The organism is Vreelandella sedimenti (assembly GCF_013416325.1).
GTDB classification, from domain to species: domain Bacteria; phylum Pseudomonadota; class Gammaproteobacteria; order Pseudomonadales; family Halomonadaceae; genus Vreelandella; species Vreelandella sedimenti.
Genome location: NZ_JACCGK010000002.1, coordinates 57672 through 283127, shown reverse-complemented (window position 1 = coordinate 283127; position 225456 = coordinate 57672). Strand labels below are relative to the sequence as shown.

The window sequence follows — 225456 nt, the reverse complement described above, 5'->3', positions numbered from 1 at the left end:
CGCTGCGCCTGCTGACGACAGCAAGACCAGGATGATCATTATCCAGAGCAGTTTTTTTGACCCGCCGCTTTTTTCTGCCATTTGCGATTCCTGTGAACTCCATGCGTATCACTAGCAATGTATTATGCCTAAAGCGCATGCTGGTGATGAAATGAACAGGCTTATTTGGCAAGCCTATCTTTTGGTTTAGCTATTTCACGTACGTATTTATGAGCGTATTAATTAACGTAGTTCTAGTGGTTATGCACTCTGGTGTCAGCGCTTAGCTTAGGCGTATAGGTCGACCCGCCCATCCAGTCTTAGCGGGCTGCGCTCGGCGCTTTGGGTAAGTGATTCATCCAAGCCTATGTCGCCGTTGTCGCTCCCAGCCTCGGTACCCTGTTTACCGCCTGATTGAGCAAAAGCCTGCGCGTTGGGGTCACGCTGTTCGCCAACCGATGTCTCGCCTAGCGAAATGCCTTGCTCGGCCAGCGCTTCCCTTAGCTGGGGAATCGCCTGTTCGAGCACTTGGCGTACCTGGGCATGGGCGGACAAAAAGTGTGCTTGCGCTCCCTGTTCGCCAAACTTCAGGGAGATAGACAGTGGCCCTAATTCTGCAGGGCTCAATTGCATCTGAACATGCTGTTCGCCACCACGCTGTGAAATCTGTACTAACTGCTGGCTTAACTGTTGTGGCCAGGCTGGGCTGTTGACAGGTGTTGCTAAAGTGGCCGCTGTCGGTGTGACATTGGGCGAAAAGCCTTGGGCAGATTGCGATGCAGCTAACGGACTGCTGCCGGTATTTAATGCTAATCCAGTAAGCAAGTGCTCACTACTCGGGCTTGCTTTCGAAGCCCCGTCTCCTGTCAATAGAACGGACATCAGGGCTTCGCTACTGATCTGAGTGGCTGCAGTAGGGGAGTTAACCTGCTGAGCTGCATTACCAGTGTGCATTTGAGTAAAGAAAGTATCAGTTTGCCTGGAGCTTGCCTGAACCCCAATAGCAGGTGATCGTGCATTGGCTAAGCGAGCCGAATCAACGGGCACACTTTGAACGCCTTGTTGCTGGCCAACCAGCCCATTTAATGTGGAGACAAGCTGAGCTGCTTCCGTTTGGTTAATATTCAGCTGTTCGGCGATTGCTTCAAGCGCTGCTGGAGTGATTGAAGACTCCAACTGCGCCTCTGAGCTACTTCCAGTAAAGGATGCCATTAGCGCGAGACGGCCGGCAATTTCGTCAAGGGGAGTCGATGCTTCTCCAGCATCTAGACCTAGCTTTTCTAGGCTGACATCTGAGCTCGGCTGTTGCAGCTGAGCCAATAATTCAGACAAATCGCGCTCACTGACATCCAGTCCCAGGGTTTGCAGGACTTCGCTCAAATTTTCTACATCGTCAACTGATGCATCCGACAAAAGAGAGCTGAGTTCATTTAGCTGAGCTTGCGATCGTGTCGTATGAGACGCAGCAGCTTCACTGAAAGCAGACGCTGAGAATCGCTGAGCGCCAGACGCTTGCAACAGCGTTTGATGAAATACGCCCTTAGCTGTGTCTTGTTGGCCGAAAGTGCCTTGAGTCTGCGTCTGAGGCGAATTTTGGCTGACCGAAAGCAACTGGTGAATGTTCATGTTCAGTTCCCTGGCCCCGCTAATGCGGAGTGTCGTTATGCTGACGAGCCGCGCGGCTTGTCACCAAGTCATCGTTAGTTTTTTGTTCATGACGTTCACTGCGACGGTGCTCTTCAAGTAGTCGACGCGACGCCAGTGTATCGTAGGAAGAGAGCTTTCGCTGCTCTTGTTGCCAGTTCTTTTTACTCTGTTCAACGCTTGCCTGTTGAGACGCTAACGCTTGTCGAGCGCGGCTTAGGGCCGCGTCCAAAGAGGCTAAGAACTGCTGATAGTTGTACATAGTGGCAGGGTCAATGCCGTCACGCATCGCTTTCTGCAAGCGCTCAGCGTACTCCGCCCGGTAGCTCAGTAGCGACTGTAACTGAGCGGTCGTTTGTTGCTCCGTTTGTCGCTCTTTTGCCAGTACTTTACCCGCTTGGTCGCGGGCGCCTCTGGCTAAGTCGGTTAACATTTCGAGCTGGGAAGTACTCATGTGCGTCCTCCTACCAGTGCGTGCAGCGCTTGGCGAGCATCGGCAAGCGTTGCACACTCATCAATATTCTGTTGAAGGAAGTTTTCCAACGATGGAAAGCGTTTCACTGCTTCGTCGAGCTGGGGATCATGGCCAGGGCTGTAGGCCCCCACGCTGATAAGATCCCGGTTACGCTGGTAGCGCGAGAAGAGCTGTTTGAACACTCGTGCTTCCTGAAGCTGATCGGCTGAGGCGATGGAGGTCATTGCGCGGCTAATTGAAGCTTCAATATCGATGGCCGGATAATGACCTGCTTCCGCTAGCGTTCTCGACAGCACGATATGCCCGTCTAGAATGGCGCGAGCAGAATCGGCAATAGGATCTTGTTGGTCATCGCCCTCGGTTAGCACGGTATAAAACGCCGTAATGGAACCACCACCACGCTCAGCATTACCTGCGCGCTCCACTAAGCCGGGCAGCTTTGCAAAAACCGACGGCGGATAACCTTTAGTAGCGGGTGGCTCACCAATGGCCAGGGCAATTTCCCGCTGTGCCATGGCGTACCGGGTTAACGAATCCATGATTAGCAGGACATCGCGACCTTCGTCACGAAAACCTTCCGCCAGGCGAGTCGCATACGCGGCACCCTGTAAACGCTGTAGCGGTGAGGTATCAGCGGGGGCGGCAACGACGACAGCGCGCCGTCGACCCTCCGGGCCCAAAATGTTATCGATAAAGTCTTGTACTTCACGGCCCCGCTCACCAATCAAGCCCACCACAATGACGTCGGCCTTGGTGTAGCGTGCCATCATGCCTAGCAATACTGATTTGCCCACCCCGGAGCCTGCAAATAGCCCCATACGCTGACCTCGACCTACGCAAAGCAGCGCATTAATAGCGCGAATGCCGACGTCAATTTGCGCATCAATTGGCGCGCGAGAAAGCGGATTAAGCGGCGGCGAGCTGAGTGTTGCTCGAGGTATCTCATCGATGCCCTCCCGATCATCAAGCGGATTGCCGTTGCCATCCAGTACTCGGCCCAGCAGGCTATCGCCCATAGGGAAGCGGCGGGCACTGTTGTTGCCGCTTTCATCAAGAGGCGCGACGCGAGCGCCAGGCATTAGCCCTATGACCTCTTCCAAGGGCATCAGGAATAGCTTGTCACCAGAAAAGCCGACGACTTCCGCTTCGGCATGCCTATCGCTGTCGGACAAGCGACCGTCGCTGCCCGGCAATTCAATCCGACAGGCGCTACCCACGGCGACACGTAGCCCAACCACTTCAATCACCATTCCCGTCGCGCGAATGACGCGGCCGCTATTGCGGTAGCGAGGCAGATGGCTAACACGCTGCTGCGTGCGTCGCAATGCCTTATTCCAGCGATGTTGATGGGGACAGGTGGTATCTGCCATAGCGTATCCGCCTAGGATGAAGGAACGTTAGAGGAGGGTGGAGAATTGAGGCCACGTTTGCGCGATTGGGCTTGAATAGCGTGCCAACGGCTTTCAAAGGTTGCGTCAATTTCACCCTGAGCACTGGTTACCCGGCACCCGCCACGGGCCAGTTGGTCATCAGGCTGCAGCTTCCAATTGGCGGCCCTGAGCTCATTACCCAAGTGCTCCTCTACTAGAGCGTGATCATCGGGGTTAAGCCAAAGACGTTGCTGGCCTACCAAGGGAGGCTCGGTGTGCAGGAGCTCGCGGACAATGGCCAAAACTTGTTCAGGTGTGTCCTGTAGGGCATCGCTAGCAAGCTGTTTGCCGGTGGCCAGTGCTAACTCAACTAAGTCGTAGGCGATGGTGTCATCAAGGCGTTCAAGCGCATTCGAAAACTGTTTGCCCAGTGTTTCCAGCGGCGCAATGGTCTTGTGGATTTGTGCTTCTAGCTCTTTTTTTGCCTGTTCAGCAGCGTCTGCTAACCCCTTTTCCACCCCCTCTTTGCGACCCTGCTCAAAGCCTGCGTCATAGCCCTCTTTTTCGGCTTGCTGACGAATACGCTCTTGCAGTGCCTGGCGCTCATCCTCTTCACGTTGGCGTGCCAGTTCAGCCGCTTTTTGTGCCGCCTGTACTTTGCGTTGATGGGCCGTGGGTACCTCGCCCTCTGAGGCATGGCTACTCTTCGTGGACGCCAGCTCTTCCATTTGCCAGCGGCGCCAATCGCCATGGCGATCAAATTTCGGCGAGTGAGTATTAGACATACTCGTCGTCTCCACCTGCCAAGACGATTTCACCAGAATCAGCTAAGCGCCTAACGACCTGTAATATAGCCTTCTGCTCGGTTTCCACCTGAGAGACGCGGATCGGGCCGCGGGCTTCCATATCTTCACGAACTAAATCGGCAGCGCGCTGTGACATATTGCGCAGGAATTTGTCCACCAAAGCGTCCTGAGCCCCTTTAAGGGCCACCACCAGTGAGTTGGTATCGACTTCTTGGAGCACCATTTGAATCGCACGGTTGTCGAGGTCAAGCAGATTCTCGAACAAGAACATTTCGTCGATAATTTTCTGGGCCAAGTCCTCGCTGTGCGCACGCACGGTCTCGATGGCGGTCTCCTCTTGGGAAGAGTTCATCAAGTTGAGTATCTCGGCCGCGGTTCTTACGCCGCCCATTTTGCTGCGCTTGAGGTTCTGACCGTCCAGCATGCTAGTGAGTACTTCGGTCAGCTCTTGCAGTGCGGCAGGCTGAACGCCGCTGAAAGTAGCGATACGAAGAACCACGTCATTGCGCAGTTTTTCCTCGAATAGCTCAAGAATATCGGAAGCTTGATGACGATCCAGGTGAACTAGAATGGTTGCGATAATTTGCGGGTGCTCGTCGCGAATGAGTTCGGCCACCATGGAGGCTTCCATGAGGTTAAGCGCGTCGATACCTGAATTATTACCAGTGGTTTCTAGTATATCTTCAATCAAACTCGTCGCGCGTTCGCTGCCTAGCGCTTTGGTCAGTACTGAGCGAATGTGATCGCTGGAGTTAAGGTTAAGCGCTACAAACTCTTCAGTCTCTTTATGGAATGCTTCGAGCACCGCTTTCATGTCGTCATGAGAGACCTGATTCAGCCGGGCCATCTCCATACTAATTTCTTGCACTTCCGCAGCGCCGAGGTACTTAAATACCTCGGCGGCACTGTCTTCATCGAGTGCAAGCAATAAGACAGCGCTCTTGCGGGCACCGCTCATTTCAGCAATTGAACTACTCATTGGCATTCATCCAGCTACGAATGATCATCGCGACCATGCGGGGGTCTTCCTGAGCCATTTCACGCAGGTCATTGAGGTTATGCTCATAGAGTGAGGTTTTACGCCGACGCTTCGGCTTGGCGTACGTCTCATCGCTCTCGCCTGTTGACTCCTCGCTCTCTTCGTCATCACCTTCACCGCCTACGCTGGCGGCCAGCGTGCCGCCAGGCGCCGCTGTCGCCATAACCGGCGTTTGGGTATAGCGCTTAATTAAGGGGCGCAAAATCAGCAGGTAGAGCAATAGAATCGCCAGGGCAACCAATAGGTAGCGACCCACCGTGCCAGCCAGTGAAAGAACGCTGGGATCTTTCCACCACTCGACCTCAGCAGTTTCCTCGGTACTGCGCGCGAAGGGAGAGTTGACGACTTCTACTTCATCGCCTCGCAGTTGCGAGAAGCCCATTGCTTGACGAACCAGGCGCTCAATCTGGGCAACTTCTTCATCGGTTAGCGCAACGTCGACCCATTCGCCTTCATCGTTCATTTCCGAGCGGTAGTTTACGACCACCGCGGCGGATAGCCGCTCTATCTGGCCGAGGCGGTGCTGAACATGCTCAATGCTGCGATCAACTTCGTAGTTGATGACGTCATCTTGACGCAAGTTGCGTAACGCTTCAGGGGGCACGTCCTCTTGCTGGTTAGCATCCTCTTCCTCGCCCTCTGGCTGGTTGATGGGGGAGGGCAGTGTGCCTGGCGGCGTGTTACTCAGTGCGCCTGGAATGCCGGTGGCCAAAGGATCTTCACCGTCAAATGTAAGGCTCAACTGACGGCTACGTACGGCTGCTTCGTTGGGCGGCTGATTGGGCCCGTAGCGTTCAGAGGTTTGCTCGCGTCGTGAGAAGTCGATTTGTGCCGCAACCTGGGCGCGCACATTATCACGACCTAAAATGGGCGTTAGAATATGTTCAATACGCTGCTGGTAAGAGCGCTCAACCTCGACAATATATTCAAGCTGTGAACCATCCAGGTCATTACCGTTGCTTGTCTCGGCAGACAGTAGTCGGCCATCCTGATTAACCACTGTGACATCTTCAGCGGCTAGGTCAGGCACGCTGCCCGAAACCATATGGACGATCGCGCTGACCTGGCCTTCACCTAAAACCCGGCCCGGTAAAAGAGTCAGTACAACCGATGCTTTAGCCGGCTCACGGTCGCGAATAAAGACTGATGGCTTGGCCATGGAGAGGTGCACTCTCACGCTTTCCACCGGCCCCAGCGATTCGATTGAGCGCGCAAGCTCGCCTTCAAGGCCCCGCTGGTAATTAATTTGCTCGGCAAACTGGCTAATCCCAAATGCCTGACTGTCCATTAGCTCAAGGCCAAGGTTGCCCCCGCGGGGTAACCCCTGCTCAGCAAGCTGCAGGCGCAGTGTGTGGACTTGGTCACTAGGCACCATTAATGCCTGGCCGCCTTCACTGAACTGGTAGGGAATGCCGCGGGTATCGAGCTCATTGATGATGCTGCCACCATCAGCTTCGCTTAGGTTGCTATACAGTACGCGGTACTCAGGACTGCTGGCCCACATAAAGAGAGCCGCCACAATAGCAATTGAGGCGGCGCCTGCGATAAGCAGTGCGACTAGCGGGTTGCCACGCAGCTGTTTCAGCGTACGCTCAAACGCTGAGCCGCTGGTGTCGCGCTCGGTGTTTCCACCACCTGTGCTTCCACTGTTGATATTTCCACTGCGGGGAGCGGCTTGATTCGTACTGTTTTGACGGCCTGCCGTTGCACCGGTTTCGCTCATGCGACCCTCCAGAGGGGCAGGCAAAACTGGCGTCGACCCAGGCGCATCACCAAAGAAGGCATAGGCTATATCCGTCGATCGCGGTTATCCGCCAAAAAGATGAGGCGGAATTGTGATGGCAGTCATTATCCGGTGACTAGTCGAGCATAAAGGAACGATAAGCTTCGCTTTTTATGCGCATTTGTCCGTATGAGGTGGGGCGCTTTGATGTTAGGCTTTTCGCATTAGATATTTTTTTGCGAATTGAGGTGAGCGTATGAGTACTCCCGCAATACAGGCTGCGCTACAGCAGATGCAAGGCATGGCGACTCAGGTGGCATCCACGCAGCCCCTTAGTGGTGCTCAGGCGTCAGCGGCTGTCGGGCAAGGCGGTTTCGGCGGTGAGCTGCAGGCCTCGATTCAGCGCATTAACCGACTTCAGCAGGCGGCTAATAGTCAGGCGATGGCTTTTCAGGCGGGTGATCCTAATTTGCAGCTCAATGACGTGATGGTTGACATGCAGAAGGCCAGCGTTGCGTTTCAAATGGGGCTTCAGGTTCGCAATCGTTTGGTATCTGCATATCGTGATGTTATGAACATGCAAGTGTAGGGCTGTCTACGTCACGCATTAGGCTTCAATTGAGATTATTCGTCCTTGCATTTCTTCAAGTCGCTCGGCAATTTTGAGTACTTCTTCTGCTGGGATTTGGCGTATGACGTCGCCAGACTCCCTGTCTATGACCCGCGTGATCACGCGTGAAGTTTCTTCGCTTAACTCGAACTCTAAGCCATGTGGGCGCATTATCTCGTTGATGCGTTGAATGGGTGCGACGAGTTCGTTGGCAGAAGTTTTCTGTTTGGCAGAGGTTTCCTGTTCGGTGGTATCTGCGCTTATAAGCTGAGTGTTGGTTGTCGATAGCTGAGCCAGTGTGTTTTCTAACCGCTGGCGGGGATTTAAGTGAGTTAGGGCCGATGACAGTGGCGTTATTACTTCGGTGGGCAGTGAGCTCATGGGGCACGTTCCTTTTTAATGTCAGCTTTGGCAGCCAGTTCGTGGTGCGATAGCGTGAAACGGCAGCCATAGCTCGGTTTTTTGCTAGTTAGTAAGCGTTTCTACTTTATTATCGGCAGGATGTTGAAAAACTTTACGCTTACTGGCATGGCGTTGTGTTTGCTTGTTATTAGGGCGCCAACACTATACGTCCCGCCTCTGCTTGCTTTTCTATAGCCCGCCTAATTAAGCATGAGAAAGATGGCTTTTTGTGCGTACGCCACGCTGTTGGCATCTGATATGCTTCTCGAGTTTGCGGTGAACTAATTAACGCATAAGAGTAAGTGAGGCGAGAATGGTGGCGCAGCAGGATGAGTTTGAAACAATAGTAAGTACAATAGTGATCGAGTCTCTGCTAAATACCTTGATCGAAACTGGCGGCGTTTCGCTCTGTCTTGCTGCGACGGGTGCTCGTCCAGAGCCCATTGTCTTGATGGAGCAGCACCAGGGCCAAACGTTGGTGATGGATCTTTCCTCTGTTGACTATTTACTTCACCATTTGCAGGGCGGTGCTGCGTTTTACTTGCGCGGGCAGGCGCAAGGGAAAGTGGTGCAAACACCGCTGCTGCACCTGACGGAGACGCGCCAAGCAGGGGGGCGCTTTTTGTGTTGCAGTGATTATCCTGCATCGTTGGAAGTGTTGCAGCGTCGTGAGTCCTTCCGCGCTGAGCTGCGCATGGGAATGGTGGTGTCGACAGGTTTGTATGGTGGTGATGCCGAGATAGAGGGTGAGCTGCGGGATTTATCCCAGGATGGCTGCCAGCTTGAATTGCCATTGGCCGCTAGCGGGCTGCTGGCGGGGGGCGCTAGCCCCCTAAAGTTGGCGTTTACCTTCCCCGACGGTACCTACTTTGAAGTGCTTGGAGAGGCTCGTCATCAAAAAACCGACGCTGAGCGCCATCTGCTGCGTGTCGGTTTTAACTTCGTTGAGTGTAGTGTGGAGCAAGAGCGGCAAATTTGGTATTTCGTGTGCGAAATAGAGCGCGAAGCGGCACGCTATAAAAAAGAAGAACAAAACGAGCGTCAGCCCTCTCCGCTGTTCGCGCTGCCAAGCAAACGATCAGGTGCGGAAGAGTTGCTTGGGCGGCGTGATGTCAAACGCTACGCGACCCCTATGGCGCGTCGGCTTGTCAAAGTCGCTGCCTATCTGGATGCTCAGTTGTTGTCGTTACAACAAGGTAGCGATATCGATGGGCGTCAGCTATCCCGCTATGCTGATCGCATATTGGATCTTCATGAAGAGGATCGTGAGGCGCTGATGTTCGCTTCACGTTGCTTATCTCCCGAGCCTTTAATAGTGCGCCACGGTATTGCTGTGGCTGTGCATTTGCTCGATTTTGTGGGTGCCAGCATGCCCCGTGAGTTGCGCAAGGCGATAGTGGCCAGCGGTCTTATTCACGACCTTGGCAAGGCGCTAGTGCCTCAGGTGCTGTTCAAGGCGCCGCACTTTGAAGCTAAGCATCGAGAGGCAATCAGTGAACATGTCCAGCTGTTGCTAAACCGTTTACATAACTGCCAATGGCTGTCCGCGGGTATTGTCCAGGCGGTGATTGGGGGTATCAACGAGCGTATGGATGGCAGTGGGTATCCAGGTGGGTTAAGTGGGGCTGACCTTAGTGAGCTAGCTAAGGCAAGTGCTGTTGTCGATGTAGTAGAAGCCATGCGGCGTGACCGTGAAGATCGCCCGGCTAAAACAGCACAGCAAATTTATCGGCATTTATTGCAACACCCACACCATTTTGATATGCGCTGGATTAAGCGATATATCGATCATTTCAAGGGGGTGCCAGTAGGCTCGCTGGCGCACTTCTCTAGCCAGCAGAAGGGGTGGGTCTTACGTCTTGATGCTAAAGGCAACCCCACGGAGGTGTTGCTTACGCCACAGGTCGAGCCGCCAATGCGTGACAATGTGGGAGTGATCGTGCGGAGTAATATTACTGAGCGACTTGGGCGAACCGTCGGTGAGATCGCTGTGTCTACTTGAGCGGGCAAGAAGTTAATACATTATGGCAGTTGGTTGATATCGTAAGCTGCGCTGAAAAAAAGCGCTGTAAGCCGTTAAAGTCCCCGAGACTCACGCCGATAGTTGCTAGTAGTGCTGTTTATTTTTACCTTTTAATAATCGTGGTCTCTCCCAATCCAGGGTGAGCATAAAACCACGCACAGGAGTTCCACTTATGACTTACTCTCGCGGTGGCGCCGCCTATGGGCGGGGAGCTAACGCTTATGCGCGTGTTGGCGTAGAAAGCGGAGTGATGTCAGCAGATCCTCATCAGCTTATTGTGATGTTGTTTGACGGCGCTCAGGCCGCTATTCGTGCTGCACGTATTCATATCCAGGCGGGCAATACGGCCGAGAAAGGAAAATCGATATCAAAAGCGCTGGATATTGTGAATAACGGCCTCGCAGCGGCTCTTGATCAAGAGAAAGGTGGAGAGATTGCCGAGCGCTTAGCATCGCTTTATGACTATATTTCTCGCCTGCTGTTGGCGGCAAATCTGCGTAACGATGAAGAGAGCTTAAATCAGGCCGAACGCCTGCTCGAAGATATCGCTTCAGCCTGGCGAGATATTGGTCAACAGCAGAGCGCGTGAGGCAATAATGTCAGCTCCTATATCCGCTCGTGATAAAAATGCTCAACAGACACTGCTCACTAGCTATGAAACGCTATTGAGCCGCGTTGAGCACATGCACGAACTGGCTAATGGCGAACAGTGGGCAGAGCTAATTGATCAGCGTACCAACTATGTGATGCTGGTGGATCAGTTGCGTGAGCTGGATACCACCGTTGTGCTTGATGCCGCTGCTCAGCAGCGTAAGGCAGAACTGCTGGAGCGTATCCTTGAGCACGATGTAGAAATACGGCGTCGCTTGGTGGCGCGCCGTGATGAACTGGGTAAGCTTATAGGGGTATCCCAGCGTCAGCGGAATTTACATAGGGCCTACGCACCACAGCAAGGATCTCCGGTAGCTTATGACGCCGATGATGCTGATTCCACGAGGTCATCGTGAGTGGTATTACCCCTCTGATTGATACGCTCCTGCACCAAGTGCTTGGGCGGCAAGGTGAGTTGTCGCTACAGCGAGCATTGAATCAACCTGTGAAGCCCGTTTCACCCGGCGAGGGGCCGCGTGCCGTCATGGGTGATGCCAATCTGGATGGACGTGCGTCGACATCACCGCTAGGCGACCTAAAGCGTTTACCGCACCCTCTTGATGGGGGGCGAACGTTGCCCCGAGGTGAGGCGCAGCCTTCACCTACAGGTTCAACGCAGACCCATTTTAGTCCTGCAGCACGAACAATCGCCGACGTGCTGCTGCGCTTTCCAGCCCCTCCGTCGGTAATGCGGCCCGAAGCGCCGCTAATCACTAGCCAGGAGGCGCCTGGGGCGAATGTAGTGGCGACGCGCTTAGAAGCAAGTATTCGTGATAGCGGGCTGTTTTATGAATCGCATTTAAAACGCTGGTTTCAGGGTGAAGGTGCCCGTCAGCAGTTATTAAATGAACCGCAAATGCAGGCTGGGCCGCGCCCGTTAGCCCCCCTGCTACCCTCTGGTTTGGGTACGTCGCACGCGCTGACTGGATTAGCTCTTTTGACTCCCACGGGGGCACCGGTAGTGGGGCAGGGAGTGGGGGGTATTCTGCCCAACGTACCGCTTGTGCCCATCACCCAGGAAAATGGATGGATACGTTCCAGCCGAGCGACGACTGCGCCTGCCGCTGGTACGTCATTTGCGTCTACGCAGGCGACGACGACTCCTAGCCAGCCGACCCCTGCGCCTGTTGCTACGGCTGGTGAGAGTCGTGATAGTAGTCAAGCTAGGACAGAGTACAACCAAGCTAGGGAAATGAGCGATCTGATGGCCAATCGACCGGCTCGCGAGGTCGTTCACGAAAGCCTGCAGAGTCTGGTACGCCACCAGCTTGAAATGTTGGTGATGCCGTCTATTCGCTGGGAAGGTGATGTCTGGGCAGGCATTTTTATGGCCTTAGTGATCAATTTGCCTGCTCGTGAAGAGGGCCAAGAAGGTAAACAGCAGGGAGGGGAGCCAGACGATGGATGGCGTTCTGATATGCAGCTCGATGTTCCTAGTTTGGGGGCATTCAACGCGTCGCTATGGCTCTATCGAAACGTATTAAGTATCGATTTTACTACCGAAAGTATGCGCGTTTATCAGCGTATTGATGCTGAACTACCCGCGTTAGAGAAGCGTCTGAGCGCCTTGGACTTACAAAAAGTGCAGCTTCGCGCGCGCTATATCGAAGCGGAGGCACCCCATGGCAACGCCGGGTGAGCGACGCCGTCAAGCTGTTGCCCTGGCTTACCAGGACAATGACCGCGCTCCGCGGGTAGTCGCGAAAGGCTATGGTGATCTGGCCGAACGTATTATGGCCGAAGCTCAGCGCCAGGGTATTTATGTGCACGATGCGCCCGAGCTGGTAGCGCTTTTAATGCAGCTAGATCTGGATGCGGAAATTCCGGCAAGTCTCTATCAAATTGTCGCAGAGCTGCTGGTGTGGGTGTTCGAGCTATCAGAGGAAGGGCTAACGCATCGTGAAACGCCTGAGTAGCCATTTACAGACATTGTATGCAACCATGAGGGTAGGTAATAAAAAGTCATTAATGGCGTCAGTATAATGGTCACAGCACCGCGCCTGAGTCGTTTAATGGGACATTATGAGTCAAACCAACTTTCTCGATGAAATTCAGGAAATTAATTTAGCTTATTTGCTTCTGGCGCAGCGCTTGCTTGATGAAGATCGTGAGGCTGCTATGTTTCGCTTAAAAATCGATAGCGATGTTGCCGAGCTGATCGTAACGCTTAATGCTCGCCAACTTACCAAGTTGGCGCGAACCAGCCAATTGTTGTGCCGGTTCAGCCAAACGAGTGCCGAGCGGCTTAGACAGCTTACAGACAACCCCCGTGATCAGGGGTTAGCAGGGCTTCATGCATCACTGCTATTGGCAAGCGATGCATTCGAGCCACTGCCATCGGGAGATGAGAAGTGAGCCAGAAAAGCTTGGTCGATGAAATGCACCAAGTGCAGCTGGCGATCGAACTGATTGAACTGGGTGCGCGACTGCAGGTGTTGGAAACAGAAACGGAGTTAAGCCGTACGCGCTTGATCAAACTGTATAAGGAAGTGCGTGGCATGTCACCCCCTAAGGGGATGCTGCCTTTTTCCACCGACTGGTTTATTACTTGGCTTCCTAATGTTCATTCGTCGCTTTTTTACAACATTTATTTAAGCCTGAAGGAAGCGGCAGGCTGTAATCGAATCGATGCCTTTGTCAAAGCGTATCGGCTCTATGACGAGCAAATGTCGCTGGAGAAAATGGAGCCGGTTCTCGGGTTAACTCGTGCGTGGACGCTGATACGCTTTTTCGAGAGTGATTTGCTCCAGCTTAATCAGTGTACGCGTTGCACTGGGCAGTTTGTGACACACGCCCATAGCCCCGCTCAACACTATGTGTGTGGTATTTGTCAGCCCCCTTCAAGAGCGGGTAAGACGCGCAAAGCGCAGCGGGAGAATAGTGAAAAAATGTAACAATACCTGCGGTTACATCACTAATGGTGTGAAGTAGGGTATAAGACAGCAATGAGTACTAACAAGAAATAAGTGTATTGGCTTAGATAGACCTAAAAGCCGGTGGTGCTTTTTCATTAAATAGACGTCTGTCCCTAGTATGATAGGGCTAAGACATGCTTGGAATGGAACATTGCTTAAACATCAGACCAGGTGGCTAAGTTTTGGTTCCCTAATTTAATACTGAATACCGCAAGGAACCTGCTTGTGCTGATACCTCTAGGTTATGTAATCGTGCTGCTATCTGTATTTGGTGGCTATGTGCTGGCAGGTGGCAGCTTGGGCCCCCTGTACCAACCTCTTGAGCTGCTGATTATTGGCGGAGCCGGGGTTGGTGCATTTATAGCAGCGAACAATGGCAAAGCGATTAAAGCGACCTTTAAAATTTTGCCCCGGCTCAAGCGTGCCAAAAAATATAACAAAGAACTTTATATGGAGTTGATGGCGCTGCAGTACAAATTACTCTCCAAAATTCGCCGTGAAGGAATGTTAGGCATTGAACGGGATATTGATAATCCCGAGGAGAGCCCGCTGTTTCAAGAGCATCCTACGGTATTGGCTGATCCTCATATCATGAATTTTCTAACAGACTATCTGCGCTTAATGGTCAGCGGCGGCATGGAACCCATGGAGATTGACGAGCTGATGCTGCACGAGATTGAGGTTTTTGAGCAGGAAACGCACATTCCTATCGATGCCATTGCCAAAGTCGGTGATGCCATGCCCGCCTTCGGCATTGTGGCGGCAGTAATGGGGGTCGTTAAAACACTCACCTATGCTGACGCTACGCCGGCCCAGATGGGCGTAATGATCGGCCAAGCGCTAGTGGGTACCTTTTTGGGTATTTTGCTGGGCTATGGCTTTGTTAGTCCGCTCTCTAGCTACATCGAACGGCAGGCGAAAGAAGCCGAAAAAATGCTCCAGTGTATTCGCATTACGCTGCTTGCTAGCTTGCACGGTTATGCGCCGCAGTTGGCCGTTGAGTTTGGTCGCAAGGCATTGTTTGCCGCTGAGCGTCCTAGTTTTACGGAGCTTGAAGAGTATGTAAGGGATGCAAAAAAGGCCGGTAACGCATGAGTAAGGGTGGTGACAAGCGTCCGATTGTCATTCGACGCAAAAAAGTCGTCCACGCTCATCACGGTGGTGCCTGGAAAATTGCCCTAGCGGATTTCATGACTGCTCTGATGGCCTTTTTTTTGGTGCTATGGCTTTTGAGCGTTTCCAGTGAAGAGACGCGCAGAGGTGTAGCAGAGTACTTTAGCACCCCCCTGGTGACGGCGATAACCGGCGGCGATCGTTCGGGCAGCACCAGCGTGATTCCCGGCGGCGGGCCCGATCCCACTCATAGCGATGGGGAGCGGGCGCGTATTGATAGCCTTCAACGCACTCGTCCAAGCATGCAGGAAAGAAACTTTTTCCGGGATTTACAAGAGCGTATTGAGAGGGCTATTGAGCGAGATCCCGAACTGCGCCAGTTGCGCAATCAAATGCGGTTTGACTTGACCCGCGAAGGGCTACGCATACAGCTACTCGATACTGACCAGCGCCCCATGTTTGAGCTGGGGAGCGACCAAGTGGCGCCTTATATGCGCAGCTTGTTACGTACCATCGCACCGCTGCTAAACGAGCTTCCCAATGAGCTAAGTATCAGCGGGCATACCGATAGCGTTCCTTATGCGGGAGGTTATCGTGGTTACAGTAACTGGGAACTTTCCAATGATCGCGCTAATGCGTCGCGCCGCGAGCTTATTGCGGGTGGCTTTGATCCAGGTCAGTTACTTCGCGTGTCGGGCTTTGCGGATCGTGTGTTATTGCCTGAGACTGAGCCAACCGATCCTATCAATCGACGCATAGAGCTGGTGGTGTTGTTTCCGGAAATTGCTGATGCGATTCGCAACCCTACCGTGATGGATTCGGGAACTTCATCGCCAGAAGCTTCAATCGACGCACTAGAAGCTTCAACCGAAGCGCAAATTGAATCAACACAACCAGACGAGCCTCAGGTGCAAACGCTAGAGTGATCTGAGCCTGTCATAAAAGACGACGTTAAGGTGGAGCGGTGTATGGATATAGCGGATTTTTTTGACACCTTTTTTGAAGAGGCTGAAGAGCTGCTGTCGGATATGGAACAGCATTTATTGGAACTGGATGTTGATGATCCAGACAGTGAGCAGCTCAATGCTATTTTCCGTGCCGCCCACTCGATCAAGGGGGGGGCGGGAACCTTTGGTTTTACCGTGCTACAGAAAACCACGCACATTTTGGAAAACCTCCTCGATTACGCACGTAAAGGCGAACTGACGCTGCGAGCCGACCTCGTGGATACCTTTTTAGAGGCTAAAGACATCATGCATGAGCAACTCGATGCCTATCGCAGCGAAGAGGAGCCCAATCAAGAGGCATTTGAGCGCATTTGCCAAACGCTGCAGCAAATTGCCTTGGATGAAATTGGTCAACAGCTCGATGGGCCGACCATCCCTGCTGCTGAGCCCAAGGCTGCGCCTGCGCCAAGTGAAAACGACGCACAAGCAAACAGTAATAATAATGCGGGGGCGTCATCGAACGGCCATCTGTTGGTGGCACTGCTCAATGTGGAAGATAAAGACCGTATTTTGCTGGTTGAAGAGTTAGAGCAGCTCGGTGAAGTGCAGTCTCAGTCCGGCGACGCAAAGCGTTACGAGGTGGTGCTCAAAAGCAGCGACAGTGCTGACGATATTGAAGCGGTCATGTGCTTTATTATTGAACCTGATCAGATTGAGATTACCGTTGTTGAGGGCGTTGCAGCTGAGCCAACCCCAGCTGAGCCAGAAGTCTCGACACCTGCAGCCCCAGCGCCGCAAGCGCCGGCAGAAAGCACGCCCTCTAAGGCAAACACGACAAAGCCTGCTGCCAAAGAGAAGCCCAAAAAGGCAGCCGCCGAGTCTTCGTCCATTCGCGTCTCTGTAGATAAAGTCGACCAAATTATCAACTTGGTAGGTGAGCTGATTATCACCCAGTCGATGCTTGATCAAACGGTTAGCGACTTAGAGGATCAGTCGGTGGGCAATGCCTCACTGCAAAATGGCATGAGCCTACTGCAGCGCAACGCCCGGGATCTCCAAGAAGCGGTCATGTCTATTCGCATGATCCCCATGGAGTTTGTATTCAGTCGCTTCCCTCGCGTGGTGCGCGACACCGCCGGTAAGTTGGGTAAAGAGATCGAATTGATTACCGAAGGCAAGTCGACCGAACTGGATAAGAGCTTGGTCGAGCGGATCACTGATCCGCTAACGCACTTGGTGCGCAATAGCCTCGATCATGGCGTGGAAATGCCCGATGTGCGCGAAGCCATTGGCAAGCCGCGTATCGGTAAATTAACCCTCTCCGCGCGTCACCAGGGCGGCAATATCTTGATTGAAGTGCGCGATGATGGTGCTGGCATGGATCGTGATCGTCTGCTAGCCAAGGCGCGCGAAAACGGCCTCAATGTGTCGGATACCATGTCGGACGAAGAGGTCTTCCAGCTCATTTTTGCTCCCGGCTTCTCAACGGCGAATGAAGTAACCGATGTATCCGGGCGTGGCGTGGGCATGGATGTAGTGAAGCGCAACATCCAGAGCATGGGCGGTCGGGTTGAAATCCAGTCGAAGCTAGGCGAAGGCACCAACACCCGTATCGTGTTGCCGCTTACGTTGGCCATTCTTGACGGTATGTCGATCAAGGTCGGCGGCGAGACGTTTATTCTTCCGCTCTCTACCGTACTTGAATCACTGCAGCCCGCCAAAGACGATATGTACGCCATGGCCGGTGACGACGTGGTGATCAAAGTCCGCGACGAATATCTGCCCGTGATTGCCATTCACGAAGTGCTTAACGTCGAGAATGCAATTACCGACCCGACCAAAAGCATCGCTGTCATTGTGCAGGGCGAAGGCCGGCGTTACGCCATGTTGGTCGATGAGTTGATCGGACAGCAGCAGGTCGTGGTCAAAAATCTGGAAGACAATTACCGCAAAGTACCAGGGATCTCGGCCGCGACCATCTTAGGTGACGGTAGTGTAGCGTTGATTCTGGATATTACTGGTTTACACCGCCTGAGCCGATATAAAAAAGAAGCAGGCAAAAAAGTAGTAAACAATCAAAACCTTTCATCTTTTAAGGAGGCTGAGCCGTCATGAGTCAAGCCAACAATGGTGCGGTACTAGCCGCAGAAGCCGAAAACCGCGAATTCCTGGTATTCTCATTGGGCGATGAAGAGTACGCCATTGATATTTTGAAAGTGCAGGAAATTCGTGGCTACGAAAACGTAACCCGGATTGCCAATGCACCTGAATTTATCAAAGGGGTCACCAATCTGCGCGGCGTCATTGTGCCAATCGTGGATCTCCGCATTAAGTTTCACTTCGATAAAGTCGAATACGGTGGTCAAACAGTGGTGATCGTGGTCAATGTTGCAGACCGAGTGGTTGGCATCGTAGTGGACGGCGTTTCCGACGTGATGACACTGACCCCTGATCAGATTAAACCGGCGCCAGAATTCGGTGTCACGCTCTCGTCTGACTTCCTGAGCGGTTTGGGTAGTCTGGATGACCGCATGCTGGTACTCGTGGATATCGATAAGTTGCTCACCAGCGACGAGATGGCACTGGTGGAAAGCACCAGCAACCACTAAGACTAAAACAACATGGCACAGGGAGCGTGCCGAATCAGTTCTACTCAATGATGCATTCTCGCGCTATGGAAAGTGCCAGCGAGTGCCGGTTGTGCGTGGAGAAAAGGGCGTGACACAGCGAATGCGGCAATTAATGAATAATATGACGGTGCGCTTAAGTTGGGGCTTAGTGCTAGCGACACTTTCGGTACTTGTCTTAATTGCCTGTGGTATCGGCCTTTATGCCCTGCACCATGGTGCAGCAATCGTGCAGGCTTCTGACGATGTGCAGGCACAACAGGCCGCTTTCAGTGCTTTTGCCGCGACAATTCGCTGGGCACTACTCGGGATAGTAGTAATGACTATCGCCACGGTAATCGTGGTTATCTGGGGGGTAACGGCCAATGTGTTGCGCCCGCTAGATAGCTTGGTTGGCTATTTTGAGCGTATGGCCCAGGGGGATCTAAGCCAGGCCATTACTTCTCCGGGTAATAACGAAATAGGGCGGCTTTATAGTGCCATGGCCCATATGCAGAGCTCACTGTCGCAAACGGTAGGTACCGTGCGCACCAGTGGTACATCGATTTATGAGCGTTCTCAGCAAATTGCCAGCGGCAATAACGACCTTTCTTCGCGCACCGAGCAGCAGGCCACCTCGTTAGAGGAGACGGCTTCCAGCATGGAGCAGCTAGCCTCAACGGTGGGCCACAATGCTGAAAATGCCCGCCAAGCCAGCCAATTGGCCGGGAGCGCGACCCTGACAGCCCGCCGTAGTGGCGAAGAGGTTGGCGAGATCGTTAGCACCATGCAGGACATAAGCGCAAGTTCTCATCAAGTCGCTGATATTATTACCGTTATCGATAATATTGCGTTTCAGACCAATATTCTGGCGCTGAATGCTTCGGTGGAAGCGGCGCGTGCTGGCGAACATGGCAGAGGGTTCGCCGTGGTGGCGCAGGAAGTGCGTAGCTTAGCCAGTCGCAGTGCCGCTGCCGCTAAAGAGATTCGCACGCTGATTGATGCATCGCTCAGCAAGGTAGACACCGGCACTCAGCGGGTCAATCAAGCCGGGCAAACCATGCAAGATCTAGTCGGGGCTGTTCAGCGCGTCAGCGATATCATGGATGAAATCGCCGCCGCTTCTGAGCAGCAGAGTAGCGGCATTGGCCAAGTGAATCAGGCCGTGGCGCAAATGGATCAGGTTGTGCAGCAAAATGCTCAACTGGTGCAGCAAGCCGCGCGCAGCGCCAATGAACTTGAAAGCGAAGCCGCACGCTTACGCGAGGCGGTTGAGCGCTTTCGTGTCACTGAATTATCTGCCCCGCGCACTCCGGCTGTATTGCCAGCGGCAGCGTCAAAACCCGCAACAAGGCGTCCACAGCCAGTAGCAGAAACAGAAGAGTGGTCATCGTTTTAATTTGCTTGGTAGGGCAAGCGCACTCTTTTTGAAAAATAAAACATTAAAAAAAGGCACACCATGCGTAATAACCAACCAGTCTCTCAGCGTGAAATCGAACTAAAAGAAGACGACTTCCTAGTCTCGCGTACCGATACCAAGGGGCGCATCACCTATGCCAACCCTGCGTTTATCGATATTAGCGGCTTTGAACACGCAGAGCTGATAGGTGCGCCGCATAACCTGATACGCCACCCGGATATGCCGCCGGCAGCCTTTGAAAACCTCTGGAAAACCGTCAAAACGGGGGAAACGTGGCGAGGGCTGGTCAAAAACCGCTGCAAAAATGGCGACCACTACTGGGTAAACGCCAGCGTCACGCCGATTATCGAAGATGGGCAAGTAGTGGGCTACACCTCGGTGCGTGTACAGGCAAGCCGCGCAGCCATTGAGCAGGCCGAGCGGGCCTACGCTGAAATACGCGAAGGCCGCAACAAGCGGCTTTACTTAGATAAAGGCCGGTTACGCCAGAAAGGTGTGATTAAGCGTTTGGCCCGGGTACGCCTCGATACCATTCGTGCCAAATTGGTAGGCATGATTGTCGTTGCAGGGCTGCTGTTATTAATCAGCGGTGGGCTTGGTCTGTATGGTTTGAATGTCTCCGGCGAGCGCTTGGGGCAACTGAATAATGACGGTCTGCGTGATGTTATCCGCCTGCAGAAAATCGATCAAACCATTGCTCAAACCCGCCAAGCGATGATTGAGCCAGAGCGTATGGAGCTGATCAATCAACGCTTCGAGATGGGTGAAAGCATTGAGGAGAGCGCCGCAGAGGTTGCTGAGGTGTGGCAGGAGTACTACTCCCGTGAGGTCAATGCGACTGAGCTTGCCACCGAGTTTGACCAGCAGCTACAGACCTTCCTGCAGAACGGCATGAGCCAGGCGGCCAGCGTGCTTCAGGCAGAAGAGACCTACCAAGCCTTTACTGGTCTCGATGCTGTGATTAGCGTCATGACCAGCGATGGTCGCATCCTGTCAGGCATGGTTAATCAACTGATTGCCCAGAAACAGCAGGCAGCTGAGGCCATGGCCGTTGACGCTCAGCAAGGTCAAACCACGATGCTGGGTGCCCAAGCCATAGTACTTGGAATTGGTTTACTGCTACTTATTTTGATCGGCATGGTTACCCTGCGGGCGATTACCAGGCCGCTAAAAAGTGCTGCAGGTTTTACGCTGCAAATTGCTGGTGGTAATTTGGCCGCTAAAGTCCCTGCCCAAAGACGCGATGAAGTGGGTCAATTGATGGACTCGCTGAACACTATGCGCAAAAGCCTCAGCAGCATCATCGCCGATGTAAAAAGCGGTATTGATGTGGTCACTCCGGCTGCCCAGGACATTGCCAGCGGTAACGAAGAGCTGTCGTCGCGTACTGAACAGCAGGCGGCCTCTTTGCAACAAACCGCCTCCAGCATGGAAGAGATGACTGCCACTGTGCGGCAAAACAGTGAAAACGCTCAAGAAGCCCGTCGTCTAGCCGATAACAATGCTATCCAGGTAACGAATACCGGCGAGTTGATGACACAGTTAGTCGACAACATGCAGCGGATTACCCAAAGCTCCCAGCAGATGGCTGATATTATCAATGTTATCGATTCGATTGCGTTTCAGACCAATATTCTGGCCCTGAATGCATCGGTAGAAGCGGCTCGGGCAGGTGAGCATGGGCGTGGTTTTGCGGTGGTGGCCGAAGAGGTGCGTAACCTGGCTGGCCGAAGCGCTGGTGCCGCTCAAGAAATTCGCGGCCTGATTGATGGCTCTAACCGTGAGGTAAGCGCGGGTGCCAGTATGGTCACCAAAGCCGAAGCTGCGATTAGCGAAGTGGCGGAAGCTGCGCGCAGTGTGACGCAGATCATGCACGAGATTTCAGCCGCCTCCGAAGAGCAGAGCCATGGTATTGCCCAGGTTAACCAAGCGGTAGCAGAGATGGATCAAGGCACCCAGCGTAATGCGGTGCGGGTACAGGAAACCGCACGTGCAGCGGTCTCGCTTGAGAAGCAGGCGGGGCTATTAGCGCTATCGGTGGAAGCGTTTCGATTAAACAGTCAGGGGGCGCTACGTCCGCCAGCAGTGACAGCGACTAAGCACGCTGCTCAGTTGCCTAGCACATCGTCGCCGAATTCGCCCGTTAAACGGCAGGCAGCCTCAGTAGAGGAGTGGGAAGCGTTTTGACCGAACAACGTGAACGGGTGGTAGACGCAGGTCAGTGGACATCGAGCAGCCAGATTGAGCGCGATCTAGTACTGACGGATGCGGATTTTACACGGATTCGCGAGCTGATTTATCAGCGCGCCGGTATTGTGCTGGCTGAGCATAAACGTGAAATGGTCTATAGCCGCTTAGCAAAGCGGCTACGCCACCATGGCATGACGCGCTTTACCGACTACTTGGTGCGCTTGGAGCGTCAGCCAGAAGCCAAGGAGTGGGAGGCATTTACCAATGCACTGACCACTAACCTCACGGCCTTTTTTCGTGAGGCGCACCATTTTCCGCTGTTGGCTGAGCATATAAAGGGCAAACAAGACCCGGTCACTATTTGGTGTTCGGCCGCCTCCACCGGGGAGGAGCCTTATTCGCTGGCAATGACATTGTTAGAAACGTTGGGCGCTAAAGCGTCGCAGGCCAAAGTCATCGCCACCGATATCGATACCGATGCGTTGGCCAGGGCTCGAGCTGGCGTTTATCCCCTGGAACAGGTACGCAAGATCGATGAGGCACGGGTAAAGCGGTTTTTTCAGAAAGGAACGGGTAACCATGCGGGCTTTGCACGGCTTCGCCCGGAAGTATCAGCCTTAGTCGAGTTTCTTCCGCTTAATTTGCTGGCGCCGCAATGGCCAGTTAAAGGCCCTTTTGATGCGGTGTTCTGCAGAAACATCATGATTTATTTTGATAAAGATACTCAATCAAAAATTCTTAAACGGTTTGCGCCACTAATGAAGCCCGATGGCTTGCTGTTTGCAGGACACTCGGAAAACTTCTCGTACATTAGCGACGCATTCAAGCTGCGTGGTCAGACCGTTTATAACTTGGCCAAAAAATGAATAACTATCGTGTCTTTATGATCGCTTTAGGCGCTGTGGCTCTAGCGGTTGCAATCACACATCAGGCGTCTACAGCAAGAGGAGGCGTGCTTTGAGCGCAGCCAAGATCAAAGTGTTGTGTGTCGATGACTCGGCGCTAATTCGCGATTTGTTAACGGAAATTATTAATTCCCAGCCCGATATGGAAGTCGTTGCCGTCGCGCCTGACCCTATCGCCGCCAGGGATTTGATCAAGCAGCACAATCCTGATGTGCTTACCCTTGATGTGGAAATGCCACGTATGGATGGCTTGGATTTTCTTGAGCGCTTGATGCGCCTGCGTCCGATGCCGGTATTGATGGTGTCGTCGCTCACCCAAAGCGGTTCGGAGATTACCCTGCGTGCGCTAGAGCTTGGCGCGCTGGATTTTGTCGCCAAGCCGAGTCTGGGCATCCGCAATGGGATGATGGAGTACGCCGACGAGATTGCCGAAAAACTGCGCGCCGCTGCGCGCTCGCGGCCTCGTCAGGCGCGGCATAAAAACACTCCGCCACCGGAAGCCCTGAAAGCCCCGTTAGTGTCGAGTGAAAAGCTGATCATTATTGGCGCGTCTACGGGGGGCACTGAAGCGATTCGTGCGGTGCTTGAACCGCTGCCCGCCAACGCCCCGGCGATTTTGATTACTCAGCATATGCCCGGCGGGTTTACCCGTTCGTTTGCCGAGCGCTTGGACCGGCTGTGCCGGATTACGGTGAAAGAAGCCACCGACGGCGAGCGGATTCTACCTGGACACGCTTATATCGCCCCAGGGGATCAACATCTTAAGTTAGCGCGTAGCGGTGCCAACTACGTGGCGCGATTAGATAGCGGCCCACCGGTCAATCGCCACCGTCCCTCGGTAGACGTGCTGTTCCATTCAGCGGCTCAGCATGCGGGTAAGAACTCCATCGGCGTCATTTTGACCGGCATGGGTAAGGACGGTGCGGCAGGGCTGCTAGAGATGCGCCAAGCGGGGGCTCCCACCATTGCTCAGAATGAGCAGACCTGTGTGGTCTTCGGTATGCCCCGTGAAGCTATTGCTGTTGGAGGGGCTGTGGAAGTGGTGGCGCTGGATGATATTCCCTCGCGAATGATGGCGCTGATCGCCGCCTCCGGCCGCGCCCAGCGTGTGTAGTGCCATGCATATGGATTATTCGTAAGTACTGGTCACCAGGACTTAGCGCAAGGGCTTAGCTTAGCCACTAAGCATACGATCTAATCATAAAAACCTAATAAGCTCGCAAGGGAATTTTCAATGAACCGTTTACTGCGCAACTTGAGTATTCACGCCGCCGTGGTCACATCGCTTTGCTGCTTTGTCGTGCTGATTTTAGTGATTTCGGGCTTGAGTGTGGTGGCCGATCGCAATTCACAAAATAACTTAGCTACGCTAAGCGGTATCAGCGATGCGCAGTTAAATGAGATTAACCGCGCTGATTCGCTGCTTAACCAAGCTATGCTGGCCATGGAAACTGCCTCCAATTACCTGATGGTGGGGCAGACCCAGCAATCCAATGAGCAGGTTGCCGCTGCCGGTAATCGTATTGAACGCTCTGAACAGCGTTTCGAGCGCTTTGCGACAAACTCATTTTCACCGCAAGGCGAGGCATTGGCGAACGCCCTAATTGAAGATTTCAATACCGTAATGGGGCTAGTTAAACAACAGCACGAAACCTTTGAATATATGGATTTAACCAGCTACAACAACCTGCGCGATGAGTTGGTAGAGCCGATAAATAGCTTATCCGAAAGTATGACGGCGTTTGTGGCCTACGGCTTCCAGCGGGTAGATACCATTCGCTCTGACGCGGATGCCCAAGGCAATCTGTTTGCCATGATCAATGCCGGGGCCGTAATTTTTGCCCTACTGATGACCTTAGTAATCTACCTAGGTTTACGCCGTACAGTGATTGCACCGCTAAGAGGCGCAATCCAGCGGCTGGATGCGATTGCCGAGGCGGATTTGACCAATCCGCTGCCGGAAGCCGGTAAAAATGAAATTGGCCGTTTGTTTGGTGCTATGGGCACCATGCAGCAAAACCTCACCAATATCGTTGGTCGGGTGCGTGAAGGTAGTAACGAAATTCACCACGGCACCCGTGAGATTGCCAGCGGCAACGCTGATCTCTCCTCACGTACAGAGCAGCAGGCGGCATCGATTCAACAAACCGCGGCCAGTATGGAAGAGATGACCGCGACGGTAAAACAGAACGCCGACAATGCTCGTCAAGCCAGCACCCTGGCAGCAGACGCTTCCACCACGGCTGAGCGCGGTGGACAAGTGGTAGAGCAAGTGGTGCAAACTATGCACGGCATCTCCACCAGCTCGAAAAAAGTCGCCGATATCACCAGCGTTATTGACTCAATTGCTTTTCAAACCAATATTCTGGCCCTCAACGCGTCGGTAGAGGCCGCCCGCGCCGGCGAGCAAGGCCGCGGATTCGCGGTGGTGGCGGGGGAAGTGCGTAATTTGGCCAGCCGCAGTGCGGATGCGGCCAAAGAGATTAAAACCCTGATTGATGCCTCGGTAACACAGATTCAGCAAGGTTCCACTCTGGTCGAGCAGGCCGGTACCACGATGTCGGATGTGGTTACTGCTGTGCGCCGTGTTACCGACATCATGGATGAAATCTCCGCTGCCTCCCAAGAGCAGAGTGACGGTATTGAGCAAGTCAGCCAAGCCGTGGGCCAGATGGATCAAGTCACCCAACAAAATGCCGCGCTGGTACAGCAAGCTTCTGCGGCGGCGGCCTCCCTTGAGGAGCAGGCCAATCGGTTGGAGCAAGCCGTAGCCGTGTTTAAGCTGTTAGGTATGCAGCAGGCATCCCATCAGGCGCTGCCTTCCTCATCGCCAGCAACGAACGTTATGCCTGCGCCGAGGGCTGACCAGCAAGCTCGTCGCCCAGTTCAACAAGCCCCAGCTTCTCAGCGCAGCGACCACGAAGAGTGGGAGGAATTCTGAAGAACAGTTTTGAAAGAGCCGTTTCAAAGTAGCCGTTTTAAACCCCTGACTGTACTTTTCAGTCGCCCTTGTGCCATATACTGATTGATTAGAGGATGACCCATGGCAGATAAGAATATGAGTTTCCTGGTTGTAGACGACTTTCCCACCATGCGTCGGATCGTACGTAGTCTGCTTAAGGAGTTGGGCTTCACCAACGTGGATGAAGCCGAAGATGGGCAAGATGCGCTCAATAAGCTGCGTGCCGGCAAGTTTGAGTTCGTCGTTTCCGATTGGAACATGCCGAACCTTGATGGCCTGGAGATGCTCAAGGAGATCCGTCAGGATGATGCCCTGAAAGACCTTCCTGTGTTGATGGTGACCGCAGAAGCGAAGAAAGAGAACATTATAGCGGCCGCTCAGGCGGGCGCTAACGGCTATGTCGTCAAGCCGTTCACTGCCGCTACCCTGGAAGAGAAGCTCAATAAGATCTTCGACAAACTGGGTATGTGAGCAACTGGGCCTATGTGCTTGGTTAACGAGGAGACAACATTATGAGCCAGAATGAGCAGTCCGATTCTGCCCAATCGTCCGAACAAGCCGCCGAAGACTTAATTCATCGCATCGGTAAGTTGACGCGCATGCTGCGTGAAAACATGCGTGAACTGGGGCTTGATAAGGAGATTGAGAAGGCGGCCGAGGCCATCCCCGATGCACGCGACCGCTTGCACTATGTCGCAACCATGACGGAGCAGGCAGCAGATCGAGCGCTCAATGCCGTTGACCGTGCGCAGCCGCTGCAGGATCAGTTGTCAGACCGGGCGGAAGCGTTGGATAAGCGCTGGGCCGAGTGGTTTGAAGCACCGAAAGAGCTGGATGAGGCGAAAGCGCTCGTTGTCGAGACACGCACTTATCTTAGCGAAGTGCCCGATGTGGTTTCAGCGACTAACAAAGAACTGATGGAAATCATGATGGCTCAGGACTTTCAGGACCTGACCGGCCAAGTGATTAAGAAGATGATGGACGTGATCCATGAGATCGAACATCAGTTGGTGCAAGTGTTGATCGATAACGCGCCGGGCGCCCATGCACGAGAAACGCTACAGCGCAAGGCCGAGGATCAGTGGAAAAGCGACAGTGCACGGCGTAACGAAGAGCTTTTGAATGGGCCGCAAGTGAAGGATAATGTCCCTGATACCGTCTCCGGGCAAGATCAAGTAGACGACTTATTGGACGAATTAGGCTTCTAAAATGCGTTATTAAACGCCCTCTGGGCACGCAAGTACGCCATTCAGCCGTCCCTATGGACGGCTGAATACGTGATAAGCTTTGCTTCACCTGGCCGGATACCCGTATGGCAGATAACGATAGCGACCAGGAAAAGACCGAAGAGGCCACGCCCAGGCGGAAAGAGAAAGCCCGTGAAGAGGGCCAAGTCGCCCGTTCCCGCGAGTTAAATACGTTTTTACTTTTGCTGGGTGGTGTGATTGGCCTCTATAGCATGGGCAACATGCTCTACGACCAGTTGGGGGCGGTGATGGAGCAAGCTTTCTTGTTTGAGCGCCGCCAGGCAATGGAAAGTACGCCGATGCTGGTCAATGCGCTGGATCTTGGTCAGCGCACGCTATTTGCCATGATGCCGCTATTTTTACTGTTAGCCATCATTGCATTAGTAGCCCCTGGGCTGATGGGAGGCTGGCTGATATCGGGTAAATCGATGCAGCCCAAGTTTTCCAAGCTAAACCCTATTAAGGGCGTGAAGCGTATCTTCTCCACCCAGGCACTGATCGAATTGGCAAAAGCGATTGCCAAATCGTTTCTGGTGGGGGGCGTGGCTGCGACGTTTTTGTATTTCAACATCGGCAAATTTATGGCGCTAATGGATCAGCCTATCCAGCAAGCGCTGACCAATGCCCTAAGCATGGCGGCTCAGGCAGCTGGGCTAATGGTGTTGGTGTTGATCGTGGTCATTTTGATCGATGTCCCTTTCCAGCTCTGGGACAATGCTAAGAAGCTGCGCATGAGTCAGGAAGAGATTAAGCGTGAGCACAAAGAGTCCGAAGGCGACCCGCAAGTGAAGGCGCGCATTCGCCAGCAGCAGCAGGCCATGGCGCGGGGCAGGATGATGAGCAAAGTGCCCGAGGCGGATGTCATCATTACCAACCCTACGCACTACGCGATAGCACTGACTTATCAAGAAGGCAGTATGGGCGCCCCGCGGCTGGTGGCAAAAGGCGCCGACGCAGTGGCTGCGCGCATTCGCGAAATCGCTGAAGAGGCAGGCGTGCCTCGCTTGCAGGCAGCACCATTGGCGCGGGCCCTGTATCATCACGTCGATCTAGATGCAGAAGTACCTGCCGAACTGTATACCGCGGTGGCGGAAGTAATGGCCTGGGCCTACCGTCTCAAGCAAGTATCACAACAAGGAGGCGAGGTGCCCCCAACCCCTGATAACCTGCCGGTTCCGCCGGAGATGGAAAGCCCCGGGCATGGCGCCGGTGGTAATGAGGCGCAACCATGAAAGGCTTGAGTCAGCTAGTAGGGCGGCGCGACTGGATGAGTGATGTGCGCATGAAGCTGCTGGTCGGGCCGCTGCTCATCCTAATGATTTTGGGCATGATGATTGTGCCCTTGCCCCCCTTTGCCCTGGATTTACTCTTCACCTTCAATATTGCCCTGGCCATTATGGTGTTAATGGTCAGCATGTTTACGCAGAAGCCGCTGGACTTTGCGGCGTTCCCTGCCGTGTTGCTATTTACTACGCTGCTGCGCCTGTCGCTCAATGTGGCTTCTACCCGTGTGGTGCTGATGGAGGGCCACCAAGGCGGCGCCTCTGCGGGTAAGGTCATTGAAGCGTTCGGGGCGTTTCTGGTCGGCGGCAATTTCGCTGTCGGCCTAGTGGTTTTCCTGATTCTTGTCATCATCAACTTTATGGTTATCACCAAAGGTGCTGGCCGTATTGCCGAAGTGGGTGCACGCTTTACGTTGGATGCAATGCCAGGTAAGCAGATGGCCATTGATGCCGATCTGAACGCCGGCTTAATCGGCGAAGAAGACGCCAAAAAGCGCCGCGCGGAAGTCGCTCAAGAGGCGGATTTCTTTGGTTCCATGGACGGCGCAAGTAAGTTTGTCCGTGGCGATGCCATTGCCGGTTTGGTGATTATGGTGGTCAATATCATCGGCGGGCTGATGATTGGTATGCTACAGCACGATATGAGCTTTGGCGCTGCTGGTCAGACCTATATGTTGCTGGCGATCGGTGATGGCTTGGTGGCGCAAATTCCTGCCCTGGTGATCTCGACCGCAGCGGGTGTCACGGTATCCCGGGTGAGTACCGACACGGACGAGGATATTGGCCAGCAAATGCTCAGCCAACTATTCGTGAATCCCCAGGTGCTGATATTGGCCGCCATAGTGATGGGGCTACTGGGCATGGTGCCCGGCATGCCCAATTTAGTATTTCTGCTCTTTACCGCACTATTGGCGGGTTTGGCGTGGTTTATTATGCGCAAAAAGGAGCAGTCGTTGGTTAAGGAGGAAATTGCGACTGCGCCTATGCCGTTACAAGAGACCCCTGAAGCGAGTTGGGAAGATGTGCAGCTGGTCGACACCCTCGGCCTGGAAGTGGGGCATCGCTTAATCCCGCTGGTCGACTCGCGTCAAAAAGGCGAGCTGCTTGGGCGCATTAAGAGCGTGCGTAAGAAGTTTGCCCAAGAAGTGGGTTTCCTGCCGCCGGTCGTCCATATCCGTGATAATTTGGAGCTGCCGCCGAACGCCTATGTACTCTCCATGAAAGGCGCCGAGATTGGTCGCGCCGAGGCACAGCCAGGTAAATGGCTAGCGATTAACCCCGGGCAGGTATCGGGCGAGCTGCAGGGCACCCATACTCAGGATCCCGCTTTTGGCTTGCCCGCTGTCTGGATTGATAGCAACCAGCGTGAGCATGCCCAGGTGTATGGCTACACCGTCGTGGATGCCAGTACCGTCATAGCGACTCACTTGAACCACCTGTTGCACCGTCATTCGCCCGAGATGCTGGGCCGTCAGGAAGTACAGAAGTTGCTGGATAAAATGGGCGATGATCAAAAAGCGTTGGTCGAAGAGGTGATCCCCAAAGCTATTTCCTTGACGGTGCTGCAGCGTATCTTGCAAAACCTGCTCGATGAAGATGTCTCTATCCGCGACATGCGCACTATTCTGGATACCCTGGCCGAGTACGCCACTCAGCAAAAAGATCCTAATGAACTGACGGCGCTGGTGCGAGCCTCGCTGGGGCGCGCCATTGTCCAGCAGTGGTTTGCGGGACAGGAGACACTCAATGTCATGGGGTTGGATGCCCAACTGGAACAAGTGCTGGTACAGGCCATGAACGGCAACGGCGCCATGGAGCCCGGGTTGGCAGAAACGCTGATGACCCAGGCCCAGCAGGCGCTGGAGCGTCACGAAAGTTCCGGCGAACCGCCGGTGTTGGTCGTGCAACATTCGCTAAGGGCGGTGCTTTCGCGCTTCTTACGCCGCCGGTTACGCCATATGTCGGTACTGTCCCAGGCTGAAATTCCCGACGATCGCACATTAAGAGTGACCACAGTGGTCGGCGGACGTTAAAGATGGCACGCCGTGATAGGCTAGCGTCGACCATTTTCAGAACAGGCAAGGGTAAATCATGAGCGTTAGACGTTTCGTGGGAGCCAATAGTCGTGATGTGATGCGCCAAGTGCGTGAAACGCTCGGTGAAGACGCCTTGATTGTCGCAAATCGGCGTACCGAAGGGGGCGTTGAAATTTTAGCGATGGCGGATGAAGCCATTGACCACTTTGAACCCTCACCAGAACCTGCACCATCCGAAACGCCGACAGCACCTCCAGCGCAAGACTCCATGCAGGCGATGAGCGAGCGCTTACTGCGCGAAATGCAGGATATGCGAGCTCTGCTGGCAAACAGCCAGTCAACCCATGCTGCTTCACCAGCGCCAGCAGCGCCCACCGGAACGGCTGCGCGGCTTCGCCAACTGCTATGTAATGTGGGTTTTAGCAGCGAAATTGCCGATGAACTGCTCGCAGGGTTGCCTGCATCGCTAACCAGGTTAGACGGTGAAAGCGAAGCGCCACTGCAGTGGCTGCGACAGCAGTTAATTGATCGCCTTTGCGTACTCAACGATGAAGCAAGCTTTTTCGACCAAACCGGTATTGTTGCCCTGGTGGGGCCAACGGGGGTGGGCAAAACTACCACAACTGCCAAACTGGCCGCTCGTTTTGTGATGCGCCACGGCACGCGCCCGGTAGCGCTGGTTACCACCGACAGCTTCCGGATCGGTGCCCATGAGCAGTTGCGCATCTATGCGCGCCTGCTGGATACGCCGATGTACGCCCTAGATGCCGAACAGCCCATCGACGATTTGCTGGGCCGCCTGCAGGGCAAGCAGTGGGTAATTATCGACACCGTAGGCATGAGTCAGCGTGACCAGCGGGTGATAGAGCAGATTGCCCACCTGCAGGGCGGACGCTCGAGGGTACGTTTGGTGCTGCTACTCAATGCTGCCAGCCAGCCGGAAACCCTTGAAGAGGTGGTGCTGCGCTACCGTCAGGCCGCGCGGGCGGCGGGTGCAGAGTTAGATGACTGCATTATCACCAAACAGGATGAGGCGGGGCGTCTGGCCCCAGTGTTAGATATTATTATGCGTCACGGGATGCGCGTCCTATTTGGTTCTAATGGCCAGCAGGTGCCCGAAGATATGGCCCTTGCCGCCCCCGATGCGCTAGTGGATCAAGCGCTGAGCACCGCGACACCACTGCGTGAGCGGGTGCAAAGTGCCGATTCGCCGATGGAAATGCCGCGCTGGTCGCGGGATGTCCTGGGCCAAGGGCGTCGTTTGTCGTCGCTACTGGCGAGGTTGCGCCAACGCGTCACGGGATTTGCGGAATTAGAAGAGATATGGAACCTAGCATCCCTGCCTAGCCGTTTACAGGAAACGCATTTGGATGCATTACTTGCCGGTTATCCAGCGGCAAAGACCACCTTAGGGATGGCGTGGTTCCCGCGGCGCAATGAGCGCGGCTGCGACTGGGCAATGCCGGACATTGGCCTGGACACGGATGGTGCCTGGCTGGCGCTCCCTTGGCTGCAGCATCGCCACGCCGCAGGGTGGCAGCCACGCTTAGCCGCTCTGTCGGCATCGAGCGGCGTCGCGGTGCACTTACTACCGCGCTTCCCCGAACCTGATGCGTTAACGTGGCTGGAGGCCGAGCACTTGACCTGGGTCAGCCAAGTGGCCCCTAGTCATCGGTTACGCTTTCACCGCGAACGTCAATCTATCCGTCAGCTATTTAGCGACAGTGTGCTAACGCATCATGTGGGCGTGCGGTTTCGTGGTCAATCGGTGCAGCTGTGGACTGCCTACGCCGAAGTCGAGGACGCCAGCGGCACGGCTCTGCTCGCCTGGTACGGCGAAGTTCGTGACCCGGAAAGCGCCAAAGTAGTGGCGCGCCGCTACTGGCTTACCCCCGCTCGTCTAGGCGCAGAAGTGCTCTCACTGCTGTTGACCCAGCTGCAAAGCGAAGGCTTGGCAGCCTTGACGCGTCGCGCGTGGCAGCAGTTAAAAGAGGCTGATAGTGGGGATCTAAATGCTGAAGTTCGCCTGTTAATGGCCAGTGGTGTAGCGTCGGTCGCCGGGCATCTCGATGTTGCTGATGATGAGGAGGCGCAGACGCTGCGTGGCGATCTGCTCAACCTATTAGGCAACAGCCGTCGTCGCCGTGATACCGGCATGCTTGATGCACTGGTCTATGCCTTTATGGCACGAGATGCGATTCGTCAAATGGGCAGTGTGAGTCGAGAGGGCGTGGCGTGAGCGAACAGGATCAAGCATCGGGTCTGCGCAAGTGGGCAAACCTGCAGCGCCAACAGCAGCAAGCTGAGGGTACCATTGATGTTGCGGCGGCAGAGCACGTGCCGGAACCTGAACAGACCTCCTCTCTGTTAACGCCGGTAGCTGCAGCGGTGGAAGAGCCGGCAACGACGGTGGCACCTCAGCCCAAAATCCCGCTTATTGTGGTCGGGCTACCGGGTAGCGGCGCAACCCAGGTGAACAAGGTTAAAGCACGACTAGGGCAGTGGTCGACGTTAGGTCGAAGCTGGGCCGGTGATCCTGAAGGTTGGGATATCCGTATCGCCATGGCCGAAACGGCCGACCTAGCCCAACTTCGCGATCAATACAGCCGTTGGGCGCTGTGGATCAGTAGTGATGCCGATACCTTTGCTTCCATGTTCCGTACCTTGCGTCAACTACATGAGCGTGGTGGGCCTCGTCGTTTGCTGGCGCTCCACGAGCCGCACTTGCCGCGTCAGGGGTTGCTCAATAACTTGCGTGAGGCCGCTGATTACTACTTAAATATGGAGTTGTTGGTACTTGCACGATGAGCGCACTCTGCCGAGGAAACCAAGCATGCTAAGCTGGCCGTTAAGAGGGAAACTGCTACTGAGCATAGTACTGCTGACAGGGTGTCTACTAGCAGGGGTAACGGGAAACGCCCAGGCGACACCCGGTAGCTGGAGCAGCCAGATACCAGGTCTAATGGTGGCGATGAGCGATAGGGCAAGTGCTAGTCAAGCGGCTACCCCGCCCACCGTCGGCAATATTCAGTCAGGTCAGCTCGGGCGTGTCCAGTGGCAGTTTCAGCATCCCCCCGGCGCGCTATTAAACGCTTGGTTGTGCCACCCTGAGCAGTGCGTTGCGTTATCCGGCATGCGTGGTTCTACCACTGCACTGGCGGGGTTTGCCGCGGATGCGCCGTTGCATTTTCGCTTCGCTTTACTTCCGGGGCAGCGGCCTGTTCGTGTCCAGGGGCTGCAAATGATTGTGAACTATCAGTGAAGGCTGTATAGCCGCGAGGCGAGAGGATGTACACAGCACAAGGCAGGATCAAACAGAGTGAGCTGTTGACGCAATACATGCCACTGGTACGACGTCAGGCCTTGACGCTTCAGGTCCGTTTGCCAGCCAGCATTGAGCTCGACGACCTTATTCAAGCCGGGATGGTAGGGCTGCTGGAAGCGCTGGGGCGCTTCGACGCCACTCAGGGGGCAACGTTCGCGACGTTTGCCAGTCAGCGTATTCGCGGTGCAATGATGGATGAATTACGTACCCGCGACTGGCTGCCCCGCAGCGTGCGCCGTTCAGCGCGAGCGGTTGACAGTGCCGTTCGTCAATTGGAGCAACAGCTAGGGCGGGCACCAGAAGAGAATGAAATCGCCCAACACCTTGAAATGCCGCTGAGTGAGTATCAGCAGCTGCTCAACGACACCAACAGTGGTCAACTGTTGCCGTTTGAAGAGCTGGTGGCCGACGGTGGCGAGCCTAGCAATAATGAATTGGGTAATTCACCGTTTGAGCAGTTGCTAGACGGCCAGCAACGGCAAACGTTGATTGAGGCAATTGAAGCGCTGCCAGAGCGTGAAAAGCTGCTAATGGCGCTGTACTACCAAGAAGAACTCAACCTCAAGGAAGTAGGGGCTGTGTTGGGCGTCACGGAATCACGCGTTTCACAACTGCACAGCCAAGCCGTCAGCCGCTTACGCGCGCGTTTACACGATTCGGCATAACACCTCTTTTTACTCACTTGTGACCGGCAAGGAGCCGTGGATGAACCCTTCGACACTGATAGGCATATTTGCCAGCATATTGCTGTTGGTGAGCGTGCTGTTTTTTACCGCAGAGTCCCCTGAAAGTTTTATCAATTTGCCGGGTTTGGCCATTGTGGTGACCGGTACCCTAGCGGCAACCTTTATCAGCTATCCGCTGAAAGAGGTGCTCCGCGTCGTACGGCTGGTGGGCTTGGTATTCCGGCGCGAAAATACCTATATGCGTGACGATATCCGTGAACTGGTGGATATGTCGCGCCTCTGGTTTAAGGGCGATGTACGCGCGGTCGAGCGCGAGTTGGAGCATACCCGAAACCCGTTTTTGCGTACCGGGATTCAACTGGTCATTGCCAACACCAAAGAGGATGAAATTTTTGACATGCTGCGCTGGCGCATTGCCCGTCTTAAAGCGCGTGAGCATGCCGAGGCACAAATATTCCGTACCATGGCCACCTACGCACCCGCCTTTGGCATGATCGGCACCCTGGTAGGGTTGGTCAATATGCTGGAAGTCATGGACGCAGGCGACCTGCAAGTGATCGGCCCGCGCATGGCGGTGGCCCTGCTCACCACCTTCTACGGTATTTTACTCGCCAACTTGGTGTTTAAGCCGATTGCGGTGAAACTTGAGCGCCGCACCGAAGAGCGGCTGATCACCATGAATATGGTGCTGGAAGGTATTTCGCTGATTACTAAGCGCCGCCTGCCGTCGTTTATTGAAGAGACCCTCAACTCGTTTGTAGCTAACTATCACGATGAAATACGCGACAACAGTGTCAAGCCAAGGCCTGACTCGTCGGTGAGCTCCGCGGTCAAGGGATAGCCAGCATGTTAGACCGTGATACGCGCCATGCACTGGAAATGACGCCGTCGCTAGGCGATGGTGATGATGGTTGGCTAACCAGCTATTTGGATGTGCTGACGCTGCTAATCACGCTCTTTGTGCTGCTGCTTTCACTGACACCGCCGGGCGGCGGTGAGGCGGCTGATACTGCTTTCATGCGCTCGGCTAGCGCTGTATCATCATTGCCGCTGGCGTCGCTAGCCACCGGCATTCAGCCCCGCCATTCAGGCGTTCAGCCGCAGTTTGATGGGCTCGACATTCCGGGGGTCAGCGTTTCCCAAGGGCGCGAAGGGGTCACACTGCGGATTGATACCAGTCTGCTATTTCCCAGTGGCCAAGCTGTACTGACTTCCCGTGGGCAAGATGTGGTAGAAAGCCTTATCGATGTGCTGACCCGTTTTGACGGTCAGATTTCGGTAGAAGGCCACACCGACAGCGTGCCTATTTCAACGGCCCGCTTCCCCTCTAATTGGGAGCTTTCATCAGCGCGGGCTATCGCTGTGGTGAGGCATTTAGAGCGCCAAGGGTTCAATATCTCTCGTATGCGGGCCGTCGGTTATGCCGACACCCAACCCATGGAACCGAACGCAACTGCGGAGGGCAGAGCTGCCAACCGTCGCGTAGAGTTGTTGCTAAGGCAGCAGGTCGAGGGTGAATAGATTGCGAGGCCACGTTTGTGTCCATGTACCACCCGCGGTTGCAGCCGTTTGGAGCTCTGCTGGTTTTAGATGCCGATTGTCGCCGCATTCAAGCCAGTAGCACCAACTTAACCCGCTTGACCGGTATTGAGCGCCCTGAAAATGGGCAGCGTACTCTTGCCTATGTGTTAGGAAAACGGCTAAGCCAGCGGGTGCGTCGCGAGTTGCAGGGGCAGCAGAAACTTTCCGGCCCGCTGGTGTTTATTCGTTCCAAGCATAGCAACATGCGTTTTCAGCTCTATGCTTACCGAGCGGGTGGGGAGGTCATCGTCGAGATTGAGCCACTCAACCCCCAAGGTAAGCGCCGCCTGCTGGGCACAGTCAATGAGCGGTTGATGCATTTAGCCGAAGCAACCCACCAGGAAGAGCTGCTCGACTGCTTGGTTAACGCTATTCAACAGCTCACCGGCCATGATCGCGTCACCGTGTGCCATTTCGACAGTGATTGGCATGGTTTAATGGTCGCCGAAACGCTGGGCAACCAGCTGCCCTCGCTGTTGGGGCAGCGCTTCCCCTCAAGCGACTTTCCTTTCGCCTTACGCAAAAGTTACCAACATTACCCCGTTCGGTTAATTGAAGACGTCGATGCGCCGCCTGAAACGCTGATGCCCGCCTACTCGGGAGTGAGCCTTAGCGGCAGCTTTTTACGTGCCCCTGCCCCTGAGCGGCAGCAGTATTTACATCGCCTGGGGGTGCGTGGCTCATTCAGTTTGGCCATGCAGGGGGATACTGGCTTATGGGGTCTAGTGTTTTGCCATTCGCCAGCGCCGCACTCGGTTGAACCCCCCGTGCGTGATGCCGTTCGCACCCTCGTGCAAATGGCCACCCAGCGCATGCTGTTGCTACGGGCGCGTCAAGAAGCCCGCTATCTACAACGGGTTCAGGATAGTCTCGTGCTCAGTGCGCGAGCGCGCAGCGAGCCGCAAAGTCCCCAGCAGTTACTTCATGAGCAAGCGGCTATCTGGATGAAACTATTTCGCGCCCATGGCGTGGTGCTGTGGGTGAATGGTGGCGCTTATCAAGTGGGTGTGACGCCGACTCCAGAAGCGATTAGCCAGTTTGTGCTGCGTCTGGAAAGAACTCATGTGCATAGCGGCCCTTGGTGCACGCGCGAAATCGGCACAGAGACGTTAACCGCTTCGCTAGCCATGCCCGAGCAGTGTGGGGCGCTAGCGGTGCCGCTGCCGATGAGTTCGACCCAGCGCGCCTGGCTGATTTTTTTTCGCCCCGAGCAGGTGGAAACGCTGTATTGGGCGATGCAGCCTACAACTAACCCTAAACCGGCCGTGACATTGGCTCCATCGGTTGCTTGGTCTGAAGAGGTAGTCGGCAGAAGTGAAGCGTGGCTGCGGGTAGAGCGCTTAGCGGCGGTAGACTTGGGAGAAGACCTGACGCTAGCGATTTCTGCCTATGAAATTAGCTCACTGAATATGCACCTGGAGCACGAACGCAAAGCCCTTGCCGAAGCTAACCAGCGTCTTGAGCAATTAGCTCATTTCGATCCTCTAACCAAGGTGTGGAACCGTTACCGCATCGAAGAAGCGATCAATGCAGAGCTAGTGGCTGCCAAGCGCTATGCGGCCGCTTTTGCCTTGCTACTGTTCGATGTGGATAACTTTAAGCAGATCAACGATGTTCACGGCCATAGCGTGGGTGACGATGTACTGGTGGCCCTGGCGCGCTTAGTGGAAAGCTCGCTGCGTGGCTGCGACCACCTGGGACGTTGGGGAGGCGAAGAGTTTATTGTGCTGGCGACTCATTCCGATGTTGATGCCGCCGTTGGCCTGGCCGAGCGGCTGCGCTCGCTGGTAGCAGAGCTGCGTATAGAGGGAGTTGAGCAAACGGTTACAGTGAGTATCGGTGTCGCTGTTTGGCAGCCGGGGGACAGCTGTAAAAATATTATCTCCCGGGCTGATGACGCCATGTACCGCGCTAAGCATGGCGGACGCAACCGCGTTGCAATGGCGTTTGAGCCTGTGGTGCTGATTTAATCAAACCTTATTAGGCGCCACTACCTTCACACTGGGTGAGCATTCGGTTGATCGCCGCATCGGCACCTTTTAGGCTAAAGGTCATATACCACGGCTCGCGCTCTTCCTGGTCGAAGCCGAGAAATAGCTGCTCCCCCTGGCGCATGTCGGCCATCAGTGTTTCCAAGTCGCTTAAATAAAAGTGAGCATAAAACCCGTCATCACCGCGCTCAGTGATAAATTCCGCCATGGTGTCGATGACGGGCCTTTCATCGATGCGCAGCCGAGTGGGCACCAAGTTTACTGTACGGCTCTCTCCCTGCTGCTGCTCAAGGGTGACTCGCATCTCCAGCCAGGGTAAATCGCAAACGCCCGAGGTAGTATTCACGCTCAGCGTCGCATCCGAGTAGCTGTGGGTTTCTACCGCTCGATGGTGGCGTTCGCCACCCAGTGAGAGCGTCATTGACTGCCAATGGTCGTGGGTGGCCACGTCGTCGGTATTGAACGTGGTCGCGTTAGCGACGGGCGTAGCGGCTATCCACATGGTCACTATCGCCACAACGGTTAACGTGAGCGTGCAAAGGCACTGGGATGGAGAGCGCAGGGAGTGAGTTGCGGACATGATCAAAGCCATTTAATCCAAAACCCCAGTCTATATTGTGTTTGGGATTGGCAAAACAGTAACGCGCTGATTTTCCTATATATGGTAGAAAAAAGTAAAAAAAGTGCCTCATATGGTGGGATGTCACGTCTATACTTCACTCCGATGCTACGTATAATCGCCCTATTTGAGCGCTATAATTCACCCCGCTGTGAAGGAGTTTTGCGACATGAGCACCGCTGCCAAGGCTATGAAGACCTCTAATGATGTCCCGATGCAGGCCCCCTCGCGGGAAATCTGGGACGCCAAATACCGTCTCAAGGATCGTCATAGTCAACCCGTGGATCAAGACGTCGGTGCTACGTTTGAACGTGTTGCTCGCGCCCTGGCTGCGGTGGAAGGTGATAAGGCGGAAGAGTGGCTGCCGAAGTTCCGCTGGGCGCTGGAAAATGGCGCCATACCTGCCGGTCGTATTCTCTCCAACGCGGGCGCTGAGGCCTACAAGCCTGCGGTGAGTCTGATTAACTGCACCGTCTCCCGCACGATTCGCGATTCAATGCGCGATATTCTCGACTCGGTGGTCGATGCGGGTATGACGCTAAAATCCGGGGCTGGTATCGGCTACGACTTCTCAACGCTGCGCCATAAGGGCGCGTTCGTATTCGGTGCTGGCGCAGGCACCAACGGCCCGCTGGCGTTTATGGATATCTACGACAAGATGTGCTTCACCGTCGCCTCTGCAGGTGGTCGGCGTGGTGCTCAGATGGGTACCTTCGATGTGGGCCACCCAGATGTGCGCGAGTTTATTCAGGCCAAGCGCGAAGCGGGGCGTCTGCGTCAGTTTAACCTTAGCTTGCTGATCACCGACGAGTTTATGGAAGCGGTGAAAAACAATACCGACTGGCCGTTGGCCTTTCCACTGCACCCTGGCGAGAAAGAGGACGTTAAAGCGGAAGACTTGATCTACCGTGACTGGCCGGTAGTTGAAGAGGGCTACACGGTCGATGCCGAAGGCCGCGTCGCCTGCCGCATTGTCGAAGTGATTAAAGCGCGGGAGTTGTGGGACACCATTATGTCCTCCACCTACGACTACGCCGAGCCCGGCTTTATCCTGATCGACCAGGTTAATCGGATGAATAACAACTGGTTCTGCGAAGATATCCGTGCGACGAATCCCTGTGGCGAACAACCCCTGCCGCCGGAAGGTGCCTGCCTGCTGGGCTCGGTCAACCTAACCAAGTTTGTGATCGACCCCTTCGGCGCCGATCCGCGCTTTGACTGGGAACGCTACCGCAAAGTGGTCGCGATCTTCACGCGTATGCTCGATAACGTGGTCGAGATTGCCGGTTTGCCGTTGCCCCAGCAGCAGCGTGAAATAGAAGCCAAGCGGCGCCACGGCATGGGCTTCTTAGGCTTAGGCTCAACGCTCACCATGCTCAAAATTCCTTACGGTTCTAAGCAGTCGTTGGTGTTCACTGATGAGGTGAGCCGCCACTTAGCGATAGAGGGTTGGAAGCAGGCGCTGGAGCTCTCCCAAGAGAAAGGCATGGCGCCGGTGCTTGAGCAGGAGCACACCATTACTCCCAAAATGTTGCGCGAGCGGCCTCAGCTGGCCAAAGATGGCTACGAAGTGGGCGATCAGGTGCCGGGGCGTATCCTGCACGCCCGTTATAGTCAGTACATGGCCCAAGTGGCCGAGCTTGAGCCGGAGCTTGTGTCACAGCTAGCCGAGCACGGCGCGCGCTTCACCCACCACAGCTCGATCGCACCGACCGGCACGATCAGCCTGTCGATGGGTAACAACGCCTCCAATGGTATCGAACCCTCCTTCTCGCACCGTTATTTCCGCAATATTATTCAGTCGGGCAAGAAGACCAAAGAGCAGGTCGAAGTCGTCTCCTTTGAGCTGGCCGCCTACCGTCACTTTATCGCCTCTGATGCGGTGGACAGCGACCTACCTGACTACTTCGTCACCGCCGATGCGATATCTCCCGAACAGCACGTTGCTGTTCAAGCCGCCGCCCAGCACTGGGTGGATTCAGCGATCTCGAAAACGGTCAATGTACCTACCGAGTTCCCCTTTGAACAGTTCCAGAACCTCTATTTGCAGGCTTATGAAAGCCGCTTAAAAGGCTGCACTACTTTCCGCTTTAATCCCGAAGCTTTCCAGGGCGTGCTCGTACGGGAAGATGATCTTAAAAACACGACCTACGTATTTGAACTTGAAAATGGTGAAACCCTCGAACTAGCCGGGAATGAGAAGGTGATTTACGACGGTGAAGAGCATAACGCTGCCAACCTCTTTGATGGCTTAAAAGAAGGCACCTACGGCAAATGGTGATGCCGCGTTAAGCGCCATCTGTTTTAAACGCACACCTTTGCTAAATGGAGAACACCATGGCTGTAGAAATTACCTCAAAAATTGTTGGTTACCGTATCAAGCAGCAGGAGCAGGCCGTTTCCGTTCCTGCGTTACAAGATGAAGATCCGCTAACGGTGCGTATACCTTCCCGTCCGGAAGGCACTTTGGAAGCCGTGTCTGAAAAGATTTCATACGTAGGCGCGGAAGGGCGCAAAAAAGTCTATTTGCTGGTGTCGTTTATGCCAGTGGAAGGCGTAATTGGTAGTAAGCGAGTGGTGATTGAGCGTCCGGTGGAGTTTTTCTTCCCATCGGGCCAGCTCTCCAGTGAGCACCAGTGGATCACTGCGACCATGCGTAGTCTCTCACTGGCGGCGCGTGGCGGTTACGTTACCCAGGCGGTGGCGGATCTGCGCAAAGTAGCCTGGGACAAAGGCTTGGTGCGCTGTGGTATGAACCGTTGGAACAAGCCAATGTTCCACGATTCGGAAGTGGCGGCGATTGCTTGGTCGATTCAGCAGATTCTTTATCGCCGCGGTTTTCTGGATCGGGATGGCAACCAAGTGCCGGTTGAAAAGCTGGTAGAGCGTTATGCCCATCGTATGGCTCACGGCCACGCTTGGCAGCCCGGTGCTGAAGAAGACGCTAATGATGCACCCATTGAAACAGGCGCGGTGGAGACGATTGGCGGTGATAAGGCAACGAAGGGAAAAAAGCCTGAAGGCAGTGGCCCAGCCATCGTGGGTAACTGCCCCGAGTGTCGCGGCGAGCTCATCATGATGGATGGATGCCCCACCTGCTATGCAGGCTGCGGCTGGTCCAAGTGTGGTTAGGTTGAGCTGAGGCCTTTGGTTTAAAAACCGCGTGCTAACAGCACGCGGTTTTTTTATGCCGTTTCGCCTAACAGGGGGCGGACATTGTCGGTGAGATAGCAGTCGTCAAACTGCCCTTCGGTACTCAGGGCCTTTAAATCCGGTATCGTTAGGTGGTGGCGATCGCGAAACACCAAACCATCTTCGCTGAGTGCGGTAAAGGTACGGCTAACGTGTACCGGGCTTAGCCCTAGCACATCGGCTAACTGTTCCTGAGAGAGGGGCAGGCGGAACTGGTTGCTAATATCCGGGTTGGTTTGGCGCAGCCGTAGATACATCTCATAAAGGAAGTGCGCCATTTTTTGGCGTGCGCTGCGTCTAGCCAGCGTCACTAGCCGCTCGGTCATTAGCGCTTGTTGGCGGCTACTGATGGCAAACATGACTGATGTTAGCGGGAGAGATTGGCGGAATATTTCCAGCATGCGCTTGTGCGGAAAATGACAAATCACCCCGTCATCAATCATGCGCACATTCTCAAGACGCTCAGAGAAAGCAAACTCGCGCAGTCCAATAATATCCCCCGGTAAAAACACTTCCAGAATCTGGCGGTCACCATTTTCAAGATGACGGTAGGAGTAGGCCCAGCCGCTTTTTAACGTGCAGAACTCATTGGCCGGGGCGCCCATCTCCCAGAGTAGCGTGCCCGACTTAATATCGGACGGGCTCTCCTCCAGCGTCATGAGCAATTCCTTCTCGTCATCGCTTAATGAACAGTAGTGATTGAAGTGCTTAATAATACAGCTATTTTCCTGACCCACGGCTTATCCCTCCGGCAGAGGATTGCATAATCCTGCTAACTATAATCTGCTCGCCACTATAAACAATGTGGCCATCTACTGCGTTGCCCAAAGGTACTAACTAGCATGGCTATTTAGTCTGGGGTGGGCGCGTCTGCCCACCCTGCCTTCAAGAAAGAGCGTGCTAGCGCTTCGTTGCGCGATTCCCCCGTGCCAGCAGTGGCGCTAAGAATCGACCGGTATGCGAGACTTTCTGCTTGGCAATCTGTTCAGGCGTGCCTTCGGCGATGATCTGCCCGCCCCCAGAACCCCCTTCGGGGCCAAGATCGACAATCCAGTCGGCGGTTTTGATCACATCCAGGTTGTGCTCAATGACCACGATGGTATTGCCGTGATCGCGCAGGCGGTGAAGTACCGTCAGCAGTTGACGGATATCTTCAAAGTGCAGCCCGGTGGTCGGCTCATCCAAAATATACAGCGTTTTGCCGGTATCGCGCTTGGCCAGTTCGCGGGCGAGTTTAACCCGCTGTGCTTCGCCGCCGGAAAGGGTAGTGGCGCTCTGTCCCAAGCGGATATAGGAGAGCCCCACATCGAGCAAGGTTTGCAGGCGACGGGCAATCGCCGGTACCGGGCTGAAGAATTCCAGCGCGTCTTCCACGGTCATGGTCAACACTTCGTGGATCGTTTTACCCTTGTAATGGATATCCAGGGTTTCACGGTTGTAGCGCTTGCCCTTACAGACATCGCAAGGCACGTAGATATCCGGTAGAAAGTGCATCTCTACCTTGATCATGCCTTCACCCTGGCACGCCTCGCAGCGCCCACCCTTGACGTTAAAACTGAAGCGACCAGGCTTATAGCCCCGCGAACGCGCTTCTTGGGTGCCCGCAAACAGTTCTCGAATCGGCGTAAAAATACCCGTATAGGTGGCCGGATTTGAGCGTGGCGTGCGGCCAATCGGGCTCTGGTCGATATCGATCACTTTATCGAGCTGGTCGAGCCCCTCGATCTTCTCATAGGGCGCGGCGGTCAATGTCGTCGCGCGATTTAATTCGCGAGCCGCAATCGGCATCAAGGTGCCGTTGATCAACGTCGATTTACCCGAGCCGGAAACACCGGTAATGGCGATAAACAACCCTAGCGGCAGGCTAAGTGTGACATTCTGCAGGTTATTGCCGGTAGCGCCGCGCACCACCAACTGCTTTTCCGGGTTGCCAGGAATACGGTAGGGCGGCACCGCGATTTCCCGGGTACCACAGAGGTATTGGCCGGTCAGCGAGTTAGGGTTGTCCATTACGTCTTGCGGGGTGCCCTGGGCGACAATTTCACCGCCGTGCACACCCGCACCTGGGCCGATATCCAGCACGTGGTCGGCGGCGCGAATGGCGTCTTCGTCGTGCTCTACCACGATCACGGTATTGCCCAAGTCACGCAGCCGCTCAAGGGTTTTCAGCAGTCGGTCATTGTCGCGCTGGTGCAAGCCAATCGACGGCTCATCGAGAATATACATCACCCCGACCAGGCCTGCGCCAATTTGGCTGGCTAAACGGATACGCTGGGCTTCACCGCCGGAAAGGGTATCGGCACTGCGCTCCAGGTTGAGATAGTCCAGCCCTACATTGACCAAAAACTCTAACCGGGCGTGAATCTCGTGGACGATTTTATCGGCAATTTCACCTTTGCGACCCGGTAGGCTCAGATCGGCAAAATAGTGCCACGCTTCGCCAATCGGAAAGCGCACAATCTCGGCGATATTGTGATCATCCACGTAAACATGGCGTGACTCTTTACGCAGTCGCGAGCCGTTACAGGTGGCGCAGGGCTGGACGGCGATGTATTTGACCAGGTCATCGCGCACCATGTTGGATTCGGTTTCCCGATAGCGGCGCTGCATATTGGGCAACACGCCTTCGAAAGCGTGTTCGCGGGTCACTTTACGACCGCGATCACCCACGTACACAAACGGGATCTGCTCGTCGCCGCTGCCGTTTAAGATAACCTCTCGCTCGTGGCGGGCGAGCTCTTGCCAGGGTGTTTCCAGCTCAAAGTCGTAGTGCTTAGCCAGCGCCTGAAGCTGGGTAAAGTAGTAGATATTGCGCCGATCCCAGCCTTTGATCACGCCTTCGGCAAGTGATAGCTCCGGGTGGCTGATGAGCTTGTCCGGGTCGAAGTACTGCTGTACACCCAGACCGTCGCAGGTAGGGCAGGCGCCTGCAGGATTGTTGAACGAGAACATGCGTGGCTCAAGTTCCGCCAGCGAGTAGCCGCACACCGGGCAGGCAAAGCGTGACGAGAAGGCAATATCGTCGCGCTCACCGTCCATAAAGTGAATCATGGCGGTGCCGTCGGCGAGGTTCAACGCGGTTTCAAAGGACTCCGCCAAACGTTGGGCAAGGTCGTCGCGCACTTTGAAGCGGTCAACGACGACGCTGATATCGTGCTTTTTGCGCTTATCCAGCGGTGCGATGTCGTCCAGTTCCAGCACTTGGCCATCGACCAGGGCGCGTACGAAGCCCTGAGCGCGCAGCTCGGCTAATAACTGTAAATGTTCGCCCTTGCGGCCTTTGACTACCGGCGCCAGCAGCATCAGCTTGGTGCCTTCGGTGAGGTTCATGACCTGGTCGACCATCTGCGAGATGGTCTGGGCTTCCAAGTCCTCGCCATGTTCTGGACAGCGGGGCGTCCCGGCACGGGCAAACAGCAGGCGCAGGTAGTCGTAAATTTCGGTGATGGTGCCCACGGTCGAGCGCGGGTTGTGGGAGGTGGACTTCTGCTCAATGGAGATCGCAGGTGACAGCCCTTCGATGTGATCTACATCGGGCTTTTCCATCATCGACAGGAACTGGCGCGCATAAGTGGAGAGCGACTCCACGTAGCGGCGCTGCCCCTCGGCGTAAAGGGTGTCAAACGCTAACGACGATTTACCCGAGCCGGAGAGGCCGGTAATCACAATCAGCTTGTTACGGGGCAGCTCCACATCGATCTGCTTGAGGTTGTGGGTGCGGGCACCCCTGACCAGAATGCTGTCCATCAACACCTCGAATCGCGCGGCAAAAGCGTGATTATACGTTTGTCGGCACCCTCCCGGCAAAACCGCTTTGATAACCTGCGTCAACTCGCGACGTTTCCAGCGCCAGCCCAAACCGCTAGAATAGAGGATTGTCACAATCCACACTGACTCACCACATGCTTAATCAGCATATAAAAGGGCATTATGCGCAAGGTTTCCGCACTATTGCTGGCCTCTGAACGACGTGCGATCAGTGGTTTGGCCGGGCTTTATGCATCGCGCATGCTGGGTCTATTTATGGTGCTGCCGGTGTTGGCGCTGTATGCCGACACCCTTGAGGGTTCGACTCCGCTACTCGTGGGCGTGGCGCTGGGTATTTATGGTTTAACCCAGGCAACGCTGCAAATCCCGTTTGGCTTGCTCTCTGACCGCATTGGTCGTAAGCGGGTGATTGCCATGGGACTATTGATATTTGCACTCGGCAGCGTGGTCGCCGCTCTATCCGATACCATTATTGGTGTGATTGCCGGGCGAGCGCTGCAGGGTGGCGGTGCCGTTGCCGCGGCCATTATGGCGCTGCTGGCGGATCAAACCCGTGAAGAAATTCGCACCGCCGCTATGGCCACCATTGGGCTCTCTATTGGCGTTTCGTTTGCGATTGCGATGGTGCTGGGGCCGTGGCTTGCCGCTTGGGCGGGGCTGGCTGGGGTCTTCTGGTTTACCTCGCTATTAACGCTGGTGGGGCTGCTGGTGCTATGGCGCTGGGTGCCTGCCGCGCCTCGGCGGCGACGTCACCGCGATGTGGGCATGGATCGCCAGCAGTTTAAAAGCGTCATCACCCGCCCCGATTTATGGCGGCTGGATGTGTCGATTTTTGCCCTGCACTTAGTGCTGATGGCGATATTTGTCGCGGTACCTTTTCGCCTGCTAAACGCCGGTGTGGCGATTGAGTATCATGGGCTGGCGTATCTTGGCATTATGGCGCTATCGTTTGTTGCTATGGTGCCGCTGATTATTGTGGCTGAGAAGCAGCAGCGCATGCGCTTGATGTGTCTTGCAGCGATCGGCGCTATTGTGCTGAGTTTGGCGGGGCTGGGATTGCCTCTCTCGCCAAGCTACTGGCTGTTTGTATGGCTGTTTGTGTTCTTCACCGGCTTTAACTTGCTGGAAGCGACGCTACCTTCCATGCTCAGTAAGCTTGCCCCGGCTGGCGCCAAAGGAACCGCGATGGGGGTGTACTCCACCAGCCAATTTTTAGGCGCTTTTTTAGGCGGTACGCTAGGCGGCTTGCTGGCTCACTATGGTGGCCTCAATGCGGTCTTCATTGGCTGCGCTGGGCTGGCGCTATGCTGGTGGATAGCCATGTGGCGGATGCCCGCACCGCCACCTCTCTCCAGCGAAGTGGTGGCGCTTCACGAGACCCAGGCAGACGCGCTCGACCTGTTGATGGAACACTTAGCCGATGTGGTCGGCGTGGAAGATGTCATGGTGGTGCCGGAAGAGCGCTTGGTCTATTTAAAGGTGAACCGTCAGCAACTTGATCAGGCAGCGTTGAACAAGCTGATGGCACCCCCAAAATCTTAATCTAGCCGTGCCAATGAAGTGGGGCGGCGGTTGGCAATAAACACTACATGACAGCTATCAAAGGAGCACCTTATGGCTCGCGGCATTAACAAAGTCATCTTGATTGGTAACCTCGGGCAGGATCCAGAGGTGCGTTTCACCCCCAGCGGCACCGCCGTGGCCAACCTAAACTTGGCCACCACTGATACCTGGATGGATCGCCAAAGCGGTCAGCGCCAAGAGCGCACCGAATGGCACCGCGTGGTGATGTTCAATAAAACCGCTGAAATCGCCCAGCAGTACCTGAAAAAAGGCTCCAAAGTCTATATTGAAGGGCGCCTGCAAACCCGTAAGTGGCAGGATCAGAATGGGCAAGATCGCTACTCGACAGAAATCGTCGCCAACGATATGCAGATGCTTGATGGCCGTAGCGGTGATTACCAGGGCGGTGGCGCTCCGCAAAATAACTATCCCCAGAACGCTCCTCAGAATGCACCCGCTCAAAATAATCCTGCCGCTAATCACCAAGGAGGTTATCCCCCTCAGGGTGGCGCGCCTCAAGGCGGAAATAACTACCCTGGCGGGCAGAGTCCACAGCAACCGCCACGGCCCGCGCAGCCAGCACCGCAGCAGGGCAACCAAGCTCCACCGCCCAACCAGCAGAACAGCAGCTACGGCGCCCCGGATCCGGGTAACTTCGACGACTTCGACGATGAGATCCCGTTCTGAGCGTGCTATTCGTCGCGCAGCGCGGAAGCGAGCGTGATAAGGGAGGGATGTCTTGAAGCTGTTAATACTGGATGCTGGCCACTGCTTAAGCTTGGCACTGGCTCGGGAAGCAAGCCGTCGCGCCGATACGGAGTTAGTCATTGAGCAGGGCACAATCATTACCGCTTCGCGTCTTGAGGCGATAGCCCCGGACGCCGTGATTATTCCGCCATTGGCCCATCCACTGAATATGGCGCCAGCGGATGTGACGGCGCATGCCGATGCGGTAGATATTTGTCTGGATGCCTGCCAGGCGCAAGACGTAGCGTTGATATGGTGTGTCTCCGATCAGCTCTACGAAGACGGCTTGGATGTCCCCATTGATGAACATGTGGTGCCCGCGCCACGGGATGACAGCTTGCGCCGTCTGGTGCAGACCGGTGATCGCATCCGTGCGGAGTTTCAGCGTCATTTGATTGTGCGCTTAGGCCCGCTGTTTGCGCTGGAAGGCAGCCATGCGTGGCTAAATGACATCATTGGTAATTTGGTTCTTGGGAAGGCAGTGCGCGCTGCTGAGGATGTGATTTTTTGCCCGACCTCCGCGGATGCCGTCGCCATGGCGCTGATTGGCATGCTACAGCAGCAGGTCAGCGGTGCTGAGGCTTGGGGGGCTTACCATCTTGCTGGCACCGAGCCGGTCAGCGCCTTTACTTTTACCTCCATGGTGCGTACCCAGCTGTTAACGCACCTTGAGGGGCGCGGTGAGCAGATTACTCTCGGCGAGGTGCAACCGCTTAAACATCATCATGATGCAAAGCTACGGCGCGTTTTGAACTGCCGGCGTGTGCTGGATGTGTTTGGTGTTCATCAAAAACCGTGGCGGTTAGAGGCTGGGCGTATGTTGGATGCGTGGTGTGTAACCCGTGAAAGTAACCGTCTCAGCGATACAGGAGTGTCGGCTTGATAAATGTGGTCCGCAGCTTGATCTTTTATGCTGGCTACTTTTTGGCCATGCTGATGATCGGCATCCTGTTTTTGCCCATTGCGCCGTTTCTTCCACTATCTGGCCGCTACCGGCTGCTCAATTTGTATAACTACTTTTTGATGGTGTGGTTTCGTATTGCCTGCGGAGTGCGCTACGACATCCAAGGGCAGGAAAATCTGCCCAGTGGCCCTTGTGTGATCCAAGCCAACCACCAGTGTGAGTGGGAAACCGTGTTTCTGCAGGTAATGAAGCCGCCGGTATGTACCGTTCTGAAACGCGAATTACTGCGCTTGCCGATCTTTGGTTGGGGTTTGCGCTTGCTACGCCCCATCAGTTTGGATCGCTCAAAACCTGCGCGGGCGATGAAGCAAGTGCTTACCCAGGGTGTCGAGCGTTTGGGAACGGGGCTTTCGGTGCTGATTTTTCCGGAAGGGACGCGGGTAGATCCAGGCATCCGCAAGCGCTACAACAAAAGCGGCAGCGTGGTGGCGTGTCGTGCGGGGGTACCGGTCTTGCCAGTGGCCCACAACGCCGGCGAGCGCTGGCCGGGACGCCACTGGGTTAAGCGGCCAGGCGTACTGCGTGTACGGATTGGCAAGCCGATTGAAACGGCTGGGCGTATGCCCGATGAAGTGCTTGCCGAAGTAGAGGTGTGGATCGAAGCTCAGCTCCAGGATATTTCAGAGGTACCGCGGCCTACCTCTCGGTAACCGCCTTATGTTTATCCGCCAGCTTTGTAAATAAAAACGGCGCCCACTGGGCGCCGCTTTTATGCTCATCGTACGAGTAGTTCGCATTACTCGTTAAAACGCTGGAAGACTAAACACGCATTGGTGCCGCCAAAACCGAAGCTGTTAGATAAAGCACGTTCTATCTTCACGTCATCTCGACGTTCGGTGACAATATCAAAGCCATCGGCCTGCTCATCCAAATCGGTGATATTCGCCGAAGCAGCAACGAAGTTGTGCTGCATCATCAGCAGCGAATAGATCGCTTCCTGTACACCGGTAGCTCCCAGGGAGTGACCGGTAAGCGATTTAGTCGAGCTCATCGCGGGCGTTGTATTACCAAATACTTCGCGTATTGCTTTCAGCTCGGCAACATCGCCTACGGGCGTCGAAGTGCCGTGGGTATTGATGTAGTCAATATCACCATCGACCGTTCCCATCGCCTGACGCATGCAGCGCGTAGCACCTTCGCCCGAAGGGGCGACCATATCATGGCCGTCAGAAGTCGCGCCGTAACCCACCAGTTCGCCATAGATTTTGGCACCGCGGGCTTTAGCATGCTCGAGCTCTTCCAACACCAGCATGCCGCCGCCGCCGGCGATAACAAAGCCGTCACGGGCTTGGTCGTAAGGGCGTGAGGCCTTTTCAGGGGTATCGTTGTAGTGGGTAGAGAGCGCACCCATGGCATCAAACAAGCAGGAGAGGGTCCAGTGCTCCTCTTCGCCGCCACCGGCAAACACCACATCCTGCTTGTTGAGCTGAATTTGTTCCATCGCGCTGCCAATGCAGTGTGCGGAGGTCGCGCAGGCAGAAGAGATGGAGTAATTGACGCCTTTGATTTTAAACGGCGTTGCCAAGCACGCTGACACAGTGCTACCCATTGTCCGAGTGACGCGATAAGGACCAACGCGGCGCAGACCTTTTTCGCGCAGTATGTCGGCTGCTTCAACCTGATTAGCGCTTGAAGCACCGCCAGAGCCCGCAATAAGCCCCGTGCGTTCGTTGGAGACCTGCTCTTCGCTTAGCCCTGCGTCTTCGATGGCTTGGGCCATAGAAACGTAAGCATAGGCCGCCGCGTCGCCCATAAAGCGGAGCAGTTTGCGGTCAATAAGTGCGTCAAGATCGATATCGACGCTGCCCGCCACATGGCTACGGAAGCCACGCTCGGCATACTCTTCCTTAAAACGAATACCGCTACGCCCAGTTTTGAGCGCGTCCAGGACCTGTCGTTGGTCGTTGCCAAGGCACGATACGATGCCAAGGCCGGTGACTACCACTCGTCGCATGGGAGCCTCCTGTTCAGAAATTCGCAGTGGAGGTAAATAGGCCAACGCGCAGATCATTAGCCTGATAAATGTCGCGTCCGTCGACGGTTACGGTGCCGTCGGCGATACCCAAGATAAGACGTCGGGTAATAATACGCTTAATATTAATGCTATAGGTCACTTTTTGTGCATCCGGCAGAATCTGTCCGCTGAATTTAACTTCGCCGCAGCCAAGCGCACGTCCGCGACCAGGGTGGCCTAGCCAGCCCAGGTAAAACCCGACTAGCTGCCACATGGCGTCTAATCCTAAACAGCCAGGCATAACGGGATCTCCGGGGAAGTGGCAGTCAAAGAACCACAAGTCAGGCGTGATATCCAGCTCGGCGATCAGCTCGCCCTTGCCATGCTCACCGCCTTCTTCGTGAATGTGCTTGATGCGATCAAGCATTAGCATGTTAGGAGCCGGGAGCTGTGCATTTCCGGGGCCGAATAGCTCGCCGCGGGAGCAGGCCAGCAGTTCTTCGCGATCAAAGGAATGTTGCTTGGTCACTGAATCGTTCCGAATATCAAATTGGTTGTGTAGCTAGTCTACTTCCCGAAACCGCTGAATGCACGTAACAGGCTATTTATCGTCCATAACTAGAGATTTTAGCGGGTTGGCCGATAGCACTAAAAGTGAGCGGCTTGGCTCATTAATAGCCGATTATGCACAATAAGTGTTCCATTGCCGTAATATAGAGTATCCAAGTGACTTATTAGGCGGCATGATCAGCATGGCACCTAACGCTAATTTTTATCTGAGTTAATTTGTATAGGGTATAGCGAATCGCCATGTGGCTTCCTGTTTCACTCAATCGTCCGTTAGTTTGGGTCGCACTGACGGCGCTTCCCGCCTGTGTTTGGATACCCGATGCGATGCTACGTCTGGTGGCAGCATCGCTGGTCGCGCTTGGGCTGTGGGACGCCTGGAAACAAGTGCGTCAACAGCGGCTACGTCTGCGACTGTCGCAAGATACGTTAAGACTTGCCAGCGATGCCATGGTGATTAGCGATGCGCAAAATCGCGTGATGGTGGTTAACCCAGCATTTACCGAAATTACCGGCTATGCCAGTCAAGAGATTCAAGGGCTGAAGCTGGAGACACTGGCAGCCCCGCGCCATGACAAAGCCTTTTATCAAACGTTTTGGAGTACGCTGAAAAGCACCGGCCGCTGGGAAGGAGAAATGTGGAGCCGCCGTAAGCACGGCGACGAGTACCCCGAGTGGTTAAAAGTCCGTGCCGTGACCGACAAGCGCGGCAACATTACCCATTTCATTAATTTGTTTACCGATATTTCGGCGCAAAAAGCTCGTGAGCGTGATTTGCGCCGTATCGGCTATGAAGACCCCCTCACTGGGCTGCCCAACCGTCGCCGTCTCCACGACCTGCTTGCCTCTCGGCTGCGCCATTTACGCGCAGGTGAGAGCCTGGATATGGCGCTGGTGGATATAGATGGCTTGAAATCAGTCAACGATAGCCTGGGGGTTGAACAGGGCGATCGCCTGTTAGCGCGCTTTGCCCAGCGGCTAACCAGTTATGTGGCAGGGAGTGTGGTAGGGCGCCTGGGCGGCGATGAGTTTATGGTAATCCGCACCACCACCTTCGACGATCACGAACAGTGGGTAGCCACCCTGCGTGAACATATGAGTCGGCCCTTTGAAATTAACGACCACTCGTTGCGCTTAGGACTCACGATTGGCAGTTGTCGCGTGCCTGAAGATGGTAACGACTCCGGCGTGCTCTTCCAGCGCTTGGAGTCGGCGCTTTATAGCGCCAAACGGCTGGGACGTAACTTAAGCCAGCGCTTTCGCCCGGCGTTGGATAAGCAGGATAATCCTCAACTGGCGCTGGTCAGCGACCTACGCGCCGCGCTTATTTCCGGTGACCAGTTGGAGCTGCATTATCAAACCCAGCATGACCCTGCCAGCGGCGAACTGGTGGGCATGGAGGCGCTACTGCGTTGGCGCCACCCCAAGGATGGCATGATTTCCCCAGGCGACTTTATTCCGTTGGCTGAGCGGCACGGGTTAATGAGCCAACTGGGCGCCTGGGTGATCGAAAAAGCCTGTGCCCAACAAGCTCATTGGCGTAATAGCGCTATGCCCAAGCTAACCATTTGGGTCAATATTTCGGCGCTGCAGCTGTTTCAAGGTGACCTGGAGAGTCAACTGACGACCTGCCTAAAGCGTTACCAACTGAAGTCTTCGCAAATTGGCTTAGAGCTGACGGAGTCGGTGCTGCTCGACGAACGTGCGGGGGATATGGGACCACGCCTGCAGGCGCTACGGGATCAAGGCTTTGCGATTGCCATCGACGACTTTGGTACGGGCTATTCGTCGCTTGGCTATTTGAAGCGTTTACCGGTGGACAAAATTAAACTCGATCGGGCTTTCATTAAAGAGCTGCCGCACGATCAGGCAGACGCCTCGATTGTTAAGGCAGTCTTAGCGATGGCGGAAGGCATGGGACTAGGGGTGATTGCGGAAGGTGTGGAAACCAAAGAGCAGTGTCAGTTTTTGGTGAATGCCGGGTGCACGTCCGTACAGGGGTTCTACTTTGCAAGGCCGCTATCCGCCGGTGAGTTGGAAAAACGTCTGGTGCCTGCCCCCGTCACTGCTCCCTCTGCCTCATAGGCTTAAAGTAGCTAATACCCACACAAAGCATCGCCCAAATGAGAGCCTGAACGGGAAGTAACCAAGCTGCCAGGGTCACCTCTGCCAGTAGTGCGCCGCCATAATAAGAGAGTGGACCACTAATGGCACCACATAGCGCGGCTAGCAGCGGGTAGCGCCAAAGCCAGGCCAGTGAGTGAAAGACCAGGGTGGCAAACAGCGGCCAGAGCATCCATAGCCATAGTGGCAGAAGCCCTAGGACCAGCGTTTGATCGTTAAAATCGAAGCCACCCAGTAGTTGCAAGCCACCATCAATCACCAGTCCCAGCAGCGCAAATTCGGCGATAAATCGCCACTCCCCGGGCCACGCGCAGCGCCATAGGTGCCAGGCCAGCAGGCTGCCACCTGCTAAGACTGCTACCCATGAACCACCGAGCACGCACAGCAGCCAGCCAGCCTCAAAGCGCAGGGCATTCAACACCAGCGCCTGCCACTTGCGCGATGCCATTTAGAGCGCGCCTGTGAGCGGAATGGGTTTCGCCGCGGGTTTAGCCAGCAGTAGGTGGCAGGTGCCGATAGAGCGCTCGATAAAACCACCCTCGCAGTAGCACAGGTAGTAACGCCACATGCGGATAAAGCGCTCGTCGTAGCCCAGTGTTCTCACCTGCTCCAGGCTGGCTTCGAAGCGGTGACGCCACTCGCGCAGGGTGCGCGCGTAATGCGGGCCAATTTCATCCAGCGCGACGATGTTCAGCGACGTTTTACGCATAACGCTGGTTAACATGGCGTGGTGCGAGGGCAAAAAGCCGCCAGGAAAAATGTAGCGCTTGATAAAATCCATATCGCGTTTAGCTTCTTCAAAGCGCTGATCGCGGATGGTGATGGCTTGCAGCATGGCCTGTCCATCGTCGGTCAGCAGGCTATCCAGCTTGTTGAGGTAGGTATCGAGATACTGATGCCCCACCGCCTCGATCATCTCCACCGAAATGAGCCGGTCATAGCGGCCGGTCAATTGACGATAATCCTGTTTAAGCAAGGTGATTCTATCCTCCAACCCCTCTTCCCTAATGCGTTGAGCGGTATGGGCGTGCTGTTCATCAGAGATAGTCGTGGTGGTGACACGACAGCCGCGAGTTTTAGCGGCGTGAATCGCCAGCCCTCCCCAGCCTGTACCAATCTCTAGCAGGTGATGCTCGGGCTGTACATCGAGCTTTTCAAGCATCAAATCGAGCTTATAGGTAGAGGCCTCTTCCAAGCTGGCTTCTGGATAAGGGAAAACAGCGCTTGAATACATCCAGTGGTGACGATCTAAAAACGTAGAAAACAGCTCGTTGCCGATATCGTAATGGGCGGCAATATTGCGTTTCGAGCCGCTTAAACTGTTGCGCTGAAAGCGATAGGCGGCGCCCAGTAACCAACGGGCAAAGCGGGCACTGCCGTTCTCCATTTTAGTATTCACCTGCTTAAGGTTTGCGGCGAACAGGCGTACCAAGGCGACCAGATCGTCGGCGTCCCAATCGCCGTCCATGTACGATTCGGCAGCCCCCACGGTGCCGCCAAAGGCAAGGCGCTTCCAGGCGCGGGAGTGGCGAATCACCACGGTAACTTGCAGCGGGCCTTGTTGACCTAAATGGTGACCCTGATTGCCTTCAATCAGGGTGATACGACCGCCGCGAAAGGCGTCTAGTTGGGCCATTAGGCGTGGTTTTAGCCACTTGGTTAAGCGGTCTTGCACAACCGGATGAAGGTTTGGAGGCGTGGAACGCAGGGTCGTCACTTTGAAGTCTCCTTGCGCTTGGGGTGGTTATAAACGGGGACGCGCTTCAGCCACAGACGAAGCGCTTCAAAATGAATACCCACAATGGTTTTCAGGCTCATCCATGGCTGGCGAGCTAAGGTTTTTAGCAACGCGCCGCGGGTGGCGGGTGAGGCGTCAAGGGTTAACGTGGCATCAAAATGGCATTGCTGATCCTGCCAGTTCTCCATATGCAGAAAGAGCTTTTCGCCGGGGGCGTTAAATTTCCAGCGGTAGGTCATCCCCATGGGATTAAACGGTGAGACGTGGAGATCTTTATCGAAATGCGCTTGGTGACTGTTGCGTGAGGGATCCACAGCGCTGGCGTAGCGGGTGCGCTCCCGCCAGGGCATGTTGGTGACCTCACTTAATACGGCTGTCAGTCGCCCCAGATGGTCGTAGGCGTAGTAGACGGAAATAGGGTTGAACATGCAGCCCAATGTGCGCAGCTGGGTAAGTACGCAGATACGACCATTAGGTGCGCTGCCCAATTGGCGAATAAGCTCTTCGCGCACGGCGGTTTTCAGCGGACGATCAACCGGCCCCAGATAGTCTTCGCGGCGAAAGCGTGCCAATGCAGGGCGTCGAGCACTAAAGCCGGGCACTTTGTCGAACAGGTCGGGCAATTCATCCAGATCCAGCCAAGCCATCCAGAGCTGGTAACTAAAGGCGTGGGATTGGGGCGTGAAGCGACGGTGGCGTAGGGTGCCACGATAAATACGCGAGCGCGGCATGGCGGTGATCTCAGTCATTGTGCTAGCCATCACCCCAGCCCCTCTACGCCCTGGGGCGTTAGCAGCTCATGAGCAGGCAGCGCCGAGGACTGGGCAGGCGGCTGAGCTGCTTCATCGCAGCCCAATGATTGCGCCACCCGCAGGGCACTCCAGACGCCGTCTTCGTGGAAACCGTTACGCCAATAGGCGCCGCAAAAGTGAGTGCGACGGGCCGTAGACGAAATGTTGCCGTGTCGCGCCTGAGCCGCCTGGCCAGCCAGGGTGAACTGCGGGTGTGCGTAAGTGTAGCGGCCCAGCACCTTGCTGGGATCGATGCTGGCGCTGTCGTTCAGGGTTACGCAAAACGTGGTGTCGCTCTCTATCCGTTGGAGAATATTCATAGCGTAAGTGACCGATACTCGTGCTTCGCTATCGCGCTGATCCAAGCGGTAATTCCAGCTTGCCCAGGCGCGTTTTCGGCGCGGCAGCAGGGCGGTGTCGGTATGCAGCACCACTTCATTATCCTGGTACGGCATGGCGCCTAGGATCGCTTGCTCGTCTCTGCTGGCGTCGCCCAGCATGGCCAGTGCCTGGTCGGCGTGGCAGGCGAGCACTACTTGGTCAAAGCGCTGGGTGCCAGAGGGCGTGGTGATAATAACGCCGGTACTGTTGCGGGTAATTCGGGTGACCGGTGTATTGAGGTGAATACGCGATGCATAGGGCGCCGTCAGACTGGGGATATAGCTTTTCGAACCGCCCACCAGGGTGTACCACTGGGGACGATGGTTGACCGATAGCAGGCCGTGATTGCGAAAAAAACGCACAAAAAACGCCAGCGGGAAGGCGCGTAAATCACTGATGCTGGCCGACCAGATAGCAGCCCCCATGGGCAGTAAGTAGCGCTGCTGAAAATCGTGGTTGTAATGGTTGCGATCCAGGTATTCACCCAGGGTCATATGCTCTGATAGTTCTTTGTTGTCTAATTGTTGGCTCTCTAGCGCTTTGGTGGCTTGCTTGTTAAAGCGCAGAATGTCGCCGAGCAGGCGATAAAAAGAGGGATTAAACAAATTGCGTCGTTGGGCAAACAGCGAGCCCAAGGTATGACCGTTGTACTCAAAGTCCCGCGCTGTTTCATGTACCGAGAAACTCATTTCGGTGGCTTGTGAAGCAATGCCCAGGGTGGCCATCAGACGCTGAAAGTGCGGATAGGTCCAGTCGTTAAAGACAATAAAGCCGGTATCAATAACGTAGGAGTTTCCTGCAACGTTCACGTCCATGGTGGCAGTGTGCCCCCCCAGGCGCGAATCTGCCTCAAACAGTGTGACCTCATGTTGGGCAGAGAGGTACCAGCCTGCTGCCATGCCGCTAATCCCGCTGCCAACAATGGCAATACGTTGTGATGCCCCCGGTCTTGGTGATAACACGGCGCTCATGACGACTCCTGTTGGCTGCGGGTCATGCGCAGGCCAATCTGGTGGCGCAGAGCGGGGGGCAAAATGCCCAGCAATTTGACCAGATAGGTAAACCGGCGTGGGAAGTGGATATCCAGCCGCCCCTTCACCAGCCCCGCGATAATGGCATCGGCTGCTTGCTCTGCCGTCACCTGCATTGGCATAGGGAAGTCGTTACGTTCGGTGAGCGGCGTTTTCACAAAGCCAGGATGGATCAGGCTGACCTCAATGCCCTCCTGATCAAGGTCTAAGCGCAGGGACTCCAAAAAGTAACTGATCGCAGCTTTAGATGCCCCATAGGCTTCCGCGCGGGGTAGCGGTAAATAGGCTGAAGCGCTGGAGGTGGCGGCTAACCGAGCCGGGAGGCCCTCTTTGCGCGCCGCGCGCAGCAGCGGCAGTGCGGCTTCGACGCCGTACAAAGTGCCGAAGAGATTGGGCTTAAAAACCCGCTCGACTAAGTCCATATCGAACTGCTGAGCATTCAGATATTCGCAGGTGCCGGCGTTAAAGAACGCCAAATTTAACGCCCCGATCTGCTCGCGGATGTCGTTACTTGCCTTGAGCACTGCTTGACGGTCGCTGATGTCCAGCGGCAGAGAGTGGGCATTGGGGTGGCTCTGGCTCAGAGCTTCGAGTGCTTCGGCGCTGCGCGCGCTAAGCACTACCTGGTGGCCTTGAGCGATGAGCTTACGCGCAAGCGCTTCACCAATGCCGGAGGTGGCACCGGTTAACCAAATGCGTTGGGGCGTTTTCCATGTGCTCATTAAGCCTCCTCGTGCGCCCTGCCGTGATGTTATCGCTTAGGCAAGGCGCTTTTTTAACCAGCGAATGGCACTTCCCATAAGCGGTAAATGTTCGTAAAGCATGGCGCCCGCATCAAAATAATCGCGATGACGCTCAACGCGCCCATCATCAGCAAAGGTCAGCGCACTACAGCCTTCGACCTCGACCGGTTTGCCACCTGCCAAGCGCTGATGGATAAACGTCATGGTCCAGGTAACGAACGCTTGCTGACCCTGTAACTGCCGAACGTGGTAACGGAATTGGCACTGCTCGACATTTTCATACATGGCTGAAAAATAAAGCGCTAACGCTTCGCGACCTTTAATATGGTGAAGCGGGTCACTAAAAATTATATTTTCAGTATATACCTCGTATAGCTTTTCTGTACAGGTATTGTCTAGTTTATTGAATAAGGCGCAGAACGCCTCCAGCGCCGCGGGCTCAGCCATGACGGTTTCCTTGAGCAGTTGCTAACAGTAGGTTTATTTAGAGAGCGACTTAAACGCCTCTAGGGCGCGCTGACGTGCCGCTTTGTGGTCGACAATAGGCGCAGGATAATCGACGTTGCTAAGCAAATCCTGAGGCGGCGCGTGGCGCTCTTTGGCGGATAGTTTGGCCAGCTCAGGCAGCCAGTGGGCAATAAACTCACCGTCAGCATCAAAACGGGTGGATTGGGTGGTGGGATTGAAAATACGGAAGTAGGGCGCAGCATCAGTACCCGTAGAGGCCGCCCATTGCCAGCCGCCGTTGTTGGCGCAGAATTCACCGTCGACCAAGTGGCGCATAAAAAAGGCTTCACCGCGTCGCCAATCAACCAGCAGATGTTTACTTAAAAACATTGCTGTCACCATGCGCAGCCGATTATGCATCCAGCCGGTGGTGACTAACTGGCGCATGGCAGCATCGACGATGGGGTAGCCCGTTCGCCCCTCGCTCCAGGCCTGAAAGCCTTCATCGTCGTCGCGCCACTGCAACTGCTTGGTGTGTTCCTGGAAGGGTTGATAGCGGCACACCTGCGGAAAACCCACCGTTACGTGTTGATAAAATTCTCGCCAGACCAGTTCGTTGACCCAGGTAGTAAGACCGATATCGCCATCGGCTAAATGACCGCCGTTTTCGCTCATCACCGCTTGTAAACATTGGCGATGGGAGATCATGCCTAGTGCCAGATAGGGCGACAGTTCACTGGTGCCGCGCACCTTCGGCAGGTCGCGCTGGGCATTGTAGTGACGACCACGAAAGCGGAGGAAGCGCGCCAAGTTATCCGCCGCGGCATTTTCACCGGCTGGCCATAGCCGCCCATCGACAGGGGCGCTTTCAAGCTCGGGCAGCGCAGGTAGCGGGTCGCTTTCAATATCCAGCGCTGCTTGAACCTCTGGTGTGTTGCGAAGCGCCAGTTGATCGGCGCTCACCTGTTTGTGCCACGCTTTGGAGAACGGCGTAAATACCCCGTAGTAGTCGCCTTTCCCGGTTAGCAGGCTGCCGGGGGCAAACGCTACGGCATCGTGGTAGCCATGTGCGGTAATCCCAGCCTGTTTGAAGGCGTCTTGCACAGCCTGGTCGCGGTGGCGCTCATTGAGCGCGTACTCGTGATTGAAGTGCAACTGCTCAACATCATATTGGCGAGCGATCTCGAGCAGCGCCTCGGGTGCCTGATCATAGCGTTCAATATCGCGATGCAGCAGCGGAATATTCAAACCGTTGAGTGCTGTTTTGATGGCAGCGATGCCGCGCGCCCAAAAATCCAGCTTATTAGCGCCGTGGCCATGCGCTTGCCACTGGGGAATGCTGCGTAAAAACACCGCTATCACAGGGCCCTTAGCCGCGGCAGCGGCGAGGGCGCTGTTGTCGTCAATACGCAGGTCGCTGCGCAGCCATATCAACTGACGTTTCATAGGCTTTCCGGTCATAGGGGGCTCCTGCGGCACAAAAAAATGGCCGGTCGCCATGAAGGCGAACGGCCAGAATGAAAGCGCGCTGGTTAGAGTACGCCAGACTCGCGTAACAGTGGGCGCAACCGGGCAATCGCCTGAGGCAGGTCATCGCCCAGCATGTGTACTGGCCCATCGCGCAAATCGTTTTCGCGCAGACGAGCCACTTCGCCGCATACGCCGATGGGTACGTTAAGCGTCTCAGCCGCTTTAGGCAGCGCCTGGTTGATATAGCTATCACTCTCCCGCTGACCACTAGAGAGCAGCACCATGGACGAATGCAGCCGCGCCACTGCCTGGGGGAGATCCTCAAGCGGCAGCGAGTGATCAAGCATCTGCACCCGGTAGCCCTGCTCGCTGGCCATTAGCGCCGACATCAGCACCCACAGCGGGCCGGGATCGTCGGGCATGGCGTTGAGTAGAATCAGCGGGCCACGGGTAGCCTGATTGGCATAGTGCAAGCGGATGCCCACCTGGCTGCGCAGAAAGGCTTCCAACGTGCGGCGAACAAGCTGATCTGCCTGAATGGCCCACTTGGCTTCTAAGGTCAAAATGACCGGCTGCCAGAGCTCATTAATGGCTACACTCAGCGGGTAGAGCGCCAAACTCTGATGATAAAACGCCTCCAGCTTGGCGAGATCCAATGCTTCGATAATAGCTTGCAGTTGCTGGCGCTGGCTCGCCCAGTCACCGGCATCAGGTGATGGGGCTTCAATTGTTTCTGGCTGGTCAAGCAAGTCGGCGACTTGACTGACCGGCACACCACGATTGAGCCACTGCAGGATGCGTTCGATACGGGTGATGTCGTCCTGAGCGTACAGACGATGACCTTTCGGAGTGCGCTGGGGGCGAATTAGCCCGTAACGTCGTTCCCAGGCGCGAAGCGTGACCGAATTCACCCCAGTTAAGCGAGAAACCTCGCGTATCGGATAGAGTGGCGTATCGGGGGGGTGGGTCGCCTTAAGACTCATGGGCGCCAGTACCTCTTCGTTGACTGCAGCGCGGCGCTGCAGGGGCTTGTTATTGTTCGCCGCGGCGAAGGTGATTCATGTTCCATTTAAAGGTTGCCTGATTTAAAAACTAAACATTAGCACGATACTGTATGCCCATTTGTACAACTTGTCGCTACCCGGTACAACCTTTATAAGAATCCTTCTTAATCATTTAAGCCCGCTCTTTATTGAACCGACCGGCCTATTAGCGCCTTTCTTAAACGGTGGCCGGGTAGCTAGGCATCCTCAACGCGGCCGTCGCGGAAGCTGTCGCCGCACAGAGCCAAGCCACTTGCATTGTATAAGAAATCATGTGCGCAAGTAGTTGATGGCTGCGCATAGCGCCAGCGATAAGCAGTGCTTTTGACCATCATTGTGCGCATGCCGGCCGCGTGAACTAGCCTGATAGGTAAGTGTCGGCCAGGCGGCTATGCAGGATTTCAACGATGCCACCAACAGGAGCAAAACCCCATGCGTGTATTAATCACCGGAGGCAGTGGCTTTGTCGGCCAGCGACTATGCCGGCAGTTAGTTGAACAGGGGCACGAGGTGCAGGTGGTCTCCCGCTCGCCACACCGAGTGCGGGATCGTTTGCCGGGCAATTGTGACATTCGCGATAGCGCCCAGGCGTTTATTGAATCGCCGCCGGATGCCTTGGTTAATCTGGCCGGTGAGCCGATTGCCGCCAAGCGCTGGAGCGATGAGCAGAAAGCCAGGCTGATTAACTCCCGGGTGGCGGCGACCGAGCAGTTGGTGGCGCTTTGCGAGCAGCTCAAAGCTAACGGCCAGCCACTGCCCAAGGTGATGGTATCGGGTTCAGCGATGGGCTACTACGGCGATCAGGGCAAGCGCGTGGTGACCGAGAAAACCATGCCTAACGATGAGTTTGCCCATCGGCTGTGCAAACAGTGGGAGACGGCCGCCCGACCGATTGAGGCCATGGGTGTGCGGCTGGCGATTGTGCGCATTGGCCTGGTGCTAGAGGCGGGTGGAGGCAGCCTGGAGAAGATGCTGCCGCCGTTTAAGTGGGGGCTGGGTGGCCGCTTTGGCAGTGGAGAGCAGTTTATGCCGTGGATTCACCGCGATGATTTAGTCGCGGCGATCCTGTTTCTCATCAATCAAGAGGGCTTGAGCGGTGCCTTCAATGGCAGCGCCCCGCATCCAGTGACCAATGCCACCTTTACTAAAACCCTGGCCAGTCACCTCAATCGCCCGGCCATTTTCCCAGTACCCGCTTTTGTATTAAAAGCGGGCTTTGGAGAAATGTCGCGGCTACTGCTGACCGGAGCAGATATGCGCCCTGCGCGCCTGGAAGAGGCAGGGTTTAGCTTCCAATACCCCACCCTGGACAAGGCGCTTGAGGCGATCCTTTAGCGATTAGCGGTCGGCATCGACGGTGATAATCACTCGCACTGAGTCCAGCCGCAGGCGGGTGTTCTCAATGGCTTCGCTGAGAGCTTTGCGCTCATCTTTTAGCGCGTCGATTTCCTCACTGCGCACCGCCGGGTTGTGCTCAGCCAGGGCGGTTAAGCGAGCAATCTCGGCGTCCAACTGAGTGCGCATACGCGCTTCGGCGTTCTCGACGATGCTGGGCAGCTGGCGCTCGGCTTCGCCTTCACCCTGCGTTAGCAGTTCACGCAGCTGGTCGTGACGGCTCTTGATCAAATCCCGTGCCAGCGACTTGTTGACCTTCTGCAGGTTCTTGCCCAAGCCGGTGAAGGAGATCTTGCTGGTCAGGTTGGCGCCCGATTCATCCAGCAGCAGGCGCACGGCGGTGGGGGGCAGGAAGCGGTTAAGGTGCAGCTTTTTGGGTGCCGGGCAGTGGGTGCGGAATACCAGTTCGGCCATCAAGCGTCCACTGGGAATGGCGTCGTGGCGCAGCAGGGCGAGCGCCGAGTTGCCCATGGTGCCATCCAGCACGCGACCCATCATTTCACGCAGCAGTGGGTGTTCCCAGGAGAGCCGCTGCACATCGTCACGGGCCAGCGCCTGGGAGCGGCTGTAAGTGGCGGTAAAGCCCTCTTCACCTTTAACCAGGCCCGGCAGGCCATCCAGCATATGTTGGCTGGGCTGCAGGTGCATTAAGCCCTTGCCGATCTCCTGGCTATCCACGCCGAAAATATCCAGCGCTCGCTCAAGATAGCGCGGCAGGGCGGGGTCATCATCAAGCTTGCGCACTGCGTCGATCACCTGCTGAGCGCGGGCGGGGCGGCAGGCGTTGAGCTCCAGCAGCCGGTTGCGGCCCGCATCGTGCTCCGCCAGTTTGGCGCTAAACAGGGTACGGGTTTCGGCGATGATCTCGTCAAGTGCCCCATCATCCAGCAGGGCATCAGCCAGGGCGTCACCAAAGGCATCAAACAGCTCGTTGCCGACCCCATGGGGGGCACTGAACGCATCCATACCTTCGTGGTACCAGCGCAGCAGGCGCTCGCCGGGGCTGCCTTCGAAGGTGGGAATGTGCAGCTCAATGGCGTGGCGCTGACCGATGCGATCCAGGCGGCCGATTCGCTGTTCGAGCTGATCCGGATGCTGAGGCATATCGAACATCACCAGGTGACGGCAGAACTGGAAGTTGCGCCCCTCAGAGCCAATTTCCGAGCAGACCAGCACCTGTACGCCCTCATCCTCATCGGCAAAGGCTGCCGCCGCGCGGTCACGCTCGATCAGGGAGAGGTCTTCGTGAAACACCGGCGCGTGGTAGCCGCCCAGCACCCGTAGCCCTTCAGCAAGACCTTCGGCGGTTTCCCGGTGGTGGGCAATGACCAGGACTTTCTCGTTGGCGAAGCCGCTCTCACTGTCGTCGCTAAGCTTTTCCAGTAGCCAGTTAACCCGCGGGTCGATGTGCCACCAGTCTTCGCCATTGAGCGGATCATTGCTGAGCTCGCGGTAGGCCGCGTCGGGGTAGATCAGCACGTCGGGGTGATCCATGCCGGTCTCGATCAACAGCTCGTCGAGGTAGTCGTCGTCGCGCTCTAAGCGGCGCACCACGCGACGGTAGGCCGAAGGCAGCGCTAACGGTGCCAGGTTTAAGCGCCGCTCCGGGAAGCCCCCTACGTGACGGCGGCTGTTGCGGAACATCACTCGACCGGTACCGTGGCGATCCAGCAGCGCTTCGCTCAGTTGGGCGCGAGCGGCGTCCTGCTGTGCTTTGCTTGCCTCCGGGTTGCACAGGATGGCCAGCAGCGCTTGGCTGTCGCGGTCATCGGCTACCGCAGAGACGTCGCTACGGGCGCTAGGGTCGTCAGGCAGTGCCTCCAAGGCATCGATGGCGCGGGCCACTTCGGTGTAGTGGCTCTCTTCGGCCTTGAAGCGCTCAAGATCGTGGTAGCGCTCGCTATCTAGCAACCGCAGGCGGGCAAAGTGGCTCTTGATACCCATCTGTTCGGGGGTCGCGGTGAGCAGCAGCAGGCCGGGAATCTCCGCCGAAAGCTGTTCGACGCACCGATAGCCGGGGCCGCTGCCTTCTTCACTCCAGTCGAGGTGGTGCGCTTCGTCAACAATCAGCAGGTCGAACTGGCTGGCCAGTGCCTGCTCTTGACGCTGGGGGTTGGCAAATAGCCAGCCCTGGCTAGCTAGCACCAACTGGGCGCTCTCAAAGGGGTTGACGCTGCCGTGGGCCTGGCTCTGGGTTTCATCCAGTAGCGAGACGTTGAGCGAAAAGCGTCGCAGCAGTTCGACCAGCCACTGGTGAGTGAGGCTGTCGGGTACCAGAATCAGCGCCCGCTCAACGCGGCCATTGAGCAGCAGGCGGTGCAGAATCAGGCCAGCTTCAATGGTTTTACCCAGGCCCACTTCGTCCGCCAGCAGTACCCGGGGCGCATGGCGGTTGGCAACTTCATTGGCAATGTAGAGCTGATGAGGAATCAGATCGATGCGCGGCCCGGAAAAGCCCAGCGCGCTGTGCTGCTCGATACGTTGATAGTGGTGCAGGGTACGAAAGCGCAAATCAAACCAGTCGTTGCGATCGACTTGGCCGGTCAGCAGGCGGTCGCGAGCCTGGTCGAACTGCATGGTATCGGCGAGTTTGGCCTCGGGCAGCTCGCGCAGATTGCCTTCCTTGTCCTCACCGATATAGGTGATCAGGCCGTTGGACTCTTTGCTGTCATCGACAACGATCTGCCAGCCGTCAGCAGAGAGTACGCGGTCGCCGCTGCCGAACATAACGCGGGTGAGCGGGGCCTGGCGGGTGTTGTAGGTACGGGTTTCCTGACTGGCACTGAACAAAATGGTAACGCTACGGGCGTCACAGTTAAGCACGGTACCGAGCCCAAGCTCGGCTTCGCCGTCGCTAATCCAGCGTTGGCCGGGAGAAAAATCGCTCATGATGCCTCGGGGGAGTCTGCAAAACGGGTCGACTGCCGCCGGTAGTGAGCGCCGGCAGCAACAGGGCGGGGGATTCTAACGCAAAGCAGCGAGGGGATTAAGGTGTATCGGCATCAATCTTGTAACCAGCGATCCAGCTGGGCGCGAGTAAGCTCACCAACGTGGATATCCAGAGTGTTGCCCTGGCCGTCGAACAGCACTGTGGTGGGCAATCCCGGTGCTTGAAAAAGCGCCATCAGCTGCTGGCTGGGGTCACGCAGGGCGTAGCGAAATTCAAGCTGCTGCTCATCCAGATAGCGGACCATGGGTAGTAGGTCCTCCCCCTGGTTGGCGACCACCACGCTGACACCATCGCGTTTTGCGGCCTCCTCGAGCAGCGGCATTTCACGCAGGCAGGGTGGGCACCAGGTCGCCCACAGGTTGACGATAATCAGGTCAGTGTTGTCGGTCAGTGAGGGTAGATGCACATCATTGCCTTCCACATCCTCAAGGGTGATCTCCGGTAGGGCGTCAACCGCAAAGTCATTACCCAGGGGAGCCAGGGTGACCAGCACCAGCCATAGGCTAGAAGCGGCGATCAGCATGGCCATTGCACCGCCCATAGCCAATAACCGCGCCCGCAGCGTCCAGGCCGTCCATACCAAGCCAGCCGTCATCCCCCATAGGCCATGGTAGCCGGGTTGCCACACTTTGAGCGCTTCAAGCGGGGCGTCGCTGTAGCTATCCAGGTTGAGCAGGATATGGCCCACTCGAGCGCCGACTAACCAAACAATAATAAGCCCGGTAAACCAGCGCTGCTGAGCCGGGCGAGGTAGCCCTAGCAAGAAGCGCGCGCAGAGCAGCAGTAGCAGCGCGCAGCCAACGGCGTATAGGCGTGGTAGCGAAATCAGTAGCGGGCCGAGAGCAATGGCGTTCATGGATTTCCCGTTCAGGTTTTCAACTTAGGTTTTTTTAACTTAGGTTTTTTAACTTAGGTTCCCCGTTAAGCATGCCGTGAAGCAGGTACACTAGGAGACCATATCATGCGAGCTGAAAATTACGGAGACGTTATGCCCTCACCCGCTTTCGATAAGCTGCGCGCGCTAGCGATCGGTTCCCAGGCGATTGGTTTGATCCTGATAATGACTCTGGAAACGGTGATGGGCAACGCGGCTCGCCCCTGGCAGGGTGTGGTGCTCGCGGGCATGTTAGCCACGGCGTTATCGATTGCCCTAGTGCGGCTTTACCGACGCAATCTAGCCCGCAAGCGTTGGGCAGAGCGCCTTGAAGCCAAAGACCATGACGATGCCTAATGCCAATGGTTGGCTTCATTGGCTAAGCATGTTGGTTCTGTGCAGCCTGTTGGTGGGATGCACTCACGCAGTGGTACGCGAACACCACTCCGCGCTAGCTCCATCAGACGCGCGCGATACATGGTTGGGTGGTCAAGCGTATCAGGCGCTGGCGGAGCAGTCCGACCCCGATGGGTTCGCGCTCCTGGCCGACGGTAAAGAAGCTTTTTCTGCACGAGTGGGATTGATTCGCCAAGCCCAGCGCGGGCTGGATATTCAAATCTACCTATTGGGCGATGGCCAGACCACGCGGTTGATCCTGGCGCAGCTGATTAAAGCGGCGGAAGAGGGTGTTCGGGTGCGCCTGCTGGTCGACGATATTGGGGCCATAGGCCAAGGTGATCGACTGGCCGCTCTGGCGAGTCATCCCGGGATCCATGTGCGGGTGTTTAACCCGTTAGCGGTGGGGCGTGGCCATATGTTCACGCGTGTTTTGGCCTCGGTGGTTGATCCTGCGCAGCAACATCGACGCATGCATAACAAGCTGTGGGTGGCAGATAATAGCGTCGCCATTGTCGGCGGGCGCAATCTGGGCGATGAGTATTTTGACGCCAACGACTCACGCAATTTTGCCGATTTGGACTTTGTGACCATTGGTGATGTGGTGCCAGCGCTGTCGGATAGTTTTGACCTGTATTGGAATCACGGCCTGGCGCAGCCCATTGAGCGCTATCATCAAGCGGATGATAGCGCCTGGCAAATACTCAAAACCGAGCTTGAGGATTGGCTGGATAGTAACGCCGACTCGGAATATTTTACCGCGCTGCGCCGTAAGCCGCGCAGCGCACCCCCTTGGGAAACCCTGCACTGGGGCGAAGGGCTGGCGATGTGGGACACCCCCGGCAAGCTGTCATCCGCGACCCCTGAATGGCGCGATACACTGCTCGGTGATTTAACCGCTGCTGCACCGCTGAATCAGCATTTGGTGATCATATCGGCCTACTTTGTGCCCACCGAGCAAGGGGTGGAACGCCTGACCGAGTTGGCCGACCAGGGTGTGACGGTCGAGATTATTACCAACTCACTCGAGTCCACCGATGCCGCCGTGGTACACGGTGCTTACGCGCCCTGGTGTGAAGAGCTGCTATCCCACGGAGTGGCGCTTTACGAGCTGCGTCCAGAGCAGGAGGCAGGGGCGGATGAGGATATGCGAGTGCCCGGGGCCTCTGCTTCGGCACTGCATATTAAGGCGTTACGCTTTGACGACCAGCTATTTGTAGGCTCGTTTAACGTTGACCCACGCTCCATCTACTGGAACACAGAAAGTGGTGTGCTGGCGCGCAGCGAGTCGCTGATGGAAGCCTTTAATGAGTTAGTGACGTTAGGCCGTGATCCTTCACTGAGCTACCGTGTGATGCTCACACCCCAAGGCGAATTGAACTGGCACTTAGAGCGCGATGGTGAAAGGGACGTTTTAACCACTGAACCCGGTAGCTTTTGGCGGCATTTCAACGTCTGGTTAAGCCATAAGCTCAAGTTTGAGCGCTGGCTATAGTGCATTTTTGCAAACTAGCGTTAGAAACCGATGCTTGTGTTTTTGCCGTTCCAGTTCCAGATTAATAGCAGCCTTAACGATTGAACGCTGGGGCACACTAAAAAATTGAATAACCTGTTACGACACTGGGAGCGACAAGCAATATGATCAACAAGCGCGCATTAGCCACCGCTGTGGCGGCCTCAACCCTGGCAATGACCGGGTTCGCACAGGCAGAGGTCAAAGTTGGCTTCTTGGGCGGCTTTACCGGGGGAATCGAAAGTTTAACGCCACCCATTTTTGAAGGTGCTCAGCTAGCCGTAGAGCAGGTCAATGAGCAGGGCGGCATTCTAGATGGCCAAACGTTGGTGATGCCGTCTGGTGATACCACCTGCTCCGATGCATCGGCTGCCTCTAACGCCGCCGACCGTATGGTGAACTCTGAAAATGTCACCGCGATTGTCGGTGCGCTGTGTACTGGTGCGACCATTGCCGCGGCTAATAACGCCGCCATTCCCGGTGGTGTGTTGATGGTGTCGCCCGCTTCGACTGCCCCTGCGGTATCTGAGCTGGACGATAATGACCTCGTTTTCCGTACCGTGCCGTCGGATGCTTTCCAGGGCGAGATCCTTGCCAAGCTGTTGCTTGAAAAAGGTATCGACGCAGTGGCGGTCACTTACGTCAACAATGATTATGGTCAGGGGCTTTCTGACGCCTTTAGCGCTGCTTTTGAAGCCGGCGGTGGTGAGATTACTGAGAACCTGGCCCACGAAGATAATCGCGCGGATTACCGCTCTGAGCTAGGCTCGCTTTCAGTCAGTGGCGTGGATACTCTCGTCGTGCTGGCCTACGCCGACACCTCGGGTCAGACCGTGCTGCGTCAAGCCTATGAAAGCGGTATGTTTACCCAGTACGTAGGTGCTGACGGCATGGTCGGTGATAGTCTTATCGAAGCCATCGGTGCGGATGTGCTGGATGGCATGATCGCCACGCGCCCCGGCAGCCCTGATCTGCCCGGTACCGATATCTTTATCGAAGCTGCCGAAGCCGCTGAACTGGATCCAAGCGCGGTATTTGCCGCTCAAGCCTACGATGCCGCTTTCCTGATCGCATTGGCGATTGAGCAGAACGGTAGCGCGGAGCGTGAAGGCCTTTCCGAAGCGCTGCGCAGTGTTTCCAGCGCCCCCGGCGAGGTCATTCTGCCCGGCGAGTGGGAAAAAGCGGTTGAGCTGATTGCCGCAGGCACCGACATCAACTACGAAGGTGCCTCTGGTTCGCATGAGTTCGATGACAACGGCGACGTGCCTGGCGTGGTGGTCGAGATGGCTGTGGAAGATGGCACCTTTACCAGCAAAGGTCAGGTTGATCTTTAAGTCCTAAGGCTTAGCGTAAAAAATGCCCGACTGTTATCAGCCGGGCATTTTTTTATGGGCCATCAGTTGAGGCGCCATCAACTGTGGCTTTTGATATTCTCGGGAAGCAGGCCTTTGGGCGCGAAGCGCAGCACCATGGTGATCAACAAGCCAATCACCAGCACCCGTGCCTGCAAGGCGCGACTATCCATATTGCCCGGTGCATCCCAACCGAATGCGCCTTCGCCAAAGGCCACCGCTAACTGCATCAAGAATAGCGCCAGAGGCTCAGACATAATCCAGATAATGTACACCGCCACAGCGCCAAAAATGGTGCCCAGGTTATTGCCTGGCCCACCAAGAATCACCATCACCAATACCAGGAAGGTATGGTTGAGCGGCAGGTAGCCTTGAGGGTCGAAGAGGCTGTTGAAGGTGCCCAGTATGCCGCCGCCCAAGCCCATCAGAATGCAGCCCAGCACGAAAATTTCCAGACGCCGTTTATTGATATCCTTCCCCATCGCCGCAGCGGAGACTTCATTGTCGCGAATTGCCCGGATCATACGGCCCCAAGGGGCGTTGTAGGCGCGATTGAGCAGAAAGAAGATCACCGCAATGATCACCGCGGTAAACGAAAGGTAGATAGCTCGTGAGAGCGTGAAGCCTAATTCGGCAGGCCCCGGTGTGGGCCAGGGTAGCGGTGAAACCGTGGCGGTACCGCGGGTAAGCCAGTCAGAGTTTTTCAAAAACGCTTTAATGATTTCGGCTATGCCCAGGGTAGCTATTGCCAGATAGTCGCTGCGTAAACCCAGACAGATATGGCCAATAAAATAGCCAACGCCCCCCGCCAAGGCGCCACCGACAATCCAGCCGATCCAGGGCGGTAAGCCTAGCCCACCGACGAAGCCTGCCTGGCTTTCAATCGCATCAGTGACTTCGCGCAGCTGGCTAATCACCACGAGGTAAAGCACGAGACTTAACACCACCGCGATCAACGTACGCAGGGGTTTGGGTACGCCCAGTCGATCCAGCTTGCTGGCGCCAACAATCACTACAATAGCGGCTGCGCCATAAAGCAGTACGCGGCCAAATTCACCGGGTAGCGCCGTGCCCCAGAAGGCATCGTTGACCGGCACGCTGAAAAACATCGCACAAAAGCCACCCAGGGCGACAAAGCCCATTACCCCGGCGTTGAACTGGCCAGCATAGCCCCACTGGATGGTTAATCCCAACGCGAGGATGGCGTAGCAGGCAGCTTCTACCAGCATGCGCGTGCTGTAGGCGGCCCCCATGATGGCGTAGACCGCCAAAATCGCCACTAGCAGCACACCAAACAGGAGTAGCTCGCGCAGGGGAAAGCGACGGACAGATGTGGCGTCTTGGGGAGTGTAGGCAGGGTTGCGCGTTTTTTCTGAGTTGTTCATTAGATCACTTTGCCCTTAAAGAGTCCGGTGGGGCGCCACACCAAAATGGCGACCAGAATGAAAAACGGCACCACAATTTTGTACTCGGTTCCCACGAAGGCCAGATTCGATGGTAGTTCTAACCAGGCTGGCAGGCTGTCGCTGAAAGGGCGCAGCAGCACATTCCAGTTAAACACTGCCAGGGTTTCGGCAAAGCCGACCACAAAGCCACCGGCAATGGCGCCGTAAGGGTGGCCAACGCCGCCGACAATAGCGGCGGCGAAAATGGGCAGCAGCAGGAAGAAGCTCAAATCGGGTTTGAAGGTAACGTCTAAGGAGAGCAGCGTTCCAGCAATAGCCGCCAGCGCTCCTGCAATCATCCAGGTCACCGCCACGATGGTATTGGTATTAATACCCGATGCCTGGGCCAGTTCCGGGTTATCCGACATGGCGCGCATTGCCTTGCCTAACCGCGAGCGGTTAAGGAAAAGGTGTAGTGCGACGACCGCAACGATAGTGATCACGAACAGATAAATCTGCGGCTCGGTAACCACAACCGGTGCCCGGGCACCCTCGAAGGGCAGCGCAAGGCGGAAGATCTCTTTGCGGTCGTCGACATATAAACTCTGCCCGCCGGTACCCGAAAAGAGGCGGATCAAGCCCTGTAGAATCAACGTGACCCCCAGCGAGCCAATTACCAGCACAATCGGTTTGACCCCGTGGGCGCGTAGCGGCTTATAAAAGATTTTATCGATGCCTACGGCTAAAGCGGCGGTGAGCAGCATCGCCAGCGGCAGCATTAACACAGCGGTGGGTACGCCCAGGCTAGCGCCTGCCGCCGGGAACGCCGTGGTGAGCAGCAGCACCATAAAGGCGCCGAAGGTCATCATGTCGGCGTGAGCGAAGTGAGCAAAGCGCATAATACTGAAAATCAGCGTTACCCCAACTGCCCCAATGGCATAAATGGAGCCACTCACGCTGCCCGAAATCACCACATTATTGATGAAAAAAACCAGTTCGTTCACGTGTATCTCCCTGGGGGCTAGCCGCCCAAAAAGCTTTTGGCGACATCGGGGTCGGCGAGCAGCGCCGCTCCGGTGTCGGTAAAGCGGTTTTGGCCAGCGGCCAGCACAAAGCCTTTATCGGCTATCGCGAGTGCCTGTTTGGCGTTCTGTTCCACCATCAAAATGCCCACGCCAGCGGCATTGATCTGTTTGACGCGGTCAAAGATTTCATTCATATACAGCGGCGACAACCCCGCGGTGGGTTCGTCCAGCAACAGCAGGCTCGGCTCGGCCATCAAGGCACGGCCCATGGCGACCATTTGGCGCTGTCCGCCGGAAAGCTCTCCGGCAGGCTGGCGGCGCTTTTCGTAGAGTGGTGGGAAAAACTCATAGATCTGAGCGAGCATGCGCTTGACGTTTTGCGGCTTTAAAAAGGCACCCATTTCCAGATTTTCCTGCACCGAAAGGCTTGGGAAAACGTTCTTCTCCTGGGGTACGAAGCCCATGCCGCGCTGCACTAACTGGTTAGGCGGTAGATTTTGGATTGGCTGGCCGTTAAGCAGTATCTCGCCCTGATTGACATGCAGCAGGCCAAAGACTGCTTTCAGCATGGTGGATTTACCCGCCCCATTAGGGCCGACGATAACACCGACCTCATCGGCTTCCAGCGTCATGTTCACCCCGTTAAGGATATTCATGCCGCCATAGCCGCCGTGCACATCCTGTGCGTCGATTAATGGCCTGGTTGTTGATGACATATGAAAGTATTCCAGCAAGGTCGCTTGGCAGCGACATCATTATATTAATTGGCTAATGGGAGAAAGCGTTACGCTTAAGCGGCATCTGTACCGAAGTAGGCCTCAATGACCTCAGGGTTATTCTGGATGTCGTTGATATGCCCCTCCACCATCACGCTGCCCTGAGCCAGCACGATAACCGGGTCGCAAAGGCGGGCAATCATCTCCATATCGTGCTCAATGACCAGGAAGGTGTAACCCATTTCTCGGTTGAGCCGCTCAATATTGCCGATCAAATCACCCAGCAGGGTGCGGTTTACCCCGGCGGCGATCTCATCAAGTAGCACTACCTTGGCGTTGGTCATCATGGTGCGGCCAAGCTCCAGCAGTTTCTTTTGCCCTCCGGACAAATTACCCGCCAGCTCGTTGCGCACATGGTGCAGGCCAACAAAGTCAATGACTTCCAGGGCGCGGCGGCGCACCTCCGCCTCTTCCCGCTGCACCTTGCCGGGCTTTAGCCAGGCACTGAAAAGGTCTTCACCGGCTTGCTTGGGCGGTACCATCATGAGATTTTCCAGCGCGCTCATCTGGCTGAACTCGTGAGCGATCTGAAAGGTGCGCAATAAGCCGCGATGAAAGCGCTGGTCGGCGCTGAGCGAGGTAATGTCTTCTCCATCAAGCAGCACATGGCCGCTGTCAGGCGTCAGGGCGCCAGCAATGAGATTAAACAGGGTTGATTTACCCGCGCCGTTGGGGCCAATCATCCCGGTAATGGAGCCCTTCTCCACTTGAATGGAGCAGTCATTAATCACCTGGAGGCCGCCGAACGCTTTGTTGACTCGCTGTACATCAATAAGAGGTGTCATGGTGTCTCCACGCGATACAGGCGGCTAATAAGCCGCCTGCACACAGTTATTAAGTTGTTTGTCGTGGTTTTTTTAGCCACCGCTGGCTGGCTGCAAAGGCACCAATAATGAGCACTGCGCCAAGAGTGGGGATAAGATAGCCATCCACCTGAGGAATGGTGCGTAGAAACACAAAGGCTACGGCGGCGGGGGCCACAAAGCGCACCAGAAATCGCCAGAATTTAAACCAAGTGATGCTGCTGCCCAGTTCCTTCATCACTTCGCTCTGGGTTAGCGCCCAACCGGCGAATAGGGCTATCAGCAGACCGCCCACCGGCATAAAGATATTGGTGAGTAGCTCGATAAACTCAAATGCACTGCGCCCAAACAGGCTATGGAATATCGTTCCCTCGGCCCAAATGTTGAAGCTAACCACGGTCAACAGGCCCATTGCCCAGGCGGCGATAACCATAATCGCGACAGCCTGGGGGCGGGTCATGTCAAAGCGCTCCACTAGGAACGCCGCGACGGGCTCGATCAGCGAAATAGAGGAGCTGATAGCGGCGCCGAGCACCAGGATAAAGAACACACCGCCGACCAAAGCGCCAAACGGCATCTCGGCAAACGCCAGCGGAAGGGTAACAAACATCAACCCAGGGCCTTGCCCGGTTTCTAACCCGGCGCCAAACACCAGGGCAAAAATGGCCAGGCCCGCCACCATCGCCACAGCGGTATCGACGATGGCGACAGCAAAGGCGGTGCGGGTCAGTGATACATCACTGGGCATATAGGCGCCGTAAGCCATAATCGCCCCCATCCCCAGGCTAAGGGTGAAGAATGATTGGCCCATGGCCTGCAGCCAGCCTTCAAGGCTGAGGTCGGCGATATTAAAGGTAAACAGGAAAGTGGCTGCGGCGCCTATATCGCCATTCACTACGCCGTAGGCCAGCACCACCAACAGAATCACAAACAGCGCGGGCATCATAATGCGCAGGCCTGATTCGATGCCTTTATGAATCCCCATGCCGACAATCAGCGCGGACGCGGCAATGAAAAGGGTGTGATAGAGGGTCATTAGGCCAGGGGCGGCCAGTAGTGCGTCAAAGCCAGTGCTAATGGTTTGCGCATCCGCCCCCACCAGCGAACCGGTCAGCATCAGCCAAGTGTAGTGAATCGCCCAGCCGGCAATCACCGAATAGAAGCTTAAAATCAAAAACGCCGAGGCAGCGCCCAGCCAGCCGATCGTTTCCCAGGCACGTGAAGTGCCGTGGGTTTTGGCCAGATGCCGCATGCCCATAATCGGGCTCTGGCGGCTGGTGCGACCCAGCATAATCTCAGCAATCAGAATCGGTATGCCAACGGCGAAGATCGTCAGTGCGTAAACCAATATAAAGGCACCGCCACCGTTTTCACCGGTGAGGTAGGGGAAGCGCCATAGATTGCCCAAGCCGACGGCGGAACCAACGGCGGCGAGAAGAAAAGTGCCTTTATGCGTCCAGACGTTATGACCGCTCATGGGTAAGAGTGTCCGTGTTTGGGCGTCAGGATGGGGGTAAGTATCCAAACACCTGTATGAATGTAGCGATGTCAGCGTTCCTGGGACGCGCTGAATTTAGCGTTACTGTGCGATAGAACGCGCCGCCTTTCCAGCGTATTAGCGTTTAGGCTGCGTTTAGGGAGCTATCTTGGCAAAGATATTGGCAAAGGGGTGAACGCTGGGAGCTGATGTTAGCGCAGAAGGTCGAGGGCATAAAAAAACCCGCTTTCGCGGGTTTTTGGGTACTGACTGCTTAGAGCGGATTACTTCTTGCTGTAACGCTTACGCTCGGTCTCTTTCAACAGCTTTTTACGCAGGCGGATGTGCGCCGGCGTGACTTCGACGAGCTCGTCAGAGTCGAGGAACTCGATGGCCTGCTCCAGGGAGAACTTAACCGGCGGGGTTAAGACGATGTTTTCATCGTTACCGGTGGAGCGCATGTTGTCGAGCTTCTTGCCTTTGGTGGGGTTAACCACCATGTCGTTAGCGCGGTTGTTGATACCGATCAGCATGCCTTCGTAAACTTCCGTGGCGTGATCGATAATCAGCTTGCCGCGCTCTTGCAGCGCATACAGCGCATAGGCAAGGGCTTTACCGTCGACCATCGAAACCAGCACGCCGTTACGACGCTCGATAGAGGCTTCAGGCTTCAGCGGGCCGTAGTGATCAAAGCGGCTGGTCAGGATGCCGGTGCCTGAGGTCAGGGTCAGAAACTGGCCACGGAAACCGATCAAGCCACGGGCAGGAATGATGAAGTCCAGGCGAACCCGTCCTTTTCCGTCCGGCAGCATGTTGGTCATCTCGCCTTTACGGTAGCCCAGCTCTTCCATGATAGAGCCTTGGTGCTGCTCTTCACAGTCGATGATGACCTCTTCGTAGGGCTCCTGCTTCTCACCGTCGATCTCTTTGATGATGACTTCAGGGCGGCCTACGGCCAGCTCAAAGCCTTCACGACGCATGGTTTCGATCAGCACCGAGAGGTGCAGCTCGCCACGGCCAGAAACCTTGAACTTCTCAGGGGTTTCACCCTGTTCAACGCGCAGTGCCACGTTGTGAATCAGCTCTTGATCAAGGCGATCCTTGATGTTGCGGCTGGTCACAAACTTACCGTCTTTACCGGCGAACGGTGAGTCGTTGACCTGGAAGGTCATTGAAACGGTCGGTTCGTCGACGGACAGTGGCGGCAGTGCCTCGACCTTGGCCGGATCGCACAGCGTATCCGAAATCGACAGATCGTCGATGCCGGTAACACAGACGATGTCGCCCGCGGTGGCTTCGTTGGTCTGCACGCGCTCAAGGCCCATATGGGTCATTACCTGACCGATTTTGCCTTTACGCACATTGCCATCAACGCCGATGATCGACACCTGCTGGTTCGGTTTCACCGCGCCACGCTTGATGCGACCCAGGCCGATAACGCCTACGTAGCTGTTGTAATCCAGCGCAGAGATCTGCATCTGGAAGGGGCCGTCAAGCTCAACCTTCGGCGGCTCGACGATATCGACGATGGCCTGGAACATGGGATCCATGTTGTCCGCCAGCTCTTCAGGATCCATACCGGCAATGCCATTTAGGGCAGAGCAGTAGATGATCGGGAAATCGAGCTGTTCGTCAGAAGCACCGAGGTTATCGAACAGATCAAAAATCTGGTCGATAACCCAATCAGGGCGAGCGCCGGGACGGTCAATTTTGTTGACCACCACGATCGGCCTCAAGCCTTGGGCGAAGGCTTTTTGGGTCACAAAGCGGGTTTGCGGCATCGGGCCATCAACGGCGTCTACTAGCAGCAGCACCGAATCGACCATTGACATGACGCGCTCAACCTCGCCGCCGAAATCGGCGTGCCCAGGCGTATCCACGATGTTGATGTGGTAGCCGTTACCTTGGCTGTCTTGCCATTGAATGGCCGTATTCTTGGCCAAAATGGTAATACCACGCTCTTTTTCCTGATCGTTTGAGTCCATGATGCGCTCTTGACCTTCTGCTTTACGGTCAAGGGTGCCGGACTGGCTCAGGAGTTTGTCGACCAGTGTGGTTTTACCATGGTCAACGTGGGCTATGATCGCGACGTTGCGCAGGTTATTAACCGCGCTGGAGTTTTGCTGGTTTTGCATGCTGAGAGAGAACTCTTGTGAACACCCGTTCGTCCACGGGTCGGAAAATGCGGGTCGCAAGGGCTGGCAATTTGCCGACCATCTTGGCTCAGGGCTTGCGTCCAATAGCCATTCTACCATGTCGAAGGCTTCGCTGATATTACTGCCTCTCATATCAACCTTGGTCTAGGAATGTTTTCGCCATGAACCTCCATCCGCTAGACTAGCGCTTTTCCCACTGGGGCAGGAGCATGACCATCGGCAACCTGATGCGTTTGTTAAGCGATGGCGAGGTTCACTCTGGCGAGCAACTGGGTGAAACGCTGGGTATTTCTCGTGCGGCGGTGTGGAAACAGTTAAAAAAACTGGAAGCACTAGGGGTGGAGGTAGTGGCGGTGAAGGGCCGTGGCTACCAGCTCGCGCAGCGCCTGGAGCCCTTGGAGGGCGCCAAAATCGTGGAGCGTCTGCCCGCACAGGCGCGCCACCACCTTGCACGTCTGTTTGTTGAGGATCAGTTACCCTCCAGCAATGAGTATCTGCGCCAACGCTTTGAGCAGGGCGCTGGGCATGGCGAAGTGTGCCTGGTTGAGCTGCAAACGGCGGGGCGTGGGCGCCGTGGTCGTGTCTGGTCGACGCCCTGGGGGCAGAGCCTAATGCTATCGCTGGGCTGGCGCTTTGAGTCGGGTATTGCGGTGCTGGAGGGCTTGAGCTTGGCGGTAGGCGTCGTCGTTGCCCAAGTGCTTGAGCAGCATGACGTGGTGCCGAAGCTTAAGTGGCCTAACGATATCCTGCTCTCCGAGCAGGGGGATGGCCCAGGCGACGAGTTAGGCAAGCTGGCCGGTATTCTTATCGAAGTGACCGGGGATGCCGCAGGCCCCTGCGAAGTCGTCATTGGTATGGGCATGAATCTTTGGCTGCCCGCTGCCCAGCGGGCAGCGATCGACCAGCCGGTTGCGGCGCTTTTCGAGCGACTGCCGGATATCTCGCGTAATCAGCTGGCCTCAGACGTAGTGTCGGGCCTGCTGGCGATGCTGGCTGACTTTGAACAACATGGCTTTGCCGCCTGGCGGGATGCGTGGAATCAACGTCACGCCTATGCGGGGCTGCCGATTAGAGTGATTCAAGGGCAGCAGACCAGCGATGCTATCGCCGGAGAAGTGGATGAGAGTGGTAACCTCTGGGTTGCCGAAAATGGTCACTCGCGACGCCTAGCCGGCGGTGAGATCAGCGTGCGCAGGCGTTTATGATTCTGGATCTTGATATCGGCAACACGCTGTCTAAATGGCGGCTCAAGGATGCCGAGAGTAGCGAGATACGTTCCCGCGGGGCTGTGTGGACCCGGGAGGAGTGGCGCCCAGGGGCTGATATTCCCGACCTGGATGTGGTCGAGGCGGTGCGTATATCAAGCGTTGCCAGGGCCGCTGTGCTGGAAGAGACGGTCGCCTTGCTGCGCCGCCGAGTGCGTCATGTGCACGTGGCGCACTCAACCCATGAGGCGCTAGGCGTGGTTAATGGCTACGAAGAGCCGGGGCGTTTAGGCGTCGATCGTTGGATGGGGGCGCTGGCGGGCTATCAGCTAGCAGGCGGTTGCTGTGCGGTGGATTGTGGCAGCGCGATTACTATCGATTTTGTGCTGCCAGGCGGCCAGCACCTGGGCGGCTTTATTATCCCCGGTCTTCGCCTGATGAAAGAGAGCCTGAAGCTTGGTACTCGCAATGTGGCCATCGACCCTGAAAGTGAGGCCGATGAGTTGCTGGAGCCAGGACGACGCACCGTTGATGCGGTTAATCACGGTATTTATATGGCCGCCGTCAGTGCCATTAACCGCATTTATAGCGAAGTGTGCGATCAAGAGGGTGTGGCGCTGCCAATGCTGTTGACGGGGGGCGATGCGCGCGTTGTCTCACGGGGAGTGCAGGTGCCTCATGCAGTGTGGCCGGATATGGTTTATGGCGGCTTAGAGGCGTGCTTTCCGATGACCTTCGCCGAGCGTGCGGGCAAAATGTCGGGTGCGCCGCGGGTGCCTGAGCCGGTAGCGCTAGAAAAGATTCGCGCGGCACTTGCATTCTCCATGCTGCTTTGACAGAATGCAGCGCGTTCCAAGGCAGGCAGAAGATGCGCTGGCATCGCCAAGCTACGATAAATTAAGTAAATATCTAGCTTGACACTGTTTTGGAGGCTGGCATAATGTGCCGCCACAGTTGGAGAGGTTCCCGAGTGGCCAAAGGGAGCAGACTGTAAATCTGCCGCGAAAGCTTCGAAGGTTCGAATCCTTCCCTCTCCACCAAGTTTATCAGGCGCTGAACTGTTCAGTGTTTGGGAATGAAAAGCCGGTAAGCGGGCGTTAGCTACTGTTTCTCGTGCAGCGGATTGTCATTCTATAGGCAAGTTCGGCGGGCGTAGTTCAATGGTAGAACCTCAGCCTTCCAAGCTGATGGTGCGGGTTCGATTCCCGCCGCCCGCTCCAGTTGATGTGTTTGGCTCATGTAGCTCAGGGGTAGAGCACACCCTTGGTAAGGGTGAGGTCGACGGTTCAATTCCGTCCATGAGCTCCATATTGCAGATCAAGCGAGCGAAGCTCGCTTTTTTTGTCTCTGCGTTTGGGTGGGTTTTTGTGACGCTTGAGCGTAAAGAAGGGGTTGTCAGGTGTGGGATTCTCCGCTACCATGGCGCCCGCTGTTGTATAGGCGGTCGAAAAGACGCTTATTAACAGAAGTAAGAAGCAAAAAGTAGATAGACGCTAGAAGGTCTAGAAAGTAAAAATAGAAAGTCAGTACGACGATACAGGCCAGTAGCTCAATTGGCAGAGCAGCGGTCTCCAAAACCGCAGGTTGGGGGTTCGATTCCCTCCTGGCCTGCCAGCCTTCCCCAGGTTGGTATGTCTTTTTCCAAAATTCTTTTATCGTTCGCCGCACCCTGAGGAGTCTCGTTTTTATGAAGCCTGGTTCTGTAAAACATGGCGCCGAGGTGCAACAGACGCGCCATGACGGGCTCAAGTGGGCGGTGGTCGTAGCGCTGCTTGTCGTTGCTGTTGTTGGTAATACCTATTTCGCCGATATTGGCCTGCTCTACCGCGTGCTTGGCGTAGTGGTGTTGTGTGTGATTGCGGGTTTGATCGCGCTAACCACTACCAAGGGGCGTGATTTAGTAGAGCTTGCCAGAAGCGCCAAGAAAGAGATTCAGCGCGTTGTATGGCCGACCCGTGCCGAAACCATTCAGACCACGGCCATTGTGCTAGTGGCCGTTTTGGTGGTGGGGCTAATGCTGTGGTTGATCGACACTCTTCTTGGCTGGGCGATGTCCGGCGTCATTGGTTAGGAGCTTTCATGTCCAAACGTTGGTACGTCGTTCACGCTTATTCTGGCTTTGAAAAGCATGTCATGCGCTCGCTGATCGAGCGTGTGAAGATGTATGGTATGGAGGATCGCTTTGGCGAAATTCTGGTGCCGACCGAGGAAGTCGTCGAAATGCGTGACGGCAAGCGTCGCAAGAGCGAGCGCAAATTTTATCCCGGCTACGTACTAGTCGAGATGGAAATGGCCGATGAGACATGGCACCTCGTCAACGAGACGCCGCGTGTTATGGGCTTTATCGGTGGAACAAAAGAGAAGCCAGCGCCAATTACTTCGCGCGAAGCAGACGCGATTTTGCTGCGTGTTAAAGACGGTACTGACAAGCCGCGGCCCAAAACGATGTTTGAGCCGGGGCAATCAGTGCGTGTTGTTGACGGGCCGTTTGCCGATTTCAACGGTGTTGTCGAAGAAGTGAATTATGAAAAGAGTCGTCTGCATGTCAGCGTGCTGATCTTCGGGCGCTCTACACCTGTTGAGTTAGAATTCTCTCAAGTTGAGAAAGAGTAACGGGTGAGTAGTGAATAGTAAGTAAGCGGTAAGTTTTAATTCGTGTGAAATGGCTGGTTCAGCTGTTTCACTGGTGCCGGGGAGCCTTCGGGCGCTATTACCCAACTGGAGTGTTAAAGATGGCCAAGAAAGTACAGGCTTATATCAAACTGCAGGTTGCTGCAGGTAAAGCCAATCCAAGTCCGCCGGTAGGCCCTGCGCTGGGTCAGCATGGCGTGAACATCATGGAATTCTGTAAGGCGTTCAACGCCGCGACTCAAGAAATTGAGCCGGGCTTGCCGACGCCAGTCGTGATCACCGTCTACTCTGACCGTAGCTTCACGTTCGTCACCAAGACGCCGCCTGCTGCCGTGCTGCTGAAAAAAGCCGCTGGCATCAAGTCCGGTTCTGGTGAACCGAACAAGAAGAAGGTCGGCACCGTAACGCGTGAACAGCTTGAAGAGATCGCCAAGACCAAAGAGCCTGATTTAACGGCTGCGAATCTCGATGCCGCTGTACGCACCATTGCTGGCAGCGCTCGCAGCATGGGCCTAAACGTGGAGGGTCTCTGATCATGGCTAAACTGTCTAAGCGTGCGAAAATCATTCGCGAAAAAGTAGACACTACTAAAGCCTACTCTATTGAAGAAGCGGTAGCGCTGCTCTCTGAGCTGTCTACTGTTAAATTCAAAGAGTCCGTTGATGTCGCCATCAACCTGGGCGTTGATCCACGCAAATCCGACCAGGTTGTGCGTGGCGCTACTGTCATGCCTAACGGTACCGGTAAAGACGTACGCGTTGCAGTCTTCACCCAGGGTGCTAATGCCGATGCCGCTAAAGAAGCCGGCGCCGACATCGTAGGTATGGACGACTTGGCCGAGCAAGTGAAAAAAGGCGTGATGGATTTTGACGTCGTTATCGCCTCGCCAGATGCCATGCGCGTTGTGGGTCAACTGGGTCAGATTCTCGGTCCGCGTGGCCTGATGCCTAACCCGAAAGTTGGCACCGTAACGCCTGATGTGGCGACAGCGGTCAAGAATGCTAAAGCCGGTCAGGTGCGTTTCCGTACCGACAAAAACGGCATTATCCACACTACCCTGGGTAAAGTGGATTTTGACGTAGCAGCAATTAACGGCAACCTGGAAGCACTGGTTGCTGACTTGAAGCGCCTCAAGCCGAGCGCGTCTAAAGGCATTTACTTCAAAAAAATGACCCTGTCCACTACCATGGGCCCGGGTTTAACAATCGATCACTCTGCTTTCGCGTAAAGCGAGTCATCGTTGTTTTTTGAAAGAACCGAGCAAGAACTTTGCGGTCCCCCGTTTGGTGGCTATCACTGGCCGGGGCATCGTCAAAGACCGCAGGTGCCGCGCTTGATAGGTACGCAAGTACTTACCAGGAGCGGCTTAATTGCCCTATAAGCGCCTGCGCAGATGGTGTGGCCGCCAGTTGGTTAAGCTTAAGACGGCTTTCTGGTGAGCACCATCCCCAAGGCTTCTCGCTTTGCAGCGTTTTTAGCACAGCAGAGTGGGAAGAGATGGTAACCACCGGAACCTTCCTGGGTTCCGGCACGAAGGAGTGATCACTGTGCCACTAGCACTTGAAGGCAAGAAAGCGATTGTTGCCGAGGTCAGTGAAGCGGCCAAGGGCGCACTCTCCGTCGTAGTTGCTGATTCTCGCGGCGTTACGGTTGGTAAAATGACCGATCTGCGCAAGCAGGCGCGTGAGAATGGTGTAGAGCTGCGTGTTGTACGTAATACGCTGGCTCGCCGCGCTCTCGAGGGCACTCAGTGGGAGTGCTTGAACGATAGCTTCGTTGGTCCTACGTTGTTGGCCTTCTCAACTGATCATCCGGGCGCTGCCGCTCGTCTGTTCAAAGAGTTTGCTAAAGCGGACAAGAACTTCGAAGTAAAAGCGTTGGCCTACGAAGGTGAGCTGATTCCGGCTGCTGACATCGACCGTCTGGCAACCCTACCGACTCACGACGAAGCAATTGCCAAGTTGATGTCGGTAATGAAAGAAGCCTCCGCTGGCAAGCTGGTTCGTACTCTGGCCGCTCTACGCGACCAGAAGCAAGAAGCTGCATAAGCAGTTCTTCTTGCGGGTGGCGTAAACGGTTTAACCAGAGCGCTGCCTGAACCGAGCAATGAATCCTGAGTCCTCGGCTGACCGAGACTCCCGCAAAGTTAGGAATGAAACAATGGCACTGTCTAAAGACGATATCATCAATGCTGTAGCCGACATGACCGTAATGGAAGTTGTCGAGCTGATCGAAGCAATGGAAGAGAAATTCGGCGTTTCTGCAGCGGCTGCCGTAATGGCTGGCCCGGCTGCTGGCGGCGAAGTGGCTGAAGAGCAGACTGAATTTGACGTCGTTCTGACCGCTGCTGGCGACAAGAAAGTAAACGTGATCAAAGCAGTACGTGAGATCACCGGCCTTGGCTTGAAAGAAGCTAAAGGTGCTGTTGACGGCGCTCCGGCGACCATCAAAGAAGGTCTGTCTAAAGACGACGCTGAAGCAGCTAAAGCCAAGCTGGAAGAAGCGGGCGCAACCGTCGAGCTCAAGTAAGCCTTGTGCGGACGGCTTTACGCGCTGCGTAAGCTTCCACGGCTGGCGGCGGGATTTCCCGCTGCCGGCCTTTTTCTGTTGTAGCTGATGTTGGACAGTCGATGATATTGAACAACAGCAGTGCTGCTCATTGAGAGCAGCCACGACAGAAACGTAACAGCGTTATTGAAGATGGCGTTATTGAAGATAGTGTTATCGACTACAGTGTTATCGACGACTGAGTTATCGAACTAGATTTTCGACGGCGAGCTACCGATTTAGGAGCTTGCTGTCTGCGTCTGACGAAGCCCGCCGGGCAGCGATGACCACGCATCGGTCACCCATGGTGAACAAGCTGGGGAATACAGATGGCTTACTCATATACTGAGAAAAAACGCATCCGCAAGGATTTCGGCAAACTGCCCCAAGTGATGGATGTGCCTTACTTGCTGGCGATCCAGCTTGATTCCTATTACGACTTCCTCCAGCAAGATCGTTCGCCCGACGAGCGTCACGAGGTCGGTCTGCACGCGGCATTCAAGTCCGTGTTTCCGATTGAGAGCTTCTCCGGCAATGCAGCGCTTGAGTATGTCAGCTACCGCTTCGGTACGCCGGCGTTCGATGTTAAGGAGTGCCAGCTGCGCGGCGTGACTTACTCCGCCCCGCTGCGCGTCAAGGTTCGCTTGATCATCTATGATCGCGACTCCTCGAACAAAGCAATTAAAGATATTAAAGAGCAAGAAGTCTACATGGGGGAAATCCCCCTGATGACTGAGAACGGTACCTTTGTTATCAACGGTACTGAGCGGGTTATCGTCTCCCAGCTCCACCGCTCGCCCGGTGTGTTCTTCGACCACGACAAAGGTAAGAGCCACTCTTCCGGCAAGCTGCTCTATTCAGCTCGCGTGATTCCTTATCGTGGTTCCTGGTTAGACTTCGAGTTTGACCCCAAGGATAACGTTTTCGTACGTATTGACCGTCGCCGCAAGCTGCCGGCCTCGGTACTGATGCGTGCGCTGGGGATGAACACCGAAGAGATCCTGGCCGAGTTCTTTGAAACCAGCGTGTTCCACATTGAGAAATCCGGTTTCTATGTTGAACTGGTACCGTCGCGCCTGCGCGGCGAGACGGCTACGTTCGACATCAAGGATGGCGAAGGCAATGTGATCGTTGAAGAGGGGCGTCGGATTACCCAGAAGCACATTCGTCAGCTTGAAAAAGCCGGCCTTGAGCGTCTGGATGTGCCGATGGAGTACCTGTTCGGCAAAACGCTGGCTAAAGATCAAATCGACTCCAAAACAGGCGAGCTGATCTGCCCGTGTAATACCGAGATCACTCCCGAAGTGCTTGAGCGCATGGCCGAAGGTGGCATTACCTTGGTGGAAACGCTCTACACCAATGATCTCGACTGCGGTTCATTCATTTCCGACACCTTGAAGCTGGATGCTACTAATTCCGCGCTTGAAGCGTTAGTCGAAATTTACCGCATGATGCGTCCCGGCGAACCACCCACCAAAGAGTCTGCCGAGACGCTGTTTAACAACCTGTTCTTCTCTGAGGACCGCTACGACCTGTCGGGCGTTGGCCGCATGAAGTTCAATCGTCGCCTGCGTCGTGATACTGATACAGGCTCCGGCGTACTGGATCGCAAAGACATTCTTGATGTGCTGCGCGAGCTGATCAGTATCCGTAACGGCTTCGGTGACGTTGACGATATCGATCATCTGGGTAACCGCCGTATTCGCTGTGTGGGCGAAATGGCAGAGAACCAGTTCCGCGTTGGTTTGGTGCGTGTAGAGCGCGCCGTGAAAGAGCGTCTTTCGATGGCGGAAAGCGAAGGCCTGATGCCGCAAGACTTGATCAACGCCAAGCCCGTTGCGGCGGCGGTGAAAGAGTTCTTCGGTTCCAGCCAGCTCTCGCAGTTTATGGATCAGAACAACCCGCTTTCTGAGGTTACCCACAAACGTCGTGTGTCGGCACTAGGCCCCGGTGGTTTGACCCGTGAGCGTGCTGGCTTCGAAGTACGTGACGTTCACGCCACGCACTACGGGCGTCTATGCCCAATCGAAACGCCGGAAGGCCCGAACATCGGTCTGATTAACTCGCTGGCCACTTACAGCCACACTAACAGCTACGGTTTCCTCGAAACGCCGTACCGTAAAGTGGTTGATCGTCAGTTGACCGACGACATCGTTCACCTCTCGGCGATCGAAGAGGGCGATTTCGTTATCGCCCAGGCATCAGCAGCGGTAGATGAGTCCAACAAGCTAAGTGATGACCTGGTTCAGGTTCGTCACCGCGGTGAAACGACCTTTATGCGTCCTGAGCAAGTGACGCTGATGGACGTGTCGCCACGTCAGGTCGTATCCGTAGCAGCGGCATTGATTCCGTTCCTGGAGCACGATGACGCCAACCGCGCCTTGATGGGTTCTAACATGCAGCGTCAGGCGGTGCCGACCCTGCGTGCCGATAAGCCGCTGGTAGGTACTGGCATGGAGCGCTTTGTTGCTCGTGACTCTGGCGTCTGTGCAGTGGCAAATCGCGGCGGCGTGATTGATTCCGTCGATGCGCGCCGTGTCGTGGTAAGGGTTAATGAAGATGAAATCATCGGCGGTGAAGCCGGCGTTGATATCTACAACCTGACCAAGTACACCCGCTCGAACCAGAACACCTGTATGAACCAGCGCCCCATCGTGCGGCCTGGCGACAGCGTGGCACGTGGCGATATTCTCGCCGACGGCCCGTCGGTTGATATGGGCGACCTGGCGCTGGGCCAGAACATGCGTATCGCGTTCATGCCCTGGAACGGTTACAACTTTGAGGACTCCATCCTGCTTTCCGAGCGGGTCGTTCAAGAAGACCGTTTCACCACGATTCACATTCAGGAACTGACCTGTGTGTCCCGCGACACCAAGTTGGGCTCGGAAGAAATTACCTCCGATATCCCCAATGTGGGCGAGTCTGCGCTCTCCAAGCTGGATGAAGCGGGCGTTGTCTACATCGGTGCCGAAGTCGGCCCGGGCGATATTCTGGTCGGTAAGGTGACGCCCAAGGGTGAAACCCAGCTGACGCCTGAAGAGAAGCTACTACGTGCTATCTTCGGCGAGAAAGCGTCTGACGTTAAAGACACTTCCCTGCGTGCCCCTACCGGCATGAAAGGTACTGTCATCGACGTTCAGGTGTTTACTCGTGACGGCGTTGAGAAAGACTCACGCGCCTTGTCGATCGAGCGCACTCAGCTTGACGAAGTTCGTAAGGATCTCCAAGAGACTTACCGTATCGCCGAAGACGCCACTTTTGAACGTCTAAAGCGTACCCTTGACGGTCAGGCTGTTAACGGCGGCCCGAACCTCAAGAAAGGCGACGTGCTAGACGAGGCGTACCTGGATGAATTGCCGCGTCAGCAGTGGTTCAAACTGCGCATGCAGGATGAGTCCTACAACGAGCTACTGGCTCAGGCCGACGAACAGCTGGAAACCCGTCGTAAAGAGATGGACGAGCGCTTTGAAGATAAGAAGCGCAAGCTGACCCAGGGCGACGATCTCGCACCGGGCGTGCTAAAAATCGTCAAAGTCTATATGGCGGTTAAGCGTCGCATCCAGCCGGGTGACAAGATGGCCGGTCGTCACGGTAACAAAGGTGTTATCTCGGCGATTATGCCCATCGAAGACATGCCGTTTGATGAGAAGGGCGAGCCGGTCGACGTGGTGCTGAACCCGCTGGGCGTACCGTCACGTATGAACGTCGGTCAGATTTTGGAAACCCACTTGGGTATGGCGGCACGTGGCTTGGGCGTCAAGATCGAAGCCATGCTGCGCGATGCACGTGGACAGCAAGTGGCCGAGATCCGTGATTTCCTGGGGCAGATCTACAATACGCAAGGTACGCGCGTTGAAGATCTCGACTCCCTGACTGACGATGAGATCATCGCCCTGGCGAAGAACCTCAAAGGTGGTGTGCCCATGGCAACACCGGTGTTTGACGGTGCCAAAGAGCACGAAATCAAGCACCTGCTGAAGCTGGCGGACATTCCTGAGTCGGGTCAGATGGCCCTGTTCGATGGCCGTACCGGTGATGCTTTTGACCGTCCGGTCACCGTTGGCTACATGTACATGCTGAAGCTTAACCACTTGGTAGACGACAAGATGCATGCGCGTTCTACCGGTTCTTACTCGCTGGTTACCCAGCAGCCCTTGGGTGGTAAGGCGCAATTCGGTGGTCAACGCTTCGGTGAGATGGAGGTGTGGGCGCTGGAAGCTTACGGCGCTGCATACACGCTACAAGAGATGCTCACCGTCAAGTCGGACGACGTCGAAGGCCGCACCAAGATGTACAAAAACATCGTGGATGGCGACCACACCATGCAGGCAGGCATGCCGGAATCCTTCAACGTACTCGTGAAGGAAATCCGCTCGCTGGGCATCGATATCGAGTTAGAGAGCTAGGAGCCGTCCCATGAAAGATTTGGTGAAAGTACTCAAATCGCAGTCTCAGTCCGAAGAGTTTGACGCGATCAAGATTACCCTGGCGTCGCCGGACATGATTCGCTCCTGGTCGTTTGGCGAGGTGAAGAAGCCTGAGACCATCAACTACCGTACCTTTAAACCGGAGCGGGATGGCCTGTTCTGCGCCAAGATTTTTGGCCCGGTTAAGGATTACGAGTGCCTGTGCGGCAAGTATAAGCGCATGAAGCACCGCGGTATCATCTGCGAAAAGTGTGGCGTTGAAGTGACCAAAGCCGCCGTGCGCCGTGAGCGCATGGGGCACATCGAGCTCGCTTCGCCGGTGGCACACATTTGGTTTTTGAAGTCACTGCCGTCGCGTATCGGCATGTTCCTCGATATGACCCTGCGTGATATCGAGCGCGTGCTGTATTTCGAAAGTTTTGTCGTGATCGATCCAGGTATGACCACGCTGGAGCGTGGTCAGCTGATGAACGACGAGCAGTACTTTGAAGCACTGGAAGAGTTCGGTGATGACTTCGACGCCCGCATGGGTGCCGAAGCCGTTCAGGAGCTGCTCAAAGACATCGATCTGGAAGAAGAGATTAACCACCTGCGCGAAGAGATTCCGCAGACTAACTCCGAAACTAAGATCAAGAAGCTCTCCAAACGCCTCAAGCTGCTTGAAGCTTTCTACCATTCCGGTAACGCGCCGGCGTGGATGGTCATGGAAGTGCTGCCCGTGCTGCCACCGGATCTGCGTCCGTTGGTACCGCTGGATGGTGGCCGCTTCGCGACCTCCGATCTCAACGACCTTTACCGTCGTGTGATCAACCGTAACAACCGCCTGAAGCGTCTGCTCGATCTCAATGCGCCGGATATTATCGTGCGCAACGAGAAGCGTATGCTGCAGGAAGCCGTCGATGCACTGCTCGACAATGGTCGTCGTGGCCGCGCGATCACGGGCTCTAACAAGCGCCCGCTGAAATCGCTCGCCGATATGATCAAAGGTAAGCAGGGTCGTTTCCGTCAGAACCTGCTGGGTAAGCGCGTCGACTACTCGGGCCGTTCGGTCATTACCGTGGGTCCGACCCTGCGTCTGCACCAGTGTGGCCTGCCCAAGAAAATGGCCCTTGAGCTGTTCAAGCCGTTTATCTACTCCAAGCTGCAGTCGCTGGGCTATGCCTCAACGATCAAAGCCGCCAAGAAGATGGTCGAGCGCGAGCTGCCGGAAGTGTGGGACATCCTTGCCGATGTTATCCGCGAGCATCCGGTACTGCTCAACCGCGCACCCACGCTTCACCGCCTGGGTATCCAGGCGTTTGAGCCGCTGCTGATCGAAGGTAAAGCGATCCAGTTACACCCGCTGGTGTGTGCCGCCTATAACGCCGACTTTGACGGTGACCAAATGGCGGTACACGTACCGCTGACCCTGGAAGCGCAGCTTGAAGCGCGTGCGCTGATGATGGCCACCAACAACGTGCTGTCGCCCGCCAACGGCGAGCCGATCATCGTACCGTCGCAAGACGTTGTTCTGGGTCTCTATTACATGACCCGCGAAAAGATCAACGCCAAAGGCGAAGGCATGGTGTTCTCTGACCTCAACGAGGTCGAGCGCGCATTTGGTACTCAGTCAGTATCGCTGCACGCCCGGGTTAAAGTGCGTCTGGACGAAATCGATATCGAAGAAGAGAGCGGCGAGCGTAGCTTCCACCGCCGTATTTACGATACGACGGTAGGCCGTGCACTGCTGTTCCGCATTCTGCCCGAAGGTGTGCCCTTCGCGCTGATCGACCAGCCGATGAAGAAGAAGGCGATTTCCAGCCTGATCAACGAAGTCTATCGTCGTGCTGGCCTCAAGCCGACCGTCATTTTCGCTGACCAGCTGATGTATACCGGTTTCCGTCTCGCGACTTGGTCCGGCGCCTCAATCGGTGTTAACGACTTCGTTATCCCCGAAGCAAAAACTGAAATCGTTGATGCGGCGGAAGCCGAAGTTAAAGAAATTGAAGACCAGTTCTCTTCTGGCCTGGTAACAGCGGGCGAGAAGTACAACAAGGTTATCGATATCTGGTCCAAGGCCAACGATAAAGTCGCCAAGGCGATGATGGTCGGTATCTCTAAAGAGACCGTCATAGATCGTGATGGTAACGAAGTTGAGCAGGACTCGTTCAACAGCGTCTTCATCATGGCCGACTCCGGTGCCCGTGGTAGCGCTGCCCAGATCCGTCAGTTGGCAGGTATGCGTGGTCTGATGGCCAAGCCGGATGGCTCGATCATCGAAACACCGATCGTCGCCAACTTCCGTGAAGGTCTGAACGTACTGCAGTACTTCATCTCGACCCACGGTGCACGTAAAGGTCTTGCGGATACGGCCCTGAAAACGGCCAACTCCGGTTACCTGACGCGTCGTTTGGTCGATGTGGCGCAGGATTTGGTTATCACGGAAGTCGACTGTGGTACCGAAAATGGCTTGACCCTGCACCCGATCATCGAAGGCGGCGACATTATCGTACCGCTTTCCCAGCGCGTGCTGGGTCGTGTAGTCGCTCAGGATGTGGTTCACCCTGGCAGCGGTGAAGTCTTGATCGCGAAAGGTACCCTGCTCGACGAGAAATGGTGTGCCGAGCTCGATACCATGGGTGTCGACGAGATCATCGTTCGCTCCACGATTACCTGTGAGACCGCGCACGGCGTGTGTGCCTCCTGTTACGGCCGTGACTTGGCCCGTGGCCATCAGGTCAACATTGGTGAGGCTGTCGGCGTTATCGCCGCACAGTCTATCGGTGAGCCGGGTACCCAGCTGACCATGCGTACCTTCCACATCGGTGGTGCGGCATCGCGTTCGTCTGCTGTGGATAGCGTACAAGTGAAGCACGGCGGTAAGGTTCGTCTGCACAACATCAAGCATGTAGAACGTGCCGACGGCAAGCTGGTGGTGGTATCTCGTTCTAGCGCCCTGGCCGTTGCTGACGACCATGGCCGTGAGCGTGAGTACTATAAGCTCCCTTACGGTGCTGAGCTTTCCGTACGCGACGGCGACGTGGTCGACGCTGGTGCGACGGTCGCCAAATGGGATCCGCACACCCACCCGATCGTTGCCGAAGTAGAAGGTAAGGCGCAGTTCATCGATCTTGACGAGGGTGTCACCATGCACCGCAGCGTCGATGAGATGACTGGCCTCTCCTCTATCGAGGTGATCGAGTCGGCAGCACGTCCCATGGCCGGTCGCGACAAGCGCCCGATGGTCATGCTGCAAGACAGTTCGGGCGAGTACGTCTCTGTATCGGGCTCCAACACCCCGGTTCAGTACCTGCTTCCGGGCAACTCGATTATTTCGGTCGACGACGGTGTGACGATCGGGGTAGGTGAGGTGGTTGCCCGTATCCCGGTAGAAGCTTCGGCGAACAAAGACATCACTGGTGGTCTGCCGCGGGTTGCTGACTTGTTCGAAGCGCGTAAGCCGAAAGAGTCCTCGATCCTGGCCGAGATCAGCGGTGTGATCAGCTTCGGTAAAGAGACCAAAGGTAAGCGTCGTCTGACGATTACCCCGGAATCTGGCGATCCGTTTGAAGCGCTGATTCCGAAATGGCGTCAAATTGCCGTCTTCGAAGGCGAAACCGTCGAGAAGGGCGAGGTAATTTCCGATGGGCCGAGCAATCCGCACGATATCCTGCGCTTGCTGGGTGTTGAGGAGCTCGCCAAGTACATCACTGCCGAAGTGCAGGACGTTTATCGTCTGCAGGGCGTAGGCATCAACGACAAGCACATCGAAGTCATTGTGCGTCAGATGCTGCGTAAGGTAGAGATTACTGATTCGGGTGATTCTGACTTCATCACGGGCGACCAGGCTGAACTGGTTCGCGTGCTGGAACAGAACGAACGTCTTGAAAAAGAGAAGAAATTCCCGGCCAAGTATCAGCGTATGCTGCTGGGTATCACCAAGGCCAGCCTGGCCACCGAGTCGTTCATTTCCGCGGCCTCCTTCCAGGAGACAACCCGCGTACTGACCGAAGCAGCGGTGACCGGCAAGCGCGATTACCTGCGCGGCCTGAAAGAAAACGTGGTGGTTGGTCGCCTAATACCGGCTGGTACGGGCTTGACTCACCACGCAGAGCGTCGTCGCAAGCGCGAAGACGTTGAGCAACTGTTCAATCCTTCGGCTACCGAAGTCGAACAGGAGCTGGGTGCACAGTTGACCGCTCTCGATTCTGACGACGAGCTGTAGATTTGGCGCCTAAAGCAGTAGGTAACATGAGTAAGTAAAACGAATAGCTGACCTGAAAAGTGTCACCTTGCCGGTAAAACCGCCGGCAAGGCTTGACGCGACCTAGGGTCAGCCTTTAGAATGCGCAGCCTTTAACAGTGGGGCGGGTGCGCCCGCATCTGCTGCCCGCATTTGTTAGAAGGCAAGGCAACCATTGGAGTCAGCTAAACACCATGGCAACGATTAATCAGCTAGTGCGCAAGCCGCGCAAGCGCCCCGTCACCAAGAGTGACGTGCCAGCGCTGCAGGCCTGTCCGCAAAAACGTGGCGTTTGTACGCGCGTTTACACCACCACCCCGAAGAAGCCTAACTCGGCTCTGCGTAAGGTTTGCCGTGTGCGCCTTACCAACGGCTTTGAAGTGTCTTCTTATATCGGTGGTGAAGGTCACAACCTTCAAGAACACTCTGTCGTTTTGATTCGCGGCGGTCGTGTAAAGGATTTGCCGGGTGTGCGTTATCACACCGTTCGTGGCGCCCTTGACACCTCTGGCGTTCAAAATCGTCGTCAGGGTCGTTCTAAATACGGTACTAAGCGTCCTAAGTCCTAAGTTTTAAGTCCTAGGGCTAGGTCAGCTGTGCAGCGTCGCCCCGTCAAAAGGGCGTGCTGAGTAACGATTTCACGAATTTGACGGTCTGATAAGAGTAAGGTCGGGCTGCACTTGTGGTACTTAAATATCGTACGCAGGTTGCATGAGTTCCGGGTTTACCTGAAAGATCCTTAATTGAGGGCTTATCATGCCTAGAAGAAGAGTAGTAGCTAAACGCGAGATTCTGCCGGATCCTAAGTTCGGAAGTGAGCGTCTGGCGAAGTTCATGAACCACCTGATGGTCAGCGGCAAGAAGTCCATAGCTGAGCGTATCGTCTACGGTGCGTTGGACAAGGTTGCCGAGCGTAGTAAAGAAGATCCGCTGGAGATCTTCGACAAAGCGCTGGAAGCCATCCAGCCGATGGTCGAAGTGAAGTCGCGCCGCGTTGGTGGTGCGACCTATCAGGTGCCGGTTGAAGTACGTCCGTCTCGCCGTCAAGCGCTGGCAATGCGCTGGCTGGTAGACGCGGCGCGTCGTCGCGGTGAGAAAACCATGGTTCAGCGTCTGGCGGGTGAAATGCTGGATGCCGCTGAAGGTAAAGGTTCTGCCGTTAAGAAGCGCGAAGACGTGCATCGCATGGCAGAAGCCAACAAGGCCTTCTCGCACTACCGTTTTTAAGGTCGGCGTTTTTAAGGTCAGCGTTTCTAAAATCGGCGTTTCTTTGTACGGCGTTTTTAAGTATGGCTTTCTGGTTTATATATGCACGTTGTTCAGCATGGTGAAATGTTTGCTGAGTCGCGTTGTTGCAATTCAAAAGTTGCAACACTCAGCCGCTACCATGATGCAGTGGTAGCGGCGGCCGCATAAACCTCGCTTGCATACGCCGCTAAATTAACGAGCATCGCCAACAAACGGGAGTTTCACCGTGGCACGCAAGACTCCACTAAATCGCTACCGTAATATCGGTATCGTCGCTCACGTCGACGCGGGTAAAACCACGACGACTGAGCGTGTACTGTTCTACACCGGCCTCTCCCACAAAGTGGGCGAAGTGCACGATGGTGCTGCGACCATGGACTGGATGGAGCAGGAGCAGGAGCGTGGTATCACTATCACCTCAGCTGCAACAACCTGTTTCTGGCAGGGCATGAACAAGCAGTTCCCTGAGCACCGTATCAATATTATCGACACCCCAGGGCACGTTGACTTCACCATTGAAGTTGAACGTTCTCTGCGCGTACTTGATGGTGCGGTTGTTGTACTGTGTGGCTCTTCCGGCGTTCAGCCGCAGACCGAAACAGTATGGCGCCAAGCCAACAAGTACGAAGTTCCGCGCATGGTCTTCGTCAATAAGATGGACCGTACCGGCGCTGACTTCTTCATGGTTGTCGAGCAGTTGAAAGAGCGTTTGGGTGCCAAAGCTGTGCCAATCCAGATTAACTGGGGCACGGAAGAGGACTTTAAAGGCGTTATCGACCTGATTCAGATGAAGGCTATCCTGTGGGATGAGGAAAGCCTGGGTATGAATTATGACCTCGTGGATATTCCTGCTGAGCTACAAGAAACAGCAGAAAAGTACCGCGAAGAAATGGTCGAAGCTGCTGCCGAAGGCTCTGACGAGCTGATGGAAAAGTACCTTGAAGGCGGTGAGCTATCGGTTGAAGAGATCAAAGCCGGTTTGCGCGCGCGCACCCTGGCTAACGATATCGTTCTGGTAACCTGTGGTTCTGCCTTTAAGAACAAAGGCGTTCAAGCAGTGCTGGATGGCGTTATCGAATACATGCCTTCGCCGACGGAAGTTAAAGCGATCGAAGGTGAGCTCGACGATAAAGACGGCACCGTTGATACCCGTGAAGCTGATGACAGTGCACCGTTTGCGGCCCTGGCGTTTAAGATCGCCACAGACCCCTTCGTTGGTACGCTGACCTTTATCCGCGTCTACTCGGGTGTTCTGAAATCTGGTGACGGTGTCTATAACTCCGTTAAGCAGAAGAAAGAGCGCGTTGGCCGTATCGTTCAGATGCACGCCAATTCCCGTGAAGAGATCAAAGAAGTTCTGGCGGGCGACATCGCTGCTTGTATCGGTCTGAAAGACGTCACCACGGGTGATACCCTGTGCGACATTGATAACAAGATCGTTCTTGAACGCATGGAGTTCCCGGATCCGGTTATCTCGGTTGCTGTAGAGCCTAAATCTAAGGCAGACCAGGAGAAGATGGGTGTGGCATTGGGCAAGCTTGCTCAAGAAGACCCCTCCTTCCAGGTCAAAACCGACGAAGAAACCGGCCAGACGATTATTTCTGGTATGGGTGAGCTTCACCTGGATATCCTCGTTGACCGTATGCGTCGCGAGTTTAAGGTTGAAGCCAATATCGGTAAGCCTCAGGTTGCCTATCGCGAAACTATTCGCGGCAGCATTGAGCAAGAAGGCAAGTTCGTACGTCAGTCCGGTGGTCGTGGTCAGTATGGACACGTCTGGCTGCGTATCGAGCCGCTGACAGCAGAAGAGAAGGGTGAAGGCGAAGACGAACTGTTCTTCAAGTTCAACTCTGAGATCGTGGGTGGTGCGGTTCCCAAGGAATACGTTCCCGCGGTTGAGAAGGGTGCTTTTGAGCAGCTCAAAAACGGCGTCATCGCGGGTTACCCGATGATCGACGTTAAAGTAACGCTGTTTGATGGCTCCTTCCACGACGTAGACTCCAACGAGACTGCGTTTAAGATTGCTTCTTCTATGGCAGTAAAAGAAGGTGCCAGGAAGGCCAAGGCCGTGCTGCTGGAGCCGGTGATGAAGGTCGAAATCGTGACCCCCGAAGAGTTTATGGGTGACGTCATGGGTGACCTGAGCCGTCGTCGCGGCCTGGTGCAGGGTATGGATGACTCCTCTTCTGGTAAAGTCATTCGTGCGACGGTGCCACTGGGCGAGATGTTCGGTTATGCAACCGATCTGCGCTCACAAACCCAGGGCCGTGCGAGCTACTCTATGGAGTTCTCGAAGTACGACGAGGCGCCCTCCAGCGTCGTTGAAGCCGTCATCAATCAAAACGGTTAACCGTTAGCTAACGTAAAGAGGTTATAGCAGTGGCTAAGGAAAAATTTGAACGTTCCAAACCGCACGTCAACGTCGGCACCATTGGTCACGTCGACCACGGTAAAACGACTCTGACGGCGGCCCTGACCCGCGTGTCTGCTGAGGTTTTCGGCGGCGACTGGCGTGAGTTTGATACCATCGATAACGCTCCTGAAGAGCGTGAGCGCGGTATCACGATCGCTACTTCCCACGTGGAATACCAGTCTGAAGATCGCCACTACGCGCACGTTGACTGCCCAGGACACGCTGACTACGTCAAGAACATGATCACCGGTGCTGCGCAGATGGACGGCGCGATCCTGGTATGTTCTGCCGCAGACGGCCCGATGCCGCAAACTCGCGAGCACATCCTGCTGTCTCGTCAGGTTGGCGTACCGTTCATCGTTGTGTTCCTGAACAAAGCGGACATGGTCGATGATGAAGAGCTGCTCGAGCTGGTAGAAATGGAAGTTCGCGAACTTCTGGACCAGTACGACTTCCCGGGTGACGACACGCCGATCATCACTGGCTCTGCGCTGATGGCGCTGAACGGTGAAGATGACAAGGGCATGGGTACGACTGCCGTCGCTAATTTGATCAAAGCTCTGGATGCTTACATCCCTGAGCCGGAGCGTGCTATCGACCAGCCGTTCCTGATGCCGATCGAAGACGTGTTCTCTATCTCTGGCCGCGGTACTGTTGTTACCGGTCGTGTAGAGCGCGGCATCGTCAAAGCGGGCGAAGAAGTGGAAATCGTGGGTATCCGCGACACCACTAAAACGATCGTTACCGGTGTTGAAATGTTCCGTAAACTGCTCGACGAAGGTCGTGCTGGTGAGAACGTTGGCGCCCTGCTGCGTGGTACGAAGCGTGATGACGTCGAGCGTGGTCAAGTACTGGCCAAGCCGGGCACCATCAACCCGCACACTACCTTCGAAGCAGAAGTTTACGTACTGTCCAAAGAAGAGGGTGGTCGTCACACGCCTTTCTTCAAGGGCTACCGTCCGCAGTTCTACTTCCGTACCACCGACGTAACCGGTACCTGTGAACTGCCGGAAGGCGTTGAAATGGTCATGCCGGGTGACAACGTTCAGATGGTTGTTACCTTGATCGCTCCGATCGCAATGGACGAAGGTTTGCGCTTCGCTATTCGTGAAGGCGGCCGTACTGTCGGTGCTGGCGTTGTGGCCAAAATCGTCAAGTAAGCAGCATGCTTGAATGATAAAGGGGGCTCTGATGAGCCCCCTTTTCTGCGCACCAACAGCAAATGTTTGACATGGGCTTTTGGCGTGCCTATAATGCGCATCCTTTGAATGCGTGGGTAGACGGCTCGCGCCGTCGACATCCATTGGAGTTTAGGGCAAATGCAGAACCAAAAGATTCGCATTCGGTTGAAAGCTTTCGACCATCGCCTGATCGACCAGTCTACAGCGGAGATTGTTGAAACCGCTAAGCGTACTGGTGCTCAGGTTCGTGGTCCGATTCCGCTGCCGACCAACCGCGAGCGTTACACCATTCTGATCTCACCGCACGTCAACAAAGATGCGCGTGACCAGTATGAGATTCGTACGCACAAGCGTGTGCTCGACATTGTTGAGCCGACTGAAAAAACTGTTGATGCTTTGATGAAGCTTGATCTCGCCGCAGGCGTTGACGTGCAAATCAAACTCAACTAATTACACTAGTCACTTGCGGCCCAGCGCTCATCGTTCTTTGTAAAGGACTTGCATGAGCAGCAGCCGCCGCGCCGTGAGGCGCCATACAATGTGCTAGTGGAATGCTCTGGAAAGGGCAGCCATAGCGGGTGATAGCCCCGTACACTATAGGAGACTGAGTATGACTATCGGTTTAGTCGGTAAAAAGGCCGGGATGACCCGTGTCTTTACCGAAGACGGCGCGTCTGTGCCCGTAACCGTTATTGAAGTTGATCCTAATCGTGTTACACGCGTTAAATCTGTCGAGTCTGACGGTTACGCAGCGATTCAGGTCACATCTGGCTCTCGTAAAGCTAAGCACCTCACCAAAGCGCAAGCGGGTCAGTTTGCCAAGGCGGGTGTTGAAGCTGGTCGTGCACTGATGGAGTTTCGTCTTGCAGAAGGCGAAGAGATTCCTGAAGTAGGCGGCGAACTCACCGTATCCCTCTTCGAAGCTGGTCAAATGGTTGACGTGACTGGCACCTCTAAGGGTAAAGGCTTCCAGGGTGCTGTTAAGCGCTGGAATTTCCGTACCCAAGATATGACTCACGGTAACTCTCTGTCGCATCGCGCGCCGGGTTCTATCGGCATGTGTCAGACTCCGGGCCGCGTTTTCAAAGGCAAAAAGATGGCCGGTCAAATGGGTAACGCCCGTTGCACCGTGCAGAGCCTTGAGATCGTCCGTGTCGACGCCGAGCGTAACCTGCTGCTGATTAAAGGCGCCGTACCGGGTGCTCCCGGTAGTGACGTTATCGTTCGCAGCGCCGTGAAAGCAGGCTGAAGGGGATAATTACCAATGAATCTGAATCTTGCTGCAGGCGCGGGTACCGTTGAAGTAGCCGACGCCACTTTTGGCAAAGAATTCAACGAAGCGCTCGTTCACCAGGTTGTCACTGCCTATTTGGCGGCTGGTCGTCAGGGAACCCGCGCACAAAAGAGTCGTTCCGACGTACGTGGCGGTGGTAAAAAGCCGTGGCGTCAGAAAGGCACCGGTCGTGCACGTGCCGGTACCATCCGCTCTCCGCTCTGGCGTAGCGGCGGCGTAACCTTCGCGGCGCGTCCGCAAGACTACACCCAGAAGGTTAACCGCAAGATGTACCGTGCAGCGATGCGCTCCATCTTGTCAGAGCTGGTACGTCAAGAGCGCTTAGTCGCGATTGAAGAGTTCGTCGTCGATGCGCCTAAGACCAAGCAGGTAGCTGCCAAGCTGAAAGAGCTCAACCTTGAAAAAGTGTTGATCGTCACTGAAGAAATCGACGAAAAGCTCTATTTGGCCGCACGCAACCTTCCCCACGTTGACGTGGTGGATGTCGCGGCAGCTGACCCGGTAAGCCTGGTAGCCTTTGATAAGGTCCTGATTACCGTCTCCGCCCTGCGTAAATTCGAGGAGAAGCTGGCATGAACCAGGAACGCGTATTCAAGGTTCTGCTTGGACCGCACGTGACCGAAAAGGCCGCGATGGCAGCCGAGCGCAACCAGTACGTTTTCAAGGTGGCATCTGATGCTACCAAGCCCGAGATCAAAAAGGCCGTTGAAGCACTCTTCGGCAAAAAGGTCGGCAGTGTTCAGGTACTGAACATGAAGGGTAAAACAAAACGTACTGCGAACGGCGTTGGCCTGCGTAAGGGTTACCGCAAAGCGTATGTGACCCTGGCTGCGGGTGAAACGCTCGAAGACTTCTCTGGCGCCGAATAAGGGCAGGAGTACGGATAATGGCAATCGTCAAGACCAAACCCACTTCCGCCGGTCGTCGCCACGTCGTCAAGATCGTTGGCGAGGAACTGTTTAAAGGCCGTGCCTATGCACCGCTTTTAGAAAAACAGTCCAAGTCCGGCGGCCGTAACAACTACGGTCGTATCACCACCCGCCACGTGGGCGGTGGTCATCGTCACCACTATCGGTTGATCGATTTCAAACGCACCAAGGATGGCATTCCTGCCACCGTTGAGCGTCTTGAGCACGATCCCAACCGCAGTGCGCACATTGCACTGCTGAAGTATGCCGATGGTGAGCGTCGTTACATCATTGCACCGAAAGGTGTCAGCGCGGGTGACGTGCTGGAGTCTGGTGTTAACGCGTCAATCAAGAAAGGCAATGCCTTGCCGCTGCGCAACGTCCCGTTGGGTTCTACGGTGCACTGCATCGAACTCAAGCCGGGTAAAGGCGCGCAGATTGCTCGCAGTGCCGGTACAAGCGCCCAGCTGGTTGCTCGTGAAGGTAACTATGCCACCCTGCGTCTTCGCTCTGGCGAAATGCGTAAAGTGTTGGCCGAGTGCCGCGCGACCTTGGGTGAAGTGAGCAACTCAGAGCACAGCCTGCGTCAACTTGGCAAGGCCGGTGCGAAGCGCTGGAGAGGTGTGCGTCCGACTGTTCGCGGTGTCGCGATGAACCCAGTCGATCACCCGCACGGTGGTGGCGAAGGCCGCACCAGTGGTGGTCGTCACCCGGTATCCCCATGGGGTGTGCCGACTAAGGGTCACAAGACGCGTAAGAACAAGCGCACCGACAAGCTGATCATTCGTCGTCGTAATAAGACGCGTTGATCTACATTGCCAAGACATTAAGAGGTAACGGCTGTGCCACGTTCACTAAAGAAAGGTCCCTTCATTGACCTTCATCTTTTGAAGAAGGTAGAGGTTGCAGTGGAGAAGAACGATCGCAAACCGATCAAGACTTGGTCGCGTCGTTCTATGATCCTGCCCAATATGGTAGGCCTCACTATCGCGGTCCATAACGGTCGCCAACACGTCCCGGTGCACGTCTCCGAGGAAATGGTTGGCCACAAATTGGGCGAATTCGCTGCTACTCGCACTTATCGCGGGCATGCGGCGGATAAAAAAGCCAAACGGTAAGCCAGAGAGGATTGAGAGATGGAAGTCACAGCTAAGCTGCTTGGCGCTCGTTTATCCGCCCAGAAGGCCCGTTTGGTGGCTGACCAGGTGCGCGGTAAACCTGTCGCCGAGGCACTCGACCTGCTGACCTTCTCACCGAAGAAGGCTGCCAAGCTGGTTAAGAAGGTGCTGCAATCCGCGATTGCAAACGCGGAAGAAAATAACGGCATGGATATTGACGAGCTGCGTGTCTCGACCATCTGCGTCGATGAGGGCATGACGCTCAAGCGTATCAAGCCGCGTGCCAAGGGGCGTGCGGATCGTATCTTGAAGCGCACGTGCCACATCACCGTCAAGGTAGCCGAGAAGTAGGAGTCGACCGATGGGTCAGAAAGTCAATCCAACAGGCATTCGACTGGGCATCGTCAAAGACCATGCTTCTGTCTGGTATGCTGAGCGCGGCGCTTACGCCGATAAGCTCAATAACGATCTCGAAGTGCGTAGCTTCCTGGAAGAGCGTCTTAAAAGCGCCTCTGTTAGCCGCATCCACATCGAGCGTCCGGCGAACAATGCCCGCATCACCATTCACACTGCCCGTCCGGGTATCGTGATTGGTAAAAAAGGTGAAGATGTCGACCGTCTGCGTCGCGATCTCACCCAGATGATGGGCGTTCCCGTGCATGTGAACATCGAAGAAGTTCGCAAGCCGGAGCTGGATGCCAAGCTAGTCGCTGCTAACGTAGCGGGTCAGCTTGAGCGTCGCGTCATGTTCCGCCGTGCTATGAAGCGCGCGGTACAGAACGCAATGCGTCTTGGCGCTGGTGGCATCAAGATTCAGCTGTCAGGTCGTCTTGGTGGCGCTGAAATCGCACGTACCGAATGGTACCGCGAAGGTCGCGTTCCGCTGCACACGTTGCGTGCGGATATCGACTACGCCACTTACGAAGCTCACACCACCTATGGCGTTATCGGCGTCAAAGTGTGGATCTTCAAGGGTGAAATCCTCGGCGGTATCGAGGAAGTACGTGCCAAGGCTAAACAACAGCCTGCCGGCAACGCGCCCAAGAAGAAAGGTTCCAGGTAAGGGGAGAGCGAGTCGATGTTACAGCCCAAGCGTATGAAATTCCGCAAGATGATGAAAGGCCGCAACCGTGGCCTGGCGCATCGCGGAAGCAAGATCAGCTTCGGGGAATACGGCCTTAAAGCTACTGGTCGCGGCCGCATTACTGCGCGTCAGATCGAAGCAGGCCGTCGTGCGATCACACGTCACGTAAAGCGTGGCGGTAAAATCTGGATCCGCGTCTTCCCTGATAAGCCGATCTCCAAGAAGCCGCTCGAAGTTCGTATGGGTAAAGGTAAAGGTTCTGTTGAGTACTGGGTTGCCCAGATCCAACCGGGTCGGGTCCTGTATGAAATTGAAGGCGTGTCGGAAGAGCTCGCTCGTGAAGCGTTTGAGCTTGCCGCACAGAAAATGCCCTTATCCACCACCTTTGCGAAACGGACGGTGATGTGATGAAAGCCCAGGAAATTCGTGAAAAGTCCGCAGGAGAGCTCCAGGAGCAACTCCTCGAACTCCTCCGCGAGCAGTTTAACCTGCGCATGCAGAAGGCCACTGGCCAACTGAGCCAGACTCATCTGCTCAAGCAGGTCCGCCGGGATATCGCCCGCGTTAAGACTTTGCTCAACGAGAAGGCAGGTGATTGAGATGGCCGAAGAAAACACAAAGCGTACGCTCACCGGTAAAGTGGTGAGCGATAAGATGGACAAGTCCATCGTCGTCATGATCGAGCGACGCGAGCGTCACCCGATCTACGGAAAATACGTTAAGCGCTCCACCAAGCTGCACGCCCATGATGAGGCGAACCAGGCTAAGGCAGGCGATACGGTTTCCATTCAGGAGTGCCGTCCGCTTTCCAAGAAGAAAGCCTGGACGCTGGTCGAGGTGGTTGAACACGCCAAGGGTTAATCCCAAGGCCTGTCAATCAGTGCAGTCAGATTAGGTTTGGAGAAAACCGATGATTCAGACTCAGACAATGCTGGATGTCGCCGACAACAGCGGAGCGCGCCGGGTGCAGTGCATCAAGGTGTTAGGCGGTTCACACCGTCGTTACGCTCGCGTTGGTGATATCATCAAGGTCACGGTTAAGGAAGCGATTCCGCGTGGCAAGGTCAAAAAAGGCCAGGTGCTAAAAGCGGTCGTGGTCCGGACCCGTAGTGGCGTCCGTCGTCCCGACGGTTCGCTCATCCGTTTCGATGGAAATGCGGCAGTTTTGTTGAATAACACCAACGAACAGCCCATCGGTACCCGTATTTTTGGGCCGGTGACTCGTGAACTTCGTAATGAAAAGTTCATGAAGATCATTTCCTTAGCGCCTGAAGTGCTGTAAGGAGCGAGGCGGATATGCAAAAGATCAAACGTGACGATGAAGTCATCGTCATCGCCGGGAAGGATAAAGGCAAGCGTGGCACCGTTAAGCGGGTATTAGAAAACCGCTTTTTGGTGTCCGGTGTGAACATGATTAAACGTCACACCAAGCCAAATCCCATGGCGGGTAATCAGGGCGGTATCGTCGAGCGTGAGGCTCCGATTCACGCGTCCAACGTAGCCATCTTCAATTCGGAGACCGGTAAGGCGGATCGCGTCGGCTTCCAAGTGAAGGAAGACGGTACCAAGGTACGTATCTACAAGTCGACGCAGACGCAGATCGACGCCTAACGCGAGTCGGGTAGCACAATGGCGAACTTGAAAGAACGTTATCAAAACGAGGTAGCAGCTCAACTCAAAGAAGAGTTCAGCTATGCCAACGTTATGCAGGTACCCCGGATCACGAAAGTGACTCTGAACATGGGTATCGGCGAAGCAGTCAACGATAAAAAGTTGATTGACAATGCCATCGGCGATCTAGAGAAACTCTCTGGTCAAAAACCGTTGGTGACCAAGGCACGTAAGTCCATCGCGGGCTTCAAGGTGCGCGAAGGTTGGCCAATCGGCATCAAGGTAACTCTGCGCGCTGAGCGTATGTGGGACTTCTTGGACCGTTTGGTTTACATCGCGATTCCCCGCGTGCGTGACTTCCGTGGTCTCAACCCGAAGTCTTTCGACGGTCGTGGCAACTACTCCATGGGTGTGCGTGAGCAGATCATCTTCCCGGAGATCGAGTATGATAAAATCGATCGCATCCGGGGGTTGGACGTCACTATCACTACGACCGCCAAAACCGACGAGGAAGGTCGTGCGCTACTAACCGCGCTGAACTTCCCGTTCAAGAAATAGGGGCGAGATCATGGCTAAGAAAAGTATGGTAGAGCGTGAGCTTAAGCGTACTCAGCTGGTTGCGAAGTATGCGACCAAGCGCGCTGAACTCAAGAAGATCATCTCAGACGTGAACACGTCTGAGGAAGACCGCTTCGAGGCGACGCTGAAGCTGCAGCAACTGCCGCGCGACTCAAGCCCGGTGCGTCAGCGTAACCGCTGCCGTATCACCGGTCGTCCGCACGGTTTTTACAACAAGTTCGGCCTTGGCCGTAACAAGCTGCGTGAAGCCGCCATGCGTGGCGACGTTCCTGGGTTGAAAAAATCCAGTTGGTAACGCCACGTAGAATTATCAGGAGCGCACATTAAATGAGCATGCAAGACACTCTGGCGGATATGTTTACCCGTATCCGCAATGCGCAGATGGCCACCAAGGAGACGGCTACCATGCCGTCCTCCAAGTTGAAAGTGCAAGTGGCCCGAGTGCTAAAGGAAGAAGGCTACATTGCCGACTTTGCGGTAGCGGAGGGCGCTAAGCCCGAGCTAACCGTAACTCTCAAGTACTTTGAGGGTAAGCCGGTCATTGAGCACATTCAGCGGGTTTCCAAGCCGTCCCTGCGCCGCTACATGGGCAAGGATAACTTGCCTAAGGTTGCCGATGGCCTGGGTATCGCGATTGTCACCACATCCAATGGTGTCATGACCGATCGTGCCGCGCGCCAAGCGGGTGTCGGTGGCGAAGTCATCTGCACCGTATTCTAGGAGGCTGGAATGTCCCGCATAGCGAAATATCCGGTTAAAGTGCCTGCCGGCGTTGAGATTAAAATCAATGCTGACCAGCTGACCGCCAAAGGCGGCCAGGGCACGCTATCTATGACCATCCACTCTGATGTAGTGGTCGGTCAAGAAGATGGCCAGCTGACCTTCGCCCCGAGTGAGTCTGCCAAGAGCTGGGCCATGGCCGGTACTACCCGCGCCTTAGTTCAGAACCTGGTAACGGGCGTATCCGAGGGTTTCACAAGAACTCTCGAAATTGTTGGCGTCGGTTATCGTGCCCAAGCTAAGGGCCAGACGCTCAATCTTTCACTGGGCTTCTCGCACCCGGTCGACTATGAACTGCCTAAAGGTGTCTCAGCGGAAACGCCGAAGAACACCGTTATCGTGCTGAAAAGCGCGGATAAGCAGATGCTCGGCCAGTGCGCCGCGGAAATCCGCGCCTTCCGTCCCCCTGAGCCGTATAAAGGCAAGGGTGTTCGGTACGCCGACGAGCAGGTGCGTCGCAAAGAAGCCAAGAAGAAGTAAGGCAGGGTTATGAACGCGAAGAAAGAATCTCGTCTCCGTCGTGCCCGCCGCGCTCGCGCAAAGATCCGCGAGCTGGGCGTGTATCGCCTGTGCGTCAACCGTACCCCGCGTCACATCTATGCGCAGATTATCTCGCCGGATGGTGGCAAAGTGCTGGCCAGTGCTTCTACGCTGGACAAAGTACTGCGCGAGGGTGCGACCGGCAACTCAGATGCTGCCTCTAAAGTAGGTGCTCTGATTGCTGAACGCGCTAAAGAAGCAGGCATCACCCAGGTGGCCTTCGACCGTGCTGGCTTTAAGTATCACGGCCGCGTCAAGGCGCTGGCCGACGCCGCACGTGAAGGCGGCCTGGAATTCTAAAGGGTTTTACGATGGCGAAGAACGAACAGCAAAGCGGTGATCTGCAAGAGAAGTTAGTGCAGGTCAACCGCGTCGCCAAGGTGGTCAAGGGTGGTCGTATTTTCGGCTTCACCGCACTGACCGTCGTTGGTGATGGTAAAGGTCGTGTCGGTTTCGGTCGTGGCAAGGCGCGTGAAGTGCCTGTCGCAATCCAGAAAGCGATGGATCAAGCTCGTCGCAACATGGTCAAGGTGAACCTTGCTGGCCATACGCTGCAGTACCCGGTCAAAGCCCGTCACGGTGCTTCCAAGGTGTACATGCAGCCGGCTTCCGAAGGTACCGGTATCATCGCCGGTGGCGCCATGCGCTCTGTATTAGAGCTCGCCGGTGTCCACGACGTACTGGCCAAGTGCTACGGTTCCACCAACCCGGTTAACGTGGTACGAGCGACTGTTAAAGGTCTCTCCTCCATGCAAGCACCGGAAGACGTGGCCGCCAAGCGCGGTCTGTCTGTCGAAGCGATCACGGGGTAAGGCACCATGGCAGCAACGATCAAGGTTACCCAGATCCGCAGCACCATCGGCATTATGCCCAAGCACAAGGCTACTATGAAAGGCTTGGGCCTGCGTCGCATCGGTCATACGGTTGAACTGGAAGACACCCCTGCCGTACGCGGCATGATCCACAAGGTGAACTACCTTGTGCGCGTTGAGGGAGAGTAATCCATGAAACTCAATAACCTAAGCCCGGCTCCGGGCTCCAAACACGCTGCAAAGCGCGTTGGTCGTGGCATCGGTTCCGGTCTTGGTAAGACCGGTGGCCGTGGTCACAAAGGTCAGAAATCACGTAGTGGCGGCAGTGTTAAGCCCGGTTTCGAAGGCGGTCAGATGCCTTTGCAGCGTCGTTTGCCGAAATTCGGCTTTACGTCTGCAAAATCTCTGGTCTCTGAAGAAGTACGCCTGGCTGAGCTTGCTAAAGTTGCCGGTGGCGAAGTCACCCTGGCATCTTTGAAAGAAGCCAACGTGCTAAAGGACTCTACGCTACATGCGAAGATCATCCTTTCTGGCGAACTGAAAACGGCGGTTACCGTTCGCGGAATCAAGGTCACCAAAGGTGCCCGTGACGCGATCGAAGCCGCTGGCGGCAAGGTAGAGGACTAAATGGCCAAGTCAGGAAAAATGCCGGCGATGGGCAGCGGTCTGAGTGAACTGTGGGCGCGTTTGCGCTTCGTGCTCCTCGCCATCGTGGTGTACCGTATTGGTGCCCATATTCCCGTTCCCGGTATCAATCCTGACCAGCTTGCTGCCTTGTTTAGGGAGCAACAGGGCACCATTCTGGGCATGTTTAACATGTTCTCGGGTGGCGCCCTGGAGCGCATGAGTGTTCTCGCCCTGGGTATAATGCCCTATATATCGGCGTCGATTATCATGCAGCTCATGACTGCGGTCTCCCCTCATCTTGAGCAGCTCAAGAAAGAGGGTGAGGCTGGCCGCCGCAAGATTAGCCAGTACACCCGCTACGGCACGGTGATACTGGCATTTGTCCAGGCTACCGGCATGTCCGTCGGTCTGGCTAGCCAAGGCATCGCGTACAGTGCTGACTTCAGCTTCTATTTCACCGCCGTGATTACGTTTGTATCGGGCGCGGTGTTTATGATGTGGCTAGGTGAGCAGATTACCGAGAAGGGCATCGGCAACGGTATTTCGCTGCTGATCTTCGCCGGTATTGTCGCTGGACTACCCAGTGCCGTGGGCCAAGCCTTCGAGCTTGCCCGTAATGAAGGGGCCTGGAATGTTCTGCCGCTGTTAGCGCTGTCAGTGTTAGGTATTGCGACTGTCGCCTTTGTGGTTTTCATTGAGCGCGGCCAACGCCGTCTCAAAGTTAATTACCCTCGGCGACAAGTGGGCAATAAGATGTATGCAGGGCAAAGTAGCTACCTGCCTTTGAAGGTTAACATGGCCGGTGTTATTCCGGCGATTTTTGCCTCCAGTATCCTGCTTTTCCCGGCCTCTATTGGTCAGTGGGTAGGTGCCGGCGAAGGTATGGAGTGGTTGCAGCGTGCATCTCAGGCATTAGGCCCAGGTCAACCGCTTTACATCTTGCTTTTCGCGGCGGCAGTGGTATTCTTCTGCTTCTTTTACACAGCGCTGGTCTTCAACCCCAAGGATGTGGCTGACAATCTTAAAAAGTCAGGCGCTTTCCTGCCGGGCATTCGCCCCGGCGAGCAGACCGCTCGCTATATCGACAAGGTCATGACACGTTTGACCCTGTTCGGTGCCTTGTATATCACTGCGGTTTCCTTGATGCCCCAGTTCTTGATTGTGGCGTGGAACGTGCCGTTTTTCTTCGGCGGTACCTCGTTGTTAATCGTAGTCGTGGTCATCATGGACTTCATGGCCCAGGTGCAGTCGCATCTCATGTCGCATCAGTATGACTCAGTGATGAAGAAGTCCAACCTGAAAGGCTACGGTAGCGGCGGTATCATGCGCTGAGGCGCCGTCCACCCCTATTTGGTTAGAGAGGGCGCGCCGCGAGCCGGTTTTTGGAGAAAGATCGATGAAAGTTCGAGCTTCCGTAAAGAAAATGTGCCGTAACTGCAAGATCATTCGTCGCAATGGCGCTGTCCGCGTCATCTGCAGCGAGCCACGGCACAAACAACGCCAGGGTTAATAGCCTGGGTTGTATTAAGCGGGTGCCAGCATACCCCTTGCCTTAGGGCAAATGATGGGGTATGCTGTTGCGCCTTTTGTAGATGAATAAACGAGCAAGCCGCTCAAATTTCGGAGTAAGCTGATGGCCCGTATTGCAGGCGTCAATATCCCGGACAACAAGCATGCGGCGATCTCGCTGACCTATATCTTCGGGATTGGCCGTACCCGTGCTGAGCACATCTGTGCTGCAGCGGGTATCGCGCCTACTGCCAAGATCCAGGATCTGTCTTCTGAAGAAGTCGACACCCTGCGTTCTGAAGTTGGCAAGTACACCGTAGAAGGCGACCTTCGTCGTGATGTCACGCTTAACATTAAGCGTCTCATGGACTTAGGCTGCTACCGTGGTCTGCGTCATCGTCGTAGTCTTCCGCTGCGTGGTCAGCGGACTAAGACTAACGCGCGCACCCGTAAGGGCCCGCGTAAGCCGATCCGCAAATAACACGCACGTTCTGGCGTAAAGACAGGAATAGACATCAACATGGCTAACCCGCGTAGTAACCGTAAAAAGGTTAAAAAGCAGGTAGTGGACGCGATTGCGCATATCCATGCCTCTTTTAACAACACGATCGTGACGATCACAGACCGCCAGGGCAACGCTCTTTCTTGGGCGACTGCCGGTGGTTCGGGTTTTCGTGGTTCTCGCAAGAGCACCCCGTTCGCTGCTCAAGTGGCAAGCGAACGTGCAGCAACTGCTGCAGCCGAGTATGGTGTGAAAAACGTAGATGTACTGGTTAAAGGCCCAGGTCCCGGTCGTGAATCCGCCGTGCGCGCACTGAATGCCGCCGGCTTCCGCGTGCAAAGCATCGTAGACGCGACGCCCATTCCCCATAATGGCTGCCGTCCGCCTAAGAAACGCCGCGTTTAAGGAGACAGATTCATGGCTCGTTATATTGGACCGAAGTGCAAACTGTCTCGTCGTGAAGGCACCGACCTCTTTTTGAAGAGTGGTGTTACTCCCTTCGAGAAAAAGTGTAAATCCGAGCAGATCCCGGGTGTACACGGCCAGCGTCGTCAGCGTCTTTCAGACTACGGCTTGCAGCTTCGCGAGAAGCAAAAAGTACGTCGCATGTATGGCGTACTCGAAAAACAGTTCCGTAACTACTACAAAGAAGCCGCTCGCCTGAAAGGTGCGACCGGTGAAGTATTGTTGCAGTTGCTTGAATCCCGACTGGATAATGTCGTCTACCGCATGGGCTTCGGCTCGACTCGCTCTGAAGCGCGTCAGCTGGTCAGCCACAAAGCGATTTCCGTGAACGGCCGCACCGTTAACGTTGCTTCCTATCAAGTGAAGCCGGGTGACGTTGTTTCCATTCGCGAAAAGGCGAAAAACCAAGCACGTATTCAAAGCGCGTTGTCCATTGCGGCTAACCGTGGCGATATCGCTTGGATCGAAATCGACGCCAAGAAGATGGAAGGCACTTTCAAGGCTCTGCCTGAACGCGGTGACCTGTCTGCCGACATCAACGAAAACCTGATCGTCGAGCTGTACTCCAAGTAAGCAGTTTTCTGTTTCTTGTCGATCTGGTGCCGGTTTAACCCCCGCACCAGATCTTACCGAGTACCAAGTATCCGTTTGGCAGCCTGAAAGGTGTTCATATGCAGCGTTCAGTGACAGAGTTTCTCCGTCCTCGCGACATCAAGGTCGAAGAAATCAGCGCACATCACGCCAAAATCGTGCTCGAACCGTTCGAGCGTGGCTTTGGTCACACCCTGGGGAATGCACTACGTCGCATTCTGCTTTCATCCATGCCCGGCTGTGCCGTGGTAGAGGCTGAAATCGCCGGCGTCGAGCATGAATACAGTGCGCTTGAAGGGGTGCAGGAAGATGTCATTGAAATCCTCCTGAACTTGAAAGATGTTGCGATCAAGATGCACAGCCGCGATGAGGCGGTGCTCACGCTGAACAAGCAGGGCCCAGCCGTCGTCACCGCTGGCGACATTGCGCTTGATCATAGCGTCGAAATCGTCAACCCGGACCACGTCATTGCTCATGTCAATGAAGGTGCCGAGCTGAAAATTCAGCTTAAGGTAGCGCTGGGTCGTGGCTACGAGCCGGCTGACGCACGCGGCTCTGATGAAGAGTCACGTGCCATTGGCCGCCTGCAGCTGGATGCCACCTTCAGCCCTGTCCGCCGTGTTTCCTACTCGGTTGAGGCCGCTCGTGTCGAGCAGCGCACCGACCTCGATAAGCTAATTATCGATCTGGAAACCGACGGTACCCTGGATCCGGAAGAGGCTATCCGTCGCAGTGCGACCATCCTGCAAGAGCAGCTGGCCGCCTTCGTCGACCTGGAAGCTGATAAAGAACAGGAAGTCGAAGAGGAAGAGGATCATGTCGATCCAATTCTATTGCGCCCCGTAGACGATCTTGAGTTGACCGTTCGCAGCGCGAACTGCCTAAAAGCCGAGAATATTTATTACATCGGTGATCTTATCCAGCGCACAGAAGTTGAGCTGTTGAAGACACCGAATCTTGGTAAAAAGTCTTTGAATGAAATCAAAGATGTATTGGCGGCTCGTGGCTTGTCCCTTGGCATGCGGTTGGAAAATTGGCCACCGGCAAGCCTGAAGGACGACAAAGCCTCCGCGTGAGCGTCGACTTGAGTCCCAGTTTGGTAAGGAATTACAACCATGCGTCATCGTAAGAGTGGTCGTCATCTGAATCGCACCAGCTCGCATCGTCAGGCCATGTTCAAGAACATGTCTGTCTCGCTGGTCGAACATGAAGTCATTAAGACAACCCTGCCGAAAGCCAAGGAGCTGCGTCGCGTAATCGAGCCGCTGATCACCTTGTCTAAGCAGGATAGCGTTGCAAACCGTCGTTTGGCGTTTGCCCGCACGCGCTCTAAAGAAGCCGTCGGCAAACTGTTTAACGAATTGGGTCCGCGTTATGCCGAGCGTCCGGGCGGTTACGTCCGTATTCTCAAGTGCGGTTTCCGCACCGGCGACAACGCACCTATGGCGTTCGTTGAGCTAGTTGACCGTCCGGTTGTTGAAGAAGCCGCTGCAGAAGAGTAATTCTCTGCGCCAGGCCTCTTTGGTAACGAATGAAAACCGACCCTTAGTGGTCGGTTTTTTTATGGGCACATTTATCTTCTGTTTTCTACACTTTACGGCGTCTATTCTTCGTACTAATACCCTATACTCGGCCTATTATTAAATTGAGTAAGCGCCGCGTGCCGCATGGGCAAGCCTTGTGTTGTAGCTTGAGTGTGGCATGGTAGTTAAGCAGCGGCAGGTTGGTTAAACAGCGATTACAACTAGCGCATTGATAACAAGCAAGGGGCAGGTATGCATGCGAGGATAAAAAGCGCTGCCGGGGGAGCGTCGGCGATAGGGTTTTTGAGTATGCTAATGCTGCTCATACTTGCGATGGTTACTACTGCGCATGCCGACAACCCGCGCTATGCGGGAATTGTCGTTGATCTGGATAATGGCGAAGTGCTTTACGCCGAGAATATTGACGATCAGCGTTATCCTGCGTCGCTTACCAAAATGATGACGCTCTATCTAACCTTTGAAGCGTTAGAAGAGGGTACGCTGCGCTTGGATCAACCCTTGCCAGTTTCCCATTACGCGGCCGCCAAGCCTGCTGTCAAACTGTGGCTGGCGGCGGGCAGCTCTATCCCGGTGGATACCGCTATTCGTGCACTCGCTGTTCGCTCTGCCAATGACGTTGCCGCGGTGATCGCCGAAGCTCTGGGCGGCAGCGAAGCACACTTTGCCCAAATGATGACCACAAAGGCGCGTGAGCTGGGCATGCATGCCACTACCTTTCGCAATGCCTCTGGCTTGCCGGATGACGGCCAAATCACCACCGCGCGGGATATGCTAACGCTTTCGGTACGCGTGATGCAGGACTTCCCCCAGTACTACCACTACTTCGGCCTGCAAGAGTTTACCTACCGCGGCACCCGGCATACCAGCCACAATCGATTGGTGCGTGACTACCCAGGTGCCGATGGCCTAAAAACAGGGTTCATTCGCGCCTCTGGCTTTAACGTAGCCACTACCGCAATGCGTGGTGATCGGCGGCTGGTGGGCGTCGTCATGGGCGGTTTTTCATCCCAGTCCAGGGATACCCATATGGCCAATCTGCTGGATCGTAGCTTCTTGCGTGCGTCGCTACGCGACCAGCAAAGCTGGATGGGCGACACCAGCTTCTCGCGTGAATTTATGGCCTTTGCACCTCCTGCTCAGCCGGTGGCACCACAGCAGCCAGAGCCACGCCAACCCATGCTGGCGGTGGTCGAAACGACAACGTTGTCACCATCGGCCAACTCTACCCCTTCAACGCCGGTTGTCGATCTTGAAGAGCAGCTAGCCGATATCGTCACCATTCAGCGCCCAACGCCGGCAAGTGAAGATCCACAGCCCGACCCACTTCAAGCATTCATTGAGCGTGAACGCAAGATGGCTTCTGTCAATGAAACGGGCGGCAGCTGGGGGGTGCAAGTGGGCGCTTTCAGTCGTGAAGCTCAGGCACGGCAATTGGCGCAGCAGGCGTCTCAGCGAATTGCTCAGAATTTAGGTGGACGCGTTGCCGTAGACACGGTAGAGGGCCAAAACCCGGTTTATCGCGCCCGGTTAATGGCATTGGACGAGCAGCGAGCTCGCCAAGCGTGCCGTGAGCTGCACTCCCAAGGTATGGACTGTATGGTCGTTAACGCCAGCTTATAAGGGGGTGGGCCGTCATCACCCCGCCAATGGCTAATTGGCGGGGTTTTTCTTTTTTGGCACTTTGTATTGACCAGTGAACAGGGAGATCGCGGTGACAACCTCGCTGAAAGGCATACTCTGCATGTGTTTGGGCGTTCTTTTTCTCGCCCTAGGCGACGCCGTTTCCAAGTGGTTAGGCGAAGTGCACTCGCCGCTGCAGATTATTTTCTTCCGTGCCTTGGTATCGCTACCGTTGATTGCGCTGCTTGCCCATTTTGCCGGTGGGTTACGCAAGCTGCGCACGAAACGGCCGGGCGTCCATTTGCTGCGCGGATTGATTTATACCGCCACCATGGTCTGTTTCGTATGGGGGCTAACGCTGCTACCCCTGGCGGAGGCCACGGCGATTGCCTTTGTGGCGCCCCTGTTTGTGACCCTGCTTTCGGTGCCATTGTTGGGTGAGCGCATTGATCCACCGGTGCTGATCGCCTCCTTGGTGGGGTTTGTCGGGGTGCTGATCGTGGTGCGGCCCAACGGTGATGCGTTTCAAATGGGGGCGCTGGTATTGGTGGGGGCGGCGCTATTCTATGCGCTGATGATGATTACCGCCCGGCGCTACGGCGCCCGCGAACACCTCTGGGCAATGCTGTTTTACATGACTTGTGTGCCGCTGGTGGTGACAGCGCTAACGCTGCCCTGGGTGTGGCAGTCACCGCAGCCGTGGCATTGGGTAGGCTTTTTCGCCTCGGGAATTTTGGGCGTTGCGGCCACCGCTTTTATCACCTTGGCCTTTCGGTTTACCCCTGCGGCCATCGCCGCGCCGTTTGATTATACCGCCATGCTCTGGGCGGTACTGCTGGGCTGGTGGTTCTGGGGTGAAATGCCGGATCTCTGGGTCTGGGTAGGCAGCGCCTTGATAATGGGCAGCGGGTTAGCGGTGGCCTACCACGACCGCCGCACTACCCTGAAACGCCGCCCGACTGCCTAGCAGAGCGCTTAAGCGAAATCCATCGCCAGGACACCGTGTTCCACTGTGGTGTAGCTAGGTGGCGTTACCGCCAGCCCCATAGCGAACAGCAAGGGTTGAAAATGCTCGGCCACGGGCAAAAGCCAAGATATGCTCTAGTTGGTTCATGACGTCGCAGCTGTCTGAAATACGCGTGCTGCCTGGTAGGGGTCGGGCTGGCCACAAATGGCCGATATCACCGCTACACCGTTCGCTCCTGCGCGCTGTACGCTAATTGCATGGCTGGCTTTCAGCCCACCAATGGCCACGCTGGGTAGGGGGCACGCCTTGACCAGCGCCGCTAAACCGCCAAAGCCGATGGGCTGGGCGTGATCCTGTTTGCTCTCGGTGGCAAACACGGGGCCAATCCCGACATAATCGAGTAGCTCAAGCGGAGAAACTTGCAGCTGGGCGATCGTGTTGATCGACAGGCCAATAATCGCTTGCTCACCTAGCGCCCGACGCGCTTGCTGAACGGTAGCGTCGCTCTGACCGACATGCAGGCCATCTGCCTGGCTTTCTAGTGCCACCTGCAAACGGTCATTAATGATCAGCGGGACATCGGTGCCCGCCAGAAGCGCTTTTAACCGTTTGGCTTGGGCAATCATCTGTTCATCGCTGGCATGCTTGTCACGCAACTGCACGATGGTGACACCGCCTTTTACCGCTGCCTCAACCGTTTGTTCCAGACCATGCTCTCGGCAGAGCGTGGCATCGGTGACTAAGTAGAGCGATAGATCAAGCGGCATGGATTGCCTCCAATTGGGCATAAGTAGTGAGGTCGTCAGGGGGGAGTTGATAAAGCGCATCCAGCAGTGCTACTTGAAAGCTCCCAGGCCCGTTGGCGTGGCTTCCCGCACGCTCTCCTGCGACGGCAAAGCAGGCCAGCGCGGCTACCGTCGCACCCAGTGGGGCATCGTGGTTGGCAGCCACAAACCCCGTCACTAGAGCGCTCAGCCCACAGCCAAGCGTTGTTACACGGGGCATCAAAGGGTGGCCACCGTTAATGCGGTAGTGCTGTGTGCCGTCCGTCACCCAGTCACTTTCACCGGTCATCGCGACAATACAGCCGTGTTTTTGCGCTAATGCTATCGCGGCGTCCACAGCTTGGTCGGTGGCGGCTGTGGCGTCCACGCCGCGGCCTTGACTAGCTAAACCATTGAGGGCAAGAATTTCAGACGCATTGCCACGAATCACGCTGGGTTTAGCGGCTAGCAGCTTCGCGCACAGCGTCTGGCGATAGCGCGTGGCGCCAACGGCAACGGGATCTAATACCCAGGGAATGGCATGCTGATCGGCCGTCGCTGTGGCGGTAAGCATAGCGTCAGCCCAGTGGGCAGAGATCGTGCCGATATTAATCGAAAGCCCCGCGGAGATAGCCGTGAATTCAGCCACTTCTTCAGGCGCATGCAGCATTGCGGGCGACGCGCCGGTGGCTAACAGCAGGTTGGCAGTGCTGTTCATGGCCACATAGTTGGTCATGCAGTGAACCAGCGGTGTCACTGAGCGCAGCGTCTTAAGGTAATCGCCAAGCGGGCGTAGGGTCATAGAATCCTCCCGGCAGGGAGGTGGTAAGCGTTACCACGACTCCCTACGCCGGTGTTATCCGGTTCAGGTTCAAAGGGTGCTTCTCAGCCCAACCGTAACGGAGGGCGCCCCTGTCGAGGGATTACTATCCTTGCCTGAACTCGCCCTGTAAAGCCCCGAATGCGGACGATGGCCCTCTAGCGAAACGAAATACGTGTCCCGTAGGTGAGCATTTCGTCAGGCGTTATGGCTTTCCCCTCTACCCCGATCATCTCGTCGCCGCACTGGTCAGCGAAGGTCAGTACGCCGTGGGTCAAGCCCAGTTGGCCAAGGGTATCGCGGATTTCGCCCGTGCCCAGAAAAGTACTAACGTGGCCCTTGTTATCGCTCAGCTCAGACACACCGTTAGCATGATGAAAACGCACTTTGTAGATTCCATCCATCGACTCGACTTCAACAATCGGCGAAAAACCGTTGTGAAGCGCATTGGAAAGCTGTTTCAGCGTCAGGTGGTCACCCAGCGTCATATCGATCGCACTCATGGAAAACTCCTGGTGAACGCCTCAAAGGTGAGGCATCACTCATGTTGCGGGAACTGCTTTTTGTAGAGTTTATGAATAATAAGTGTAGGGTTTCTGTTTAGTATTGCCAGTGCGCTTATCGATACCTCGATACGACACTGCCTATGTGCTTGTAAGGGCTGTTATTATGGCCATAAAGCCCCCATGGTAAGCGGTACGTGAAGCTCAATGGATTCAATGATCAACATCAGCGATAGGAGAGCAAAATGAGTTTTCAAGGCGAGCAGCATCCCGGCGTCGTGGCTACGCCGCCCCAAACTCAAGGGTTTCGTTTAAACCACACCATGCTGCGGGTGAAAGACCCTGAGCAGGCATTGGCGTTCTACTCAAAAGTGTTTGGTATGCAGGTGATGCGGCGGCTGGATTTCGAAGAGATGCAGTTCTCGCTCTACTTCCTGGCCAACCTGGAACCCAGCGACAGCGTTCCGGACGATGCGCAAGCGCGTACCGCCTGGACGTTTAGCCAGAAAGGGCTGTTGGAGCTGACCCACAACTGGGGGACTGAAGACCAGGAAGATTTCGCCTATCACGATGGCAATGCCGAACCCCAGGGCTTTGGGCATATCTGCTTCAACGTACCGGATTTGGCAGCGGCCCAGGCGTGGTTCGACGAGCATGACGTCACCTTCGTCAAACGCTCCGATCAGGGCAAAATGAAAGATGTTATCTTCGTTAAAGACCCGGACGGCTACTGGATCGAAGTGATTCAGGCAGACCTGATGGTGGGGAAGAGCGACTCTTGAGGCACGCCAATGGCTGAACTACTGTTCCGGCTGCGCCATGTGACCGACGAAGAGGCCATGGAGGTGCGTGACCTGCTCGCTGCCCATGGCTTTGATACCTATGAAACCCAGGCGGGCTTTTTCCGCCTGGGCGTTGACGCGATTTGGCTGCGCAATCCGCATCAGCACGACGCTGCCATCGCGGCGTTAGAGGCCTACCAGGCGGAGCGCCTTGAGCGTGCCCAACGCGAGCACCAGGCGGCGGTTGAACGGGGTGATGCGGAGACGCTGTGGCGTCGCTTGGCCGCTCACCCAGTGCAGGTCGTGTTAGTGCTGCTAGCAGTGGGGCTTATTGCCGCCCTTACGCTGCTGCCGTTCCTGGGTATGTCGCGAAGCTAAGCGGCTGGCAGATGGCCGCGTTTGAGGTACATCATGACGCCATCATCACCGGCGGTAAGTGCCGGAGCAGAACCGCTGGGGTAGCGGCACCAGGTGCCTGCCGTGTAACTCTGCTCGCTATCACTCAGCGTGCCTTCCAGAATCAAAAACTCCAGCCCGCCCAGCAGCGTGGGATAGGTAATGGAGGTGCCCGCCGACCAGCGCTCCAGGCTGGTGCGCTCCTGCTTGTAGGTGTGCAGCATTTTATAGGCAATGCCTGGGCGTCGATCGGGCTGCCAGGGCAGCCGATGCGCTGGCACTGCCAACTGTAGCGTGTCGTTGGGGGCAAACTGGTGCAGTTTGACAAATATCAGCGCGCCTTCCTCGCCAATCTGCGGGGTATGGCCGGTGCCAATGGGGTTTCTTAGGTAGCTGCCCGCCGCGTAGCGCCCATGCTCATCGGCGAACACGCCTTCCAATACCAGAATTTCTTCGCCGCCGCCGTGGGTATGCCGCTCAAACTTTGTATTGGGGGCGTAGCGCACAAGGCTGGTAGCGCGAGCAACTTCATCACCAATCCGGTCAAACATCATGCGCTCTACCCCCGCGCTGGGGGAATCGACCCACTGATACTCTTCCGGGGTAACACAGGCAAAGTGGCTAAAATCGGCGTTTAGACGCATGGGAAAGGGCTCTTCGCAGTGAAGGTAAGTGACGGGGGAGGGTGCTAGTCTCCTTATCGACAGCAAAAAATGCAACTTTCGGTTGTTTGAGCTACGTTATATCGCCATAAAAAACACCCCAACCATTGGACGAATATCCAACGATTGAGGTGCAGTTCACGAAGGTGGCATCAAGTTGTTTGGCTGCTTACTTAGGGCGCTTCAGTCAGCTTGGTAAGAATATGGTGTGCCGCTTCAATGCGCGCCTGATTGGGGTAGTTGCGGTTAGCCAGCAGCACAATGCCGATTTGCTCGCTGGGTACAAAAGCCACATAGCCGCCAAAGCCGTTGGTAGCGCCGGTTTTGTTATAGAGCGCTTCCTGCCTGGGGGCTAGCGGTGGGGTTAAGCGGTTGGCAGGGTTGGGCTGCAAAATCATCTCAAGCGAGTTGCCTGCCAGTAACTGATCGAGCGCCACCGGGTAGGCATAGCTTTCCCACCCCAGTCCTTGGGTCATATTGCCGACCTCAAAGTACCCCGTGCGCGTAGCGGCCAAGGCTTGGCTTAGTGGTTCATTAAGCTCAGCACCACTCATATTGGCTTCCACCAGCGTTAGTACATCTGCGGCAGTCGATTTCAAGCCGTAGGCCTGGGCATCCAGCATGCCTGGGTTCACCCGAATAGGCTCATCCTGTTTAGAATAACCGTAGGCATAGTGTGCCTGCTGCGCTTCAGGCACCTGAAAGTAGCTATGCTCAAGCCCTAGCGGGGCAAACAGCGCCTCCTCCATCAGCACCTCGAAGGGCTGGTCAAGGCTTTGTGCGGCGAGGTAACCGAACAAGCCCAGGCTCGGGTTGGAGTAGAGCCGATGGCTGCCAGGGGCGGATTCAGGCTGCCACTGGCGGTAGTAGTCGATCATCGTCTCTTCGCTTTGGACCGACTCAGGGAACTGCAGCGGCAGCTCGCCCGCGGTGTAGGTACCCAGTTCCATCAACGTGATCTCATCGAAGGTGCTGCCTTCAAGTTCCGGCAGGTAACGGCTGGCCGGGTCGGAAAGCGAGAGGGCGCCACTAGCCTGGGCATAGCCAGCGAGTGCAGCCGTGAAAATCTTGCTGACAGAGCCGAGTTCGAAGAGCGTCTCATCGGTGACCGGAATTCCCGCTTCTTGATTGGCGAGGCCATAATTAAAGTAGTGCTGCTGGCCGTTAATGCTCAGCGCAATCGCCATGCCTGGAATACGATGCTCAGCCATCAAAGGCGCGATAGTATCGTTCACCAGGGCCTCAATATCGGCGCTTTCAGGCGTGCCGGAGGCCCATGCAGAGCCGTTGAGTAGAAGCGAACCTGTCATGATAAGGCCGCAGTTTGCTGCTAACATCTTACGCATACCAAAATCCTGTTGTGATGAATGCCAAGAGAAGGTGAGGAGTTATTACCAGTCGCAAAGCGCGTGACAGTGGCTAACTTACGGCGCACTGCGGCAATTCACAAACAGCGATATTTTGCATAAGCCATTAGAAAAATTTGGGGGTTAAGGTGGTGCGTCCCTACCTGCCATTGAAGGCGCTGCGCGCTTTTGAGGCGTCGGCCAGGCATTTAAGCTTTACCCGCGCGGCAGAAGAGCTTTACGTGACCCAGGCGGCGGTGAGCCACCAGGTTAAGCTGCTCGAAACGCTGTTGAAGGTACCCCTGTTCAAGCGTTTGCCGAGAGGGCTAATGCTTACTCAGGAGGGCGAGCTGCTGCTGCCGGTATTGAAGAGTTCATTCGACCAGATAGCCCACACGCTGGAGCGGGTGGGCGAGAGCAGCTATCGGGAGGTATTAAACGTCGGCGTGGTGGGGACTTTTGCTGTCGGCTGGTTACTGCCGAGACTGGGAGATTTTCAGCGCCAGTACCCTTACGTCGATTTACGGCTCTCCACCCATAACAACCGCGCGGATATTGCCGGCGAAGGGCTGGATTTTGCGATCCGCTTTGGCACAGGGGCTTGGCATGGCACCGCGGCGCAGCCGCTACTACCGGCGTCCCTCTCGGTAATGTGCATACCCGATATCGCCGCGCGGCTGAACACCCCAGCCGATGTGCTGGGGGAAACCTGGCTGCGCTCTTATCGCGCCGATGAGTGGACAGAGTGGCTATTGGCGGCAGGGCTACCACGCAGCTTTCCGATGACCAACAGCATTGTGTTTGACTCTTCCATCGCCATGGTGGAAGCAGCCCTACAAGGGGCAGGCGTGGCGCTGGCGCCACCGCTGATGTTTCCCCGCCAACTAAACAGCGGCGCACTGGTACAGCCTTTCGACACCGCTGTCAGTCTGGGCGGTTACTGGCTGACTCGCCTGCAGACACGCCCTGAAACCCACGCTATGGCGTCCTTCCGGGAGTGGCTGCTCACGGCCATTAATGCCTGAGCAGCACTATTGAGGTTATCTGCTTAGTGGCTGTGATCATGATCGTCATTGCCGTTATGACCCGGCTGGGCTAGCGCATCGTGCAGCACCTGCGCATTGTGGCGCATCATACCCAGGTAAGTGCTCGCTTCACCCTCTGCTGCCAGCGCATCGGCGTAAAGCGTGCCCGCAATCGGCAGACCGGTCTCTTCGGCGAGCTGGGTGATGATCGACTGGTTGGTCATGTTCTCGTGGAACAGCGCCTTCACGTTCTCCTGTTCAATCACATCCACTAGTGCCGCCATGCTGGCGCCACTGGGGTCGGCTTCCGTGGAAAGCCCTACTGGAGAGAGGAAGGTCACCCCGTAGGCGCTTGAGAAGTAGCCAAAGGAGTCGTGGCCGGTAATCACGCTGGTGGAGGCCGGGATCTCGTCAATCAGCGCACGAATTTCGTCGTCTACCTCGGCCATTTCCTGTAAATACTGCTCCGCATTGGCGCGGTACGCATCGGCGTTATCGGCGTCGGCGGCGATTAAGCCATCGCGGATATTGGCGATATATACCTCGGCTTGGTACATATCCTGCCAGGCGTGAGGGTCTTGATTGCCATGGTCGTGCCCCGCGTGCTCATCGGCATGCTCTTCATGGTCATGGTCGTCGTGCCCATGGTCGTGCTCGTCATGATCATCATGGCCGTGCTCTTCATGTGCAGCGAAAGAGAGCGGTTCAATACCATCGGTCGCGGTGACCATCGGCCCGCTGTAGTCGCTGGCGCTAATCAGGCGCTCCATCCAGCCCTCAAACAGCAGGCCGTTGAAGACCACTAAATCGGCATTGGCCAGGGAGCGTGCATCGCCGGGGCTGGGGGAGTAAACGTGGGCATCGCCATCGGCAGCCACCAGCGGGGTCACCTCGACATGCTCGCCGCCTACGTTTTCCACCATATCCGCCAGGATAGAGAAACTGGTCACCACCTGAATGCGCTCGTTAGCGATAGCGGCAGGCAGCGTCAGCATCGCGGAAACACCGACTAACCAGCGTGATGGCCGAGATGATAAATAGGCAAGCGACATACAACACTCCTTACAAAAAGCATGAAGACTGACGATTAAGACCCTTGCTCCACTGCCAGCGGCGTGGTTTTACGCCGTAGCTTGGCTGCCAAGCTGTGGTAGCGACCAAACAGGGCCGAAAAGAGATAACCGAACCCCGCCAGCAGAATAATGCTTGGGCCTGAAGGGATATCCAGATGAAAAGAGAGCAGCAGGCCACCGGTGCTCGCTACCATGGCCAGTACAATCGCGATGCCGATCAAGCCCTCCAGGCGTTTGCTCCAAAAGCGCGCCGAGGTAGCGGGCAGCATCATCAGTCCCACCGCCATTAGCGTACCCAGGGTTTGAAAACCGGCGGTTAGGTTCAGCACCAGCAGGCCCAAAAACACGCTGTGTACCCAGCCGCTGCGGCGGCTTTGGCCACGTAAAAACAGCGGATCCAAGCACTCCACTACCAGGGCGCGAAATACCACCGCCAGGGTCAGCACAATCAGCGTACTGATACCCGTGATTAGCAGTAGCGCGGTGGAGTTGATCGCCAGAATCGAGCCAAACAGCACATGGGTAAGGTCGACACTGCTGCCGCCCAGTGAAATCAGCATCACGCCTGCGGCTAGCGAGATAATAAAAAAGCTCGCCATGGCGGCATCTTCGCGCTGGCCGCCCATTTTTGAGACCGCCCCCGCCAGCAGCGCAACCATTAACCCAAACAGCACCCCGCCAATGCTCATAATCGGCAGCGAAAATCCCGCCAGCAAGAACCCCAGCGCGACGCCGGGCAAAATCGCATGGGCCATGGCATCGCCAATCAGGCTCATGCCGCGCAGCACCAAAAACACCCCCAGCGGGGGCGCGGCCAACGAAAGCGCCAAACCACCCACCACCGCGCGGCGCATAAAACCGTAATCAAACGGGCTGACAAACCACGCATTAAGCAGATCCAGCATGGCGTCCTCCCATGGTAAACGGCACTACCTGAGCGGGTGCGTGTTGATGCGTCAGCGCATTGGGTGCCACCCAACGGCCATGGCCGCCGTTTAGCATCAGCACTTCATCGGCCAGGCGGCGCAGGTGATCCATATCGTGCAGCACGACAATGATCGTCGCACCGTCGTCCGCCATCTGGCGCAGGATGCGGATCAAAATATCCACGGTTTCGCTATCCACGTTGGAAAACGGCTCATCGAGCAGCAGTAGCTCGGCTTCCTGCATTAGCGTACGGCCAATCAGTGCACGCTGGCGCTGGCCACCGGAAAGTTCGCCCAGCGGGCGGTGGGCCAAGTGCGAAATACCCAGTCGCGCCATAATCTCGCGGCCTTTACGGTAGTGCCCCGCACAGTAGCCGGTTAACGCGCCGTGGCTGGGCCAACTGCCGGTCATGACTAACTCTTCCACGCTCATCGGGAAGGTGAGATCCAGCGCCAACTGCTGTGGCAACCAAGCCCGGCGCTCTTTCGCGACGGTGCAGACCACTTCGCCGCTAATAGGCCGAAGTTCGCCCATAATGGCCTGAATCAACGTGCTTTTACCGGCGCCGTTAGCGCCAATCAGCGCGGTAATCGCGCCCGGCTTAAAGTTGCCTTCGATATGTTCCAGCACCGTGCGGCGCGCCTGGGCCAAGTGCAGGTTGTGCAGCTGTAAGCGTGATAAAGAGCGCTGACTCATCCTAACCACCCGCTAGCCCAAACCACCAAGCCCCACAGCGCCAATAGCGGCACGGCAACAAACAGCAGCCGTTTAACAGCCGATAACGACATCAAGGAGAAGTGACAGGGACCTTCCTTGTTATGGCGGTGCGTATGCTCACTCATTAAGCGGCCTCGTATAATTTCAAATAGGTTATAACATAACGTTTGGCAAAACCAAAAAATTGCTGAGTATTTTACTCGTTCACGCCGCGCTAGCAACGATAAAGCGCTAGCGGAAACGTCGCCAGCGCTTTAAGGGAATAACCGTAGGGTGTATCAATAGCGCCAGGTAGCGCCTAGCTGCTGCGGCGCTACATGCAGCGCGTACTCACCGGGAATAGTGATCGGCCCCAGCGAGAGATTGGCGGGTTGGAAGCGATTAATTGCAGAAGACGCCTGATTCGGCTGTGTCCAAATTTGCAGCTCATTGACCAGCATGCCGGTAGCAAAGTTGATAGCACCATCACTTTCCCGGCCATCGGTGGCAATCACTGCACCCGCCACGCCATTCACCACGAGCGAACTTACCCGGGCACCCCAGCCGCGCCGCTCACGCTCTGCCTGGGCGAGCTGCAAGCCTAGCGCCTGTACGCCACTTAGTTCACCACTGGCTTTCAAACGCTCATATTCGGCCAGTGCCGCGGGGTGCGGCTGGCGGTCGGTTAACATGCCGCCCAAGGCCAGCACTGATTTCACCGCGCCCACCCGGGCATCAAAGCGATCATCCGGGTCGCTCGCCTCGCTGGATTGGTAAGCGTTTACCGCCAGACTGGTGGCGTAAATACCCGTCCAACCCCACTGCCAAATATTGGCTTGGCGTGCGCCGTCCTCAAACACGTCATCGTACTCACTCCACTGCCCCTCGGTTTGAGCTTGGGCGTGTGAAGAGACAGGCAGGGCGATCACCAAGGTGGTAACCAACGCGGCAAAAAGACGAAAAGCATGCATTGTGAAGTGCCTATATAAGGGGGAGCAGTAGCGCTAAGCGTAGCAGCAAATCAAATGGTACGAGGGTGGATTCAGGGGTGGCGAAGTATGACTAAGGTCAATGGTGTTGCGGGGTGAAGGATGGTTAGATGGGGTGTAAATAACAGGGACGGGAGGAAGCGGTGACTTACTATCGCTTTTGGGGTAAAGCGCAAGCCAAGAGGAGCACCGTAGAGTGTCATCTATTGCCGTATCACAACCTCAATGTTGCAGCCGTGGGCTGGTTACTACTTCGCCCGATAGGCCGCTGACCAAGCCCGATCCGCGCGCGCGGATGAACCGCTTAAAGTGGCGTCAAAAAGGCCTCACTTAGACAGTCGTAGTTAGATTTAAGATATGTGCCCGTGGCACCGCTGCGGGTGCGCCTGAGGCTTACCACGCGCTATCCGGAATATGCATGACTAGTAACAAGTGATCATGCGTGTATTGCCGAATAGCTGTTCAAATCCTCCCTAAAAAGCCACCGCGGGTGGCTTTCGCTGAATTTCGATCAATGCTAGGGCTTTACTCTTCTTGCGGCGGTGTTTCTAGCGCGCGTTTGTCGTCGGGTACTCGGACGATGTGGCCGACTTCCAGCTTGTTGTGGCTTTGGTGGCGGCCGCCGTTGGTGTCGATGATGGCGGCGACTTCGCCGATGCTGACGGCGTCATCTTCTCGGTAGGCTTCTACTTTGACACGCACCATGGCGCCTTGGTAGCGGGCGGAAATGATGTCGCCCGGGTCGGGTTGGCTGCTTTGATCCGGGTATTTTTTAAAGTACTGCATAACACTGGCGTTGCCGGGTTCGTCCCATTCGATATGCTGATGCATCGCTGTCTTCCTTGTCTTGTTGAGTGGCGTGATGAGTGTTGTTTCAGTGTAGTGCCTTCAACGGGGTTATGTATGCTGTTCATCCTCCGCCCTGTTGGTCTCCACCACGGGGCTGTTTTCTTGCCCCACGTATTGAAAGAGAAAGTTTAGCGCTGCCGGTAAGCTGGCGCGCCATACGTGCCATGTATGCCCACCGGGGTAGAGGTCGAGGCGCACATCGTTGGGCTGGATGCGCTCCATGGCTTGGCGCAGTATGCGGGCGTGAAATTCAGCATCATAAACGTCGCTACGCCCGGCGCTGATATACAGCGGTACGGGGGAAAGGTCGCCCTCTTCTTCGGTACCGCGGGGGGTTACCTGAAGGCGATACTCTTCCAGGTGCTCGGTGTAGTTGAGGGACTCCCACAGCTCGCGATCAAATTGCCCCTGTTCATTGCGAAACGATGGGTGGCGCCAGGCAGAGGAGTTGCGTGGTGGCAGGGGGACGTAGCTTGCGGGGCTTAACGCGGCTACCGCGGCAAACAGCTCCGGCCGTTCTAGGGCAAAATTGAGCGCGCCGTAGCCACCGGCGCTTAGGCCTGCCACGCCACGCAGGTGGCGCTCTTGGCCCACTCGGTAGGTTGCTTCCACATGGGGCATTAGGTCGTTAAAAAAAGCGCTGCGGGCGGGTTCGTTGTGGCCATCCACCCACCAACTGCGGCTGCCGGGCATGATGAATACGGCCGGAGGAATATGCCCGGCGGCGATTAACCTATCCGCCACCTGCTGCAAATTGCCGCGAGAAACCCAGTCGCGGTCGGTGCCAAAAGAGCCGTGCAGCATATAAACGACCGGATAAGCGCCTGTCGCTTGGTCGTCATAATGATCGGGTAAATAGACACTGTAGGGGTAGTCGTACCCTAGCGTGGGCGAGAAAAACTGATGGTGCTCGACCTCGCTGGCGAGTGAGTGGCCACTGAACGTCAGCCAGCCAATAAACGCGGTGAGTAGGGAGTGAAATCGGTACGAGAATACTGGTGGCTTGGGGATGAACACGTTTCCTCCGGGAATTAAAACTGTTCAATGGGGTCGGACAGCGCGAAGGCTTTTATTGTTCATCATAGCCATATAAGACAGCCAGTTAGCATAATCATTCATCATCGCCATTCAAAATGCCAGGGTAGGAGTAGGTCGCGGCGGGAGGCCCAATGCGAAAAATTGAAGAGATCTATTGGTTGCGTGCTTACGGCTGTATAGCCGTTTTTTTGTTTCACTTACTAGATCATGTCAATCAGCGCCTCGATAACGTTGCCACCGATTTGATGCGCATACCGCTGGTGTTGGGTACCCCGATTTTCCTGTTTATTGCGGTCTTTGTGTTTGCCGTTCGCTACGATAAATCCGTGCCGGAAGGGTTCCTTGCCCAGCGGGTGAAATATGTAATGGTGCCCTATTTTGTGTATGGCTTTATTTATTCGACGGCTGAATGGCTAAGCCAACAGCCATCGGATGAGTCGGTGGGGTTTGTGGCCAATGCCATCGAGTATTATGTGTACGCGGGCTGGCATGGCTATTTTTTGATTATTGCGATGCAGTTTTATGTGGCTTATTGGCTGTTTACCCGTTGGCAGCTGTGGCGTTTGAACCCGGTGCCGTGGCTGTGGGGCGCTTGTGGGATCAGCATGGCGTATTGGGGGTTGGCTTACTGGTTTGACGTTGACTTGCCCGGCTACCTGCTGTGGATTGCTCCACTGGGTTGGATCTATGTGTTTTTTCTTGCCCTGGTGCTGGTGCGCTACTACCCGCTAGCCCCTGAGAGCGTGATGCTGACGCGGCCTGCCTGGATGCAGCAAATGGCCCGCCCAGCCTTGTTGGTGCTAATGGTGGCGCTGATTATTGCCGCGACCTTTGCTGGCTGGCTGGCCTTCTCTTCCAAAGAGGTGTGGGTCATTCCTTTCTTCGTGCTGTTCACACTTTGCGCCATGCGCTACTTGGCCGGGCGTCCTGCGCCTTTGTGGGTGCGCTACATTAATGCGTATTCGTTTGGCATTTACTTGGCTCACCCCATGTTCTTTGTGCTCGCTGATCTGGCTGTCGAGCCGTTGTCGTTGCCCATTGGGGGGTATGCGCTGGTGCTTATGGCGGTTGGTGTGGTGGGGTCAGTGGGGCTTAATAAGCTCGCCAATACCACGACACTGGGCGCCATGCTGTTCGGCAAGCGTTTAAAGGTAAGTTAGTCAGAGAGTGGCGGTGGATGGTATTTGTGGATGATATCGGTAGATAGCGGCAGAAAACGCATCACGGGTGTGAAGTGAAAGCCGTAGCTGGTGCGTTAGGTCGAAAGGGGTCGTCAGGCTCTTCCGTTAGTCTAAGCAGGTTTCCGTTGTAGGTTTTTAAACGCGTAGGGCAGGCGTGTAAACGCTGCAGAAAATCGTCGATCGCGCTGTTATCGTCCAGCTCAGGGTCAAACCCACCCAAGCGTTCTAGCCAAGCTCGCCTAACGGCAATGTAGGGCGGTAAAAGTAATGCACTGGCCAATAAGCGCCGCAGGATGCGTTCCGACAGCGATGGCCGGTTGAGGCCAATAATCAAGGCGTCCAGGGTGTAAGTGTTGAGCTGTGAATAGAGTGCACCCCATAGCTCCGCAGGCAGTGGTTTTTTCTGCAGCGCAATAATGAGCCACTCTGCCTGGCTGGTAAACGCGGCTTTATTCAAGCGAGCCCCCAGCGGTCGTGATGGCGTAATCAGTGAATGAGCATGGTAGCGCTGTTCAATAGCACTCAGGCGTTCTTGCGCTTGAGTGGCTGTCACCAAAATAGGCAGCAAGTGGTCGGCAACACCGGATTCACGTATGGATTTTAAGTGGCGTGGCAACATTTCACCCGTCACCATGGCATCAACGATAAAGCAGACCGATCCCATTTGCCGACTCCAATTGTGATCAAACCTATCAATTTGTAATTTATTGTAGTATCTGGTTTATTTGCGTAGCAAGTAAAAAATTTGCGAGCTAAAAAACAGCGCTACGTATGGTTCGTGCACCTCAATGGCGCGCAAGACGTTATTTTTGTTCTATTTTGGTGCATGAGAGGCTTTTTAGACGGTTCAGAACAGCCTGCTACGCCATTATGCGTCATCAAGAGGCATTAAAATCCACTTTTTAATGCTTTTAAAACAAATAGTTGTTGTTTTTTTATGCCATATTGGTGCAGTGTTGGCATGCTCTCTGCATTGTATTTGCAAGCGGCTAGCGGGCCGTAGGCATAAGCCCTGCGGCGTGCTAAAACGATAGCCGGTCTGAAATGCTCGCTAAGCGATTTGTTAATCAATGTCAGGCAAACGTTGAGCGAACAAGAATGACAAACGTGCGGTTTAGCACGTATTTTGTCGAACAACACTTTTATCGGTAGCTTACTGTCGTTAGCTTTAAGCCACGCTCATACCGGAGGACACTATGTCAGCCAAGACTCTCGCGCTAATTGAAGAACACGATGTTAAATGGGTAGATCTGCGTTTCACCGACACTCGCGGTAAAGAACAGCACGTGACCGTGCCTGCGCGCGATGTGAACGAAGAATTCTTCGAGAATGGTCAAATGTTCGATGGCTCTTCTATTGAAGGTTGGAAGGGCATTAACGAATCCGACATGATTCTGCGCCCGGAAGATGGTACGGGTTACCTCGACCCCTTCACCGAAGATGCGACGCTGGTGCTGCGCTGTGACATCATCGAGCCGGCCACCATGCAGGGCTATGATCGTGACCCGCGCTCTATCGCTAAGCGTGCAGAAGCTTACCTGCAGTCTACTGGCCTGGGCGACACCGCGTTCTTCGGTCCTGAGCCTGAATTCTTTATCTTTGACGAAGTGCATTGGAAGTCTGATATCCAGGGCTCCATGTACAAAATCACTTCCGAAGAAGGCGCTTGGGCAACCGATAGCCAAGTAGAAGGCGGCAACCTAGGCCACCGCCCGCGCGTTAAAGGCGGCTACTTCCCGGTTCCCCCGGTCGATAGCTTCCACGATATTCGTGGCGCAATGTGTAATACCCTGGAAGCGATTGGTCAGACCGTCGAGGTGCACCACCACGAGGTTTCCAACGCAGGTCAGAACGAAATCGGCGTTAAATTCAACACGCTGGTGAAGAAAGCTGACGAAGTTCAGGAAATGAAGTACGTGATCCACAACGTGGCCCACGCGTATGGCAAAACCGCCACCTTTATGCCGAAGCCGCTGGTCGGTGATAACGGTTCGGGTATGCACGTTCACCAGTCTTTCTGGAAAGATGGTAACAACCAGTTCGCCGGTGACGAGTACGCTGGCCTGTCTGAAATGGCGCTTTTCTACATCGGCGGCATCATCAAGCACGCCCGTGCCCTGAACGCCTTTACTAACGCTTCTACCAACTCGTACAAGCGCCTGGTACCTGGCTTTGAAGCACCGGTCATGCTGGCCTACAGTGCCCGCAACCGTTCGGCGTCAATTCGTATTCCTTACACCGCCAGCCCGAAAGGCAAGCGTGTTGAAGCGCGCTTCCCTGATCCGACTGCCAACCCTTACTTGGCGTTTTCTGCCATGTTGATGGCGGGTATCGACGGTATCAAAAACAAGATTCACCCTGGCGATGCCATGGACAAAAACCTGTACGACCTGCCGCCAGAAGAAGGCAAGTCAGTACCGACTGTGGCGCACAGCCTGGATCAAGCACTGGAAGCCCTCGACGCTGACCGTGCGTTCTTGACCGAAGGTGGCGTGTTCACCGACGAAATGATCGACGCCTACATCGAACTCAAGATGGAAGAAGTGGAGCGTATTCGTATGACCACTCACCCCATCGAGTTTGATATGTACTATAGCTGTTAAGTACAGCTGCTAATCAGCGTTACTCGCTCCTGGCTGTTACTCTCAGCCAGGCGGTGGTAACAATGATTGCTAATAGAACCCCGCTACGGCGGGGTTTTTTATTGCTGGGAGGCTGAGAAGCATGCAAGGGGAGCGATGAGCAAGATCAATACAGTAGCGATGAGCAGTGTGCTGGTAGCTCTCTCAGGCGTGAGGGCAGTGGGTGGCACGACATTCGGGCAGGCGGTTTACTGGGTGCCCGATCAGCACGGCAACGTTACCTTTACCGATAACCCAGGCCAACCCTTTCCTACGACCACTTTTCGATCGCTCTGCCCCAGCAAGGCGCACAGGTGGAAGAGGGGATGACCGCGGTGGAGTTGGTTATTGCGCCACCGTTGCGCGACGGTCATCAGGTGTGGCTGTTGGTGAATGGCGAGATTAGTCAGACAGCGCTGTACAGCGATGTCTTCTGGTTAACGGGCCTAACCACGGGGTGATACGAGATCCAGGCAGAGCTGCTGGATAGCAGCCAGCGTTTACAGCACCGCACGGCAGCGGTGACGATTACTTACGGTTCCTTAATAGCGCCTTAATAAACGCGATCAAAAAAACAGCCCTAAGTATTCCCTACCAAAATCTGGGTGCACTAAGATGGTGCGTTAACAGGGGCGTTTGGCACGGCAAGTGCGCTAAAACGACTCGTACTCTTTCGCTGCGATGCCCGCAAGCCGTGCAAATGGACATAAATGCATAGTTGGCGCGCTTTTTGCAGCTCCCTCATTGATCATCCACCTGTAGGTCTGTATCGGCGATGGAAGACGCGATTTTTCAGGACACCACCATGCATCAGCGTTTGCTTGAGCATCTCACCACAGCGGTATTGCTGCTAGACGGCGAACTGCGTGTGCGCTGGATGAACCCTGCCGCTGAAGCGTTGTTAGCGGTCAGCCTTAGCCGTGTTCACGGGATCAGCCTGGATACGCTACTTGGCGGGGATGAAAGCATAGACGAAGTATTGGCCAAGGCGCGGGATGCGTTTCACCCCTATACCCAACGTGAAGCGCGCATTACTCCGCTGAATAGCGAGCCGCTCACCGTTGACTACACGGTGACGCCGTTATCCGACGATGAGCTGCTGCTGGAAGTAGAGCCGCGGGATCGGCTGATGCAGATCTCCCGGGAAGAGGCGCTAACCACACGCCAGGAGACCATCAAGGTGCTTGCCCGCGGGCTCGCCCATGAAGTCAAAAACCCGCTGGGTGGCATTCGCGGGGCAGCACAGCTACTAGAGCGTGATCTAGACGACCCGGCGCTGCGCGAATATACCCATATCATTGTTGAAGAGGTGGATCGGCTGCGCGATCTGGTCGACTCCATGCTCGGCCCTAACCGGATTCTTAAACACGAGCCGGTCAACATCCATAAAGTGCTGGAGCGAGTGCGGGCACTGCTGATTGCCGAACACCCTAGTGTGACGATCAGCCGTGATTACGACCCCAGCTTGCCCGACCTTTCTGGCGATGAATCGCAAATGATTCAGGCGGTGCTCAATGTGGCGCGCAATGCGGTGCAGGCTATGAGCGATGCGCAAACGCCGGAGCCTACCTTAATACTACGCACCCGTGCCCGTCGCCAGTTTACGCTTGGTGCCGAACGTCACCGGCTGGTCAGTGAAGTCGCCGTGATCGATAACGGCCCCGGCATTCCCGATACGCTGCAGGAGACGCTGTTTTATCCCATGGTGTCGGGACGCGCGGAAGGCAGCGGCCTTGGGCTCTCTATCGCCCAGTCGATTTTGCACCAGCATCAAGGATTGATTGAATGCGACTCACGCCCTGGACACACCGAATTTCGTTTACTGATTCCCATGGTTATTAATTTCACCGGAGAAGCGTCATGACTGAGGCTGCACGTAATGATGTTGCGCGGGTGGTCATTGTCGATGATGACCGCGCTATCCGCTGGGTTTTGGAGCGCGCCTTGGCGCAACCCGACCTTGACGTTGAGTGTATCGAGCGCGCCGACGTTGCCCTGACACGCTTGTTGGAAAATCCACCCGACGTGCTGGTTACCGATATTCGTATGCCGGGTATCGACGGGCTGGATCTAATGTCCCGGGTACGCGAGGCGCATCCTGACCTGCCGGTGATCGTGATGACCGCGCACTCCGACCTGGACAGCGCCGTGGCATCGTATCAGGGCGGGGCATTTGAATACCTGCCCAAGCCGTTCGATGTTGACGAGGCCCTGGCGCTGGTGCGCCGCGCCGTGGCCCACGCCCGTGAACGCCAGCGTCCGGTGACCGTGCCGGAAGGCTTGAACGCCGAAATTATCGGCGAAGCCCCCGCCATGCAGGAAGTGTTCCGCGCCATTGGTCGCCTCTCTCACTCCCACATTACGGTGTTGATTAATGGGGAGTCGGGAACCGGCAAAGAGCGCGTTGCCCAGGCACTCCATCAGCATAGCCCTCGTGCGGGCAAGCCGTTTATCGCCCTCAATATGGCGGCGATTCCCCGTGATTTGATTGAGTCTGAACTGTTTGGTCACGAGAAGGGTGCTTTTACCGGGGCGACCCAGCAGCGCCAGGGGCGGTTTGAGCAAGCCAACGGCGGTACGCTATTTTTAGACGAAATAGGCGATATGCCCGCTGAAACCCAAACGCGGCTACTGCGCGTGCTGGCCGATGGGGAGTTCTATCGCGTTGGCGGGCATACGCCGGTCAAAGTGGATGTGCGCATTATTGCTGCCACCCACCAAAACCTAGAAGTGTTGGTGGATGACGGCCGCTTCCGGGAGGATTTGTTCCATCGCCTGAACGTGATCCGTATCCACCTGCCCAAGCTTGCCGAGCGCCGCGAAGATATCCCACGCTTAACGCGGCACTTTTTAGCTGAAGCGGCGAAAGAGCTGACGACCGATATCAAGGTGCTGACCAGCGAAGCGGAAGCCCACTTAACGCGTTTGCAGTGGCCCGGCAACGTACGGCAGTTAGAAAATATCTGCCGTTGGCTCACCGTGATGGCATCAGGGCGTGAGATTCTGGTTGAAGATCTACCGCCGGAGCTGCGTTCACCCAGTGCTTCTGAAAGCAGTGCCCACGGCGATTGGCGCACGGCGTTTCGCGACTGGGCGGATCATGCTCTGGCAGAAGGCCATACCCATCTACTGGAAGAAGCGGTGCCCGATTTTGAGCGGATTCTGATTGAAACAGCGTTAAAACATACCGGCGGGCGTAAAGGTGAAGCCGCCGAGCTGCTGGGCTGGGGGCGCAATACGCTCACGCGTAAACTGAAAACACTGCTACCGGCACTCGCTGACGAGTAATCTTTTGGAGCCTGTCTGGCTCAAAATTCGTGCTTCTCGCCACGATCGGCCAAGCGAGACAGGCTTCTAGTCGTCAGCGAGTATATATACCGCATCGGCTAGGGTAGGGTCGGGCAAAGTGCAGATCACTACTGGCGAGTGGCTGCTCATCCTGCCACTACTGCCCTGGGTTTGGGCAGGCTGCCAAAGTGGCGTTGGGCAGCAGGTTAACTAGCGCTACAACCGCTAGTAAGCCATAGCGTTTTCTATGGCCAATAAGGTTATTGTGTAGCTTCAATACGTCTGATCTCGGCAAGTAATGTTTCTGCTTCTTCAGTAAGCGTGGCATTGGCACGCATATCGCCATTGCGTGAAGCCTCCATGGCGGCTTGTAGTTTGCGCTCATACTCTTGCTGAAGCTTCTTTTTGGGGTCGCGCTTAAACATACCTAACATGAGCAATCTCCTCGCTATCAATGTCTTTTGTACACTATTTGTATAGGTTTGGAATGCTCGTGTCGAATGTTTGTTTTAACTAGCTTTCTAATCGTAGTGATTAGGCGCGGCGCACTGGCTTAAAAAGCGCTCAAAATCACATAAAATAGTCTCCAGGCTCGCGTGCAGGCGATGATCGTCGTCAACCATGCGCAGCGATAAGCGCTGAAGACGAGCACGTTCGATCACCGGTTCAGGGGCCACCACATCATCCCGCCAGCCGTGAATAATATGAGTGTGCTGCGCCTGAATAATCGGTGACGTTTCCGGGTAGTCGGCAAGTCCCAATGCAGGCGCCAGCAGAAAGCAGCCCAACACCGGCTGCTGAGCGCTGGCCGCCGCGCTTAGCCAGCCCCCCAAGCTGGAGCCTGCCAGTACACACTGGGCAGGGTCGTCTCCGCGCTCGGCTAATACTCTCAGCAGGTATTCAAGGCGCTGTTGCGGCTCTGCTATGCCTCGATAATCCATGACCACGGGCTCACAGTCATCCAGCTTTTGCGCAACACCTTTCATCGCTTGGGTTTTCAGTGCGCCTGGCCCGCTCTCAAGGCCATGGGATAGATAAACAGTCATCATAACGGTTAGCTCGCTGCGCGCTGGATAGCTTCGCCACCCTGTTGAATGTCTTCACCCGCACCGCGAATGGTATTACAGCCACTGACCAGCAGCAGGGTCACCACCATCACGAAGCCGAGGGCGATAGTGCGTTTCATAAAAGCCTCCTTGAAGGCATGCCGTTAGTGGAAGGGAGTAGAAAGCAAAAATACCCCCTGTCGTGACGATTCGCTACGGTTTTCAATACGTTTAAACACACGGGAGCATAGCAGTATGCCTCGAAACCGTATGTTTATGTCGCATGTGCCACTTCTATACATGGAAAACAGAGGTGAAGAGTGCTTTGTCACTTGTTTTTTTATTTTTTAAGTAATTGTTTTTAAATGTTTATTTATACTATTGGCATGGTTTGGCTCATTGCCTGCAGCTACTAATTAGAATCCATTCAGAAACCAAGCAGTTGAATAACGTAAGTCAGTTTGAAATTCAGTCACTTAACGCTAGTCAAGTTAACATTTTTCATCAGTAACTGAGTGAGTGGGCTAACAGCAAAATGGAAGGCAGGAAGCCGAAAAACGAACAGGATGTTTAAGGGACAATTAGCCCACTCACTGGTTGCAGCGCAAGGAGGCGCTGTTCATCAAGCTAGGGAGCGGAGCGATGCAAATCAACCATCTCATGCAAGTGAGGTGGTTTTTTTGCGTGTGCGGATTTAATAACATTTTGATATATATGAATTTTTTTAAGGGCCTAGTTTTTGCACAGCTTTTGTACAGAAAAATGCGTGATTTTGGTCTATCCTTCGATGAAACTAAAATGCAGCGGTTAGAAAACGTCAACGTAACGACCGCGCGCAATCAGGGACAAGATTATGGCGATGGCATTGATGTTATGCATGTTTGTTTTGTTCTTAGGGTTTTCAGGCGTGGGCGTGTATATGATGTTTAAGTCATCGTTTACGGCCAGTATTGATGAACGCGATGACATGCCGCCTGATCTTTAAATACTTGTTTTAAATAATATAAAAATACGAGCGCCCGCTGACGCGGGCGTTTCAGTGTCAGGGCAGAGCGCGATTTAAGCGTGTTAATTCTTCCAGCGACCTTTACCCCGGTCAGGCACCATACGTCCGAAATAGAGTAGGCCAAACGCTAGCCATCCTACGGTTAACAGGGCGGCAAAAATAAGTACGGCCAAGGCGCCAAATTCGGCAATCAACGGCAAGGCAGCGGCTGTAAAAAGCCCTCCTCCCACAATCGGTTCAAACATCAGCTGTTTATAGCCAAAGCTCTCGAGTGCGCCAGATTCATTTTTAGGATCAGCCATGCGCATCAACAATAGGCCGGTAACGGTGACCCCCATTGATTGGCCAAAATCGCCCACCCCACGTTCAAACCAGTTTTCTGGAATCACTCGGGGAGCTATAACGATCAGCACGAATAGTCCCCAGGCAATCCCTGCCATAGCAAGCAGCAAGAAGGGCAGGAAGTACTCGCCTAAGGTGGTTAGCGACAGCGTGGCGAGTGCTGCCACAATGGTAAAGTCGAGCGCGGTGCCTGCAATGCGTGACATGGTGCGACTAGACACATGGCTTTGTAACCCAAACCGCATCACCACCAGTTGAACGATGACGCCACCGATCATGGCGATAGGGAATAGAGGGACGTGAGCAAGAATTTCTAGGCCGCCATCGCGTGCCCAGGTGACTTGCTCAATCCATTGCAAGCCCGACAGAATTAGCCAGCCGATCACAATGGCGATGCCTACTAAGCCAATATGTAGGCTGAGAGGGTCAGTGGTACCCGATTCTTGCACTAGATCTTTTTTGAACTCGCTGAACTCTTCAGTAGAGGGGCGTTCGTCTTCACGCATTAGCTCGTCTGGATCATCAGCGTGCTGGCTCTCATCATTGAGTTGGATAATCCCACGGCGCGCGGCGATATTGATCAGCACCGTACCGATTAACACCCCCGCGACAATGCCCACCGTTGCCAAGCCCAAGGCAAGGTCTGCGCCCTCTTCAAAACCTAGCTCTTCAAAGGTTTCTGCCATGCCAGCGGCGGTGCCATGGCCGCCTTCAAAGCCGATTTCGATTAACGCCCCCACCATGGGGTTCATGTTAAACATCGGCACCAACACCAGCAGTGCTAAGCTCAAGCCGACAACATATTGGCCCCATGCCATTGTTTGGCCAACCACAACTTGCGGCCCCGCACGCAGCCAAATAGTTCGCAGTCCGGGGATCACTTTACCAATAAACAACGCCGCGAAGACAACATTAATCAGCAGCCCCGGCAGTGCTGCCCAACTCTCTTGTACATAGGCAGGGAACAGCCCAGGGCTCTCTTCAAAAAAGGTGGGAAGTGCTCGGCCCAACACATCGGGGCCCATCAGTAAGAGTAATAAACCGCCAATGACTGAGCTAGGAAGGAAGAGTCGTCTTAACCTGGGAAGCCACAATCGAAGGGCATTGCTGGCTAAGAGGACTAACGCAATAGTGACGAGCGCTATAAATAATTCACCAACCGTCATGGTCATCACATCACTCCTTGATGCAGAAAAGACAAGGTTGGTTTAACCATAGCGCTTAGTGACTAATTACGCGAAACCAGTCACGGGAAAACAGGGGCCGTTACCCCATCCAATACAGGCTGGCCAAGGCAAAAGCGTAGCCCATCGCTGCCCCTGCCAGTACATCGCTTACATAGTGCAGCCCTAACCCTACCCGTGAGACCGCTATCAGCAGCGTTAATGGCAATACCACCGGCAGTAGCCAGGGTGTGTGGGCGGCGACTAAGACGCTAAACATCACCGCGTGCATGGTATGGCCGCTGGGAAAACTGTAACGGTCGCGGGCAGGTTCACAGCACTCAATGCCTTCACTATAGGTAATGAAGGGTCGCTCACGGCATAAGCGGGTTTTCACCAGTCGATAAACCGCCACGGCAAATAGGGCGATGACGCTGTACTGCAGTACGCGCCAAGCACCATTGGGTTGAAGCCAGGGCTGGGCGAGAATCAGCAGCACCCAAATAGGCCAATCGCCTAAGCGGCTGGCGGTCTGAAGCGTGATTCGCCAGGGGCGGTAGATCGATAGACGTGAAATGCGCTGGCAGAACTGCCACTCCAGCAGGTCAAGACGGTCGAATACGACAAGCGGACGCGGGCGCATGATGAGCCTCCTGGGCTTGGTGTAAGTAACGCAAAAACTGCTCGGCAATACCCGTCCAGCTCTGCTCAAGGGCGCGTAACCGCGCAACTCGGCCTAAACGAGCATAGTCAGCTGGGTGTTGGCACAACTCAACCGCTGCCTGTTGAAAAGCAGTGCTATTGCCAGCGGGGACGGTGACACCGTTGTGGCCACTGTTAATGAGCTCAGCGCTGGCCGCATGATCATAGGCCACCACGGCTAAGCCGCTGGCCATGGCTTCCGCCACCACATTGCCCCAGGTTTCTGAAAGTGAGGGGAAAATAAACAGGTCGGCGCTAGCATAGTGGCGAGCGAGCGATTCTTGCCCCACAAAGCCGGTAAAATGGGCATCGGGCAGCGCCTTTTCCAACTGTGCCCGTGCGGGGCCATCGCCGACGATCACTTGGGCGATATCGGGCCGAACCTCACGCATGGCTTGAAGGCTTTCATGGAGCAAGGTGAGATTTTTTTCTGCGGCTAGTCGGCCAACGTAAAGAGCCACCGGCTGATGCTCGCTAACTCCCCAGTGTTCGCGTAATGAAGAGTCACGGTGGACAGGTGAAAAGCGCTCGCCATCCAGTCCGCGTGACAGCACATGAACACCCCGAATCCCTTGACGCTGCAATGCTTTAGCCTGCTGATGAGTAGGCACTAAGGTCAGGTCACAGCCGTTATGGAAGTAGCGCAGGTAGCGGCGTGTGGTCGAGGCCAGCCAATTGACGCCATAATCTTCACAGTAGTGGTCAAAGTTGGTGTGCCAGCCCGCTACCAGGGGGATATTGAGTTGCCGTGCCGCTTGGCGTGCCGCCCAGCCGAGAGGGCCTTGAGTCGCTACATAGATTATATCGGGGCGATGTTGGCGCCAAAAGCGGCGCAGTGTAGCGGGCCTAACCAGCCCTACCTGCACATCGGTGTAGCCAGGTAGGGCAAGGCGCTGCACCTGTAGCTCGCGGTTAATACCGGCCGCATTACCCACAGATCGTGGTCGAGGGCGGATCACATCCACCGGCACTCCTTGCCGGTTAAGTTCATAGCTTAACCGGCTCAACGTATGGGCAACGCCATTGATGTCCGGTGACCATGTCTCACTAACGATGCAGAGCCGCATGAGCGATTCATCCCTTTATCACGTTTTCGTACAGTGTGGGTGGAGTGAATGACACTGCCGAGACAAATAGGTGAATAAGTGATGACACGCTTAAATAAATAGGCTAAGTGATAAAGTGCTACAGACACCTCTTTTCATATCAGTTAAATGTTAAATTTGGATGGCAATTTTATTTAATAGCACATAAAAAATAAGTTCCAAAAAAATAAAACTTTAAGATTAATGAAACATAACTCCTTTAAGGTTCCCAGTGTTGAGGCGTTATTCGTCCTTCATTGTGCCTTCGCAAAGCGCAAGCATTAATTACTTCAATGGGAACGATCATGTTTAAAAAAACGACACTGGCCCTAGCCGTTAGCGGTTTATTGGCAGCCTCTGCAGCACAAGCAGCAACCGTTTATGATCAAGACGGTACCGACCTGGAAATCTATGGCCGTATTGCCATGGGGTTTGAAGGTGGCGGTGTTGATGACGGTGTTGATAACGGTGAAGAGTTCCGCAATTTCGGCTCCCGTCTGCGGATTACCGCCGGCCATCAAATCTCCACTGATCTACGTGCATTCGCCCGTGTAGAGTGGCGTTTTACCGGCGACGAGCGCAACCAGGACTCTGGTTTCGATGAAGTGCGCAACAGCTACCTGGGTTTGGAAAGCCAGCAGTTTGGTACCTTCATGGCCGGTAACTACGATAGCTTCTACGATAGCTACGTAATGACGCCGTTCGACGTCTACGTTGAACGTGGCTATGAGTTTGCTGGCGGTGGTGTACAGGCACGTGGCGATTCGATTGGCTATAAAACACCTAAAATGAGTGGTTTTCAGGCGGTTATTTCTGCCAAGCACTTCTCTGAGCGTGGTTTGACTGAAGCCGAGCAGACTTCCGAAGGATCCGTTATCGCCACTCAGGGTGGTGTCGTCTACGAAACAGGCCCAGCTCGTTTAGCGCTTGGCTATGTGGAAGATACGGTACGCGGTGGCGGTAACGGTGAAGTGCGTTACGGCACTACGGGCGAGTTTGCCATTACGGATGCTTTCTCTGCTCGTGTAGGTTATGAAACCCGCGGTGATGACGATGTTAACGGTGGTGGTTTCGATAAAATCGGTGTTGGTGCTACTTTCGCTATCGATTCCTGGAAGTTCTTCGCCGATTATTACAACATCGACGTAGACGGCGCTAGCGATGAGCGTAACGCTTGGGCATTAGGCTCAATGTACAAGTTGTCTAGCAATTTCGATATGTTCCTCGAGTTGAACGATCGTAACCTGGATGCTGTTAATGACTTCGAAGAAGATATGTACTACGCATTAGGCGCTCGCTATCACTTCTAATTGATAGAGTGACGTTAACGGTAATGTTGCTTTAGTTCTTTAGCTTTTAGTTAGCTCGCATGTTTCGATCTTTACCGGTGTGGATAATTCCACACCGGTTTTTAGCGTTTTTAAAAGCAAACTTTTAAATGACGCGCTTTCTAATCTGCGAAGAGAGCTGTTCAAAGCCAATGACCACAATCAGAATCACCAGGATAATGGTTAACGCGCGGTCATAGTTAAACAGGCGCATGGCAGCGGCTAGTTCAACCCCGATACCCCCAGCCCCCACTAGGCCAAGCGTCACCGCCGAGCGCAGCGCTTTCTCAACGCTATAGAGGCTTGTTGCCGTCATTGATGCCAACGTTTCCGGCAAAATGGCACCACCGATCACCGACAGCCTACCTGCGCCTGTGGCGCTGAGTGCTTCGGAAGGGCCTGGGTGAACCTCTTCAATGCGTTCTGAAAAGAAGCGAGCCGCGAAGCCTATGGTATCCATCACAATCGCGAGTACCCCTGCAATCGGTCCTAAGCCAACCGCTACCACAAAAATAAGCGCCCAAATAAGGTCTGGAATGGTACGCATGGTGGCAATCATCAAGCGTGTGATGGAGCGGATCCACGGGGTTGGCGAGGTGTTGCGAGCCGCCAGCAGCGCAAACGGCAGGCTTAAAACAACCCCGATGGTAACGCCAACAATGGCAATGTTAAGGGTTTCAAACATCGACCACGCCAATACATCGAGATCGGCCAGGTCGGGAGGAAAGGCGCGCCCTATAAAGTGCACTAAATTGACGCCGCCACGGAGCAGGCGTTCCAGGGTTAAGTTGGTGGCCATGACACCTTGAATAAACAGCGCTAAAAAAACTAACGCCACCCCCCAGGTAAAAGGGGAGGGCATGGCAAAGCGTGGTGGCAAAGGCGTGCTGGTTCGGTGGTGATTGGGCATGGTTGCCTCGCTATTATCAGGAAGTGGGGAGGGCAGCGTTATCAACAGTTGGGGGCGAAATTTGGTCTACCCGCACATCGCCCTGGTAGAGCTGCTGCATAGTGGCAAGAGCCACTTGCTGCCTCGGCGTATCGAGGACTATTTGGCCCGCTTTCATACCGATAATGCGGTCGCCGTACTGTTGGGCTAACTCCAACTGGTGCAGCGTGCACAGCACGGTTAAACGCCGTTCCGACACTACGTCCAGCAGCAAATCCATGATTTCTTTGCCGGCTTTTGGGTCAAGGCTGGCTATAGGTTCATCGGCAATAATTATTTCGGCGTCCTGCATCAGCGTGCGGGCAATGGCCACCCGCTGTTGTTGACCACCGGAAAGTTGACGACAGTCGGCATGGGCCTTGTGTGCTAACCCAACGCGTTCAAGTGAGGCCATAGCGCGCTCGCGCAACTCATGAGTAGCAAGGCAAGCGAGCGAGGCGAGCAGGCCAAAACGTTGCTGTCCCTTGGCGCCATAGAGCACGTTTTGAAACACGCTGACGTTCTGCACCAGATTAAATTGCTGGAAAACCACACCCACTTTGCGTCGTAGCTGGCGTAATTGTGGTTTAGAAAGGTGAGTGAGGGAGTCGCCCAAAATAGTGATCTCCCCTTGATCATGGGATGTTAGACCATTTAGGCAGCGCATTAATGTCGATTTACCGCAGCCGTTCGCACCCAACAAAATGACGCACTCGCCTCGAGTAATCTCCAGCGTTAAGCCACGCAGTACGTGCAACTGCCCGTAGTGTTTATGCAGATTGTGGACGCTGATAGCCTTCATAAAAAAACCTCCTGCGTTAGCGGCAGGAGGTGGATAAATTGAATGTTCATGGTCAGACCTACTTATTAGCAGCACATTCCTGTGCCGTTGTGGTGCGAAAAGAGGGGGATGTTTACAGATCGATACCCGCTGCTTCGTAGGCGCGGCGTACTACGTCGTAATCTGCGTTGGTGCGGTCAAAGCCTAGCGAAGAGTCCCGGTTTAGGAACTTATCTTCGTTGCGATCGGTGGCAATCAGCGCGTTCCAGAGCGTGTCGGCATTGGTTCTGAGTTTTTCACTTAGGGCCGTTTTGCAGGCGTTGTCTAGCGAACCGCGCATTATCACCGGGTCACCGGGTAATACGTCGCTTTTGGCGATTACGCGGTATTCGCCGTCGGGATCCATGGCCTGAATTTCGTCGATATCCCGGTTGCCACCGCCCATTGCGTCTACATCACCATTAACGAGTGCCGCAATGCGTGCATCACCGGCCATAATAATTTCCAGATCACGATCGATATCGAGGCCCGCGTCTACCAACATCTGGCTGGGGAAAATATGCCCACTGGTGGAGCCCACATCTTTCAGCGCTACGCGGTGGCCTTCCAGATCCGCCAGGGTGTCGATATCGCTGTCGGCGGGTACAAAAAAGCTGCTGCCGTAATGTGGGCGTTCAATGGCAAACAGAATGTCGATATCGCTTTCACGGTCAAACAGCACAAATTCAGACGGGCCGGCGAAAACAAGATCAACATCGTCGTACTGAAGCGCCGTGCCCGCAGCCGTGCGGTTACTCAGGCTAAACATCTCCAGCTCAAGGCCGGTAGTGGTTTCAAATGCTTCGGCGAAGGGGCCGAAAGCCTCTTCTAGCGGCCCCATGCCTTCAATGCCGGTATCCGCCATGCGGATCGGGTTAGGGCACACATTGCTCAAATCATCATTGGCGAACACGCTTGGCGAGGTGGCAAGTGATGCCACTCCTACGATTGCTAGGCTTAGCGCTGTTTTACGGGCGAGTTGTTTACCAACACGGTTTTTATGGAAACGGTTAGTACTGACATTGGCTTTATGCATTAGTCGTTATCCTGCCGATGAAAAAAGTCTACATTGAAGTGGTAGCTAGGGTGGCAGCCGACAATGACGGTACGGTGAAGTGAAGATGACGATTTGATCACGGATTTATGACGCTCCCGGCAGGCATCTTTACTGCTAAAGTGTCTGAACACTGTTATGAAAGGAGTCACTTAAAATGCGTTTTCACCGCTATGGCTTGGCGCTAGGGACAGCGTTATTTGCCACCGTTCCTCCTGCCTTTGCTGATAACTACACCCTGACGCTATTTCACACTAACGATCTACATGGGCGTACCGACCAGTACCCCTATCTAATTACCACGCTGAACGAGGCGCAGGAGCGCTTTGGCGAAGGGTTGCTGCTGGATGCCGGTGATATCTTCTCAGGCACGCTCTACTTCACGGAGTTTCAAGGCCAGGATGCGTTGGAGTTTATGAATTTGATGGGCTACGACGCCTTTGTGCCCGGCAACCATGAGTTCGATTTGGGTGATCCACAGCAGGGCCATCAAGCGCTAGCGGCGTTTTTCGCAGGCGCCGAATTTCCTATTTTAGGGGCGAATCTGGACTTCTCTGCAGGCCAGGAGTTTGCTGACATGTTGGGTGATTCAGTCAGCGCTGACCCGCAGGCGGGGAGGCTTTATGACGGCATGATCGTTGAGCATAACGGTGAGCCAATCGGCATCTTTGGGTTAAGCACTCAGGACAGTGAAACGATCTCCAGCCCTGGCCACGTCACCATCAGCGATTATCGCCAAGCGACTGAAGCCATGGTGGCAAGCTTTGAAGAGCAGGGCGTTAACAAGATTATTGCCCTTACCCACCTGGGCTACGACAGTGACCCTAGCGTAGGTAATGACCTGCTGTTGGCAGAGCATGTCGAAGGCATCGACATTATTATTGGTGGCCACAGCCACACCCAAGTGTCGCCCCCCAGGCTGCTGAGCGAGAGCCGCTCTGGTGAGAAGCTCCCATCACCGACGGTGATTGGCCAGGCAGGCGAGTATGGCCAGCACCTGGGCGTTATGCAGGTCACCTTTGACGAGAACGGCGTGGTGGTGGATGCAAGTGGGGAACTGCTCGCTGCCGACGATCGCGAAGCGGACGCTGATGCCGCCAAGCGGCTTGAATCCTACACCGCTGAGATTGAGACACTGCGGGATACCCAGGTCAGCGCCAAGGTAATTTCCACGCTCCCCAACCCGCGTCACGGTAGTGGCGATGAACGGAGCGTGCGTGCCAATGAAACAGCGCTGGGCAATTTAATCGCCGATGCCCAGCTGCATGCTGCGCAGCAGGTGGCACCCGACACGGTTATGGCGATTCAGAATAGCGGCGGCATCCGTGAAGCGATTGAGAGTGGTGATGTGTCTGTGGGTGATTTGATTGTCGTGCAGCCATTTGGCAATCGCCTGACGCTGCTTGATGTCACTGGCGCCGAGCTGCTGGAAACCTTCGAGATCGCCCTGGCTAATGCACCTGGCGAAGACGGCGGTTTTCTGCAGGTGTCAGCAGGCGTTGAGTTGATATACGACAGCGGCGAGCCGTCGGGCGAGCGGGTGGTTAGCCTAAGCGTTGCCCAGGAAGGCGCGATGCAGGCGATTGACCCCGAACGTACTTATACCATCGCCACCAATAACTTTACCGCTGCTGGCGGCGACGGTCATGCGGTACTTGGCGCTGCCTATGAAGATGGTCGCAACACCATCGTTGGCAACACGGACTGGGAGATGCTGCGCGACTATATGGTGGAACGTAAAGAGGTGTTCTACCAGGTGGAAGGGCGGATTACTGATGTAGCTCAAGAAGTTGTGGCGCAAGAGGGTGTGGCCCAGGAAGCGTCGTAGTGAGTTCCGGGCCACGGGTAGCGCTTACTTATCGATGATGCTTTCAAAGCCGCCAAAGATGAGCCGCTTGCCATCAAAGGGCATCGGGTTAACGTCCATCTGCAAGCGCGGGTCTTGCATGACTTTCGGCATGGCCTCATCGCGCACGCTGCGCGATGGCCACTCTATCCAGGAAAAGATGATGCTTTCGTCCTCCTTGCGCTTGACCGCCATGGTAAAGGAGGTCACTTCCCCTTCGGGGACATCGTCTCCCCAGCACTCCACGACCCGCAGTGCGCCGTGTTCCTTGAAAACAGCGGCCGCGGCACGGGCATGCTCAATAAACGCAGCTTTATTAGCGCTGGGCACGGCAGCGACGAAACCATCTACATAAGGGTGTGTAAGCTTGCTCATGGCTGTTCTCCTATTACTATTTTATTCTGCTTTAGGGGGGAGTTCTCGAACGGGGCGTACCTCAATGCTGCCCAGCCGGGCGGGTGGAATACGGCTAGCCAGCTGCAGCGCCTCATTCAAGTCGTGGGCTTCGAGCAGGTAGAAACCGGCCAACTGCTCCTTGGTTTCCGCAAAGGGGCCATCGGAGATTAACGTCTCGCCATCGCGTACACGCACGGTGGTAGCGGTTTCTACTGGCTGTAACGCTTGTCCGGCCAGGTAGTGGCCGTTGGTGCTCAGGCGCTCTACCCCGGTGATACACTCCTGATTGAGGTCGTGCCATGCCTGTTCGCTCATGGCGTTGATAATCTGTTCTTGGTAATAGACCAGCGCAACGTACTTCATGGAGAGTCTCCTTCTGTGGCCAAGGGGCAGTTGTCTGACGGAACGTTTACCATCCAGCCGACGCCGAAACGATCTACCGTCATGCCGAACCCTGGTGACCAGAAGGTCGCTTCGAACGGCATGATAATCTTTCCACCCTCCGCTAGCTGAGCAAAGGTTCGTGCGGCCTGCTCGATATCCTGATACTCCAATTGAACCTCTACCCCTTGTGGTGGTGTATAGCAGTCAGCTGCCATATCGGCGCCCATCAATCGGCGTCCACGCAGGTTCAGCGAGGCATGGATGATGCGGTCATGGAGGGCGGGCGGCATGTGTTCAGTGGCGGGTGTGTCAGCATAGGTTAACAGGCACTCCAAATGCCCTCCGGTGACATCGGCATAGAACTGCATGGCCTCCCGGCAGGTGCCGGGAAAGGCAACGTGCACGTTCATGGCATCCGGTACACGAGCAAGGTTACGGTGCTGCTCAATGCCGGCACCGGGCTCAAAATCTTCCAGTGAGAAGTAGCGCCGTAGTTCGAGGGTCACGTTGCCATCGGCATCCTGGGTGGGCCACTGCTGAGCCCACTCAATGGCCGCCTGCAGGGAGGGGGCTTCGAGCACGCTGTAACCGGCAATGCGCTCACTGGCTGGAGACAAAGGCCCTGGGATAATGGTGGGTTCACCGTTTTTGAAACGGATCAGACACCCGTCGCTGGTCGGATGTAAGCCATCGCCGCTCAAAAACACGCCTGCCTCGGTCATGCGCTGGTTATAAGCAGCCATGGCGGCAAACATTTCCTGGGATGGCATAGCGCCGTTTTCGGTGTTGGCATCGGCACGGCGTATCAGCATGAATTTCATTGAGAGCCTCCTGGTTGTTCAGAGTAGTGACTCTCTTTAGTCGTTTGGCATCGTCTTGAATCGACATAGCCTAGATATTATTTTTTGGTAATCGGAATACCCGGTTAATTTCCTTCTGCCATCGGATGCAGGTTAAATGATCTTATTACGTAGCAACGACTTTCTGACGGCGCGCCGCGACATGATCGAGGAAAGCCCGAAGCTGCGGCGTGACCAGTCGGTTGCCTGGGTAGTAGAGGTAGAACCCTGGCTCCCTTGGACACCAAGACTCCAGCACCTCAACGGCATCGCCGGCCGATAGCAGGCCCCTCACCTCCGGCTCAAGGAAATAACCAATACCAAGTCCATCCTTGACCGCACGCAGTCGCGTTGCCACATCGTGGGTACACAGCGGGCCGGTCACAGCCAACCGAACGGACTGACCTTCGCACTCGAATTCCCAATGGAACAGGTGTCCACCGCTTGGCCAGCGCATATTGATACAGGTGTGTTCCTTCAAAGCAGCGGGATGCTCCGGTGTTCCTGCCCGAGCCAGATAGAGCGGCGATGCCACTGCAATCCAACGTAGTGGCTCGCTCATTGGCACTCCCACCATATCCTGTTCCAGGCTCTCACCGAGCCGCAGCCCGGCATCACACTCACTTGCCACCACATTTTCCAAACGATCAGAGATGACGATCTCGACTTCAATTCCAGGGTAAGTCTCGGCAAAGCTAGCCAGATGTGGCGCCAGCGCATAAGCAGCCCCAGCGCGCGACGCATTGATCCGCAACCGTCCGCCAAGCTCGTCCTGTTGCTCCAGCAACTGCGCTTGAGCCGCTGAAATCTCCTTCAGAGCGGGTCGAACTCGCTCATACAACTGTTGGCCCGCTTCCGTTGGCCGCGTGGTTCGAGTGGTTCGGTTCAAAAGACGCTGTCCTAAGCGTGCCTCTAACCGCTGGATCGTCTGACTGAGTGCCGAGGGCGAAACACCAAGCCATCCTGCTGCTCGTGCGAAATTGCCACGTTCGACGATTGCCACGAAGGCGCTCAATTCCGCCACATCGCTACCTTTCATTGTTCATTTCAGCTTCATAGTCCATGAATATATCAGTGTATTCTGTCAGTTTAAGAACAAGCCTACCATTGCGGAAACCAACAGCTTAGGGAGAATCCCATGCAGCTCGACCATTACCGCTTGCTGGGCCGTTCGGGCCTGAAAATATCGCCTATGGCGCTAGGCACCATGACTTTCGGTACGGAATGGAACTTCGGCGCCGACGAGTCGACCTCCCGCGCGCTCTTTGATCGCTACGTCGATCACGGTGGCAACTTCATTGATACGGCGAATTACTATACGGGTGGCACTTCCGAGTCCTTTGTCGGCCGTTTCGCCCAGGGGAAACGGGAGCGCCTGGTCATTGCCACAAAATACACCTTGCCGATGCGCGGTGATGACCCCAACTCTGGAGGCAACAGCCGACGTAGCATGGTTCGTGCGGTAGAAGACAGCCTGACTCGCCTGGGCAGCGACTATATCGACCTGCTGTATCTGCACGCCTGGGATTTCACCACCCCCGTGGAGGAGGTTCTGCGCGCCATGGATGATCTGGTAGCGGCGGGAAAGGTCGTTTATCTGGGGCTGTCGGATATCCCTGCCTGGCAGGCTTCACGGATGCAGGCTATCGCAGATCTCCGAGGCTGGTCGCCAATGGTTGCAATGCAGCTGGAATACAATCTGATTGAGCGCAGCGTGGAAGGTGACTTGGTTCCGATGGCGCGTGAAATGGGGATGGGGATCATGCCCTGGTCACCGCTGGCGAGTGGACTCCTGACGGGGAAGTACAATCGTGCCGAACTCGCACCCGAAAACGTGGTCAGCGGCAGCCGTGCCGCCATCGTGACCGAAGCGGGGTCTGTCCCCGAACGCAGCTTTCGCATTATTGACGAAGTGAAACAGGTCGCTACGGAACAAAATACATCACCTGCCACTGTGGCTTTAGCATGGCTGCTCACCCGTCCTGGTATGGCTGCACCGCTCATTGGAGCGCGATCGATAAGTCAGCTTGAAGCCAATCTGGCCGCACTCGAATTGGAACTGACAGGTGACCAATTGGCACGGCTCGACGAGGTCAGCGCGGTGCCTCTAGGATTTCCCCATGAGTACCTGCGGCGCCCGGCGGTTCAGGCAAATATCTATGGCGATATGTCGATCTCTATGCGGGGCTAATGGATGTTTATGGAGCTGGCTCTAGTTCGTTTAACCGCTTTAGCAAAAAGCGTTTTTCTGGATTCAGGGTGACCAATAGTAGCGCCTGTTGATAGGCGCTGCGCGCGGCTTCATGCTGGCCTTGGCGACGCAGTAAATCCGCTTTTGCGGCATGAAATAAATAATAGCGGCTTATTTGCGGGTGATGAGCGATGTCGTCGAGTAACTTCAGTCCGGTATCGGGCGCACCGTTCATGGCAATGGCGACCGCGCGATTCAGCGCCAGAATGGGTGATGGAAAGCGTCGGCAGAGGGCATCATAGAGCCTGACGATACGCCCCCAATCGGTCTGCTCTGCGCGGCTAGCCTGGGCATGTACGGCGGCAATCGACGCCTGAAGGGTGTAGTACCCGGTGGGGGTGAGCGCCAGCGCCTGTTCCAGCCACGCTATGCCGACCTGGATATCCTCTTGGCACCATAGGCGCCTGTCCTGAGCATCCAGTGTCACCAGTTCACCGTCGCTATCCTGGCGCGCATCCCGGCGGGCATCATTAAGCAACATCAAGGCCATCAGCCCAAATACCTCACCCTGGGGCAGTAGCCGTGCCAGCTCATTGCCCAGTCGCATGGCTTCTTGGGTAAGGCTGATATCGACCACATTGGCTCCCGTGCTGCGCGAGTAGCCTTCATTGAAAACCAGATAGATGACTTGGAGCACATCGGGTAGGCGCTCGGGCAGCTCTTCCTGGGTAGGCACGGCATAAGGGATATGCGCATCGCGAATTTTGCGTTTGGCTCGTACGATACGCTGTGCCAGCGTCGTAGGCTTCATCAGTAGCGCGCTGGCTACCTGCTCAGTGGTTAAACCGCACATCTCGCGAAGCGTCAGGGCAATCCGTGCTTCCATGCTCAAACTTGGGTGGCAGCAGGTGAATAGCAGCCGCAAGGCGTCATCTTCGATAGCCGTTAGCTCAAGATCCAGCGTCTCTTCTGTAGGTAACCGCTCTGTGGGTAATAGCAAGTGAGCCCGACGGCGTGCAGTACTGCGTTGGCGGATTTGGTCTATTCCGCAGTGGTAGCCGGTGCGAATTAGCCATGCTGTGGGGTTGTCAGGTTTGCCGTTAATTGGCCACTGTTGAACAGCCGCCATAAAGGCATCCTGCATGGCTTCTTCGGCTAGTTCAAAATCCCCCAGTAGGCGTATCAGCGTCGCCTGCACGCGCCGGGAGTGCTCACGATACAGGTCATCGACGTATGAAGGTTCAGTACTCATCAAGGGAGATCCGTAAGCTTTATCTCAAACGTAGCGCATGGTTTCTCCGTTGACTTGTTTTTTTGGAAGGGAGGCGTTCAATCCCCTGTGCGTTTTCCCGTGACGCTGTTGAAAGGATGCAGAGCGTCGCGGGTTACAAAAAATCGCAGGGTTTCGCCTTCGGCGACCGGCGGCTGCCCCGAAACGCGGATGACTGTGGGCTGATCGCTATCGGCGAGGGTCACATACAGGTGGCTTTCGGCACCGGCGGCTTCAAACAGCGCCAGCGTTGAGTCGACAGTTAGGTGAAGCGCGGTCGGCGGCGCTAGATGCATATCATCTGGTCGAATGCCGACGACATCGGTGCCGTCGGGCAGGTTATCCAGCAGGCCGTTGGTGCCTTGCGCCTTCAGGTAATCCACTGGCAGCATGTTCATGGCGGGCGAACCGATAAAGCCAGCCACGAACATACTGGCGGGGTGGGAATAGATCTCCATGGGCGTGCCCACTTGCTCAATCTGCCCGGCGTTAAGCACTACCAGGCGATCACCCAGTGTCATGGCTTCCAGCTGGTCGTGGGTCACATAGAGGCTGGTGGTTTTCAGGCGCCGCTGCAGCTGTTTGATCTCCACGCGCATCTGCACGCGCAGCTTGGCATCCAGGTTGGAGAGCGGCTCGTCGAATAGAAATGCCGCCGGTTCGCGCACCAGGGCACGGCCCATGGCTACCCGCTGACGCTGGCCGCCGGAAAGCTTGCGTGGCTTACGCTCTAGAAAATCTTCGATCTCAAGCATTTTGGCGGCAATTCGCACGCGCTTTTCAATGTCTTCTTTTTTAAACCCGCGGTTCTTGAGGCCGTAAGCCAGGTTGTTGTACACCGTCATATGCGGGTAGAGCGCATAATTCTGAAACACCATGGCGATATCACGCTCGGCGGGCTCTAGCTTATTGACCACCCGGTCACCGATTTTGAGCGTGCCTTCGGTAATGGTTTCAAGCCCTGCCACCATACGTAGCAGGGTAGATTTGCCGCAGCCGGAAGGCCCGACCAGCACCACAAATTCGCCATCTTCAATCTGTAAGTCGATGCCTTTGACGGCGTGAACATCGCCGCTATAGGTTTTCTTTAGCCCTTCCAAGGTAATGCTGGCCATCTTATTTCTCCGTCTCGGTCAGGCCTTTCACAAATAGGCGTTGCATAAACAGAATCACTAACACCGGCGGCAGCGCTGCCATCACCACTGCCGCCATCACCAGTTGCCACTGTGGGTTCTCTTCAGAGGTCATGCGCTGAATGCCCATCACGATGGTGTAATAATCAGGGTCGGTGGTGATAATTAGCGGCCAGAGGTACTGGTTCCAGCCGTAGATAAACATGATCACAAACAGCGCGGCGATATTGGTCACCGACAGCGGCATCAGTATGTCTTTAAAAAACTTCAGCGGCCCTGCGCCATCGACCCTGGCGGCTTCGAGCATCTCTTCGGGAATGGTCATAAAGAACTGGCGAAACAGAAACGTCGCGGTGGCCGAGGCGATCAGCGGAATCGACAGCCCGGCAAAGCTATTGAGCATTTTAAGATCCGCAACGACCTGAAAAGTCGGAATAATGCGCACTTCTACGGGCAGCATCAACGTGACGAAGATCACCCAGAAGAAGAACATCCGAAAGCGGAAACGGAAGTAGACGATGGCAAAGGCGGAAAGCAGCGAAATAGACAGCTTACCTACCGTGATCGCCATGGCCATTATGAAACTGTTCCAGAGCATCAGGGCGGCCGGCGGTGCGCCGGCATTGGAGACGCCCGCTTGCCACATGCGCGTGTAGTTTTCGATCCCGTGACCGCCGGGCAGCAGTGGCAGGGTGCCCTGCAGCAAACCCGAGAGGGAATGGGTAGAGGCGACAATAGCGACATACACCGGAAAAGCCACCAGCGCGACACCAGAGATCAAAACAATATGGGCTATCAGGTTAGCCCAAGGGCGGTTTTCAACCATTAACGTTCTCCCAAAGGCTTAGTAGTTGACTCGGCGCTCAATAAAGCGGAATTGAATCATCGTTAATGCCACCACAATCACCATTAGAATCACCGACTGAGCTGCTGAGGAACCGAGGTTGAGGCCCACAAAACCATCGGCGTAGACCTTGTAGACTAAAATATTGGTCGCCTGAGCCGGGCCGCCTGCGGTGGTGGAATGAATGATCGCGAAGGTGTCGAACATGGCATACACCACGTTAACCACCAGCAAGAAGAAGGTGGTAGGCGTGAGCAGCGGAAAAATAATCGTCCAGAAGCGCTTGGTTGGGCTGGCGCCATCAATAGAGGCCGCTTCAATTAGCGATTGGGGAATGGACTGTAAACCTGCCAGGAAAAATAGGAAGTTATAGGAGATCTGCTTCCAGGCGGCAGCAAAAATCACCAGCAGCATGGCATCACTGCCGGAGTTACGATGGTTCCACCGGTAACCCACCATTTCCAGCATATAGGGCACAATGCCGATGGAGGGGTTGAAGATAAACCACCACAACACGCCCGCAAGGGCGGGGGCGATGGCGTAGGGCCACACCAGCAGCGTGGTATAGGTGCTACGTGATCGAATCATCCGGTTGACGGTGCTGGCCAATAAAAGTGCCATCGTCATTGATAGCAGTGTGGTACCGACTGCGAATACCGCCGTGACCGACAGAGAGTTGAGATAGCTACCATCGCGGAACAGGCGAACAAAGTTCTCGAAGCCCACAAAAGTCGTTTTAAGGCCAAAGGCATCTTCGCGCAACAGCGACTGATACAGCGCCTGGCCCGCAGGCCAGATAAAGAAAATCAGCGTCACAATCACCTGGGGCGCCAGCAGCGCGTAGGGCAAAAAGCGACCAGGGTAGGTCATGCGTTTGGTTTGCATGGGCAGCTCTGCAATGGGTTAGCAAATATGAGCATCAACAAACAAAATCGCCGCCCACCTTAGAGTGAGCGGCGAAGTAAGTGCTTATTTACTGGTTGGCATCTTCAAAGTCACGGAGCAGGTCATTGCCGCGTGCTACTGCGTCGTCCGCCGCTTCCTGGCCGGATTTGCCGCCGGTCATCACAGCTTCCATTTCTTCAGAGATGATGTCGCGAATCTGGACAAAGTTACCAAAGCGTAGGCCCTTAGAGTTTTCGGTTGGCTCGTTAAGGGTCATCTGTTTCAACGAAATATCCGCACCGGGATTCTCATCGTAGTAGCCCTGCTCTTTGCTCAGATCCCAAGCGGCTTGGGTGATGGGCAAGTAGCCAGTTTGCTGATGCCACTGCGCCTGCACTTCGGGTTGGGAGAGGTACTCAAAGAACGCTGCAACGGCTTCGTACTCTTCGTCGCTATGGCCCTGCAGTGCCCACAGGGTGGCGCCACCGATAATCGAGTTTTGCGGTGCGCCTTCTACGTCGTCGTAGTAGGGCTGCATGCCAAAGCCAACTTCAAATTCTGAATTGGCGGCGACATCCGCACGTGAAGCAGAAGAGCCGAAGAAAATCGCGCAGTCCTGGGAGTAGAACATCGGCTCAGAGTCGGGGCCGGAGCCGGGGCCACCCCATTTAAAGACACCTTCTTCCTGCCAGTCGTGGAGGTTGTCCCAGTGGCGAGCGACTAGCTCATTGTTGAAGGTAAACTCGGTTTCCATACCGCCAAAGCCGTTTTCCAGCGTACCTAGCGGCACGTTATGCCAAGCGGAGAAGTTTTCCAGCATTACCCAGCTAGGCCAGGAGGTGGTAAAGCCACAGCTGGCGGCACCAGACTCGACGATTTGGCGTGAGAAATCGGCCACTTCTTCCCATGTTTGTGGCGGCCGCTCGGGGTCCAGGCCTGCTTCTTCAAACATGTCCTGGTTGTAGTACATGATTGGCGTAGAGGAGTTGAACGGGAAAGAGAGCATATTACCGTTGGTGTCGGTGTAATAACCAACGACGGCTGGCAGGAAAGCTTCATTATCGAAAGCGCGACCATGCTCTTCCATCAGCTCGTACACTGGGTAGATGGCGCCTTTGGCGTTCATCATGGTGCCGGTACCGACTTCAAACACCTGCAGGATATGCGGCTGTTCATTGGCGCGGAAGGCGGCAATGGCGCCCGTCATCGTCTCGGTGTAAGTGCCGCGGTAGCTGGGTGTGACGTGGTAGTCGTCCTGTGAAGCGTTAAACTCTTCGGTCATTTCTTCGAGAATTTGACCCAATTGACCGCCCATGGCGTGCCACCAACTAACTTCAGTGGCTGCCTGGGCAGACAGGCTAAGGCTGGCGGTCGCCACACCAACGGCAAGCGCGTGCAGTGTAAAACGAGACATAACAAGCTCCTTGTGGGCCTGAACTTAGTCAGGCGTGCAATGCGTTTGTTGAGATTTTTGGATGCACTGAACAGTAAGAAGTGTAGATGACGTTTTAGTGAATGCACGATGAACCTGCCGTGACAGTCAGCATTATGCCGCCAGCATGCCTACTCAGTAGGAAAAGGAGGAGGGCGATGATAGGGTGGTATAAAGTAGGATGATATAAAGAGTCCAACTAACGAGAGCAGCATGACTGACGTGACCACTTTACTGACGAAGCTGGTGTCATTCGACACCACTTCCAGTGCATCCAATCTAGCGCTGATTGAGTATGTGGAAGGCTATTTGGCCGAGTACGGCGTCAGCGCCGAGCGGGTGATGAGTCCCTGTGGCACCAAGGCCAATTTAATCGCAAGAGTCGGCCCAGACGCGCCGGGTGGGGTAATGCTTTCTGGGCATACCGATGTGGTGCCGGTAGCGGGGCAGCCCTGGTCGAGTGATCCGTTCACCTTGCGTGATGGTGGCGATGGGCGCCTTTATGGGCGCGGCACCTGCGATATGAAAGGCTTTATTGCCTGCGTGCTGGCTATGGTGCCCAAGTGGGTTGAGGCGCCTCTGCAGCAGCCTATTTATCTTGGTTTCTCTTACGATGAAGAGATCGGCTGCGTGGGGGCGCCAAGCCTCATTAAGCGCTTTTACGAGCACTACTCCACCACCGCCCATGTGATTGTCGGCGAGCCCACCAGCATGCAGCCAGTGGTAGCGCAGAAAGGGGCGACCAACCTACGCACCACCGTGATTGGTCAGGAAGCCCACAGCAGCCAGGTCAATCAAGGCACCTCAGCCATCCACGTAGCGGCAAGGCTAGTCACTTTTATTGAGGACACCATGGCGGCGTTGGTGGAAGAGGGGCGCGTCGATGAAGCCTTTAACGTGCCTCACACCAGCCTGCACGTAGGCAAAATAAAAGGCGGTACGGCGATCAATATCATGGCCAGGGAGTGCCAGTTCGAGTGGGAGATTCGCCATCTGCCCACGGACACTTTCGACGAAATATACGCGCGTTTTGAGGCCTATTGCGCCCAGCTAAGCACTGAGCTGCAGGCCAAAGGCAAGCACGTTGAAATCACCACTGAGCCGCTAAACGTGACAGTGCCAGGCCTGGCCGACCGCGAAAACGACCAGGTACTTCGCTTAGCCAAAGACCATTTGCCAGCAGGGTGCTGCGACCACGCGGTGGCTTACGCCACGGAAGCAGGGCAGTTTCAAGGCCAGGGCTTGCAGACAATAATTCTTGGCCCTGGCAGCATCGCCCAGGCGCATCAGCCCGATGAATATATCGATATTGAGCAGCTCCAAGCGTGCGAGGATTTTCTCATCAAAATGGGTAGTGCGCTCGAAAAGCCGGTTGAAGCCAATTAAAGGCCAACCAAGAAAAATCCCACCTTGTTGAAGGAGTGGGATTTTTTCATACTTTTTTATACCGTGCCGCTTTTAATGCTGAGGATGTTGTTCGAACAGCTCAGCTTTAGCATGGCGCATCACATCTTCGCACGCCTGCTGTTGGGCTAACTGCGTTAGCAGGCGTTGAGTTACTTCGAAGCCCTTGCCTAAGCAAGTGTCGACTTCCTGTTGGCTAACCGCTGGCGTCACCCGGTAATCGATTTTTACCGTGCGCCCACCACCTTCCAGCCGATCCGCAACTCCCCTGAGTCGCCACGCGATTTTCTCTTTCCAAGTTGCTGATTCTTCCGCGCCTTCGTTTACGCTAAACGTGCACTGCCATTCCGGTTTAAAGACCTTCATAGGAGAACCTCCAAAAATTTTGGAAAGAATGATCGATCGTGATTCGTACCCCATCGTCTGAATGTATTGCCCCACTACTATATACCTAACGCAGTATAAATATCGAACAATAGTGATACACGTCTGGCGACGCGCATAGGGCGTATAGGTTAGGCTATAGAAGATGTGACTAACGAGCTTTTCTATGACCTCCACGACTGAGCTAAGTTGCCCCTGTGGTAGCCCATTAACGCTTGATAAATGCTGTGGCCGTTATCACCAAGGCGAACTTGCCCCTACGCCTGAAGTTTTGATGCGCTCTCGCTATGCGGCTTTTGTGTTAGGGCGTAGCGACTACCTGTTGGCAACATGGCACCCCTCTACCCGACCTGCAGAGCTTGCGCCTGATCCTGACGCTGAGTGGAAGTCGCTATCTATCGTCTCCGCAGAACCGCCGCTCGACAATATCGGTTACGTGCATTTTCGTGCCTGTTTTTATGAAAGGGGGCGAGTACAAAAAGGCTGGCATGTATTAGAAGAGGCTTCCCGCTTCGTTAAAGAGCAGCAACGCTGGTGGTATATAGACGGAACACCCACGCTGACCCGCTTAAAACCACGCCGCAACGACCCGTGCTTATGTGGTAGTGAGCGTAAATTAAAGGTATGTTGCGGTGAATAGTGGCATCGTTCAGCCTCACAAAGCCGAACCGCAATGGTATCTCTATTTGCTGGAGTGCCAGCGTGGCACCTATACAGGCATTACCAATAACCTGGCAAAGCGCTATCAAGCGCACTGCACCGGCAAAGGGGCGCGTTATACCCGTGCGAATCCTCCTGTTGCGCTGCTGGGTGCCGAACCGTTTGAAGACCGCGCCGCCGCAAGCCGGGCTGAATATCAGTTAAAGCAACAAACGCCGAACCAGAAGCGCCGCTGGGCCAAACAGTGGCCCGTGCAATTAGAAGCTAACTAAGTATCCATTACCCGCTACCGCGTTAGACGTACATTAAGGAGCCGGAATGCTGATGTTTTATTCAGAGGATAGCCGTTTGCGCCAAGCGCGCACGGAGTTACATGACGGCGCGCTGGTGACCCCGTTTGAGTGCCCTGAACGCCTTGATCTAGTGCTAAAGCATCTTCGCCAGTCCGGGCTTGGCGATATTCGTACCCCCAGCGCCTATGGGTTAGCCCCCGTATTAGCGGTGCATGACAAAGAGTACGTAACGTTTCTAGCCAACTGTTGGCAAGAGTGGGGTGCCGCCGGACATGAGGGGGAGGCGATCCCCAATATTTGGCCTGCACGAACCATGCGTGGTGACCGCATTCCGCGATCTGTTAGCGGCCAGCTAGGCTACTACGCGCTGGCGGCGGAAACGTCGATCTCAGCAGGCACCTTTGAAGCCGCCATGGCGAGTAAAGACGTGGCGTTAGGCGCGCTAGAACATACGCTACAAACCGGTGAACCCAGTTTTGGTTTATGCCGGCCCCCAGGGCACCACGCCGCGTTTGATCAGTTTGGCGGTTACTGCTTCTTTAACAATGCCGCTATTGCCGCCCAGCGAGCGCTGGAGGCAGGCAAACGTCGGGTCGCCATTCTTGATGTCGACTTTCACCACGGCAACGGCACCCAGCAGATCTTCTACAAGCGTGATGATGTGCTGTTTATCTCACTGCACGGCGACCCTGAAGTCACCTTTCCTTACTATTTGGGCTACGCTGATGAAAACGGTGAAGGGCAAGGCAAGGGCTTTAACGTCAATTACCCGTTGCCGCCGGGTACCAGCGTTACCACGTGGATGGCCACACTTGAACAAGCCTTGGCGCAAATTAAAGCCGCGGAGTGTGAGTGTCTGATCGTATCGCTAGGGGTCGATATTTTTGAGGATGACCCCATCAGTGCCTTCACCTTTACCAGCGAAGATTTCACAGCGTTAGGTGAGCGCCTGGCCCAAGTAGGTTTACCCAGCGTGTTTCTAATGGAAGGGGGCTATGCTGTAGATGAAATAGGTGTCAATGTAGTCAACGTGTTACAAGGTTTTGAACAGGCGCTATAAAACGGTCTGGAACTGCATCTAAACAAGGGTAAAGGTTAACCGTGACAGCGGCCCCTAAATCGGGCAGGCTATTGCCCTTTCAACGGGGCAGGGAGCTCAAGCGTGGCAGTGTATGGTGGAATTCAGGCACATGAATTGGAGCGTTGGCTTAATGCGTTAACCAACGCCGCCTATGACCGACGCTGCCCGCTGGTAAAAGTACACGGTGGCAACGCCCGTGCACGTACTGCCCGTCAAGACCTCCTTCATTTGGCGAACGACTACCGCTGCGGGGATTCTAGCCGCGAGGAGAGCGCCGCCGACCTTGGCCGCTGGTGTCAAACCTACCTTTCAGAGGCCGAGTGGTACGTGCTGGTCGGCACCCGTCAAGCACCTTCTCAGCCGCAAAGCGAGGAAGAGAGAAGCCTTACCGTGCTCAAGCAGCATCGGGTGGGGTAACCACGCCAATCAACACTAAACGCAATCGAAAGCTCCTGCAATGGAGCTTTTTTTGTGCGCGAAATGTATGTCTTAGTAGGTAGTCGAGTTTTTAATGACAGGAGAATTAGTAGGTGCTTAACAACGGTGTGTTGACAAAAGTTTAGCAGGGTGAGTAGTTTGAAAGGATATGTCTACTCGACTAACGTTTTACAAAAACGCTATCTAAGGGCAGGGGGCAATACATCTTGTGACCACTACACCAGCGCTATCGGTTCGTTCCTTGGGCGTGAATTTTGGCTCCAATCAAGTTGTTAAAAATCTGAGTTTTGATGTTTATTCAGGTAAAACGACGGCAATCGTTGGTGAATCTGGCTCGGGTAAATCGGTGACTTCACTGGCTATTATGCGCTTGGTGGAGTACATGAACGCTGAGATTACCAGTGGCACAATACTGTTCCACCGTGACGCCAGTGGCTCTCAACCACAAGACCTTACCCAGCTTTCGGATAAGGCGATGCGCAAGATACGTGGCAAAGACATTGCCATGATTTTCCAAGAGCCAATGACGTCGCTGAATCCGGTTTACACCATTGGCGATCAGATTACCGAAGTGCTGGTGTTGCATGAGAAGCTCACCCAAGATGCGGCGCGCATCGAAGCAGTAAAACTGTTGAAACTGGTGCGCCTGGCCGATGCTGAAGCGCTATTAAAACGCTACCCCCACCAACTCTCCGGTGGTATGCGCCAACGAGTGATGATAGCGATGGCGCTGGCCTGCCGACCAAAAGTACTGGTTGCCGATGAGCCCACCACCGCGCTGGATGTCACCATTCAGGCGCAGATTCTAACTATTATGCGCGACCTGCAGCAGGAACTTGGGATGGCCGTCATCTTCATCACCCACGATATGGGGGTAGTGGCGGAAATGGCCGACCAGGTAGTGGTCATGCGCCATGGTGAAAAGGTCGAGGAAGCTTCGGTGGAGGAGATCTTCGCCCGCCCCCAACACCCCTATACCCAAGCACTGTTAGCGGCGGTGCCTAAACTTGGCAGCATGCAGGGGGAAGCCCTTCCCCGCATGGATCCATTAGTGGTGCTGGATGGAAATGTTGCGCGCACCCTGGGTGAAAGTCGTCAACAGGATACGGCTAGAACCGATGCCGCCCCAGTGGTGGAGATAGAAAAGTTAGTTACCCGTTTCGATATCCGTAAAGGGTTCTTTGGGGGGATTAGCCATCGCGTCCACGCGGTGGAAAATGTCAGTTTCAGCATTTTTCCTGGAGAGACGCTGGCGCTGGTAGGGGAGTCGGGTTCTGGCAAGTCGACCATCGGGCGCACCATTCAGCAGTTGCAGGAAAGCACCAGTGGCACGATACGCTTTGGTGGCAAGGCCGTAGCCGATATGTCTCGGGCAGAAAAAATGCGCCTGCGCCAAGAAGTACAGTACATTTTTCAAGACCCGTTTGCCTCCTTGGATCCCCGCAAAACCGTGGGTTTTTCGATAGCCGAACCCATCCGTACGCACGGTTTATTGCACGGTGCTAAAGCAATACGTCAACGCGTTAATCAATTACTTGAGCGCGTTGGTTTGAGCGCTGATCAGGCTGAGCGTTATCCCCATGAGTTTTCAGGCGGCCAGCGCCAACGGGTATGTATTGCCCGCGCTCTGGCTTCCAAGCCTAAGTTGATCATTGCTGATGAGGCGCTATCTGCCCTAGATGTTTCCATCCAGGCGCAGATCATTCATCTGCTCATGGAGTTGCAGCAAGACGAAGGCTTGGCCTATCTGTTCATTAGTCATGACATGGCTGTAGTGGAAAAAATGAGCCACCGCGTGGCGGTATTGCACCTTGGCCAAGTTGTCGAGCTAGGCGAGCGCCGGGCGGTGTTTGATTCGCCTCAGCACTCTTATACACGCAAGCTCTTGAGCGCTGTCCCAGTGGCTAACCCGGCTCAGCGGCAGGAGAGAGCTTTGCTGCAGGGCGATATTCTTAGCCCCATCCGTAAGGTCGGTGATGAACCTCATCATATGCCCTTAGTGCAGGTGGCTGCTGGTCATTTCGTTGCCCAGGAAGTCGGCAGCGCCGAGCGTTTGGCGTCATAGTTAGTTTCCTGATGATACAAAAACTGTGAGACCACAACAGGAGTAATCCCATGAAGAAAAACAAACGCGTGCTCAATGGTGCCATCGCCGGTATGGCTTTGAGCGTTGCCTTGTCTGCCTCTGCGCAGGCTGGCTCATTAACGATTGCTTCGCCGCAAGATCCCGGTAGCTGGGATCCCATCGATACTTTTTTGGTGAATTGGGCATCGGTTGCCACCAATATTTTCGATGGTTTGACTTATCGAGGCCCTGATTTAGAGCTGGTGCCCGGACTGGCAACCGAGTGGGAGGAACTGGATGATGGCACTCGTATCCGTTTCACTCTGCGTGAAGGCGTCACCTTCCATAATGGCGAACCCTTCAATGCTGAAGCGGTAAAGTTCACCTTTGATCGCTTATTAGGTGAGGAAGGGGGGCAGGGGCCCCAGCGCTCCAACTACACGGCGATTGAAAGCGTGGAAGTCATCGATGACTACACGGTCGACTTTCACCTGAATGAGCCCGACCCAGTACTGCTCACCAAGCTAGCAGGCTACGGGGCGATGATTGTGCCACCGGAGTATCTGACCGAGTATGGTGATGAACACTTCAATACCCATCCGGTAGGCACTGGGCCTTTCAAAGTAGTGGAATATAATCCCCGTGAAGACGTTCAGCTTGAGGCCTTTGCTGACCATTGGGGCGGCGCGCCGAAACTTGACGAAGTGACTTACCGCTTTATCTCCGAGCCTTCCACCGCCGTGGCTGAACTGCAGGCTGGGCGGGTTGATATCGTTATTCCGCCGACGATTCCCATCGGCATGATCGACACCATCAATAACCACGACGGCGCCAGCATCGTCAGCGTGGCTTCGCCGACGGTGGAAGCGATTCGCTTCAACACCCAATCAGGTATTACCGCCGACGAACGCGTGCGTAAAGCCATGATCATGGCCGTGGATCGCCAGGCGATTATCGACTCCATCCTGGCTGGCGAGGGAGAAATGATCGCCAGCTTCCAGGGCGCTCAGTCCTTCGGTAACGACCCTGATATGGAGCCCCTGCCGTATGATCCGCAGCAGGCTCGCGAGCTGCTGGATGAAGCGGGCGTCGAGCAAGGCGCAACGGTACAGATTGATGTTCGCGGTAACGACGCAACCTTCGGTGAGGTGGCCCAGGTGGTGGCGTCTTATCTACAAGGGGTGGGGATTACCGCTTCGATCCAACCTTACGAGACCAATGTGCTACTTAACGACATTATTCCGGCAGGCCGCACAGGTGAGATGTTCCAGCAGAAATGGGGCGGCTGGACCTTTGACTTCGACAATACTGCTTACCTGATGTACCACACTGGCGAACGCTGGAATCCTTATGACAGCGACGCTGAGTTAGATGAAATGCTCGAAGCCCAGCGCAGCATTACTGATCAGGAAGAGCGTGAAACGCTGCTTCAGGCGATTGCGCAGTATACGCAGGATCGCGCCTTGGAAATGCCGCTCTATAGCATCAATGCCCTCTACGGCGTCAGTGACCGGGTGGAGAATTTTGAGCCTGCCCCGGATAACCGTATGCGTTTAACCAACGTGGACGTTAGTGAATAAACGTAACGCCATCCGGCCGCTTGAAAGGGTGGCCGGTTCTTCACACTGACACTTCACAAAAGCTTCATGTAAGCGTTACGGGCTTGGGGTCATAGTGGCAAAATTTCTTCTTTATCGAATACTGCAGGCCGTCTTTGTGGTGATCGCCGTGACGCTGATCGTCTCTTTTGCGATCAGGTTAACCGGTGATCCGGCGGTCATGCTGGCACAAGGGGCGGGTAGTATTACCGAGGCGGATCTGGAAAGGATTCGTGAAGCCTTGGGTTTGAATCAATCCTTCCTAGCTCAGTACATCGGCTTCCTGCGTGGTCTGGTGGTGGGTGATTTTGGGCGCAGCTTTATGGGCGGCACCCCGGTGAGTGACCTGATCGGTCGCGCTCTACCTGCCACCTTGGCGCTGGCTTTCGCCTCGCTGTTTGTGTCTATTGTGGTATCGATACCGCTGGGTATTAAAGCAGCGGTATCGCGGGGAAGGTGGCCCGACCAAATGATCAGGATTTTTTCTCTGATTGGGCTCTCTTTTCCTAACTTCTGGCTGGCCATCATGCTGGTACTGTTGCTCTCCATCACCTTTAATCTGCTGCCGCCCAGTGGCATGGAGGGCTTCTCCAGCTTCATTATGCCCGCGGCGACGATGGGGATCATTCTAACCGCCACCAACGTGCGCCTAGTGCGAACCACTATGTTGGATACCCTTCGCTCTCAGTACATCATGGTGGCGCGGGCAAAAGGCCTTTCCAACACGGTCGTACTTTACAAACATGCGCTGCGTAACTGCTCCATTCCACTGATCACCTATTTTGGCCTGCAGTTCGGTGGTCTGTTAGGCGGTATCGTGGTTGTCGAGCGTGTCTTTAACTGGCCGGGATTAGGCACCTTGGCTTTCGAAGCCGTATCGGCCCGGGACTATCCCGTCTTACAAGGTGTTATTACCGTGCTCTCGTTAATGATCATCTCCATTAACCTTCTTGTTGATATTGCCTATGGCCTGGTCGACCCCAGGGTGCGCAAGGAATAACCATGACCGCAGCTATTAAAACCGACAAATTGAAACGCTTTAAGAACCTTGAGTTTATCCTTGGCGTGCTGCTCGTGGGTGGTATCGGTTTAGCGGTGATCTTCTCCGGCTGGCTGTTTCCCGGAGGAGGTTCAGAGCTTAACTTAGCCTACCGTTTAACGCCGCCGCTGGTGGAGCCTGGCTTTCCCCTTGGCACGGATCCATTAGGCCGGGACGTGCTCGCGCGGGTGATTATCGGCGGTGAAATCTCGCTAAAAGTCGGGGTCTACTCCGCCCTCGGGGCGGTGGTGATCGGCATCATTATGGGGTTGGTATCCGGCTACTACGGTGGGTTTCTGGATATGATCGTGATGCGCTTTGCCGACGTGCAACTCGCGCTACCCTTTATCCTGCTGGCGATTACCTTTATCGCCGTGATTGGTGGCGGGCTAACCAATATGATTATTCTGCTGATTATCTCCCAGTGGGTACAGTACGCACGCTTGGTGCGCGGCTCGGTGCTATCGCTGCGCGACCGTGAATTTATTCTGGCGGCCAAAGCGATTGGGGTGAAAGATATTCGTATTCTATTCCAGCATCTGTTGCCGAACCTGATTGGCCCCGTCATCGTGCTGATGACCCTCAATGTGGCCAATAATATTCTGCTTGAGAGCAGCCTGACCTTTTTAGGCTTGGGCGTGGATCCGGTGATTCCCAGTTGGGGCGGCATGCTGGCTGAAGGGCGTACCTACCTGCAAACGGCGTGGTGGGTTAGCGTGTTCCCCGGCTTGGCTATTCTGTTAACCGTGCTGGGACTGAACCTGCTGGGTGACTGGCTCCGGGATGCCCTGGATCCCACTGGACGCACCTCCTTATGACCAACGATCCCCGTATCGAGATCTTGTTAGAGCGCTCGTTTCCACGCACTACGCGATCTTTGCTTGATGAGTACGCCACGCCTGCCTATCAAGGCTATCAGTTGGAGGCATGGGTCTTCGACGATGAAACCGAACGCCAAGCCACAGAAACGGCCTTCAAGGCTGCTGATATTAGTGCACGCCTGCGCAGTGCCTATAAGCCCCTGGTGCACTTCTTTTTAGAGGAGTTCTCGTGGGAGGCGCTGGAGTCGCTGGTCATTGAGTACCCCGCATTAGCGCATGCGCCGCGCCGCTTTCTGCTGGAAGCCTACCCGCTGGCGGCGCTACTTCCGCCAGGTGTAGCGCTATGCTGGGAGGAAGTTGATGCCACGCCTACCACTATTTCAACCACTATCTCTACACTTCTTTATTATCGCGTTCGTGTAGAGCGAAGCACTGGGGAGCTGGAAACGTATTGGGTTGAAGCGCCTAATCGTCAACATTTAGATCATGTAGACGAGGCACAGTGCTCGCCCTGTGGCTGGCTGCGGCTCACCTCTCCCAATGGCGAGGTGAGCGAATCGATTGTTGAGACTGACTTTGAGGCGCTGTTTCAAGCGGCGTTGGCAACGTTATCCTCAATCCAGTGGCAGGCAGCGTCGCCCTACTTCGAAGAGCTCAATTTTACAGTGCAGTTGCCCTGTAGTGACCGCCGCTTAGCATTTGACGATGAGCATATCAGCCTTGCCGAGGCACTCCATGAAGAGCTCTATTTCTCTGCGCTGGAGTGTTTTCAGCGCCGTGCAGGGTTGGCGCTGGGGGATCGGTCCATTCAGCCAGGGCAGATTGTGCCGGAAGTCTCCTCTCAGGGTGAGCGAGCCTATTTGAAAGTCAGCCTACGGCTTTTGGATGCCTCCCAACTGCCGCGGGCCGAGGTCGAACTGGAGACCGCTCAACAGGCTATCGGCGCTGAGCAAATAGAGGCGTTATTGGCAGAGATGGGTGGTCAGTCGTTAGACGCCAAGACACGAGCGGGGAGAGCCGTAGAGGCGCGTTATATCGTCGGTAGTGACCGCGCCGTGATGATCAGTGCGGGGCAGCATGCCAACGAAACCTCCGGTGTGGTGGGGGCGCTGCGTGCCGCTGCGCAGCTTAGCGGTGAGCCAGAGGCCCACTTTGTCATCTCACCGCTGGAAAACCCTGATGGCTACGCGTTGCAAGGCCGGCTCATCGCCAATCAGCCACGCCATATGCACCATGCGGCGCGCTACACGGCCTTTGGTAATGACCTACAGAGTCAGCCGCTTGGGCAGCCATTTGAACATGCTATTCGTGAACAGGCATTCGCTCTCAGTAATGCCGGACTGCATATCAATCTGCACGGCTACCCGGCCCATGAGTGGACGCGGCCGTTAAACGGTTACGTGCCTCGCGGCTTTGAGATGTGGACGATCCCGAAAGGCTTCTTTTTGATCCTGCGTCATCAACCAGGCTATGAAACAGCGGCTGAGCAATTGGTGGAAGCCGTCACCCAGCAGCTTGCGCAAGTGCCTGGGCTAGTCGAATTTAATGCCGCGCAAATTGCGTTATTTGAGACCCATGCGGGGGCGTTAACCTTCCCGATGTTGAATGGCTTTCCCTACCTGAGCTCGGAAGATGTCGATCAATTAACGCCATTGATGCTGATCACGGAATACCCTGATGAAACCCTAACCGGCGAGCCCTTTGTACAGGCGCATACCGCGCAAATGGCAACGGTGGTGGCGGCCTATAACGCCTTTCAAACGCTCTCATTGGATAGTTAATCTCAATGACGGCGAGACTGTCAAAATAGCGTCGCACTGATACAATGGATAAATGAACAGTGCTTTCGCTACGTCTACCGCCTCCCTCGATGACCCTTTCTATTACCTGACGAACTTTCGCTTCGTTTTGGCCTGGGTGGGGGGGCGCCACGCTGATTTGCTCGCGGCAGACGAGCTCGCTTTTCTTGAACAGTTTGAAAGCTTACCGCAAGCCTCCCAAGCGCTGCTGGTGCGGATGGTGATGCGTAAAGGCGAACTGTTTCGGCTCAGCAAATTAAACTATACCGAAGTGGGAGATAGCGCTTCCGAGATAGTGCCCTTGATCGCGCTGGGTTGGGTGGAACGTGACCCAGCGCTTAACATCGATGAGCTGTTTCACCAGCTACGCCTTGCCGAGTTGCGCCAGGTGCTTGCAAAAGAAATACGCGCCGCCGGGCTTGCCGCGTCCAGTGCCAAAAGCGTGCTTTACGACACCTTGGCGAGCCAGCTCAATGTACCCAAGCGGTTATGCCAGTGGTGGCCCGAGGCAAACGATCCAGTTCTGCGGCTAACAGTCATGGAAACCTGCGACCGCCTGCGCCTGATGTTCTTTGGCAACCTGCGCCAGGACTGGGCCGAGTTCGTGTTAACCGAGCTTGGCCTCCAGCGTTTTGAAAGTGTGCCCTTCACGCCAGAGTCCCGCGCTTTCCAGTCGCGCCATGAAGTGGATACGTATTTAGCGCTCCATCGTCTGCGCCAACGTCTGGACGACGGCGAGCTGCCCGCCGATCTATTCCCTGAAATGCCACCGCCTGCGGATAATCGCTGGCTGGCCACGCGGCGCGCAAGGCTGTTGCTCCAGTTGGGTCGTGAGGCAGAGCGTAGCGGAGACGCCGCGCTAGCGCTGAGACTGTATCGCGAGTCCGCCAGTAGCGAAGCGCGCATTCGGCAGTTACGTTTGTTGGAGCGCCAAGGCGAACACACCGCGGCCTTTGAGCTGGCGACCCAAGCCCTTAATAGCAGCCCCAACGAAACCGAGCACCAGGCGCTGGCGCGGATTCTGCCCCGCTTACGGCGGCGGCTCAAACTGCCCACAATGCCGAACGACCCGGAACCCATCCATGAGCGCTGGGATCTGTCATTGCCCGGGCCACAAAGCGTCGAACGCGCCGTGGTTCAGGCGCTCGGCGAGCCTCTGGCGCCGGTCTGCTATGTGGAAAATGCGCTGATGACCGGGCTCTTTGGTCTGCTCTGCTGGCCAGCGATTTTCGACCCGCTACCAGGCGCTTTTTTCCATCCTTTCCACAATGGCCCGGCGGATTTATACCGCGACGATTTCGTTGTGCGTCGGCGAGACGCCTTCGATGCCTGCCTGGCGTACCTGGAAGACGGCAGCTACCAAGAGGTGATTCGGGCGACTTGGCGGGAGAAACACGGCCTGGCGTCCCCCTTTGTGCACTGGACGATTGTCGATGAACCGCTGGTTGAGCTGGCGTTGACGTGCATTCCCGCCATGCACCTAGGCTTGTGCTTCGAGCGGTTGCTGGGGGATCTGAAAGCCAACCGGGCCGGACTGCCGGATTTGATTCAATTTATGCCCGGTGCGCCCGTTGGCGAGCCACGCTATCGGATGATTGAGGTCAAAGGCCCCGGCGATCGGCTGCAGGATAACCAACGCCGCTGGCTTAAGTTCTTTCACCGCCATGGGATGCCAGTCGCGGTTTGTTACGTGCGCTGGGCTGCCAGCGATGAGCCTGAGTCATGATCGCGAAGTATCGCGTGGCGGTGCGAGCGCTGTGCGACTTCACTGCCCGGGAGGGTGATCTCGATCACCGTTTTACCCCTGCTCCCAGCGCGCGAGAAGGCATCGAAGGACACACCCTTGTAGCCAGCCGACGCGGGGCAGACTATATCGCCGAATTGCCGCTGTCCGGCAGTTATAAAGGGTGCGCTTTTGAAGGGCTAACCGTCACCGGCCGCGCCGATGGTTTTGACCCAACGGCCAACCGCTTGGAAGAGGTCAAGACCCACCGTGGCAGTCTGGAGCGCATGGCGGATAATCAGCGTGCACTCCACTGGGCGCAGGTGAAAGTCTACGGCGCGTTACTGTGTGCTGAGCGTGCGCTGGAACAGATTACCTTGACGTTGGTTTATCTGGATATTGCCAGCGGCAAAGAGACCCTGATTAGCCAGGAAACCACTGCCGGCGAACTCCAGGCGTTCTTTGCCGAGCAGTGCCAACGCTTCCTTGCCTGGGCAGAACAGGAGGCCGGGCACCGTCAGGACCGCGATAGTGGCCTGCAGGCCCTGCGCTTTCCCCATGCCGCGTTTCGCCCCGGCCAGCGTGAACTCGCTGAAGACATTTACAAAGCCGCTAGCACCGGGCGCTGCCTGCTCGCCCAGGCGCCCACCGGCATCGGTAAAACCATGGGCACGCTGTTCCCCATGCTTGCGGCCATGCCCCGCCAGCAGCTCGATCGCATTGCCTTTCTCACCATGAAAACCCCTGGCCGCCGTTTGGCGCTGGATGCCCTGGCTACACTGCGCACTAGTGATGAAACACTTCCTCTGCGGGTGCTGGAACTGGTGGCGCGTGAGAAGGCCTGCGAATACCCTGATCGCGCCTGCCACGGCGAGTCGTGCCCATTGGCCGTCGGCTTTTTCGATCGCCTGCCTGCAGCACGCCAAGCGGCGGTGGATCAGGGGTGGCTGGATCGCGACGCGCTGCGCGAAGTGGCGTTGGCCCACGATGTTTGCCCGTATTATCTCGCCCAGGAGCTGGCGCGCTGGGCAGATGTGATCGTCGGTGACGTCAACCACTGGTTCGATAGCCACGCACTGCTGCACGGCTTAGCCCAGGCCAACGATTGGCGAACGGGCGTGCTGGTCGACGAAGCGCATAATCTGATTGAGCGCGCTCGTGGTATGTACAGCGCCGAGCTTGATCAGCAGCGTTTCAACCGGGCTCGCCGTGCTGCGCCCAAAGCGCTCTCCCGGCCCTTGGGTCGTTTGGCCCGTCAGTGGCAGGCGTTGTTTAAAGATACGTCGTTTAAAGAGGCGAGGCTGGAAGAGGAGGGCGACCCCAGGAAACCGGCCTACCGGCTGCTTACGGCATTGCCCGACAAGCTAGTTATCGCTGCCCAACAGGTGGGCGCCGCCATCACCGACCACCTGGGTGAGCACCCCGAAGATGCCAGCCTGGAACTACAGGAATTGTTATTTGAAGCGCTGGCGTTCTGCCGCCTGGCGGAGCGCTTTGGCGAGCACTCCCTGTGTGACCTTACCCGCTATGGCCGCGGTCGGGCGGTGCTAGGGTTACGCAATCTGATACCCGCCGATTTTCTGGCCGCACGGTTTAACGCGGCGCACTCAGTGGTGCTGTTTTCGGCGACGTTAAACCCTGCCCACTACTACCGGGATCTGCTGGGCTTGCCGGAAAAAACGGTATGGCGGGAAGTGGCATCGCCCTTTACCGCGTGTCAGTTAGAGGTGCGTATACGCACGGATATCTCCACGCGTTTTCGGGATCGGGACGCCTCTATCGATCCTATCGTCGCGACCATGGCGCAGCAGTATCAGCGCAAATCAGGCCACTATTTAGCGTTCTTCAGCAGCTTTGCTTACCTGGAGGCAGCGCTGGCGCGGTTTCGCGAGGCGCACCCGGAAGTGCCCGTTTTCAGCCAAACCCGAGGGATGCCGGAAGCGCAGCGCGAGTCGTTTCTGGCGCGCTTTGCACCCGGCGGAGAAGGCATCGGCTTTGCGGTGTTGGGCGGTGCTTTTGCAGAGGGCATCGACCTGCCCGGTGACCGCTTGATCGGTGCTTTTATCGCCACCCTGGGACTACCGCCGTTTAATGACTTTAACGAAGCGCTTAAAGCACGATTAACCGCTCGCTTCGGCCAGGGTGACGACTACACCTACCGCATTCCTGGCATGATCAAAGTGGTACAGGCCGCAGGTCGCGTTATCCGCAGTCCAGAAGATCAAGGGGTTGTGGTATTAATGGATGATCGTTTTGCCCAGACCAGCGTGCGTGCGCTATTACCACGCTGGTGGTCGCTGGGAGATATCAACCCCTAACTTAGGACCCTAACGCGAGCCATGACAGATCTACTCTGGTACCAGTATGCGCTGATCGGGCTAATTTTTGCCTGGAGCGGTTTTGTGCGAACTAGCCTGGGCTTTGGCGGTGCCGTGCTGGCGCTGCCTTTTCTGCTTTTGGTGGTCAACGAGCCACTGGTGTTCTTGCCGATTATTGCCATTCACCTGCTGATTTTCTCCAGTTGGATCGCCTGGCGCGGGCATCGACAAGTGCAGCAAGCGGGGGCGAGTACCACATCGCCAGAGAGCAATATCGATTGGGGGTACCTGGTCAAAGCCCTGAAAATCATGATCATCCCCAAGTTGATTGGGGTAGTGGGGCTGTTAACGCTGCCTGCACAAGTCATGACCAGTATCATTTTCGGCATTGTGATCATCTATGCCATTGGCTATGTATTGAATAAGCCTTTCAAGAGCAAGAACAAGTACGTGGACTACGTGCTGCTGGCGCTTGGGGGGTATGTCAGCGGTACGTCGCTGATTGGCGCGCCGTTGATTGTGGCGGTGTTCGCCACCCACGTCGCCAAAGAGCAGTTGCGGGATACCATGTTTGTGCTGTGGTTTATCCTGGTGGTGATCAAGATGGTCTCGTTCCTGATTGCAGGCGTGGATCTGCAGTTAATCCACCAGCTGTGGCTGCTGCCCTGTGCCTTTGTTGGCCATTTGGTGGGCGAGAAAGCCCACCGCTATATGCTCAAAGCGGACACTGGGCTGTTCTTCCGTGTGCTGGGCGCGGTGCTGATTTTGGTCAGTGTCGTGGGGTTGATTCACCCGCCCGCGTAAGTGCTGATGCTCAAAGCTGGCTGTCGGCCTTGAGCGTCGTCTTGCCCAGAAGGATCAGGACAACGGCCAGTAGTCCGCACACGACTGCCATGCCGGTAAACACGTTACGCAGCGACTCCAGCCAGATCATCGCCGGGGCGACCACTACCGGGGAGACAAACTGGCCGAAAAAGAAGGTCGAGGTAAAACCGCCAAACACCCGGCCGCGCACCCGTTGAGGCGTGATCCGCATCAGCCACGTGGTGGTATTGGGCATAAAGGCGCCAAGGCCAAAGCCGGAGATCGCCGCACCCACGATGGCCATGGCGTAACTCTGGGTGAAGCCCACCACCAAAAAACCGGCGGCCGCCAGGAAAAAACCGAGCACATAGATGGTCATCACCGACAGGAACGGCTTGTAGTAACCATAGCAAAACGCCACGATGCTGGCCGTCAGGGCTGCCATCGAGAGCGCCACGCCGATCGCTACGCCGCTGACTTGACCCTGCTGGGAAAGCAGAAAGGGCAACTGCGCGGGAAACATATAAAACATAGTCATGCTGATCATGGCGATCAGGTAAGCAAGACCGGTACGCCCGTAGTCCACCGTTACCGGCACATCGCTTGTATCGCGGCTGGCATCATCACTGGATTGAGGCTCTTGGAGAATCGCCCAGGCATAGGGAAGCAGCAGCACACCGGTCATATAGAGTAAAAACGGGCCGCGCCAACTCCAGTCGGAAAGTAGCCCGCCCAGGTTAATAAAGATTACCCCGCCCAGCGCCATGCAGCTGCTTTGCAGCCCCAAAAAACGGGCGCGTTCGGCGCCGTCAAAATAATCCCCCACCAGCGTAGTACTGATACTGAGAATACCGGCTACCGCAATCCCCATCAGTGCGCGGGAGCTTAATAGCAGATCCACGCGATCAATGAAAAAGCCCGCGACCCCCGCAAAACCGTAGATGCCCAGCATCATCAACAGCAATTTCTTGCGCCCAAACCGGTCAGCAAGATAGCCCATCAGTGGACTGAACAGCGTAATCATCAGCGCAGGCAGGGTCAGAATCAGCTGGATCACTACCTGGGGCTGGTCGGGAAAATGGCGACTGATGCCCGGCAGTGCGGGCGCGATAATTGCCCCCGACATCACGGTCATGGTGCTGGCAAACAGTAATACGGCCTTAATATGCGTTAATTGGCTAATGGTCTTGTCCATATCAAGAGAAGGAGGAAGGGTGAAAAGCATGAACGCATATCGTAGCATGTTTGTTAGCATGCTAGTTTGTTTTGCACTCTTCTACTGGGCTCTTTTTGACTAGCCCTTTTTGACTAGCTTTGCACAGTCACAAACGGCAATGACGGCTATTGCCAAGTTGCTTGGTCAGCGCGGGTGGCCGCCAGGCGTGCTTCATCAAGCGTGATGCCGAGGCCAGGCTCATCAGAGAGTGTCAGCCAGCCCTCGGCGTCGGGTTTGATAGCGGCTGTCAGCGGGAAGTCGCGCACCTCAGGTGTCCATTCCGGGGGATCGAAGGGGTACTCCAGATAAGGACAGCCTGCCGGGCCAACCGCTCCTGCGGTGAGATGCAGATTGGCGGCAAGACCAATGCCATTGCCCCAAGTATGCGGCGTGAACCATTTGCCCGCTGTGGTGACCTCTTTCGCCAGCCGCGATAGGCCGAGAAGGCCGATTGAGCACACTGCGTCCGGTTGATAGACGTCAAGACACTGCTGTCGCAGCATTTCGCGGAATTCGTAGGGTTCGCGGGTCATCTCGCCACCGGCGATTTTCAGTCGCTCGCCAGTCAGGTCGTTGAGGGCGCGCATGCCGGGGTAGTCGCCGCGATAGAGCGGCTCCTCCATCCAAAGCACATTATGGCGAATCAACTCCTCAGCCACCTCGCTTGCCTTGGCCAAATCCCAGGGGGCCTGGGTATCCCACGGCATCCGCCAGCCCTGGTTGCAGTCGACCATCAGATCCAATTCTTGTCCCACGGCATCACGCACAGCGGCGAGCACGGCCAGATCATCGTCGAGCCGCTGGCGGCCAAAGCGTAGTTTCAGGGCGGGGATGCTTGCGTCGCGAACCTGCTCGGCCAGGGCGACGACCTGCTCGATAGGGCGATGGGTACCGCTGGACGCGTAAGCTTTCAGGCGTGATGAGGTGCCGCCCAACAATTGCCATAACGGTTGGGCCTTGATCTTGCCGATCAAGTCCCAGAGGGCAACTTCCAATGGCCAGCAGCGCCCTGCATGAAAACCGATGTTATCAATCACTGCACTGTGGCGTTCGATGGCTAAGGGGTCTTGCCCGATGAATAGCGACCGGAAGTCGTCGAAGCCATACATGGCATCACCCGAGCCGATGCCCTCACGGCCTTCGCTGTCGATCACGCGAACGATGGCAGCCGGAAACTTGCGCCTGGGTTGGCTATCCCAAGCCGCTGGGAAAGGTGGATCCAGTTCGCACTGGTGCTGGCTGATCTCGATGCGCTCAATTACGTTCATGCGCTGACCTCGCTGTTCTGGGTGGCAAGCTCGGCGACGCGACGTGCGAACACGGTCACAGTGGCTTCAGCGAGCCATTGCCAGTCATCGTCAGTTGGTCGGCGAGCAGCGTTGCGGGCCATAGGCGCGTTCTCTTCTTTTTGCATGGTCGAGGCTAGCGCTTCAGCGTTTAACGTCAGCTCAGTAAAGGGGGCAAGGGCTTGATTGAAATCGGCCTGATCAGCGAGCTCACGGAATAGCCTGGGCAAGTCTTGTGCTTTGCAGCCGGCTTTCAGGGCATGGGCTGCTGGCGTAAAGCGTGCTTCATTACCTGTCACTGACCAAGCCAATGACGCTTCCAGGGCCAGCGTCACGGCAACACCGTGCGGTAAGTGGTAACAGCTACCCAGGGCATGGCCGATGTTGTGTGCGATGCCGGTGCCACCATTATCGATGGCCTGGCCCGCTAGGCAAGCAGCCTCCTGCATGCGTTGGCGGGCCTCCAAATCATGCGGGGTAGCCACTGCAATGGGCAGCGTCTCACCTACCTGACGGATGGCCTGCAGCGCCGGGGCCTCAATAAATGCGTGTCGCCCCTGGCCGGTAGTGGCCTCCAGCGCGTGGACGAAGGCATCCAGGCCGGTGGTGGCGGTGAGTGGAGCGGGCAGGTCACGCGTTAGTGCCGGGTCGAGGAGGACGGCGTCGGGTAACAGCTCGTCGCCCCAGGCCCAAAGCTTGCGTCCCTGTGTATCGGTGAGGATCGAAGTGCGCGTAACCTCGGAGCCGGTGCCCGAGGTCGTTGGCACCATCACGGCCGGTACACGCCCTGCCCAAGGGGTCATGGCCAGCAGATAGTTCTCCATGTCACCAGGGCTTTCTGCCAGGGCTGCGACCAGCTTGGCGATGTCTAACGCGGTGCCGCCGCCCAGCCCTATTACCAAGGGGCGGCCGGTCAGGGCACGAACCGCCGCCGCGGCCGCATCGGCGCTAGTCACGCTGGGTTCGCCTGCCGGTGCCAGGAAGGTGTCTACCTCGGCATCAACCGCCAGATCGTCGACCAGTGCATCGACCAGGCCAGTTGCGGCAAGACCTTGGTCACTGATGACCATATAACGGCTGGCACCCAGGCGGCAGCGAAGCTCGGGTAGCTGCTTAAGACTGTCAGGCCCCGCTATGATCGGTGTCTGACGTCCAGTGTGAAAATGGTTCAGGGACATGGTGCTCAAATCTCGATCCAGGTGGTCTTGAGTTCTGTGTACTTATCGAAGGCATGAAGCGATTTGTCGCGACCCTGGCCGGATTGCTTATAGCCACCAAAGGGTGCATTGATCGATGTGTGGTCGTAACAGTTAACCCAAACGGTGCCCGCTCGTAGGGCGCGGGCGGCGCGGTGGCCGTCGCGGAGTCGATCAGTCCATATCGCCGCGCCTAGGCCGTAATCGGTGTCATTGGCGATGGTCAACGCCTCATCCAGGTCGTCCACGGTAATCACAACCAGGACGGGCCCGAATATTTCCTCGCGGGCCACACGCATATTATTGGTGACATCGTCGAGCACCGCCGGGGTCAGGTAGTACCCTCCGCTTTCGCAGCGTACCTGCTCGCCGCCGAACAAGAGTTGCGCCCCTTCGCGCTGGCCTTGTTCGAGATACCCCTGCACCTTTTCCATATGCGCCTGTTCAATCATCGCCCCCATCTGTACGGCTGGGTCGAGTGGGTCACCGGGCTGTAGTGCCTCGGCCCAATCGCGGAGTTTGGCAAGCAGCGTTTCCTTGACGGTTCGATCGACAATCAAGCGGGTTCCCGCGTGGCAGGTCTCGCCCTGGTTGTACCAGACACCATAGGCGACCGACATGGCGATGGTGTCCAGATCTTCCACATCGCGAGTGACGATGTGGGGGCTCTTGCCACCGCACTCCAGACCGATGCGCTTCATATTGGAGTGCGCAGAATACTCAAGGAAGGCTTTGCCGACCTCAGTGGAGCCGGTAAAACCGACAGCGTCGACGCCAGCATGCAGGCCCAATGCCTTGCCAGCGATGTGGCCCAGGCCTGTGACCACCTGAAAGGCGCCAGCGGGGATGCCAGCCCCTTGGGCAAGCTCGGCCACCTTGAGCGTAGCCAGGCTAGACTGCTCAGCGGGCTTGAGTATCACCGAGTTGCCAGCGCCCAGTGCCGGGCCAATCTTCCAGCTCGCGATAATCAACGGGTAGTTCCAGGGCACCACGGCGGCGACCACGCCCATCGGCTCGCGGTCTACGAGGCAGACGCTGTTTGCCCCATTGGGCGCCGTTTCACCGTAAAGCTTGTCGAGTGACTCGGCATACCAGCGCAGCCCCCCGACCAGGCCGGGCACATCCACTGTTGTGGTCTGGCCAATCGGCTTGCCGGTTTCCAAGGTTTCTAGCAACGCAATATCGTCGAGCTGTGCCTCAATGGCATCCGCCCAGGCGAGCATGCGTGATTTGCGCTCGGTGGGCGGCAAGTCTCGCCATTCACCACTCTCGAAACTGCGGCGAGCACTGGCGACGGCGAGGTCGACGTCGGCAGCATCGCAAGCCGCCACATCGGTGAGCACTTGACCAGTGGCAGGATTCTCTGCAGAAAAGGTAGCGCCGCTGCGGGCCGGGACGAATTGTCCGTCGATATAGGCCAGTTGTGGCAGCGGGAGAGAGCTCGCGCGGTTCTGCCAGTCGGCGTGGGAGCGGTCCGTCATCAAATAACCTCGGCGGTGAGTTGGCATGTCGTCGTGATACTAGGCGCTCAGGTGTGGCCCCACAAACGAGGAAAGCGAACCGGGGGTATTCCAATAACTCATGCAAGTCTGGTATTCATCCGGCGTTTACTGACATTCTCTGCTTAGTTTCTGCGAAAAAATCACCCAATGAGGCCACGGCGCATGTCACGCACATTACCCCCACTCAATTCTCTAAAGGCCTTTGAGGCCGCCGCCGAGTGTGCAAGTTTTACCCTGGCGGCGCAGCGGCTCTGCGTGACCCAGAGCGCGGTTAGCCGTCAAGTAAAGTTGCTAGAGGAGCAGTTGGGGGTACCGCTTTTCCAACGTGGTTCGGGCCACCTTCGATTGACCGACGCGGGACGGCGGTTGCAGCCAGTGCTGCGTCAGTCCTTTGATCGTATTGCCTGGACTGTAAGAGGGCTGCAAGAGCCAGATGCTATCCCCCACCTGCGCCTGAATGCGCCTCCGACCTTTGCCAATCGATGGTTAATCCCGCGGCTGGGGCGCTTGAAATCATTGCACCCTGATCTGGAGCTGTCCCTGACAACGCGTGCCGATGACGACCTGGTAGGAGACGAAAACCTGGATGCAGCGATTCGTTTTGGAACCGGTGAGTGGTCGGATGCCGAGGTGGTGCACCTGATGCAAGAAAGTCATATCGCCGTCTGCGCACCCAAGCTCCGAGGGTCTAGGCGTCGTGATGCGCTCGACCTCAATCACCAGGTGCTGCTTCATGTTCTTTGGGGCGAGGATCGCTTTCATACCTGGGATCACTGGCTGTCAGCGGCCGGTATCGAAGGCGTGAAGACCAGCGGTGGTATCGCGTTTGATCTCCTTGAGTTGGCGATTCATGCCGCCGTCAACGCGGTAGGCGTGACCATCGCAGACCGGCACATGGTCGCGCGTGAGCTGGATAGAGGGGAACTCGTATCATGGCTTGATGTCGAGGTTACCGGGCATCGCTCCTACTGGTTGGCAACCCGGCCGCATCAAGTGGAGTCGGCCAACCTCAAGCTTTTCCGCCAATGGCTGGCGCAGGAGATCGAAGATCCGCCTGTAGGTTTATAAGCCGCTACGGACAGGTGACCGCAGGGCTATGAGGCGTCGCTGTTATCGGAGAGAAGTTGTTCACGCAATAGGTCGACGAGCGTATCACCCGCGGGATGCTGGAAACTCGGCGATTTTCGAACCGCCAGCTCGGCAGGTGGCAACGCTGGGAACCCTTCCGCTTCATCAAGGATGCGCCAGTTCTCTGGCATGGCGCGTCGATCAGTGACGGTTACGGCCTTGCCCTGATTGACGGCCACGCGCAGCCCGGTGGGGCTTTGGGTCGTATACTCCAGCGACCATTGTCTGCCCAGGCGCGTAAGGGCTTCCAGGGCGCGCTCTCGATAAGGGCAGTGATCAGGGAAGAGCGCCAATGCGATCGGCGCATTGGGGGCGACACAATAATCTTGATGCGCTGCCCAAACCACTTCCTCATGGCCCATCGATACCCCATGCCGTTGGCTCTTGTGTTGAATTGTCAGTACGAGATCAAGCTCTCCTGCTTCTAAAGATTCGATGAGCTCACTCGACATGCGGCAATGAATATGCGGCCGAATGCGAGGATGTAGCTCAGCAAGGCGCGCCAATAGTGCCGGTAGCCAGGCTTCGGCATAATTTTCTGGTAGGCCGAAACGAATTACTCCGTCGTGGTCGCCGTGTCCGAGCACGCTTAACGCCTCGCGTTGCAATTGCAACAGGCGTCGGGCGTAGACCAGAAACGTTTCACCATCTTGGGTCAGTGTCAGTTGACGGCTCGTGCGCTGCAACAGACGCGTGCCGAGCCGCTCTTCCAGGGTGCGTATGCGCAGGCTGATTGTCGACTGGGTCTTATGGAGTTGGTTAGCGGCAGCAGTAAATCCATTGTTGTCCACGACGGCAACGAAAGCACTCAGCAGTTCGTTGTCGAGGGACGGCGTGCGGGGCGAGCTATCGGTATAGCCGATGGAATCCATCACAAGGAATTGTTTCCTCAATAGAGCTGGTTTATCCACTATGCCTCCAGATACGCCGGGGTGCCAAGCCCGGCTCATATTTCTTTCTGGAGGATAATGCAATGCTGAACGCTGATCAGTTGGCGGATGCCGAGCGCCTAGATTTGTCTGCCTTTGTCGATACCCAACGCTATCCACTCGATGAGCCCAATAGTCCGTCGCTTGTTGAGGTCATTGAGTCTGCCCGGCGTGATCTTGACCGTGAGGGCTGTGCGGTGCTGCGAGGCTTTCTGCATCCGACTGTGCTTGAGCAAGCGCGGACAGAGAGTGCGCACATGGCCGAGAAAAGTTTCTTCAACACGCGCCAGGTCAACGCCTACTTTACGGCTGATGACCCCTCGCTACCGGATGATGATCCGCGTCGTATATTCATGACGCGCACTAGCGGTTTCGTCACCCGGGACATGATCACGGCGGATAGCCTGATTCATAGACTCTATGTTTCCAAGGCAATGAAATCGCTGGTGGCACGCTGTCTTGGCGAAGAGCAAATTTATGAGTACGCCGACCCCTTCGCTGGCTTGGTGCTCAACGTACTGCCCGATGGTACTCAGCAGCCGTGGCACTACGACACCAACGAATTCATCGTCACCATGATGACGCAGCAGCCCGAAACGGGCGGCGTTTTCGAGTATTGCCCGGGGATTCGTACACCACAGGACGAAAACTATACCGGTGTCAGCGCAGTGATTCGTGAGGATGATTCAACACCGATAAAGCGTCTGGATCTGCGTCCGGGTGATTTACAGCTTTTCAAAGGTCGCTTCAGTCTGCACCGCGTCTCAGAAGTGCAAGGTGATACACCACGACTGACGGCTATTTTCGCCTATTCGCAGCAGCCCGGCGTGGTCGGCAAGCTCGAACGCACACGCCAACTGTACGGGCGTGTCGCCGAACAGCATATCCAGGCAGAGGCCAGCTATGCGGAGCGCCATGACGGTCTGATCGACTGAGCCCCCATCCCTATAGCTTTACTGACCTATACCTTTACTGCCCTATACCTTTACTGAATGAGGAGAGAGGATGAAGATGGATCTCGATACCCTCGGCATTCTTCCGCCGACCCATGCGCCTAGCGATTGCGAGCCGACGCACGCCGAGATTGAACAGGTACTGCTCGACCGTCTTGGCCGTGTTCGGCATGAACTCGTCAAACGTGACCTGACCGCGGTAGTGCTCTTTGACCCGGCACACGTACGTTATGCCACAGGCTCGCGCAACATGCAGGTCTACAGCTCGCGCAACCCGGCGCGCTATGCGTTCGTCCCCGCCGAAGGGCCAGTGGTGTTGTTCGAGTTTTCCGGCTGCGAGCACTTAGCCAAGCACCTGCCAACAGTGGATGAGATCCGCCCAGCCAAGGCAATTTCTTATTATTTCAATGAGAAGAACACCGAGGCGGTAACCCGCGCCTGGGCGGATGAGATTACCGACCTCGTTCGTCAATGTGGAGGCGGTAAACGTATCGGCATCGAAAGCGCCACGCCGGAAGCGGCATTCATGCTGCAGAGGAATGGCTTCGAGGTATTGGATGCACAGGCGCCACTGGAGTTGGCACGCGCTATCAAGGTGCCCAATGAGATCAAAATGATCCGTTCGTCTCTGCGTGCGGTAGAAGAGGGTGTGCATAAGCTCGAAATGGCGATCAAGCCGGGCATGAGCGAGAACGCTGTGTGGTCAAGGCTGCACCAGCACATCATCGAAACCGATGCTGACTTTGTCGAGACGCGATTGATGAACTCGGGACCACGCACCAACCCATGGTTCCAGGAGTGCTCAGACCGCATCATTCAAGAAGGCGAGCTGGTGGCGCTAGATACCGACGTGGTCGGACGCTACGGCTATTATGCCGACTTCTCTCGCACTTTCCTGTGTGGCGATGGCCAGCCAAGCCAGGCGCAGAAGGATCTCTACGCCATGGCTTATGAACAGATACGCACCAATATGGAAAACATCCGGCCCGGCATCAGTTTCAAGGAATACGCCGAGCGTGCCTGGCAGCTTCCAGAAGCCTACAAGGCGCGCCGTTACTTCGCCTTGGCCCATGGCGTTGGCATGAATGGCGAGTATCCCTACATCGTTCATCGTGAGGATATCGACGACAAGGGCTACGACGGAATTATTGAGCCGGGAATGACGCTTTGCGTGGAGAGTTTTATCGGCCACGAAAAGGGTGGTGAGGGCGTCAAGCTGGAGGAGCAACTCTACGTACGCGACGACGGAAAAGTGGAGTTACTGTCCGATTATCCCTTCGATTCCAGGTTGCTGGAATATACCTAGTGAAATGGTACTACATTCTTTTTTCTCATGATGGCTATTCAGTAATGTCGATCGTTATTCGGTAATAACCTGCTACGATTGACTTTTTAGCATGGCTAAATTATTAGAAGGGAGCTTAATATGAATAAAATCTCATCATCGTTCTTGGTGGTAGGGCTGCTCGCAACGACAACTGCCGTTCAGGCGGACAATCACAAGTCATTAGTGATCGGTACCAACAATTGGGCCGAAAACATTGCAGTTGCCAACATGTGGAAGATCATCCTTGAAGAAGAGCATGGCTATGACATTGAGCTTTCCGATGTCGGCAAGAGCGTGCTTTACAGTGGCCTGGCCAACGAGGACTTCGATCTCTCCCTGGAGATCTGGTTACCTACCACTGATGCCTCTTTCCTTGAGCCTCACAAGGATGCGATTGACGTGCACGACGTTTGGTACGAAGGCACTGGGCTGGGCCTGGTGGTGCCGAGCTACGTGGATATCGACACCATCCCTGAGCTTGGCGAAAACGCCGAGGCTTATGAGTACCAGGGTAGCCCGACTATTCTTGGTATTGACTCAGGTTCGGCAATTGCAGGCTCTACCGACGATGCGATAGACGTGTACGAACTGCCACTTAAGCAAATCAATAGCTCTGGGCCGGCGATGATGGCGGCGCTAGATGATGCTTATCAGCGCGAAGAGCCGATCGTCGTGACACTGTGGAGCCCGCATTGGGCCTTTGCTGAGTACGACCTCAAATATCTGGAAGATCCTGAGGGCGTTTATGGCGAAAGTGACGATATTCACTGGTTCTCGCGCAAAGGTTTCGGTGACGATGACCCCTGGCTAACGTCCGTGCTCAATGATTGGTACATGGACGACGATACATTGGGCGGCCTGATGGCCGAAATCGAGCAAGCCGGTGACCCAGTAGAAGGTGCTCAGACTTGGATCGATGAGAATCGTGACTTGATTGATGGGTGGATAGAGTCTGGTGACGACGAATAATACTTTATTGACTACCTGAGTCAGCATAGCTGAGATATGTTAGCAGTCGTTCGTTTTGGCGCGTGCTACCTATATGGAACCTAGTGTTGCTACCAACAAAAAACGGCCACTTGCTGTGTTAGCTAAGTGGCCGTTTTTCATAGTGTTCTTGGTCGGAATAGCAGGATTCGAACCTACGACCTCTGCCTCCCGAAGGCAGCGCTCTACCAAGCTGAGCTATATTCCGAAGGTTGCCGAGCCGTGCGTATCTGTGCTCAACAACGGAGGTGGATCATACTTAGCCAGACGTGTTTTTTCAAGTCCTCGGCGGTGTGATCTAGCAATTTTTATGCTTGGCGATCAACCGCTAAGCGGGCCAACTGGGCCATGCTGTCGCGGTAGGCGCTGGGCGGTAGGGCGTCCAACTGCTGCAGGGCTTTATCGGCCATCTCTTCGGCGCGCTGGCGGGTATAGTCGAGTGCGCCGGTGGCGTGAATAATTTCCAGCACGGCGTCGAGCTGCTCAAGACCGCCATCGCGAATCACCTGGCGAATCAGCTTGGCCTGTTCCGGCGTGCCTTGCTCCATGGCGTGGATCAGCGGCAGCGTCGGCTTGCCTTCGGCTAGGTCGTCGCCAACGTTTTTGCCCATGGCCTCGGCGTCGCCCTGGTAATCCAGCAGGTCGTCAATCAATTGAAAGGCGAGTCCTAAGTAGCGGCCATAATACTGTAGAGCGCGCTCCTGTTCAGGCGTTGCTTCTGCCAGCACGGCACCGCTGTGGGAAGCCGCTTCAAACAGCATGGCGGTTTTGCCCAAAATGGTCTCGAAGTAGTCCTCTTCGGAGATGCTGGGGTTGCCGATGTTGGTCAACTGCAGCACTTCCCCTTCCGCGATGATGCAGGTAGCGCCGGAAAGGATCGCCATAATGCGCATCGAGCCCACATCGACCATCATCTGAAACGAGCGGGCGTAGAGAAAGTCACCGACCAGTACCGAGGGCGCATTGCCCCAGGCGTCGTTGGCGGTTTTCTTGCCCCGGCGCATATGCGATTCATCCACCACGTCATCGTGTAGCAGCGTGGAGGTGTGCATAAACTCTATTAATGTGGCCAGCGGAATATGCTTGTCGCCGGTGTAGTCGAGGGAGCGGGCGGCTAGGAGTGCCAGTAAAGGGCGCAAGCGCTTGCCGCCGCTTTCGGTAATGTACTGGCCGATCGTTTCAACCAGTGGCACTTTAGAATTGAGCTGCTCGACAATTGTCCGATTGACGGCTGCGAAATCATCGGCCACCACGGCATGCAGCGGTGAAGGCGTTGGGCTGTCAGGCTGGGCTGAGGAGACGTTAGCGGTCATGGGATACGTTCATCGCGGCAGATTGAGGCGGTTACTCCCGCCCATAGTGGAGGTCATGCTATGGGGCTGCCTGTTAGGCGTCAAGACACGCGCGGTGGTCACGCTATGATATGCCGTTATAAGGAGATGGTCGTGTCAATTGACAACGGCCTATGGTCTTGTGGTAAGAGAAGATAGTCGTTATAATCCGCGACCCACTCATCTTGCTCCCTGTCAGATGGCTCCAAAAGGGGCGCCACTCGCAGCAGGTCGATAAGAGCACGACTCGAAAGAGCGTAGGAGATGAGTGCCGTTTAACCGTTAGAACGGCATTAACGACAGTCCGGAGAGCGACATGTACGCAGTTATCAAAAGCGGTGGTAAGCAGTACCGCGTTCAAGAAGGTCAAACCCTCAAGCTCGAGAAAATCGAAGTCGCTACCGGCGAAACGATTGAGTTTGACGAAGTGCTGATGGTCGCTGACGGCGATGACTTCAACATCGGTGCGCCGATGATCAGTGGTGCTAAAGTCTCTGCCGAAGTGGTTTCCCACGGGCGCGGCGATAAAGTCACCATCATCAAGTTCCGTCGTCGTAAGCACCACATGAAGCGTCAGGGCCACCGCCAGTGGTTCACTGAAGTCAAAATTACCGGAATTTCTGCGTAAGCGGTCAATTCCCTTAGGAGGATTTTGCAATGGCACATAAAAAGGCAGCCGGCTCCACGCGTAACGGTCGCGATTCCGAGTCCAAACGCTTAGGTGTAAAACTCTTCGGTGGCCAAGCGGCGACTGCGGGTAACATCATCGTGCGTCAGCGCGGCACGCGTTTCCACGCGGGCACAGGCGTAGGCCTTGGTCGTGACCACACACTGTTCGCACTGAGCGACGGTTTTGTGAAGTTTGAGACCAAAGGCCCGAAAAACCGCAAGTTCGTTAGCATCGTCTCTGCCTAAACGGCTAGTACTATGCTCGCGGTTGCGAGAAAAAAGGCCCCGCTATGGCGGGGCTTTTTTGTCGGTTAAATCTCTTTTCCAATACGCTTTACCACGATGCCTTTATCACCATGTCTATATCACGATGTATTTATCATTATGCTGGTGGCAGTAAAGGGTTGGGAAAAGAGTTGGGAAAACAGTAGTGCATATTAGGGCGGCGGAAGCGGCCGGGAGAATCCAATGCAGTTCGTCGATGAAGCCTCGATTATTGTTGAGGCGGGCAAAGGCGGCAATGGCTGTCTGAGCTTTCGCCGCGAAAAATATGTGCCCAGGGGCGGCCCCGATGGGGGCGATGGCGGTCATGGTGGTAGCGTTTACCTCATTGGTGACGATGCTCTTAACACTTTGATCGATTTTAAATTCCAGCGCTTCTATAAAGCCCAGAACGGGCAGGGCGGCATGGGCCGCCAAATGAGCGGCAAGGCCGGTGAAGACCTGCACGTCAAAGTGCCGGTGGGCACCACGGTGATTGATGAAGACACCCTGGAAGTCATCGCCGATGTGACCGAAATTGGTCAGGTGGTGCTGGTGGGCGAAGGTGGCCGCCGCGGTTTGGGTAACATCCACTTTAAATCGTCTACCAACCGCGCACCGCGTCGGACGACACCGGGTACCGACGGCGATCGCCGCAACCTGCGCTTGGAAATGAAGGTAATGGCCGATGTGGGCCTGCTGGGCATGCCCAATGCGGGTAAATCGACGCTGATTCGCTCGGTGTCCGCCGCCAAGCCCAAGGTCGCCAACTACCCGTTTACGACCTTAGTGCCCAACTTAGGCGTGGTAAAACTGGGTATGCACGAGCACTTCGTCATGGCCGACGTACCGGGCTTGATCGAAGGTGCCTCTGAAGGCGCCGGTTTAGGGTTGCGCTTCCTGAAGCACTTAACCCGCACGCGGCTACTGTTCCACGTGGTCGACGTGGCACCGTTTGACGAGTCCGACCCGGTGGAAGCGGCAAAGGCGATTGTTCACGAGTTGGGGCAGTTCTCTCCGGCGCTTTCTGAGCGGCCGCGCTGGCTGGTGCTGAACAAGTTTGACCTGCTGCCGGAAGATGAGCGTGAAGAGCGCGCCCAGAAGATTATTCAAGCGCTCAACTGGGAAGGCCCGGTGTTCCGCATTTCGGCGATCAGCAGTGACGGCACTGATAAGCTGGTTCAGGCAGCCTACCGCTGGTTGACCGAGCAGCGCCGCCTTGAGCACGAAGATGAAGAAGCGCTGGCCCGTGAAGAAGAGATGCGCCGCCGCATGGAAGAGGAGTCGGTTGCGCGTACCGAAGCTCGCCTGGGCCGTCGGCGTAAGCGCGACGATGAAGATGACGAAGACTTCGACGACGATGATTACGACGTTGAAGTCGAATACGCCCCTTAGTGGTATTGAGCGGGTGCATTCGGTAGTCAGCTAAAATCGAAAGTAAGCTAAAATCGGTAGTATGCAAAAAGGGGGCTGCGTTCGCGCGGCCCCTTTTATGGGCGTCTGATTAAGTTGCACGTGGCTGATTTAGCAGTGAGTATCTGATTAAGTTGTCAGCGTTTGATTGAGGTGGGTCGCATGGAAAGTAACGAGCAAATCCTGGGGCGCAACGCGCTCAGCCGCGCACGGCGGGTCGTGGTGAAGATTGGCAGCGCGCTGCTGACTAACGATGGCCGCGGCCTGGACGAGCCTGCCATCGGTGGTTGGGTGGATCAAATTGCCGCTTTGCACCAGAAGGGGATTGAAGTGGTGCTGGTCTCTTCCGGCGCCGTGGCGGCTGGCATGGTGCGCCTTGGCTGGCAGGTGCGCCCCAGCGCCGTGCATGAGCTGCAGGCGGCTGCAGCGGTAGGCCAAAATGGCCTGACCCAATGCTACGAGCAGCACTTTGCCCGCCACGACATGCTCACCGCGCAGATTCTGCTTACCCATGATGATCTTTCCAACCGCAAGCGCTACCTGAATGCGCTCTCGGCGCTGCGTACGCTGGTAGAGATGCGCGTGGTGCCGGTGATCAATGAAAACGACACCGTAGTCACTGATGAGATTCGCTTTGGCGACAACGACACCCTAGGCGCGCTGGTTGCTAACCTCCTGGAAGCGGATGCGCTGCTGCTATTGACCGACCAGGAAGGTCTGTTTGACGCCGACCCACGGCACAACCCCGATGCCCAGATGATTGCCGAAGGGCGCGCCGACGACCCGCGCTTAGCCGCCGTGGCAGGCAGCGGTGGCGCGCTGGGGCGTGGGGGTATGAGCACCAAAGTGCGCGCGGCGCAGTTGGCGGCGCGCTCCGGGGCGGTCACAGTGATTGCCAGTGGCCGTCAGCCCGACGTAATCAACCGGATAATGTCGGGCGAAGCGCTAGGCACGCTGCTGCGTCCTGACCAAGTGCCCATGGCGGCGCGCAAGCGCTGGCTGGCGGGTCAACTGCAAGTGCGTGGCACTTTGGTGCTGGATGCAGGAGCAGTCAAAGTATTGCGCGATAAAGGCTCAAGCCTGCTGGCAGTGGGCGTTCGCGACGTACAGGGCGGTTTCAAACGCGGCGATATGGTGGTGTGCGTGGATGAACAGGGTACGCCAGTGGCCAAAGGCTTGGTTAACTATGGCGCTGATGAAGCGCGCCAATTGGCGGGCCAGCCCAGCCATCAGATCGAAGCCATCCTCGGCTACGTGGAAGCCCATGAGCTGATCCATCGCGATAACCTTGTTGTTATATAGAGGCTTCTTCTGGTCGTTTTTCAGTCCCGAATGCGGGGCGGTAGAGGCACTTGCCGGGGCCAGTTGTCAGGTACCAAAAATAGCCGCTCGTAGCGTTGTTCATTGTGCTCTCCCTCTGAGTGAAACAGCATGACTTGCTGGGGTGAGCGCCAGGCGTGAACCTTCTCGATAATAGCGGGCAACTGCTCCGCCGCAGGGCGAAAAGCGCTGAGGGACGGCGGTGCCAGCCAGTGAGGTTTTTCCAACCACGCCATGCGCGGCATGGTGGGAAACCGGGCTGCCAGCGCAGGCCAGTCACGTAAGTAGCACCAGGTACCTCGGCGGTGATCAGCCGTCGCGCCCTCCGGCGCTGGCATGGCTGCATGCCAGGGGTAGTAAAGTACGCCGGGCATCGCCAACCGCTGGGTTAACTGTTCGCCTAAACGCAGATCAGAAACCCCCAGATCCCGTGGCGTAAGCCAATATGCTAGGGTTTCCAGCGCGGGCGCTGTGGTGGAAAGGGGAAGCTGGTGCCGTCTGAGGTGAGAGCACTTAAGCGCCAGGCTGTCTAACCCGCCGGGGCCAATCCAGCGGCTTTGACTATTGGCTGCTCCAGGCCCTTCTGGCAGCCCCAGGTAGAACTTAATAGCGACTTCTAAATGTATCGGTGCCGGGTTGTCGCGGGTTCTGTAAAGCATATCCAGCTCGCCCAGGGTGTTGCGCTGGCGGGTGATGCGCACGTTCCGGGCAAGCAATCGTGTATTCGGTGCGTGATCTAACAGCGTATGCCACAAGCGTTCGTGGTAATGGCCCATGCGCGTTGCGCGGTTGCCGTTCAACGCGGTTAGCGGTGGTAGGCCAAGCTTATGGAGCCAGGGCAATAGCGCTTTTTCAAGCCCTAACTCTTTAATGGTGGGCCGCCCTGCACAGGGAATCGGCGGGGGAAGCACCACAAGATCAGGCGTGGAGATCAGCCAAGCCAAATCTCTTAGCACTGACACCGTGTTGCCGAGTTCTACATTCTCCAGCGCGCCGTCAACGCCTTCGTTCAGCACGTATATCTCCTCAGCAACCTCATAAGGTCGGCACTATCAATTTAGCGACATGATTTTAGCTGCATAGTTTGGCAGCCTACCATAAACGCAGCGGGCTCCCCGTGGGGAGCCCGCAAAGCGATTAGCTGGAAAAATTAATCGCGGTCAATTTGAGTCACTTCGGAAGAACCCTGACGCACGCTGATTTCTAGCTCACGGCCATCTTCACCGCGGCCTTCAATATCGATGATGCCGCTCTTATCGATATCGAGATCTTCAAATTCAACCATTCCCTCCTGGCTAGCCACGTCCAGTGCTTGACGGATATCGGCTTCGCTCATACCCCAGGCACCGGTAATCAGGCGCTCACGTTTCTCTTGTAGCGTTTCACCGTTATCCAGGGAGAACTCCACATCGGCGTACCACTCATCGTCCAGCCAACCTTCTACCTCTACGCGGCCACGGCTTTTAATGCTAACTTCTTCGTAGTGGCTGAAACCGTAGTCATTGGCGTGGGTCAATACGTCATCAATGCGATCCATCGGCAGCGAATCGTCGGCCTGCACACTCCCTGCAGCCGCAGCAAGCAGCAGCGCAGAGGTCGGGATCAGCAGCATTTTTTTCATGGTGTTCATAGCAAATTCCTTCTTTACATATCTGTACGAGAATGTCTGTACGTCGATGTTTATACAACAGTGAATAAACGGCATTCACTGAATGCGACAGTGAATTTATACCACCACGATACTTTCCTTAAGCTGACAAAGCTGTTCATCTAACGTTCATGTTGTCTTTGGCATGCTGACGCTATGAGTAAAATCCTACGCCACTTTAAAAAGCTACTGCGCAGCGTCCCTCGCCGCAACGTCACTGGGTTAGCCTTGGTGCTGTTGCTGGCGGGTAGCGCGGTGGGTGACCAGCATTGGGAGTCGCTACACGGCGAAGTGCGTCGCGGCGAGGTCGTGCCTCTCGACACTATTTTGGATTGGCTGGAAGCGCACTATATAGGTGAAGTGCTGGAGGTAGAGGTGGAGCGTGAAGGGGGCTATGTAGAGTATGAGATCAAATTGCTTGGCCCCCAGGGCCAAGTTGTCGAGTTCGAGTTTGATGGCCATAACGGCCAATTGATGGCCATTGAGGGGGTGCGTATCAATGATATGCGCCGCTAGCCTGTTGATGTCACTTGCCAAAAAAGGGTAGTTAGCCGATGAAGTGTTTGTTGGTAGAGGACGACCAGGCGCTGGCTCGCGAGCTTAGCCAAGCGTTGCGCGACGGCGACTGGCTTGTAGAGCATGCGGCTAACGGTCAGGAGGCTGATTTTCTGGTACGCACGGAAGCCTACGACACGCTGATTCTGGATGTCGGACTACCCGATGGCGATGGCACCCGCTGGCTTTCGGCATGGCGGGAAGATGGTATCGACCTGCCGGTGTTGATCCTTACCGCCCGGGAACGCTGGGCCGATAAAGCCGCGGGATTTACTGCCGGGGCGGATGACTACGTCACCAAACCGTTTGAGTCGGCGGAAGTACTGTTTCGCCTACGCGCCCTTGTGCGCCGCAGCCACGGCCATGCCCATCCAGTACTGAAAGTGGGTGAGCTGAGTTTGGATACCCACACCCAGCACGTCACCTTGGCAGGGCGTCCGGTGGGGTTAACTGCCCAGGAAACCCGACTGCTGGGCTATTTAATGCACGCCGCACCGCGGGTGGTGAGCCGCACCGAGCTCTCGGAGCACGTTTATGACCGCGACCACGAGCCGGACTCCAATGTGATCGATGTTCAGGTCAGCCGCCTGCGTCGCAAGTTGGGCAGTTGGCGAATTGCCACCCTGCGTGGCCAGGGCTACCGCTTATTAGCAGAAGAGCCCGCTACCGAATGAGTCGACTCAATTCGGTCTGGCCCGAACGTTGGGTAAGGCGCTGGGCAAATCGCTCCATAAGCTTGCGGTTACTGCTGGCGGTGTTAGTGATGATAGGGCTGGCGCTGCCCGTTGCGGGAACGCTGCTTTCTCATCATTACCGTGCCTCGGCCACTCAGGCCTTTGATGAGCGCCTGGGGGCCACCCTCAACGTCATCATGGCGGGCGTTACCTACGACCGCATAGAGCAGAAGCTTGTCCATGACCGGGCGCTGGGCGACCCGCGTTTTGACAATGTCTACTCCGGCTGGTACTGGCAAATCACCGATGGCGAGCAGCATACGTTGGCCTCGCGCTCGCTGTGGGATCAACGCCTGCCGGTGATCGATAGCGACACCCTTAGCGCTCGCTCGATACCTGGCCCCCGGGGGCAATCGCTGCGCGTGGTGGAGCGTGATATCTATCTGGCGCCGTTAGAAGCGCCGCTACATATTAGCGTCGCCGCCCGGGATGATGTATTGGCCCGGGACATTGGCGAATTTCAGCGCCTGCTGTGGGGCGGCTTAGTGGGCTTGGGCGTGCTGTTGCTTGGCGTATTGGCGCTCCAGGTACGTTGGGGACTAGCACCACTGCGCCGCATGCACGCCAATCTGCATGATGTAGAGCAGGGGCGCGCCGAGCAGCTAAATACCCGCTTGCCTGACGAGTTGGCGACGCTTGCTGCCTCAATGAACGCGGTGCTGGCACGTGATCAGCGCTTGATCGAGCGCGGCCGCCATACCGCTGGCAACCTTGCCCATGCGCTGAAAACCCCGCTGAGCGTGATGCGTCTGCAGCTACGCCAGTTGCCGGAAGCGAACCGTGACGCCTGGGAGGTTGAGCTAGAACGCGTGGATAGCGCGGTACGTCATCACTTGGCACGCGCTTCAGCGGCGGGCGAAGGCGTACGCTTTGCGCCCATCGATTTACATGCCACTCTGGCGCCGCTTCTCAATGGGCTGGCTAGGCTCGCCCAGCGGCGTGACATTGTGTTGCGCCAAACCTGGGCGGGTGACATTAAAGTCCATATGGATGGGCAGGATATCCAAGAGCTGGTGGGTAACCTAATGGATAACGCGCTGCGCTGGGCGCATAGCGATGTGCAGCTACAGCTAGAGAGTGACGGGCAGCAGTTAACCTTGACCGTTAGCGATGACGGCCCCGGTATGAACGAAGCCGAGTGCCAGCAGGCGGTGCAGCGCGGTAAACGATTGGATGAACAGCGTTCGGGCAGTGGCTTGGGTTTGGCCATTGTGACTGATCTCGTCGCTCTGTATAGCGGCCAACTGCACCTTAGCCGCGCCAGCGCTGGTGGGTTAAAAGTCGAGGTGGAGCTACCCGTCGTCGCGTGTAATCGTCGTGCATAACTAATGGAGACCGCATCGAATGAATCGCACAGATACGCTGCCCGATATAGTCGCCGGCCCTCTATTAAGACGTATCAGCACTACACGGCTGGTACTTTGGCTCGTCGCCACTCGGCCACTGAACATGACATTAGTGCTGCGCCCAGGGCACGCCGATAGCCAGTCAATCGGCTTGGCGCATCATCAGCAGTGCATCCCCATCGGCCAGCGGGCCTTTATCTACCTAATCGATTGTGAGCTTGAGTCAGCGCTGCCCTGTGACGAGCGCATCGAGTATGACCTGCAGGTAGAAACCCAGCAGGGCGAGTGGCGCTCTTTGCCCGAGTGGGCGCCGTGGCTCTGCTATGACGGTGCCACCTATCCCGCCTTTGTGGTTGCATCGCGCCATCACCGCCTGATGCATGGCTCCTGCCGTAAGCCCCATCACGACAGTGCCGATGGTCTGGTGCGCGCCGATAGCTGGCTTGCTGAGCAGCAGTCAGCGTCCACCGAGTGGCCCGCTTGGCTGTTGATGACCGGTGACCAGGTGTACGCCGACGACGTGGCTGGGCCGATGCTACGCGCCGTGCATGCGTTGATTGAGCGGTTAGGGCTGGTGGATGAGTGGCTGGAAGGTGCGACGGTCGATGATAGCCAGGCGCTCTACCGCTCTCCGGATAGCTACTACCGGCGTGCTGAACTGTTGCCGGATGTGACCAGTAACGTGGCGCTGCGCGAGCGCTTTTTTGGCGGTGTAAAAAAGCCGGTGTTTACCTCGGCGAACGCCCATAATCACTTGATGACGCTGGCTGAAATGCTCGCCATGTACTGCCTGGTGTGGTCACCGGTGCCCTGGCAGATAATTGCCCCTGAAGCGCCTGCCTTAGATGAAAAAGACGCAGAGCTCTATCGTCAGGAGCAGGCGGTAATCGATACCTTTGCTGAAGGCTTGCCCCAATGCGCTCGGGTGATGGCGCATCTGCCCAGCCTGATGATCTTCGATGACCACGACGTTACCGACGACTGGAACCTAACCGCCGACTGGGAGCGCGCCGCCTACGGTCACCCGTTCTCTAAGCGTATTATCGGTAACGCTCTGGTGGCCTATCTGCTTTGTCAAGCCTGGGGTAACGATCCGGATAAATTGAACCCGCTAGTCCATCATGCCTTGACCCTGCTGGGTGGTGGTGACCAACCGCTAGTCTGCGCTGAACAGGATGGGCTGATTGAGCGGCTGCTGCGTTTTCAGGGCTGGGAGTTTCAGGTACCCGGTACCCCCGCACTTATTGTGCTGGATACCCGCACCCGGCGCTGGCGCAGCGAACGCAGCCCGCATCGGCCTTCAGGCTTGATGGACTGGGAGGCGCTAATGGAGATGCAGCAGGCGCTAATGGGGGCCAAAAGTGCGGTGATTGTCTCTCCCGCACCGATGTTCGGCGTCAAGTTGATAGAGGGAATCCAAAAGCTGTTTACCCTTGCCGGTAAGCCGCTGGTGGTGGATGCCGAAAACTGGATGGCGCACCGCGGAGCGGCCAATACGCTGCTGCAGATTTGGCAGCACTCCAAAACCCCAGGCAACTACGTGATTTTATCGGGCGACGTGCACTACTCGTTTGTCTACGACATTGTGGTGCGCCATCAGCGCCGTTCTCCCCATCTGTGGCAGATCACCTCAAGCGGGATCAAAAACACCTTTCCAAAAAACCTGCTCAATACCTTTGACCGGCTCAATCGCTGGCTCTACGCGCCGTGGTCGCCGCTTAATTGGTTCACCAAGCGACGCAAGCTAAGCGTTCACCCCCGCGACCCTGACCGCGCCAGCGCTGGTGAACGGCTGTGGAACGCCAGCGGCATTGGCTTAGTAACGCTGGATGAGAAGGGTCACCCTATCGATATCCGCCAGCTCGACGCTGACGGTAGCGAGGTGGTCTTTCCGGCGCGGGAGAAGCCGCTCATTTAACGTCAGTTTAGCGTCAACTAACTGATGTCCTTGATGATTGTCATTATAGCGTCACAAAAATGACGCACGCTTGCTTGCAGCTTATCGACCATCTCCAGGGAAGGTGACACATCATTGGAACCACCGCTGGTTATTAGGGTGGCAGAATAAGGCAGCAGGCAAATGACCGCACAAGAAGCGCAGTGGTTGAGAAAGATTATTGCAACAGAAGAGTTGCACGTGCTCTTTCAGCCCATTGTGGATGCCAGCCAGCAGGCGATTTATGGCTACGAAGCACTGATTCGTGGGCCTAAAACATCGCCGCTTCACTCGCCGTTACGACTGTTTGAAGTAGCCACTCAGGCCGGAAAGCTGGTGGAGTTAGATATACTCTGCCGGCGGTTGGCCATCTACCGCTTTGCAGAGCTCGATCTGCCGGGCCTGCTGTTTCTTAACGTTATGCCGTTGACTATTGTAGAGCGTGATTTTCGTGAAGGCTTAACGCTTGGCTTTATTCGTGACAGCGGCTTGCCCCCAGAGCGGGTGGTGATCGAGCTCACTGAACACGTGCCAATCCACGACTACGAGCTAATGCGCCAAGCGGTGGATCACTACCGCACTATGGGCTTTCAAGTCGCGCTGGATGATCTCGGTGCAGGGCACTCAAGCCTGCGCCACTGGTCAGAGCTGCGCCCCGATTTCGTTAAGCTCGACCGGCACTTTATCTCCGGCATCGACCAGGATCCTGCCAAGCGAGAGTTCCTGCGTTCGATTCTCGATGTGGCGCGTAGCCTGGACTGCCAAGTGATTGCTGAAGGGGTGGAGACCGCTGCTGAGCATCTTTGCTTGTGGGAACTCGACCGTGGACTGGCACTACTACAAGGCTTCTATTTCGCCCGACCCAACCAGCAGCCGCCTTTAGAGCTCAATATGGTGCTGCCGGCGAGCACCCAATTAAAAAGCCCTGCGGGTCGCACCACGCGCTCGATTTTACGTGCTACCAATGCCATAACGACGGATTGCGCAGTGCCGTATATCTCCGAGCGATTTCGCCAACAGCCCAGCTTGCGCTGTGTGGCCGTGCTGGAAAATGGCAAGCCCGTGGCGGTGGTGCGCCGCAATGCGTTTTTAACTCTATTTACCAACCCCTATAGCCATTCCCTTTATGCCAAGCGCCGTGTGCTGGACGTTGCTGATGCCCGCATGCTGGTGGCCGAAGCGGATACTCCGCTTGAGATTTTGAGCCAGAAATTGACCGACAGCCGGGATATTGAGCAGGAGGACTTTGTCATCGTTAACGCTAACGGTGACTACCTGGGAATGGGCAATATCGTTGACCTTTTGCGTGAGATTACCGCGATCCAGGTGCGCCAAGCGCGGCATGCCAACCCACTCACCGGCCTGCCGGGTAATATCCTGATCAATGAAACCCTGGCGGCTTATTTGGCCTCCGGGCATGGGTTTGTCGCAGCCTATGTTGACTTGGATAACTTTAAAGCCTTTAACGATGCTTATGGCTACGCCCGAGGTGACCACATCATCATTTCGCTATCGCGGCTGCTGCAAGCACAGGTAGAGAATGTCGGGGGCTTTATTGGCCATATTGGCGGCGATGATTTTATGATGTTGCTGCCGCTTGAGCACTGGGAAAGTGTTTGCCAGCAAATTCTGCACTCATTCGAGGTGATGGCACCGGGTTTCTATGAAGAGGCTGATCGCCTTCAGGGCGGGATTCACATTGAAAACCGTCAAAATAGAATGACGTTTTTTCCCTTTGTGAGCGTCTCGATTGCGGTAAAACCCATCCACGATACAACCACCTGCCAATCGCTGGATATCGCAGGCGAGCTTTCTGAGCTGAAGCACCAGGCCAAAAAAATCCCCGGTAACAGCCTGTTTGTAGAGCGCCGCAGTCACGAGGCTCTTCAAACCGCAGATTAACTGTCCTTCGCTAAAACGTCACGAAGTGGTCATATAAGTGCCCCATTTTTGTCATATCGAGTCGTCAGGATGTTGTCATCTTTTAACAATTCTACAGAACGCTACAGGTGACCCATGCAGACATTATCCCTCTCCCGCACATTAATCAGTGCCGCCGTTGCCAGTGTCTTCGCTTTGGCCGCAGTGAACGCCTCTGCGGATCTGTCCTCACGCTATGTGGATAACGATGGCGATATGATCGCCGATGTTCCCAGCGATGAGTCACAGTGGGTTGACCCGGATACCTTGGTGTTTGCCTATACCCCGGTTGAAGATCCTGCGGTATACGCTGATGTCTGGTCTGACTTTTTGGATCACCTGAGCGAAGCCACTGGCAAAGAGGTGCAGTTCTTCCCGGTGCAGTCCAACGCTGCCCAGCAGGAAGCGCTGCGCGCTGGCCGTCTGCACGTTGCTGGTTTTAATACCGGCGGCGTACCGGTCGCGGTTAACTGCGGTGGTTTCCGCCCCTTCGCCATGATGGCTGCGGAAGATGGCAGCTTTGGCTATGAGATGGAGATCATTACCTACCCTGAAAGCGGCATTGAAGCCGTTGAAGACTTGCAGGGTCGCCAATTAGCATTTACCTCCGAGACTTCCAACTCTGGCTTCCGCGCCCCCTCTGCGCTGTTGCGCTCTGAGTATGGCATGGAAGCGGGTGAAGATTTTGAGACCGCTTTCTCTGGTTCTCACGACAACTCGATTCTCGGCGTCGTCAACGAAGATTACGATGCGGCGGCGATTGCCAACTCCGTAGGCAAGCGGATGATTTCCCGCGGTGTAGTGAACGAAGGTGATTACGACATTATCTACACCTCACAAACCTTCCCCACCACCGCTTACGGGCTGGCCAATAACCTGAACCCGGAACTTGCCGAGAAGATTCAGGATGCGTTCTTCAGCTACGATTGGGAAGGCACTGCCCTTGAGTCAGAATTCGCTAACTCCGGCGAAGCGCAGTTTATTCCGATTACTTATCAGGAAAACTGGGCGGTTATCCGCACCATCGCTGACGCCAACGGCGTGACCTACGACTGCGATTAATCTCTAAGCAGTACCCCAATACGATCGGCCAGGAGGGCAACCTTCTGGCCGAACCGCTATGTAGATGAGGCACTTCCATGTTGACACTCACCGGCGTTGGTAAACGTTACCCTACCGGGGATCGAGCGCTGACGGATATTGAACTCACGCTGCCCAAAGGCCAAGTGATGGCGCTGATTGGCCCATCTGGCGCGGGTAAAAGCACACTGATTCGCTGTGTGAACCGGCTGGTTGAGCCTACTCAGGGCAGCATTCGCCTGGACGGCACGGAGCTGACGAAGCTCTCGGGACATAAGCTGCGTCATGCCCGCCGCTCCATGGGCATGATTTTTCAAGAGTATGCGTTAGTAGACCGCCTAACCGTGATGGAGAACGTGCTTTCAGGTCAGCTCGGTTACGTGGGCTTTTGGCGCAGCTTCCTGCGCCGCTACCCGCAGGAGGCCGTGGTCGAAGCCTTCCGTCTATTGGAGCGAGTGGGGCTGCCGCATGCCATCGATAAACGTGCCGATGCCCTGTCTGGCGGCCAACGCCAGCGGGTGGGTATCGCCAGGGCGCTACTGCAAAGCCCTAAGCTGTTGCTGGTTGACGAGCCTACTGCCAGCCTTGACCCGAAAACTTCGCGTCAAATCATGCGTTTGATTCGTGAGCTATGCGCAGAGCGCGAACTGGCGGCGATCATCAATATTCACGATGTAGCGCTGGCCCAGCAGTTTGCTGACCGCATTGTCGGCCTGCGGGCGGGTGAAATCGTCTTTGATGGCCTTCCCAGCGAACTCACCAGCGAGATCCTCACCACGATTTACGGTGAAGAGGACTGGGACACCACGCCTGAACCAATGGACGATGCAGTCAGCGGCGATGAGGCGACTAACACTGCTCCGATTAATCCTCCCTACGCGCGGGTAATGTCGTCAATCGAAGCGGGGGCAGCACGATGAGCGAGCATGCACGCCAGCAGGCGGCGCAGCGCGGTCAGTGGAGGCGACTACCGCTAATTGAAAGTCCCCGCTTGCGCTGGGGGCTCGCCATCGGTGCAGTGGTGTATCTGTTTTTAGCGCTTACCTCGGTTGAGGTGAACTGGGCGCGGGTGGCGGAAGGCGCGGGCCGGGCGGTTAATTTTTTAGGCGCCTTTATGCAGCCTGACTTTGTCAGCCGCTACGACGATATCGTCGCGGGCTTGCTGGAAAGTTTGACCATGACGCTCACCTCCACGGTATTGGGTGTGCTGCTGGCGATACCCGTGGGCTTAGGGGCAGCGCGTAATATTTCACCACTGCCGATCTACTTTGTGTGTCGCGCGATTATCGCCGTTTCGCGCACATTCCAGGAGATCATCATCGCCATTCTGTTTGTGGTGATGTTCGGCTTCGGGCCGTTTGCGGGCATGATTACTCTGGCCTTCGCGACGATTGGCTTTATGGCCAAGCTGCTGGCGGAAGATATTGAAGACTTGGATTGGCGGCAGGTAGAAGCGGTGCGCGCCACGGGCGCCAGTTGGTGGCAGACCATGAATCACGCCGTGCAGCCCCAGGTAATGCCGCGTTTGATCGGGCTTTCCATGTACCGTTTGGATATCAACTTCCGTGAGTCCTCGGTGATTGGCATTGTCGGTGCAGGCGGTATTGGCGCCACGCTGAATACCTCGCTGAGCCGCTATGAGTACGACACCTCTGCGGCGATTCTGCTGATTATCATCGCCATTGTGCTGCTGTGCGAGTACAGCTCAAGCCATGTCCGCCGCTGGACTCAGTAAACGCCGATTCAGTAACTGCTAGATCAGTAACTTATGGATCAGTAATTTCTGGCCCCTTAATTTGTCGAGAGTTTAAATGCCTGTTTCCACTACACCCCAGGGTCAGCCGGTTTGGCGGCGGCGCACTACCCGCGCTCAATGGTTGCAGTACCTGGCTTGGCTGGCGGGTGTCAGCCTATTTCTGCTCTGCTGGAAGTTGATTTCCGACAACACCATGTGGGTGTTTGTGGAAGATGCCGGCCGCCAGGGCGCCGATCTAATCAGCCGTATGACCCCACCCAAGTGGGGTTACGCCAATGTGCTCTGGAAGCCCATGTGGGACACCATCAATATCGCCACTTTGGGCACCGCGTTAGGGATTATGATGGCGTTTCCGGTGGCATTTTTAGCCGCCCGTAACACTACGCCGCATCCGCTGGTGCGCAGTTTGGCGCTGATGGTGATCGTTTCATCGCGCTCCATTAACTCGCTGATTTGGGCAATGCTGCTGGTCACCATTCTTGGCCCCGGCGTGCTGGCGGGGATTATTGCCATTGCCCTGCGCTCCATCGGCTTTGTGGGCAAGCTGCTTTACGAAGCGATTGAAGAGATCCATCCCACGCCCGTTGAGGCGATTAGTGCAACCGGGGCGAGCCGACTGCAGGTGATGAACTACGGTGTACTGCCCCAGGTGATGCCCGCATTCGCGGGGATTAGCGTTTACCGCTGGGACATTAATATTCGTGAGTCGACAGTGTTGGGCTTGGTCGGGGCAGGTGGTATTGGTCTGCAGTTGAATGCCTCGATCAATAGCCTCGCCTGGGATCAAGTTAGCGTCATTTTTATTATGATTTTCGCCACCGTGCTGGTGTCGGAGTGGATCTCTGCCCGCGTGCGTCACGCGATTATCTAATCATCGGTTTCCTAATCTGCAAACTGCCTAGATCGGCGAGGTTACCCCTATGCGCTTTCCTGAAGCCGAACAAACGACGATAGATTTACTGCGCCACGGTGAGCCGGTGGGCGGGCGTATGCTCCGCGGCTCCACCGACCATCCGCTGAGTGAAACCGGCTGGCAGCAGGTGACCGATGCAGTGATGCGGAATACGGTCGATGGACATTTGCCCTACGATGCGATCGTGACCTCGCCGTTAACGCGCTGCCGCGAATTTGCCCTATGGCTGGGCGAGGAGTTTGATCTGCCCGTTCAGGTGGAGGACGATTTCGCCGAGCTGCATTTGGGGCAGTGGGAGGGCAAAACCCACGCCCAGGTGTTTGCCGAAGAGGGCACCGAGCGAATGAGTGCGTTTTGGTTCGATCCTGCCACGGTGTCTCCCCCTGGCGGCGAAACCCTGCAAGCCTTTGATGCGCGATTGGCCGAGGCCTGGCAGCTGCTGCTGAGTAATCCACCTGGTAAACATGTGCTGGTAGTGGCGCATCTATTTGTCTGCAATGGCCTGCTGCGCCAGGTGATCGAGCAGCCGCTTTCGCGGGTACTGGTAATGGATTTACCCTACGCAGCAATGAGCCGGGTGCGGCATGAGCGCCATGCGCTTGGTGAAACCAGTTTTGTCGAGTGGATTGGCCGCTAACTATTGGCGGCTAGGCATGCTTTGCGCCATCATGAAGGCACGTTGATTTATTGGAGCGGCTGCCCATGCTATTGGCTTTCCTGTGGTCTCTACCATGCAGGTTGGCACCTTCTGGAAGGTGGCTGCTTACCTGCCTGTTACTACTGGTGCTAGCGGGTTGTGCCAGCCGCGATCTTACCCCCATTGAGGCACCTCCTAACCGCGCAGAACTCTCTATGGAGCGTGCGCTGATTCTCTCCCATGCTCAGCAGGCCATTGGCACACCGTATCGTTTTGGGGGAAATACGCCTGATGGTCTGGACTGCTCTGGCTTAGTGGAAATGACCTACCGGGCCGCGGGTATTCGTGTTCCGCGTTCCGCCGATGAGCAGTTTCGCGCCTTGCCACAGGTGAAAACCCCACGCCCTGGTGATCTGCTTTTCTTTGGCGACCGACGCAAAGCTACTCACGTAGGAATTTATCGTGGCAACGGCCAAATGATTCATGCGCCTGGCAAGGGTCGTGCAGTAGTCAGCGTGCCGTTAGAGATCGATTACTGGCAGGCGCGCTTTTTGGGTGCCGCCAGTCCAGCGCCTTAAGGAGCGCTCAACTCAGCCGGTTGTTAGGCCTGAAAATCCGTCAGGCTTTATGACTTGAATCAATATAGAGTTCCCCAAACGCCCTATACTCGCGCCGCTTGTCGTTATTTCATCCACTAAAATTAATCGTATTTCACTAAACGGCAAAGTGCGGCAGACTTAGCTAAACGCGTCAGTTGATGCGGACAATAATAATCGAGCACGCCGCTTACCTCCCCAACGACGCTATCTGTTTGAGGCTAAGCTATGAAAACTATCGTTAACCGCATGTCGATGCGGTTTAAATTTGCCTGTGTATTGCTGCTTCCCTTGCTTGCCCTGGCTTGGTTTGCTGCGCAAGGCATTATGGAACGGCGCGCGACAGTGCAGGAGTTTGGTCGAGTTCACGCCTTGACCCAACTGGCCCAGCGTGCCGGTGATGCCGTGCACCAAATGCAACTTGAACGGGGGATGACCGCTGGTTTTCTGGGCAGCGAAGGTGAAACCTTTGGCAACCGGCTAAATGAACAGCGGCCTAATACAGATGCCGCCGCTGAAGCTTTTCAAGCCCAGCGCGATGAATTGGATCAAGCGCTGTTAACCCCTGCTGTAACGCAACAGCTCAACGAGATTGACGCGCAGTGGCAGCGCCAGACGCAGCTACGTCAGCGAGTCGATAACCTCGACGTTACTATGGGCGATGCGTTAAGCCATTACACTGGCATCAACGGCCAACTAATGGCCTTTGTCGGAACGTTGTCGCATCTGACCAGCGAAGGGGACATTGCGCGCCAGCTAAACGCCTACGAACAGCTGCTGGAAGCCAAAGATTTGGCCGGGATTGAGCGTGCGCTGTTATCTAATGCCTTCGCAGCAGACGGTATGCCAACTGCTATGCTGCAGCGTTTTTTGACGTTGATCGGCAAAGAGCAGGCATACTTAGATAGCTTCCGCAGTTTGGCCAGTGATGATAGCCGCGCGCAACTCGATCAAGCTTTAAGCGGGCCAGAAATTGCACGCCTGCTGGAGCGCCGCGAACTGGCCATTAGCCAAGCTGCAGTAGGCGGCTATGGCGTTGATCCAGAGCAATGGTTCGAATGGCAGACGGTAAAAATTGGCCGTTTGAAAGCGTTGGAGGATCGTATCGCAAGCGCTGTAGTGAGCGAGACCATGGTGCTGCGCAAGGCCGCGCAACAGGCGCTTTGGCAGTACGCGGGGATTGCGCTAGCAGCCAGTTTGATTGCGATTATCGCTGCCGTGCTGATGGTGCGTGCGATTACTCAACCGCTTAACCAAGCGCTGGCAAGTATCGCTAACCGAGGTAACGATTTAACGCAACGTCTGGCCGTGCCTGGTAGCGATGAGCTTTCACAACTATATCAGGCGTTTAATGAATCTTCGGAGGTCACCGAAGCATTGGTGGCAGATGTGAAGCGTAATGCGCAGTCGGTGGCCGTGGCCAGTAATCAGATGGCGCAGGGTAATCAAGACCTTGCACAACGCACCGAAGAGCAGTCGGCCTCGCTGGTGCAAACCGCATCGAGTATGGAGCAAATCACCGCGACGGTGCGCCAGAGTTCTGAAAGCGCACAGCAAGCTCAGCAAATGATGGACGATGTGGCTCACCAGGCTCAAGAAGCTACCCAAGTGGCGTCGCAAGCTCAGCAGGCTATGCAGCATATCCTGCAGGCCAACGAGCAGGTGACTAGCATTGTGGCGACCATCGACAACATTGCCTTCCAAACCAATTTACTGGCGCTTAACGCTTCGGTTGAAGCGGCAAGAGCCGGTGAACATGGGCGTGGTTTTGCGGTGGTGGCCGATGAAGTGCGCAAATTGGCTAGCCGCAGCGCCCAGGAAGCCAGCCAGATTCGTCAATTGATCGATAATAACGCGGCCAGAATCTCTGACGGAGAAAACCTGGTCACCTCCACCAATAAGACCTTGGCGCGAATTGCCCAGAGCGTCGGGCAGATGGCGAGTTTGATGGGGGAAATGACGATAGCTACCCATGAACAGTCGGCTGGAATTGAGCAAATTAACCGTGCCATGGCCCAGTTAGAGGAGGTCACCCAGCAAAATGCCGCCTTGGTTGAAGAAATGGCGGCAGCGAGTCGCTCCCTTGATGATCAGGCGGATGATATGTCCAGCAAAGTGAGCGATTACCAAGTACGCGATACGGCGTTGGCCCACCAGCGTTTAGCCCTCTCACCCGCGTAGCTTACCTGCCGTTATATTGAGTAAGCTCTTTAACTAATTACCTCGTCAGTCGATAAGGTACTTTGCAGTGCAAAGTACCTTCGCCGTCATAGGGTGTTATTATGCCTAGCAGCACTACTGTCTTCATAATATCGATTTTATTTACCTAATAACGGCTCTATATAACAACGAACCTATATAGCGACGGCTCTATAAAAACGACTAGGAGAGCAAAGACATATGTATGAATCCTTGAATTTATCGAAGGAACAGTCTTTGTCTCAACAGCACTCCCAGCCATCACCTTCACTGCCCCGCTCGAACGCGATGCCAACGACATCCGTAAGCCATGCGGCATCACCCGCTGAATCGGTATTTAGTTACGCCAATGAAGCGATCATTATTACCGATGCGGAAAATCGGGTGGTGGAGGTGAACCCCGCCTTTTGTGAATTAACGGGGATTAAGCAGGGCGATGTACAGGGCAAAACACCAGAAGCGTTCAGCATTTTACCGCTGGACGATAGCCGCACCACGCGGTTGATGCGTGAAGAGCTGCAGTTGCGTGACCGTAGCAAAAGCCAAGTGAGCTACCGTAGTCACGATGGCCAGTTTTATCCCGGCATGATGTCGATCAATCGTGTACGCAATGAACTCGGCGAGATTGATCACCATGTGATTGTTCTCGCAGATCTTTCGGCCATTCCGGCCCATGCCCGCCACCTTAATCGAGAAGTCTACTTTGATGCCCTCACGGGGCTACCCAATCTGCAATTGCTGACGCAATTGATTCAAGAGTCCATGCAGCATGCAGAAGCCAAGCAGCTCCCCTTGGCGGTGTGTTCGCTGGATATTGATTTCTTCAAAAATATTAATGATCGGCTGGGCTCCACCGTGGGCGATGTGCTGCTGTCTTCTTTTTCACAGCGCATCAGCCATCTGTTGTTTGGCGATGACGTGCTGGCGCGGGTGGGTGGCGATGAGTTTGTGCTGTTACTGCACCACGGTGTCGACGATGACTTTTTCGAGAAGTTGCTGGGCTCCATTCGCCAGCCGATGATGATTGAGGGCCAGAGTGTTCATCTGACGGCAAGCCTGGGAGTCACGCTCTACCCTAATGACCGCGTTCAGGGTGATGTGCTGCTGCGACATGCCAACCAGGCCATGTATCGTGCCAAACAGCGTGGCCGCGACACGTTCCACCTGTTTGACCCTAACCATGACCGCTTGCTGCAGGTGCGCCATGAGCAGCGTCAGCGTTTTATTGATGCCCTCACTAACAATGAACTGTGCCTTTACTATCAGCCCCAGGTCGACATGCGCAGTGGCAAAGTAGTCGGTCTAGAGGCGCTGATTCGTTGGCAGCACCCTGAAGAGGGGCTGCTGGCGCCTGTACAGTTTTTACCCATCATCGATACCACTCCGTTGGAGGTGGATCTTGGTGAGTGGGTCATTGAACGAGCGCTGCGTCAGTTGAGTGAGTGGCAAGTTCAGGGCATCGCGTTGCCGATCAATGTGAATATAAGCCCTACGCATCTGTTAGTGAGTGATTTTAGCCAGCGGCTTGGCGAGCTATTGGCGCGCTACCCCGATGTACCGCCCGCAATGCTCAAACTCGAAGTGCTGGAAAGCGCGGCAATGCACGATATCCAGGCCGCACTGCAAAATATGGCGCGCTGCCAGTCACTGGGTGTGAGTTTTGCTATTGATGACTTTGGCACCGGGTTTTCGTCGTTAACCCATCTGCGGCAGTTGCCGGTCAGCCTGATCAAAATTGATCAGAGCTTTGTCCGCGATATGCTAACCGATCAGGACGATATGGCGATTGTGGAAAGCGTCATTTACATGGCTAATCGCTTTAAGCGGCCCATGCTGGCAGAGGGGGTAGAAACCTTAGACCATGCTAAAGCTTTGATGGCGCTGGGCTGCGATTTAGCCCAAGGCTATGGTATTGCGCGACCGATGCCCGCCGAGGCATTACCTACCTGGTTGGAAATTTGGCCTGGCCGTGAAGAGTGGGGCTCCCTTGCGCTAGCGGACAATTAAGCGGCTTGTTCCTCTGAAGGCTGCTCGTTAGCGGCTGATTCATCAGCAGAAGAAGTTGCCGCGGCACCGTTGCTGCGGGCTTGCTCCATTTCACTGAGCTGCATGGACGCTTCGAGCTTGGCTTCCAACAGGTACTGACGCGCTTGGGCGGCCACTTGGTAATCTGTCGGGGAAGGATCCGCAGGCGCCATGGCCGCGGCGATCACGGTCTGCATTTTTTCGATAGTGGCTTGGGGGTCATTGGGCACCGGGCCATAATCGATCGGTACCTCCCCTGCGACCGCGTAACGTTTGCCATCGGGACCAACTTCATACTCGTAGCTGGCGCCGCCCGCATAGGCACCGCCTACTGTTTGGTGCGCCATCTCGTGCTGGCGAACTTCGCGGTCGGTCTGCTTAAGTTGGTCTAGTAGCTGAATCTCTTCCGGCGCCATGGGCGTACCGTCAGCCCGTTTGGGGCCAGCCTCGGCGCCACTACTCTCTTCACTAGTGCTAGTCGTTTTAGGGGCGTCGGTAGACGCCGTATCTTCTTCAAAAGCACGACCTTTAGCGGCTTGCTCAACGCGCGGGGACATTGTATTCGCTGAAGGATACGTCCAGGCAGCGTGGGAAACAGTGCTAATGGAAGAAACGGCCATAGGTCATTACCGACTAAGTACGAGTTGGGATACCATGAAGTATTAGCGAGCAACGTCGACAGCGCAAGTTTGCGCTGTGCGATGCCAACACTTTTCTGACACGATGCCAGCCTATGACAAGTCTATCCCAGCCCTATGCAAACGATTGATGTGGTCATTAATCTTAATTATGATGAATGTCTAGCCCATTACGAGGGGCGTATTGCCAACGTGAGAACCCGCAGCGTAGATGGTCGTTGGGTGATATTTCCAGCCGAAGCAATTCGGCGGGTGGTGGGCCGGGACGGTGTGCGCGGTATTTATCGATTAAGTTTTTCTGAGCAGGGCCGATTTATTAGCATTGACCCCTTAACCGGACGTTGAACTGCCTATGCACCGCCATGGAACACCGATCACTTTAAATGACCTCATTTATTCCATTATTCCCAATTTAAACAGTGCTGAAAAGTTAGTTTTCGCTACGTTAGAAAGCTTGATCGAAGCCGCTTCAAATCCTTTGGACATCCTTAAGCGTACCGATCAGCGCAAAGCGTTTGGTCTGGAAGTGCATCGTATACGCATCAATCTGGAGCACCTGCTCGACCGTTACCGCACCGAGTTAGAGGCCGTGCTCCGTAGCGAAGGTGAGTATATCGGCCCGGTAGTCGAGCCCGACGCCCAAGAGGCCGATGCCATTCTCAGCGCTGTGGATATCTATGTTCATGTATGCGCCTTTCAACGCGGCGAGCGTCCCCACCCTGTGCCTGGGCGCGAATCCATGTCGCGCCAACGGGTATAGCGCAACATTCATCACATGGCATCAACATTGCTTGTATAATGTGGCAATTGGACTTTCAGGGTTATCCCCTTGAAAGCAAACAGCCTGCCTATCCGGCGCTGGCTGTAGACACATTAGGAGATATACCATGTCTGCCTCACCCGTCACGTTGATGGTGGCTCGTCGTGTTGAGCACGGCCGCTACGCCGATTTTAATCGATGGCTTAATGAAGGGCGCGAACTGGCGGCCGACTTTGCTGGCTACCTCGGTTCTGGCGTACTAGCGCCACCGGCTGATGACGATGAATACCAGATTATATTCCGCTTTAGCAGCAGCGAGACCTTAGCCGCCTGGGAGCACTCCGCCTCACGGCATGCGTGGTTGGCGCGCGGTAAAGGCTTATATGAGGCGCCCCATGAGCACCGGGCCACCGGGTTGGATGCGTGGTTTCAAACCGGCAGCAGCGCACCGCCGCGCTGGAAGCAGGCCGTGGCTGTCTGGCTGGCTTTCTTTCCTATCTCGCTGATCTTTCAATTTGTATTCGGTGGCGTATTAGCCGATTGGGCGTTACTGCCGCGGGTGGTGGTGAGCACCCTAATGCTGACGCCAGTGATGGTCTTTGTGTTTATTCCTCTCTCTATGCGTTTACTAGCGCCCTGGCTGCAAGGTAAATGGTCACCGCTGGATCTGCTGGCGCGTTGGCGCCATGCGCACCGTTTATAACGCACCTAATTAATAAGCATTAATTTTGACGCTGTGTTGATACTAATGCTCCTATGCTGATGGGCTTTATGGTACTAAGCTAAATGTGCCATTAGAAAAGGAATACGTGTCGCCAGTGCAATGCTGGCGCGCAACTCAGCCCCACGGAGTGTTTATGATCCACGTTCACCATCTGGAAAAGTCTCGTTCGCATCGCATCCTATGGCTACTTGAAGCCCTTGAACTGGACTACGAGTTGGTGGTTTACCAACGCGATGGCAAAACCCAGCAAGCGCCAAATTCGCTGAAAAAAATTCACCCGCTAGGTAGATCTCCGGTGATTACCGATGGCGATTTTACCGTGGCCGAATCAGGCGCCATCATTGATTATCTCGTTCAGCGCTATGGGCAGGGGCGTTGTCAGCCTCCCGTCGATGATATGAATGCGTGGGTGGATTACCGCTATTGGTTGCACTATGCCGAAGGGTCATTAATGCCGCTGCTGGTGATGCAGCTTGTGTTTAGTCAAATTCCCAAACAGTCGCCTTGGCTGGTTAAACCACTGGCTAAGGGAATTAGCGATACGGTAAGCAAGCGCTTCTTAGTGCCGCAGCTTAAACAGCACCTCAACTTCATAAACCAGCACCTGTTGGCGCAGGGTAATTTTGCCGGGCCGTGGCCCAGCGGTGCTGATATTCAAATGAGTTTCCCGTTACAGGCCGTGGCCGCCGTTCAGTCGTTGGAGAAGTATCCTGCCATCGCGGCGTTTGTGTCACGTATTGAAAAAGACGCTGCCTGGCAGCGAGTGGTCGAGCGGGCGGGCCCGTTGACCATGCCTGGCCAGTGAACAGCCACTATGTACTATTTTGCCTCGTCTGCAGCTCTTCCGGAGGAGCTTCTGCGCAGCATTGACAGCTACTTGGGGCGATGGGGTATCGCCTTGCTGCTTGTGTTCCTTCTTTTGGCGCTGCTGGGCAACCTGTTGCTCAAGCGGCGCATGCAGCATAACCGGGCGTTACTGCAATCCAATCAAGAGATGCTGGCGACCATTCTGGATAGCGTCGATGCCTTTATCTATATCAAATCCCCGAGCTTGGAGTATCAATACGTTAATCGTCGCATTAGCGATCTATTTGGCCTGCCACCCGACAAAATTATCGGTAAGCGCGATGAGACGTTTTTTGATGCCAGGAGCGCTGCGGAAATCAACCAGGTTGATCGCAACGTATTAGATTCGGGAAAAAAAGTAACGGTAGAAGAGAGCAACGTTTTGCTGAGCGAAAGCCGGGTAAGAACGTTCTTATCGATTAAAATGCCGCTTTCCATGTCCCCTGGCGCACCTCCTTCTCTGTGCGGTATTTCGACCGAACTGACTGACTACCTCGAAATGCAGTCACGCACTCACTACTTAGCCTTCTATGACTCGCTAACCGGGCTGCCCAATCGGCGGCTACTGATGGACTCCTTAACGGCTACCATTGATCATGATGAGTGGGCCACATCCTTCAGTGCGGTGCTGGTGATTGACCTGGATAATTTTCGCTTAGTGAATGATATTCAGGGCCATGAGAGTGGTGACCAGCTTTTGGTCAGCGTGGCCGAACAGCTACGCCAGCGGCTTGACGAAGAGGTAACGCTAGCCCGCTTCAGTAGCGATGAGTTTGTAGTGCTGACCAAGAACCTGGGCGAGGAGCAAAAAGACGCCGCACTAAAAGCCGAGCGTGTGGGGCGGCAACTGCTGGAAGTCATTGCGCAATTAAGAAGCAGCCACTCGTTACCGATTAGTGCCAGCATTGGTATTTCGCTGTTTACAGGAACTGGCGAGCACAGCATGGATAGCGTGCTGCAACAGGCAGATATGGCGTTGCAGCAGGCGAAAAGCGCGGGCGGCAATACGCTGCGCTTTTTTAACAGCGAAATGCAGACCAGCGTATTGGAACGGGCTAGTTTAGAAGCCGATTTGCATCAGGCGCTCAAGCGCAACGAGCTGGCGCTGCATTATCAGGTGCAGGTGGATCATCAGGGCGTGACTACCGGCGTTGAGGCGTTACTGCGGTGGTACCATCCTCAGCGTGGCTGGGTATCCCCCGCGACGTTTATTCCGCTTGCGGAAGAGAATCGGCTGATTGTGCCGATCGGTTATTGGGTGCTGCGGTCAGCTTGCGAGCAGCTAGCGAAATGGTCCCATCAACCGGCCTATGCGCCGTTAAGTATTTCCGTCAACGTGAGTTCAGTGCAGTTTCAGCAGCCAGAGTTCGTACGTGATGTTGAGGAGCTATTAGCAGAAACCCTGGCGCCGCCGAACCGCTTGGTGCTCGAAGTCACCGAGAGCCTGTTAATGCACGAGCCGGTGAGAGTGCGCAGCACGATGTTGAAACTGCGTGCTAGGGGGATTCGCTTTGCGTTGGATGACTTTGGTACCGGTTACTCATCGCTGAGTTACCTGAAGCGCTTACCGCTGGATGAGTTGAAAATTGACCAATCGTTTATTCACGAACTGCTGACCGATAAGACAGACGCAGCGATTGTGGATACCACGATTCTACTCGCGGTAAGTTTAGGTTTAACCGTGGTAGCGGAAGGAGTGGAGAAAAAAGAGCAGCTCGATTGGCTAAGAGGCCACGGCTGTTACCGCTACCAGGGCTACCTATTTGGCCGCCCTACACCCATTGAGTATCTTTTCGAAAGCTATTAAACGGCTATATCAAAACCCCTTTCCAGCACGCTGGAAAGGGGTAAAGAGATAAAAGGAAAAGCAATAGTGCTATCTATTTCGCTTTTGATCGGGCTTAGCTGAAAAGCGCAAAGCTCTCAGCGTTGAGCCACATATGCACCAGAATACTGGCGATGTAGCCGAGCAGAATAACCGGCGACCAGCGCAGGTGGCCCATAAAGGTATAGGAACCCCTTGCCTGACCCATGACCGCCACACCTGCTGCGGAACCAATCGATAGCAAGCTGCCACCAACGCCAGCGGTTAAGGTAATCAGCAGCCATTGGCCGTGGGACATATCGGGCTCCATGGTCAACACCGCAAACATCACCGGAATGTTGTCCACCACGGCCGAAACAATGCCTAATACAATGTTCGCCGCAGTAGCATTCCAACCGGTATACAGCGCTTCTGACAGCAAGCCGAGATAGCCCATAAAACCCAGCCCACCAACGCACATAACGACGCCGTAGAAGAACAGCAATGTATCCCACTCGGCCCGCGCTACGCGGTTGAAGACGTCAAACGGCACCACGCTACCCAATTGCTCAAGCTTCTTGTTGTCACCGCGGCGGCTATAGCGCTCGCGTTTACGTTCCAAAGAGCGGGGCAGGCTGCGACGCAGGTAGTAACCGAAGAACTGCAAATAACCCAGGCCGGTCATCATGCCTAACACTGGGGGGAGGTGGAGTACTACGTGACATAACACGGCGGTCACGATCGTCAGTAAAAACAGCAATACAATGCGCCGGGCGCCACGCTTCATCCACACATCTTCATAAACGCTTTCGGGCTTCTCATCCTTGATAAACAGACTCATGATAGAGGCAGGAATCAGGAAGTTGACCAGGGCGGGGAAGAACAGAATAAAGAACTCCTGGAACTCCACCATGCCCGCTTGCCATACCATTAGAGTGGTGATGTCGCCAAAGGGACTAAACGCGCCCCCCGCGTTGGCGGCCACCACGATATTGATACAGGCCAGGTTAATATAGCGTTGGTTGCCTTCGGCCACCTTGGTCACCACCGCGCACATCAAGAGTGCGGTGGTAAGGTTGTCGGCGATGGGGGATAACACAAAGGCGAGACCGCCGGTCAGCCAAAAAAGGGTTCTGTAGTTAAAGCCCTTACGCAGCATCCAGGAACGCAGGGCATCGAAGACCCGGCGCTCTTCCATGGCATTGATATAGGTCATGGCCACCAGCAAGAACAGCATCAGCTCGGTGAACTCCAAAAGCGTGACGCGGAAAGCGTACTCAGACGCGTCCGACATGCCGTTTTGGACATACACCCAGCCGATGAGGCTCCAGATGATACCGGCCGCCACTAACACCGGTTTAGACTTGCGCATATGGATCTTTTCTTCCGCCATGACTAACGCATACGCCAGGACGAAAATCGCAACAGCGAAAAAGCCAACGGTAGAGGTGGTTAGATCTAATTCACCGGTCACTGCAAATGCACTGGGACTGACGCCTAATAGTAAGGCCGCTAACAAAAAAAGCCAGCGACGATATAATCGAGGCTGGCAAGAGGGTTGGCACAACGTAGGCATGTGACGTTCTTCCTCATGGTTAAGTTGTCAGGAGTGGTATAAAAGCGGCCTCATTTTATCAGTCTATATTGCGCCGCAATACCTTATTAAAACGAACGAAAGTAGTTCTTCTTAAGGTAATAGCATATTTTTTTAGGAAATTAATCTTTTAGGTAATGGTAAATTTCTTAGTGTTCGTGTCTTAGTATTCGTTTTATAAAAAGTTAAAAGTAGCTTAAGCATTATACTATCGCCGAATAGCAATGTTCATTAAGATTCAGAATCTATATGTTATTACGCTAATATTAGCTCTCCCCAAAGAAGCTTTGCGTCTGGGTCCGTGAGGGTGGAAGAGCTGGCAGCGTAGAGTGCGCGGCTAAGCGCAGGCATACTATGTTGTGTGGTGCGTCACGCTCCCAGGTTGGTCACATAACCACTGGGTAAGATAAAAACGAGGCCGATTAAATGCGGCCATTGGACACGTTAAGGAATATAACGATGCGCAATCATTTTCGCTCCCTACGCCGCACGCTTGGCCTTTCGGCTGCTACGCTAGCGCTGGCAAGCACTGCTTTTTCGGCTCACGCTGAAACCCGTGTGACCTATAAGTCGGCGTCAGCGGGCACCGCCTATTATCAGATGGGCGTAGAACTCTCAGAAGCGATTCGCCAGGGAACCGATGACGCAATCATCCTTACCCTGGAAGAGAGCCAGGGTTCGGTACAGAACGTGATGGAAGTCATGGCTCGCCAGGGCAACTATGTATTTACCACGCCGCCCGCGTTAGTCGATCAGGCCATGGGTGGGGAGGGGGCCTTTGCCGAGCGTCAGAATCCGCGTTTTCAAGAGATCCGGGGGTTGTTTCCGATCCCCTCTATCACCATGCACTTTGTATTAGCGGGTGATGAAGGTGTGGCCGATATTTCCACGCTGGAAGGCAAGCACCTGTTGATTGGTCGAGGCACCTTTGGCGCCCGTGAAGCGGCTCGTTACCTGGAACTGTTTGGCCTGGAAGAGAGCGTGAAAATTGCCGATGCGGCGATTGGCAGCGGCCCCGATGCGCTTAAAAACGGCCAGATTGATGGTTTTGTGACCGCCAGCTCCTTTCCCTCACCCAATGTGATTGAGACAGCCGCCAGCATGCCGGTGACCTTGGTTAGCCTAACTGACCAACAAATCGAGCAAACGGGAGCGCCACGTCAAACGATCCCCGGCGGCACTTATCCCGGCGTGGATAAAGACGTTGAAACCACATCGCTACCGGTGATCGCCTACACCACAACGTACATGGACGATGATACCGCCTACACGCTGACCAAAACGTTTTGGGAGCGCCGCGACGCCATGGCCGAAGAGGCGGCGTGGTGGAGCAGTATTAACCCTGATATGTTGGAAAACATGACCGGCACGCTTCACCCAGGCGCGCTCCGCTACTACGAGGAAGCGGGTATCGAAGTACCTGACGCGCTGCGCTAGTCGTTTTCTCCCATTATCCATCTTCTTGCTGCCACGGTGTTTGCGCTGTGGCAGTCCTGTATTGATGCAGTATTAATAGGCAGTGTGGCATGCGTGTTTTTACCTCTTTGCAAGCATCGACCTCTGAGAATGATCGCTCAGGAGCGTCTGCCTGGATGGCGTTAGGCGCGGTCAGTGTAATGTTCCATCTTGGTTTGATTTTTTATGGTTTAACGCCTGCATTGGTCAGTCGGCCGCTGCATATGTCGCTGCTGTTGCCATGGGTGTTGATTTATATGGCCAATACGCCAGCGCAACGAGTCAGCGGCTGGCTGCTGACGGTATTGGGTGTTGCCGCATGTAGCTATATTGCGTTTAACGAAGCTGCGCTAGCCAACCAGTATGGCTTTATTGATACCCACCTACAGATGGGGATTGGCCTGTTTTTGATTGCTCTAGCGCTTGAGGCGGCGCGCCGAGCCATAGGTTGGCCCTTGCCGTTGGTTGCCTTGCTGGCGTTGATGTATGGCGCGTTTGGCCAATATATTCCAGGCGCTTTTGGTCACCCTGGGCTGCCGCTGGCCAGTATGGTGGGAACACTCACGATTGCCGAAGGCGGATTATGGGGTTCGCTGACAGGTGTAAGCGTCAGCGTGGTGGCGATTTTTGTGATTTTCGGCGCGGTGCTCAATGCGGGAGAGGCGGGCCAGGGCTTTATGAATCTGGCCAGTGCGGTGGCGGGGCGGCTCACCGGTGGGGCCGCTAAAGTGGCGGTGATTTCGTCGGCGCTGATGGGCTCTATCTCCGGCTCGGCGTCTGCCAACGTCGCTTCCACTGGGGCAATTACCATTCCCTCCATGGTGCGTCTGCGTTACCCGCGCTCGCTGGCGGGTGCGGTGGAAGCCGTTGCCTCCTCCGGCGGGCAAATTATGCCGCCGCTGATGGGCGCAGGGGCATTCGTGATGGTAGAGCTGACGGGCACGCCCTATACCCAGATCATGGCCGCGGCGATGCTTCCAGCGGTGCTGTACTTTTTGACGGTCTGGGTGGGTATTAATGCTTATGCGACCCGCCATGATCTAAAGCCCGTGGCCGAAAGCGAGCGACCCAACGCGAAAGAGGTGCTGATTACTTCGCTGTTTTTTGCCATCCCCTTCGTGCTGCTGTTAGAACGCATCTTTAACGGCGGTTTTACCCCCCAGTACGCCGCCAGTGTTGCGATTTTCGCGGGCATTGCGCTGCTTTTCTTTAACGTGACGTTGCGCTTTTCGCTCCCCGGCTTTGCCACCCGTTTAGCCAACGCAGTGGTCACCGCTGGACGCCAGATTGCCGTCATTGGTTCCATTATTCTATGTGCCTCGCTGGTGGTCGGCGTGCTGTCGTTGACAGGATTGGGCGTCAAGATCACTTCGGGCATTCTATCGCTCTCCAACGACATGCTCTGGCCAGCCTTGCTACTGACGGCGCTCGCCTGCTTGATTTTAGGCATGGAGGTGCCCACCACCGCCGCCTATGTGATTTGTGTCTCTGTCGCCGGGCCTGCCCTGACCTCGCTAGGTTTGGAACCGCTGTTGGCGCACCTTTTTGTCTTTTGGTACGCGCTGCTATCGACGATTACGCCGCCGGTGTGTGGCGGCGTGTTCATTGCTGCGGGCATGGTGGGGGAGAACTGGCTAAAAGTCGCATTCAAAGCCATGGCGTTAGGAATAGGGCTTTATATTATTCCTCTAGCCATGGTGGCCAACCCAGAGATGATCCAAATGGCCTTCAATCCTTCCGGCGCCTTGTTGTATGCGCTAAAAGTGGCGATTGGTTTAGGGGCGATCTCTTACGGGGTGATTGCGCGAAAAGCACTGTGGCAGCGGAGCGCGTTGGCCGTGGGAGGGGTGACCCTGATTTTTGTTGTTTAGCTCGGTTGTTTAAACGTCAGCGTCTAACCGTAGCGGTGAAGAGGCTGCTAGTGGAGTGGTGGCAAACATTACCCAGGTATCCAGCGCAGGCCCCAGTGACTGCACCAAACGTAGTTGCTCGGGGGCTTGGCCTAGCACCTCTTCAGCGCAAATGCCCGCCGCAAAACGTCCCGCAAGAAGCCCTTCTGCCACCGCCACTGTGGTGGGGGCGTCTATGATCTCTGTATAAGCCGTTAAGTCGGTGTAGTAGCGGGTCGCTGGTTGTAGCGCTACTTGGGTAGGGCGAACAGAGCCGCGCTGGGCAATCAGCGCCAGCGGCTTGCTGCCCGCTATAAAGGTGTCTACGGGATAGACTCGATGCATATAGCGGCCAACGCAGTCACTATGCGTTGCATGGGCGGTGCACTGTAGAACGTGGCTCACATGACCCGCGAGGAGCGCCTGAAAGGCCGCTTCAAACTGGCTAAAGAGAGTCACGCTGCCTTCGCCTGAGCAACGCATTCTGAGATAGCGCTTGGCAATCAGTTCATGGTTATTGCCACTAGGCCCCAAGGTTGCAATGTGCACGGTGACGTTTCTCCACGATAAACAATCAAGTCATTGAGCCAAAAACGATGGGTTTTTGGCTCAGCGCAATCAACGATTAGGCCAGCTCAAAAAATCGTAAAGCTTAACGCTAAATAAGCGGCATAGCCTGCAAGCAGTGCGGCTCCCTCCCAGCGCGACAGGCGCATACCGGTATACAAAAACAGCACCAGTATGCCAGCGGCTCCCAGCATTACCCACTGGTCAAACAGAGCCACGCGTGGCGCAAGGGGCAGCGGCTGTAAAAACGCGGAGATACCCAGGATGCCTAACAGGTTGAAAATATTGCTACCCAGAATATTCCCGACGGCAACATCCGCATGACGCCGTAACGCAGCAACCACCGACACGGCCATCTCCGGCAGTGAGGTGCCAACAGCGACGATGGTTAAGCCGATGACTGCTTCGGAAATACCCATGGCCTGGGCCAACCCAATGGCACCGTATAAAAGTAGCTGAGACCCGCCAATCAGCATGCCCAAGCCAATCACTAACGCTACGACGATCATCCAGCCTGTAGTGGGGAGTTTGGTCATCTCCTCCGCTTCTGAAGCGTGCATTTCCGCCGCGGGAATGTGCTGACGGCTTTCACTTAAGTAAGCCCAAACCAGATAGCCGACCAGGCCCGCTATAAAAATTGCTGCATCAATGCGACCCAGTGCGCCGCCGAAGGAGAGCCCAATAAACAGCAGGCTGGCCAACACCACGACCAGCCCATCCCGGCGCAGTGCTAAAGGCTGAACCACCATGGGGCAAATAACCGCGCATAGGCCCAGAATCAATAAGATATTGCCGATGTTGCTGCCCACAATGTTGCCAACCGCGATGTCAGGCTGCTGGTTAATCGCGGCATCAATTGATACGACAAGTTCAGGAGCCGAGGTGCCAAAACCAACCACCACCAACCCTGTTAACAGCGGCGAGACGCCGACTCTTCGTGCGCCAGCTACCGCGCCGCGGATAAGCGACTCCCCTCCGAGTGTCAAAAGAGCGATACCCGCCAATAAACTCAGTCCGTATAGCATGTTAAAACCTCTTCCAGAATGCTCACCAGGCCGCGAATGCAGCGGGTTTTAGCGAGCAAGCAAAGCGCGCCAGACGGTCGGATTAGTAGTGCCTGGCTCATTGGCAAGATTAAGGCTATTTTTGCAAATTTGCGCGGTTTTTAAACGACTATGGAAGGCAGAGCAAAAAATAAAAAAACATAAAGGCTTTGACCTGCTGTTGACTACGTGACAGGATGTGCGCAGTTAGTAAGTTAGCAAGCAAGCATGGTTCCAGAAACATTCGAATTCTTTCGGTAGTCTGTAATTGTATTCCTTGTTCTACTCACTATTTATCTGGGTAATACCAGGAATTCTACAATTCGCAACTAGCGAAAAGGATTATATATCATGGCAACTGGCACAGTTAAGTGGTTCAACGATTCTAAAGGTTTTGGCTTCATCGCACCGTCTGACGGCAGCGACGACGTTTTTGCTCATTTTTCTGAAATTCAGTCTGATGGCTTCAAAACTCTGCCTGAAGGCGCTAACGTCTCTTTTGACGTTACCCAAGGTCAGAAAGGCCTTCAAGCTTCAAACATTAAGCTGCTTTCTTAATCCTAGCGATTATTTAAGTTCTCGAATCGTTTAGATTCGATGATCGGGCCCCGCTTAGGCGGGGCCCGATGCGTTTGTGCTTGTTAATATTAATTTGCATTTGAACATTCCCGTTCTTGCTAGGCTAAATAACCTCATGTTTCACCGCTCAAAGTGGACGAAGCGCCAAACCAAGATAACAATGCGTTTGATTAGTGTTATGTTATAATATGTCTTTATTGGGAGATGCATTATTCTTCAGTCCGCAAACAAAGGAGAGATCGGATATGACAGCATTGCCACTAAAGAGCGCCAGCGCGCTTGTATTGAGTGCACTGATACTGACGGGTGTTCAAGGCGTTAGTGCCAGCGATCATGAGCATGATCACGACCATACTCATAGTGCCCACGACCACGACCACGACCACGACCAAGATATCTATTCAGGCTATTTTGATGATGAGCAGGTTGAGGATCGTGCGCTTTCTGATTGGGAAGGCGATTGGCAGTCCATTTATCCCTACCTGCAAGATGGCACGCTTGACGAAGTGTTTGCGCATAAAGCAGAAAATGGCGACAAGACGGCCGAAGAGTACAAAGCGTATTACGACACAGGGTATCAAACGGATGTCGAGCGTATCGTTATCGATGGCAGCAACATCACCTTCTTTGCGAACGGCGAAGAGATGTCGGGTGACTACCAGTACGATGGCTACGAGATTTTAAATTACGAGGTGGGCAACCGGGGTGTTCGTTTTATTTTCGAGCTTGAAGGCGAGGGGACTAACGATCTACCCCAATATATCCAGTTTAGCGACCACAGCATTTACCCAACTGACGCAGACCATTACCACCTCTACTGGGGCGATGATCGTGAAGCGCTGTTAGAGGAAGTGACTAACTGGCCAACCTATTACTTCTCAGAACTAAGTGGCGAAGAGATTGTTGAAGAGATGCTGGCTCACTAAACAGTAATAAGCATACTTTAATGATTGAAAAAGCGCTGGCTATCATGCCAGCGCTTTGGTTTTATTGGCACTGTTAAGATAGGGGTTAGAATAGAGGGGCAGTACTCTTTCCATATTTTTACCAAATGTAATAGGCTCAATCATTATGCGTTTGTCTTCACTTTTTACGAGTATGGGGTTGTTGGCCTTATGCAGCTTTGCCTACGCGGTCGATACGTGTGATAGCGCTACTACCCAGGCTGAACTCACTGAGTGCTCGGTGCAGGCGTACCAAGCGGCTGACGATGAGCGGCTATAAGTTATTAATTTATTTGTCTGATTTTTTATTTAATTGCAAAAACTCTTTAGTTCTCAAAAGCCTGATAAGACGATGCGTCATCTGTGATCGGCAAGCTGAGCGAACAGGGGCATAAGTAGCGCGAAGAGTTCCGCCTGGGACGAAATGCAGCACTTGGCATAGAGCTGGCGACGGAAGACCTTAACCGTCTGGAGGCTGACCTCCAGGTGTAGGCTGATGGATAGAGATGAGTGGCCTCTTAAAATAAACAAGGCCACTTCCGCTTGACGTGGACTCAGCCGAATACTGTGTTGCTGATTCAATGCTTCTCTAAGGCGTTCCTCTAGAGGCGCTGGTGCCGCTTTGCTCACGCCTTCAACGCGATAGTTTTGCCAATGCTTTTTCAGTAGAGAGCTCAGGGTCATTTCGTACTGTTGCAGAACTTCAAGTTCATGCCTATTGAAGGGTTTGCCACTAGAGCGATCCCTACCGAAACAAGCGGTTATCGTCTCACGCTCGGTGATATTGGCGAAAACCGCTATCTCGTCCAGTAGTGTGGTCTGCTGGTAGTAATTCTTATAGTAATGTGTGCGTCGAAAGTGATCGGGCGCTACGTCCCTCAATCGGCGTATACCCTGCACACCAGCTCTGAGGTGCTCGCGGTAAAACGGATCCAGCAGGTAATCTCCCCCTAGATATTGGCTATCCATCGGTAGGTAAACGACAGGGTCGGTATATTCCCGATAGAGTACCGCTGGTCGGTGTTCGCCGTGATAAGCGATGATTATTAGGTTATCGAAGGCCGCGAGTCGTTTCACCAATCTAGAGAAGTGTTGAGGCAACGCAGGCGTACCCAACGCCATGATGGTATCGGCCAGTACCTCGTCATTTTCGCTTTGAGTCACTGCTTCCACATCCGAAAATCCATACCACGCTAGGGTTATATACGATCCGATGAGCTGCCAATACCGTTCTAGATAGGTTGGCTACTAAGCAACTCAGTCTAGCCGGACAGCTGCAACGCCAGCAACTGAGGGTTATTAGCCGATCATTAACGGTAGCAAGCTGGTCTAGCCTCGGCGGCTGGCTTGATAAACCACCTTTTCGTTTTGTGACGGCTCAGCGATTGCCCGCTGTCGGTTCTAACGTTTCCTGGAGATGGATCATGACGGATAACAATATCAAACTGGAAAGAACTCTATCCCTAAAAGCCGTGGTGCTGTTTGGCCTAGCCTACATGACGCCATTGATCGTGCTGGGCACTTTCGGTGTGATTGCCAGCACTAGCAATGGCGCCGTACCCACTGCTTACCTCATCACGACTGTTGCCATGCTATTCACGGCATGCAGCTACGGCATTATGGCGCGTACTTATCCGGTAGCCGGGTCTGCCTATACTTACGCACGCAGAGCCATCGACTCGCGTGTTGGATTTATGGTGGGGTGGAGCGTGCTGCTGGATTATTTCTTCCTGCCGATGGTAATTTGGTTGATCGGCGCTGCTTATTTGAACGCGCGTTTTCCTGAAGTGCCAAGCTGGATATTCCTGCTGGGCTTCATTGGTATCACCACCTTCCTGAATATCTACGGCATCAAGCTGGCGTCCAAAGTGAACTCGTTGCTGATGGTGTTCCAGATATTGGTGATCGCTTTCTTCGTGCTGCTGTCGGTTCGTCACGTATTTGCGACCGGTGGCAGCGATGCGCTTTTTAGTCTGGGGCCGTTCTTGGGTGAAGAGGCTGGCTTTACCGCGATTGCTGCGGGCGCCGCGGTGGCCGCTTACTCTTTTCTTGGCTTTGATGCCGTTACCACACTGACCGAAGAAACCATCGACCCGAAGCGCAATATTCCTAAAGCTATCATGCTGACTGCACTGATCGGCGGCGGTATTTATGTGCTGGTGGGCTATACAACCCAACTGGTTCACCCGGGGGGGAGTTTCGTAAACGCCGACTCCGCTGCCTTCGAAATTGCCACGACCATCGGTGCGGATCTCTTCGGAGCTATCTTTCTGGCCGGGATGGTGCTCGCCCAGTTCACGTCTGGCCTGGCCGCCCAAGCGAGTGCCTCTCGGCTGCTGTTTGCCATGGGGCGGGACGCAGTACTGCCGCCTAAGCTGTTCGGTGCGCTGCACTCGCGCTTCCATACGCCGGTGTTCAATATCGTGTTAACGGGCGCTATCGGCATCATCGCTTTGTTTCTCGATGTATTATCGGCCGCCTCGTTCATCAACTTCGGTGCCTTCATCGCTTTCACGATGGTTAACCTGTCAGTGATCTTTCTGGTGAGCAAAGACGCCGACGCAAAGCGCCAGTATGGTGTGATTAGAGGGATGGTAGTGCCACTCATCGGTGCCCTGGTTAACCTTTGGCTGATGAGTAAGCTGGATATCAACGCCTTTATTCTGGGGCTAATCTGGCTGTCCATCGGTCTCGCCCAGTTGGCCTACCTGACCCGATTCTTCCGTCGCGAACCGCCGGAAGTGGCCTTTGATGAATCAGAGCCCGAGTCAGCGCCCGCCTCGGTAAACGCTACCCTTTAAACGGAGATCCACTATGTCCAGAAATTTGCCTGTCCTTGTGGTGCAGGAAGCCTCGCGGCCGCACGGCATTGACTCCGAACTGCTGGACTTCGAGGCCGAGCTGGCGGTACATCTGAGCGACTTCGGTGCCGATTTTGAACAGCCAAGGATGGTGGTTTATCCAGAGCTCTATTTATGCGGTGCCACGGGTACGCCTGACCAGCGAAGGGAGCAACTGGAAGCCGCTGCGGAGCCGATCGATGGCCCCCGTGACCAGCACTTATCACGTATCGCCCGCAACTTGGGGGTATGGCTGCTGCCCGGCACGATATGCGAACGGGGAGAGGACGGGCATCTGTACAACACCGCGCCGGTTTATTCGCCCGAAGGTGAGCGAATGGCTGCCTACCGTAAGTGCTTTCCCTGGCGGCCTTATGAGCCCTATCAGCCGGGAGATCGCTTTGAAGTGTTCGAGGTGCCGGGCATAGGCCGGGTCGGCCTAGCCATCTGCTACGACATCTGGTTCCCCGAGACGGTACGTCAGCTAGCGTGGCTGGGGGCGGAGGTGATCATCAACCAAGTGGCCACCACCACCTGCGACCGCGCTCAGGAGCAAATCCTTGTCCAGGCCAATGCTATTTTCAACCAGGTGTATATGGTGAGCGCTAATTCAGCCACGCCTGCGGGGGAAGGTCAGAGTCTGATCGTCGACCCCGAAGGCCGTATCCGCTCGAGGATGTCCGGCGCTACCCCGGGCATTCTTACTGATGTACTCAACCTGGATGAGGTCGAGCGGGTGCGTATCTTCGGCACTGCCGGCTTGAACCGCATGTGGTCTCAGTTTCGGGATGATGACCCGGTGCTGGAATTACCGATGTACGAAGGTCGCATTGATCCGCGTAAGTGGAGGGAAAAGCGGTAAGCAGCCGACCACCACTCTCTCCAATCCCGCGTTATTCCCATCCCGTGCAACGATGCCATCACCCAGGTGATGGCTGTTGCCTGCAATCAGTTAATTGCTGAGATAGCTGAGCAGCTAACCCGCCCAGCGTTAACGTTACGTCTACCCGCATCTGCATATCGCACCCGGTCTGCGTCCTCGCAGGAGTAAGGAAAAGAGTGCAAATATTGCGCTTACTGAGAGCCTTCTTATCCATAGTGGATTCTACTTACCTGACAACGTTGGCGTTGAGAGCCCATACTAAGATAACCAGCCGTATTAAGCACTCTTTGCTAAGCCGAATTCGGTAGACGGATAAGAAAAGCAGTAATACAGGTAACGACCCAAGGTGGCAGTGCCGGGAAATACAGAAGGAGCGTGAATTTTGGATATGTAGCCTAATGGAAATTAGGTGTCATGCCTATCAGTTAAGCATTTCGAAACCGGACTAAGAGGGCGAAATGGAAGCCTTTGCAATAGCGGTGTCGACGATTGATTATAAACAAAAAGTGACGGGCACCGACAAACAAATATGCCTCCTTAGAAGAAAGAGAAGTATCTCCTAGAGGAAATCGACACACTTACAAAAAAATGAACGAAGCAAAGAGCGGTGGACAGGCATTCCCAAAGAACTGTTCTGGTGATTGGCTCTCTGGTTTGATGTTTGAAGAATAATAGAGACAGGAAAACGTTACCCTGTCCCTATTACCCCCCGTTCCCCGCCTAGCCCCTAAACCTGCGCGTAGCCCCCGTCAACGAACACCTCGCTCCCTGTCATAAAGCTGCTATCGTCGGACGCCAGGAACGCGACCGCGCCTGCGGTTTCTTGGGGATCTCCCAGACGCTCAAGCGGTACGGTCCGTTTCATCTCGCTCAGGGCTTCAGATGGGAGCAGTTCCATCAGCTTGTCTGTTTTGGTCGGGCCAGGAGACATGACGTTCACGCGAATGCCGGTGCCCCTGAGATCATGGGCCCAACTGCGCGCCAGGTTTCGGACGGCCGCCTTGGAGGCGCTGTAGATGCTCATGGCGGGGGTGCCCATGCTGCCGACCGTGGAACCGGTGAGGATGATGGAGCCGCCGTTCCTCATCAGGGGCAGGGCCTTCTGGATGGTGAAGAGGGTGCCTTTGACGTTGATGTCGAAGATGTAGTCGTAGTGCTCCTCGGTGACCTGTCCCAGGCTGGCGAATTCGCCGACGCCCGCGTTGGCCACCAGTACGTCCAGGTGTCCTTTTTCTTTCTGGATCGTTTCGAAGACGCGGTCGAGATCCTCTGGTTTTGTCACATCCACCTGGACGCCCCGGGCGCTGGATCCCAGTGCCTCAGCCGCGTTGTCGAGGACGTCCTGGCGCCGTCCGGCAATGAAGACGAAGGCGCCATCGTCGATGAGGCGTTGGGCCGAGGCCAGGCCGATGCCGCTGGCTCCGCCTGTGATCAGTGCGATTTTACCGTTTAGCCGGCTCATGGTTGGGTCTCCGTGTGTATTGACTCGGTTCGCTTTTACGGTATATACCTACTTACAAATGTTCAAGTATGCACCTTTTGGTAAGTATCCGTTATGGCGAAAGAAAACTCAGAAAACCCACGTTTCATTTGCGGCCTGCATGCGACGCTGCACGTGATCTCCGGGAAGTGGAAGCCTTTGATTCTGTTCTTTTTAAACAAAGGCCCGACGCGTTATGGCGAGCTCAAGCGAAGCGTCCGGGGCGTGAGCGACAAAATGTTGATCCAGCAGTTGAAGGAGCTGGAGTCCGACGGCATCGTCCAGCGAACCGACTATGGGGAGATCCCACTGCGCGTCGACTACTCGCTGACGCCCTTCGGGAGGAGTCTGGTGCAGGCCATGGAGCCACTTTGTGGCTGGGGCGAAGAGCACGAAGAGGACATTGCCGCGGCGATGGACCGCCGGAAAGCCAGCCGGTAGGAAGCGAAGCCGGTTGGTGGACAGGCACCCAATCATGCCATCCGGCGAGTCCGCCGGGTAAACCCGCAAATTCAGTGTTCTGGTTCGTAGCGCCATGGGTTCTGTTGGTGCAAAGTATCAGGGAGTCGGCATTCGGTATCGGGGGTCAAAACAAAACAACGGGTGAACGGGCCCATAACCAGACGGTCAATCGGGCGCCATATCCCTTGCGGGCTATGTTTCCCTACGCTCCGCTTCGGTGCCGGTTACCGCTAGCATTAGGCGAATCTTACCGCGGCCGCGCTCAAGTAGCTCACCCCCGCGGCTGCTTGAAGCCGACCGTATCGTGCTGCAGTTCTCCATTATTCCACGCCGTCGCTGCTAAAAGCCTGGCAGGATGCTGTGCTGACGCGCATGTTCTACATCGCCTACGAGATGGAAGGGCGCATGTTCGAAGGCACGCCGCTAATGGTGGCCGCAACGGCTTCTTGCCGGGGTGCAATGTTGCCGCAACCTAGTGTGAGTAGGCTCGGCGTTTACAGCCGTCCTCGCCCTGGCAAGCGTTCGGCGGCGTCGATATAAGGTGCTATGGTGAGAATTTTACTGGTCGAGGACGAGCTTCAGCTGGCTGAGACGTTGCGCGCTGTGTTGGAGCGGAAGCGCTTCGTTGTCGACCATGCCGACCGCCGCGCGCGAGGCGTTGATGCTTGCTTCCTTCGACCTGGTCTTGCTAGACCGCACCCTGCCGGACGGTGACGGGCTGTCCCTCGTTCCTGCGATGCGTGCAAGCAGTCCTGGCCTTCCTATCATCGTGCTCAGCGCACGCGGGGAAGTTTCTGACCGTGTCGCGGGTCTTGATGAAGGTGCCGATGACTACCTCATTAAGCCGTTCTCACTCGACGAAATGTTAGCGCGCATTCGCGCAATACGGCGGCGCCCTGCCGATCTGGCCGGTGAGGAGATCCAGGCGGGCTCCCTAGTCTTCGATCTCTCGAACGAGGAGGTAACGGTGGCAGGAGTGCGTATGGAACTCCCACGCCGTGAACTGCGTGTGCTCGCGGCACTGATGAAGCGACGCGGCAGAACAGTGCTGCGCGAGTCGCTGGAGCAGGCAGTTTTCGGTTTCGATGACGAGGTGCAATCGAATACGCTGGACTCGCATATCCCAATGCTGCGCCGGAAGCTGAGCGAAGCCGGGGCATCTTCAATTCGTGAGCACAAACATGAGACGATCATTCGATTCGGAAATCGATATGGATATTGTTGATGGCAAGAATTGATCTTGATGTCCCGTTTTCTCAAAAGGATGAAGCAAAGTCTCTCGGCGCGCGATGGGATCCGCAGGCGAAGGTGTGGTATATCCCTGACGGGGCTGAAGTCGGCCCGCTGGCACGGTGGTTGCCGATACCCGATGACATCGAACTAGAACACGAGCCTGAGTTTTGTGTCAGATCGCCCTACTACTACGTGATGGAGTCGGTATCCGATTGTTGGAAATGCAAGGCCCTGACTCGTGTTTTCTCATTCAAACTTCCCGAGGAACATGAAGATTTTCAGTACTTTGAGGACGAAGAAGAGGAATTCGCGCTCACTAGGAATTTAGGCGAATGGCAAAGCTACGGCCTTCGAAGCACAGTGTCGAACGTTCATAATCTCTCTCCTCGTGTAGTGAAAAAAATTCGTCGATTCACTGAGTGCTTCAAGTTGGCATACAGCAAAACAGCTGGAGCCAGATACTTCATGAATCACTGCCAACATTGCGGGGCGAAGCTTGGAGACTTTTTCATGCACAGTGAGCCAGGTGGAGCCTTCTTTCCAACGTCACCAGCACAAGCCAATAAAATGACCCTCTTCAGTATCAATGAACGGTTTGATGCGAATTGCGGGTTAGGCTATGCATCGGACGATTTTATGGAATACATGCAGATAGTGGATAAGTAAAATATAAATCAGAAATGTTGACCAAAATGTTGACCACGCTATGCCTAAACAGGCCCTTTTCAGCCCACAGGCACAAAAAAAGCACCCGTAGGTGCTTGATTTGTATAGTAAGGTGGTGGAGGCGGCGGGAATTGAACCCGCGTCCGCCAGCACGCGCCTATTGGCTCTACATGCTTAGATTTCGTCATTTGATTTAACGCGACTGACTCCGACGATCAGGATTCAGCCATGCGAGCCTTCTAAAGTTTAGCGCTTGGCGAGAAGACACCACCAAACGCGATCCTATCAGCTTTAGCTCGTATCCCCTCAGCGATGAATAGGCACATCGCCTTGGGGCCAGACAAGAAGCTAACAGTGTTTAAGCTGCTAGCGCGCCTTGAGCGTAGTTTTCGTCATTTGCGACTATTTTTCGTGATGTGGGATTTACGAGATACATCACGCTCTCGGCATGCACCGCAAGGGTTGTCACCGGCGTCGAAACCATGTCGCCCCCTTATTTCAGTTGAGCATTCTAACGTGCTCACACCTGATTGACCAGTTATGCCTTGTTATGTTCCCGCATAATTCGACCTTTTTGGCGGCTCCAGTCACGATCTTTTTCTGTCGCGCGTTTGTCATGCAGCTGTTTACCGGTCACTAGCGCCAGCTCGCACTTCACTTTATTGCGTTTCCAGTAAAGCTTGAGGGGCACACAGGTGTGGCCTTTGTCCTGGGTGATCGAAAAGATTTTGGCGATCTCTTTGCGATGCAGCAGCAGTTTGCGGGTGCGCGTCGGGTCTGCAATCTCGTGGGTGCTCGCGGTATTCAGCGGCATGATATGGCTACCCAGCAGAAACGCTTCGCCGTTACGAACCAAAATATAGGTATCGGTGAGCTGAGCCTTACCGGCACGCAGGCTCTTCACTTCCCAGCCCGCGAGCGATAGCCCCGCCTCGAAGGTCTCATCGATATGGTACTCAAACCGTGCCTTCTTGTTTTGGGCAATAACGCTGCTACCGGGGCCCTTACTGTTACCTTTCTTAGTGGCCATGGAACCTCATAATTAATCTGTCAGTGGCTTCCCCTTCGTTATTTGGGGAGGCGTGATACCATTTAGGGTCTGAAAAATGTTTCCCATGATACGCTTTGGGCACTGTGAAGTCAGCGGAGAGGTCAATGCCAACCGTCAATCGTTCCGCCTTAGTGCGGCACACCCCCCAGAAAATGTTCGATCTGGTGAACGACTTCGAACGCTACCCGGAGTTTTTGCCAGGCTGCCGTCAGGCGCGTTTGCTCGAACATGATGATGTGCATCTGATCGGCGAAATGACCCTGGGTCGCGCCGGTGTCGAGCAAACCATCACCACGCGCAACGAACTTTTTGCGCCCGAGCGTATTGAACTATCGCTGGTAAAAGGGCCGTTCAAGCGGCTTAAAGGTCGCTGGCTATTTATTCCCATGGGGGAGGATGCCTGCAAGGTGAGCCTTGAGATGGAGTTCGAGTTCGCCAACCGGCTGCTTGGTATGGCGTTCGGAAAACTCTTCCAGCAAATCGCTGGCCAGCTAGTCGATGCCTTCACCAAGCGCGCAAACGAGCTGTATGGGCGCTGAAGCGCTTGCGGTTGAGGTAGCCTTTGCGTTGCCCTCCAAACAGCGCATAGTAGCTCTGCGCGTGGCTGAGGGCACTACGGCACGTCAGGCCGTTGCCCTGGCCGATTTGCCCACGCTCTTTCCTGATGTGCCCGGCGAAACCTTTGCTCAGGCTCCGCTGGGCATCTTCGGTAAAGCGCTACGCGAACCCGATACCCATCTATTACGCGACGGGGATCGGGTCGAAGTCTACCGGCCGTTGGCGATCGACCCCAAGGCCGCTCGCCTAGAGCGCGCTAAGCGCCAAGCGAGCGACCCGAAGCGTTAATCGCTTTTAAGGCTGTTGAACAGGCTGTGTGCCCTCAGGTGGCCGCGTCTGGGTGCTCTCTTCAGGGAGGGCATCCATTGGGTCAACCCCTTCCGTTGCAGGCCCCATGTTGCTCTCGCCTTCAAGCGGTAGCTCTTTGGATAGATCTCCCTCTTGCTCAATGTTCACCAGGCGACCCTGGGGGTCGAAGGTGAGCGTTACGCGACGCTGCTCTACATCGCCATACGCTTTATCTAAACGAAACACATAGTCCCACTGGCTGGCGTCAAAGGGCGCTTCCAGCAGCGGCCTGCCCATTACGTAAGTAACCTGCTCTTGGGTCATGCCTGGCTGAAGCTGGCTGACCATTTCCTGAGTGACCAGGTTGCCTTGGGGAATATCGCGCTTGTACACGCCTACGTAGCTGCAGCCGCTAATGACGGTAAGGGCAACGGAGAGCGTGATGATTTGAGTCAATTTTTGCATTTGGGCCTATTCTTCACTATCGTGGTTTCGGTTGATCATACCCGACCTAACCAGTTACTGCGAAGAGCGACCATGGCCGATCAGAACCATGAATTGCGCAAAGCCGGTCTAAAAGTGACCCTGCCGCGCGTCAAGATACTTCAAA

The 225456-nt window shown here is 55.5% G+C and carries 227 protein-coding genes, 5 tRNA genes, 1 other RNA gene, 1 pseudogene and 1 riboswitch (2 of these 235 running past the window's edge); of the genes and pseudogenes, 154 read left to right on the top strand and 80 right to left on the bottom strand.

The genetic code is table 11. The features are described from left to right. The 7 genes from fliL to fliF all read right to left on the bottom strand — a co-directional run. On the bottom strand, positions 1-81 hold the beginning of the coding sequence (fliL, locus tag HZU72_RS03425; protein ID WP_180090532.1) for a flagellar basal body-associated protein FliL. It extends 396 nt beyond the left edge of the window; 81 of the gene's 477 nt are visible here — the first part of the coding sequence; the start codon lies at positions 79-81; the stop codon falls past the left edge of the window. A 186-nt stretch (positions 82-267) separates the two neighbouring features. Beyond that, positions 268-1605 carry a flagellar hook-length control protein FliK gene (locus tag HZU72_RS03420; RefSeq protein ID WP_180090530.1) on the bottom strand — a complete coding sequence of 446 codons (1338 nt, stop codon included), beginning with the start codon at positions 1603-1605 and terminating at the stop codon, positions 268-270. Between the two features lie 19 nt (positions 1606-1624). Beyond that, positions 1625-2077, bottom strand: a complete 453-nt coding sequence (gene fliJ / locus HZU72_RS03415) for a flagellar export protein FliJ (protein WP_180090529.1) — start codon at positions 2075-2077, stop codon at positions 1625-1627. Continuing rightward, complete coding sequence (gene fliI, locus HZU72_RS03410; protein ID WP_235975968.1) at positions 2074-3468, bottom strand: flagellar protein export ATPase FliI; 1395 nt, start codon at positions 3466-3468, stop codon at positions 2074-2076. The genes fliJ and fliI overlap by 4 nt, the downstream gene beginning before the upstream one ends. 11 nt (positions 3469-3479) lie before the next feature. After that, positions 3480-4253: a flagellar assembly protein FliH gene (locus tag HZU72_RS03405; protein WP_180090527.1), complete on the bottom strand. Its 774-nt coding sequence runs from the start codon at positions 4251-4253 to the stop codon at positions 3480-3482. Beyond that, a complete protein-coding gene (fliG, locus tag HZU72_RS03400) occupies positions 4246-5253 on the bottom strand; it encodes a flagellar motor switch protein FliG (RefSeq protein ID WP_180090525.1) in 1008 nt (335 codons plus the stop codon). The genes HZU72_RS03405 and fliG overlap by 8 nt, the downstream gene beginning before the upstream one ends. Beyond that, a complete protein-coding gene (fliF, locus tag HZU72_RS03395; RefSeq protein WP_180090523.1) occupies positions 5246-7036 on the bottom strand; it encodes a flagellar basal-body MS-ring/collar protein FliF in 1791 nt (596 codons plus the stop codon). Before fliF ends, fliG begins: the two co-directional genes overlap by 8 nt. Before the next feature lie 256 nt (positions 7037-7292). On the opposite strand from fliF, the gene fliE reads away from it, so the two are divergent. Next, on the top strand, positions 7293-7625 hold the full coding sequence (gene fliE, locus HZU72_RS03390; RefSeq protein ID WP_180090522.1) for a flagellar hook-basal body complex protein FliE: 333 nt from the start codon (positions 7293-7295) through the stop codon (positions 7623-7625). Positions 7626-7643: 18 nt separating this feature from the next. Here the strand turns inward: fliE and HZU72_RS03385 are convergent, their stop codons facing one another. Further along, positions 7644-8027: a flagellar protein FlaG gene (locus HZU72_RS03385; protein ID WP_180090520.1), complete on the bottom strand. Its 384-nt coding sequence runs from the start codon at positions 8025-8027 to the stop codon at positions 7644-7646. 334 nt (positions 8028-8361) lie between these two features. Here HZU72_RS03385 and HZU72_RS03380 point away from each other — a divergent pair, with 334 nt between their 5' ends. The 27 genes from HZU72_RS03380 (at position 8362) to HZU72_RS03250 (ending at position 37908) form a co-directional block, all read left to right on the top strand. Then, positions 8362-10050: an HD domain-containing phosphohydrolase gene (locus HZU72_RS03380; RefSeq protein WP_180090517.1), complete on the top strand. Its 1689-nt coding sequence runs from the start codon at positions 8362-8364 to the stop codon at positions 10048-10050. A gap of 193 nt (positions 10051-10243) precedes the next feature. Then, on the top strand, positions 10244-10660 hold the full coding sequence (gene fliS, locus HZU72_RS03375) for a flagellar export chaperone FliS (RefSeq protein ID WP_180090515.1): 417 nt from the start codon (positions 10244-10246) through the stop codon (positions 10658-10660). 7 nt (positions 10661-10667) lie between these two features. After that, positions 10668-11078 carry a flagellar protein FliT gene (gene fliT / locus HZU72_RS03370; protein WP_180090513.1) on the top strand — a complete coding sequence of 137 codons (411 nt, stop codon included), beginning with the start codon at positions 10668-10670 and terminating at the stop codon, positions 11076-11078. Then, a complete protein-coding gene (fliK, locus tag HZU72_RS03365; protein WP_180090510.1) occupies positions 11075-12361 on the top strand; it encodes a flagellar hook-length control protein FliK in 1287 nt (428 codons plus the stop codon). Before fliT ends, fliK begins: the two co-directional genes overlap by 4 nt. Beyond that, on the top strand, positions 12345-12638 hold the full coding sequence (locus tag HZU72_RS03360; RefSeq protein ID WP_022520932.1) for an EscU/YscU/HrcU family type III secretion system export apparatus switch protein: 294 nt from the start codon (positions 12345-12347) through the stop codon (positions 12636-12638). The genes fliK and HZU72_RS03360 overlap by 17 nt, the downstream gene beginning before the upstream one ends. 106 nt (positions 12639-12744) lie before the next feature. Further along, complete coding sequence (gene flhD, locus HZU72_RS03355; protein WP_180090508.1) at positions 12745-13077, top strand: flagellar transcriptional regulator FlhD; 333 nt, start codon at positions 12745-12747, stop codon at positions 13075-13077. Then, complete coding sequence (gene flhC, locus HZU72_RS03350) at positions 13074-13616, top strand: flagellar transcriptional regulator FlhC (RefSeq protein WP_180090506.1); 543 nt, start codon at positions 13074-13076, stop codon at positions 13614-13616. Before flhD ends, flhC begins: the two co-directional genes overlap by 4 nt. A 246-nt stretch (positions 13617-13862) precedes the next feature. Then, a complete protein-coding gene (motA, locus tag HZU72_RS03345) occupies positions 13863-14732 on the top strand; it encodes a flagellar motor stator protein MotA (protein WP_180090504.1) in 870 nt (289 codons plus the stop codon). Further along, positions 14729-15676: a flagellar motor protein MotB gene (gene motB / locus HZU72_RS03340; protein ID WP_180090502.1), complete on the top strand. Its 948-nt coding sequence runs from the start codon at positions 14729-14731 to the stop codon at positions 15674-15676. Before motA ends, motB begins: the two co-directional genes overlap by 4 nt. A 42-nt stretch (positions 15677-15718) precedes the next feature. After that, the gene (gene cheA / locus HZU72_RS03335; protein ID WP_180090500.1) at positions 15719-17812 is read left to right on the top strand and encodes a chemotaxis protein CheA; all 2094 of its coding nucleotides are present in this window, start codon (positions 15719-15721) and stop codon (positions 17810-17812) included. Further along, positions 17809-18306, top strand: a complete 498-nt coding sequence (gene cheW / locus HZU72_RS03330) for a chemotaxis protein CheW (protein ID WP_180090498.1) — start codon at positions 17809-17811, stop codon at positions 18304-18306. Before cheA ends, cheW begins: the two co-directional genes overlap by 4 nt. Positions 18307-18439: 133 nt before the next feature. Further along, positions 18440-19702, top strand: a complete 1263-nt coding sequence (locus HZU72_RS03325; protein ID WP_235975967.1) for a methyl-accepting chemotaxis protein — start codon at positions 18440-18442, stop codon at positions 19700-19702. 60 nt (positions 19703-19762) lie between these two features. Beyond that, entirely contained in the window at positions 19763-21910 is a 2148-nt protein-coding gene (locus HZU72_RS03320) for a methyl-accepting chemotaxis protein (protein WP_180090496.1), read from the top strand. After that, positions 21907-22779 carry a CheR family methyltransferase gene (locus tag HZU72_RS03315; RefSeq protein ID WP_180090494.1) on the top strand — a complete coding sequence of 291 codons (873 nt, stop codon included), beginning with the start codon at positions 21907-21909 and terminating at the stop codon, positions 22777-22779. The genes HZU72_RS03320 and HZU72_RS03315 overlap by 4 nt, the downstream gene beginning before the upstream one ends. A gap of 91 nt (positions 22780-22870) precedes the next feature. Then, positions 22871-23932, top strand: a complete 1062-nt coding sequence (locus tag HZU72_RS03310) for a protein-glutamate methylesterase/protein-glutamine glutaminase (protein WP_180090493.1) — start codon at positions 22871-22873, stop codon at positions 23930-23932. A gap of 120 nt (positions 23933-24052) precedes the next feature. Further along, positions 24053-25759, top strand: coding sequence for a methyl-accepting chemotaxis protein (locus HZU72_RS03305; RefSeq protein ID WP_180090491.1), 1707 nt, complete (start codon positions 24053-24055; stop codon positions 25757-25759). 102 nt (positions 25760-25861) lie between these two features. After that, positions 25862-26251, top strand: coding sequence for a chemotaxis response regulator CheY (gene cheY, locus HZU72_RS03300; RefSeq protein ID WP_022520923.1), 390 nt, complete (start codon positions 25862-25864; stop codon positions 26249-26251). Between the two features lie 41 nt (positions 26252-26292). Beyond that, positions 26293-26988: a protein phosphatase CheZ gene (cheZ, locus tag HZU72_RS03295; RefSeq protein ID WP_009288441.1), complete on the top strand. Its 696-nt coding sequence runs from the start codon at positions 26293-26295 to the stop codon at positions 26986-26988. A gap of 104 nt (positions 26989-27092) precedes the next feature. Next, a complete protein-coding gene (gene flhB, locus HZU72_RS03290; protein ID WP_180090490.1) occupies positions 27093-28259 on the top strand; it encodes a flagellar biosynthesis protein FlhB in 1167 nt (388 codons plus the stop codon). Further along, positions 28256-30343: a flagellar biosynthesis protein FlhA gene (gene flhA, locus HZU72_RS03285; protein ID WP_180090489.1), complete on the top strand. Its 2088-nt coding sequence runs from the start codon at positions 28256-28258 to the stop codon at positions 30341-30343. The genes flhB and flhA overlap by 4 nt, the downstream gene beginning before the upstream one ends. Before the next feature lie 58 nt (positions 30344-30401). Continuing rightward, the gene (flhF, locus tag HZU72_RS03280; protein WP_180090487.1) at positions 30402-32585 is read left to right on the top strand and encodes a flagellar biosynthesis GTPase FlhF; all 2184 of its coding nucleotides are present in this window, start codon (positions 30402-30404) and stop codon (positions 32583-32585) included. After that, complete coding sequence (locus tag HZU72_RS03275; RefSeq protein ID WP_180090485.1) at positions 32582-33154, top strand: C15 family peptidase; 573 nt, start codon at positions 32582-32584, stop codon at positions 33152-33154. The genes flhF and HZU72_RS03275 overlap by 4 nt, the downstream gene beginning before the upstream one ends. A gap of 25 nt (positions 33155-33179) precedes the next feature. Continuing rightward, complete coding sequence (locus HZU72_RS03270) at positions 33180-33608, top strand: flagellar protein FlhE (RefSeq protein ID WP_180090484.1); 429 nt, start codon at positions 33180-33182, stop codon at positions 33606-33608. Positions 33609-33634: 26 nt separating this feature from the next. Further along, on the top strand, positions 33635-34336 hold the full coding sequence (locus HZU72_RS03265; protein WP_180090482.1) for an RNA polymerase sigma factor FliA: 702 nt from the start codon (positions 33635-33637) through the stop codon (positions 34334-34336). 40 nt (positions 34337-34376) lie between these two features. Beyond that, a complete protein-coding gene (locus HZU72_RS03260) occupies positions 34377-35198 on the top strand; it encodes a motility protein A (RefSeq protein ID WP_180090480.1) in 822 nt (273 codons plus the stop codon). Between the two features lie 5 nt (positions 35199-35203). Beyond that, positions 35204-35878: an OmpA/MotB family protein gene (locus HZU72_RS03255; RefSeq protein ID WP_180090478.1), complete on the top strand. Its 675-nt coding sequence runs from the start codon at positions 35204-35206 to the stop codon at positions 35876-35878. A 23-nt stretch (positions 35879-35901) separates the two neighbouring features. Continuing rightward, positions 35902-37908, top strand: a complete 2007-nt coding sequence (locus HZU72_RS03250) for a sensor domain-containing diguanylate cyclase (RefSeq protein ID WP_208457942.1) — start codon at positions 35902-35904, stop codon at positions 37906-37908. A gap of 10 nt (positions 37909-37918) precedes the next feature. On the opposite strand, the gene HZU72_RS03245 is transcribed toward HZU72_RS03250, so the two are convergent. After that, positions 37919-38521: a hypothetical protein gene (locus HZU72_RS03245; RefSeq protein ID WP_180090474.1), complete on the bottom strand. Its 603-nt coding sequence runs from the start codon at positions 38519-38521 to the stop codon at positions 37919-37921. Positions 38522-38717: 196 nt separating this feature from the next. On the opposite strand from HZU72_RS03245, the gene HZU72_RS03240 reads away from it, so the two are divergent. Together HZU72_RS03240 and HZU72_RS03235 are read left to right on the top strand one after the other, a co-directional pair. Beyond that, positions 38718-40829, top strand: coding sequence for an adenosylcobalamin-dependent ribonucleoside-diphosphate reductase (locus HZU72_RS03240; protein ID WP_180090472.1), 2112 nt, complete (start codon positions 38718-38720; stop codon positions 40827-40829). A 56-nt stretch (positions 40830-40885) separates the two neighbouring features. Continuing rightward, positions 40886-41680, top strand: coding sequence for a ribonucleoside-diphosphate reductase (locus tag HZU72_RS03235; protein ID WP_180090470.1), 795 nt, complete (start codon positions 40886-40888; stop codon positions 41678-41680). A 53-nt stretch (positions 41681-41733) separates the two neighbouring features. Here HZU72_RS03235 and HZU72_RS03230 read toward each other — a convergent pair whose 3' ends face one another. After that, positions 41734-42477 carry a Crp/Fnr family transcriptional regulator gene (locus tag HZU72_RS03230; protein ID WP_180090468.1) on the bottom strand — a complete coding sequence of 248 codons (744 nt, stop codon included), beginning with the start codon at positions 42475-42477 and terminating at the stop codon, positions 41734-41736. 163 nt (positions 42478-42640) lie between these two features. Then, positions 42641-45487 (bottom strand): excinuclease ABC subunit UvrA, encoded by a 2847-nt coding sequence (gene uvrA / locus HZU72_RS03225; protein ID WP_180090465.1) that lies wholly within the window; start codon positions 45485-45487, stop codon positions 42641-42643. 183 nt (positions 45488-45670) lie between these two features. Here uvrA and HZU72_RS03220 point away from each other — a divergent pair, with 183 nt between their 5' ends. The 4 genes from HZU72_RS03220 to HZU72_RS03205 all read left to right on the top strand — a co-directional run bounded on the left by HZU72_RS03220 (position 45671) and on the right by HZU72_RS03205 (position 49432). After that, entirely contained in the window at positions 45671-47050 is a 1380-nt protein-coding gene (locus HZU72_RS03220; protein WP_180090463.1) for an MFS transporter, read from the top strand. A 72-nt stretch (positions 47051-47122) separates the two neighbouring features. Then, on the top strand, positions 47123-47758 hold the full coding sequence (locus HZU72_RS03215; RefSeq protein ID WP_180090461.1) for a single-stranded DNA-binding protein: 636 nt from the start codon (positions 47123-47125) through the stop codon (positions 47756-47758). A 52-nt stretch (positions 47759-47810) separates the two neighbouring features. After that, on the top strand, positions 47811-48701 hold the full coding sequence (locus HZU72_RS03210; RefSeq protein WP_180090459.1) for a sugar nucleotide-binding protein: 891 nt from the start codon (positions 47811-47813) through the stop codon (positions 48699-48701). Beyond that, a complete protein-coding gene (locus HZU72_RS03205; RefSeq protein ID WP_180090457.1) occupies positions 48698-49432 on the top strand; it encodes a lysophospholipid acyltransferase family protein in 735 nt (244 codons plus the stop codon). Before HZU72_RS03210 ends, HZU72_RS03205 begins: the two co-directional genes overlap by 4 nt. Before the next feature lie 86 nt (positions 49433-49518). Here HZU72_RS03205 and fabB read toward each other — a convergent pair whose 3' ends face one another. Together fabB and fabA are read right to left on the bottom strand one after the other, a co-directional pair. Next, positions 49519-50736 carry a beta-ketoacyl-ACP synthase I gene (fabB, locus tag HZU72_RS03200; protein ID WP_180090455.1) on the bottom strand — a complete coding sequence of 406 codons (1218 nt, stop codon included), beginning with the start codon at positions 50734-50736 and terminating at the stop codon, positions 49519-49521. 13 nt (positions 50737-50749) lie between these two features. After that, entirely contained in the window at positions 50750-51265 is a 516-nt protein-coding gene (gene fabA / locus HZU72_RS03195) for a 3-hydroxyacyl-[acyl-carrier-protein] dehydratase FabA (RefSeq protein WP_022520895.1), read from the bottom strand. A 281-nt stretch (positions 51266-51546) separates the two neighbouring features. Between fabA and HZU72_RS03190 the strand changes: the two genes are divergently transcribed. Then, complete coding sequence (locus HZU72_RS03190; RefSeq protein ID WP_180090453.1) at positions 51547-53388, top strand: putative bifunctional diguanylate cyclase/phosphodiesterase; 1842 nt, start codon at positions 51547-51549, stop codon at positions 53386-53388. Here HZU72_RS03190 and HZU72_RS03185 read toward each other — a convergent pair. The 8 genes from HZU72_RS03185 to HZU72_RS03150 all read right to left on the bottom strand — a co-directional run bounded on the left by HZU72_RS03185 (position 53366) and on the right by HZU72_RS03150 (position 61011). Then, positions 53366-53875 (bottom strand): DUF2878 domain-containing protein, encoded by a 510-nt coding sequence (locus tag HZU72_RS03185; protein WP_180090452.1) that lies wholly within the window; start codon positions 53873-53875, stop codon positions 53366-53368. The genes HZU72_RS03190 and HZU72_RS03185 overlap by 23 nt on opposite strands. Then, entirely contained in the window at positions 53876-55144 is a 1269-nt protein-coding gene (locus tag HZU72_RS03180) for an SAM-dependent methyltransferase (RefSeq protein WP_180090450.1), read from the bottom strand. It lies immediately after the preceding gene. Then, on the bottom strand, positions 55141-55926 hold the full coding sequence (locus tag HZU72_RS03175) for a DUF1365 domain-containing protein (protein WP_235975966.1): 786 nt from the start codon (positions 55924-55926) through the stop codon (positions 55141-55143). Before HZU72_RS03175 ends, HZU72_RS03180 begins: the two co-directional genes overlap by 4 nt. Beyond that, complete coding sequence (locus HZU72_RS03170) at positions 55926-57308, bottom strand: NAD(P)/FAD-dependent oxidoreductase (protein WP_180090448.1); 1383 nt, start codon at positions 57306-57308, stop codon at positions 55926-55928. Before HZU72_RS03170 ends, HZU72_RS03175 begins: the two co-directional genes overlap by 1 nt. After that, positions 57305-58090, bottom strand: coding sequence for an SDR family NAD(P)-dependent oxidoreductase (locus HZU72_RS03165; RefSeq protein ID WP_180090446.1), 786 nt, complete (start codon positions 58088-58090; stop codon positions 57305-57307). The genes HZU72_RS03170 and HZU72_RS03165 overlap by 4 nt, the downstream gene beginning before the upstream one ends. A gap of 36 nt (positions 58091-58126) precedes the next feature. After that, the gene (locus tag HZU72_RS03160) at positions 58127-58558 is read right to left on the bottom strand and encodes a nuclear transport factor 2 family protein (RefSeq protein ID WP_180090444.1); all 432 of its coding nucleotides are present in this window, start codon (positions 58556-58558) and stop codon (positions 58127-58129) included. Between the two features lie 33 nt (positions 58559-58591). Next, positions 58592-60004 (bottom strand): deoxyribodipyrimidine photo-lyase, encoded by a 1413-nt coding sequence (gene phrB / locus HZU72_RS03155; protein WP_180090563.1) that lies wholly within the window; start codon positions 60002-60004, stop codon positions 58592-58594. 86 nt (positions 60005-60090) lie between these two features. Continuing rightward, the gene (locus tag HZU72_RS03150) at positions 60091-61011 is read right to left on the bottom strand and encodes a MerR family transcriptional regulator (protein ID WP_009288159.1); all 921 of its coding nucleotides are present in this window, start codon (positions 61009-61011) and stop codon (positions 60091-60093) included. Positions 61012-61503: 492 nt separating this feature from the next. On the opposite strand from HZU72_RS03150, the gene HZU72_RS03145 reads away from it, so the two are divergent. Further along, on the top strand, positions 61504-62406 hold the full coding sequence (locus HZU72_RS03145) for a TIGR01777 family oxidoreductase (RefSeq protein ID WP_180090442.1): 903 nt from the start codon (positions 61504-61506) through the stop codon (positions 62404-62406). Positions 62407-62409: 3 nt separating this feature from the next. Here the strand turns inward: HZU72_RS03145 and rapA are convergent, their stop codons facing one another. Beyond that, a complete protein-coding gene (gene rapA, locus HZU72_RS03140; protein WP_180090441.1) occupies positions 62410-65355 on the bottom strand; it encodes an RNA polymerase-associated protein RapA in 2946 nt (981 codons plus the stop codon). Positions 65356-65468: 113 nt separating this feature from the next. Further along, on the bottom strand, positions 65469-66272 hold the full coding sequence (locus HZU72_RS03135) for a TlpA disulfide reductase family protein (protein ID WP_180090439.1): 804 nt from the start codon (positions 66270-66272) through the stop codon (positions 65469-65471). Between the two features lie 132 nt (positions 66273-66404). Between HZU72_RS03135 and HZU72_RS03130 the strand changes: the two genes are divergently transcribed. From HZU72_RS03130 to HZU72_RS03120, 3 genes are all read left to right on the top strand, one after another. After that, the gene (locus HZU72_RS03130; protein ID WP_180090562.1) at positions 66405-66647 is read left to right on the top strand and encodes a hypothetical protein; all 243 of its coding nucleotides are present in this window, start codon (positions 66405-66407) and stop codon (positions 66645-66647) included. Beyond that, a complete protein-coding gene (locus HZU72_RS03125; RefSeq protein WP_180090436.1) occupies positions 66640-68181 on the top strand; it encodes a phospholipase D-like domain-containing protein in 1542 nt (513 codons plus the stop codon). The genes HZU72_RS03130 and HZU72_RS03125 overlap by 8 nt, the downstream gene beginning before the upstream one ends. A 143-nt stretch (positions 68182-68324) precedes the next feature. Then, on the top strand, positions 68325-69533 hold the full coding sequence (locus tag HZU72_RS03120; protein WP_180090434.1) for an ABC transporter substrate-binding protein: 1209 nt from the start codon (positions 68325-68327) through the stop codon (positions 69531-69533). Positions 69534-69610: 77 nt separating this feature from the next. On the opposite strand, the gene HZU72_RS03115 is transcribed toward HZU72_RS03120, so the two are convergent. The 6 genes from HZU72_RS03115 to typA all read right to left on the bottom strand — a co-directional run bounded on the left by HZU72_RS03115 (position 69611) and on the right by typA (position 77152). Continuing rightward, entirely contained in the window at positions 69611-70936 is a 1326-nt protein-coding gene (locus HZU72_RS03115) for a branched-chain amino acid ABC transporter permease (RefSeq protein WP_180090431.1), read from the bottom strand. Continuing rightward, positions 70936-71940: a branched-chain amino acid ABC transporter permease gene (locus HZU72_RS03110; RefSeq protein ID WP_180090429.1), complete on the bottom strand. Its 1005-nt coding sequence runs from the start codon at positions 71938-71940 to the stop codon at positions 70936-70938. Before HZU72_RS03110 ends, HZU72_RS03115 begins: the two co-directional genes overlap by 1 nt. 17 nt (positions 71941-71957) lie before the next feature. After that, positions 71958-72677 carry an ABC transporter ATP-binding protein gene (locus tag HZU72_RS03105; RefSeq protein WP_180090426.1) on the bottom strand — a complete coding sequence of 240 codons (720 nt, stop codon included), beginning with the start codon at positions 72675-72677 and terminating at the stop codon, positions 71958-71960. Positions 72678-72751: 74 nt separating this feature from the next. Next, positions 72752-73522, bottom strand: a complete 771-nt coding sequence (locus tag HZU72_RS03100) for an ABC transporter ATP-binding protein (protein ID WP_180090424.1) — start codon at positions 73520-73522, stop codon at positions 72752-72754. Positions 73523-73571: 49 nt separating this feature from the next. Next, complete coding sequence (locus HZU72_RS03095) at positions 73572-75017, bottom strand: sodium-dependent transporter (RefSeq protein ID WP_180090422.1); 1446 nt, start codon at positions 75015-75017, stop codon at positions 73572-73574. A 284-nt stretch (positions 75018-75301) separates the two neighbouring features. Then, positions 75302-77152, bottom strand: coding sequence for a translational GTPase TypA (gene typA, locus HZU72_RS03090; RefSeq protein ID WP_180090420.1), 1851 nt, complete (start codon positions 77150-77152; stop codon positions 75302-75304). A gap of 230 nt (positions 77153-77382) precedes the next feature. On the opposite strand from typA, the gene HZU72_RS03085 reads away from it, so the two are divergent. The 16 genes from HZU72_RS03085 to rpsG all read left to right on the top strand — a co-directional run bounded on the left by HZU72_RS03085 (position 77383) and on the right by rpsG (position 93432). Next, positions 77383-78378 (top strand): biotin--[acetyl-CoA-carboxylase] ligase, encoded by a 996-nt coding sequence (locus tag HZU72_RS03085; RefSeq protein WP_180090418.1) that lies wholly within the window; start codon positions 77383-77385, stop codon positions 78376-78378. Further along, the gene (locus HZU72_RS03080; protein ID WP_009288152.1) at positions 78375-79214 is read left to right on the top strand and encodes a type III pantothenate kinase; all 840 of its coding nucleotides are present in this window, start codon (positions 78375-78377) and stop codon (positions 79212-79214) included. Before HZU72_RS03085 ends, HZU72_RS03080 begins: the two co-directional genes overlap by 4 nt. Before the next feature lie 120 nt (positions 79215-79334). Beyond that, positions 79335-79418 (top strand) — tRNA-Tyr (locus HZU72_RS03075). Positions 79419-79524: 106 nt separating this feature from the next. Next, positions 79525-79598, top strand: a tRNA-Gly gene (locus HZU72_RS03070). Positions 79599-79611: 13 nt separating this feature from the next. After that, positions 79612-79686, top strand: a tRNA-Thr gene (locus HZU72_RS03065). A gap of 230 nt (positions 79687-79916) precedes the next feature. After that, positions 79917-79992 (top strand) — tRNA-Trp (locus HZU72_RS03060). A 73-nt stretch (positions 79993-80065) separates the two neighbouring features. Continuing rightward, complete coding sequence (secE, locus tag HZU72_RS03055; protein ID WP_180090416.1) at positions 80066-80449, top strand: preprotein translocase subunit SecE; 384 nt, start codon at positions 80066-80068, stop codon at positions 80447-80449. A gap of 8 nt (positions 80450-80457) precedes the next feature. Continuing rightward, entirely contained in the window at positions 80458-80991 is a 534-nt protein-coding gene (gene nusG, locus HZU72_RS03050) for a transcription termination/antitermination protein NusG (RefSeq protein ID WP_008959178.1), read from the top strand. A 119-nt stretch (positions 80992-81110) separates the two neighbouring features. Next, positions 81111-81542, top strand: coding sequence for a 50S ribosomal protein L11 (gene rplK / locus HZU72_RS03045; RefSeq protein ID WP_007112017.1), 432 nt, complete (start codon positions 81111-81113; stop codon positions 81540-81542). A gap of 2 nt (positions 81543-81544) precedes the next feature. After that, positions 81545-82237, top strand: a complete 693-nt coding sequence (rplA, locus tag HZU72_RS03040; RefSeq protein ID WP_071694996.1) for a 50S ribosomal protein L1 — start codon at positions 81545-81547, stop codon at positions 82235-82237. A gap of 319 nt (positions 82238-82556) precedes the next feature. Then, positions 82557-83057 (top strand): 50S ribosomal protein L10, encoded by a 501-nt coding sequence (gene rplJ / locus HZU72_RS03035; protein ID WP_022520871.1) that lies wholly within the window; start codon positions 82557-82559, stop codon positions 83055-83057. Between the two features lie 112 nt (positions 83058-83169). Continuing rightward, a complete protein-coding gene (gene rplL, locus HZU72_RS03030; protein WP_022520870.1) occupies positions 83170-83538 on the top strand; it encodes a 50S ribosomal protein L7/L12 in 369 nt (122 codons plus the stop codon). A gap of 347 nt (positions 83539-83885) precedes the next feature. Then, a complete protein-coding gene (gene rpoB / locus HZU72_RS03025) occupies positions 83886-87962 on the top strand; it encodes a DNA-directed RNA polymerase subunit beta (protein WP_180090414.1) in 4077 nt (1358 codons plus the stop codon). 10 nt (positions 87963-87972) lie between these two features. Continuing rightward, positions 87973-92187, top strand: coding sequence for a DNA-directed RNA polymerase subunit beta' (rpoC, locus tag HZU72_RS03020; RefSeq protein ID WP_180090412.1), 4215 nt, complete (start codon positions 87973-87975; stop codon positions 92185-92187). A 212-nt stretch (positions 92188-92399) separates the two neighbouring features. Further along, positions 92400-92774, top strand: coding sequence for a 30S ribosomal protein S12 (gene rpsL, locus HZU72_RS03015; protein WP_008959173.1), 375 nt, complete (start codon positions 92400-92402; stop codon positions 92772-92774). Positions 92775-92961: 187 nt separating this feature from the next. Further along, on the top strand, positions 92962-93432 hold the full coding sequence (gene rpsG, locus HZU72_RS03010; RefSeq protein WP_009288145.1) for a 30S ribosomal protein S7: 471 nt from the start codon (positions 92962-92964) through the stop codon (positions 93430-93432). On the opposite strand, the gene HZU72_RS24185 is transcribed toward rpsG, so the two are convergent. Beyond that, complete coding sequence (locus HZU72_RS24185; protein ID WP_081742684.1) at positions 93365-93580, bottom strand: pentapeptide repeat-containing protein; 216 nt, start codon at positions 93578-93580, stop codon at positions 93365-93367. The two genes, rpsG and HZU72_RS24185, sit on opposite strands and share 68 nt — an antisense overlap. 99 nt (positions 93581-93679) lie before the next feature. Between HZU72_RS24185 and fusA the strand changes: the two genes are divergently transcribed. The 32 genes from fusA (at position 93680) to HZU72_RS02845 (ending at position 113598) form a co-directional block, all read left to right on the top strand. After that, on the top strand, positions 93680-95803 hold the full coding sequence (gene fusA / locus HZU72_RS03000) for an elongation factor G (RefSeq protein WP_180090411.1): 2124 nt from the start codon (positions 93680-93682) through the stop codon (positions 95801-95803). A 29-nt stretch (positions 95804-95832) separates the two neighbouring features. Further along, entirely contained in the window at positions 95833-97026 is a 1194-nt protein-coding gene (gene tuf, locus HZU72_RS02995) for an elongation factor Tu (protein ID WP_009288143.1), read from the top strand. Positions 97027-97185: 159 nt separating this feature from the next. Next, on the top strand, positions 97186-97497 hold the full coding sequence (gene rpsJ, locus HZU72_RS02990; protein ID WP_007112007.1) for a 30S ribosomal protein S10: 312 nt from the start codon (positions 97186-97188) through the stop codon (positions 97495-97497). Between the two features lie 160 nt (positions 97498-97657). Continuing rightward, the gene (gene rplC / locus HZU72_RS02985) at positions 97658-98296 is read left to right on the top strand and encodes a 50S ribosomal protein L3 (RefSeq protein ID WP_009288142.1); all 639 of its coding nucleotides are present in this window, start codon (positions 97658-97660) and stop codon (positions 98294-98296) included. A 15-nt stretch (positions 98297-98311) separates the two neighbouring features. After that, positions 98312-98917, top strand: a complete 606-nt coding sequence (gene rplD / locus HZU72_RS02980) for a 50S ribosomal protein L4 (RefSeq protein WP_008959168.1) — start codon at positions 98312-98314, stop codon at positions 98915-98917. Next, on the top strand, positions 98914-99210 hold the full coding sequence (rplW, locus tag HZU72_RS02975) for a 50S ribosomal protein L23 (protein ID WP_008959167.1): 297 nt from the start codon (positions 98914-98916) through the stop codon (positions 99208-99210). The genes rplD and rplW overlap by 4 nt, the downstream gene beginning before the upstream one ends. Positions 99211-99227: 17 nt before the next feature. After that, complete coding sequence (gene rplB / locus HZU72_RS02970; RefSeq protein ID WP_008959166.1) at positions 99228-100058, top strand: 50S ribosomal protein L2; 831 nt, start codon at positions 99228-99230, stop codon at positions 100056-100058. Positions 100059-100091: 33 nt separating this feature from the next. After that, positions 100092-100367, top strand: a complete 276-nt coding sequence (gene rpsS, locus HZU72_RS02965; RefSeq protein ID WP_013330996.1) for a 30S ribosomal protein S19 — start codon at positions 100092-100094, stop codon at positions 100365-100367. Between the two features lie 18 nt (positions 100368-100385). Then, positions 100386-100718 (top strand): 50S ribosomal protein L22, encoded by a 333-nt coding sequence (rplV, locus tag HZU72_RS02960; protein WP_007112002.1) that lies wholly within the window; start codon positions 100386-100388, stop codon positions 100716-100718. Between the two features lie 10 nt (positions 100719-100728). Then, positions 100729-101430, top strand: coding sequence for a 30S ribosomal protein S3 (gene rpsC, locus HZU72_RS02955; RefSeq protein WP_009288141.1), 702 nt, complete (start codon positions 100729-100731; stop codon positions 101428-101430). Between the two features lie 15 nt (positions 101431-101445). Then, on the top strand, positions 101446-101859 hold the full coding sequence (rplP, locus tag HZU72_RS02950) for a 50S ribosomal protein L16 (RefSeq protein WP_007112000.1): 414 nt from the start codon (positions 101446-101448) through the stop codon (positions 101857-101859). Beyond that, positions 101859-102050, top strand: a complete 192-nt coding sequence (rpmC, locus tag HZU72_RS02945) for a 50S ribosomal protein L29 (protein WP_007111999.1) — start codon at positions 101859-101861, stop codon at positions 102048-102050. The genes rplP and rpmC overlap by 1 nt, the downstream gene beginning before the upstream one ends. A 1-nt stretch (position 102051) precedes the next feature. After that, positions 102052-102312, top strand: coding sequence for a 30S ribosomal protein S17 (gene rpsQ / locus HZU72_RS02940; protein WP_007111998.1), 261 nt, complete (start codon positions 102052-102054; stop codon positions 102310-102312). Positions 102313-102361: 49 nt separating this feature from the next. Next, positions 102362-102733: a 50S ribosomal protein L14 gene (gene rplN, locus HZU72_RS02935; RefSeq protein ID WP_008959163.1), complete on the top strand. Its 372-nt coding sequence runs from the start codon at positions 102362-102364 to the stop codon at positions 102731-102733. A gap of 14 nt (positions 102734-102747) precedes the next feature. Then, the gene (rplX, locus tag HZU72_RS02930; protein WP_007111996.1) at positions 102748-103062 is read left to right on the top strand and encodes a 50S ribosomal protein L24; all 315 of its coding nucleotides are present in this window, start codon (positions 102748-102750) and stop codon (positions 103060-103062) included. An 18-nt stretch (positions 103063-103080) separates the two neighbouring features. Then, positions 103081-103620: a 50S ribosomal protein L5 gene (gene rplE, locus HZU72_RS02925; protein WP_007111995.1), complete on the top strand. Its 540-nt coding sequence runs from the start codon at positions 103081-103083 to the stop codon at positions 103618-103620. Positions 103621-103630: 10 nt separating this feature from the next. Beyond that, positions 103631-103936 (top strand): 30S ribosomal protein S14, encoded by a 306-nt coding sequence (gene rpsN / locus HZU72_RS02920; RefSeq protein WP_022520866.1) that lies wholly within the window; start codon positions 103631-103633, stop codon positions 103934-103936. A 32-nt stretch (positions 103937-103968) separates the two neighbouring features. Next, complete coding sequence (rpsH, locus tag HZU72_RS02915) at positions 103969-104361, top strand: 30S ribosomal protein S8 (protein ID WP_007111993.1); 393 nt, start codon at positions 103969-103971, stop codon at positions 104359-104361. A 9-nt stretch (positions 104362-104370) separates the two neighbouring features. After that, positions 104371-104901: a 50S ribosomal protein L6 gene (gene rplF / locus HZU72_RS02910; protein WP_009288139.1), complete on the top strand. Its 531-nt coding sequence runs from the start codon at positions 104371-104373 to the stop codon at positions 104899-104901. Between the two features lie 9 nt (positions 104902-104910). Beyond that, complete coding sequence (gene rplR, locus HZU72_RS02905) at positions 104911-105261, top strand: 50S ribosomal protein L18 (protein WP_022520865.1); 351 nt, start codon at positions 104911-104913, stop codon at positions 105259-105261. 11 nt (positions 105262-105272) lie between these two features. Beyond that, positions 105273-105773, top strand: coding sequence for a 30S ribosomal protein S5 (gene rpsE, locus HZU72_RS02900; protein ID WP_007111990.1), 501 nt, complete (start codon positions 105273-105275; stop codon positions 105771-105773). Positions 105774-105779: 6 nt separating this feature from the next. Next, the gene (gene rpmD / locus HZU72_RS02895) at positions 105780-105962 is read left to right on the top strand and encodes a 50S ribosomal protein L30 (RefSeq protein WP_022520864.1); all 183 of its coding nucleotides are present in this window, start codon (positions 105780-105782) and stop codon (positions 105960-105962) included. A gap of 3 nt (positions 105963-105965) precedes the next feature. Then, a complete protein-coding gene (gene rplO, locus HZU72_RS02890) occupies positions 105966-106400 on the top strand; it encodes a 50S ribosomal protein L15 (protein WP_180090408.1) in 435 nt (144 codons plus the stop codon). Continuing rightward, positions 106401-107732 (top strand): preprotein translocase subunit SecY, encoded by a 1332-nt coding sequence (gene secY / locus HZU72_RS02885; RefSeq protein ID WP_008959155.1) that lies wholly within the window; start codon positions 106401-106403, stop codon positions 107730-107732. It begins immediately after the preceding gene. Between the two features lie 64 nt (positions 107733-107796). Further along, positions 107797-107910 (top strand): 50S ribosomal protein L36, encoded by a 114-nt coding sequence (gene rpmJ, locus HZU72_RS02880; protein WP_008959154.1) that lies wholly within the window; start codon positions 107797-107799, stop codon positions 107908-107910. A gap of 123 nt (positions 107911-108033) precedes the next feature. Beyond that, on the top strand, positions 108034-108390 hold the full coding sequence (gene rpsM / locus HZU72_RS02875) for a 30S ribosomal protein S13 (RefSeq protein WP_022520863.1): 357 nt from the start codon (positions 108034-108036) through the stop codon (positions 108388-108390). A gap of 39 nt (positions 108391-108429) precedes the next feature. After that, positions 108430-108816 carry a 30S ribosomal protein S11 gene (gene rpsK, locus HZU72_RS02870; RefSeq protein WP_007111985.1) on the top strand — a complete coding sequence of 129 codons (387 nt, stop codon included), beginning with the start codon at positions 108430-108432 and terminating at the stop codon, positions 108814-108816. A 12-nt stretch (positions 108817-108828) separates the two neighbouring features. Further along, a complete protein-coding gene (gene rpsD / locus HZU72_RS02865) occupies positions 108829-109449 on the top strand; it encodes a 30S ribosomal protein S4 (RefSeq protein ID WP_008959152.1) in 621 nt (206 codons plus the stop codon). Between the two features lie 98 nt (positions 109450-109547). Beyond that, on the top strand, positions 109548-110543 hold the full coding sequence (locus HZU72_RS02860; RefSeq protein ID WP_009288137.1) for a DNA-directed RNA polymerase subunit alpha: 996 nt from the start codon (positions 109548-109550) through the stop codon (positions 110541-110543). A gap of 39 nt (positions 110544-110582) precedes the next feature. Continuing rightward, positions 110583-110969, top strand: coding sequence for a 50S ribosomal protein L17 (gene rplQ, locus HZU72_RS02855; protein WP_008959150.1), 387 nt, complete (start codon positions 110583-110585; stop codon positions 110967-110969). 330 nt (positions 110970-111299) lie between these two features. Further along, positions 111300-112631 carry an SPOR domain-containing protein gene (locus tag HZU72_RS02850; protein ID WP_180090561.1) on the top strand — a complete coding sequence of 444 codons (1332 nt, stop codon included), beginning with the start codon at positions 111300-111302 and terminating at the stop codon, positions 112629-112631. 91 nt (positions 112632-112722) lie between these two features. Further along, the gene (locus tag HZU72_RS02845; protein WP_286902649.1) at positions 112723-113598 is read left to right on the top strand and encodes a DMT family transporter; all 876 of its coding nucleotides are present in this window, start codon (positions 112723-112725) and stop codon (positions 113596-113598) included. Positions 113599-113741: 143 nt separating this feature from the next. Here HZU72_RS02845 and thiE read toward each other — a convergent pair whose 3' ends face one another. The 3 genes from thiE to HZU72_RS02830 form a co-directional block, all read right to left on the bottom strand. Beyond that, positions 113742-114365, bottom strand: coding sequence for a thiamine phosphate synthase (gene thiE / locus HZU72_RS02840; RefSeq protein WP_180090406.1), 624 nt, complete (start codon positions 114363-114365; stop codon positions 113742-113744). Further along, positions 114355-115164 carry a hydroxyethylthiazole kinase gene (gene thiM, locus HZU72_RS02835; protein WP_180090404.1) on the bottom strand — a complete coding sequence of 270 codons (810 nt, stop codon included), beginning with the start codon at positions 115162-115164 and terminating at the stop codon, positions 114355-114357. Before thiM ends, thiE begins: the two co-directional genes overlap by 11 nt. A 23-nt stretch (positions 115165-115187) precedes the next feature. Continuing rightward, positions 115188-115286, bottom strand: a riboswitch (TPP riboswitch). Between the two features lie 54 nt (positions 115287-115340). Then, positions 115341-115685: a hypothetical protein gene (locus HZU72_RS02830; protein WP_180090402.1), complete on the bottom strand. Its 345-nt coding sequence runs from the start codon at positions 115683-115685 to the stop codon at positions 115341-115343. A 245-nt stretch (positions 115686-115930) separates the two neighbouring features. Here HZU72_RS02830 and gloA point away from each other — a divergent pair, with 245 nt between their 5' ends. Both gloA and HZU72_RS02820 read left to right on the top strand, forming a co-directional pair. Further along, positions 115931-116467 (top strand): lactoylglutathione lyase, encoded by a 537-nt coding sequence (gene gloA / locus HZU72_RS02825; protein WP_009288132.1) that lies wholly within the window; start codon positions 115931-115933, stop codon positions 116465-116467. Positions 116468-116476: 9 nt separating this feature from the next. Beyond that, complete coding sequence (locus tag HZU72_RS02820; RefSeq protein WP_022520853.1) at positions 116477-116845, top strand: DUF6164 family protein; 369 nt, start codon at positions 116477-116479, stop codon at positions 116843-116845. Here HZU72_RS02820 and HZU72_RS02815 read toward each other — a convergent pair. Then, positions 116842-117507, bottom strand: a complete 666-nt coding sequence (locus HZU72_RS02815) for a cupin domain-containing protein (protein WP_180090400.1) — start codon at positions 117505-117507, stop codon at positions 116842-116844. The two genes, HZU72_RS02820 and HZU72_RS02815, sit on opposite strands and share 4 nt — an antisense overlap. A gap of 191 nt (positions 117508-117698) precedes the next feature. Further along, positions 117699-118871, bottom strand: a complete 1173-nt coding sequence (gene ampC / locus HZU72_RS02810) for a class C beta-lactamase (RefSeq protein ID WP_180090398.1) — start codon at positions 118869-118871, stop codon at positions 117699-117701. Positions 118872-119020: 149 nt separating this feature from the next. Between ampC and HZU72_RS02805 the strand changes: the two genes are divergently transcribed. Beyond that, positions 119021-119896, top strand: coding sequence for a LysR family transcriptional regulator (locus HZU72_RS02805; RefSeq protein ID WP_180090396.1), 876 nt, complete (start codon positions 119021-119023; stop codon positions 119894-119896). Between the two features lie 23 nt (positions 119897-119919). Here the strand turns inward: HZU72_RS02805 and HZU72_RS02800 are convergent, their stop codons facing one another. From HZU72_RS02800 to HZU72_RS02780, 5 genes are all read right to left on the bottom strand, one after another. Beyond that, positions 119920-120948 carry a metal ABC transporter solute-binding protein, Zn/Mn family gene (locus tag HZU72_RS02800; RefSeq protein WP_180090394.1) on the bottom strand — a complete coding sequence of 343 codons (1029 nt, stop codon included), beginning with the start codon at positions 120946-120948 and terminating at the stop codon, positions 119920-119922. 35 nt (positions 120949-120983) lie between these two features. Beyond that, positions 120984-121874: a metal ABC transporter permease gene (locus tag HZU72_RS02795; protein WP_180090392.1), complete on the bottom strand. Its 891-nt coding sequence runs from the start codon at positions 121872-121874 to the stop codon at positions 120984-120986. Further along, on the bottom strand, positions 121858-122592 hold the full coding sequence (locus tag HZU72_RS02790) for a metal ABC transporter ATP-binding protein (RefSeq protein WP_180090390.1): 735 nt from the start codon (positions 122590-122592) through the stop codon (positions 121858-121860). Before HZU72_RS02790 ends, HZU72_RS02795 begins: the two co-directional genes overlap by 17 nt. Beyond that, positions 122589-122738, bottom strand: coding sequence for a hypothetical protein (locus HZU72_RS02785; protein ID WP_162836274.1), 150 nt, complete (start codon positions 122736-122738; stop codon positions 122589-122591). Before HZU72_RS02785 ends, HZU72_RS02790 begins: the two co-directional genes overlap by 4 nt. Before the next feature lie 153 nt (positions 122739-122891). Beyond that, a complete protein-coding gene (locus HZU72_RS02780) occupies positions 122892-123563 on the bottom strand; it encodes a hypothetical protein (RefSeq protein ID WP_180090388.1) in 672 nt (223 codons plus the stop codon). 161 nt (positions 123564-123724) lie between these two features. Between HZU72_RS02780 and HZU72_RS24180 the strand changes: the two genes are divergently transcribed. Continuing rightward, positions 123725-123853 carry an HD domain-containing protein gene (locus tag HZU72_RS24180; protein WP_180090386.1) on the top strand — a complete coding sequence of 43 codons (129 nt, stop codon included), beginning with the start codon at positions 123725-123727 and terminating at the stop codon, positions 123851-123853. 253 nt (positions 123854-124106) lie between these two features. Here HZU72_RS24180 and HZU72_RS02770 read toward each other — a convergent pair whose 3' ends face one another. Next, complete coding sequence (locus HZU72_RS02770; protein WP_180090384.1) at positions 124107-124412, bottom strand: hypothetical protein; 306 nt, start codon at positions 124410-124412, stop codon at positions 124107-124109. Positions 124413-124478: 66 nt separating this feature from the next. Continuing rightward, positions 124479-125447, bottom strand: coding sequence for an alpha/beta hydrolase (locus HZU72_RS02765; protein WP_180090382.1), 969 nt, complete (start codon positions 125445-125447; stop codon positions 124479-124481). Between the two features lie 152 nt (positions 125448-125599). Between HZU72_RS02765 and HZU72_RS02760 the strand changes: the two genes are divergently transcribed. After that, the gene (locus tag HZU72_RS02760; protein WP_180090380.1) at positions 125600-126628 is read left to right on the top strand and encodes an acyltransferase family protein; all 1029 of its coding nucleotides are present in this window, start codon (positions 125600-125602) and stop codon (positions 126626-126628) included. 61 nt (positions 126629-126689) lie between these two features. Here the strand turns inward: HZU72_RS02760 and HZU72_RS02755 are convergent, their stop codons facing one another. Further along, positions 126690-127313 (bottom strand): hypothetical protein, encoded by a 624-nt coding sequence (locus HZU72_RS02755; protein ID WP_180090378.1) that lies wholly within the window; start codon positions 127311-127313, stop codon positions 126690-126692. A gap of 532 nt (positions 127314-127845) precedes the next feature. Between HZU72_RS02755 and glnA the strand changes: the two genes are divergently transcribed. The 5 genes from glnA to ntrC all read left to right on the top strand — a co-directional run bounded on the left by glnA (position 127846) and on the right by ntrC (position 132558). Next, the gene (glnA, locus tag HZU72_RS02750; protein ID WP_180090376.1) at positions 127846-129252 is read left to right on the top strand and encodes a glutamate--ammonia ligase; all 1407 of its coding nucleotides are present in this window, start codon (positions 127846-127848) and stop codon (positions 129250-129252) included. 135 nt (positions 129253-129387) lie between these two features. Beyond that, on the top strand, positions 129388-129600 hold the full coding sequence (locus HZU72_RS23745) for a hypothetical protein (RefSeq protein WP_235975965.1): 213 nt from the start codon (positions 129388-129390) through the stop codon (positions 129598-129600). Beyond that, positions 129597-129731, top strand: a complete 135-nt coding sequence (locus tag HZU72_RS23985) for a hypothetical protein (RefSeq protein ID WP_268896220.1) — start codon at positions 129597-129599, stop codon at positions 129729-129731. The genes HZU72_RS23745 and HZU72_RS23985 overlap by 4 nt, the downstream gene beginning before the upstream one ends. 344 nt (positions 129732-130075) lie before the next feature. Further along, complete coding sequence (gene glnL / locus HZU72_RS02740; RefSeq protein ID WP_180090374.1) at positions 130076-131134, top strand: nitrogen regulation protein NR(II); 1059 nt, start codon at positions 130076-130078, stop codon at positions 131132-131134. Beyond that, positions 131131-132558 (top strand): nitrogen regulation protein NR(I), encoded by a 1428-nt coding sequence (ntrC, locus tag HZU72_RS02735; RefSeq protein ID WP_180090372.1) that lies wholly within the window; start codon positions 131131-131133, stop codon positions 132556-132558. The genes glnL and ntrC overlap by 4 nt, the downstream gene beginning before the upstream one ends. Positions 132559-132818: 260 nt before the next feature. Here ntrC and HZU72_RS02730 read toward each other — a convergent pair whose 3' ends face one another. The 3 genes from HZU72_RS02730 to HZU72_RS02720 all read right to left on the bottom strand — a co-directional run bounded on the left by HZU72_RS02730 (position 132819) and on the right by HZU72_RS02720 (position 133744). Continuing rightward, entirely contained in the window at positions 132819-132992 is a 174-nt protein-coding gene (locus HZU72_RS02730) for a DUF6435 family protein (RefSeq protein WP_180090370.1), read from the bottom strand. An 87-nt stretch (positions 132993-133079) separates the two neighbouring features. Then, positions 133080-133607 (bottom strand): YqiA/YcfP family alpha/beta fold hydrolase, encoded by a 528-nt coding sequence (locus HZU72_RS02725; protein WP_180090368.1) that lies wholly within the window; start codon positions 133605-133607, stop codon positions 133080-133082. Positions 133608-133612: 5 nt separating this feature from the next. Next, complete coding sequence (locus HZU72_RS02720) at positions 133613-133744, bottom strand: entericidin A/B family lipoprotein (protein WP_180090366.1); 132 nt, start codon at positions 133742-133744, stop codon at positions 133613-133615. A gap of 502 nt (positions 133745-134246) precedes the next feature. Here HZU72_RS02720 and HZU72_RS02715 point away from each other — a divergent pair. Continuing rightward, a complete protein-coding gene (locus HZU72_RS02715) occupies positions 134247-134534 on the top strand; it encodes a hypothetical protein (RefSeq protein WP_180090364.1) in 288 nt (95 codons plus the stop codon). A gap of 138 nt (positions 134535-134672) precedes the next feature. On the opposite strand, the gene HZU72_RS02710 is transcribed toward HZU72_RS02715, so the two are convergent. The 3 genes from HZU72_RS02710 to HZU72_RS02700 all read right to left on the bottom strand — a co-directional run bounded on the left by HZU72_RS02710 (position 134673) and on the right by HZU72_RS02700 (position 137884). Further along, on the bottom strand, positions 134673-136124 hold the full coding sequence (locus HZU72_RS02710) for a sodium/glutamate symporter (RefSeq protein WP_180090363.1): 1452 nt from the start codon (positions 136122-136124) through the stop codon (positions 134673-134675). A 94-nt stretch (positions 136125-136218) separates the two neighbouring features. Continuing rightward, a complete protein-coding gene (locus tag HZU72_RS02705; RefSeq protein WP_180090361.1) occupies positions 136219-136758 on the bottom strand; it encodes a phosphatase PAP2 family protein in 540 nt (179 codons plus the stop codon). After that, positions 136721-137884 (bottom strand): glycosyltransferase family 4 protein, encoded by a 1164-nt coding sequence (locus tag HZU72_RS02700; RefSeq protein WP_180090359.1) that lies wholly within the window; start codon positions 137882-137884, stop codon positions 136721-136723. The genes HZU72_RS02705 and HZU72_RS02700 overlap by 38 nt, the downstream gene beginning before the upstream one ends. A gap of 323 nt (positions 137885-138207) precedes the next feature. Between HZU72_RS02700 and HZU72_RS02695 the strand changes: the two genes are divergently transcribed. Then, positions 138208-139212 carry a porin gene (locus HZU72_RS02695; protein WP_180090357.1) on the top strand — a complete coding sequence of 335 codons (1005 nt, stop codon included), beginning with the start codon at positions 138208-138210 and terminating at the stop codon, positions 139210-139212. A gap of 124 nt (positions 139213-139336) precedes the next feature. On the opposite strand, the gene phnE (HZU72_RS02690) is transcribed toward HZU72_RS02695, so the two are convergent. From phnE (HZU72_RS02690) to phnD (HZU72_RS02680), 3 genes are all read right to left on the bottom strand, one after another. Beyond that, positions 139337-140140 carry a phosphonate ABC transporter, permease protein PhnE gene (gene phnE, locus HZU72_RS02690; RefSeq protein ID WP_180090355.1) on the bottom strand — a complete coding sequence of 268 codons (804 nt, stop codon included), beginning with the start codon at positions 140138-140140 and terminating at the stop codon, positions 139337-139339. Positions 140141-140156: 16 nt separating this feature from the next. Beyond that, on the bottom strand, positions 140157-140960 hold the full coding sequence (gene phnC / locus HZU72_RS02685; RefSeq protein ID WP_180090353.1) for a phosphonate ABC transporter ATP-binding protein: 804 nt from the start codon (positions 140958-140960) through the stop codon (positions 140157-140159). A 112-nt stretch (positions 140961-141072) separates the two neighbouring features. Further along, on the bottom strand, positions 141073-142014 hold the full coding sequence (gene phnD / locus HZU72_RS02680) for a phosphate/phosphite/phosphonate ABC transporter substrate-binding protein (RefSeq protein ID WP_235975964.1): 942 nt from the start codon (positions 142012-142014) through the stop codon (positions 141073-141075). Positions 142015-142189: 175 nt separating this feature from the next. Here phnD (HZU72_RS02680) and HZU72_RS02675 point away from each other — a divergent pair, with 175 nt between their 5' ends. After that, complete coding sequence (locus tag HZU72_RS02675; protein WP_180090351.1) at positions 142190-143860, top strand: bifunctional metallophosphatase/5'-nucleotidase; 1671 nt, start codon at positions 142190-142192, stop codon at positions 143858-143860. A 24-nt stretch (positions 143861-143884) separates the two neighbouring features. Here the strand turns inward: HZU72_RS02675 and HZU72_RS02670 are convergent, their stop codons facing one another. The 4 genes from HZU72_RS02670 to HZU72_RS02655 all read right to left on the bottom strand — a co-directional run bounded on the left by HZU72_RS02670 (position 143885) and on the right by HZU72_RS02655 (position 146536). Next, the gene (locus HZU72_RS02670; protein WP_180090349.1) at positions 143885-144253 is read right to left on the bottom strand and encodes a DUF1428 domain-containing protein; all 369 of its coding nucleotides are present in this window, start codon (positions 144251-144253) and stop codon (positions 143885-143887) included. A 21-nt stretch (positions 144254-144274) separates the two neighbouring features. After that, on the bottom strand, positions 144275-144637 hold the full coding sequence (locus tag HZU72_RS02665) for a YciI family protein (protein WP_180090347.1): 363 nt from the start codon (positions 144635-144637) through the stop codon (positions 144275-144277). Further along, positions 144634-145479, bottom strand: coding sequence for a YciI family protein (locus HZU72_RS02660; protein ID WP_180090345.1), 846 nt, complete (start codon positions 145477-145479; stop codon positions 144634-144636). The genes HZU72_RS02665 and HZU72_RS02660 overlap by 4 nt, the downstream gene beginning before the upstream one ends. Positions 145480-145624: 145 nt before the next feature. Beyond that, entirely contained in the window at positions 145625-146536 is a 912-nt protein-coding gene (locus HZU72_RS02655) for a LysR family transcriptional regulator (RefSeq protein ID WP_180090343.1), read from the bottom strand. Positions 146537-146635: 99 nt separating this feature from the next. On the opposite strand from HZU72_RS02655, the gene HZU72_RS02650 reads away from it, so the two are divergent. Continuing rightward, positions 146636-147688, top strand: coding sequence for an aldo/keto reductase (locus HZU72_RS02650; RefSeq protein ID WP_180090341.1), 1053 nt, complete (start codon positions 146636-146638; stop codon positions 147686-147688). A 7-nt stretch (positions 147689-147695) separates the two neighbouring features. Here HZU72_RS02650 and HZU72_RS02645 read toward each other — a convergent pair whose 3' ends face one another. The 5 genes from HZU72_RS02645 to ugpB all read right to left on the bottom strand — a co-directional run bounded on the left by HZU72_RS02645 (position 147696) and on the right by ugpB (position 153234). Beyond that, on the bottom strand, positions 147696-148940 hold the full coding sequence (locus HZU72_RS02645) for an RNA polymerase sigma factor (protein ID WP_180090339.1): 1245 nt from the start codon (positions 148938-148940) through the stop codon (positions 147696-147698). Between the two features lie 77 nt (positions 148941-149017). Next, positions 149018-150073 (bottom strand): sn-glycerol-3-phosphate import ATP-binding protein UgpC, encoded by a 1056-nt coding sequence (locus tag HZU72_RS02640; RefSeq protein ID WP_180090337.1) that lies wholly within the window; start codon positions 150071-150073, stop codon positions 149018-149020. 1 nt (position 150074) lies between these two features. Further along, positions 150075-150917 (bottom strand): sn-glycerol-3-phosphate ABC transporter permease UgpE, encoded by an 843-nt coding sequence (ugpE, locus tag HZU72_RS02635; protein WP_180090335.1) that lies wholly within the window; start codon positions 150915-150917, stop codon positions 150075-150077. Between the two features lie 18 nt (positions 150918-150935). Then, positions 150936-151820, bottom strand: a complete 885-nt coding sequence (ugpA, locus tag HZU72_RS02630) for a sn-glycerol-3-phosphate ABC transporter permease UgpA (protein WP_180090333.1) — start codon at positions 151818-151820, stop codon at positions 150936-150938. Between the two features lie 88 nt (positions 151821-151908). Beyond that, positions 151909-153234, bottom strand: a complete 1326-nt coding sequence (ugpB, locus tag HZU72_RS02625) for a sn-glycerol-3-phosphate ABC transporter substrate-binding protein UgpB (RefSeq protein WP_180090331.1) — start codon at positions 153232-153234, stop codon at positions 151909-151911. A gap of 231 nt (positions 153235-153465) precedes the next feature. Between ugpB and argE the strand changes: the two genes are divergently transcribed. Beyond that, positions 153466-154638 (top strand): acetylornithine deacetylase, encoded by a 1173-nt coding sequence (argE, locus tag HZU72_RS02620; protein WP_180090329.1) that lies wholly within the window; start codon positions 153466-153468, stop codon positions 154636-154638. 72 nt (positions 154639-154710) lie between these two features. On the opposite strand, the gene HZU72_RS02615 is transcribed toward argE, so the two are convergent. Beyond that, positions 154711-155022, bottom strand: coding sequence for a hypothetical protein (locus tag HZU72_RS02615; protein WP_022520780.1), 312 nt, complete (start codon positions 155020-155022; stop codon positions 154711-154713). Between the two features lie 184 nt (positions 155023-155206). On the opposite strand from HZU72_RS02615, the gene HZU72_RS02610 reads away from it, so the two are divergent. The 12 genes from HZU72_RS02610 (at position 155207) to HZU72_RS02555 (ending at position 169679) form a co-directional block, all read left to right on the top strand. Further along, on the top strand, positions 155207-155680 hold the full coding sequence (locus tag HZU72_RS02610) for a YchJ family protein (protein WP_180090327.1): 474 nt from the start codon (positions 155207-155209) through the stop codon (positions 155678-155680). Next, positions 155673-155972 carry a GIY-YIG nuclease family protein gene (locus HZU72_RS02605; RefSeq protein WP_180090325.1) on the top strand — a complete coding sequence of 100 codons (300 nt, stop codon included), beginning with the start codon at positions 155673-155675 and terminating at the stop codon, positions 155970-155972. Before HZU72_RS02610 ends, HZU72_RS02605 begins: the two co-directional genes overlap by 8 nt. A gap of 46 nt (positions 155973-156018) precedes the next feature. Next, complete coding sequence (locus HZU72_RS02600) at positions 156019-157053, top strand: histone deacetylase family protein (RefSeq protein WP_180090323.1); 1035 nt, start codon at positions 156019-156021, stop codon at positions 157051-157053. Positions 157054-157155: 102 nt separating this feature from the next. Beyond that, positions 157156-157491, top strand: a complete 336-nt coding sequence (locus HZU72_RS02595; RefSeq protein WP_022520776.1) for a hypothetical protein — start codon at positions 157156-157158, stop codon at positions 157489-157491. Positions 157492-157720: 229 nt separating this feature from the next. Further along, complete coding sequence (locus tag HZU72_RS02590) at positions 157721-159577, top strand: ABC transporter ATP-binding protein (RefSeq protein ID WP_180090321.1); 1857 nt, start codon at positions 157721-157723, stop codon at positions 159575-159577. A 50-nt stretch (positions 159578-159627) separates the two neighbouring features. Further along, on the top strand, positions 159628-161157 hold the full coding sequence (locus HZU72_RS02585) for an ABC transporter substrate-binding protein (RefSeq protein WP_180090319.1): 1530 nt from the start codon (positions 159628-159630) through the stop codon (positions 161155-161157). A 94-nt stretch (positions 161158-161251) separates the two neighbouring features. Further along, positions 161252-162175 (top strand): ABC transporter permease, encoded by a 924-nt coding sequence (locus HZU72_RS02580; RefSeq protein ID WP_009287871.1) that lies wholly within the window; start codon positions 161252-161254, stop codon positions 162173-162175. Positions 162176-162177: 2 nt separating this feature from the next. Continuing rightward, positions 162178-163032, top strand: coding sequence for an ABC transporter permease (locus HZU72_RS02575; RefSeq protein WP_009287872.1), 855 nt, complete (start codon positions 162178-162180; stop codon positions 163030-163032). Further along, a complete protein-coding gene (locus tag HZU72_RS02570; RefSeq protein ID WP_180090317.1) occupies positions 163029-164816 on the top strand; it encodes a M14 family metallopeptidase in 1788 nt (595 codons plus the stop codon). The genes HZU72_RS02575 and HZU72_RS02570 overlap by 4 nt, the downstream gene beginning before the upstream one ends. Positions 164817-164868: 52 nt before the next feature. After that, on the top strand, positions 164869-166560 hold the full coding sequence (locus tag HZU72_RS02565; RefSeq protein WP_180090315.1) for a VRR-NUC domain-containing protein: 1692 nt from the start codon (positions 164869-164871) through the stop codon (positions 166558-166560). Beyond that, positions 166557-168875 (top strand): ATP-dependent DNA helicase, encoded by a 2319-nt coding sequence (locus HZU72_RS02560; RefSeq protein ID WP_180090313.1) that lies wholly within the window; start codon positions 166557-166559, stop codon positions 168873-168875. The genes HZU72_RS02565 and HZU72_RS02560 overlap by 4 nt, the downstream gene beginning before the upstream one ends. Positions 168876-168896: 21 nt before the next feature. Continuing rightward, a complete protein-coding gene (locus tag HZU72_RS02555) occupies positions 168897-169679 on the top strand; it encodes a sulfite exporter TauE/SafE family protein (protein ID WP_180090311.1) in 783 nt (260 codons plus the stop codon). Positions 169680-169689: 10 nt separating this feature from the next. Here HZU72_RS02555 and HZU72_RS02550 read toward each other — a convergent pair whose 3' ends face one another. The 4 genes from HZU72_RS02550 to HZU72_RS02535 all read right to left on the bottom strand — a co-directional run bounded on the left by HZU72_RS02550 (position 169690) and on the right by HZU72_RS02535 (position 174858). Further along, on the bottom strand, positions 169690-170904 hold the full coding sequence (locus HZU72_RS02550) for an MFS transporter (protein WP_235975963.1): 1215 nt from the start codon (positions 170902-170904) through the stop codon (positions 169690-169692). A 116-nt stretch (positions 170905-171020) separates the two neighbouring features. Continuing rightward, positions 171021-172163 (bottom strand): mandelate racemase/muconate lactonizing enzyme family protein, encoded by a 1143-nt coding sequence (locus HZU72_RS02545; RefSeq protein WP_180090309.1) that lies wholly within the window; start codon positions 172161-172163, stop codon positions 171021-171023. Continuing rightward, a complete protein-coding gene (locus HZU72_RS02540) occupies positions 172160-173359 on the bottom strand; it encodes an iron-containing alcohol dehydrogenase (RefSeq protein ID WP_180090557.1) in 1200 nt (399 codons plus the stop codon). The genes HZU72_RS02545 and HZU72_RS02540 overlap by 4 nt, the downstream gene beginning before the upstream one ends. A gap of 5 nt (positions 173360-173364) precedes the next feature. Further along, positions 173365-174858 (bottom strand): aldehyde dehydrogenase, encoded by a 1494-nt coding sequence (locus HZU72_RS02535; RefSeq protein ID WP_180090307.1) that lies wholly within the window; start codon positions 174856-174858, stop codon positions 173365-173367. Positions 174859-175041: 183 nt separating this feature from the next. Here HZU72_RS02535 and HZU72_RS02530 point away from each other — a divergent pair, with 183 nt between their 5' ends. Next, a complete protein-coding gene (locus tag HZU72_RS02530) occupies positions 175042-175947 on the top strand; it encodes a LysR substrate-binding domain-containing protein (protein ID WP_180090305.1) in 906 nt (301 codons plus the stop codon). 26 nt (positions 175948-175973) lie between these two features. Here the strand turns inward: HZU72_RS02530 and HZU72_RS02525 are convergent, their stop codons facing one another. Then, positions 175974-176879 carry a LysR substrate-binding domain-containing protein gene (locus tag HZU72_RS02525; RefSeq protein ID WP_180090556.1) on the bottom strand — a complete coding sequence of 302 codons (906 nt, stop codon included), beginning with the start codon at positions 176877-176879 and terminating at the stop codon, positions 175974-175976. 101 nt (positions 176880-176980) lie between these two features. On the opposite strand from HZU72_RS02525, the gene HZU72_RS02520 reads away from it, so the two are divergent. The 3 genes from HZU72_RS02520 to HZU72_RS02510 all read left to right on the top strand — a co-directional run bounded on the left by HZU72_RS02520 (position 176981) and on the right by HZU72_RS02510 (position 180185). Beyond that, positions 176981-177871, top strand: a complete 891-nt coding sequence (locus HZU72_RS02520; RefSeq protein WP_180090303.1) for a HalD/BesD family halogenase — start codon at positions 176981-176983, stop codon at positions 177869-177871. A 70-nt stretch (positions 177872-177941) separates the two neighbouring features. Further along, entirely contained in the window at positions 177942-179195 is a 1254-nt protein-coding gene (locus HZU72_RS02515; protein ID WP_180090301.1) for a M24 family metallopeptidase, read from the top strand. A gap of 120 nt (positions 179196-179315) precedes the next feature. Continuing rightward, positions 179316-180185: a glycine betaine ABC transporter substrate-binding protein gene (locus tag HZU72_RS02510; RefSeq protein WP_180090299.1), complete on the top strand. Its 870-nt coding sequence runs from the start codon at positions 179316-179318 to the stop codon at positions 180183-180185. Positions 180186-180334: 149 nt separating this feature from the next. Here the strand turns inward: HZU72_RS02510 and HZU72_RS02505 are convergent. Both HZU72_RS02505 and ispB read right to left on the bottom strand, forming a co-directional pair. Beyond that, a tRNA-Pro gene (locus tag HZU72_RS02505) sits at positions 180335-180411 on the bottom strand. Positions 180412-180511: 100 nt separating this feature from the next. After that, the gene (gene ispB / locus HZU72_RS02500) at positions 180512-181516 is read right to left on the bottom strand and encodes an octaprenyl diphosphate synthase (RefSeq protein ID WP_180090297.1); all 1005 of its coding nucleotides are present in this window, start codon (positions 181514-181516) and stop codon (positions 180512-180514) included. A gap of 334 nt (positions 181517-181850) precedes the next feature. Between ispB and rplU the strand changes: the two genes are divergently transcribed. From rplU to proB, 4 genes are all read left to right on the top strand, one after another. After that, positions 181851-182162, top strand: coding sequence for a 50S ribosomal protein L21 (gene rplU, locus HZU72_RS02495; RefSeq protein WP_022520761.1), 312 nt, complete (start codon positions 181851-181853; stop codon positions 182160-182162). A gap of 29 nt (positions 182163-182191) precedes the next feature. Next, positions 182192-182449 (top strand): 50S ribosomal protein L27, encoded by a 258-nt coding sequence (rpmA, locus tag HZU72_RS02490; protein ID WP_008957069.1) that lies wholly within the window; start codon positions 182192-182194, stop codon positions 182447-182449. A 222-nt stretch (positions 182450-182671) separates the two neighbouring features. Continuing rightward, positions 182672-183859 (top strand): Obg family GTPase CgtA, encoded by a 1188-nt coding sequence (cgtA, locus tag HZU72_RS02485; protein WP_180090295.1) that lies wholly within the window; start codon positions 182672-182674, stop codon positions 183857-183859. Between the two features lie 180 nt (positions 183860-184039). Continuing rightward, positions 184040-185179 carry a glutamate 5-kinase gene (proB, locus tag HZU72_RS02480; RefSeq protein ID WP_180090293.1) on the top strand — a complete coding sequence of 380 codons (1140 nt, stop codon included), beginning with the start codon at positions 184040-184042 and terminating at the stop codon, positions 185177-185179. A gap of 20 nt (positions 185180-185199) precedes the next feature. Here the strand turns inward: proB and HZU72_RS02475 are convergent, their stop codons facing one another. Together HZU72_RS02475 and HZU72_RS02470 are read right to left on the bottom strand one after the other, a co-directional pair. After that, a complete protein-coding gene (locus HZU72_RS02475) occupies positions 185200-186213 on the bottom strand; it encodes a DUF1853 family protein (RefSeq protein ID WP_180090291.1) in 1014 nt (337 codons plus the stop codon). Positions 186214-186347: 134 nt separating this feature from the next. Beyond that, positions 186348-186827 (bottom strand): PepSY domain-containing protein, encoded by a 480-nt coding sequence (locus tag HZU72_RS02470; protein WP_180090289.1) that lies wholly within the window; start codon positions 186825-186827, stop codon positions 186348-186350. A gap of 174 nt (positions 186828-187001) precedes the next feature. On the opposite strand from HZU72_RS02470, the gene HZU72_RS02465 reads away from it, so the two are divergent. From HZU72_RS02465 to HZU72_RS02405, 13 genes are all read left to right on the top strand, one after another. Next, on the top strand, positions 187002-187361 hold the full coding sequence (locus HZU72_RS02465; RefSeq protein ID WP_022520757.1) for a PepSY domain-containing protein: 360 nt from the start codon (positions 187002-187004) through the stop codon (positions 187359-187361). A 38-nt stretch (positions 187362-187399) separates the two neighbouring features. Next, positions 187400-188074, top strand: a complete 675-nt coding sequence (locus HZU72_RS02460) for a winged helix-turn-helix domain-containing protein (protein ID WP_180090287.1) — start codon at positions 187400-187402, stop codon at positions 188072-188074. Then, positions 188071-189459: a sensor histidine kinase gene (locus HZU72_RS02455; protein WP_180090285.1), complete on the top strand. Its 1389-nt coding sequence runs from the start codon at positions 188071-188073 to the stop codon at positions 189457-189459. Before HZU72_RS02460 ends, HZU72_RS02455 begins: the two co-directional genes overlap by 4 nt. 19 nt (positions 189460-189478) lie before the next feature. Beyond that, positions 189479-191398 (top strand): alkaline phosphatase D family protein, encoded by a 1920-nt coding sequence (locus HZU72_RS02450; protein ID WP_180090283.1) that lies wholly within the window; start codon positions 189479-189481, stop codon positions 191396-191398. Positions 191399-191560: 162 nt separating this feature from the next. Next, on the top strand, positions 191561-193318 hold the full coding sequence (locus HZU72_RS02445; protein WP_180090281.1) for an EAL domain-containing protein: 1758 nt from the start codon (positions 191561-191563) through the stop codon (positions 193316-193318). 114 nt (positions 193319-193432) lie between these two features. Beyond that, positions 193433-194398: a phosphate/phosphite/phosphonate ABC transporter substrate-binding protein gene (gene phnD / locus HZU72_RS02440; RefSeq protein ID WP_180090279.1), complete on the top strand. Its 966-nt coding sequence runs from the start codon at positions 193433-193435 to the stop codon at positions 194396-194398. 77 nt (positions 194399-194475) lie between these two features. Beyond that, entirely contained in the window at positions 194476-195336 is an 861-nt protein-coding gene (gene phnC, locus HZU72_RS02435) for a phosphonate ABC transporter ATP-binding protein (protein WP_180090277.1), read from the top strand. Beyond that, a complete protein-coding gene (gene phnE, locus HZU72_RS02430; RefSeq protein ID WP_180090275.1) occupies positions 195333-196151 on the top strand; it encodes a phosphonate ABC transporter, permease protein PhnE in 819 nt (272 codons plus the stop codon). The genes phnC (HZU72_RS02435) and phnE (HZU72_RS02430) overlap by 4 nt, the downstream gene beginning before the upstream one ends. 76 nt (positions 196152-196227) lie before the next feature. Next, the gene (gene phnE / locus HZU72_RS02425; RefSeq protein WP_180090273.1) at positions 196228-197043 is read left to right on the top strand and encodes a phosphonate ABC transporter, permease protein PhnE; all 816 of its coding nucleotides are present in this window, start codon (positions 196228-196230) and stop codon (positions 197041-197043) included. 49 nt (positions 197044-197092) lie between these two features. Next, positions 197093-197722, top strand: a complete 630-nt coding sequence (locus HZU72_RS02420; protein ID WP_180090270.1) for a histidine phosphatase family protein — start codon at positions 197093-197095, stop codon at positions 197720-197722. Between the two features lie 65 nt (positions 197723-197787). Beyond that, positions 197788-198300: a C40 family peptidase gene (locus HZU72_RS02415; RefSeq protein WP_180090268.1), complete on the top strand. Its 513-nt coding sequence runs from the start codon at positions 197788-197790 to the stop codon at positions 198298-198300. 246 nt (positions 198301-198546) lie between these two features. Then, the gene (locus tag HZU72_RS02410; protein ID WP_180090267.1) at positions 198547-200499 is read left to right on the top strand and encodes a methyl-accepting chemotaxis protein; all 1953 of its coding nucleotides are present in this window, start codon (positions 198547-198549) and stop codon (positions 200497-200499) included. 219 nt (positions 200500-200718) lie between these two features. Next, positions 200719-202524 carry a putative bifunctional diguanylate cyclase/phosphodiesterase gene (locus tag HZU72_RS02405; protein WP_180090265.1) on the top strand — a complete coding sequence of 602 codons (1806 nt, stop codon included), beginning with the start codon at positions 200719-200721 and terminating at the stop codon, positions 202522-202524. On the opposite strand, the gene HZU72_RS02400 is transcribed toward HZU72_RS02405, so the two are convergent. Next, entirely contained in the window at positions 202521-203162 is a 642-nt protein-coding gene (locus tag HZU72_RS02400; RefSeq protein WP_180090263.1) for a putative metalloprotease CJM1_0395 family protein, read from the bottom strand. The two genes, HZU72_RS02405 and HZU72_RS02400, sit on opposite strands and share 4 nt — an antisense overlap. A gap of 135 nt (positions 203163-203297) precedes the next feature. On the opposite strand from HZU72_RS02400, the gene HZU72_RS02395 reads away from it, so the two are divergent. The 5 genes from HZU72_RS02395 (at position 203298) to HZU72_RS02375 (ending at position 207317) form a co-directional block, all read left to right on the top strand. After that, entirely contained in the window at positions 203298-203525 is a 228-nt protein-coding gene (locus tag HZU72_RS02395) for a DUF2835 family protein (RefSeq protein WP_022520746.1), read from the top strand. Positions 203526-203532: 7 nt separating this feature from the next. Next, on the top strand, positions 203533-203940 hold the full coding sequence (locus HZU72_RS02390; protein ID WP_180090261.1) for a hypothetical protein: 408 nt from the start codon (positions 203533-203535) through the stop codon (positions 203938-203940). 127 nt (positions 203941-204067) lie between these two features. After that, positions 204068-204643, top strand: coding sequence for an antibiotic biosynthesis monooxygenase (locus tag HZU72_RS02385; RefSeq protein ID WP_180090259.1), 576 nt, complete (start codon positions 204068-204070; stop codon positions 204641-204643). 154 nt (positions 204644-204797) lie between these two features. Continuing rightward, on the top strand, positions 204798-205469 hold the full coding sequence (locus tag HZU72_RS02380; RefSeq protein WP_180090257.1) for a glutathione S-transferase: 672 nt from the start codon (positions 204798-204800) through the stop codon (positions 205467-205469). Positions 205470-205478: 9 nt separating this feature from the next. After that, positions 205479-207317, top strand: coding sequence for a putative bifunctional diguanylate cyclase/phosphodiesterase (locus HZU72_RS02375; RefSeq protein ID WP_180090255.1), 1839 nt, complete (start codon positions 205479-205481; stop codon positions 207315-207317). 94 nt (positions 207318-207411) lie between these two features. On the opposite strand, the gene nhaD is transcribed toward HZU72_RS02375, so the two are convergent. Beyond that, positions 207412-208890 carry a sodium:proton antiporter NhaD gene (gene nhaD / locus HZU72_RS02370; protein ID WP_180090253.1) on the bottom strand — a complete coding sequence of 493 codons (1479 nt, stop codon included), beginning with the start codon at positions 208888-208890 and terminating at the stop codon, positions 207412-207414. Positions 208891-209367: 477 nt separating this feature from the next. Here nhaD and HZU72_RS02365 point away from each other — a divergent pair, with 477 nt between their 5' ends. Continuing rightward, a complete protein-coding gene (locus tag HZU72_RS02365) occupies positions 209368-210345 on the top strand; it encodes a TAXI family TRAP transporter solute-binding subunit (protein ID WP_180090251.1) in 978 nt (325 codons plus the stop codon). Between the two features lie 89 nt (positions 210346-210434). Continuing rightward, on the top strand, positions 210435-212234 hold the full coding sequence (locus HZU72_RS02360) for a TRAP transporter permease (RefSeq protein ID WP_180090249.1): 1800 nt from the start codon (positions 210435-210437) through the stop codon (positions 212232-212234). A gap of 9 nt (positions 212235-212243) precedes the next feature. Here HZU72_RS02360 and HZU72_RS02355 read toward each other — a convergent pair whose 3' ends face one another. Further along, on the bottom strand, positions 212244-212801 hold the full coding sequence (locus HZU72_RS02355; RefSeq protein WP_180090247.1) for a hypothetical protein: 558 nt from the start codon (positions 212799-212801) through the stop codon (positions 212244-212246). Between the two features lie 86 nt (positions 212802-212887). Continuing rightward, positions 212888-213844, bottom strand: coding sequence for a calcium/sodium antiporter (locus HZU72_RS02350; protein WP_180090244.1), 957 nt, complete (start codon positions 213842-213844; stop codon positions 212888-212890). 369 nt (positions 213845-214213) lie between these two features. Between HZU72_RS02350 and HZU72_RS02345 the strand changes: the two genes are divergently transcribed. From HZU72_RS02345 to HZU72_RS02335, 3 genes are all read left to right on the top strand, one after another. Continuing rightward, a complete protein-coding gene (locus tag HZU72_RS02345; protein ID WP_007111857.1) occupies positions 214214-214420 on the top strand; it encodes a cold-shock protein in 207 nt (68 codons plus the stop codon). A 266-nt stretch (positions 214421-214686) separates the two neighbouring features. Then, positions 214687-215367 (top strand): metal-binding protein ZinT, encoded by a 681-nt coding sequence (locus HZU72_RS02340; protein WP_180090242.1) that lies wholly within the window; start codon positions 214687-214689, stop codon positions 215365-215367. Positions 215368-215512: 145 nt separating this feature from the next. Beyond that, complete coding sequence (locus HZU72_RS02335) at positions 215513-215665, top strand: lysozyme inhibitor LprI family protein (RefSeq protein WP_180090240.1); 153 nt, start codon at positions 215513-215515, stop codon at positions 215663-215665. A gap of 77 nt (positions 215666-215742) precedes the next feature. Here HZU72_RS02335 and HZU72_RS02330 read toward each other — a convergent pair whose 3' ends face one another. Then, a complete protein-coding gene (locus HZU72_RS02330; RefSeq protein WP_180090239.1) occupies positions 215743-216558 on the bottom strand; it encodes a helix-turn-helix transcriptional regulator in 816 nt (271 codons plus the stop codon). A 251-nt stretch (positions 216559-216809) separates the two neighbouring features. On the opposite strand from HZU72_RS02330, the gene HZU72_RS02325 reads away from it, so the two are divergent. Then, positions 216810-218186, top strand: a complete 1377-nt coding sequence (locus HZU72_RS02325; protein ID WP_180090237.1) for an APC family permease — start codon at positions 216810-216812, stop codon at positions 218184-218186. A 13-nt stretch (positions 218187-218199) separates the two neighbouring features. Further along, on the top strand, positions 218200-219087 hold the full coding sequence (locus HZU72_RS02320) for a carbon-nitrogen hydrolase family protein (protein WP_180090235.1): 888 nt from the start codon (positions 218200-218202) through the stop codon (positions 219085-219087). Positions 219088-219835: 748 nt separating this feature from the next. On the opposite strand, the gene HZU72_RS02315 is transcribed toward HZU72_RS02320, so the two are convergent. Next, positions 219836-220570 (bottom strand): SDR family NAD(P)-dependent oxidoreductase, encoded by a 735-nt coding sequence (locus HZU72_RS02315; protein ID WP_180090233.1) that lies wholly within the window; start codon positions 220568-220570, stop codon positions 219836-219838. 93 nt (positions 220571-220663) lie between these two features. Between HZU72_RS02315 and HZU72_RS02310 the strand changes: the two genes are divergently transcribed. The 4 genes and pseudogenes from HZU72_RS02310 to HZU72_RS02295 all read left to right on the top strand — a co-directional run bounded on the left by HZU72_RS02310 (position 220664) and on the right by HZU72_RS02295 (position 222949). Further along, positions 220664-221029: a winged helix-turn-helix transcriptional regulator gene (locus tag HZU72_RS02310; RefSeq protein WP_180090231.1), complete on the top strand. Its 366-nt coding sequence runs from the start codon at positions 220664-220666 to the stop codon at positions 221027-221029. A 351-nt stretch (positions 221030-221380) separates the two neighbouring features. After that, a pseudogene (locus HZU72_RS23625) lies at positions 221381-221590 on the top strand (hypothetical protein); the annotation flags it as partial. 94 nt (positions 221591-221684) lie between these two features. Continuing rightward, positions 221685-222275, top strand: coding sequence for a response regulator (locus tag HZU72_RS02300; protein ID WP_268896235.1), 591 nt, complete (start codon positions 221685-221687; stop codon positions 222273-222275). Continuing rightward, the gene (locus HZU72_RS02295; protein ID WP_180090230.1) at positions 222275-222949 is read left to right on the top strand and encodes a DUF5710 domain-containing protein; all 675 of its coding nucleotides are present in this window, start codon (positions 222275-222277) and stop codon (positions 222947-222949) included. The genes HZU72_RS02300 and HZU72_RS02295 overlap by 1 nt, the downstream gene beginning before the upstream one ends. Positions 222950-223062: 113 nt before the next feature. Here HZU72_RS02295 and ssrA read toward each other — a convergent pair. Continuing rightward, positions 223063-223442: a transfer-messenger RNA gene (ssrA, locus tag HZU72_RS02290) on the bottom strand. 45 nt (positions 223443-223487) lie between these two features. Then, positions 223488-223979 carry an SsrA-binding protein SmpB gene (smpB, locus tag HZU72_RS02285; protein ID WP_008958772.1) on the bottom strand — a complete coding sequence of 164 codons (492 nt, stop codon included), beginning with the start codon at positions 223977-223979 and terminating at the stop codon, positions 223488-223490. Positions 223980-224104: 125 nt separating this feature from the next. Between smpB and HZU72_RS02280 the strand changes: the two genes are divergently transcribed. Next, positions 224105-224539 carry a type II toxin-antitoxin system RatA family toxin gene (locus HZU72_RS02280; RefSeq protein ID WP_088702172.1) on the top strand — a complete coding sequence of 145 codons (435 nt, stop codon included), beginning with the start codon at positions 224105-224107 and terminating at the stop codon, positions 224537-224539. Continuing rightward, positions 224529-224846, top strand: coding sequence for an RnfH family protein (locus HZU72_RS02275; RefSeq protein WP_180090228.1), 318 nt, complete (start codon positions 224529-224531; stop codon positions 224844-224846). The genes HZU72_RS02280 and HZU72_RS02275 overlap by 11 nt, the downstream gene beginning before the upstream one ends. Positions 224847-224852: 6 nt before the next feature. On the opposite strand, the gene bamE is transcribed toward HZU72_RS02275, so the two are convergent. After that, positions 224853-225311, bottom strand: a complete 459-nt coding sequence (gene bamE, locus HZU72_RS02270) for an outer membrane protein assembly factor BamE (protein WP_180090226.1) — start codon at positions 225309-225311, stop codon at positions 224853-224855. Between the two features lie 72 nt (positions 225312-225383). Here bamE and fur point away from each other — a divergent pair, with 72 nt between their 5' ends. Next, positions 225384-225456, top strand: partial view of a ferric iron uptake transcriptional regulator gene (fur, locus tag HZU72_RS02265; protein ID WP_007111850.1) — the start only. It continues 380 nt past the right edge of the window; the window shows 73 of its 453 coding nt (coding positions 1-73); the start codon lies at positions 225384-225386; its stop codon lies off the right edge, out of view.

Excerpts from the sequence above, each read along its gene's own strand:
- HZU72_RS03420 (WP_180090530.1), bottom strand. The coding sequence starts at position 1,605 with ATGAACATTCACCAGTTGCTTTCGGTCAGCCAAAATTCGCCTCAGACG.
- fliJ (WP_180090529.1), bottom strand. The coding sequence starts at position 2,077 with ATGAGTACTTCCCAGCTCGAAATGTTAACCGACTTAGCCAGAGGCGCC.
- fliI (WP_235975968.1), bottom strand. The coding sequence starts at position 3,468 with ATGGCAGATACCACCTGTCCCCATCAACATCGCTGGAATAAGGCATTG.
- HZU72_RS03405 (WP_180090527.1), bottom strand. The coding sequence starts at position 4,253 with ATGTCTAATACTCACTCGCCGAAATTTGATCGCCATGGCGATTGGCGC.
- fliG (WP_180090525.1), bottom strand. The coding sequence starts at position 5,253 with ATGAGTAGTTCAATTGCTGAAATGAGCGGTGCCCGCAAGAGCGCTGTC.
- fliF (WP_180090523.1), bottom strand. The coding sequence starts at position 7,036 with ATGAGCGAAACCGGTGCAACGGCAGGCCGTCAAAACAGTACGAATCAA.
- fliE (WP_180090522.1), top strand. The coding sequence starts at position 7,293 with ATGAGTACTCCCGCAATACAGGCTGCGCTACAGCAGATGCAAGGCATG.
- HZU72_RS03385 (WP_180090520.1), bottom strand. The coding sequence starts at position 8,027 with ATGAGCTCACTGCCCACCGAAGTAATAACGCCACTGTCATCGGCCCTA.
- HZU72_RS03380 (WP_180090517.1), top strand. The coding sequence starts at position 8,362 with ATGGTGGCGCAGCAGGATGAGTTTGAAACAATAGTAAGTACAATAGTG.
- fliS (WP_180090515.1), top strand. The coding sequence starts at position 10,244 with ATGACTTACTCTCGCGGTGGCGCCGCCTATGGGCGGGGAGCTAACGCT.
- fliT (WP_180090513.1), top strand. The coding sequence starts at position 10,668 with ATGTCAGCTCCTATATCCGCTCGTGATAAAAATGCTCAACAGACACTG.
- HZU72_RS03360 (WP_022520932.1), top strand. The coding sequence starts at position 12,345 with ATGGCAACGCCGGGTGAGCGACGCCGTCAAGCTGTTGCCCTGGCTTAC.
- flhD (WP_180090508.1), top strand. The coding sequence starts at position 12,745 with ATGAGTCAAACCAACTTTCTCGATGAAATTCAGGAAATTAATTTAGCT.
- motB (WP_180090502.1), top strand. The coding sequence starts at position 14,729 with ATGAGTAAGGGTGGTGACAAGCGTCCGATTGTCATTCGACGCAAAAAA.
- cheA (WP_180090500.1), top strand. The coding sequence starts at position 15,719 with ATGGATATAGCGGATTTTTTTGACACCTTTTTTGAAGAGGCTGAAGAG.
- cheW (WP_180090498.1), top strand. The coding sequence starts at position 17,809 with ATGAGTCAAGCCAACAATGGTGCGGTACTAGCCGCAGAAGCCGAAAAC.
- HZU72_RS03325 (WP_235975967.1), top strand. The coding sequence starts at position 18,440 with ATGAATAATATGACGGTGCGCTTAAGTTGGGGCTTAGTGCTAGCGACA.
- HZU72_RS03320 (WP_180090496.1), top strand. The coding sequence starts at position 19,763 with ATGCGTAATAACCAACCAGTCTCTCAGCGTGAAATCGAACTAAAAGAA.
- HZU72_RS03305 (WP_180090491.1), top strand. The coding sequence starts at position 24,053 with ATGAACCGTTTACTGCGCAACTTGAGTATTCACGCCGCCGTGGTCACA.
- cheY (WP_022520923.1), top strand. The coding sequence starts at position 25,862 with ATGGCAGATAAGAATATGAGTTTCCTGGTTGTAGACGACTTTCCCACC.
- cheZ (WP_009288441.1), top strand. The coding sequence starts at position 26,293 with ATGAGCCAGAATGAGCAGTCCGATTCTGCCCAATCGTCCGAACAAGCC.
- flhB (WP_180090490.1), top strand. The coding sequence starts at position 27,093 with ATGGCAGATAACGATAGCGACCAGGAAAAGACCGAAGAGGCCACGCCC.
- flhA (WP_180090489.1), top strand. The coding sequence starts at position 28,256 with ATGAAAGGCTTGAGTCAGCTAGTAGGGCGGCGCGACTGGATGAGTGAT.
- flhF (WP_180090487.1), top strand. The coding sequence starts at position 30,402 with ATGAGCGTTAGACGTTTCGTGGGAGCCAATAGTCGTGATGTGATGCGC.
- HZU72_RS03270 (WP_180090484.1), top strand. The coding sequence starts at position 33,180 with ATGCTAAGCTGGCCGTTAAGAGGGAAACTGCTACTGAGCATAGTACTG.
- HZU72_RS03265 (WP_180090482.1), top strand. The coding sequence starts at position 33,635 with ATGTACACAGCACAAGGCAGGATCAAACAGAGTGAGCTGTTGACGCAA.
- HZU72_RS03260 (WP_180090480.1), top strand. The coding sequence starts at position 34,377 with ATGAACCCTTCGACACTGATAGGCATATTTGCCAGCATATTGCTGTTG.
- HZU72_RS03255 (WP_180090478.1), top strand. The coding sequence starts at position 35,204 with ATGTTAGACCGTGATACGCGCCATGCACTGGAAATGACGCCGTCGCTA.
- HZU72_RS03250 (WP_208457942.1), top strand. The coding sequence starts at position 35,902 with ATGTACCACCCGCGGTTGCAGCCGTTTGGAGCTCTGCTGGTTTTAGAT.
- HZU72_RS03245 (WP_180090474.1), bottom strand. The coding sequence starts at position 38,521 with ATGGCTTTGATCATGTCCGCAACTCACTCCCTGCGCTCTCCATCCCAG.
- HZU72_RS03240 (WP_180090472.1), top strand. The coding sequence starts at position 38,718 with ATGAGCACCGCTGCCAAGGCTATGAAGACCTCTAATGATGTCCCGATG.
- HZU72_RS03235 (WP_180090470.1), top strand. The coding sequence starts at position 40,886 with ATGGCTGTAGAAATTACCTCAAAAATTGTTGGTTACCGTATCAAGCAG.
- uvrA (WP_180090465.1), bottom strand. The coding sequence starts at position 45,487 with ATGGACAGCATTCTGGTCAGGGGTGCCCGCACCCACAACCTCAAGCAG.
- HZU72_RS03220 (WP_180090463.1), top strand. The coding sequence starts at position 45,671 with ATGCGCAAGGTTTCCGCACTATTGCTGGCCTCTGAACGACGTGCGATC.
- HZU72_RS03215 (WP_180090461.1), top strand. The coding sequence starts at position 47,123 with ATGGCTCGCGGCATTAACAAAGTCATCTTGATTGGTAACCTCGGGCAG.
- fabB (WP_180090455.1), bottom strand. The coding sequence starts at position 50,736 with ATGCGACGAGTGGTAGTCACCGGCCTTGGCATCGTATCGTGCCTTGGC.
- HZU72_RS03190 (WP_180090453.1), top strand. The coding sequence starts at position 51,547 with ATGTGGCTTCCTGTTTCACTCAATCGTCCGTTAGTTTGGGTCGCACTG.
- HZU72_RS03185 (WP_180090452.1), bottom strand. The coding sequence starts at position 53,875 with ATGGCATCGCGCAAGTGGCAGGCGCTGGTGTTGAATGCCCTGCGCTTT.
- HZU72_RS03175 (WP_235975966.1), bottom strand. The coding sequence starts at position 55,926 with ATGGCTAGCACAATGACTGAGATCACCGCCATGCCGCGCTCGCGTATT.
- HZU72_RS03170 (WP_180090448.1), bottom strand. The coding sequence starts at position 57,308 with ATGAGCGCCGTGTTATCACCAAGACCGGGGGCATCACAACGTATTGCC.
- HZU72_RS03165 (WP_180090446.1), bottom strand. The coding sequence starts at position 58,090 with ATGAGCACATGGAAAACGCCCCAACGCATTTGGTTAACCGGTGCCACC.
- HZU72_RS03160 (WP_180090444.1), bottom strand. The coding sequence starts at position 58,558 with ATGGCTGAGCCCGCGGCGCTGGAGGCGTTCTGCGCCTTATTCAATAAA.
- phrB (WP_180090563.1), bottom strand. The coding sequence starts at position 60,004 with ATGAAACGTCAGTTGATATGGCTGCGCAGCGACCTGCGTATTGACGAC.
- HZU72_RS03150 (WP_009288159.1), bottom strand. The coding sequence starts at position 61,011 with ATGAGTCTTAAGGCGACCCACCCCCCCGATACGCCACTCTATCCGATA.
- HZU72_RS03145 (WP_180090442.1), top strand. The coding sequence starts at position 61,504 with ATGCGTGTATTAATCACCGGAGGCAGTGGCTTTGTCGGCCAGCGACTA.
- rapA (WP_180090441.1), bottom strand. The coding sequence starts at position 65,355 with ATGAGCGATTTTTCTCCCGGCCAACGCTGGATTAGCGACGGCGAAGCC.
- HZU72_RS03135 (WP_180090439.1), bottom strand. The coding sequence starts at position 66,272 with ATGAACGCCATTGCTCTCGGCCCGCTACTGATTTCGCTACCACGCCTA.
- HZU72_RS03130 (WP_180090562.1), top strand. The coding sequence starts at position 66,405 with ATGCCCTCACCCGCTTTCGATAAGCTGCGCGCGCTAGCGATCGGTTCC.
- HZU72_RS03125 (WP_180090436.1), top strand. The coding sequence starts at position 66,640 with ATGCCTAATGCCAATGGTTGGCTTCATTGGCTAAGCATGTTGGTTCTG.
- HZU72_RS03120 (WP_180090434.1), top strand. The coding sequence starts at position 68,325 with ATGATCAACAAGCGCGCATTAGCCACCGCTGTGGCGGCCTCAACCCTG.
- HZU72_RS03115 (WP_180090431.1), bottom strand. The coding sequence starts at position 70,936 with ATGAACAACTCAGAAAAAACGCGCAACCCTGCCTACACTCCCCAAGAC.
- HZU72_RS03105 (WP_180090426.1), bottom strand. The coding sequence starts at position 72,677 with ATGTCATCAACAACCAGGCCATTAATCGACGCACAGGATGTGCACGGC.
- HZU72_RS03100 (WP_180090424.1), bottom strand. The coding sequence starts at position 73,522 with ATGACACCTCTTATTGATGTACAGCGAGTCAACAAAGCGTTCGGCGGC.
- HZU72_RS03095 (WP_180090422.1), bottom strand. The coding sequence starts at position 75,017 with ATGAGCGGTCATAACGTCTGGACGCATAAAGGCACTTTTCTTCTCGCC.
- typA (WP_180090420.1), bottom strand. The coding sequence starts at position 77,152 with ATGCAAAACCAGCAAAACTCCAGCGCGGTTAATAACCTGCGCAACGTC.
- HZU72_RS03085 (WP_180090418.1), top strand. The coding sequence starts at position 77,383 with ATGACCATCGGCAACCTGATGCGTTTGTTAAGCGATGGCGAGGTTCAC.
- HZU72_RS03080 (WP_009288152.1), top strand. The coding sequence starts at position 78,375 with ATGATTCTGGATCTTGATATCGGCAACACGCTGTCTAAATGGCGGCTC.
- secE (WP_180090416.1), top strand. The coding sequence starts at position 80,066 with ATGAAGCCTGGTTCTGTAAAACATGGCGCCGAGGTGCAACAGACGCGC.
- nusG (WP_008959178.1), top strand. The coding sequence starts at position 80,458 with ATGTCCAAACGTTGGTACGTCGTTCACGCTTATTCTGGCTTTGAAAAG.
- rplK (WP_007112017.1), top strand. The coding sequence starts at position 81,111 with ATGGCCAAGAAAGTACAGGCTTATATCAAACTGCAGGTTGCTGCAGGT.
- rplA (WP_071694996.1), top strand. The coding sequence starts at position 81,545 with ATGGCTAAACTGTCTAAGCGTGCGAAAATCATTCGCGAAAAAGTAGAC.
- rplL (WP_022520870.1), top strand. The coding sequence starts at position 83,170 with ATGGCACTGTCTAAAGACGATATCATCAATGCTGTAGCCGACATGACC.
- rpoB (WP_180090414.1), top strand. The coding sequence starts at position 83,886 with ATGGCTTACTCATATACTGAGAAAAAACGCATCCGCAAGGATTTCGGC.
- rpoC (WP_180090412.1), top strand. The coding sequence starts at position 87,973 with ATGAAAGATTTGGTGAAAGTACTCAAATCGCAGTCTCAGTCCGAAGAG.
- rpsL (WP_008959173.1), top strand. The coding sequence starts at position 92,400 with ATGGCAACGATTAATCAGCTAGTGCGCAAGCCGCGCAAGCGCCCCGTC.
- rpsG (WP_009288145.1), top strand. The coding sequence starts at position 92,962 with ATGCCTAGAAGAAGAGTAGTAGCTAAACGCGAGATTCTGCCGGATCCT.
- rpsJ (WP_007112007.1), top strand. The coding sequence starts at position 97,186 with ATGCAGAACCAAAAGATTCGCATTCGGTTGAAAGCTTTCGACCATCGC.
- rplC (WP_009288142.1), top strand. The coding sequence starts at position 97,658 with ATGACTATCGGTTTAGTCGGTAAAAAGGCCGGGATGACCCGTGTCTTT.
- rplD (WP_008959168.1), top strand. The coding sequence starts at position 98,312 with ATGAATCTGAATCTTGCTGCAGGCGCGGGTACCGTTGAAGTAGCCGAC.
- rplW (WP_008959167.1), top strand. The coding sequence starts at position 98,914 with ATGAACCAGGAACGCGTATTCAAGGTTCTGCTTGGACCGCACGTGACC.
- rplB (WP_008959166.1), top strand. The coding sequence starts at position 99,228 with ATGGCAATCGTCAAGACCAAACCCACTTCCGCCGGTCGTCGCCACGTC.
- rplV (WP_007112002.1), top strand. The coding sequence starts at position 100,386 with ATGGAAGTCACAGCTAAGCTGCTTGGCGCTCGTTTATCCGCCCAGAAG.
- rpsC (WP_009288141.1), top strand. The coding sequence starts at position 100,729 with ATGGGTCAGAAAGTCAATCCAACAGGCATTCGACTGGGCATCGTCAAA.
- rplP (WP_007112000.1), top strand. The coding sequence starts at position 101,446 with ATGTTACAGCCCAAGCGTATGAAATTCCGCAAGATGATGAAAGGCCGC.
- rpmC (WP_007111999.1), top strand. The coding sequence starts at position 101,859 with ATGAAAGCCCAGGAAATTCGTGAAAAGTCCGCAGGAGAGCTCCAGGAG.
- rpsQ (WP_007111998.1), top strand. The coding sequence starts at position 102,052 with ATGGCCGAAGAAAACACAAAGCGTACGCTCACCGGTAAAGTGGTGAGC.
- rplN (WP_008959163.1), top strand. The coding sequence starts at position 102,362 with ATGATTCAGACTCAGACAATGCTGGATGTCGCCGACAACAGCGGAGCG.
- rplX (WP_007111996.1), top strand. The coding sequence starts at position 102,748 with ATGCAAAAGATCAAACGTGACGATGAAGTCATCGTCATCGCCGGGAAG.
- rplE (WP_007111995.1), top strand. The coding sequence starts at position 103,081 with ATGGCGAACTTGAAAGAACGTTATCAAAACGAGGTAGCAGCTCAACTC.
- rpsN (WP_022520866.1), top strand. The coding sequence starts at position 103,631 with ATGGCTAAGAAAAGTATGGTAGAGCGTGAGCTTAAGCGTACTCAGCTG.
- rpsH (WP_007111993.1), top strand. The coding sequence starts at position 103,969 with ATGAGCATGCAAGACACTCTGGCGGATATGTTTACCCGTATCCGCAAT.
- rplF (WP_009288139.1), top strand. The coding sequence starts at position 104,371 with ATGTCCCGCATAGCGAAATATCCGGTTAAAGTGCCTGCCGGCGTTGAG.
- rplR (WP_022520865.1), top strand. The coding sequence starts at position 104,911 with ATGAACGCGAAGAAAGAATCTCGTCTCCGTCGTGCCCGCCGCGCTCGC.
- rpsE (WP_007111990.1), top strand. The coding sequence starts at position 105,273 with ATGGCGAAGAACGAACAGCAAAGCGGTGATCTGCAAGAGAAGTTAGTG.
- rpmD (WP_022520864.1), top strand. The coding sequence starts at position 105,780 with ATGGCAGCAACGATCAAGGTTACCCAGATCCGCAGCACCATCGGCATT.
- rplO (WP_180090408.1), top strand. The coding sequence starts at position 105,966 with ATGAAACTCAATAACCTAAGCCCGGCTCCGGGCTCCAAACACGCTGCA.
- secY (WP_008959155.1), top strand. The coding sequence starts at position 106,401 with ATGGCCAAGTCAGGAAAAATGCCGGCGATGGGCAGCGGTCTGAGTGAA.
- rpmJ (WP_008959154.1), top strand. The coding sequence starts at position 107,797 with ATGAAAGTTCGAGCTTCCGTAAAGAAAATGTGCCGTAACTGCAAGATC.
- rpsM (WP_022520863.1), top strand. The coding sequence starts at position 108,034 with ATGGCCCGTATTGCAGGCGTCAATATCCCGGACAACAAGCATGCGGCG.
- rpsK (WP_007111985.1), top strand. The coding sequence starts at position 108,430 with ATGGCTAACCCGCGTAGTAACCGTAAAAAGGTTAAAAAGCAGGTAGTG.
- rpsD (WP_008959152.1), top strand. The coding sequence starts at position 108,829 with ATGGCTCGTTATATTGGACCGAAGTGCAAACTGTCTCGTCGTGAAGGC.
- HZU72_RS02860 (WP_009288137.1), top strand. The coding sequence starts at position 109,548 with ATGCAGCGTTCAGTGACAGAGTTTCTCCGTCCTCGCGACATCAAGGTC.
- rplQ (WP_008959150.1), top strand. The coding sequence starts at position 110,583 with ATGCGTCATCGTAAGAGTGGTCGTCATCTGAATCGCACCAGCTCGCAT.
- HZU72_RS02850 (WP_180090561.1), top strand. The coding sequence starts at position 111,300 with ATGCTAATGCTGCTCATACTTGCGATGGTTACTACTGCGCATGCCGAC.
- thiE (WP_180090406.1), bottom strand. The coding sequence starts at position 114,365 with ATGCCGCTTGATCTATCGCTCTACTTAGTCACCGATGCCACGCTCTGC.
- thiM (WP_180090404.1), bottom strand. The coding sequence starts at position 115,164 with ATGACCCTACGCCCGCTTGGCGATTACCTTAAGACGCTGCGCTCAGTG.
- HZU72_RS02830 (WP_180090402.1), bottom strand. The coding sequence starts at position 115,685 with ATGAGTGCGATCGATATGACGCTGGGTGACCACCTGACGCTGAAACAG.
- gloA (WP_009288132.1), top strand. The coding sequence starts at position 115,931 with ATGAGTTTTCAAGGCGAGCAGCATCCCGGCGTCGTGGCTACGCCGCCC.
- HZU72_RS02820 (WP_022520853.1), top strand. The coding sequence starts at position 116,477 with ATGGCTGAACTACTGTTCCGGCTGCGCCATGTGACCGACGAAGAGGCC.
- HZU72_RS02815 (WP_180090400.1), bottom strand. The coding sequence starts at position 117,507 with ATGCGTCTAAACGCCGATTTTAGCCACTTTGCCTGTGTTACCCCGGAA.
- ampC (WP_180090398.1), bottom strand. The coding sequence starts at position 118,871 with ATGCGTAAGATGTTAGCAGCAAACTGCGGCCTTATCATGACAGGTTCG.
- HZU72_RS02800 (WP_180090394.1), bottom strand. The coding sequence starts at position 120,948 with ATGTCGCTTGCCTATTTATCATCTCGGCCATCACGCTGGTTAGTCGGT.
- HZU72_RS02795 (WP_180090392.1), bottom strand. The coding sequence starts at position 121,874 with ATGCTGGATCTGCTTAATGCGTGGTTTGTCAGCCCGTTTGATTACGGT.
- HZU72_RS02790 (WP_180090390.1), bottom strand. The coding sequence starts at position 122,592 with ATGAGTCAGCGCTCTTTATCACGCTTACAGCTGCACAACCTGCACTTG.
- HZU72_RS02785 (WP_162836274.1), bottom strand. The coding sequence starts at position 122,738 with ATGAGTGAGCATACGCACCGCCATAACAAGGAAGGTCCCTGTCACTTC.
- HZU72_RS02780 (WP_180090388.1), bottom strand. The coding sequence starts at position 123,563 with ATGCATGCTTTTCGTCTTTTTGCCGCGTTGGTTACCACCTTGGTGATC.
- HZU72_RS02770 (WP_180090384.1), bottom strand. The coding sequence starts at position 124,412 with ATGCATCAGCATATCGAATGGGACGAACCCGGCAACGCCAGTGTTATG.
- HZU72_RS02760 (WP_180090380.1), top strand. The coding sequence starts at position 125,600 with ATGCGAAAAATTGAAGAGATCTATTGGTTGCGTGCTTACGGCTGTATA.
- HZU72_RS02755 (WP_180090378.1), bottom strand. The coding sequence starts at position 127,313 with ATGGGATCGGTCTGCTTTATCGTTGATGCCATGGTGACGGGTGAAATG.
- glnA (WP_180090376.1), top strand. The coding sequence starts at position 127,846 with ATGTCAGCCAAGACTCTCGCGCTAATTGAAGAACACGATGTTAAATGG.
- HZU72_RS23745 (WP_235975965.1), top strand. The coding sequence starts at position 129,388 with ATGAGCAAGATCAATACAGTAGCGATGAGCAGTGTGCTGGTAGCTCTC.
- HZU72_RS23985 (WP_268896220.1), top strand. The coding sequence starts at position 129,597 with ATGACCGCGGTGGAGTTGGTTATTGCGCCACCGTTGCGCGACGGTCAT.
- glnL (WP_180090374.1), top strand. The coding sequence starts at position 130,076 with ATGCATCAGCGTTTGCTTGAGCATCTCACCACAGCGGTATTGCTGCTA.
- ntrC (WP_180090372.1), top strand. The coding sequence starts at position 131,131 with ATGACTGAGGCTGCACGTAATGATGTTGCGCGGGTGGTCATTGTCGAT.
- HZU72_RS02730 (WP_180090370.1), bottom strand. The coding sequence starts at position 132,992 with ATGTTAGGTATGTTTAAGCGCGACCCCAAAAAGAAGCTTCAGCAAGAG.
- HZU72_RS02725 (WP_180090368.1), bottom strand. The coding sequence starts at position 133,607 with ATGATGACTGTTTATCTATCCCATGGCCTTGAGAGCGGGCCAGGCGCA.
- HZU72_RS02720 (WP_180090366.1), bottom strand. The coding sequence starts at position 133,744 with ATGAAACGCACTATCGCCCTCGGCTTCGTGATGGTGGTGACCCTGCTG.
- HZU72_RS02715 (WP_180090364.1), top strand. The coding sequence starts at position 134,247 with ATGCAAATCAACCATCTCATGCAAGTGAGGTGGTTTTTTTGCGTGTGC.
- HZU72_RS02710 (WP_180090363.1), bottom strand. The coding sequence starts at position 136,124 with ATGACCATGACGGTTGGTGAATTATTTATAGCGCTCGTCACTATTGCG.
- HZU72_RS02705 (WP_180090361.1), bottom strand. The coding sequence starts at position 136,758 with ATGCGCCCGCGTCCGCTTGTCGTATTCGACCGTCTTGACCTGCTGGAG.
- HZU72_RS02700 (WP_180090359.1), bottom strand. The coding sequence starts at position 137,884 with ATGCGGCTCTGCATCGTTAGTGAGACATGGTCACCGGACATCAATGGC.
- HZU72_RS02695 (WP_180090357.1), top strand. The coding sequence starts at position 138,208 with ATGTTTAAAAAAACGACACTGGCCCTAGCCGTTAGCGGTTTATTGGCA.
- phnE (WP_180090355.1), bottom strand. The coding sequence starts at position 140,140 with ATGCCCAATCACCACCGAACCAGCACGCCTTTGCCACCACGCTTTGCC.
- phnC (WP_180090353.1), bottom strand. The coding sequence starts at position 140,960 with ATGAAGGCTATCAGCGTCCACAATCTGCATAAACACTACGGGCAGTTG.
- phnD (WP_235975964.1), bottom strand. The coding sequence starts at position 142,014 with ATGCATAAAGCCAATGTCAGTACTAACCGTTTCCATAAAAACCGTGTT.
- HZU72_RS02675 (WP_180090351.1), top strand. The coding sequence starts at position 142,190 with ATGCGTTTTCACCGCTATGGCTTGGCGCTAGGGACAGCGTTATTTGCC.
- HZU72_RS02670 (WP_180090349.1), bottom strand. The coding sequence starts at position 144,253 with ATGAGCAAGCTTACACACCCTTATGTAGATGGTTTCGTCGCTGCCGTG.
- HZU72_RS02665 (WP_180090347.1), bottom strand. The coding sequence starts at position 144,637 with ATGAAGTACGTTGCGCTGGTCTATTACCAAGAACAGATTATCAACGCC.
- HZU72_RS02660 (WP_180090345.1), bottom strand. The coding sequence starts at position 145,479 with ATGAAATTCATGCTGATACGCCGTGCCGATGCCAACACCGAAAACGGC.
- HZU72_RS02655 (WP_180090343.1), bottom strand. The coding sequence starts at position 146,536 with ATGAAAGGTAGCGATGTGGCGGAATTGAGCGCCTTCGTGGCAATCGTC.
- HZU72_RS02650 (WP_180090341.1), top strand. The coding sequence starts at position 146,636 with ATGCAGCTCGACCATTACCGCTTGCTGGGCCGTTCGGGCCTGAAAATA.
- HZU72_RS02645 (WP_180090339.1), bottom strand. The coding sequence starts at position 148,940 with ATGAGTACTGAACCTTCATACGTCGATGACCTGTATCGTGAGCACTCC.
- HZU72_RS02640 (WP_180090337.1), bottom strand. The coding sequence starts at position 150,073 with ATGGCCAGCATTACCTTGGAAGGGCTAAAGAAAACCTATAGCGGCGAT.
- ugpE (WP_180090335.1), bottom strand. The coding sequence starts at position 150,917 with ATGGTTGAAAACCGCCCTTGGGCTAACCTGATAGCCCATATTGTTTTG.
- ugpA (WP_180090333.1), bottom strand. The coding sequence starts at position 151,820 with ATGCAAACCAAACGCATGACCTACCCTGGTCGCTTTTTGCCCTACGCG.
- ugpB (WP_180090331.1), bottom strand. The coding sequence starts at position 153,234 with ATGTCTCGTTTTACACTGCACGCGCTTGCCGTTGGTGTGGCGACCGCC.
- argE (WP_180090329.1), top strand. The coding sequence starts at position 153,466 with ATGACTGACGTGACCACTTTACTGACGAAGCTGGTGTCATTCGACACC.
- HZU72_RS02615 (WP_022520780.1), bottom strand. The coding sequence starts at position 155,022 with ATGAAGGTCTTTAAACCGGAATGGCAGTGCACGTTTAGCGTAAACGAA.
- HZU72_RS02610 (WP_180090327.1), top strand. The coding sequence starts at position 155,207 with ATGACCTCCACGACTGAGCTAAGTTGCCCCTGTGGTAGCCCATTAACG.
- HZU72_RS02600 (WP_180090323.1), top strand. The coding sequence starts at position 156,019 with ATGCTGATGTTTTATTCAGAGGATAGCCGTTTGCGCCAAGCGCGCACG.
- HZU72_RS02585 (WP_180090319.1), top strand. The coding sequence starts at position 159,628 with ATGAAGAAAAACAAACGCGTGCTCAATGGTGCCATCGCCGGTATGGCT.
- HZU72_RS02575 (WP_009287872.1), top strand. The coding sequence starts at position 162,178 with ATGACCGCAGCTATTAAAACCGACAAATTGAAACGCTTTAAGAACCTT.
- HZU72_RS02570 (WP_180090317.1), top strand. The coding sequence starts at position 163,029 with ATGACCAACGATCCCCGTATCGAGATCTTGTTAGAGCGCTCGTTTCCA.
- HZU72_RS02565 (WP_180090315.1), top strand. The coding sequence starts at position 164,869 with ATGAACAGTGCTTTCGCTACGTCTACCGCCTCCCTCGATGACCCTTTC.
- HZU72_RS02560 (WP_180090313.1), top strand. The coding sequence starts at position 166,557 with ATGATCGCGAAGTATCGCGTGGCGGTGCGAGCGCTGTGCGACTTCACT.
- HZU72_RS02555 (WP_180090311.1), top strand. The coding sequence starts at position 168,897 with ATGACAGATCTACTCTGGTACCAGTATGCGCTGATCGGGCTAATTTTT.
- HZU72_RS02550 (WP_235975963.1), bottom strand. The coding sequence starts at position 170,904 with ATGCTTTTCACCCTTCCTCCTTCTCTTGATATGGACAAGACCATTAGC.
- HZU72_RS02545 (WP_180090309.1), bottom strand. The coding sequence starts at position 172,163 with ATGAACGTAATTGAGCGCATCGAGATCAGCCAGCACCAGTGCGAACTG.
- HZU72_RS02540 (WP_180090557.1), bottom strand. The coding sequence starts at position 173,359 with ATGTCCCTGAACCATTTTCACACTGGACGTCAGACACCGATCATAGCG.
- HZU72_RS02535 (WP_180090307.1), bottom strand. The coding sequence starts at position 174,858 with ATGACGGACCGCTCCCACGCCGACTGGCAGAACCGCGCGAGCTCTCTC.
- HZU72_RS02530 (WP_180090305.1), top strand. The coding sequence starts at position 175,042 with ATGTCACGCACATTACCCCCACTCAATTCTCTAAAGGCCTTTGAGGCC.
- HZU72_RS02525 (WP_180090556.1), bottom strand. The coding sequence starts at position 176,879 with ATGGATTCCATCGGCTATACCGATAGCTCGCCCCGCACGCCGTCCCTC.
- HZU72_RS02520 (WP_180090303.1), top strand. The coding sequence starts at position 176,981 with ATGCTGAACGCTGATCAGTTGGCGGATGCCGAGCGCCTAGATTTGTCT.
- HZU72_RS02515 (WP_180090301.1), top strand. The coding sequence starts at position 177,942 with ATGAAGATGGATCTCGATACCCTCGGCATTCTTCCGCCGACCCATGCG.
- HZU72_RS02510 (WP_180090299.1), top strand. The coding sequence starts at position 179,316 with ATGAATAAAATCTCATCATCGTTCTTGGTGGTAGGGCTGCTCGCAACG.
- ispB (WP_180090297.1), bottom strand. The coding sequence starts at position 181,516 with ATGACCGCTAACGTCTCCTCAGCCCAGCCTGACAGCCCAACGCCTTCA.
- rplU (WP_022520761.1), top strand. The coding sequence starts at position 181,851 with ATGTACGCAGTTATCAAAAGCGGTGGTAAGCAGTACCGCGTTCAAGAA.
- rpmA (WP_008957069.1), top strand. The coding sequence starts at position 182,192 with ATGGCACATAAAAAGGCAGCCGGCTCCACGCGTAACGGTCGCGATTCC.
- cgtA (WP_180090295.1), top strand. The coding sequence starts at position 182,672 with ATGCAGTTCGTCGATGAAGCCTCGATTATTGTTGAGGCGGGCAAAGGC.
- proB (WP_180090293.1), top strand. The coding sequence starts at position 184,040 with ATGGAAAGTAACGAGCAAATCCTGGGGCGCAACGCGCTCAGCCGCGCA.
- HZU72_RS02470 (WP_180090289.1), bottom strand. The coding sequence starts at position 186,827 with ATGAACACCATGAAAAAAATGCTGCTGATCCCGACCTCTGCGCTGCTG.
- HZU72_RS02465 (WP_022520757.1), top strand. The coding sequence starts at position 187,002 with ATGAGTAAAATCCTACGCCACTTTAAAAAGCTACTGCGCAGCGTCCCT.
- HZU72_RS02460 (WP_180090287.1), top strand. The coding sequence starts at position 187,400 with ATGAAGTGTTTGTTGGTAGAGGACGACCAGGCGCTGGCTCGCGAGCTT.
- HZU72_RS02455 (WP_180090285.1), top strand. The coding sequence starts at position 188,071 with ATGAGTCGACTCAATTCGGTCTGGCCCGAACGTTGGGTAAGGCGCTGG.
- HZU72_RS02450 (WP_180090283.1), top strand. The coding sequence starts at position 189,479 with ATGAATCGCACAGATACGCTGCCCGATATAGTCGCCGGCCCTCTATTA.
- HZU72_RS02445 (WP_180090281.1), top strand. The coding sequence starts at position 191,561 with ATGACCGCACAAGAAGCGCAGTGGTTGAGAAAGATTATTGCAACAGAA.
- phnD (WP_180090279.1), top strand. The coding sequence starts at position 193,433 with ATGCAGACATTATCCCTCTCCCGCACATTAATCAGTGCCGCCGTTGCC.
- phnC (WP_180090277.1), top strand. The coding sequence starts at position 194,476 with ATGTTGACACTCACCGGCGTTGGTAAACGTTACCCTACCGGGGATCGA.
- phnE (WP_180090275.1), top strand. The coding sequence starts at position 195,333 with ATGAGCGAGCATGCACGCCAGCAGGCGGCGCAGCGCGGTCAGTGGAGG.
- phnE (WP_180090273.1), top strand. The coding sequence starts at position 196,228 with ATGCCTGTTTCCACTACACCCCAGGGTCAGCCGGTTTGGCGGCGGCGC.
- HZU72_RS02420 (WP_180090270.1), top strand. The coding sequence starts at position 197,093 with ATGCGCTTTCCTGAAGCCGAACAAACGACGATAGATTTACTGCGCCAC.
- HZU72_RS02415 (WP_180090268.1), top strand. The coding sequence starts at position 197,788 with ATGCTATTGGCTTTCCTGTGGTCTCTACCATGCAGGTTGGCACCTTCT.
- HZU72_RS02410 (WP_180090267.1), top strand. The coding sequence starts at position 198,547 with ATGAAAACTATCGTTAACCGCATGTCGATGCGGTTTAAATTTGCCTGT.
- HZU72_RS02405 (WP_180090265.1), top strand. The coding sequence starts at position 200,719 with ATGTATGAATCCTTGAATTTATCGAAGGAACAGTCTTTGTCTCAACAG.
- HZU72_RS02400 (WP_180090263.1), bottom strand. The coding sequence starts at position 203,162 with ATGGCCGTTTCTTCCATTAGCACTGTTTCCCACGCTGCCTGGACGTAT.
- HZU72_RS02395 (WP_022520746.1), top strand. The coding sequence starts at position 203,298 with ATGCAAACGATTGATGTGGTCATTAATCTTAATTATGATGAATGTCTA.
- HZU72_RS02390 (WP_180090261.1), top strand. The coding sequence starts at position 203,533 with ATGCACCGCCATGGAACACCGATCACTTTAAATGACCTCATTTATTCC.
- HZU72_RS02385 (WP_180090259.1), top strand. The coding sequence starts at position 204,068 with ATGTCTGCCTCACCCGTCACGTTGATGGTGGCTCGTCGTGTTGAGCAC.
- HZU72_RS02380 (WP_180090257.1), top strand. The coding sequence starts at position 204,798 with ATGATCCACGTTCACCATCTGGAAAAGTCTCGTTCGCATCGCATCCTA.
- HZU72_RS02375 (WP_180090255.1), top strand. The coding sequence starts at position 205,479 with ATGTACTATTTTGCCTCGTCTGCAGCTCTTCCGGAGGAGCTTCTGCGC.
- nhaD (WP_180090253.1), bottom strand. The coding sequence starts at position 208,890 with ATGCCTACGTTGTGCCAACCCTCTTGCCAGCCTCGATTATATCGTCGC.
- HZU72_RS02365 (WP_180090251.1), top strand. The coding sequence starts at position 209,368 with ATGCGCAATCATTTTCGCTCCCTACGCCGCACGCTTGGCCTTTCGGCT.
- HZU72_RS02360 (WP_180090249.1), top strand. The coding sequence starts at position 210,435 with ATGCGTGTTTTTACCTCTTTGCAAGCATCGACCTCTGAGAATGATCGC.
- HZU72_RS02350 (WP_180090244.1), bottom strand. The coding sequence starts at position 213,844 with ATGCTATACGGACTGAGTTTATTGGCGGGTATCGCTCTTTTGACACTC.
- HZU72_RS02345 (WP_007111857.1), top strand. The coding sequence starts at position 214,214 with ATGGCAACTGGCACAGTTAAGTGGTTCAACGATTCTAAAGGTTTTGGC.
- HZU72_RS02340 (WP_180090242.1), top strand. The coding sequence starts at position 214,687 with ATGACAGCATTGCCACTAAAGAGCGCCAGCGCGCTTGTATTGAGTGCA.
- HZU72_RS02335 (WP_180090240.1), top strand. The coding sequence starts at position 215,513 with ATGCGTTTGTCTTCACTTTTTACGAGTATGGGGTTGTTGGCCTTATGC.
- HZU72_RS02325 (WP_180090237.1), top strand. The coding sequence starts at position 216,810 with ATGACGGATAACAATATCAAACTGGAAAGAACTCTATCCCTAAAAGCC.
- HZU72_RS02320 (WP_180090235.1), top strand. The coding sequence starts at position 218,200 with ATGTCCAGAAATTTGCCTGTCCTTGTGGTGCAGGAAGCCTCGCGGCCG.
- HZU72_RS02315 (WP_180090233.1), bottom strand. The coding sequence starts at position 220,570 with ATGAGCCGGCTAAACGGTAAAATCGCACTGATCACAGGCGGAGCCAGC.
- HZU72_RS02310 (WP_180090231.1), top strand. The coding sequence starts at position 220,664 with ATGGCGAAAGAAAACTCAGAAAACCCACGTTTCATTTGCGGCCTGCAT.
- HZU72_RS02300 (WP_268896235.1), top strand. The coding sequence starts at position 221,685 with ATGCCGACCGCCGCGCGCGAGGCGTTGATGCTTGCTTCCTTCGACCTG.
- HZU72_RS02295 (WP_180090230.1), top strand. The coding sequence starts at position 222,275 with ATGGCAAGAATTGATCTTGATGTCCCGTTTTCTCAAAAGGATGAAGCA.
- smpB (WP_008958772.1), bottom strand. The coding sequence starts at position 223,979 with ATGGCCACTAAGAAAGGTAACAGTAAGGGCCCCGGTAGCAGCGTTATT.
- HZU72_RS02280 (WP_088702172.1), top strand. The coding sequence starts at position 224,105 with ATGCCAACCGTCAATCGTTCCGCCTTAGTGCGGCACACCCCCCAGAAA.
- HZU72_RS02275 (WP_180090228.1), top strand. The coding sequence starts at position 224,529 with ATGGGCGCTGAAGCGCTTGCGGTTGAGGTAGCCTTTGCGTTGCCCTCC.
- bamE (WP_180090226.1), bottom strand. The coding sequence starts at position 225,311 with ATGCAAAAATTGACTCAAATCATCACGCTCTCCGTTGCCCTTACCGTC.